Origin of the sequence: Parasulfitobacter algicola, from assembly GCF_013315265.1 — a bacterium.
In the GTDB taxonomy this organism is placed as follows: domain Bacteria; phylum Pseudomonadota; class Alphaproteobacteria; order Rhodobacterales; family Rhodobacteraceae; genus Parasulfitobacter; species Parasulfitobacter algicola.
Genome location: NZ_JABUFE010000001.1, coordinates 114,099 through 342,500, shown reverse-complemented (window position 1 = coordinate 342,500; position 228,402 = coordinate 114,099). Strand labels below are relative to the sequence as shown.

222 protein-coding genes, 1 tRNA gene, 2 rRNA genes and 3 pseudogenes (2 of these 228 running past the window's edge) are annotated in these 228,402 nt (G+C 51.1%); 102 read left to right on the top strand and 126 right to left on the bottom strand.

The genetic code is table 11. From position 1 onward, the window contains the following. From HRQ87_RS01695 to HRQ87_RS01685, 3 genes are all read left to right on the top strand, one after another. A 23S ribosomal RNA gene (locus HRQ87_RS01695) occupies positions 1 to 2,249 on the top strand; it begins 577 nt to the left of the window's first position. 79 nt (positions 2,250 to 2,328) lie between these two features. Continuing rightward, positions 2,329 to 2,443, top strand: a 5S ribosomal RNA gene (gene rrf, locus HRQ87_RS01690). 74 nt (positions 2,444 to 2,517) lie between these two features. Further along, a tRNA-Met gene (locus HRQ87_RS01685) sits at positions 2,518 to 2,594 on the top strand. A gap of 374 nt (positions 2,595 to 2,968) precedes the next feature. Here the strand turns inward: HRQ87_RS01685 and gyrB are convergent. Next, positions 2,969 to 5,386, bottom strand: a complete 2,418-nt coding sequence (gene gyrB / locus HRQ87_RS01680) for a DNA topoisomerase (ATP-hydrolyzing) subunit B (protein ID WP_174134614.1) — start codon at positions 5,384 to 5,386, stop codon at positions 2,969 to 2,971. A 600-nt stretch (positions 5,387 to 5,986) separates the two neighbouring features. On the opposite strand from gyrB, the gene HRQ87_RS01675 reads away from it, so the two are divergent. Then, positions 5,987 to 7,216 (top strand): ABC transporter substrate-binding protein, encoded by a 1,230-nt coding sequence (locus HRQ87_RS01675; RefSeq protein ID WP_246251635.1) that lies wholly within the window; start codon positions 5,987 to 5,989, stop codon positions 7,214 to 7,216. A 37-nt stretch (positions 7,217 to 7,253) separates the two neighbouring features. Further along, positions 7,254 to 8,801 carry a phosphate ABC transporter substrate-binding/OmpA family protein gene (locus HRQ87_RS01670; RefSeq protein WP_174134612.1) on the top strand — a complete coding sequence of 516 codons (1,548 nt, stop codon included), beginning with the start codon at positions 7,254 to 7,256 and terminating at the stop codon, positions 8,799 to 8,801. A gap of 56 nt (positions 8,802 to 8,857) precedes the next feature. On the opposite strand, the gene HRQ87_RS01665 is transcribed toward HRQ87_RS01670, so the two are convergent. The 5 genes from HRQ87_RS01665 to HRQ87_RS01645 all read right to left on the bottom strand — a co-directional run bounded on the left by HRQ87_RS01665 (position 8,858) and on the right by HRQ87_RS01645 (position 13,891). Further along, the gene (locus HRQ87_RS01665; protein WP_174134611.1) at positions 8,858 to 9,622 is read right to left on the bottom strand and encodes a citryl-CoA lyase; all 765 of its coding nucleotides are present in this window, start codon (positions 9,620 to 9,622) and stop codon (positions 8,858 to 8,860) included. Continuing rightward, a complete protein-coding gene (locus tag HRQ87_RS01660) occupies positions 9,619 to 10,812 on the bottom strand; it encodes a CaiB/BaiF CoA transferase family protein (protein ID WP_174134610.1) in 1,194 nt (397 codons plus the stop codon). The genes HRQ87_RS01665 and HRQ87_RS01660 overlap by 4 nt, the downstream gene beginning before the upstream one ends. Continuing rightward, a complete protein-coding gene (locus tag HRQ87_RS01655; RefSeq protein WP_174134609.1) occupies positions 10,802 to 12,319 on the bottom strand; it encodes a tripartite tricarboxylate transporter permease in 1,518 nt (505 codons plus the stop codon). Before HRQ87_RS01655 ends, HRQ87_RS01660 begins: the two co-directional genes overlap by 11 nt. A gap of 14 nt (positions 12,320 to 12,333) precedes the next feature. Next, positions 12,334 to 12,819, bottom strand: coding sequence for a tripartite tricarboxylate transporter TctB family protein (locus tag HRQ87_RS01650; RefSeq protein ID WP_174134608.1), 486 nt, complete (start codon positions 12,817 to 12,819; stop codon positions 12,334 to 12,336). 85 nt (positions 12,820 to 12,904) lie between these two features. Next, on the bottom strand, positions 12,905 to 13,891 hold the full coding sequence (locus HRQ87_RS01645) for a tripartite tricarboxylate transporter substrate binding protein (RefSeq protein WP_174134607.1): 987 nt from the start codon (positions 13,889 to 13,891) through the stop codon (positions 12,905 to 12,907). A 104-nt stretch (positions 13,892 to 13,995) separates the two neighbouring features. Between HRQ87_RS01645 and HRQ87_RS01640 the strand changes: the two genes are divergently transcribed. The 5 genes from HRQ87_RS01640 (at position 13,996) to HRQ87_RS01620 (ending at position 18,616) form a co-directional block, all read left to right on the top strand. Next, a complete protein-coding gene (locus HRQ87_RS01640; RefSeq protein ID WP_174134606.1) occupies positions 13,996 to 14,661 on the top strand; it encodes a response regulator transcription factor in 666 nt (221 codons plus the stop codon). Further along, positions 14,658 to 16,022 (top strand): sensor histidine kinase, encoded by a 1,365-nt coding sequence (locus HRQ87_RS01635; RefSeq protein WP_174134605.1) that lies wholly within the window; start codon positions 14,658 to 14,660, stop codon positions 16,020 to 16,022. The genes HRQ87_RS01640 and HRQ87_RS01635 overlap by 4 nt, the downstream gene beginning before the upstream one ends. Next, complete coding sequence (locus HRQ87_RS01630) at positions 15,995 to 17,023, top strand: ABC transporter substrate-binding protein (protein WP_174134604.1); 1,029 nt, start codon at positions 15,995 to 15,997, stop codon at positions 17,021 to 17,023. The genes HRQ87_RS01635 and HRQ87_RS01630 overlap by 28 nt, the downstream gene beginning before the upstream one ends. A 121-nt stretch (positions 17,024 to 17,144) precedes the next feature. Then, the gene (gene trpA / locus HRQ87_RS01625; protein ID WP_174134603.1) at positions 17,145 to 17,942 is read left to right on the top strand and encodes a tryptophan synthase subunit alpha; all 798 of its coding nucleotides are present in this window, start codon (positions 17,145 to 17,147) and stop codon (positions 17,940 to 17,942) included. Then, positions 17,939 to 18,616: a haloacid dehalogenase type II gene (locus HRQ87_RS01620; RefSeq protein WP_174134602.1), complete on the top strand. Its 678-nt coding sequence runs from the start codon at positions 17,939 to 17,941 to the stop codon at positions 18,614 to 18,616. Before trpA ends, HRQ87_RS01620 begins: the two co-directional genes overlap by 4 nt. A gap of 1 nt (position 18,617) precedes the next feature. On the opposite strand, the gene HRQ87_RS01615 is transcribed toward HRQ87_RS01620, so the two are convergent. Continuing rightward, positions 18,618 to 19,073, bottom strand: a complete 456-nt coding sequence (locus HRQ87_RS01615; RefSeq protein WP_174134601.1) for a MarR family winged helix-turn-helix transcriptional regulator — start codon at positions 19,071 to 19,073, stop codon at positions 18,618 to 18,620. Next, entirely contained in the window at positions 19,066 to 20,175 is a 1,110-nt protein-coding gene (locus HRQ87_RS01610) for an Acg family FMN-binding oxidoreductase (protein ID WP_174134600.1), read from the bottom strand. The genes HRQ87_RS01615 and HRQ87_RS01610 overlap by 8 nt, the downstream gene beginning before the upstream one ends. A 135-nt stretch (positions 20,176 to 20,310) precedes the next feature. Between HRQ87_RS01610 and HRQ87_RS01605 the strand changes: the two genes are divergently transcribed. After that, positions 20,311 to 21,474: an alpha-hydroxy acid oxidase gene (locus tag HRQ87_RS01605; RefSeq protein WP_174134599.1), complete on the top strand. Its 1,164-nt coding sequence runs from the start codon at positions 20,311 to 20,313 to the stop codon at positions 21,472 to 21,474. A 43-nt stretch (positions 21,475 to 21,517) separates the two neighbouring features. Here HRQ87_RS01605 and HRQ87_RS01600 read toward each other — a convergent pair whose 3' ends face one another. Then, positions 21,518 to 22,102 carry an FMN-dependent NADH-azoreductase gene (locus HRQ87_RS01600; protein WP_174134598.1) on the bottom strand — a complete coding sequence of 195 codons (585 nt, stop codon included), beginning with the start codon at positions 22,100 to 22,102 and terminating at the stop codon, positions 21,518 to 21,520. Between the two features lie 105 nt (positions 22,103 to 22,207). Between HRQ87_RS01600 and HRQ87_RS01595 the strand changes: the two genes are divergently transcribed. Both HRQ87_RS01595 and HRQ87_RS01590 read left to right on the top strand, forming a co-directional pair. Continuing rightward, a complete protein-coding gene (locus tag HRQ87_RS01595) occupies positions 22,208 to 23,092 on the top strand; it encodes a LysR family transcriptional regulator (protein WP_174134597.1) in 885 nt (294 codons plus the stop codon). Further along, on the top strand, positions 23,089 to 23,976 hold the full coding sequence (locus HRQ87_RS01590) for a DMT family transporter (protein ID WP_174134596.1): 888 nt from the start codon (positions 23,089 to 23,091) through the stop codon (positions 23,974 to 23,976). Before HRQ87_RS01595 ends, HRQ87_RS01590 begins: the two co-directional genes overlap by 4 nt. A gap of 6 nt (positions 23,977 to 23,982) precedes the next feature. Here the strand turns inward: HRQ87_RS01590 and HRQ87_RS01585 are convergent, their stop codons facing one another. After that, the gene (locus HRQ87_RS01585; protein WP_174134595.1) at positions 23,983 to 24,306 is read right to left on the bottom strand and encodes a metalloregulator ArsR/SmtB family transcription factor; all 324 of its coding nucleotides are present in this window, start codon (positions 24,304 to 24,306) and stop codon (positions 23,983 to 23,985) included. Between the two features lie 204 nt (positions 24,307 to 24,510). On the opposite strand from HRQ87_RS01585, the gene HRQ87_RS01580 reads away from it, so the two are divergent. From HRQ87_RS01580 to HRQ87_RS01560, 5 genes are all read left to right on the top strand, one after another. Then, positions 24,511 to 24,840 (top strand): AtpZ/AtpI family protein, encoded by a 330-nt coding sequence (locus tag HRQ87_RS01580; protein ID WP_174134594.1) that lies wholly within the window; start codon positions 24,511 to 24,513, stop codon positions 24,838 to 24,840. A 43-nt stretch (positions 24,841 to 24,883) separates the two neighbouring features. Next, positions 24,884 to 25,591, top strand: a complete 708-nt coding sequence (locus HRQ87_RS01575; RefSeq protein WP_174135355.1) for a F0F1 ATP synthase subunit A — start codon at positions 24,884 to 24,886, stop codon at positions 25,589 to 25,591. A gap of 51 nt (positions 25,592 to 25,642) precedes the next feature. Further along, positions 25,643 to 25,879 (top strand): F0F1 ATP synthase subunit C, encoded by a 237-nt coding sequence (locus tag HRQ87_RS01570; RefSeq protein ID WP_174134593.1) that lies wholly within the window; start codon positions 25,643 to 25,645, stop codon positions 25,877 to 25,879. Between the two features lie 76 nt (positions 25,880 to 25,955). After that, positions 25,956 to 26,480, top strand: a complete 525-nt coding sequence (locus HRQ87_RS01565; protein WP_174134592.1) for a F0F1 ATP synthase subunit B' — start codon at positions 25,956 to 25,958, stop codon at positions 26,478 to 26,480. Further along, a complete protein-coding gene (locus tag HRQ87_RS01560; RefSeq protein ID WP_174134591.1) occupies positions 26,477 to 27,034 on the top strand; it encodes a F0F1 ATP synthase subunit B in 558 nt (185 codons plus the stop codon). Before HRQ87_RS01565 ends, HRQ87_RS01560 begins: the two co-directional genes overlap by 4 nt. A 45-nt stretch (positions 27,035 to 27,079) precedes the next feature. On the opposite strand, the gene HRQ87_RS01555 is transcribed toward HRQ87_RS01560, so the two are convergent. The 6 genes from HRQ87_RS01555 to HRQ87_RS01530 form a co-directional block, all read right to left on the bottom strand. Further along, entirely contained in the window at positions 27,080 to 27,847 is a 768-nt protein-coding gene (locus HRQ87_RS01555) for a FadR/GntR family transcriptional regulator (RefSeq protein ID WP_174134590.1), read from the bottom strand. 57 nt (positions 27,848 to 27,904) lie between these two features. Beyond that, positions 27,905 to 28,669, bottom strand: a complete 765-nt coding sequence (locus HRQ87_RS01550; protein WP_174134589.1) for a protein phosphatase 2C domain-containing protein — start codon at positions 28,667 to 28,669, stop codon at positions 27,905 to 27,907. A 6-nt stretch (positions 28,670 to 28,675) separates the two neighbouring features. Continuing rightward, on the bottom strand, positions 28,676 to 29,545 hold the full coding sequence (locus HRQ87_RS01545) for an FHA domain-containing protein (protein WP_246251633.1): 870 nt from the start codon (positions 29,543 to 29,545) through the stop codon (positions 28,676 to 28,678). Next, on the bottom strand, positions 29,542 to 29,766 hold the full coding sequence (locus tag HRQ87_RS01540; protein WP_174134588.1) for a hypothetical protein: 225 nt from the start codon (positions 29,764 to 29,766) through the stop codon (positions 29,542 to 29,544). Before HRQ87_RS01540 ends, HRQ87_RS01545 begins: the two co-directional genes overlap by 4 nt. 1 nt (position 29,767) lies before the next feature. Continuing rightward, positions 29,768 to 32,215 (bottom strand): serine/threonine protein kinase, encoded by a 2,448-nt coding sequence (locus tag HRQ87_RS01535; RefSeq protein ID WP_174134587.1) that lies wholly within the window; start codon positions 32,213 to 32,215, stop codon positions 29,768 to 29,770. Positions 32,216 to 32,615: 400 nt separating this feature from the next. Further along, positions 32,616 to 33,761 carry an alpha-D-ribose 1-methylphosphonate 5-triphosphate diphosphatase gene (locus HRQ87_RS01530; protein WP_174134586.1) on the bottom strand — a complete coding sequence of 382 codons (1,146 nt, stop codon included), beginning with the start codon at positions 33,759 to 33,761 and terminating at the stop codon, positions 32,616 to 32,618. 46 nt (positions 33,762 to 33,807) lie between these two features. Between HRQ87_RS01530 and HRQ87_RS01525 the strand changes: the two genes are divergently transcribed. After that, positions 33,808 to 34,485 carry a DUF1045 domain-containing protein gene (locus HRQ87_RS01525; RefSeq protein ID WP_174134585.1) on the top strand — a complete coding sequence of 226 codons (678 nt, stop codon included), beginning with the start codon at positions 33,808 to 33,810 and terminating at the stop codon, positions 34,483 to 34,485. Here HRQ87_RS01525 and HRQ87_RS01520 read toward each other — a convergent pair. Next, positions 34,467 to 35,003, bottom strand: a complete 537-nt coding sequence (locus HRQ87_RS01520) for a phosphonate metabolism protein/1,5-bisphosphokinase (PRPP-forming) PhnN (RefSeq protein ID WP_174134584.1) — start codon at positions 35,001 to 35,003, stop codon at positions 34,467 to 34,469. The genes HRQ87_RS01525 and HRQ87_RS01520 overlap by 19 nt on opposite strands. Positions 35,004 to 35,323: 320 nt before the next feature. Between HRQ87_RS01520 and HRQ87_RS01515 the strand changes: the two genes are divergently transcribed. Next, positions 35,324 to 35,560, top strand: a complete 237-nt coding sequence (locus tag HRQ87_RS01515; RefSeq protein ID WP_174134583.1) for a hypothetical protein — start codon at positions 35,324 to 35,326, stop codon at positions 35,558 to 35,560. A gap of 35 nt (positions 35,561 to 35,595) precedes the next feature. Here the strand turns inward: HRQ87_RS01515 and HRQ87_RS01510 are convergent, their stop codons facing one another. Next, positions 35,596 to 35,886 carry a phosphonate C-P lyase system protein PhnG gene (locus tag HRQ87_RS01510; protein ID WP_343035117.1) on the bottom strand — a complete coding sequence of 97 codons (291 nt, stop codon included), beginning with the start codon at positions 35,884 to 35,886 and terminating at the stop codon, positions 35,596 to 35,598. Here HRQ87_RS01510 and phnF point away from each other — a divergent pair. From phnF to HRQ87_RS01495, 3 genes are all read left to right on the top strand, one after another. Next, positions 35,849 to 36,463, top strand: a complete 615-nt coding sequence (phnF, locus tag HRQ87_RS01505) for a phosphonate metabolism transcriptional regulator PhnF (protein WP_174134582.1) — start codon at positions 35,849 to 35,851, stop codon at positions 36,461 to 36,463. The two genes, HRQ87_RS01510 and phnF, sit on opposite strands and share 38 nt — an antisense overlap. A gap of 381 nt (positions 36,464 to 36,844) precedes the next feature. After that, complete coding sequence (locus tag HRQ87_RS01500) at positions 36,845 to 37,051, top strand: hypothetical protein (RefSeq protein WP_174134581.1); 207 nt, start codon at positions 36,845 to 36,847, stop codon at positions 37,049 to 37,051. 154 nt (positions 37,052 to 37,205) lie between these two features. Beyond that, positions 37,206 to 39,368 carry an esterase-like activity of phytase family protein gene (locus tag HRQ87_RS01495; RefSeq protein WP_174134580.1) on the top strand — a complete coding sequence of 721 codons (2,163 nt, stop codon included), beginning with the start codon at positions 37,206 to 37,208 and terminating at the stop codon, positions 39,366 to 39,368. Positions 39,369 to 39,383: 15 nt separating this feature from the next. On the opposite strand, the gene HRQ87_RS01490 is transcribed toward HRQ87_RS01495, so the two are convergent. The 3 genes from HRQ87_RS01490 to HRQ87_RS01480 all read right to left on the bottom strand — a co-directional run bounded on the left by HRQ87_RS01490 (position 39,384) and on the right by HRQ87_RS01480 (position 41,829). Then, complete coding sequence (locus HRQ87_RS01490) at positions 39,384 to 40,412, bottom strand: DUF2332 domain-containing protein (protein ID WP_174134579.1); 1,029 nt, start codon at positions 40,410 to 40,412, stop codon at positions 39,384 to 39,386. Further along, complete coding sequence (gene pth / locus HRQ87_RS01485; RefSeq protein ID WP_174134578.1) at positions 40,409 to 41,086, bottom strand: aminoacyl-tRNA hydrolase; 678 nt, start codon at positions 41,084 to 41,086, stop codon at positions 40,409 to 40,411. The genes HRQ87_RS01490 and pth overlap by 4 nt, the downstream gene beginning before the upstream one ends. A gap of 98 nt (positions 41,087 to 41,184) precedes the next feature. Next, a complete protein-coding gene (locus tag HRQ87_RS01480) occupies positions 41,185 to 41,829 on the bottom strand; it encodes a 50S ribosomal protein L25/general stress protein Ctc (RefSeq protein ID WP_174134577.1) in 645 nt (214 codons plus the stop codon). Between the two features lie 191 nt (positions 41,830 to 42,020). On the opposite strand from HRQ87_RS01480, the gene HRQ87_RS01475 reads away from it, so the two are divergent. After that, positions 42,021 to 42,368, top strand: a complete 348-nt coding sequence (locus tag HRQ87_RS01475; RefSeq protein WP_174134576.1) for a phasin family protein — start codon at positions 42,021 to 42,023, stop codon at positions 42,366 to 42,368. 8 nt (positions 42,369 to 42,376) lie between these two features. On the opposite strand, the gene ppsR is transcribed toward HRQ87_RS01475, so the two are convergent. Next, positions 42,377 to 43,786, bottom strand: a complete 1,410-nt coding sequence (gene ppsR, locus HRQ87_RS01470; RefSeq protein WP_174134575.1) for a transcriptional regulator PpsR — start codon at positions 43,784 to 43,786, stop codon at positions 42,377 to 42,379. 32 nt (positions 43,787 to 43,818) lie between these two features. Beyond that, complete coding sequence (locus tag HRQ87_RS01465; RefSeq protein ID WP_174134574.1) at positions 43,819 to 44,619, bottom strand: cobalamin B12-binding domain-containing protein; 801 nt, start codon at positions 44,617 to 44,619, stop codon at positions 43,819 to 43,821. Positions 44,620 to 44,902: 283 nt separating this feature from the next. Here HRQ87_RS01465 and bchF point away from each other — a divergent pair, with 283 nt between their 5' ends. From bchF to HRQ87_RS01390, 15 genes are all read left to right on the top strand, one after another. Then, positions 44,903 to 45,370, top strand: a complete 468-nt coding sequence (bchF, locus tag HRQ87_RS01460; RefSeq protein ID WP_174134573.1) for a 2-vinyl bacteriochlorophyllide hydratase — start codon at positions 44,903 to 44,905, stop codon at positions 45,368 to 45,370. Next, positions 45,367 to 46,662, top strand: a complete 1,296-nt coding sequence (locus HRQ87_RS01455) for a ferredoxin:protochlorophyllide reductase (ATP-dependent) subunit N (protein ID WP_174134572.1) — start codon at positions 45,367 to 45,369, stop codon at positions 46,660 to 46,662. Before bchF ends, HRQ87_RS01455 begins: the two co-directional genes overlap by 4 nt. Continuing rightward, positions 46,659 to 48,188 carry a ferredoxin:protochlorophyllide reductase (ATP-dependent) subunit B gene (gene bchB, locus HRQ87_RS01450; protein ID WP_174134571.1) on the top strand — a complete coding sequence of 510 codons (1,530 nt, stop codon included), beginning with the start codon at positions 46,659 to 46,661 and terminating at the stop codon, positions 48,186 to 48,188. Before HRQ87_RS01455 ends, bchB begins: the two co-directional genes overlap by 4 nt. Further along, entirely contained in the window at positions 48,178 to 51,729 is a 3,552-nt protein-coding gene (locus tag HRQ87_RS01445; RefSeq protein WP_174134570.1) for a magnesium chelatase subunit H, read from the top strand. The genes bchB and HRQ87_RS01445 overlap by 11 nt, the downstream gene beginning before the upstream one ends. A 22-nt stretch (positions 51,730 to 51,751) precedes the next feature. Continuing rightward, complete coding sequence (bchL, locus tag HRQ87_RS01440; protein WP_174134569.1) at positions 51,752 to 52,648, top strand: ferredoxin:protochlorophyllide reductase (ATP-dependent) iron-sulfur ATP-binding protein; 897 nt, start codon at positions 51,752 to 51,754, stop codon at positions 52,646 to 52,648. Next, complete coding sequence (bchM, locus tag HRQ87_RS01435) at positions 52,648 to 53,331, top strand: magnesium protoporphyrin IX methyltransferase (protein ID WP_174134568.1); 684 nt, start codon at positions 52,648 to 52,650, stop codon at positions 53,329 to 53,331. The genes bchL and bchM overlap by 1 nt, the downstream gene beginning before the upstream one ends. 26 nt (positions 53,332 to 53,357) lie before the next feature. Further along, positions 53,358 to 54,764 (top strand): PucC family protein, encoded by a 1,407-nt coding sequence (locus HRQ87_RS01430; RefSeq protein WP_174135349.1) that lies wholly within the window; start codon positions 53,358 to 53,360, stop codon positions 54,762 to 54,764. A 21-nt stretch (positions 54,765 to 54,785) separates the two neighbouring features. Then, positions 54,786 to 55,556 (top strand): photosynthetic reaction center subunit H, encoded by a 771-nt coding sequence (gene puhA / locus HRQ87_RS01425; RefSeq protein WP_174134567.1) that lies wholly within the window; start codon positions 54,786 to 54,788, stop codon positions 55,554 to 55,556. A 12-nt stretch (positions 55,557 to 55,568) separates the two neighbouring features. Continuing rightward, on the top strand, positions 55,569 to 56,201 hold the full coding sequence (gene puhB, locus HRQ87_RS01420) for a photosynthetic complex putative assembly protein PuhB (protein ID WP_174134566.1): 633 nt from the start codon (positions 55,569 to 55,571) through the stop codon (positions 56,199 to 56,201). A gap of 4 nt (positions 56,202 to 56,205) precedes the next feature. Continuing rightward, complete coding sequence (puhC, locus tag HRQ87_RS01415; RefSeq protein ID WP_174134565.1) at positions 56,206 to 56,670, top strand: photosynthetic complex assembly protein PuhC; 465 nt, start codon at positions 56,206 to 56,208, stop codon at positions 56,668 to 56,670. A gap of 15 nt (positions 56,671 to 56,685) precedes the next feature. Then, on the top strand, positions 56,686 to 56,982 hold the full coding sequence (locus HRQ87_RS01410) for a hypothetical protein (RefSeq protein WP_174134564.1): 297 nt from the start codon (positions 56,686 to 56,688) through the stop codon (positions 56,980 to 56,982). Further along, positions 56,979 to 58,103: a magnesium-protoporphyrin IX monomethyl ester (oxidative) cyclase gene (gene acsF / locus HRQ87_RS01405; protein ID WP_174134563.1), complete on the top strand. Its 1,125-nt coding sequence runs from the start codon at positions 56,979 to 56,981 to the stop codon at positions 58,101 to 58,103. The genes HRQ87_RS01410 and acsF overlap by 4 nt, the downstream gene beginning before the upstream one ends. After that, the gene (gene puhE, locus HRQ87_RS01400) at positions 58,103 to 58,909 is read left to right on the top strand and encodes a putative photosynthetic complex assembly protein PuhE (RefSeq protein WP_174134562.1); all 807 of its coding nucleotides are present in this window, start codon (positions 58,103 to 58,105) and stop codon (positions 58,907 to 58,909) included. The genes acsF and puhE overlap by 1 nt, the downstream gene beginning before the upstream one ends. Continuing rightward, positions 58,906 to 60,120, top strand: coding sequence for a 5-aminolevulinate synthase (hemA, locus tag HRQ87_RS01395; RefSeq protein WP_174134561.1), 1,215 nt, complete (start codon positions 58,906 to 58,908; stop codon positions 60,118 to 60,120). Before puhE ends, hemA begins: the two co-directional genes overlap by 4 nt. Positions 60,121 to 60,216: 96 nt before the next feature. Further along, on the top strand, positions 60,217 to 60,705 hold the full coding sequence (locus HRQ87_RS01390) for a c-type cytochrome (protein ID WP_174134560.1): 489 nt from the start codon (positions 60,217 to 60,219) through the stop codon (positions 60,703 to 60,705). Between the two features lie 166 nt (positions 60,706 to 60,871). On the opposite strand, the gene HRQ87_RS01385 is transcribed toward HRQ87_RS01390, so the two are convergent. After that, positions 60,872 to 61,081: a cold-shock protein gene (locus tag HRQ87_RS01385; protein ID WP_174134559.1), complete on the bottom strand. Its 210-nt coding sequence runs from the start codon at positions 61,079 to 61,081 to the stop codon at positions 60,872 to 60,874. A gap of 534 nt (positions 61,082 to 61,615) precedes the next feature. Here HRQ87_RS01385 and HRQ87_RS01380 point away from each other — a divergent pair. Together HRQ87_RS01380 and HRQ87_RS01375 are read left to right on the top strand one after the other, a co-directional pair. Further along, positions 61,616 to 62,470: a trypsin-like serine peptidase gene (locus HRQ87_RS01380; protein WP_174134558.1), complete on the top strand. Its 855-nt coding sequence runs from the start codon at positions 61,616 to 61,618 to the stop codon at positions 62,468 to 62,470. A gap of 123 nt (positions 62,471 to 62,593) precedes the next feature. Continuing rightward, positions 62,594 to 63,061, top strand: coding sequence for an Hsp20 family protein (locus tag HRQ87_RS01375; RefSeq protein ID WP_174134557.1), 468 nt, complete (start codon positions 62,594 to 62,596; stop codon positions 63,059 to 63,061). A gap of 51 nt (positions 63,062 to 63,112) precedes the next feature. Here HRQ87_RS01375 and HRQ87_RS01370 read toward each other — a convergent pair whose 3' ends face one another. From HRQ87_RS01370 to HRQ87_RS01350, 5 genes are all read right to left on the bottom strand, one after another. Continuing rightward, positions 63,113 to 64,066 (bottom strand): C45 family autoproteolytic acyltransferase/hydrolase, encoded by a 954-nt coding sequence (locus tag HRQ87_RS01370; protein ID WP_174134556.1) that lies wholly within the window; start codon positions 64,064 to 64,066, stop codon positions 63,113 to 63,115. Between the two features lie 128 nt (positions 64,067 to 64,194). After that, a complete protein-coding gene (locus HRQ87_RS01365) occupies positions 64,195 to 66,396 on the bottom strand; it encodes a vWA domain-containing protein (protein ID WP_246251631.1) in 2,202 nt (733 codons plus the stop codon). Continuing rightward, entirely contained in the window at positions 66,393 to 66,929 is a 537-nt protein-coding gene (locus tag HRQ87_RS01360; RefSeq protein WP_174134555.1) for an RNA polymerase sigma factor, read from the bottom strand. The genes HRQ87_RS01365 and HRQ87_RS01360 overlap by 4 nt, the downstream gene beginning before the upstream one ends. Positions 66,930 to 67,003: 74 nt before the next feature. Beyond that, a complete protein-coding gene (locus tag HRQ87_RS01355) occupies positions 67,004 to 67,987 on the bottom strand; it encodes a P1 family peptidase (protein ID WP_343035131.1) in 984 nt (327 codons plus the stop codon). After that, entirely contained in the window at positions 67,987 to 68,310 is a 324-nt protein-coding gene (locus tag HRQ87_RS01350; protein WP_174134553.1) for a hypothetical protein, read from the bottom strand. Before HRQ87_RS01350 ends, HRQ87_RS01355 begins: the two co-directional genes overlap by 1 nt. A 128-nt stretch (positions 68,311 to 68,438) precedes the next feature. On the opposite strand from HRQ87_RS01350, the gene HRQ87_RS01345 reads away from it, so the two are divergent. From HRQ87_RS01345 to HRQ87_RS01300, 10 genes are all read left to right on the top strand, one after another. Continuing rightward, complete coding sequence (locus tag HRQ87_RS01345) at positions 68,439 to 69,515, top strand: coiled-coil domain-containing protein (protein ID WP_174134552.1); 1,077 nt, start codon at positions 68,439 to 68,441, stop codon at positions 69,513 to 69,515. A 3-nt stretch (positions 69,516 to 69,518) separates the two neighbouring features. Continuing rightward, positions 69,519 to 69,824, top strand: coding sequence for a hypothetical protein (locus HRQ87_RS01340; protein ID WP_174134551.1), 306 nt, complete (start codon positions 69,519 to 69,521; stop codon positions 69,822 to 69,824). A 2-nt stretch (positions 69,825 to 69,826) separates the two neighbouring features. Next, positions 69,827 to 70,951 (top strand): hypothetical protein, encoded by a 1,125-nt coding sequence (locus HRQ87_RS01335; RefSeq protein ID WP_174134550.1) that lies wholly within the window; start codon positions 69,827 to 69,829, stop codon positions 70,949 to 70,951. A gap of 18 nt (positions 70,952 to 70,969) precedes the next feature. Continuing rightward, positions 70,970 to 72,898: an AAA family ATPase gene (locus HRQ87_RS01330; RefSeq protein WP_174134549.1), complete on the top strand. Its 1,929-nt coding sequence runs from the start codon at positions 70,970 to 70,972 to the stop codon at positions 72,896 to 72,898. Positions 72,899 to 72,903: 5 nt separating this feature from the next. Further along, the gene (locus tag HRQ87_RS01325; protein ID WP_174134548.1) at positions 72,904 to 73,569 is read left to right on the top strand and encodes a YyaL domain-containing protein; all 666 of its coding nucleotides are present in this window, start codon (positions 72,904 to 72,906) and stop codon (positions 73,567 to 73,569) included. Between the two features lie 118 nt (positions 73,570 to 73,687). Further along, positions 73,688 to 74,089: a hypothetical protein gene (locus HRQ87_RS01320; protein ID WP_174134547.1), complete on the top strand. Its 402-nt coding sequence runs from the start codon at positions 73,688 to 73,690 to the stop codon at positions 74,087 to 74,089. Then, positions 74,089 to 74,397 (top strand): hypothetical protein, encoded by a 309-nt coding sequence (locus HRQ87_RS01315; RefSeq protein ID WP_174134546.1) that lies wholly within the window; start codon positions 74,089 to 74,091, stop codon positions 74,395 to 74,397. Before HRQ87_RS01320 ends, HRQ87_RS01315 begins: the two co-directional genes overlap by 1 nt. Continuing rightward, on the top strand, positions 74,394 to 75,731 hold the full coding sequence (locus HRQ87_RS01310; protein ID WP_174134545.1) for a DUF6638 family protein: 1,338 nt from the start codon (positions 74,394 to 74,396) through the stop codon (positions 75,729 to 75,731). The genes HRQ87_RS01315 and HRQ87_RS01310 overlap by 4 nt, the downstream gene beginning before the upstream one ends. Then, entirely contained in the window at positions 75,732 to 75,998 is a 267-nt protein-coding gene (locus HRQ87_RS01305) for a hypothetical protein (protein WP_174134544.1), read from the top strand. 10 nt (positions 75,999 to 76,008) lie between these two features. Next, complete coding sequence (locus HRQ87_RS01300) at positions 76,009 to 76,662, top strand: DUF1523 family protein (protein WP_174134543.1); 654 nt, start codon at positions 76,009 to 76,011, stop codon at positions 76,660 to 76,662. 32 nt (positions 76,663 to 76,694) lie between these two features. On the opposite strand, the gene HRQ87_RS01295 is transcribed toward HRQ87_RS01300, so the two are convergent. From HRQ87_RS01295 to HRQ87_RS20620, 11 genes and pseudogenes are all read right to left on the bottom strand, one after another. Continuing rightward, a complete protein-coding gene (locus HRQ87_RS01295) occupies positions 76,695 to 77,996 on the bottom strand; it encodes a PepSY-associated TM helix domain-containing protein (protein WP_174134542.1) in 1,302 nt (433 codons plus the stop codon). Positions 77,997 to 78,035: 39 nt separating this feature from the next. Beyond that, complete coding sequence (locus HRQ87_RS01290) at positions 78,036 to 78,398, bottom strand: hypothetical protein (protein ID WP_174134541.1); 363 nt, start codon at positions 78,396 to 78,398, stop codon at positions 78,036 to 78,038. Positions 78,399 to 78,469: 71 nt separating this feature from the next. Beyond that, positions 78,470 to 80,365: an SWIM zinc finger family protein gene (locus tag HRQ87_RS01285; RefSeq protein WP_174134540.1), complete on the bottom strand. Its 1,896-nt coding sequence runs from the start codon at positions 80,363 to 80,365 to the stop codon at positions 78,470 to 78,472. After that, a complete protein-coding gene (locus tag HRQ87_RS01280; protein ID WP_174134539.1) occupies positions 80,362 to 81,483 on the bottom strand; it encodes a VWA domain-containing protein in 1,122 nt (373 codons plus the stop codon). The genes HRQ87_RS01285 and HRQ87_RS01280 overlap by 4 nt, the downstream gene beginning before the upstream one ends. After that, entirely contained in the window at positions 81,483 to 83,858 is a 2,376-nt protein-coding gene (locus HRQ87_RS01275; protein WP_174134538.1) for a DUF5682 family protein, read from the bottom strand. Before HRQ87_RS01275 ends, HRQ87_RS01280 begins: the two co-directional genes overlap by 1 nt. Further along, a complete protein-coding gene (locus tag HRQ87_RS01270) occupies positions 83,859 to 84,974 on the bottom strand; it encodes an ATP-binding protein (protein WP_174134537.1) in 1,116 nt (371 codons plus the stop codon). Further along, the gene (locus HRQ87_RS01265; protein WP_174134536.1) at positions 84,974 to 88,675 is read right to left on the bottom strand and encodes a DUF4132 domain-containing protein; all 3,702 of its coding nucleotides are present in this window, start codon (positions 88,673 to 88,675) and stop codon (positions 84,974 to 84,976) included. Before HRQ87_RS01265 ends, HRQ87_RS01270 begins: the two co-directional genes overlap by 1 nt. A gap of 117 nt (positions 88,676 to 88,792) precedes the next feature. Continuing rightward, entirely contained in the window at positions 88,793 to 89,674 is an 882-nt protein-coding gene (locus tag HRQ87_RS01260; RefSeq protein ID WP_174134535.1) for an MBL fold metallo-hydrolase, read from the bottom strand. 21 nt (positions 89,675 to 89,695) lie between these two features. Beyond that, on the bottom strand, positions 89,696 to 90,124 hold the full coding sequence (locus tag HRQ87_RS01255; protein WP_174134534.1) for a DUF6691 family protein: 429 nt from the start codon (positions 90,122 to 90,124) through the stop codon (positions 89,696 to 89,698). A gap of 3 nt (positions 90,125 to 90,127) precedes the next feature. Next, the gene (locus HRQ87_RS01250) at positions 90,128 to 90,559 is read right to left on the bottom strand and encodes a YeeE/YedE family protein (RefSeq protein WP_174134533.1); all 432 of its coding nucleotides are present in this window, start codon (positions 90,557 to 90,559) and stop codon (positions 90,128 to 90,130) included. Between the two features lie 152 nt (positions 90,560 to 90,711). Next, positions 90,712 to 91,451, bottom strand: a pseudogene (locus HRQ87_RS20620) (SDR family NAD(P)-dependent oxidoreductase). 346 nt (positions 91,452 to 91,797) lie between these two features. On the opposite strand from HRQ87_RS20620, the gene HRQ87_RS01240 reads away from it, so the two are divergent. Both HRQ87_RS01240 and HRQ87_RS01235 read left to right on the top strand, forming a co-directional pair. Then, entirely contained in the window at positions 91,798 to 92,307 is a 510-nt protein-coding gene (locus HRQ87_RS01240) for an RNA polymerase sigma factor (RefSeq protein WP_343035113.1), read from the top strand. Then, positions 92,304 to 93,077 (top strand): anti-sigma factor family protein, encoded by a 774-nt coding sequence (locus HRQ87_RS01235; protein ID WP_174134532.1) that lies wholly within the window; start codon positions 92,304 to 92,306, stop codon positions 93,075 to 93,077. Before HRQ87_RS01240 ends, HRQ87_RS01235 begins: the two co-directional genes overlap by 4 nt. Before the next feature lie 69 nt (positions 93,078 to 93,146). On the opposite strand, the gene HRQ87_RS01230 is transcribed toward HRQ87_RS01235, so the two are convergent. From HRQ87_RS01230 to HRQ87_RS01210, 5 genes are all read right to left on the bottom strand, one after another. Next, the gene (locus HRQ87_RS01230) at positions 93,147 to 93,824 is read right to left on the bottom strand and encodes a type 1 glutamine amidotransferase domain-containing protein (RefSeq protein ID WP_174134531.1); all 678 of its coding nucleotides are present in this window, start codon (positions 93,822 to 93,824) and stop codon (positions 93,147 to 93,149) included. A 288-nt stretch (positions 93,825 to 94,112) separates the two neighbouring features. Further along, positions 94,113 to 94,469: a COG4315 family predicted lipoprotein gene (locus HRQ87_RS01225; protein WP_174134530.1), complete on the bottom strand. Its 357-nt coding sequence runs from the start codon at positions 94,467 to 94,469 to the stop codon at positions 94,113 to 94,115. A gap of 111 nt (positions 94,470 to 94,580) precedes the next feature. Beyond that, positions 94,581 to 95,186 carry a LolA family protein gene (locus HRQ87_RS01220; RefSeq protein WP_425501501.1) on the bottom strand — a complete coding sequence of 202 codons (606 nt, stop codon included), beginning with the start codon at positions 95,184 to 95,186 and terminating at the stop codon, positions 94,581 to 94,583. A gap of 153 nt (positions 95,187 to 95,339) precedes the next feature. Then, the gene (locus tag HRQ87_RS01215) at positions 95,340 to 98,135 is read right to left on the bottom strand and encodes a DNA translocase FtsK (protein ID WP_174134529.1); all 2,796 of its coding nucleotides are present in this window, start codon (positions 98,133 to 98,135) and stop codon (positions 95,340 to 95,342) included. Between the two features lie 19 nt (positions 98,136 to 98,154). Continuing rightward, entirely contained in the window at positions 98,155 to 99,360 is a 1,206-nt protein-coding gene (locus HRQ87_RS01210; protein ID WP_246251628.1) for an aminotransferase class I/II-fold pyridoxal phosphate-dependent enzyme, read from the bottom strand. A 200-nt stretch (positions 99,361 to 99,560) separates the two neighbouring features. Here HRQ87_RS01210 and HRQ87_RS01205 point away from each other — a divergent pair, with 200 nt between their 5' ends. Further along, positions 99,561 to 101,135, top strand: coding sequence for a bifunctional metallophosphatase/5'-nucleotidase (locus HRQ87_RS01205; protein WP_174134528.1), 1,575 nt, complete (start codon positions 99,561 to 99,563; stop codon positions 101,133 to 101,135). A gap of 66 nt (positions 101,136 to 101,201) precedes the next feature. Here the strand turns inward: HRQ87_RS01205 and HRQ87_RS01200 are convergent, their stop codons facing one another. The 6 genes from HRQ87_RS01200 to HRQ87_RS01175 form a co-directional block, all read right to left on the bottom strand. Next, entirely contained in the window at positions 101,202 to 101,693 is a 492-nt protein-coding gene (locus HRQ87_RS01200) for a hypothetical protein (RefSeq protein WP_174134527.1), read from the bottom strand. 3 nt (positions 101,694 to 101,696) lie between these two features. Continuing rightward, a complete protein-coding gene (locus HRQ87_RS20540) occupies positions 101,697 to 103,190 on the bottom strand; it encodes an OmpA family protein (protein ID WP_174134526.1) in 1,494 nt (497 codons plus the stop codon). A gap of 139 nt (positions 103,191 to 103,329) precedes the next feature. After that, complete coding sequence (locus HRQ87_RS01190) at positions 103,330 to 104,184, bottom strand: D-amino-acid transaminase (RefSeq protein ID WP_174134525.1); 855 nt, start codon at positions 104,182 to 104,184, stop codon at positions 103,330 to 103,332. Positions 104,185 to 104,194: 10 nt separating this feature from the next. Further along, positions 104,195 to 105,160, bottom strand: a complete 966-nt coding sequence (gene dgcA / locus HRQ87_RS01185) for an N-acetyl-D-Glu racemase DgcA (RefSeq protein WP_174134524.1) — start codon at positions 105,158 to 105,160, stop codon at positions 104,195 to 104,197. Positions 105,161 to 105,163: 3 nt separating this feature from the next. After that, positions 105,164 to 106,165, bottom strand: a complete 1,002-nt coding sequence (gene dgcN / locus HRQ87_RS01180) for an N-acetyltransferase DgcN (protein ID WP_174134523.1) — start codon at positions 106,163 to 106,165, stop codon at positions 105,164 to 105,166. 344 nt (positions 106,166 to 106,509) lie between these two features. After that, complete coding sequence (locus HRQ87_RS01175) at positions 106,510 to 107,085, bottom strand: TetR/AcrR family transcriptional regulator (RefSeq protein ID WP_174134522.1); 576 nt, start codon at positions 107,083 to 107,085, stop codon at positions 106,510 to 106,512. 79 nt (positions 107,086 to 107,164) lie between these two features. Between HRQ87_RS01175 and HRQ87_RS01170 the strand changes: the two genes are divergently transcribed. Together HRQ87_RS01170 and HRQ87_RS01165 are read left to right on the top strand one after the other, a co-directional pair. Further along, on the top strand, positions 107,165 to 108,025 hold the full coding sequence (locus HRQ87_RS01170) for an alpha/beta hydrolase family protein (RefSeq protein WP_174134521.1): 861 nt from the start codon (positions 107,165 to 107,167) through the stop codon (positions 108,023 to 108,025). A gap of 111 nt (positions 108,026 to 108,136) precedes the next feature. After that, positions 108,137 to 109,093 carry an L-malyl-CoA/beta-methylmalyl-CoA lyase gene (locus HRQ87_RS01165; protein WP_174134520.1) on the top strand — a complete coding sequence of 319 codons (957 nt, stop codon included), beginning with the start codon at positions 108,137 to 108,139 and terminating at the stop codon, positions 109,091 to 109,093. A 74-nt stretch (positions 109,094 to 109,167) separates the two neighbouring features. Here the strand turns inward: HRQ87_RS01165 and HRQ87_RS01160 are convergent, their stop codons facing one another. After that, on the bottom strand, positions 109,168 to 109,608 hold the full coding sequence (locus HRQ87_RS01160) for a hypothetical protein (RefSeq protein ID WP_174134519.1): 441 nt from the start codon (positions 109,606 to 109,608) through the stop codon (positions 109,168 to 109,170). A 203-nt stretch (positions 109,609 to 109,811) separates the two neighbouring features. Here HRQ87_RS01160 and HRQ87_RS01155 point away from each other — a divergent pair, with 203 nt between their 5' ends. Beyond that, a complete protein-coding gene (locus HRQ87_RS01155; protein WP_174134518.1) occupies positions 109,812 to 110,774 on the top strand; it encodes an acetyl-CoA carboxylase carboxyltransferase subunit alpha in 963 nt (320 codons plus the stop codon). An 85-nt stretch (positions 110,775 to 110,859) separates the two neighbouring features. On the opposite strand, the gene HRQ87_RS01150 is transcribed toward HRQ87_RS01155, so the two are convergent. From HRQ87_RS01150 to HRQ87_RS01130, 5 genes are all read right to left on the bottom strand, one after another. Continuing rightward, entirely contained in the window at positions 110,860 to 111,015 is a 156-nt protein-coding gene (locus HRQ87_RS01150) for a hypothetical protein (RefSeq protein ID WP_174134517.1), read from the bottom strand. Beyond that, a complete protein-coding gene (locus tag HRQ87_RS01145; RefSeq protein WP_174134516.1) occupies positions 111,016 to 112,080 on the bottom strand; it encodes a DUF4123 domain-containing protein in 1,065 nt (354 codons plus the stop codon). 255 nt (positions 112,081 to 112,335) lie between these two features. Beyond that, a complete protein-coding gene (locus tag HRQ87_RS01140; protein WP_174134515.1) occupies positions 112,336 to 113,955 on the bottom strand; it encodes an FAD-dependent oxidoreductase in 1,620 nt (539 codons plus the stop codon). 4 nt (positions 113,956 to 113,959) lie between these two features. Continuing rightward, entirely contained in the window at positions 113,960 to 114,970 is a 1,011-nt protein-coding gene (locus HRQ87_RS01135) for a YcjF family protein (RefSeq protein WP_174134514.1), read from the bottom strand. Beyond that, positions 114,967 to 116,385, bottom strand: a complete 1,419-nt coding sequence (locus tag HRQ87_RS01130; protein WP_425501500.1) for a YcjX family GTP-binding protein — start codon at positions 116,383 to 116,385, stop codon at positions 114,967 to 114,969. The genes HRQ87_RS01135 and HRQ87_RS01130 overlap by 4 nt, the downstream gene beginning before the upstream one ends. Positions 116,386 to 116,483: 98 nt before the next feature. On the opposite strand from HRQ87_RS01130, the gene truA reads away from it, so the two are divergent. Beyond that, entirely contained in the window at positions 116,484 to 117,254 is a 771-nt protein-coding gene (gene truA / locus HRQ87_RS01125; RefSeq protein ID WP_174134512.1) for a tRNA pseudouridine(38-40) synthase TruA, read from the top strand. Positions 117,255 to 117,262: 8 nt separating this feature from the next. Here truA and HRQ87_RS01120 read toward each other — a convergent pair whose 3' ends face one another. Beyond that, a complete protein-coding gene (locus HRQ87_RS01120; RefSeq protein ID WP_174134511.1) occupies positions 117,263 to 117,619 on the bottom strand; it encodes a hypothetical protein in 357 nt (118 codons plus the stop codon). 295 nt (positions 117,620 to 117,914) lie between these two features. Between HRQ87_RS01120 and HRQ87_RS01115 the strand changes: the two genes are divergently transcribed. From HRQ87_RS01115 to HRQ87_RS01090, 6 genes are all read left to right on the top strand, one after another. Next, a complete protein-coding gene (locus HRQ87_RS01115; protein WP_174134510.1) occupies positions 117,915 to 119,495 on the top strand; it encodes an ABC transporter substrate-binding protein in 1,581 nt (526 codons plus the stop codon). Positions 119,496 to 119,584: 89 nt separating this feature from the next. Then, positions 119,585 to 121,165, top strand: coding sequence for an ABC transporter substrate-binding protein (locus tag HRQ87_RS01110; protein ID WP_174134509.1), 1,581 nt, complete (start codon positions 119,585 to 119,587; stop codon positions 121,163 to 121,165). A gap of 117 nt (positions 121,166 to 121,282) precedes the next feature. Further along, positions 121,283 to 122,308: an ABC transporter permease gene (locus HRQ87_RS01105; protein WP_174134508.1), complete on the top strand. Its 1,026-nt coding sequence runs from the start codon at positions 121,283 to 121,285 to the stop codon at positions 122,306 to 122,308. Position 122,309: 1 nt separating this feature from the next. Further along, positions 122,310 to 123,272: an ABC transporter permease gene (locus HRQ87_RS01100; RefSeq protein WP_174134507.1), complete on the top strand. Its 963-nt coding sequence runs from the start codon at positions 122,310 to 122,312 to the stop codon at positions 123,270 to 123,272. Continuing rightward, entirely contained in the window at positions 123,272 to 124,249 is a 978-nt protein-coding gene (locus HRQ87_RS01095; RefSeq protein ID WP_174134506.1) for an ABC transporter ATP-binding protein, read from the top strand. The genes HRQ87_RS01100 and HRQ87_RS01095 overlap by 1 nt, the downstream gene beginning before the upstream one ends. Continuing rightward, positions 124,246 to 125,211 (top strand): ABC transporter ATP-binding protein, encoded by a 966-nt coding sequence (locus HRQ87_RS01090; protein WP_174134505.1) that lies wholly within the window; start codon positions 124,246 to 124,248, stop codon positions 125,209 to 125,211. Before HRQ87_RS01095 ends, HRQ87_RS01090 begins: the two co-directional genes overlap by 4 nt. Positions 125,212 to 125,282: 71 nt before the next feature. Here HRQ87_RS01090 and HRQ87_RS01085 read toward each other — a convergent pair whose 3' ends face one another. Beyond that, a complete protein-coding gene (locus tag HRQ87_RS01085; RefSeq protein WP_174134504.1) occupies positions 125,283 to 125,876 on the bottom strand; it encodes a transglycosylase SLT domain-containing protein in 594 nt (197 codons plus the stop codon). 76 nt (positions 125,877 to 125,952) lie between these two features. Further along, complete coding sequence (locus HRQ87_RS01080) at positions 125,953 to 126,834, bottom strand: AEC family transporter (RefSeq protein WP_174134503.1); 882 nt, start codon at positions 126,832 to 126,834, stop codon at positions 125,953 to 125,955. A gap of 82 nt (positions 126,835 to 126,916) precedes the next feature. Here HRQ87_RS01080 and hspQ point away from each other — a divergent pair, with 82 nt between their 5' ends. Beyond that, positions 126,917 to 127,243: a heat shock protein HspQ gene (gene hspQ, locus HRQ87_RS01075; RefSeq protein WP_174134502.1), complete on the top strand. Its 327-nt coding sequence runs from the start codon at positions 126,917 to 126,919 to the stop codon at positions 127,241 to 127,243. Between the two features lie 4 nt (positions 127,244 to 127,247). Here hspQ and HRQ87_RS01070 read toward each other — a convergent pair whose 3' ends face one another. From HRQ87_RS01070 to HRQ87_RS01060, 3 genes are all read right to left on the bottom strand, one after another. After that, complete coding sequence (locus HRQ87_RS01070; protein WP_174134501.1) at positions 127,248 to 128,819, bottom strand: gamma-glutamyltransferase family protein; 1,572 nt, start codon at positions 128,817 to 128,819, stop codon at positions 127,248 to 127,250. 359 nt (positions 128,820 to 129,178) lie between these two features. Continuing rightward, complete coding sequence (locus HRQ87_RS01065; RefSeq protein WP_174134500.1) at positions 129,179 to 129,616, bottom strand: ATP-binding protein; 438 nt, start codon at positions 129,614 to 129,616, stop codon at positions 129,179 to 129,181. A gap of 35 nt (positions 129,617 to 129,651) precedes the next feature. Then, positions 129,652 to 129,990, bottom strand: a complete 339-nt coding sequence (locus HRQ87_RS01060) for an STAS domain-containing protein (protein WP_174134499.1) — start codon at positions 129,988 to 129,990, stop codon at positions 129,652 to 129,654. 85 nt (positions 129,991 to 130,075) lie between these two features. Between HRQ87_RS01060 and HRQ87_RS01055 the strand changes: the two genes are divergently transcribed. Genes HRQ87_RS01055 through HRQ87_RS01040 form a run of 4 tightly spaced genes read left to right on the top strand, consistent with a single transcriptional unit; the run spans position 130,076 to position 132,780 of the window. Further along, on the top strand, positions 130,076 to 131,248 hold the full coding sequence (locus tag HRQ87_RS01055; RefSeq protein ID WP_174134498.1) for a thiolase family protein: 1,173 nt from the start codon (positions 130,076 to 130,078) through the stop codon (positions 131,246 to 131,248). After that, a complete protein-coding gene (locus HRQ87_RS01050) occupies positions 131,248 to 131,718 on the top strand; it encodes a GAF domain-containing protein (RefSeq protein WP_425501489.1) in 471 nt (156 codons plus the stop codon). Before HRQ87_RS01055 ends, HRQ87_RS01050 begins: the two co-directional genes overlap by 1 nt. A gap of 1 nt (position 131,719) precedes the next feature. Beyond that, the gene (locus HRQ87_RS01045; RefSeq protein ID WP_174134497.1) at positions 131,720 to 132,094 is read left to right on the top strand and encodes a GFA family protein; all 375 of its coding nucleotides are present in this window, start codon (positions 131,720 to 131,722) and stop codon (positions 132,092 to 132,094) included. A 38-nt stretch (positions 132,095 to 132,132) separates the two neighbouring features. Next, a complete protein-coding gene (locus HRQ87_RS01040) occupies positions 132,133 to 132,780 on the top strand; it encodes an RluA family pseudouridine synthase (protein WP_174134496.1) in 648 nt (215 codons plus the stop codon). Between the two features lie 288 nt (positions 132,781 to 133,068). On the opposite strand, the gene HRQ87_RS01035 is transcribed toward HRQ87_RS01040, so the two are convergent. Both HRQ87_RS01035 and ahcY read right to left on the bottom strand, forming a co-directional pair. Then, on the bottom strand, positions 133,069 to 133,410 hold the full coding sequence (locus HRQ87_RS01035) for a DUF2853 family protein (protein WP_174134495.1): 342 nt from the start codon (positions 133,408 to 133,410) through the stop codon (positions 133,069 to 133,071). 135 nt (positions 133,411 to 133,545) lie between these two features. Continuing rightward, positions 133,546 to 134,931, bottom strand: a complete 1,386-nt coding sequence (gene ahcY / locus HRQ87_RS01030; RefSeq protein WP_174134494.1) for an adenosylhomocysteinase — start codon at positions 134,929 to 134,931, stop codon at positions 133,546 to 133,548. 150 nt (positions 134,932 to 135,081) lie between these two features. Between ahcY and HRQ87_RS01025 the strand changes: the two genes are divergently transcribed. Then, entirely contained in the window at positions 135,082 to 135,669 is a 588-nt protein-coding gene (locus HRQ87_RS01025) for an HD domain-containing protein (RefSeq protein WP_174134493.1), read from the top strand. A gap of 85 nt (positions 135,670 to 135,754) precedes the next feature. Here HRQ87_RS01025 and HRQ87_RS01020 read toward each other — a convergent pair whose 3' ends face one another. After that, positions 135,755 to 136,219 (bottom strand): hypothetical protein, encoded by a 465-nt coding sequence (locus tag HRQ87_RS01020; protein ID WP_174134492.1) that lies wholly within the window; start codon positions 136,217 to 136,219, stop codon positions 135,755 to 135,757. 150 nt (positions 136,220 to 136,369) lie between these two features. Between HRQ87_RS01020 and HRQ87_RS01015 the strand changes: the two genes are divergently transcribed. The 6 genes from HRQ87_RS01015 to ileS all read left to right on the top strand — a co-directional run bounded on the left by HRQ87_RS01015 (position 136,370) and on the right by ileS (position 146,381). Then, complete coding sequence (locus HRQ87_RS01015) at positions 136,370 to 136,654, top strand: hypothetical protein (RefSeq protein WP_174134491.1); 285 nt, start codon at positions 136,370 to 136,372, stop codon at positions 136,652 to 136,654. 37 nt (positions 136,655 to 136,691) lie between these two features. After that, positions 136,692 to 137,330, top strand: a complete 639-nt coding sequence (locus HRQ87_RS01010; RefSeq protein WP_246251685.1) for a winged helix-turn-helix domain-containing protein — start codon at positions 136,692 to 136,694, stop codon at positions 137,328 to 137,330. 133 nt (positions 137,331 to 137,463) lie between these two features. Further along, on the top strand, positions 137,464 to 140,163 hold the full coding sequence (locus HRQ87_RS01005) for a DUF2339 domain-containing protein (RefSeq protein WP_217430349.1): 2,700 nt from the start codon (positions 137,464 to 137,466) through the stop codon (positions 140,161 to 140,163). 305 nt (positions 140,164 to 140,468) lie between these two features. Next, positions 140,469 to 142,031, top strand: coding sequence for a phosphate ABC transporter substrate-binding/OmpA family protein (locus tag HRQ87_RS01000; RefSeq protein WP_246251610.1), 1,563 nt, complete (start codon positions 140,469 to 140,471; stop codon positions 142,029 to 142,031). Between the two features lie 85 nt (positions 142,032 to 142,116). After that, complete coding sequence (locus tag HRQ87_RS00995) at positions 142,117 to 143,118, top strand: DctP family TRAP transporter solute-binding subunit (protein ID WP_174134489.1); 1,002 nt, start codon at positions 142,117 to 142,119, stop codon at positions 143,116 to 143,118. Positions 143,119 to 143,402: 284 nt separating this feature from the next. Next, positions 143,403 to 146,381 carry an isoleucine--tRNA ligase gene (gene ileS, locus HRQ87_RS00990; protein WP_174134488.1) on the top strand — a complete coding sequence of 993 codons (2,979 nt, stop codon included), beginning with the start codon at positions 143,403 to 143,405 and terminating at the stop codon, positions 146,379 to 146,381. A gap of 78 nt (positions 146,382 to 146,459) precedes the next feature. On the opposite strand, the gene radC is transcribed toward ileS, so the two are convergent. The 3 genes from radC to dnaK form a co-directional block, all read right to left on the bottom strand. Beyond that, positions 146,460 to 147,218 carry a RadC family protein gene (gene radC / locus HRQ87_RS00985; RefSeq protein ID WP_174134487.1) on the bottom strand — a complete coding sequence of 253 codons (759 nt, stop codon included), beginning with the start codon at positions 147,216 to 147,218 and terminating at the stop codon, positions 146,460 to 146,462. Positions 147,219 to 147,253: 35 nt separating this feature from the next. Continuing rightward, positions 147,254 to 148,393: a molecular chaperone DnaJ gene (gene dnaJ, locus HRQ87_RS00980; protein ID WP_174134486.1), complete on the bottom strand. Its 1,140-nt coding sequence runs from the start codon at positions 148,391 to 148,393 to the stop codon at positions 147,254 to 147,256. Positions 148,394 to 148,466: 73 nt separating this feature from the next. Next, positions 148,467 to 150,386: a molecular chaperone DnaK gene (dnaK, locus tag HRQ87_RS00975; RefSeq protein ID WP_174134485.1), complete on the bottom strand. Its 1,920-nt coding sequence runs from the start codon at positions 150,384 to 150,386 to the stop codon at positions 148,467 to 148,469. 180 nt (positions 150,387 to 150,566) lie between these two features. Here dnaK and HRQ87_RS00970 point away from each other — a divergent pair, with 180 nt between their 5' ends. Beyond that, positions 150,567 to 151,184 carry an alpha-ketoglutarate-dependent dioxygenase AlkB family protein gene (locus tag HRQ87_RS00970; RefSeq protein WP_246251607.1) on the top strand — a complete coding sequence of 206 codons (618 nt, stop codon included), beginning with the start codon at positions 150,567 to 150,569 and terminating at the stop codon, positions 151,182 to 151,184. Between the two features lie 8 nt (positions 151,185 to 151,192). Here the strand turns inward: HRQ87_RS00970 and HRQ87_RS00965 are convergent, their stop codons facing one another. Next, positions 151,193 to 152,014: an ABC transporter permease gene (locus HRQ87_RS00965; protein WP_174134484.1), complete on the bottom strand. Its 822-nt coding sequence runs from the start codon at positions 152,012 to 152,014 to the stop codon at positions 151,193 to 151,195. 129 nt (positions 152,015 to 152,143) lie between these two features. Between HRQ87_RS00965 and cysQ the strand changes: the two genes are divergently transcribed. From cysQ to HRQ87_RS00920, 9 genes are all read left to right on the top strand, one after another. Then, complete coding sequence (gene cysQ / locus HRQ87_RS00960; protein WP_174134483.1) at positions 152,144 to 152,941, top strand: 3'(2'),5'-bisphosphate nucleotidase CysQ; 798 nt, start codon at positions 152,144 to 152,146, stop codon at positions 152,939 to 152,941. After that, positions 152,941 to 153,741, top strand: coding sequence for a 3-deoxy-manno-octulosonate cytidylyltransferase (locus HRQ87_RS00955; protein WP_174134482.1), 801 nt, complete (start codon positions 152,941 to 152,943; stop codon positions 153,739 to 153,741). The genes cysQ and HRQ87_RS00955 overlap by 1 nt, the downstream gene beginning before the upstream one ends. Then, positions 153,738 to 154,976, top strand: a complete 1,239-nt coding sequence (locus HRQ87_RS00950) for a glycosyltransferase family 2 protein (RefSeq protein WP_174134481.1) — start codon at positions 153,738 to 153,740, stop codon at positions 154,974 to 154,976. The genes HRQ87_RS00955 and HRQ87_RS00950 overlap by 4 nt, the downstream gene beginning before the upstream one ends. Before the next feature lie 155 nt (positions 154,977 to 155,131). After that, entirely contained in the window at positions 155,132 to 156,025 is an 894-nt protein-coding gene (galU, locus tag HRQ87_RS00945; RefSeq protein ID WP_174134480.1) for a UTP--glucose-1-phosphate uridylyltransferase GalU, read from the top strand. A 6-nt stretch (positions 156,026 to 156,031) separates the two neighbouring features. Beyond that, positions 156,032 to 157,015 (top strand): UDP-glucose 4-epimerase GalE, encoded by a 984-nt coding sequence (gene galE, locus HRQ87_RS00940; protein ID WP_174134479.1) that lies wholly within the window; start codon positions 156,032 to 156,034, stop codon positions 157,013 to 157,015. After that, complete coding sequence (locus tag HRQ87_RS00935) at positions 156,975 to 158,186, top strand: glycosyltransferase (protein ID WP_174134478.1); 1,212 nt, start codon at positions 156,975 to 156,977, stop codon at positions 158,184 to 158,186. The genes galE and HRQ87_RS00935 overlap by 41 nt, the downstream gene beginning before the upstream one ends. A 46-nt stretch (positions 158,187 to 158,232) precedes the next feature. Further along, positions 158,233 to 159,243 carry a glycosyltransferase family 2 protein gene (locus HRQ87_RS00930; protein WP_174134477.1) on the top strand — a complete coding sequence of 337 codons (1,011 nt, stop codon included), beginning with the start codon at positions 158,233 to 158,235 and terminating at the stop codon, positions 159,241 to 159,243. 9 nt (positions 159,244 to 159,252) lie between these two features. Continuing rightward, positions 159,253 to 160,950, top strand: a complete 1,698-nt coding sequence (locus HRQ87_RS00925) for a DUF5927 domain-containing protein (RefSeq protein WP_174134476.1) — start codon at positions 159,253 to 159,255, stop codon at positions 160,948 to 160,950. Between the two features lie 3 nt (positions 160,951 to 160,953). Next, positions 160,954 to 162,393, top strand: a complete 1,440-nt coding sequence (locus tag HRQ87_RS00920; protein WP_174134475.1) for a sulfotransferase family 2 domain-containing protein — start codon at positions 160,954 to 160,956, stop codon at positions 162,391 to 162,393. Here the strand turns inward: HRQ87_RS00920 and HRQ87_RS00915 are convergent. The 9 genes from HRQ87_RS00915 to HRQ87_RS00875 form a co-directional block, all read right to left on the bottom strand. Further along, positions 162,379 to 162,843 carry a PTS sugar transporter subunit IIA gene (locus tag HRQ87_RS00915; protein ID WP_174134474.1) on the bottom strand — a complete coding sequence of 155 codons (465 nt, stop codon included), beginning with the start codon at positions 162,841 to 162,843 and terminating at the stop codon, positions 162,379 to 162,381. The two genes, HRQ87_RS00920 and HRQ87_RS00915, sit on opposite strands and share 15 nt — an antisense overlap. Positions 162,844 to 162,874: 31 nt before the next feature. After that, positions 162,875 to 163,450, bottom strand: coding sequence for a ribosome hibernation-promoting factor, HPF/YfiA family (hpf, locus tag HRQ87_RS00910; RefSeq protein ID WP_174134473.1), 576 nt, complete (start codon positions 163,448 to 163,450; stop codon positions 162,875 to 162,877). Between the two features lie 367 nt (positions 163,451 to 163,817). After that, complete coding sequence (gene lptB / locus HRQ87_RS00905; RefSeq protein ID WP_174134472.1) at positions 163,818 to 164,576, bottom strand: LPS export ABC transporter ATP-binding protein; 759 nt, start codon at positions 164,574 to 164,576, stop codon at positions 163,818 to 163,820. Further along, a complete protein-coding gene (locus HRQ87_RS00900; RefSeq protein WP_246251605.1) occupies positions 164,576 to 165,043 on the bottom strand; it encodes an LptA/OstA family protein in 468 nt (155 codons plus the stop codon). The genes lptB and HRQ87_RS00900 overlap by 1 nt, the downstream gene beginning before the upstream one ends. A gap of 11 nt (positions 165,044 to 165,054) precedes the next feature. After that, positions 165,055 to 165,657, bottom strand: coding sequence for an LPS export ABC transporter periplasmic protein LptC (lptC, locus tag HRQ87_RS00895; protein ID WP_174134471.1), 603 nt, complete (start codon positions 165,655 to 165,657; stop codon positions 165,055 to 165,057). A gap of 93 nt (positions 165,658 to 165,750) precedes the next feature. Further along, complete coding sequence (locus HRQ87_RS00890; RefSeq protein WP_174134470.1) at positions 165,751 to 166,365, bottom strand: ribonuclease D; 615 nt, start codon at positions 166,363 to 166,365, stop codon at positions 165,751 to 165,753. A 74-nt stretch (positions 166,366 to 166,439) separates the two neighbouring features. Continuing rightward, entirely contained in the window at positions 166,440 to 166,913 is a 474-nt protein-coding gene (gene tspO / locus HRQ87_RS00885) for a tryptophan-rich sensory protein TspO (RefSeq protein ID WP_174134469.1), read from the bottom strand. Between the two features lie 43 nt (positions 166,914 to 166,956). Next, a complete protein-coding gene (gene crtB / locus HRQ87_RS00880) occupies positions 166,957 to 167,985 on the bottom strand; it encodes a 15-cis-phytoene synthase (RefSeq protein ID WP_174134468.1) in 1,029 nt (342 codons plus the stop codon). After that, positions 167,982 to 169,526 carry a phytoene desaturase gene (locus HRQ87_RS00875; protein WP_174134467.1) on the bottom strand — a complete coding sequence of 515 codons (1,545 nt, stop codon included), beginning with the start codon at positions 169,524 to 169,526 and terminating at the stop codon, positions 167,982 to 167,984. Before HRQ87_RS00875 ends, crtB begins: the two co-directional genes overlap by 4 nt. A gap of 104 nt (positions 169,527 to 169,630) precedes the next feature. On the opposite strand from HRQ87_RS00875, the gene crtA reads away from it, so the two are divergent. Genes crtA through bchO form a run of 4 tightly spaced genes read left to right on the top strand, consistent with a single transcriptional unit; the run spans position 169,631 to position 173,889 of the window. Next, on the top strand, positions 169,631 to 170,338 hold the full coding sequence (gene crtA / locus HRQ87_RS00870) for a spheroidene monooxygenase (RefSeq protein ID WP_174134466.1): 708 nt from the start codon (positions 169,631 to 169,633) through the stop codon (positions 170,336 to 170,338). Beyond that, complete coding sequence (gene bchI, locus HRQ87_RS00865) at positions 170,338 to 171,342, top strand: magnesium chelatase ATPase subunit I (protein ID WP_174134465.1); 1,005 nt, start codon at positions 170,338 to 170,340, stop codon at positions 171,340 to 171,342. Before crtA ends, bchI begins: the two co-directional genes overlap by 1 nt. Next, positions 171,339 to 173,015, top strand: coding sequence for a magnesium chelatase subunit D (locus HRQ87_RS00860; RefSeq protein ID WP_174134464.1), 1,677 nt, complete (start codon positions 171,339 to 171,341; stop codon positions 173,013 to 173,015). The genes bchI and HRQ87_RS00860 overlap by 4 nt, the downstream gene beginning before the upstream one ends. A 4-nt stretch (positions 173,016 to 173,019) precedes the next feature. Continuing rightward, the gene (bchO, locus tag HRQ87_RS00855; protein WP_174134463.1) at positions 173,020 to 173,889 is read left to right on the top strand and encodes an alpha/beta fold hydrolase BchO; all 870 of its coding nucleotides are present in this window, start codon (positions 173,020 to 173,022) and stop codon (positions 173,887 to 173,889) included. Between the two features lie 58 nt (positions 173,890 to 173,947). Here the strand turns inward: bchO and HRQ87_RS00850 are convergent, their stop codons facing one another. From HRQ87_RS00850 to HRQ87_RS00820, 7 genes are all read right to left on the bottom strand, one after another. Then, positions 173,948 to 174,844 (bottom strand): type IV pili methyl-accepting chemotaxis transducer N-terminal domain-containing protein, encoded by an 897-nt coding sequence (locus HRQ87_RS00850; RefSeq protein ID WP_174134462.1) that lies wholly within the window; start codon positions 174,842 to 174,844, stop codon positions 173,948 to 173,950. Between the two features lie 411 nt (positions 174,845 to 175,255). Beyond that, complete coding sequence (locus HRQ87_RS00845; protein WP_174134461.1) at positions 175,256 to 176,800, bottom strand: polyamine aminopropyltransferase; 1,545 nt, start codon at positions 176,798 to 176,800, stop codon at positions 175,256 to 175,258. Then, positions 176,797 to 177,021: a DUF350 domain-containing protein gene (locus tag HRQ87_RS00840; protein ID WP_174134460.1), complete on the bottom strand. Its 225-nt coding sequence runs from the start codon at positions 177,019 to 177,021 to the stop codon at positions 176,797 to 176,799. Before HRQ87_RS00840 ends, HRQ87_RS00845 begins: the two co-directional genes overlap by 4 nt. A gap of 19 nt (positions 177,022 to 177,040) precedes the next feature. Continuing rightward, positions 177,041 to 177,205: a hypothetical protein gene (locus tag HRQ87_RS00835; RefSeq protein ID WP_174134459.1), complete on the bottom strand. Its 165-nt coding sequence runs from the start codon at positions 177,203 to 177,205 to the stop codon at positions 177,041 to 177,043. Next, on the bottom strand, positions 177,206 to 178,474 hold the full coding sequence (locus tag HRQ87_RS00830; RefSeq protein ID WP_174134458.1) for a DUF4178 domain-containing protein: 1,269 nt from the start codon (positions 178,472 to 178,474) through the stop codon (positions 177,206 to 177,208). After that, the gene (locus tag HRQ87_RS00825) at positions 178,471 to 179,022 is read right to left on the bottom strand and encodes a DUF4178 domain-containing protein (protein WP_174134457.1); all 552 of its coding nucleotides are present in this window, start codon (positions 179,020 to 179,022) and stop codon (positions 178,471 to 178,473) included. Before HRQ87_RS00825 ends, HRQ87_RS00830 begins: the two co-directional genes overlap by 4 nt. A gap of 113 nt (positions 179,023 to 179,135) precedes the next feature. Next, a complete protein-coding gene (locus HRQ87_RS00820; RefSeq protein WP_174134456.1) occupies positions 179,136 to 179,939 on the bottom strand; it encodes a sulfotransferase family protein in 804 nt (267 codons plus the stop codon). Between the two features lie 140 nt (positions 179,940 to 180,079). Here HRQ87_RS00820 and HRQ87_RS00815 point away from each other — a divergent pair, with 140 nt between their 5' ends. From HRQ87_RS00815 to HRQ87_RS00805, 3 genes and pseudogenes are all read left to right on the top strand, one after another. Beyond that, positions 180,080 to 181,657, top strand: coding sequence for a DUF5928 domain-containing protein (locus HRQ87_RS00815; protein ID WP_174134455.1), 1,578 nt, complete (start codon positions 180,080 to 180,082; stop codon positions 181,655 to 181,657). A 12-nt stretch (positions 181,658 to 181,669) separates the two neighbouring features. Further along, a complete protein-coding gene (locus tag HRQ87_RS00810) occupies positions 181,670 to 182,053 on the top strand; it encodes an HIT domain-containing protein (protein ID WP_174134454.1) in 384 nt (127 codons plus the stop codon). A 382-nt stretch (positions 182,054 to 182,435) separates the two neighbouring features. Further along, positions 182,436 to 182,842 (top strand): annotated as a pseudogene (locus tag HRQ87_RS00805) (IS5/IS1182 family transposase); the annotation flags it as partial. A 343-nt stretch (positions 182,843 to 183,185) separates the two neighbouring features. On the opposite strand, the pseudogene HRQ87_RS00800 reads toward HRQ87_RS00805, so the two are convergent. Continuing rightward, positions 183,186 to 183,657 (bottom strand): annotated as a pseudogene (locus tag HRQ87_RS00800) (IS110 family RNA-guided transposase); the annotation flags it as partial. Positions 183,658 to 183,758: 101 nt separating this feature from the next. Next, positions 183,759 to 184,289 (bottom strand): hypothetical protein, encoded by a 531-nt coding sequence (locus HRQ87_RS20125; protein WP_246251604.1) that lies wholly within the window; start codon positions 184,287 to 184,289, stop codon positions 183,759 to 183,761. A 66-nt stretch (positions 184,290 to 184,355) separates the two neighbouring features. On the opposite strand from HRQ87_RS20125, the gene HRQ87_RS00790 reads away from it, so the two are divergent. Continuing rightward, complete coding sequence (locus HRQ87_RS00790) at positions 184,356 to 184,940, top strand: Crp/Fnr family transcriptional regulator (protein WP_174134453.1); 585 nt, start codon at positions 184,356 to 184,358, stop codon at positions 184,938 to 184,940. Positions 184,941 to 185,001: 61 nt separating this feature from the next. On the opposite strand, the gene HRQ87_RS00785 is transcribed toward HRQ87_RS00790, so the two are convergent. From HRQ87_RS00785 to HRQ87_RS00760, 6 genes are all read right to left on the bottom strand, one after another. After that, complete coding sequence (locus HRQ87_RS00785; protein WP_174134452.1) at positions 185,002 to 185,430, bottom strand: c-type cytochrome; 429 nt, start codon at positions 185,428 to 185,430, stop codon at positions 185,002 to 185,004. Next, positions 185,427 to 186,725, bottom strand: a complete 1,299-nt coding sequence (locus tag HRQ87_RS00780) for a multicopper oxidase family protein (protein ID WP_174134451.1) — start codon at positions 186,723 to 186,725, stop codon at positions 185,427 to 185,429. Before HRQ87_RS00780 ends, HRQ87_RS00785 begins: the two co-directional genes overlap by 4 nt. 8 nt (positions 186,726 to 186,733) lie before the next feature. Further along, positions 186,734 to 187,564: a copper resistance D family protein gene (locus HRQ87_RS00775; RefSeq protein WP_246251603.1), complete on the bottom strand. Its 831-nt coding sequence runs from the start codon at positions 187,562 to 187,564 to the stop codon at positions 186,734 to 186,736. Positions 187,565 to 187,584: 20 nt separating this feature from the next. Further along, a complete protein-coding gene (locus HRQ87_RS00770; RefSeq protein ID WP_174134449.1) occupies positions 187,585 to 187,926 on the bottom strand; it encodes a copper resistance CopC family protein in 342 nt (113 codons plus the stop codon). A gap of 20 nt (positions 187,927 to 187,946) precedes the next feature. After that, positions 187,947 to 188,381 carry a c-type cytochrome gene (locus tag HRQ87_RS00765; RefSeq protein ID WP_174135328.1) on the bottom strand — a complete coding sequence of 145 codons (435 nt, stop codon included), beginning with the start codon at positions 188,379 to 188,381 and terminating at the stop codon, positions 187,947 to 187,949. A 71-nt stretch (positions 188,382 to 188,452) separates the two neighbouring features. Then, complete coding sequence (locus tag HRQ87_RS00760) at positions 188,453 to 189,202, bottom strand: MauE/DoxX family redox-associated membrane protein (RefSeq protein WP_174134448.1); 750 nt, start codon at positions 189,200 to 189,202, stop codon at positions 188,453 to 188,455. Between the two features lie 95 nt (positions 189,203 to 189,297). On the opposite strand from HRQ87_RS00760, the gene cueR reads away from it, so the two are divergent. Next, positions 189,298 to 189,681 (top strand): Cu(I)-responsive transcriptional regulator, encoded by a 384-nt coding sequence (gene cueR, locus HRQ87_RS00755; RefSeq protein WP_174134447.1) that lies wholly within the window; start codon positions 189,298 to 189,300, stop codon positions 189,679 to 189,681. On the opposite strand, the gene HRQ87_RS20750 is transcribed toward cueR, so the two are convergent. After that, positions 189,669 to 189,788, bottom strand: coding sequence for a GFA family protein (locus tag HRQ87_RS20750; protein ID WP_484555902.1), 120 nt, complete (start codon positions 189,786 to 189,788; stop codon positions 189,669 to 189,671). The genes cueR and HRQ87_RS20750 overlap by 13 nt on opposite strands. 313 nt (positions 189,789 to 190,101) lie before the next feature. Beyond that, a complete protein-coding gene (locus HRQ87_RS00745; protein WP_174134446.1) occupies positions 190,102 to 190,377 on the bottom strand; it encodes a hypothetical protein in 276 nt (91 codons plus the stop codon). Positions 190,378 to 190,761: 384 nt separating this feature from the next. On the opposite strand from HRQ87_RS00745, the gene HRQ87_RS00740 reads away from it, so the two are divergent. Continuing rightward, the gene (locus HRQ87_RS00740) at positions 190,762 to 191,268 is read left to right on the top strand and encodes a hypothetical protein (RefSeq protein WP_174134445.1); all 507 of its coding nucleotides are present in this window, start codon (positions 190,762 to 190,764) and stop codon (positions 191,266 to 191,268) included. Positions 191,269 to 191,331: 63 nt separating this feature from the next. Here HRQ87_RS00740 and HRQ87_RS00735 read toward each other — a convergent pair whose 3' ends face one another. The 7 genes from HRQ87_RS00735 to HRQ87_RS00705 form a co-directional block, all read right to left on the bottom strand. Next, a complete protein-coding gene (locus HRQ87_RS00735; RefSeq protein ID WP_174134444.1) occupies positions 191,332 to 192,204 on the bottom strand; it encodes a lysozyme inhibitor LprI family protein in 873 nt (290 codons plus the stop codon). A 293-nt stretch (positions 192,205 to 192,497) separates the two neighbouring features. Then, entirely contained in the window at positions 192,498 to 194,219 is a 1,722-nt protein-coding gene (locus HRQ87_RS00730) for an ABC transporter substrate-binding protein (protein WP_174134443.1), read from the bottom strand. Positions 194,220 to 194,295: 76 nt separating this feature from the next. Continuing rightward, complete coding sequence (locus HRQ87_RS00725) at positions 194,296 to 194,568, bottom strand: DUF2160 domain-containing protein (protein WP_174134442.1); 273 nt, start codon at positions 194,566 to 194,568, stop codon at positions 194,296 to 194,298. A gap of 11 nt (positions 194,569 to 194,579) precedes the next feature. Then, complete coding sequence (locus HRQ87_RS00720; RefSeq protein WP_174134441.1) at positions 194,580 to 195,401, bottom strand: carbohydrate ABC transporter permease; 822 nt, start codon at positions 195,399 to 195,401, stop codon at positions 194,580 to 194,582. 3 nt (positions 195,402 to 195,404) lie between these two features. Next, positions 195,405 to 196,277, bottom strand: a complete 873-nt coding sequence (locus tag HRQ87_RS00715; RefSeq protein ID WP_174134440.1) for a carbohydrate ABC transporter permease — start codon at positions 196,275 to 196,277, stop codon at positions 195,405 to 195,407. After that, on the bottom strand, positions 196,274 to 197,359 hold the full coding sequence (locus HRQ87_RS00710) for an ABC transporter ATP-binding protein (RefSeq protein WP_174134439.1): 1,086 nt from the start codon (positions 197,357 to 197,359) through the stop codon (positions 196,274 to 196,276). The genes HRQ87_RS00715 and HRQ87_RS00710 overlap by 4 nt, the downstream gene beginning before the upstream one ends. Before the next feature lie 3 nt (positions 197,360 to 197,362). Then, the gene (locus HRQ87_RS00705) at positions 197,363 to 198,451 is read right to left on the bottom strand and encodes an ABC transporter ATP-binding protein (protein ID WP_174134438.1); all 1,089 of its coding nucleotides are present in this window, start codon (positions 198,449 to 198,451) and stop codon (positions 197,363 to 197,365) included. Positions 198,452 to 198,801: 350 nt separating this feature from the next. Between HRQ87_RS00705 and HRQ87_RS00700 the strand changes: the two genes are divergently transcribed. From HRQ87_RS00700 to HRQ87_RS00690, 3 genes are read left to right on the top strand one after another with little or no spacing between them, the layout of a single operon-like run. Then, positions 198,802 to 199,500, top strand: a complete 699-nt coding sequence (locus HRQ87_RS00700) for a response regulator transcription factor (protein WP_174134437.1) — start codon at positions 198,802 to 198,804, stop codon at positions 199,498 to 199,500. A gap of 41 nt (positions 199,501 to 199,541) precedes the next feature. Then, a complete protein-coding gene (locus tag HRQ87_RS00695) occupies positions 199,542 to 200,714 on the top strand; it encodes an FIST N-terminal domain-containing protein (protein ID WP_174134436.1) in 1,173 nt (390 codons plus the stop codon). 3 nt (positions 200,715 to 200,717) lie between these two features. Next, positions 200,718 to 202,928 carry a hybrid sensor histidine kinase/response regulator gene (locus tag HRQ87_RS00690; RefSeq protein WP_174134435.1) on the top strand — a complete coding sequence of 737 codons (2,211 nt, stop codon included), beginning with the start codon at positions 200,718 to 200,720 and terminating at the stop codon, positions 202,926 to 202,928. Here the strand turns inward: HRQ87_RS00690 and mnhG are convergent. From mnhG to HRQ87_RS00650, 8 genes are all read right to left on the bottom strand, one after another. Next, a complete protein-coding gene (mnhG, locus tag HRQ87_RS00685) occupies positions 202,916 to 203,224 on the bottom strand; it encodes a monovalent cation/H(+) antiporter subunit G (RefSeq protein WP_174134434.1) in 309 nt (102 codons plus the stop codon). The genes HRQ87_RS00690 and mnhG overlap by 13 nt on opposite strands. Beyond that, a complete protein-coding gene (locus HRQ87_RS00680) occupies positions 203,221 to 203,541 on the bottom strand; it encodes an MrpF/PhaF family protein (protein ID WP_174134433.1) in 321 nt (106 codons plus the stop codon). Before HRQ87_RS00680 ends, mnhG begins: the two co-directional genes overlap by 4 nt. After that, entirely contained in the window at positions 203,538 to 204,017 is a 480-nt protein-coding gene (locus tag HRQ87_RS00675) for a Na+/H+ antiporter subunit E (protein WP_174134432.1), read from the bottom strand. Before HRQ87_RS00675 ends, HRQ87_RS00680 begins: the two co-directional genes overlap by 4 nt. Further along, a complete protein-coding gene (locus tag HRQ87_RS00670; RefSeq protein WP_174134431.1) occupies positions 204,014 to 205,513 on the bottom strand; it encodes a Na+/H+ antiporter subunit D in 1,500 nt (499 codons plus the stop codon). Before HRQ87_RS00670 ends, HRQ87_RS00675 begins: the two co-directional genes overlap by 4 nt. Further along, on the bottom strand, positions 205,510 to 205,875 hold the full coding sequence (locus HRQ87_RS00665; RefSeq protein ID WP_174134430.1) for a Na+/H+ antiporter subunit C: 366 nt from the start codon (positions 205,873 to 205,875) through the stop codon (positions 205,510 to 205,512). Before HRQ87_RS00665 ends, HRQ87_RS00670 begins: the two co-directional genes overlap by 4 nt. 2 nt (positions 205,876 to 205,877) lie before the next feature. Next, positions 205,878 to 206,297 (bottom strand): Na+/H+ antiporter subunit B, encoded by a 420-nt coding sequence (locus HRQ87_RS00660; RefSeq protein WP_174134429.1) that lies wholly within the window; start codon positions 206,295 to 206,297, stop codon positions 205,878 to 205,880. Then, positions 206,294 to 208,567, bottom strand: coding sequence for a putative monovalent cation/H+ antiporter subunit A (locus tag HRQ87_RS00655; RefSeq protein ID WP_174134428.1), 2,274 nt, complete (start codon positions 208,565 to 208,567; stop codon positions 206,294 to 206,296). The genes HRQ87_RS00660 and HRQ87_RS00655 overlap by 4 nt, the downstream gene beginning before the upstream one ends. Before the next feature lie 153 nt (positions 208,568 to 208,720). Further along, positions 208,721 to 209,542, bottom strand: a complete 822-nt coding sequence (locus tag HRQ87_RS00650; protein ID WP_174134427.1) for a 3-oxoadipate:acetyl-CoA acetyltransferase — start codon at positions 209,540 to 209,542, stop codon at positions 208,721 to 208,723. Positions 209,543 to 209,727: 185 nt separating this feature from the next. On the opposite strand from HRQ87_RS00650, the gene HRQ87_RS00645 reads away from it, so the two are divergent. Further along, the gene (locus HRQ87_RS00645) at positions 209,728 to 210,033 is read left to right on the top strand and encodes a hypothetical protein (RefSeq protein ID WP_174134426.1); all 306 of its coding nucleotides are present in this window, start codon (positions 209,728 to 209,730) and stop codon (positions 210,031 to 210,033) included. 68 nt (positions 210,034 to 210,101) lie between these two features. Here HRQ87_RS00645 and urtE read toward each other — a convergent pair whose 3' ends face one another. The 13 genes from urtE to HRQ87_RS00580 all read right to left on the bottom strand — a co-directional run bounded on the left by urtE (position 210,102) and on the right by HRQ87_RS00580 (position 224,212). Continuing rightward, the gene (gene urtE / locus HRQ87_RS00640; protein WP_174134425.1) at positions 210,102 to 210,797 is read right to left on the bottom strand and encodes an urea ABC transporter ATP-binding subunit UrtE; all 696 of its coding nucleotides are present in this window, start codon (positions 210,795 to 210,797) and stop codon (positions 210,102 to 210,104) included. After that, the gene (urtD, locus tag HRQ87_RS00635; RefSeq protein WP_174134424.1) at positions 210,798 to 211,538 is read right to left on the bottom strand and encodes an urea ABC transporter ATP-binding protein UrtD; all 741 of its coding nucleotides are present in this window, start codon (positions 211,536 to 211,538) and stop codon (positions 210,798 to 210,800) included. Next, positions 211,535 to 212,707: an urea ABC transporter permease subunit UrtC gene (gene urtC, locus HRQ87_RS00630; protein ID WP_174134423.1), complete on the bottom strand. Its 1,173-nt coding sequence runs from the start codon at positions 212,705 to 212,707 to the stop codon at positions 211,535 to 211,537. The genes urtD and urtC overlap by 4 nt, the downstream gene beginning before the upstream one ends. Positions 212,708 to 212,711: 4 nt before the next feature. Further along, a complete protein-coding gene (urtB, locus tag HRQ87_RS00625; RefSeq protein ID WP_425501488.1) occupies positions 212,712 to 214,676 on the bottom strand; it encodes an urea ABC transporter permease subunit UrtB in 1,965 nt (654 codons plus the stop codon). Between the two features lie 100 nt (positions 214,677 to 214,776). After that, positions 214,777 to 216,009, bottom strand: a complete 1,233-nt coding sequence (gene urtA, locus HRQ87_RS00620) for an urea ABC transporter substrate-binding protein (protein WP_174135324.1) — start codon at positions 216,007 to 216,009, stop codon at positions 214,777 to 214,779. 376 nt (positions 216,010 to 216,385) lie between these two features. Next, positions 216,386 to 217,198 (bottom strand): hypothetical protein, encoded by an 813-nt coding sequence (locus tag HRQ87_RS00615; RefSeq protein WP_174134422.1) that lies wholly within the window; start codon positions 217,196 to 217,198, stop codon positions 216,386 to 216,388. 32 nt (positions 217,199 to 217,230) lie between these two features. Next, positions 217,231 to 218,004, bottom strand: coding sequence for a hypothetical protein (locus HRQ87_RS00610; protein ID WP_174134421.1), 774 nt, complete (start codon positions 218,002 to 218,004; stop codon positions 217,231 to 217,233). A gap of 39 nt (positions 218,005 to 218,043) precedes the next feature. Further along, a complete protein-coding gene (locus tag HRQ87_RS00605) occupies positions 218,044 to 218,982 on the bottom strand; it encodes an RDD family protein (RefSeq protein ID WP_174134420.1) in 939 nt (312 codons plus the stop codon). Continuing rightward, positions 218,979 to 219,974 (bottom strand): stage II sporulation protein M, encoded by a 996-nt coding sequence (locus tag HRQ87_RS00600; protein WP_174134419.1) that lies wholly within the window; start codon positions 219,972 to 219,974, stop codon positions 218,979 to 218,981. The genes HRQ87_RS00605 and HRQ87_RS00600 overlap by 4 nt, the downstream gene beginning before the upstream one ends. Next, a complete protein-coding gene (locus HRQ87_RS00595; protein ID WP_246251599.1) occupies positions 219,974 to 221,227 on the bottom strand; it encodes a DUF58 domain-containing protein in 1,254 nt (417 codons plus the stop codon). The genes HRQ87_RS00600 and HRQ87_RS00595 overlap by 1 nt, the downstream gene beginning before the upstream one ends. Before the next feature lie 41 nt (positions 221,228 to 221,268). Continuing rightward, positions 221,269 to 222,225 (bottom strand): AAA family ATPase, encoded by a 957-nt coding sequence (locus HRQ87_RS00590; protein WP_174134418.1) that lies wholly within the window; start codon positions 222,223 to 222,225, stop codon positions 221,269 to 221,271. Continuing rightward, on the bottom strand, positions 222,212 to 223,525 hold the full coding sequence (locus HRQ87_RS00585) for a hypothetical protein (protein WP_174134417.1): 1,314 nt from the start codon (positions 223,523 to 223,525) through the stop codon (positions 222,212 to 222,214). The genes HRQ87_RS00590 and HRQ87_RS00585 overlap by 14 nt, the downstream gene beginning before the upstream one ends. Then, positions 223,526 to 224,212: a hypothetical protein gene (locus HRQ87_RS00580; protein ID WP_174134416.1), complete on the bottom strand. Its 687-nt coding sequence runs from the start codon at positions 224,210 to 224,212 to the stop codon at positions 223,526 to 223,528. A 605-nt stretch (positions 224,213 to 224,817) separates the two neighbouring features. Between HRQ87_RS00580 and HRQ87_RS00575 the strand changes: the two genes are divergently transcribed. Further along, entirely contained in the window at positions 224,818 to 226,215 is a 1,398-nt protein-coding gene (locus HRQ87_RS00575; protein ID WP_174134415.1) for a hypothetical protein, read from the top strand. Between the two features lie 34 nt (positions 226,216 to 226,249). On the opposite strand, the gene HRQ87_RS00570 is transcribed toward HRQ87_RS00575, so the two are convergent. Continuing rightward, positions 226,250 to 227,059, bottom strand: a complete 810-nt coding sequence (locus tag HRQ87_RS00570) for a division plane positioning ATPase MipZ (RefSeq protein WP_174134414.1) — start codon at positions 227,057 to 227,059, stop codon at positions 226,250 to 226,252. Between the two features lie 323 nt (positions 227,060 to 227,382). On the opposite strand from HRQ87_RS00570, the gene HRQ87_RS00565 reads away from it, so the two are divergent. Next, positions 227,383 to 228,327 carry a fatty acid desaturase gene (locus HRQ87_RS00565; protein ID WP_246251597.1) on the top strand — a complete coding sequence of 315 codons (945 nt, stop codon included), beginning with the start codon at positions 227,383 to 227,385 and terminating at the stop codon, positions 228,325 to 228,327. A gap of 9 nt (positions 228,328 to 228,336) precedes the next feature. Here the strand turns inward: HRQ87_RS00565 and HRQ87_RS00560 are convergent, their stop codons facing one another. Next, a protein-coding gene (locus HRQ87_RS00560) for a bile acid:sodium symporter (protein ID WP_174134413.1) crosses the window boundary here: on the bottom strand, positions 228,337 to 228,402 show its end. It continues 810 nt past the right edge of the window; only the last 66 of its 876 coding nucleotides appear in the window; its start codon lies off the right edge, out of view; its stop codon occupies positions 228,337 to 228,339.

Here is a 228,402-nt window from a genome sequence, read left to right as displayed (position 1 = left end):
AGCGTACCTTTTGTATAATGGGTCATCGACTTGGTCTATCTAGCAAGCTTAAGCCGTTAGGTGTAGGCGCAGCGAAAGCGAGTCTTAATAGGGCGCATGAGTTAGATGGATCAGACCCGAAACCGAGTGATCTAGGCATGACCAGGCTGAAGGTAAGGTAACACTTACTGGAGGGCCGAACCCACATCTGTTGAAAAAGATCGGGATGAGTTGTGCCTAGGGGTGAAAGGCCAATCAAACTCGGAGATAGCTGGTTCTCTGCGAAATCTATTTAGGTAGAGCGTCATCCGAATACCCTCGGGGGTAGAGCACTGGATGGGTAATGGGGCCCCACAGGCTTACTGATCCTAACCAAACTCCGAATACCGAGGAGTACTAGATGGCAGACACACAGCGGGTGCTAACGTCCGTTGTGGAGAGGGAAACAACCCTGACCTACAGCTAAGGCCCCTAATTCATGGCTAAGTGGGAAAGCAGGTGGGACGACCAAAACAACCAGGAGGTTGGCTTAGAAGCAGCCATCCTTTAAAGATAGCGTAACAGCTCACTGGTCTAAATAAGTTGTCCTGCGGCGAAGATGTAACGGGGCTCAAGCCATGAGCCGAAGCTTAGGATGCATTTATTGCATGGTAGCAGAGCGTAGTGTGACATAATTCCATGTCTCCTTAACGGGTTCGCCCGTATTGGAGACGCGGAGTTTTCTGTGAAGCCGGCCTGTGAGGGATCCGGTGGAGAGATCACTAGTGAGAATGATGACATGAGTAGCGACAAACAGGGTGAGAGACCCTGTCGCCGAAAGTCCAAGGGTTCCTGCTTAAAGTTAATCTGAGCAGGGTAAGCCGACCCCTAAGGCGAGGCCGAAAGGCGTAGTCGATGGGAACCAGGTTAATATTCCTGGGCCAGAAGGATGTGACGGATCACAGAGATTGTCGGAATCGGAGTAGTTTCCCCGGCAGTTGAGTGGTTCCTGGAAATAGCCCTTCATTAGATCGTACCCTAAACCAACACAGGTGGACCGGTAGAGAATACCAAGGCGCTTGAGAGAACTATGTTGAAGGAACTCGGCAAAATACCTCCGTAAGTTCGCGAGAAGGAGGCCCAGTTTCTACGCAAGTATTGGCTGGGGGCACAAACCAGGGGGTGGCGACTGTTTACTAAAAACACAGGGCTCTGCGAAGTCGCAAGACGACGTATAGGGTCTGACGCCTGCCCGGTGCCTGAAGGTTAAAAGGAGGGGTGAGAGCTCTGAATTGAAGCCCAGGTAAACGGCGGCCGTAACTATAACGGTCCTAAGGTAGCGAAATTCCTTGTCGGGTAAGTTCCGACCTGCACGAATGGCGTAACGACTTCCCCGCTGTCTCCAACATAGACTCAGCGAAATTGAATTACCTGTCAAGATGCAGGTTTCCCGCGGTTAGACGGAAAGACCCCGTGCACCTTTACTACAACTTCACACTGGCATTAGGCCGAACATGTGCAGGATAGGTGGTGGGCTTTGAAGCAGAGACGCTAGTCTTTGTGGAGCCACCCTTGAGATACCACCCTTGTTCTGCTTGATGTCTAACCGCGGTCCGTTATCCGGATCCGGGACCCTGTGTGGTGGGTAGTTTGACTGGGGCGGTCGCCTCCTAAAGCGTAACGGAGGCGCGCGAAGGTTGGCTCAGAGCGGTCGGAAATCGCTCGTTGAGTGCAATGGCAGAAGCCAGCCTGACTGCAAGACTGACAAGTCGAGCAGAGTCGAAAGACGGCCATAGTGATCCGGTGGTCCCGAGTGGAAGGGCCATCGCTCAACGGATAAAAGGTACGCCGGGGATAACAGGCTGATGGTGCCCAAGAGTCCATATCGACGGCACCGTTTGGCACCTCGATGTCGGCTCATCTCATCCTGGGGCTGGAGCAGGTCCCAAGGGTATGGCTGTTCGCCATTTAAAGAGGTACGTGAGCTGGGTTTAGAACGTCGTGAGACAGTTCGGTCCCTATCTGCCGTGGGTGTAGGATACTTGAGAGGAGTTGCCCCTAGTACGAGAGGACCGGGGTGAACGATCCACTGGTGGACCAGTTGTCGACTACGGCAGTGCTGGGTAGCTATGATCGGAAAGGATAACCGCTGAAAGCATCTAAGCGGGAAGCCCCCCTCAAAACAAGGTATCCCTGAGAGCCGAGGTAGACCACCTCGTCGATAGGCCAGAGATGTAAGTGCAGTAATGCATTCAGTTGACTGGTACTAATTGCTCGATAGGCTTGATTTGATCCAGTAGAAGCAAGGCTTCGGATTAAAAGCATACACACTACATTGGACTTGACTTGGATTTTGAGTTTCTTTCTCGGTTTGGTGGTCATAGCGCAAGTGAAACACCCGATCCCATCCCGAACTCGGCAGTTAAGCACTGTTGCGCCGATGGTACTGCGTCTTAAGGCGTGGGAGAGTAGGTCACTGCCAAACCTAGTAAGAAACTCAAATGTATCTCTCTTTATGATGCTCCCTAATCAAACTAAGGACTAGGGAAGCGCATTTGGCGCGGGATGGAGCAGCCCGGTAGCTCGTCAGGCTCATAACCTGAAGGTCGTAGGTTCAAATCCTACTCCCGCAACCAAAATTAACAAGCAATTACAACATGTTATTAACCACCTCAGGGTGGGTTTTTGCATTGGTAGAACAGCGTTGTAAGCACTGTGGAAGCAAACAATGTGAATTCGCAGGTGCGGCAACGGCGCAACGCGCAAGCTTCCGCACAAACCGTGCGATGCAGCCCATAATATCCCTCCAAACCAAAATACCGCTCCCAGTAATCCTCGGGCGAAATCCCTTTAGATTCCCAACTGTTCAAATCCCGTAAGATACTCGCCGGTGTCGGGATTATCGAAGGGTGTAAGCCCAGTTTGCCAGCGACGTTAATAGAACCAAGTAAGGCCTTCTTTCAGATTAGAAAGCACTTGTAACGAAAGAAAAACTTACTTGGGACTAAAATCAGAAGTCTAGGTTTTCAACGTTCAACGCATTGGTTTGGATGAATTCACGGCGAGGTTCGACAACGTCGCCCATCAGTTTGGTAAACAGATCATCCGCTTCGGCCACATCATCAACCCGAACTTGTAGGAATGTACGAGCTTCTGGATCCAGCGTTGTTTCCCAAAGCTGTTCTGGGTTCATTTCGCCCAGACCTTTATAGCGCTGCAGGCTCAAGCCTTTTTCGCCTTCAGTCAATATGGCGTTCAGCAAGTCCATTGGCCCAAAAACATCGCTCATGCGATCTTTGCGAACAAGTTTTGCAGGTTTGGCATAAACTTCTTGCAAGACATCGGTCAAACCACCAAGACGCCGTGCTTCGCCTGACCGCAAGGCTGGACCATCCAGTGTGCGGACTTCCTCCACCCCCCTTAGGCTGCGGGTAAAGCGCAATCCTTTATCCTGCGTGGGACGCCCCTGCCAACCACGTTCATATTCAAAAGCGATCAGATCAAGACGGCTTGCCACGGCATCCGCCACCCCTTGCAAATCTGCATCAAGCTGACCTTCCAAAAACGCACCTGCAATAGCAGATTGTTCCAGAATATGTGTTGGGTAAAGCGTTGGAAATGCACCTAAAACCCGTTTGGCTTGACGTGCTTGTTCAACAACACGCAACAAATCCTGCCCTATAATTTCTTCGCCACTGCCAAGGCGTAAAATCGCGCCATCGATGCCCTGTTGGATTAGGTAATCGTCCAAGGCCCCTTGGTCTTTCAGGTAAACTTCGGATTTGCCGCGGCTGACTTTGAACAAAGGCGGTTGGGCGATATAAAGATATCCACCTTCGATCAATTCGGGCATTTGACGGAAGAAGAAAGTTAACAGAAGCGTCCGAATATGTGCGCCGTCGACGTCAGCGTCGGTCATGATGACAATCTTATGGTAACGTAGCTTTTTAATGTCGAATTCATCGCGTCCGATACCGGTGCCCAGGGCCATCACAAGGTTACCGATTTCCTGGCTGCTGAGCATTCGATCAAAGCGCGCGCGTTCGACGTTTAGGATTTTACCGCGCAAGGGCAGAACAGCCTGAGTCCGGCGGTCACGGCCCGTTTGGGCCGATCCACCAGCACTGTCACCCTCGACCAGAAAAAGTTCCGTCTTTGCGGGATCTTTTTCCGAACAGTCTTTCAACTTACCAGCTAAAAAGTTTACATCCAAAGCCGTTTTGCGGCGTGTCAATTCACGGGCTTTCCGGGCGGCTTCACGCGCCAAAGCTGCTTCAACGATCTTGCTGACAATCATTTTGGCTTCGTTTGGGTTTTCTTCAAACCACTCGGCCAGTTTTTCGTTCATCAGGCCCTCGACCGCCGGTCGCACCTCAGAACTGACAAGCTTATCTTTGGTTTGGCTTGAGAATTTTGGGTCTGGTACTTTAACTGATAATACACATGTCAGACCTTCGCGGGCATCATCGCCTGTGAAATTAATTTTTTCCTTTTTCGCAATGCCACTGGACTGTGCATAATTGTTGATAGTCCGTGTCAACGCGCCGCGAAAGCCCGCCATATGGCTGCCACCATCGCGCTGCGGAATGTTGTTGGTGAATGGCAGGACCATTTCATTATAGCTGTCGTTCCACCACATCGCGACCTCGATCCCGATGTCGTCTTTTTCACCTTTGATAAAGATTGGTTCCGGTATCATCGAAGACTTGGACCGATCCAGATATTTAACGAATTCCTTTACGCCGCCCTCATAAAAAAGTTCGGTTCGCAAAGGTTCGGTTGGGCGTTCGTCTACCAAGATAATTCGCACGCCAGAATTCAGGAAGGCCAGCTCGCGTAAGCGTTTTTCCAATGTCTCAAAACTATATTCGAGATTTGAGAAAGTGTCGGTTGAGGCTAAAAAGCGGACTTCAGTTCCCTTGCGGCCATTGGCGTCACCCACGACCCGTAGATGTTCGGTCGTGTCGCCATGCTCAAACTTTGCGTAATGTTCCTTGCCATCGCGCCAGATACGCAATTCAAGCCAAACGGACAATGCGTTCACCACGGAAACACCCACGCCGTGCAAACCGCCCGAAACTTTATAGGAATTGCTGTCGAACTTACCGCCAGCATGTAGTTGGGTCATGATGACCTCGGCTGCGGATACGCCTTCTTCATCGTGCACGCCCACGGGGATGCCACGACCATTATCACTGACGGATACACTGGAATCGGCATGAATGGTCACACTCACAGCATCTGCATGACCGGCCAAAGCCTCATCTATACCATTATCGACGACCTCATAGACCATATGGTGCAGGCCGCTTCCGTCATCTGTGTCGCCAATATACATTCCTGGACGCTTGCGTACAGCTTCTAATCCCCTGAGAACCTTGATGGAATCGGCGCCATATTCTTCCGGGATCTGCTCGTTATCGGCCATTCAGCTCTTCCTTCGTATTTTTGCCATTTTATACGAGGTTTGGTGGGGCTTGTCACGCGAATGCACTAGATTTTGTGAAATGAAGTATCTAGATTTCTAGCAAGTAAAATAACTGCGTGTAAGCACTGTAAATCTGGTCAAGTAAGACACTTACATCGACCTGCGCCGAAATGCTTTGCTTTGTAGGAAATGAGAAAATGGCCGTATTTCAAACGCTATGAATTAGCTATGATTAGCAGTCCATATTTAAAACACGTTAAAAAAAACGATTGATTTGGCACATATCTGATATCATTTGCCGCATAGTTGCCTTATTTCAAATCTATCAGACTTTAATATTAGTCAATAAAACATAGGGTATTTGTATCTTAATATGATTCAATAAGAAAAAAATGAAGGCATAGTTTCCTCATTTTGGCTAATAAAATGTCTAAAACATCGTTACTAGTCCATTATTAATGATAATTGGCTGGTGCTGTTAAAAGCCGGCTTGGAACGGTAAATGCCATCCGTGGCGGAAAAGAAGGTATTGAAATGCGTAGGATATGCTGGCGTTTGGCCGCTTTGTGCTTAGGTCTGGTGATGTCAGGGTCTGTTGTGATGGCAGATCTAGTGATTCCATCTTTGACATACAGAACGGGTCCCTATGGGGGCAGTGGTGTTCCTTATTCGGACGGATTTACCGATTATCTGACGCTGCTGAATGAACGCGATGGCGGTATCAACGGTCAGCGCATCGAAGTTGTAGAATGCGAATACGGCTATAACACTGACAAGGGTCTTGAGTGCTTTGAGGAAACATATGCCAAAGGCGCACTTGTTTATCACCCAATGTCGACGGGTTTGACATATAAGTTGATCCCAATTGTCCACGAACGCGGCGTACCGCTGCATACGATGGGATATGGCCTGACTGCAGCTGCCGATGGTGGCATGTTCCCGTACACATTTAACTTTCCGGCGCATTACTGGCATGCAGCATCCGCACAAATCCGTCATCTGAAAGAGATTTCAGGGGGATCACTGCAGGGTAAAAAGATTGTCCACATGTACCACAATTCGGGTTACGGCAAAGAACCCATCCCGACACTGGAAAAACTTGCCCTGCGCGAAGGGTTTGAACTGAAATTGGCACCGATCGATCACCCTGGCGAAAATCAGGATGCCGCTTGGGAAGAAATGAAGGCGTATCAGCCAGATTTCATTCTTCTGTGGGGCTGGGGTATCATGAATGAAGTCGCTTTGAAAAAAGCAGTCAACATGGGTATGCCACTGGATCGTGTTATTGGTGTTTGGTGGTCTGCAAACGAAAGCGACATCAAGCCGCTGCGCCAATATGGCGAAGGTTATAAGGCAGTTACATTCCACGCTGTCGGAACAAGCTTTAAAATTTTCAACGATATGAACATGCTGGTGTATCAAACTGGCAAAGCGCGCGGCGATCTTAATAATATCGGCGATGTTCTTTACAACCGGGGTGTTATGGCGGCGATGTTTGCCACAGAAGCAATTCGTCTTGCTATGGAAATTCACGATACAACGGATGTAACCCGCTCGATGGTTCGGGATGGATTTGAACAGTTGAAAATGGACGAAGCCAAATTCGAAGAATTGGGCATGGAAGGATTTATTCCTGGCGTCGAAATCAGCTGTGCCAACCATGCTGGCGAAGGGCTTGTTTCAGTAAAACAATGGGATTCATTCACTAGACGTTGGGTTCAATTGACAGACTACTATCAGCCTGATGCTGCACTTATTGATCCACAGGTCGCCGCGGCGTCTGAGGCATTTGCATCATCAGTTGGTATGAATCGTAAAGGGTGTTCGTAACTCGCAAAAGCGAAAACGAAGAATGAGGGATTTGGCAATGAATAAGAAAACGACTTTGGCTTCAGCTTTGGCCTTATGTCTGACAACCATACCGGCTTTTGCTGAAAAGGTTACGCTGACGTCGATTGATGAATCGATTTCGGTCACAGGCGAATTAATCAACTTTGATGGTGATCGTTATGTCATCCGTACTGTTTTGGGCGAAATTACACTTTTGACGTCACAGGTGAACTGTTTTGGCGAAGGGTGTCCAGCTGCAAGTTTTGATGAGCCACTACAAGTTGCTGCATCGCCTTTGCTGAAGGATCGTTTGCTGCCTGCATTAATGGACGGTTTTGGGAAAACTATCGGTGCAAATGAAACATCTGAGTCAAGAAGTGGCAGTCAGACTGTGTTGAAAATGTCTGACAGCAGCGGATCAGACGTTGCAGAAGTTGTGGCGCGCACGTCGGATTCTGCATCTGCACTGAACGCGGTTGCCCGTGGGCAGGCCGATGTAGCGTTGACATATCGCCAGGCGCAGCCGGGTGAAGCGCAAGCATTGGGTGGTGGTAGTCAGGAAAGCATTCTTGCATTGGACGGCATCATTATTGTGACCTCGTCGCAAAACCCGGTACGGTCCATCAGCGAAGAAGATATTCCTGATGTGTTCTCGGGCCGTATTACAAACTGGTCGCAGCTTGGCGGATCTGATGCGCCGATCACGCTTTATGCCATTGAAGAAAGTGCAGGCATTTCGACCGTATTCAATGACTTGGTAATGCAGCCGTCCCAAGCCAGATTTGCACCCTCTGTGCAAGTTCTAGACAGCAATGAGGCTGTTGCCGAAGCGGTTTCGCAAGACCCGTTTGGCATTGGGTTTACCAGCTTTTCGTCAGTTGGTGATACAAAACCTTTGGCTATTCGCGGAACATGCGGCATTCAAACCGTTCCAAATGCGTTTACCATTAAAACCGAAGAATATCCGCTGACACGCCGTCTTTACATGTATAAAAACGGCAGAAACCCATCGTCTTTTGCAAATAGTTTCGCAACATTTGCCAGCACCCAAGCTGCGCAGGATGCGATTGCCGAGGCGGGTTTTGTGGACCAGGGCGTGTCGTCATTGACTATCAATAACCAAGGTCTGCGGTTTGTTGCATCGGTTCTACCATCCGAAGCCGAAGTGACAGTGGATCAGGTGCGCGGTATGATGCGCGATCTGGTGTCGGCTGATCGTTTGTCCCTGACGTTTCGTTTCGAACAAGGTTCGTCACGGTTGGATACACGGGCCGAAGGCGACATCGTCAGATTGGCGCAGATGATCGAAAATGGTGAGTTTGACAACAAAGAGCTGTTGATCATCGGCTTTACAGACTCAATCGGTCTGGCAAACCTGAACGAAGAGCTAAGCGCGCAACGTGCATCATCTGTTCGCGACTCTCTTCTGGCGGCTCTGTCAAATGATAGCCGTCAAAACGTCAGAACATCGGTTCTTGGTTACGGTGAAATGTCACCGCTTGGCTGTAACGACACATTCTTTGGTCGTTTGATCAACCGTCGGGTCGAAGTATGGACGCGCGATGTTGTGACATCCCCGTTCTAAAACGTATAGCTTATAAATGAAAAAGCCCGGTGATCATTTCGCCGGGCTTTTTTTGTTCAGGGTCTGTATGTCCAGCGATAGTCCGGGGGCGTTGGCCCTTTGTTTCGTCCGCCTTGCTGTTTTTGCTCCCAGGCGTGGGCCAGAATGCCGACAGATCGTGACAGGCAAAAAAGACCGCGCGCCAATGGCGCCTCAAAACCCAATTCGGCAAAAATAACAGCAGTCGCGCCGTCGATATTCATCGGTAAAGGTGTGCTGCGCGTTTCTGCCAGATGGTTTTCGACCCAAGTTGCAATGTCAGAAAAAACACCTGTCACCACGCCATTAGCGGCACTTTCGGCAACCAGTTGCAGCAATCGGGGCGCACGTGGATCAACGGGTTTATGAAAGCGGTGCCCAAATCCAGGTAAAATGGGGCCGTGTTGATCAATCCAGCTTTGCAAAGCCGTTTTACGATCCTGACCTGCATCACGCAGATGATGATACATCAGAACCGCCTGTTCACCCGCGCCACCATGGATATCGCCCAACATGTTCACAGCACTTGCCATTGCTGACTGCAGCCCAACGCCACAGGTGATGGCCATCCGTGCTGTTGCAATGGATGGCGCTTGCGGGCCATGATCGACGCCTGCAACCAATGCGGCTTCCATCAATCGCGCTTGATCTGTGGTTGGCATATCACCTCGCAACATCAACCAGATCATCTGACAAAAGCTTAGGTTACCGATCAGATCCTGAATGGCGTGGCCGCGGATATCAATGCGCCCTGGCTCCATATCAATGATCGATGTTTCCCACCAATCGGATACGTCGCTCATATGACCCCTCGTTTTTTCAGATCATCAATGTCTGTGGCGGACAGGCCCAGATTTTGATAGATTTCCATATTATGCTGCCCCAGTTCCGGTGGTGCGATTATGGGCTGTGGTCTGGCCCCATTCATCATCACGGGCGATCCTACAACGCTAAGCGGTTCGTCCAAACAGTACAGATTATCTGAAATTAACGACCGCCCGGTTATCTGATCCGACGATAAAACCTGATCAACACCCATGACAGAACCCGCAGGTACACCAATTTCAGACAGCCCTTTCAGCCAGTGGGCAGCGGTCTGGGTCAAAAGGGTTTTCTCAATCTCGGTTCTTAAGGTCAACCGGTTCGCCTTGCGATCTTCGCGGCTCAAAAACCGGGGGTCGGTCAGCAAGTCGGTGCGGTCGATGTGGTTTGCCAATGCTTCCCACTGTTCTTGTTTATTTGCAGCGATATTGATCATGCCGTCTTGTACACGAAAGGTGCCCGAAGGCGCCGAGGTTGTGTTTTCATTTCCATGTCGCGCCGGGGCGACCCCGCCCATTAGATAGTTTGACACCACCCAGCCCATGGTTGAAATCACAGCATCAGTCATTGAGATGTCAATATTTCGACCACGCGGGCGTTCGTTTAAAGCGGCCGATATTGCAAAAGCGGCTGTCATGCCGCCAATTGTATCCGCGATGGGATAACCGACCCGGGTTGGGTCATCATCAGCGTTGCCCGTGATTGACATAACACCGGAGATACCCTGGACAATTTGATCATAAGCCGGATTGTCTTTCCATGGTCCATCCTGACCAAATCCTGAAATTGCGCAGTATATCAGATCAGGCTGGGTCTTTTTAAGCACATCATATCCCAGACCAAGACGGCCCATCACGTCTGGGCGATAGTTTTCGACAACTACGTCAGCTGTCGCAACCAGTTTCAGAAACAACGCGCGGCCGTCATCGGTTTTCAGGTTCAGCGTGATGGATTTTTTCTGTGCATTTTGCGCCAGAAATGAAAGACCCATGTTTGTTTGGTTTCTGCCCGGATCCGCCCCCAACTGCCGTGCCAAATCGCCCTGTCCGGGGCGTTCGACTTTGGTCACGTCAGCCCCCATCAAGGCCAGTTGATAGCAGCAGTAAGGGCCCGCCAAGACATTCGTCAGATCAAGAATGCGGACCCCCGATAATGGACCATCAATCCCCATCAGCCACACCCTGCTGACGCAGGCGCGCGCGACGTGCCCGGTAGCTGGGCAATACGACAAGTGACGCGGCAATAACCAAAAGACCCATTGTCATGGGGCGTTGAAGAATGAAATCCAGACCGCCGTAAAGATCCATGGACCGGGTAAAATTATCTTCCAGCATTGATCCAAGAATGAAGCCGATCAGTAAGGGCGCAAGTGGATAATCGGCAAACCGCAGGATCGTCGCGCAGATGCCAAAGCCAACAAGGATCAGCAATTCTGTCGAATTATTCTGACCGATATAGGCACCCATCAATGTGAAAAACAGAATGAACGGGATTAGGAACGTGCGTGGCACAGTTAGAATCTTAGCGATATAGGGGATCAACGGCAGGTTCAGGATCAGCAAGATCACATTGCCAAGATACATTGATATGATCACGGCCCAAAAGATTTCAGGCTGATCCACCATCAGACGCGGTCCGGGTGACACGTTCAACGCAATCAATGCGCCAAGCAGAATTGCTGTGGTGCCAGACCCGGGGATGCCAAGGGTTAAAAGTGGTACAAAAGATCCTGTGCAGGCAGCGTTATTCGCAGCCTCGGGTGCGGCCAGACCTTTGACAGAGCCTTTGCCAAATTCAGCTTGCTCTTCTTTCGATGCGATATTGCGTTCGACGGCGTACCCAAGAAATGATGCAATCGTTGCACCGGCCCCTGGCAGAACACCAATCAGAAATCCCTGGATAGACTGACGCCCGATCACAGGGGCAATTCTTTTTGCTTCGTTCTTGGTGATGCGCAGATCTTTGATCTCGCCACTGGCGCCTTCGGTTTTTGATCTGTTGGGATCAAGGATCAGGTAAAGGGCTTCGGGTAATGCAAACATGGCCATGGCCAAAGTGATAAAACCAAACCCGGACTGCAAATCGGAAATACCCATCGTGAAGCGTGGTGCGTTGAATAATGCGCCTTCCCCGACGGTTGCCATGATCAACCCAAGCAGTGTCATCAAAAGCGCCTTGCCCACCTGCCCCGATCCGGCAAAGGCTGCGATGGCAGACAGCCCCACGACCATGAGCGCGAAATATTCCGCTGAATGGAACAGCAGTGCCACACTTGCCAACGCAGGTGCGAAGATCATCAGCAGGATGGCCCCGATCGTTCCGCCGCAGAAGCTGGCAATCGCCGCAACGGTCAGCGCCTTGCCTGCTTTGCCTGCGCGCGTCATCGGATACCCGTCAAAGCTGGTCGCTACGGTCGATGCGACACCGGGGGCATTGATCAGAATAGAGGACGTCGACCCACCGAAAACCGCACCGTAGTAAACGCCTGCCAAAAGGATCAGCGCAGTGGATGGATCACCGATAGAAATGGCAACCGGGATCATGATTGCGATGATTGACATCGGTCCTAATCCGGGCAACATCCCAATAAATGTGCCGATCAGACATCCGCCGATCACCATTAAAATATTCGTAACTGAAAAGGCCGTGCTGAGACCGGTCAGAATTCCATCAAGCATGTCTTAGCCCCCCATTATCCAAGAAAGAAAGGCCAAGGGCGTAGGAATATTCCCAGAACCTCTTGCACCAGATACCAGATGCCACCTGCCGCCACGACGGCAACTGGCACCAAAATAAAAAACCTACGTTCGCCCAGAATAAAGGCGCCGATGACTAAAAAGCTGACTGTCGAGACCAGAAAACCCGCAGGTCGCAAAAACAGCGCATAGGCAATCATCAACCCAAGTATAATAGCGGCCTGACCGATCTTGTAATCCTGTAGGCGCCGATAATTGATGTCACCTTCTTTGGGCCCGCCAATGGATTTTTCGAACCCCAACAAAATGGACAACGCGGCAATGATTGACAGAACGGCCAACACTTTGGGAAAGGTTGATGGCCAGATGGGGCGGCGTTGCATGAAGGGTGCCAGATTTGCATCCATCGTGAAAAAGGCAGTATAGCCATAAGTTAAGCAGATCATCAGTATGATCAAAGCGATCCAACGGTCTAACGCCATCGCCAATCCTCCCCTTATTGTGGTGTCCTTGGGTTCTTTGACCCAATGGAAAAGGGCCCGGCTTTTCACCGGACCCGGTCTTATATCAAAGGAAGCCCAGTTCGCGCATCAGATCACCGATGATCTGTTCCTGTTCTTCAAGAAACACGCGAAAGTCGTCGCCAGAGTTGTGGATGTTGACCCATCCATTACGAGCACGAACCTCTTCCCACTCGGGCGTGTCGTACATCTTGGTAATCGCATCCTGATACATCGCCAGCTTATCTTCGGGCAAACCAGGAACGGCGAAGAAGCCGCGCCAGTTGACAAATGTCATGTCGATACCCTGTTCTTTCATGGTTTGCGCGCTGTCATATGTCGAAATGCGTTCATCAGCAGTAACGCCGATGATTTTGACTTCGCCCGCATTTGCCAGATCGATGGCTTCGGAAAAGCCGGTGGACAGCGCAACAATTTCGCCTGAAAGCAATGCGGCCATCGCTTTGCCGCCCGCATCATAGGCGATGTATTTCACCTCATTTGGATCTTCGCCTGCGGCTTTCATGATCATGGCGGCAACCAAATGATCCATTCCGCCTGGAACAGATCCGCCACCAATAGCCGTGCTGCCGGGGTTTTCACGATATGTTGCCAGCAGATCATCCATCGAATTGATCGGGCTGTCTTTACCAACGACAATCGTGGCATAATCGCCAATTGTTCCGGCGACCAATGTCAGATCACTGAAATTATAGGGAAAAACGCCTGTCAAAGATCGGATCACAATAGGGGTAGAGTTTACCATTAACGTATCGTGTTGGCTGTTGGCGTTTTCAATCATATAGCCGATCGCTTTGCCGCCGCCGCCGCCGGACATATTTTCATAAGATGCCGATCCAATCAGGCCAGATGCTGTCAGAGCCTCGCCTGTTCCGCGCGCTGTTCCGTCCCATCCGCCACCGGCGCCGCCTGGTACAAGAAAGTGGATGCTGTCTAAAACCTGATGCCCCCCGGCCAATACAGGTGTTGCGAAACTAAATGCGGCCGCAGCAGCAACCATCATGACCCTGCGGGTCAATGTCGAACTTTTCATTTTTTCCTCCCGGTTGACAAAGGCGAACGTTGCCGCCCATGCCTTATGCAAACATGCTTTCCTGACACAAACCTGTCATGAAGATCCAAAATCAAGGACGAACAATGCGTTTTTTGCTGGTCGAAGATAATGAAAAACTGGCCCAAGCCATCCAGGATCGGATGGAACTTGACGGCCATGTCATTGACCACGCTGCCACCCTGAATAGCGCCGAGGAATTTATACTGTCTGCACAGTATGATCTTGTTTTACTTGATATAATGCTGCCGGACGGTGATGGGCGATCCTTTCTGAGTTTTCTGCGCAAATCGCAGAAAGACACGCCCGTTATTGCAGTGACAGCCCGGTCACAGGTATCGGACCGTGTCGGTATTCTGGATCTAGGTGCGGATGACTATATTTCAAAACCCTTCGATTTTTCCGAGCTTGAGGCGCGATGCCGCGCTGTATTACGGCGCAGGAACGGCGCGGCCAGCAATACCCAAAAAATCGGAACGATCGAATTTAACCGTCTTGCTGGAACAGTTTCGCTGAATGGTGTTGATACTGCACTGCGTAATAAAGAACTGCGCCTGTTTGAAATTCTGGCAGATCATCCGAATATTATTTTTTCAAAATCCAAACTGGTTGATCGGCTGTTTTCCTATGACGAAGATGTCTCGGAAAATGCGATTGAGGTCTATATCGGTCGTTTGCGCAAGCATTTGTCCGGCTCAAACGTGGTGATCACGACGATCCGCGGTATGGGCTATCGGCTAAGTGTCGAATGACATCGCCTGCATCTCTGCGCCGCAGGTTGGCCACGCAGCTGATCGGCAGTGCCGCTATTCTAGCGGCGGTATTGATTTTGTTGTTTTTATCTTTTTCACGGCAAATCGCGCAGAATTCACAAGATAATATCCTGCTGGCGTCAGCGACGTCTATTCTGGAAAACATATCTGTACGTAACGATGAAATTGTCGTCGATATTCCCTATTCTGCGTTTTCCATGCTGGGCAGCGTTTCAAACGACCGTGTATTTTACCGCATTGATAATGATGATGAATTACTGACGGGCTATAGCGATTTGCCGCGTCCGGATATTCAAGCGGCGACAAATGCTTTTGCAACTCGCAGTTATCTTGACGCAGATATTCGTACAGTGTCCGCGTTAAAGGTGATCGCGGTCAATCAGCGGATTGAAACCGTGATTGTGACGATCGCGCAGACACAAGAAGGTCTGACAGATCAACTGAATGCCTTGTTCAAACAGGCGCTGGGTATTGGTGTTGGGTTCTTTATAATCTCCTCTATTTTGGCAATCATTGCAGTCAATCGTGTGTTTCGCCCGCTGCAGGATCTGGCCACATCGGTGTCTGGCAGGGGTCCAAACGATCTGGAACCGTTTAATACGGCGGTTCCCGACGAAATGGTCCCGCTTGTTCATGCGTTAAACAGTTTTACAGGGCGGCTTGATCGGTCATTGTCGCGATCTGAGGATTTTATAACCGAAGCGGCCCACCGGGTTCGGACCCCTTTGGCAACAGTTCGTACGCAGGCCGAAGTTTTCCTGCGCCGTGTCAGACAGGACAACAACCGTACCACACTAAAGGACATGATCCGGGCCATTGATGAAAGTTCACGTGCGGCAGGTCAGTTGATTGATCAGGCGATGGTCAATCTTCGTACCGACGTCCTTGACCGCAAAGAGGTGAATTTGGGCGAATGTATCGTCGATGCTGTCCAGCGTCTTCAACCCATCGCGAGCTTGCGTGATATTGATTTAAAGCTGGCGCCAATGGATGTGCATTTTGCACACATCGACCCGATCTTAATCCAGAATGCGATTACAAATATCGTGGATAACGCCATTAAATACAGCCCACCCGAAACAGAGATTTCCGTACAGATCATATCTGAAAGCGATAAGATCATAATACGTATTCTGGATCAGGGACCGGGATTTTGTCAGGATGATCCACGCACATTATTGGGACGCTTTGTGCGGGGACAATCGTCAACCGATAAGATCGGATCGGGTCTGGGGCTGACAATCGCAAATGACGTCTTTATCGCGCATGGCGGCGGGTTAAGATTATACAATCGACAAGAAGGAACAGGCGCATGTGTCGAAGCATTCTTGCCGCGATAATTCTGGCGTTGGCGTCGCCCTTACCCGCATTTCAGATCCAAGAGGAAACTGTTTTTGAAGTGGATAAGAAAGCAGGTGCCTTAAGGATCATTTCAACCGCTGATATTGATCTTTTTGCCCCGATCATAAAGTCGTTCCAAGTCCAAAACCCTATGATCGAAGTGCATTATATCGGCGTTACCAGTACCGAAATTATGACTGCGATTACCCAGGAAAATGAAGCATTTGACGTTGTAATTTCATCGGCGATGGACCTGCAGATAAAGTTGGCAAATGATGGTTATGCCGCCCCGCATTTTTCAGCTGCAAGTGACCGCGTGCCCGGTTGGGGCAAGTGGCGTGACAGCGTTTTTGCATTTACCCAGGAACACGCCGCAATCGTTCTGTCGCTGGACGCATTCCAAGGACTTGATTTGCCCAAAACACGCCAGGCCCTGATTACCATATTGCGCGAAAACCCTGATCGTTTTCGTAACCGCGTCGGAACGTATGATATTCGTGAAAGTGGTTTGGGCTATCTGTTTGCCACTCAAGATGCGCGCACGTCCGAAGTATTTTGGCGCCTGTCCGAAGTGTTTGGACAGGTCGGCACGCAGCTTTATTGCTGTTCGTCAGAAATGATTGATGATGTCAGCGCTGGTGATATCGCTGTGGCCTATAACGTACTGGGCAGTTATGCCACCGCCCGCGCAGATATTGCCGACAAAATACACATCATTCAGCCCGAAGATTTCACGACTCTGATGATGCGGTCTGCCCTTTTGCCTGTAAATGCACCCAATACTGAAGGGGCCGGGCTATTTATGGATCATCTTCTTACGTTGGCCTGGTCGGCACCGCGGTCTGCTGATTTTCCCTTTCCGAATGGTACAACAGATGAAACCGCCAATAGCGCCAAATTGCGGCCCATTCGAATGGGGCCAGGCTTGCTTGTGTTTTTGGATCGCTTCAAACGGGATCAATTTCTGAATGCATGGGAGGCCACGATTTTGCAGAATTAGCGGTAAGAAATCCTGATTTTCAAACCTTCCCAGTGGACATTGTCCGGCGGAACGCTTTTAAAGGCTGGCAGGATTTTCCTTACACATCCTGAACCACGACAACGATTGCATAAGGTCCCTCATGACACGTATCGATGCTAAATTCGCTGATTTGAAAGCCGCCGGCCAAAAGGCCTTTGTCGCCTATGTAATGGCGGGTGATCCGGATTTTGATACGTCTGTTCAGATCGTCAAAGGGCTGCCCGCTGCGGGTGTGGATATCATCGAACTGGGATTGCCGTTCACGGATCCGATGGCCGATGGTACGACTGTTCAATTGGCTGGACAGCGCGCGCTGGAGCGTGGAATGACCCTTGACCAGACACTGCAAATCGTTCGTGAGTTGCGCAAAGACGATACAACAACGCCGGTTGTGATGATGGGCTATTATAACCCGATTTACAGTCGCGGCGTGGATCGTTTTCTGCAAGAGGCGAAAGAGGCGGGGATCGACGGGCTAATTATCGTTGATCTGCCCCCTGAAGAGGATGATGAACTGTGCATACCCGCCCAAAACGCTGGGCTAAACTTCATCCGTCTTGCTACGCCAACAACAGATGACAAGCGATTGCCGAAGGTGATGCAGAATACATCGGGTTTTGTTTACTATGTTTCGATCACCGGTATCACCGGATCAGCCGAGGCACAGGCCGATGATGTTGCTCCTGACGTGGCTCGTATCAAAGCCGTGACAGATTTGCCAGTGATTGTCGGGTTCGGGGTCAAAACGCCAGCATCCGCACAATCCATCGCAAGCGTGGCTGATGGTGTGGTGGTAGGATCTGCAATTGTCGCGCAGATCGAGGCAGGGAAACCTGTGGATGAGGTTCTGCAATTCGTGAAATCCCTTGCAGATGGGGCCCATAAGGCGGGCGAATGATCCCGAAAGCCCTGATATTCGACGTCTTTGGCACATGTGTTGATTGGCGCAGCTCTGTCGCGGGTCTCGTTGAAAAACATCTTCCAACCTGTGATGGATTTGCGTTTGCCGATGCTTGGCGTGGTGAATATCAACCAGCGATGAAACGCATCCGTGATGGTGGACGCGGCTATGTGGCTTTGGATGATCTGCATCTGGAAAATCTGGACCGTGTCCTGCGCCACTTTGATATCCAGGTTGACGACCGCCCTGCGCTGAACACAGCTTGGGAAAAACTGGATCCATGGCCTGACGTTGTGCCTGGCCTGATGGCGATCAAAGACAAAGCAATTATTGCGCCTTGTTCAAATGGATCAATCGCGCTGATGACCCGTCTTGCACGGTATGCGAAATTGCCGTGGGATTGTATTCTGGGGGCAGAGATTGCGCAGGATTACAAACCCAAACCTGCTGTCTATTTGGCCTCATGCGCTGCTTTGCGGCTTGAACCGGCGCAAGTGATGATGGTTGCAGCCCATAATGACGATCTTCATGCGGCGCGGGCGGCTGGATTAATGACCGCGTTTGTTGCACGACCCAAAGAACATGGACCGGATCAAACAACTGATCTGACACCTGATGCCAATTGGGATATTGTTGCACAGGATTTTCTGGATCTGGCCGCGCAAATTTAAATCAACTTGGCTTGTCGCGCGCCTTATCCATAAACATGCGTAATTTTGTTAAATTTGGCAAAGTGGCATCGATATCTTCGGGGGACAAAGCGTCCAGAAGGTTGTGAAAATCAGGTTCAAGACCACGTATCGCATTTTGTCTGAATGCGCGGCCCTGATCCGTCAGCCAAACGCATTTACTGCGTTTATCATCTGGATTAGCCCGCATTTCGATGAACCCATGCTTTTCTAGACCCGATAGAGTGTGTGTCATCGTTGTTTTCGCCACTTGAAACGCACGGGCCAGTTCAACTGGGGTTCGTCCGTCTTGCACCCGGATCAGATGATTGATCACCGAAAAATGCGATGCCAAGAGCCCTGTTGGTAACCGCGCCTCAAGCATGGCGCGGCTGAGTTGTTCCAATATGCCGATTTCATTGAAAAGCTGGAAGTATTTGGAAAATTCGTGTTCAGGCATTCAGCATCTTGGTCTCCAACGGCCAGCGCGGCGTACGTGGCACATCGGTACCATACCCAAGAAGCCCAAGCATTTGAACCGTTTCGCCGCCGGGCGCATAAAGTTTGTGTATTTCAGTATAAGGGTCTGATACGGCTTCATATTCTTGCAATGCCTGACTGACCGGGCGCAATTTCAGACCTGCCGCAGTTGTGGCCAGGTTCAAACGCAACCAATCGCGTCCGGCAGCAATTTGATCTTCGCGCGTATTTTGGGCGCTGATTTGAACAACAAACCCATGGGCTGAGGTAATCGCATCAACAGTATCCTGAATTGCGCCCTGTGATCCGGCATTATTGACGTCTGCCGCGGCTTCGCGCGTGAACAGCCCAACAGCTGCCAGACTATCCATCATCGGCCCGCCAATATCGATGCCGTCGGGTTGTGCATTGATTTCGGCCTTGCCAATACGAAGAAGATCAACGCTTTCCTGCCAGGCGTCCGGTGTGGCGGCTTCGGCCAGCCAAGCGGTTTGAGCGATGCGTTTCAGGGTTTCAACCTCGGCCAGATCAGTTGCGATATGCGCATATGGCTTCAGGGGCTGCACTGCCGTATTAGGGATTTTACGGTCTTCAAACGCTTCTTTATGACTGCGACGTTCCATAACGTATGCGAAAAGCGGATCGGGCTGACTGGCATTTGGTTTGAATATGCATTCAGCGACCGGACCATCTTCGCCTTGTGGAAACAGAACGGTTTCAACAGCGATATTCATCTGGGCCGCCGCCATATCCATAAGTTCAAGAAAACAGCCCATGCCAATTGTCAGCTGTCGTCCATATGGATCTGTCACAGGCAAATCGCGCGCTTTATCGCGATAGATCTGAACGGTGTTTTGACCGCGAAGCTCTGCCAGCCATGGTTGGCGATTGTGCGGATTAGGTGCCAACAAAGCGAAGGACAATGCATTCATGCGTGCATCTACATAGGTCCCCGCCATATCCCAAGGCGCCAAGGCCTTATGTGGTGTGCGCGTTGCCAGAAATGTTCCAGCCGTTGCAGTTGCTGCCAGGATTGTGCCGCCGCCAATCAATCCAAGTGTTTTGCGTCTGGTTAGTGCCATTGTTGCCTCCATAGTAGTACCATATCGCACTATATAGTGCGATATGGTACTATATGCAATAGATAGTATACGCTTGCTCGTAACGACCGGAATTGGTAACAAACCTTTACCAATACAATCAAAATGAGATATCCGATGCCCGTGATCACCTGCATTGACGACCTAAAGCAAATCTATCAGCGGCGTGTTCCAAGGATGTTTTATGATTATGCCGAAACCGGCAGCTGGACCGAACAGACGTTTCGTGAAAACACCAGTGATTTCGATCAGATCCGTTTGCGTCAGCGCGTGGCTGTGGATATGCAGGGTCGTTCAACAGCAACTAAGATGATTGGCCAAGATGTATCGATGCCGGTGGCGCTGGCCCCGGTTGGATTAACCGGAATGCAGCATGCGGATGGCGAAATCAAAGCGGCGCGGGCGGCTGAAAAATTCGGTGTCCCGTTTACCCTGTCCACAATGTCGATTTGTTCCATTGAGGATGTCGCAGCCAATACGACCAAGCCGTTCTGGTTTCAGCTTTATGTGATGCGTGACGAAGAATTTGTCGGCAATCTGATCCAACGGGCCAAAGATGCAAAATGTTCGGCTATGGTTCTGACCCTGGATCTGCAAATCCTGGGGCAACGGCACAAGGATTTGAAAAATGGCCTGTCCGCCCCGCCCAAGCTGACGCCCAGCACAATTGCAAACCTGATGACCAAATGGTCGTGGGGGCTTGAGATGATGTCGACCAAACGCCGCTTTTTCGGCAATATCGTTGGCCATGCCAAAGGTGTAAAAAATGCAGCGTCATTAAGTGACTGGACGGCTGAACAGTTTGATCCACGTTTGGATTGGGACAAAGTGAAAAAGCTAAAGGAACAATGGGGTGGTCCGTTGATCCTGAAAGGTATCTTGGATGCCGAAGACGCCAGAATGGCGCTTGATGTTGGGGCAGATGCGATTGTTGTATCCAATCACGGCGGACGGCAACTGGACGGTGCGCTAAGTTCAATCCGGGCATTGTCGTCGATTGTGGACGCAGTTGGGGATCAGATTGAAGTTCATCTGGATTCCGGTATTCGCAGTGGCCAGGATGTTTTAAAAGCAATGGCGATGGGTGCCAAAGGTACCTATATCGGTCGCGCTTTTGTCTATGGTCTTGGCGCTATGGGTCAAAAGGGCGTCACATCAGCGCTTGAGGTCATCCATAAGGAACTTGATACAACGATGGCGCTGTGTGGCCGTAAGCATGTCGAAGATCTGGATCGCGATATTCTTTTGATCCCCAAAGATTTCGAAGGAAACTGGCAGTAAAATCGACTAGGTGCGATTATGAAAACAGATCGCACCCAGAAATCTACGCAGCCAATTCTGCAATTTGCTTTTTTGCAGCTTTTAATGTCGTCTCTGCGTCAATGGCTAGTTGATCGGCGCTGATCAAAGTGACATCGGTCAACCCAATAAAACGCATAACGTGGCGCATATAGCCTGTGGCAAAATCAATATCTGACCCGACTTCTGTACCGCCGGACGCAGCAACCAAAAGCACACGTTTGTCTTTTAGCAATCCCACCGGACCTTTTGCGGAATAGGAAAATGTCAAACCAACACGTGCAATTTGATCAATCCAAGCCTTGAGCGCAGCGGGAACGCCAAAATTATAAATTGGAAAACTTATGACAACCACGTCGGCGTTCATTAGCTCTTCTACAAGTGTATCAGATTGCTGCAAAACAGCTTTTTGATCAGAGTTACGATCCTCAGCAGGTGTAAAAGTGGCACTAACCCAGCCTTGGCCGATCTGTGGAACTGGCGTTTTGGCCAGATCACGCGTGATCACACGACCCGGCTTTAAATGATCGATAACTGTGTCAGTCAGATCGCGGGAAACCGATCCTTCTGTGCGCGCCGAAGCGTCGATGCGTAAAATTGTATGTTCCATAATGTATACCTTTTTTGAGTGTCACGTGAAGCAATCGGCTATTGCAAAATTAAACACAATATGCCGATATAAACAGTAAGTGTTATTTCACGCACAGAGGGATGTATGGTTGATAACTGGGATGAAATCCGAACTGCCTATCAGGTTGCTCGTCTTGGCACAGTCAGTGGTGCGGCCGAGGTTTTGGGCGTTCACCATGCAACCGTCATTCGGCATATCGATGCGTTAGAAGGGAAATTAGGCGTTAAATTATTCCAACGGCACGCACGGGGATATACCGCCACCGAAGCGGGGGCGGATTTGCTGCAAGTGGCACAAGCCACGGATGATCAGTTCACACAGCTGACGGGCCGGATCAAAGGGCGCGGACAGGATGTAACAGGTGAGTTGGTTGTCACCTCACTTGCATCGGCATCAAAATTGTTGTCCCCGGTTCTAGCGCAATTTCAGTCGGAAAATCCTGACGTCATCATTCGCTATTTAACTGGGGAACGGCTGTTTCGGCTGGAATACGGCGAGGCCCATGTGGCCATCCGTGCAGGTAATCCGCCCGATCAACCCGACAATGTTGTTCAACAATTTGTCAAGGCACGTGCCATTCTTGTTGCAAGTGATGCGTATATCGACCGTCATGGCTTGCCGAAAAGTATGGATGATTTTCCCAAACACCAATTTGTCGCCCATGACAGCCCAACTTCGCGCGCGCCTTTTAACATCTGGCTTAAAAATAATGTGCCATTGGATAATATCACTTTTCGCACCACAGATAACCGATCTATGGAAGATGCCATAATTGCCGGTGCCGGCATCGGCTTTATTCCGAAATGGGAATTCATCAAACGCAATGATCTGACCGAAGTGATTGACAGCTTGGATGAATGGTCGGTTCCGATGTGGCTGGTGACCCATGTTGACCTGCATCGGACAATGAAAGTGCAGGCATTACTTAGTTTTTTAAAGGCACAGGCAAAAATCTGGGATGTTGAATGACCGAAAACGCCCGCGGTCATGGGGCAATGCTTTTATTTTCGGCCCTGGTTGCGGGATCTTTTTCGCTTGGATCACTGGCCGCGAATGAAATCGCCCCGGCCGCATTAAACGCGTTTCGATTCCTTCTGGCAGCACTTATTATCGGCGCAGCACTTTTGGCGACAAAAGGGTTTCATCGGCAAAACTTTAAAGCCCCGTGGCGCTATTTGATCCTTGGCGGATTATTTGCGACTTATTTTGTGCTGATGTTCGAAGGATTAAAGACGGCAGAACCAGTTAGTGCAGCGGCTGTCTTTACCTTAACGCCGATAATGGCGGCTGGGTTTGGATACTTGCTTATGCGGCAGATCCTGACATTTCGGATCGCACTGGCGCTTTTGATCGGCGCTATTGGCGCTTTATGGGTTATTTTTCGTGCGGACCTGACGGCGTTTCTGGCATTTCGCATTGGCACGGGCGAGATGATATACTTCTGGGGCTGTTTTGCCCACGCAATCTATACCCCGATGGTGCGCAGGCTGAATCGGGGGGAACCTGCGGTAGCATTTACGTTTGGCACTTTGGTCGCTGGGTTTCTAGTTTTGTTGATTTATGGGTGGTCCGATATTGTTGCAACGAATTGGATGACGCTGCCCATAATTGTCTGGCTTACGATCCTGTATACAGCCATTTTCGCCAGTGCAGCGACATTCGTCTTGCTGCAATACGCGACACTTCGACTGCCATCATCCAAGGTCATGGCATATACCTATCTTACGCCAAGCTGGGTCATTCTGTGGGAAATGGGATTGGGCAATGGGGCGCCGCCTTTGCTGATATTAGCAGGTGTGGCACTGACAATAATCGCGTTATTTTTGCTTTTGAAAATTACGCCGGTGAAATAACGGTTTTTAATCCTGTAATTCCTGCTTCAAAAACTGTTCAAAAGCGTCAAGATTGACGGCTTCGAATTGCCCGAAACTTTGCATCCAGATACTGGCGTTGCGCATGGCATCGGGTTCCAGCTTGCACCATTTAACGCGACCGCGTTTTTCCTGACTGATCAGACCTGCGCGGGTCAAAATGGTCAGGTGCTTTGAAATCGCGGCCAGCGACATATCAAACGGATCAGCGACGTCTGTGACCGCCATGTCGTCTTCCAACAACATGATCAGAATGGCGCGTCTGGTTGGATCTGCGAGCGCGGCAAAAGTAAGGTCAAGACGATTTTCCACCTGCTTTGCTAATCAGAGCACAGATAAATCGTCAACCATTTGGTTGAATATTGCAAAAATGTGGTTTCATGCGTTTAGCACGTTAAGTGAATCGCGTTATTCTGAAAGATTGCATTATATCAATATGTTACGGATTATCAAACGTGCTTGACTCGGTCACGGCCCACGACTAGCACTATCTCAACTGTCCGAAAGGTTTGGGCGATGGTGAATGATCCCGAAAAGGCGCGAATAGAAGCGCTGGAAGAGCGGATCGCTGCGATGAAAAAGACGCAAGAGCCTGCGCCGCGATCGGATGAACATTATTCTCAGGCGCAACTGGCCTGGCGGATGGTGATCGAACTTGTTGCCGGTCTTTTGATCGGATTTGGCATCGGATTTGGGTTGGACCGACTGTTCGGAACAACCCCAATATTTCTGGTGCTTTTTATATTGTTGGGTTTTATTGCGGGTGTGAAAACGATGCTTCGGTCCGCACAGGAAATCCAACAGAAACATCTGGCCAAACAGGCTGGCGAAGACAAAGGGGACTAACGTGGCGACGGAAGAAAGCGGCAGCGTTTTCAGTTTTCACCCGATGGATCAGTTCATCATCAAACCTTTGTTTGGTGATGGTGAAATCTATTGGTACACTCCGACAAATGTTACGTTCTGGATGGCGCTTACGATTATCAGTGTCGTTTTGCTCTTGGTTGTTACCACGCGCAAACGCGCGACGATCCCCTCACGTTCTCAATCCATTGCTGAACTGACTTATGGTTTCATCTACAAGATGGTCGAAGATGTCACCGGCAAAGACGGTCTGAAGTATTTCCCATATATTATGACGCTGTTTTTGTTTGTGTTGTTTGCAAACTTTCTTGGCCTTGTGCCAATGGCTTTCACAACAACGTCGCACATTGCTGTCACAGCAACCCTTGCTTTCGCGGTATTTCTAGCCGTTACATTGCTTGGTTTTGTCAAAAATGGCCCGGCATTCTTGTCGCTGTTCTGGGTGTCATCCGCGCCACTAGCAATTCGCCCGGTTTTGGCAATCATCGAGATCATATCGTACTTTGTACGCCCGGTCAGCCATTCAATCCGTCTTGCTGGTAATATGACCGCTGGCCACGCGGTGATCAAAGTTTTCGCAACATTTGCTGCGGCTGTTGCACTGTCGCCCCTAGCGATTTTGGGTGTTACGGCAATGTACGGGCTTGAGGTGCTTGTTTGCTTTATTCAGGCCTATGTTTTCACAATTCTAACCTGTGTCTATCTAAAGGATGCACTTCATCCGCATCACTAACACGCAGGTTTTCCCGCAAATTCTAGCTATTCCAACTCAAGGAGAATGATCATGGAAGGCGATATCGCAGAAATGGGTAAATTCATCGGCGCAGGCCTGTCGGCATTCGGCATGGGCTTGGCTGCTATGGGGGTGGGCAACGTTGCAGGTAACTTCCTGGCCGGTGCACTTCGCAACCCATCTGCCGCAGCTGGCCAAACAGCCACGCTCTTTATCGGCATCGCATTTGCAGAAGCTCTGGGCATCTTCTCGTTCCTGGTTGCACTTCTGCTGATGTTTGCTGTTTAAACCTGACAAACCAAATCCTTACGTGCGGGGTCGTATCATATCGGCCCCGTGGTAACTGAGGTTTCAGGAGGCCAAAATGGCAACAGAAAGCGGAGCAACCGAAGCAGCGGGTATGCCGCAGCTCGACTTCTCGACGTTCCCGAACCAGATTTTCTGGCTCGTCGTTACGCTTGTCGTAATTTATCTGATTTTGTCGCGCATTGCCCTGCCCCGTATCGGCGCAGTTCTTGCAGAGCGTCAGGGGACGATCACGAATGACATTGCTGCAGCAGAAGAACTGAAGCTAAAGGCCCACGAAGCAGAAGCCGCGTACAACAAAGCGCTGGCCGATGCACGGACCGAAGCACAAAAAATTGTTGCTGAAACGAAAGCCGAAATTCAAGCAGAGCTGGATGTGGCGATTGCGAAAGCGGATGCAGAGATTGCTGCCAAAACGGCCGAGTCCGAAAAAGCAATTGCCGAAATCCGCGAAACTGCAATGGACAGCATTAAGGCCGTTGCAATCGACACGACTAAAGAAATTGTTTCTGCGTTCGATGCGAAAGCAACTGCTGCTGATGTGAAGAAAGCCGTGGAAGAGAACATGAAGGCGATAACATGAAAAGACTAAGCCTGATTTTCATTGCTTTGGGCAGTCCTGCTTTGGCTGCAACGGATAAGCCATTCTTTTCGCTGGCAAACACTGATTTTGTCGTCTTTATTTCATTCCTAATTTTCATTGGCATTCTTGTTTATTTCAAAGTCCCAGGCATCATTGCGGGTCTTTTGGACAAGCGCGCTGAAGGTATCAGATCAGAATTAGACGAAGCCAAGGCCCTGCGGGAAGAAGCGCAAACTATTCTTGCATCATACGAACGTAAGCAAAAAGAGGTTCAGGAACAATCTGAACGTATTGTTGCGCAGGCCAAGGAAGACGCTGAATTGGCTGCTGAACAAGCGAAAGCAGATCTGGAAAAAACCATTGCCCGTCGATTGCAGTCGGCTGAAGAACAGATCGAAAGTGCGCAAGATGCAGCGATTAAGGAAGTGCGCAACAGCGCTATTGCTGTGTCAGTTGAGGCAGCGAAAGGCGTGATTGCAAAACAGATAAGTGCTGCAAAAGCGAATAATCTCATCGATGATGCAATTGAAACGGTTGACGCAAAGCTGCACTGATTTTCAAAAGATTTAAGAACTTAAAGCCCGCCTTATTGGCGGGTTTTATTTTCTCTGCTCATGCTCATATCGTTGCTTTGCAATCTCTTCGTTCTGATCGGCCTTCTTTTGGTTCGACAAGGCATTTTCGACAAAATCTAAATGCGCCTCAACGGCCTGTCTGGCAGCTTTTGCATCACGGGATTGCAAGGCTTCGTTTATGGCCCTGTGTTGATTTAAAAGTGTCATGCGAGTGGTGCGTTGTTTGAACATAATCTGGCGATTATAAAAAACGCCTTTGCGCAGCAATTCAAACATCGACCGCATCATATGCAGCATCACAACGTTATGGCTAGCTTCAATGATAGACAGATGGAACTGCGCATCCAGCTTAGCTTCATCAGCTGGGTTACGCTTGGAGTGGGTCTGTTCCATCTTGGCAAAAATAGCACCAATGACCTTCAGATCGGTATCTGATGCAGATAAAGTTGCGCGTTCCGCAGCCAACCCCTCTAGGTCACGACGAAACGAAATGTAATCAAAAACTGCTTCATCATGACTTGCGAATAGTTGGATCAACGCATCAGAAAACGCAGATCCTAGCACGTCAGCCACATATATACCGGCACCAGCGCGGCTGGACAGAAGCCCCTTATTTTGCAGTTCTGCAATCGCTTCACGAATAGAGGGCCGTGACACACCAAGTTGATCGGACAACTCACGCTCTGACGGAAGTCGTTCGCCTGGATGCAGTACGCCACGCAGTATTAGAAGTTCGATTTGTCGAACAACTGCGTTTGAAAGTTTTTCAGGTTGGATTTTGGTAAATGGCATATGCACCCCTTGAATTGGTCAAAATATATGACCAAACAAGGAGTGTATTCAACCAGATTAGCTGACTTTCAAAACTGTGAATGAAATGTTGTCCTGATCAGGATCTTTCAGCTTGTAAACTGCGCTTAACAATGCCTCTGCAATTTGTGCGCTAGACTTGCGTTTCGCACGATTGATCGTCGACTGGATCTGTTTATCTGTCAGAAACTGCAAACCATCACTTGCAACAACAAGAATATCGCCAGTTTGCAACGTCGTAGGTTCAACCCGGCAATCAATCTTAGGGATACGATCCCCCATCAAAACGGATGTCAAACAGTTGCGATCAGGATGATTGCGAGCTGTTTCTTCATCGATTTGGCCGGTTTTCACCATTACATCGATCTGCGGTGCCATCGAATGATCTTCATTCAATTGAGTCAGCGCACCCTTGCGGAAAAGATATAAAGGTGAGTCACCGATTGATATCCAATACAGCCGCTTTTCAAAAATAATAGGCGCAACCAAAGTCGCACCCATTCCCTGATGCCCAGGGTTTTCATCGACATGTGCACTAATGCAGTCGTTGGCGGAACGCGCAACATCTTGCAAAACGGTTGCAATGTCTTTTTCCAATGATTCCGGTTCACCGAATTGGAACTTCAACTCACTGAAAACCTCGGTCACAACAATCTTGCTGGCAACATCACCAGCGGCATGACCGCCCATGCCGTCTGCAAGAACTGCAAAACCAAAAGGGTTACCCAAATTGAAGTCGGCCACAACCGCATCTTCTTGATATTCGCGTTGGCCTTTGCTTATGGCCGTCGTAACGTCGTACACAGCTACTTACTCGTCTGTAGTTTCTGGGGCTTCGTCTTCGTCCGACCATGAGAAATTTTCCCCACATAGGGCAAGAAATAACAGGGTCGTCTGTCCAATTCTTATCAAGTCACCGTGGTAAAGATCCTCGGTGCTTAGAACTGGTTTTTCGTTTAGTCTAACCAAGTTGGATTTGCCGCCGTGACCGATGAAAAATTTTCTTTGTTCATCATCATACGCGATGGTTGCGTGATTTTCCCGCGATATGCTGGTGTCACCAAAATCCAGTTGAATGGCCTGATCTTCACCACGACCAATTTGTGAAACACCTGCTTTGATCGAAGTAGATTCGCCGCGGCCTGGTCCTTTTAGAACGATGATCCAACCAACTGGATACCGATCACTTTTAGATTTTACGGGTAATGCAGCAGGTTGTTCAACGTTACCTTGAACATCTTCAAGCTGACCGCTTGATCTTTCAAATCCAAGCAAACGGGTTTTTACCCGTCCCCCACGACGCACGGGGCGATTTTCTGTATCCTCAACCGGCTGTTGTTCTACAGCCGGTTCTGGCGTTGCAGTTACTTGGGGTGCATCTTCTGATGCTGCAATTTCCCACATGTCACCTTCAGGCGCTGCATTATTTGCTTGTTGCGGGACTTGCGGTGTTGATGTGCCGTTTGTTTGCTGTGGTTGTTGCGTAGGCGCTGCCGCCTGAGCCGCGCCATTTATCTGCGGCGCATTTGACCCATTTTGCACATTATTTTCAGGCTCAACTGCTTTTTCAACAGCTGGCTCTTGTCTTGCTTGCGCAGAGGCATCGCCTCTTTTTGATACAAGTTCTTGAATAAACCTCAGTTTACCATCTTCACTACGAGGTCTGATACGTCTGATCATTTCACCACCTCATTTTCGCCGAAGCTAGAGCCGCTGCATGAATTCTGTCCATGACGTACACTTGCGCTTCTGACATTGCGGTTTTGTTTGAAAGCACTGCTTGCATACACTGTATTCGCAGCATTGTGCAAATAGCATGTGTTAGAAGCATGCTGCTCTTTTTGTTTCGGATAAACCGACATAATAAGAGCAACCGCAGGAGTGCGTGCCACAATGATCATATCAACCTTCCTCGGCTAACAACATTCTGGCTGTGGTTTCGAAACCGTTGCGATCAACGGTAAATTCTGCATCGGTCATTCCATCGCGTGCCAGACGGCTTAGTAGGAACTCAAGGCTTTGTGCCGTCGTAAGTTCACGGCCTGTCGATGCTTCTGAAGCCACAACATCACCTTCTTCGAAATCTGTTATTGATGCGTTAGCCACATCAGAGACAACAGTTCTCCATTGACCGTCAATAAAGGAGATTTCAAAGCTGATACCATTTTTCAGAACCAGGTCGCGTGATGCCGCAATTGCAAGCGTGTTATGTTCAAATGGCGCACCTTCTGATGCTTTCAGTCTGACGTCTGCGTAAATAAATTGCTGCTGTCCAAGATCAGGAGATCTTAGCAACAATTCTTCGATTGTAACGCCACCTGTGACCCAATCACCATTTATAGCATAGATAACAACACCTTCGTTGATCCATTCCCCATCTGGAATGGACGAAGCAGAGCGATCAACATTCGTGATAATGGGGAATTCACCATTCTCAGTCTGGCCTTGCTGTGTTTGGAATGGAACAGATATATCCCATTCTGCAGACTGCAGTTGGTCGAAAGCAATATCACCACTTCCAGTAGGTTGCTGAACAAGTGCATTATTGTTTTGCTCAGCTGGCTGACCGAAAATGATAAAGTCACCATCATCGGATTGTGAGGTTGATGAGTTCTGTGGTGTAGCGACGTTTTCTTGCGTGGCAGTGTTTTCAGCCACTTGATCACCCACGGATTCTGCAACAGGATCTTCAGGCTGTATCGACAATCCACCAGACATATCAAAAACAATCGGCTCATTTTCTGGTGCAACTTCGGGCTCTTCTACAGGCTCGGTTACCTCGGGATCAGCCGTTGCAACGTCTTCCTGAACAACCGGCTCTTCGACAGGTGCCTGTTCTTCTACAACGATAGTAGGTTCTTCGACAGGTGCCTGTTCTTCAATGGCCGCTTCTTCTGTGGCAACAGGCGATTCGACTGCAGCGGTTTCTTCTTCGACAATAGTTTCAGAAGGTGTCTCAGTTTCTTCAACGACAGGTGTTTCCGGTGTCGTTACAGCTTCAGCCTGTTCTTCAACGACCTCAGGCGTTACCACCTCGGGTTCGGGGGAAATAACGACGTTTGCTGTTTCCGTTTCTTCTGTAACAGGCGCAGTGTCAACTTCCTGTACAACAGGTGCTGTTTCAACGTCTGGCGTTGCTGTCGCAACAGGTGTTGTTGGCGTAACCGCATCATCACCAGGAGCGAATTGCATAAACGCGACGCCCGCAATGATAGCCACGACGGCAACAGAGCCCAAAAGCATGCCCATGCTTTTCTTCTTCGGCTCTGGCGAAAGCGATGCCTTGACCTGAGATGCTGCTTTTGGGGCTTCGGTTTTAGATGCTGCTTTAGCGGCCGGCGTGGCTTTTCCGCCTTTTTCATCGGCCAGAAGACGTGCGATTGAAGCTTCGACAGGTTTATCCGTTTTGTCTTCTGTCACTTTACCATCAAGAACATCCAACCATTCTTGGGCAGATTTGATACGATCTTTCGGTAGGACACTGATCGCTTTGTCTAACGCAGGCAAAAACCGCTCTGGATATCCTTCAAAACGGCCCGTAAGCGGTTCATATATATCCACACCACTTTCAGCGATTGAGGCCAGACGCGCCTGACTATTGGGCGGGGCTTCACCAGTGATCGCATGATAGAATGTGGCCGCAAGCGCATACAGATCGCTTGAGTCATTTTGTGAACTGCCCGCAATATAGAATTCTTGTGGGGAATATCCGTCTTTGACGACGCGCAGTGCAGACAATGCACGGCTTTTCGTTGACGCCTGTTCACGCGCGGCACCAAAGTCAATCAGAATGGGTTCACCAGCTTTGTTAACCAAAACATTATCGGGCGAAATATCACGGTGCAGAACGCCACGTTCGTGGACAAAGCCAACAGCGCCCAGAAGCTTGCGCAACATAGAAACAATATTGTCGGGTGTAATTACGACTTTATCGTCATCAATGATCTCAAGCAAATCGCGGCCATTGATGAAATCGATGGCCATATAGGCGGTGTCATTGTCTTCGAAAACCTGATGCACACCAACGATATTTGGGTGCGATAATTTTGACTGGCTTTTCGCCTCTTGAACAAAAAGTTTAACAATGGATTTGAATTCGTTTTGATGTGCACGAGATCGCGCACCAACAATTGTATTACTCCGACGGCAAAACGCGCCTGGAAAACACTCTTTAATAACAACATCACGATCCAGGCTGTCTTTTGCCAGATAAGTTATGCCGAAACCACCGCTGTTGATGAATTTTGTAATCGTGTACTGACCCTGAAGCAACTGTGTGCCAGGCTTCAGCTCATCTACAAAACCTTCATCTTCATCTTCGGGCTTCTCTGCCCCTTGATTGACTGCCATAGGATGCCCATCCCCAGATTGATATTTACTAATGTTAGCAATTAACTAACGATACAAAAGGCGATTTTTTAGTGAAAACGACGCCGACAATTTGGTATTATAGCGACTTAATTAAGGCACGACCACAAGCCTTATGTTAAGTTAACGTGACATCTTAACCAATTATAGTGATGCATATACCGCATGGTACTCTAACTACTAAAAATAGTTAATTCCCTTATTATAAAGGCTCTTTTGAGTTTTGCCACCAATGCATACAATCAGAGGTTATGGTTTCCAATCAGGAAACAGCCCAATAAAAAATGTGGCTAATTCATAGCAAAAGTCATAATTTTTTGCTGACTCTGGGGCAATGGCCGAAAAAAGGTATGCGAATCTAAACAGGGCGGTCTTAGAATCATCAGCCAACACGCAACCCATTTGACCAGACACCACGCACCGCGGGTATTTTATGTAATGTACTAAAGCGGATGATATCGGCCCTAGCGCCTGATCTTAAACTGCCCCTGTCATCAAGATGTGCTGCTTGGGCTGGCGCAGATGTCACTGTTGATACCCCGCGCGCCATATTTCCCCAAAGGTTGCCCAAATGAACGGCCCCCAGCAAAAGGGATGCGGGCACGTAATCAGATGACAGAATATCCAGATGATCAATTTGCGCCAGATCCGCGGCTGCCACATTGCCGGAATGTGATCCACCCCGTACCAGATTGGGGGCCCCCATGATGATGCCGATATCTGACGCCTTACAGGCTTGGGCTGCAACAACTGTTGTGGGAAATTCCGCAACAGTGATGCCGTGGGTTTTGGATACGCCAACTTGTTCAGCGGTCGTGTCATCATGGCTGGCAAGCGTCGCCCCCAACCGATTGGCCGCTTCGACAGCAGCCGCTTCGTGCTTGGCCCCTAATTCTGAGTGAATATCATAGAGTTGTTGAACATAGATATCGAAATCATTTTTGCTTAACCCGTGTTTGCCGCAAACATAATCTTCGAACTTTGATAGATCGGAAAACTGGCGCTGTCCTGGGGTGTGATCCATCAGGCTGATGATGCCAATGCGATCCTGTGGTCCAAATTCAGCCAATTCATCAATCAATGTTTCAGAACAGATCTCGGCGCGCAAATGCAAATGATGGCTGATCTTCAATGCCCCGGCATCCCGCATCGCCAGAATTTCATTTGCCATCTGACGCGCATATTTACGGTATCTTGCTGTTTGATTTGACACGATTGATCCAACACGGATGGCATCAAACACAGTCGTAATACCTGTGCTGGCCAATTCACCATCATGGGCAAGAATGGCGGCCTGATGGGGCCAGTCAACTTTGGGACGCGGGTTGATATGCCGTTCCAGATTATCGGTGTGCAGTTCGATCAAACCCGGCGCCACATAATCGCCTTGGCAATCTATTGCGTCTGAGGGCACGGTATGGCCGGTATCAATCGACGTGATAATGCCATTGCGAACCGTCAGACTACCCTTGACGGTTTCGGTCGGCAAAACAAGCGTGGCATTGGCCAATATAAGGTCATGTGTCATGGAAATGTTAACCAACTTCTTCAGGTTGGGCCAAAGGAACAAGGCGATGAATTTCAAAAGGTTTGGCATTTATTACACACCGCCAAAAGGCAGTTTTGCAGACTTCGGCGCAAGTTGGCTGGGATGGGATATCGCTAATGGCACGCCCATGCCCCACCTGGATAGTTTGCCTGGCATTAATACTGTCACGCATGTTCCCAGAAAATATGGGTTTCATGGTACGTTGAAGCCGCCATTTTATCTGGCCGATGGGCTGACGCGCAATCATTTGCAGGATGCCATTGCAAAGCTGTCCCAATCGATCCGACCAGCTAAGGCGGATGGTTTGCAACTGTCGCAAATCGCGCAGTTTCTGGCGCTGACACCCGTTGGTGATACAAGTGGTTTGAACCAGCTGGCGGACAGTGTTGTGACGGAACTGGATAAATTTCGCAGACCGGCAACTGCAGATGAACTTGCGCGCCGCCGCAAATCCAACCTGTCTGCGCGACAGGGTGAATTGCTGGAAAAATGGGGTTATCCCTATGTTCTTGAGGAATTTCGTTTTCATATAACGGTCAGCGGATCTTTGGACGCGGGAACACTTCAAACGGTTAGGGCTGCCTTGAAGCCACAGTTGGACCGCATGTTGCCCGCACCTTTTGTCATCAATGATCTGACTTTGGTGGGCGAGGCGGACGATGGATTTTTTCACGAAATTCATCGCTATGCCCTGACTGGGTGAAGAATAGCCAAAGCGATATTAAGGGTCTTTTCGATAGGGCCGCTGTTATCTATTGAATGAATATCCAGTATTTTCGGCAATGTACATTGTGCTTGGGCAAGACGTTTTGCGATGTCTTCTTCAGTTTCACGCCCGCGCTCGATCAGGCGTTTGGCCAATACCTTAGCCGGGACAGTCAGGGACAAAATCAACAGGTTCGGAAACATCGTTTGTGCGGTCAACAAAACACCGCGCGACAGGTTTGTAATAGCATCCTGACCGTTTTGAACGATGGCCAATGTGTTCTTTGGAATGCCATAAGACAGCCCGTGCGAGTGCCATGCCAAACAAAACGTACCTATCTGATCCAGATGCTGAAATTCGGCCTGCGTGACGCTGGCGCAGTCTTCTGCTTTGGCCTGTCGCGTAATAGTGCGTTGCACTTTATGAAGTTGTGGCGCACGTGCGCAAAGTCCATTTATTACAGTATCCTTGCCCGCATCCGAACGGCCCAAAACAGCAATCAAACGTCCAGTCATCAAGACACCTTTGGCATGAAACATGGTACATCGATATTGCGGTCACAGACATGGTTACCAACAGCGTGGTCATGGAAAATTCCAACAACTGCCGCGCCGCGAGCTTTATAGGCAGAAGTGCCAATAAAAAAGATTATAAGACAAGCGTTGACGCGAGTTTGGGTAATCTCGACCCGGTCCAGCCAGTCGGTCGCGGCATTGCGGATCGTTCCATAATGTGTGGCCTTCAGCGCCGGTATGCAGAATATGTTGACATTCGAAGTACACGCCATGATTCTGCGATACAGAAAGCCCAGATCATTGAAAAATTGAGAAAAATATTGGCTAAACGAAAATCCAACCCACGTCTGATGCTTCGGCTTGTTGGACTGACCGTAATTATCGGGGCGCTTGCCATGGGGGTTGGTCTTCCGGCGCTGCTGATGTCGCAAGAGGGTACAAGGATCAGCGACCCAGACGCGCTTCGACGCATCATTTTCATGATCCTTGGGGGTGGTCTTGGTGCTGGTGCGGTACTGATCTTGATAAGTTTTTTTGTCAAAGGGCGCGATGGCTGATCACTTGTGCGTCTGCGTTAAGTGATGGGGCGCATTCATTTGTTATCCCCCCGAACCATTGTAAAGAATTCAACCTTTGTGGCAGCTGCCTTGTTAGTCATGTCACGCCCCTGAACATTGCCATGGGCAACTTCGCCGCTGTCTGGTTTCAGCGAAAAACGGGTGATGGCCATTTCACCAAGATTAAAGGTGGCACCTTCGCGTCCACGTATTATGACAGTGCTGGTTTCAGGTAGGCGAAGCCAAGAATGGCGGGGATGAACGCCCAATCTATTAAAAAGATGTTCAGTGTCTTTGGCGGGTCGCTTTGGTGTTAATCGGCACACAATACGACGCGCATTGGCTGAAATGGCGCAAGATGGTCTGGTTCATTCGCGGCGTGGGGCCGGGGTGTTTGTGACCACAAAACCCACTGACTATGCGATTGGGCAGCGGGTGCGGTTTCATCAAAATCTGCGCGCAGCAGGTCGGACACCGGAAAAACAGATCCTGATGACTGAAACCCGAAATGCGGCAGAAAAAGAGGCTTTGGCCCTGCAGATCGCACCCGGCGAAGCGGTTCATGTCTATGAAGGTTTGTCGCTGGCGGATGGTCAGCCAATTGCCACCTTTCGCAGCATCTTTTCCGCGCAACGTTTTCCTGATTTTCTGACGCACTTACTGCAAACACAATCAGTGACGTCAGCACTGAGAAAGGAAGGCATAGATGATTATATCCGTGCTACAACGCGACTAACCGCCAAGCAAGCAAACGCAACCCAAGCGCTGCATCTACGCATATCTGAAGGCGCACCGATTTTGCGGACGGTTTCCGTCAACGTCGATATGAATAGCAGGCCCATCGAATATGGTCACAGCTGGTTTGCCGGGGATCGGGTTACGCTGACGGTATATAACCCCTAAGGCGCTTGTTTTTCTAAAATGCAGGCACACGCTAATTGCGGCGCGTTTCGGCTGGCCCCTGACAGGGCTTCGGCATGATTTGAGGCGTGATTAGCGATGCCTACACGATCAAGAATATCAACAGCATGGTGGATTTCAGTTTTGGGAAATAGTACCTACAGCGGTATTTCGGCCAGATTTTTGGGTCAGCTTGTCGATTGGAAGCACAGTGACTATCCCCAGGACCTGTGCCTTGGATTATGTCAGTTCTTCAAACGCCAGATGCCTTTCCAATGAAGCTTTTGTCACGAAGCACCTTTTTGCAGCATTAAGGACTCGCTTAACCGTGAAATGCGCGTTAATTCTGTTTTCGGGGATATGCTGCATCAGGGGTGATGAAACATGAATTTGAATGGTCATCAGTTAACCGCCGAAGACATTCTGAACATGCCTGAAGGTGAAGTTCACGAATTCATGCGAAATAAAATCGCAACGCATAAATTAAGCCCAATCATAAAATCACTTAATATATCTGCATTATCCGCTGACCAGAACGAAAAGATGCTGGCAAAAAAAGCGCTTCAGCATCTTGGGTTTGCAGATCAGTAAAGTTCTGTTTCCGAATGCAAAGTTTCTTATTCTCAGTGCGTTGTAGCGCGTAAAAGTCCGGCTGGAAATCTTTTACGAAACCAAAATAAAACCGTTACATGGATGTCGTGTATGTAAGACATCTCCGCTTGAATGAAACTGAACGGAGAGTGATGTGTCAAAACGTCTAATATACATAACATCGATCCTTGCGCTGACGGCAAGTGCCAGCTGGGCTGAGATGAATTTTAACCGCATAGCATCGTTCGAGACTGCTTTGAACAACGGTGATGATGTTACCAAGGAATCATCGGCTGAAATTATTGCGGCGACGGCTGACGGCATGACGCTTGTATATACGGATGGCCCTTTGGGGGTGATAGGTATGATCGATATTTCAGATCCCGCATCCCCCATACCTTTGGGCAACATACCGATTGATGGTGAACCGGCATCTGTGTCTGTGACTGGAAACCAGGCGTTTGTCGCGGTGAACACATCTAACAGCTATACCGCGCCATCCGGTTATGTTGTGGCGTTTGATCTGGCAACGCGTGTTCAGACAGGGCGTTGTGATTTGGGTGGACAACCTGATGCCGTGGCTGTGGCTCAAGACGGAACTTTTCTATCAGTCGCCATTGAAAACGAACGCGACGAAGACGCGGGCGACGGGCGAACAGGCCAGATGCCTGCCGGAATGCTGCTGATGATTGACATCGCAAATGGTGCGCTGCAATGCGGCAGTCTGCGCACTGTTGATCTGACGGGACTTGCTGCTGTATCGCCCGAAGACCCTGAACCGGAATACGTCGATATCAACACACTTGGTGAAACGGTCGTTAGTCTTCAGGAAAACAATCACATTGTGGTTGTGGCGCGTGATGACAGCATTATCAGTCATTTTTCTGCAGGTGCTGTCGATCTGGAACAGGTCGATCTGATCGAAGAAGGGGCGTTGCTTTTTAACCAAAGCCAACCGTTCCGCGTGCGTGAACCCGACGCTGTCAAATGGATTGATGACATGCATTTCGCCACCGCAAACGAAGGTGATATGGACGGCGGAAGTCGCAGTTGGACGATTTTCCATAAGGATGGCGATGTCGTTTACGAAAGCGGTACATCTTTTGAACATGCTATCATTCAGATCGGCCACTATCCCGAAGAACGGTCCGGCAACAAAGGTATTGAACCGGAATCGATTGAAACAGCGATATTTAATGGCACACCAATCGCCTTTGTCGGGGCAGAACGTGCATCGGTTGTGGGTGTCTATGATATCTCTGATCTTGCATCCCCGGTTCTGACACAGCTTTTACCGTCGGGTATCGGGCCAGAGGGCTTTGTCGCCATCCCCGATCGCAATCTGCTGATTTCTGCCAACGAAGCCGACCTTGGCCCAGATGGGGGTATTCGTAGCCATGTGATGATTTTTGAATATGGCCAAGGCACTGCCGCTTATCCGATGCTGACGTCGGAAGGGTTAAGCGATGCGTCGGGTGCCCCAATCGGGTGGGGCGCAATTTCGGGCATGGTGGCGGATTCGGATGGTATGATCTATGCCGTCAACGACAGCTTTTATGGCCAACAGCCGACGATCTTTAAGATTGACCCGTCGGTCAAACCTGCCCGCATCATCGACGCCATTCGTGTTACGCGCGATGGTGCACCGGCACAAAAGCTGGACTTGGAAGGGATAACTTTGGACGGCGAAGGTGGCTTTTGGCTGGCCTCAGAAGGTCGGACAGATCGTGTTATTCCGCATGCATTATATCATGTGAATGCTGATGGTCAGATCGAACAGGAAATTGGCCTACCTACGGAATTGATGTCTGTGGAAAAACGTTTCGGGTTCGAAGGTATTACCAAGATCGGTGATACGCTTTGGCTGGCCGTTCAGCGGGAGTGGCGCGATGATCCGGACAATCACGTCAAATTGGTCGCCTATCATACGGATACAAAAGAATGGGGCGCCGTTCATTATCAAAAAGCGCAGCCTGAAAAAGGCTGGGTTGGGCTGTCTGAAATCACAGCGTTCGGTGATTACGTCTATGTGGTGGAACGGGATAATCAGATCGGTACGGCTGCCGTGACCAAAAAGATCTATCGGATCGCATTGTCAGAAATGATACCGGCTGGTTTGGGGGGCGATCTTCCTGTTGTGAACAAAGAAATCGTCCGCGATCTGTTACCCGATCTAAAGCAACTGAATGGCTATGTTCAGGACAAGGTGGAAGGATTGGCGATTTTGCCAAATGGCCAGGGATTTGTGTCCACTGACAACGATGGCGTTGATGATCATTCTGGTGAAACGCTGTTCTTTTCAATCGGCCAGATGTGAAAACAGGCGGGCCTTCTATGCCTGATTTGCCAGCCAATTTATCCACCGGCCGTGAAAATCCACACGCGCCAGATTAAAATGCTGATCCCTTGGCCACAGCCTTAGGGTCAGCGCGGCGCTGTGTGGGGTGTTGTCGGCTTCCATTGACAACCATGCCAATGGATTTTCTACTGTGGCGGTTTGGCCTGCAGTTTCAATAAGTTTTCTACCGCGTTCCTGTAATGCTTTGGGAAAATATTGCCATGCGATTGTGTGATAGATCAAATGCGCCTGTCCAGGAGTGTGCTTCAAACGTTTTTCAAGCCAATCAATTGCATCGCACTGATCGACATTTGCTTGGGCGGTTGCAATCGCGATATCTGTTATTTGACGTCGGTCAGGTTGGTCTGGCCAAAGATAGGCGCGCAGGCGCAATTTCCCTTGCTCTGAGTGTGGATCAATCGGGCTCAGATCGACGCCGCGACGGTCTTCAACATTAGGTTGTGAAACAGGTGGCGCATGGCCTGCCCAATCAGGCGTCAGTTGAATTGGCGCATCTTTGGGTCCAAGAACCTTGTCCCCGACCCGAAGGGCAAATTTGTCCCACATCAGGTTCAACCCGGCACTTGCCCCTAATTCTGACACACGAAAAGGCATATTGACCTTGTTGTGCAAGAAATGCGCGGCTGCGATCAGGGCGGCGCTTCTGCGGACTTCGTTTGTTTGGGGCGCGCTTTCGATCCAATGGATTAAAAAAGGCTGATTCCGGATCATCGCTTCGTTAACGGCGGACCAGAGCATATCGTCAGATACGGCATTGGGTGGATAGACAGATTTTAGCGCCAGATCACCCCGTAAGACCAAAGCATGTAATCCACCCGCAAGCCTTAACGGTAAAGATGCACCTGCCGAACTTGCATCGCCAGGCCAGTCAAACATTTTATCGGCCAGAGCAGTGCCGCGTTCAAAGCGGTCTGCAAAAAGGTGTAAAAGCTGACCCATAAAGGGCGAGCCGAGTTTTGAGCAGCTTTCTGATTGTTTTAAAAAAGCCTGCTTAAGGGTCATTTGAAGCGATCAGCCAGTTTTTGCAGCATAGATCTGTCATCTGTTTCAACTTCGGGCGCTGCTGGTTGAGGTTTTGCCGTCTTGGGTATTGTTGTCGATGATCTGGGTGGGTTCAGACGCAATGCGATGGCGTTCATGAACTTACCACTATCTCCTTCGACTAGATCAACGACCCCGTCACTGATCCCGCGCAGCAGATCATCCAGCCAGTCCTGATCAGCTTTCGCAAAATCATGCAACACATAGCCTGACACGCGGTCTTTGTGACCCGGATGCCCGATACCAAGACGGACACGGGCATAATCTGGCCCTATATGCTGGTGCATGGATCGAAGCCCGTTATGTCCGGCGTGACCGCCGCCTTTTTTCACACGTACTTTGCCAGGGGCCAGGTCTAGTTCATCATGAAAAACGGTAATATCGTCGGGGGTTAGCTTGTAAAATCGCATTGCTCCGCTAACGGATTGGCCGGACAGATTCATGAATGTCTCAGGCTTCAGCAGAATAACCTTTTCGCGACCCAGTCGCCCCTCGCTCAGGCTGCTCTGAAATTTTCCGCGCCATGGGGCAAAGCTGTGATCAGCTGCGATACGGTCCATGGCCATAAATCCGATATTATGCCTGTTCCCGGCATATTTCGTACCTGGGTTTCCCAGACCAACCAGCAGTTTCATCACGTACGCTCCCTTATTGGGCAAAAGATAGCAGCCCAGTCTGCAAAACGAAATACGGGGCCCGAAGGCCCCGCATTCTAGTCAACAATAACTGTTGTTTATTCTTCGGTTGTTTCCGCAGTCTCCTCGGTGACCTCTTCTTCAGAAGCCTCATCATCAGACTGTGATTTCAATCCTGATGGTGCCTGAATGTTCGCGATCACGAAGTCACGGTCGATCGTCGCTTTGGATCCTTTGGGCAGATCAATAGACGAAATCGTCAGCGTGTCGCCAATATCCATGGTTGAAATATCTGCGATCAGCTTTTCAGGAATATCGCCAGCTGTCACAACCAATTCGACCTCAGGACGGACTGCGTTCAGAACGCCGCCTTTTTTGATGCCGGGCGATGTGTCTTCGCCTTCGAATTCAACCGGGATAAACAGGTTGATTTTTGTCGTGCGCTTCAGACGCAGAAAATCAACATGCGTTGGAAGATCTTTAACAACATCACGCTGAACGTCGCGGCAGATGACGCGTACATCGTCGTGACCGTCCAGCTTCATGTTGAACAATGTCGACAAGAAACGGCCAGCTTTCAGTCGCTTCAGCAGCACGTTAAACGGAATATTGATAGCAACCGGATCTTCTCCGCCGCCATATATTACACCAGGTACCATGCCGTCACGACGGGCTTGGCGGGCGGCCCCCTTGCCTGTTCCCGCGCGGACCTGGGCTTCAAGATCTGGAATCTTTCCAGCCATGGGTATTCTCCTTAAATTATGGGCATCCTCCAAGGGTGTATGCCCTGATGAAGTGGGCCGTATAAGTGGCTTTCGGCTTTTTGAAAAGGGGATTCGCGGCTGATGTGATATGTTTGGTGGCATTGAGGCATATCAATGCACACAAAGGCGTTGATTGATATCACCGCTCTATATCAAAAAGGAGATCGACTATGCCAAAGACCTCTAAATCAGCTGATACCAAATCATCTGGTCCCGAAGATATCATGTCTGCCATGGCGGATTTTCAAAAAATGGGATTTGGGTCGTTATCGTGGATGGGGACGGGTTGGTTGGAAAACATGGGTGATTTCAACAGTGAAATCATCAGTTTTATTGCTGAACGTGTTCAGGAAGATGTGAAAACCCAGCACGAAATTCTGCATTGCAAAGATATGGATGAGCTGCGGCATATCCAGGCGCAATTCATACAAACAGCCATTAACCAGTATACTGAACAGACAGGAAAAATGGTCGAACTTAGCAATGAACTGCTGACGACAGTCGCTAAGAAAGACTAACTGCGCGACTAGTCCTTTGCCAAAAGACCATATTTGCGCAATTTGACGTATAAAGACTGACGTGACAGCCCCAGCATTTCAGCTGCGGCCACACGATTATTGCGCGTCAGTTCAACGGCCGTTTCGATGCACATTTTTTCGATGACATCAGTTGTTTCACTTATGATGTCTTTAAGTGTCGCACTGCCCACAAGTTCCATGACGGATTTAACTGCTGTATCGCTGTTTGGCATCGTAGGTTCACGCAATGCTTCGGTTCGTCGAACATCGCGCAACACAAAGACAAATGCAGGTACACTGGCATGTTTCAGATAAGATACTGAAATTTCAACCGAAGTTTGACTTTCAAATTCACCTTTCAGCTTGGTTGAATATAACCGCATCTGACCTGCACGGCCTGCATTTTCAAGCAGCACTTTAAGGTCGATAACACCGCGCGATAGAAAATCAGCAAGTGATTTCCCCTTTATTTTAGAAAGCGCTGTGGTTTCAGCCATATCCAGAAAAGCGTCGTTCGCAGAGGTGATAGTCCCGTCTTTATCGGTGAAAATAATGCCTTCGACAGCTTGATTATAAAATGCTGCGAAATCGTTATTGGCTGTTTCATTTGATGCGGTACTTTTTTCGCCCACTGAGACCATGCATAACAGTACACTTTCGCCGGAAACCCGAAAAATTTTCGGAGCAATCATAACCTGTTTATTGGAATTTCGTGTCTTTGCCTGTATCGGCTTTGGCGCATCGGTATTCGCTGTTTCACTAAGGGTTGTCAGAAAATCAGCAGCATTCTGCACTGACCCAAAGGCCTGACTAAAGGCGGACCCTGTTATATCTTCGCGATTTCCACCCAGTATTTTGGCGGCTTTACGGTTTAGATCAATGACCTTGCCTGTCGTGGCAGACACAAAAACAAACGCATCTTCAGTCGTTTCCATCAAAACGCGATACCGCGTATCGAATTCACGCTGTGCTTCATAATCCCGCTCAAGCGCGATCTGGGCTTTCACAAGCTGTTGCTGGATCTCGGCAATAGGTCGCAAGTCGCGCCCCAACATCAAGATCGCACCATCTGTTCCGATCGAATGCATTGTATAGCGCACCGGAAATTCCACACCATTATCCAAATGGTTCAATTCGATTTGATCCGTCTTTGACAAACCACTGGTGATTTCTTCAAGACGTTGATCAAATTTCGGAATGCTTTCAGATCTTAGATAGTCGCGAATATTGTGGTTTTCCCAGTGATCCAGACGACCAAGAGACTGGTGATTGGGATTAATCAAAACCGAAAGGACATTACCCTGAGTCGAAATAACAACTGAAATATCTGATGCTGCAGCAATAACGTCTTGCAAAATTTCTGGGGAGATCAGCGGAATGGATCCGTTGCTCCAATATTTTAGCCCGCGTGATGTCATGGGCTGAAGTTCTGTATCATGCGCAACATTGTCTAACTCCAGGTCACGCCGAACACGACGTTTTGATTTTGAATCTTCAGCCCGCATAACCGCAAAGCTTCATGTAGATCATTGGTGACATGGTCGACGCCTGTAAGCGAATTCAAATTACGCGCATTGTTAATTATCGTCCCACCCAAAACAATTGGCGGTAAATGCACACTGCTATCTCTAAGTATGTCAGTTAATTTCAGAATCAACTCAAGCCTGTCGTTGCGTGAAGCAGAAATCATTATTACGTCAAAATTACCACATTCCGAAGCGGCTAAAATCTCAGAATGGCTTTGGCCCAAGGACAAGTGAACAGATCCACCCATGCGGCGCAGCTGGTCAGTTGCCACCATTGCGCCAAGCGTGTGATCGTCATCTTGAGGCACGATCATAAGGGCGTTGAAGTGCCGCACGGTTGGGTATTTTTTCGAATCGTACTGTTCTGGAACAGTTCGCAACATCTTTTGCAGACGTGCACATCCAATTGTAACATCCGCAAATCCTAATCTGTCATTCAGCCATTGATCGCCCAGAAATCGTGCTGATTGCGGTATATAGCAATCGACGATTTCTTCCGGTGTTATGCCAGATGCGTTGATGTCCTCAAACAGACGATCTGTTGCCGCTGCGTCACCCAGCTGTGCAACATGGCACAGCTTTTGTACAAAAACATCAATGGGATAAGTCCTGTCATTGCTGTGTCGCCTAGCCAGCTCAGATATAACGCGTGATGCAAGTGCATCTACATTGTCAAAGCCTGTTTGGTCATCATATTGCACAGCTTGTGATGTAGTATTGGACATAAAGAATTTCCTTAGCCACAGCGACATCTGCTTGCATCAAAATATTAAGATCAACAGGTCACCACCCACAAGCAGTGTCACAAAGCATTATCGATATGTCAAAGAAAATTGACACTTTTCCCATATGAGTTGTGCGGGCGGGGTGATTTTGCCTGTGAAAACAACGCAAATTTATTAAAATTTACCCATTGTATCGAAAGTGTAAACTTTAATATGTAAGTTTTAGTTGACACTTTTTATAAACCCCGCCAACCTGACGTTAACCGCTTGTCAGGGAGTCGGGATGAAGAACGATCAAGGCACTCAGCTTTATACTGCAGAGGAACGCGTAAAGCGTGACCAGACGATCTGGACGACAATCCAAGGTATTCTGGCGCCACTGCAGTTTCTGGCGTTCATTATCTCACTTGCTTTAGTGCTGCGTTATCTTTGGAATGGGTCGGGTTACGAGGCTGCGACCGTATCCGTCGTCATCAAGACCGGTTTCCTTTATTTGATTATGGTAACAGGTGCGATCTGGGAAAAGGTCGTTTTTGGTCAATACCTGTTTGCGCGCCCTTTCTTTTGGGAAGACGTCTTCAGCTTTGTCGTCATCACACTGCATACAGCCTATATATGGGCGCTTTTGACGGGCAGCCTGACGCCGGTTCAACTGATGGTTCTCGCGCTGGCGGCATATCTGGCTTACGTTATTAACGCAGGCCAGTTTCTGCTGAAACTGCGTATGGCGCGGCTTGAGGCAGCGGCATGAACGATCAAACACCCATAACAACTGGATGTTCGGACACGCCTGTTCTGAAACAACGCGGCCAACGCGAGGTTTTCTGCGGTCTGACAGGCATCATTTGGCTGCACCGCAAGATGCAGGACGCGTTCTTTCTTGTCGTTGGCAGCCGCACCTGCGCGCACCTTTTGCAAAGTGCGGCCGGTGTGATGATTTTTGCCGAACCACGCTTTGGCACCGCCATTTTGGAAGAAAAAGATCTGGCCGGACTGGTTGACGCAAACCAGGAATTGGACCGCGAAGTTTCCCGTCTGTTGGCCCGCCGCCCCGACATCAAGCAGCTTTTTCTGGTCGGGTCTTGTCCGTCAGAAGTGATCAAGTTGGATCTGGCCCGCGCCGCTGAGCGGTTAACAGAAATCTATAATCCAAATGTCCGGGTGATCAATTTTTCCGGCTCAGGGATCGAAACGACGTTCACGCAAGGCGAAGATGCGTGCTTGGCGGCAATGGTGCCAATGCTGCCAAACACGAATGAACGCGAATTACTGCTTGTTGGCGCATTGCCCGATGTTGTTGAAGATCAAGCGCTGCAGTTGCTGTCAGACATGGGCATTTCGAAAATTCGCGTTCTGCCGGCACATCGGGTTGATGCGCAAACAGCTTTGGGCCCCAATACTGTCTTTGCACTAACGCAGCCGTTTTTAGGCGACACACATGCTGAACTGATCCGCCGGGGCGCACGCCATATCGCGGCGCCTTTCCCATTTGGGGAAGAAGGTACGACTGCCTGGCTTCGCGCCATCGCGGATGAATTTGGTGTTGATCAGGACATGTTCGACCGTGTTACGCAAGCCCCGCGCGCCCGGGCACGCAAAGCCATTCAGGCGCAAGCTAAGATACTGAACGGTAAATCAATTTTCTTTTTCCCCGACAGCCAGCTGGAAATTCCTTTGGCTCGCTTTCTGACCCGTGAATGCGGCATGAAGGCGATTGAAGTCGGCGCACCCTATATCCACGGCGATTTGATCGGCCCCGATCTTGAACTTTTGCCCAAAGGTCCGGTGATCAGCGAAGGGCAGGATGTTGACTTGCAACTTGATCGTTGTCGTGCGGCCCGCCCTGATCTGACTGTTTGTGGTCTGGGGTTGGCCAACCCGCTTGAAGGTGAAGGTCTGTCCACTAAGTGGGCGATCGAACTGGTTTTCACGCCCGTACACTTTTATGAGCAAGCCGGCGATCTGGCGGGCCTTTTTGCGCGCCCCTTGCGCCGCAAATCTCTGCTGACTGGCTTTCATCCCAACATGCAGGCCGCAGAATGAAGTTGACCGTCTGGACATATGAAGGCCCGCCCCACGTTGGCGCGATGCGTGTCGCAACCGGCATGAAAGGCCTGCATTATGTGCTGCACGCACCGCAGGGCGACACTTATGCCGATCTGCTGTTCACTATGATTGAACGGCGCGATCACCGGCCACCTGTCACCTACACCACCTTTCAGGCACGCGATCTGGGCAGTGACACCGCGCATTTGTTCAAGGACGCTTGCCAGCAAGCCTATGACCGGTTCAAGCCCGAGGCGATCATCGTCGGCGCCTCTTGCACCGCCGAGTTGATCCAGGACGACCCCGGCGGTCTGGCTGAAACGCTTGGCCTGCCGATCCCGGTGATCCCGCTGGAACTGCCAAGCTATCAGCGCAAGGAAAATTTCGGCGCGGATGAGACGTTCTTTCAGATCGTCCGTCATCTGGCCCGTCCGATGGAAAAAACGGCGCAGGTCAGCTGCAATATCATTGGCCCCACGGCGCTTGGCTTTCGTCACCGCGATGATATTCAGGAACTGACCGCGCTACTGTTCGATATGGGTGTGCAGGTCAATGTCGTGGCCCCAATGGGTGCGTCTCCATCGGATATCGCGCGCATGGGGCAGGCGCATTTCAATGTGCTACTGTACCCCGAAACCGCTGAGGCCGCCGCGCGTTGGATGGAACGCGACCTGGGCCAGCCTTATACCAAAATCGTACCCATCGGCGTCGGCGCGACCCGCGATTTTCTGGCCGAAGTCGCCGCGATCACAAGTCTAAGCCCACAGGTCGATGACAGCCGCCTACGTTTGCCGTGGTGGTCCAGTTCAGTGGACAGCACATATCTGACCGGCAAGCGCGTCTTTATCTTTGGCGACGCCACCCATGTAAAAGCCAGCGCACGCATTGCCCGTGATGAAATGGGGTTCGAGGTCGCAGGCATTGGCTGTTACAATCGCGAATTCGCCCGCGATATACGCGCTTTGGGCAAAGAATTGGGCGTCGATTCTCTGATCAGCGACGATTATCTGGAAGTCGAACGCGTGATCGAAGAACTGCAACCCGAAATGATCCTGGGCACGCAGATGGAACGCCACATCGGCAAACGCCTAGGCATTCCCTGCGCTGTAATTTCTGCGCCGGTTCATGTGCAGGATTTTCCTGCGCGGTACTCCCCGCAAGTCGGTTTCGAAGGCGCGAATGTGATCTTTGACACCTGGATACATCCGTTAGTCATGGGGCTGGAAGAACACCTGCTGCACATGTTCCGCGATGATTTTGAATTTCATGATGAGGCAGGTCCAAGCCATCACGGCGGGCATATGCCAAAAGATATCGCAGCTGCAGCTGACCCGCAGAAAACAGTTCTGCTGGAGGATGGAAACGTCATTTGGCTGGATGCGGCAGAACGGGAACTGAAGAAAATTCCATTCTTTGTCCGCGGTAAAGCCAAACGCAATACTGAGAAATTCGCATCAGAAAAAGGCGTTAATCAGATCTCGGTCGAGACACTTTACGAAGCAAAGGCCCATTATGCGCGATAGTTCGGATCATATCGGATATCGCATCGTGATCGTCACGCTTGACAGTCACGCCGCTGGCCCTGCTGCGCGTGTGATGCCGAAACTGGCCGAAGATTTTCCGGGGCTGTCCATTTCGATCCATGCCGCCGCCGAATGGGCTGAATCGCCCGAAGCGCTGGCCGAAGCAAAGCTGGCCGTGGCCCATGGCGATATCATCGTCAGCAATCTGCTGTTCATCGAAGAACATATCAACGCCATTCTGCCTGATCTGAAAGCGCGTCGCGATAGATGCGACGCGATGCTTGGATTAATCGCTGATCGTCAAATCGTCGAGCTGACAAAGATGGGCGATCTGGATATGTCCAAGCCTGCATCCGGCGCGATGAAGCTTTTGAAAAAGCTGCGCGGGTCGGCCAAACCATCGTCAGGATCCGGCGAAAAGCAGATGAAAATGCTGCGTCGGCTTCCCAAGATTTTAAAGTTTTTACCCGGCAAGGCCCAAGATTTGCGTGCATGGTTCTTGACTATGCAATATTGGTTGGGCGGATCTGATGACAATGTCGAACAGATGATCCGTTTCCTGATTTCGCGCTATTCCAGTGAAAAGACCTGGACACGTACAGAAGCAAAAGCACCGATTGATTACCCGAATGTGGGCCTTTATCACCCCAGTTTACCGGGCCACCATATCACCACTGACTTGGCTGATCTGCCGTCACCGCATAAACCCAAGGCCACCGTCGGATTGCTGATGCTGCGGTCTTATATCCTGTCGTCGGATTGCGCGCATTATGATGCTGTCATTACAGCGTTTGAGGCGCGGGGCCTGCGGGTGATCCCGGCCTTTGCGGGCGGTTTGGATGGTCGGCCAGCGATTGATACGTTCCTGCAGGGCAATGTGGATGCTGTCGTGTCCTTGACCGGGTTTTCGCTTGTGGGCGGACCTGCCTACAATGACAGTGATGCGGCAGTGAATACGCTGCAATCGCTTGATGTCCCTTACATAGCGGCGCATCCGCTTGAATTCCAGACCTTGTCTCAATGGGCATCCAGTGATGGTGGGTTGGGTCCGGTCGAAACCACAATGCTGATTGCATTGCCCGAAATTGACGGGGCCACCAACCCGACGGTTTTTGCAGGTCGGCATGGCGCTGATGTCTGTCAGGGCTGCGACCGCAAATGCACCAGTGCTTCCCATAATAAAGCGATGGCGCCGTGTATGGAGCGCATCGAAGTTCTGGCCGCAAAGACTGAAAAGCTGGCAATGCTGCGCAAATCAAAAGTCGCTGAGCGCACAGTTGGTATTATTCTATTTGGCTTTCCGCCAAATGCCGGGGCTGTTGGCACCGCGGCGTATCTAAGCGTCTTTGAATCGCTGCACAACACGTTGCACCGCATGAAAGCCGAAGGATACGACGTTGAGCCGCCCGAGACTGTGGACGATTTGCGCACTGCGGTTCTGAAAGGAAATGCACAGTCTTTGGGGCAAGAGGCCAACGTGGCCGCCCATGTCAGTGCAGATGATATCGTCGCCAACACACCTTGGCTGAATGAGATCGAAGATCAATGGGGCCCCGCACCCGGCCGTATTCAAACTGATGGGCGCGGTGTTTTTGTGCTGGGCGCACAGTTCGGCAAGGTCTTTGTCGGCGTCCAGCCCACCTTCGGATACGAAGGCGACCCGATGCGGTTGCTGTTTGACAAAGGCTTCGCCCCGACCCATGCCTTTACCGCCTTTTATCTTTGGTTAAAAAACACTTTGAAAGCCGATGTTTTGCTGCATTTTGGCATGCACGGTGCACTGGAATTCATGCCAGGAAAACAGGCCGGGATGGGTGGTCGCGATTGGCCAGACCGGCTGATCGGTGATATGCCAAATGTGTATCTTTATGCCTCAAACAACCCGTCCGAGGCGACATTGGCCAAGCGCCGAAGCAATGCTGTGACGATCACGCATGTGACGCCTCCGCTGGCGGCTTCGGGTCTGTATAAGGGTCTGGCCGAGTTGAAAGACAGCCTGACCCGTTGGCGTGCTTTGGCCTCTGACGCCAGTGAACGCGCCGAACTGGCAGCCCTGATTGCGGATCAGGCGACTGCTGTGGATATTGATGAACATGACCCCGACAAGCTGTGGCTGACGCTATTGGAAACCGAAGATGCGCTGATCCCCGATGGTTTGCACGTGGTTGGTCGCCAGATCAGCGACGATGAGCTGGAAGAGCACCTGCGCGTGATGGCCGAAGTGGACGATGAAACTCGCAACGTTGTGCGTGGCCATCTGCAAGGCGACGCTGAACTGACGGGCCTGATGCATGCCTTGGGAGGGCACTTTATCGCGCCTGTTCCGGGTGGTGATCTGATCCGTTCGCCCGAAGTTCTGCCAGCCGGGCGTAATATTCATGCGTTTGATCCGTTCCGGATGCCCACGGCTTTTGCCCTGCAAGACGGGGCAAAACAGGCGCAACTTCTTTTGGAGGCGCAAAAAGACCTGCCGCGCACGATCGCGCTGGTTCTTTGGGGCAGTGATAATATCAAATCTGACGGCGGCCCGATTGCACAGGCGCTGGCGCTGATGGGCGCAAAGCCGCGGTTTGATAACTTTGGACGGCTGGCCGGTGCGGATCTGATCCCGCTGGATGAACTGCAACGTCCGCGCATCGATGTGATCATGACGCTGTCGGGGATATTCCGCGATCTGTTGCCACTACAAACCCGGATGCTGGCGGAAGCGGCTTACAAATGTGCGACAGCTAATGAACCGCTTGATCAGAATTTCGTGCGCGCCCACGCGCTGACTTATGCAGAACAAATGGGCGTTGATATGGAAATCGCCAGCCTGCGGGTCTTTTCCAATGCCGAAGGGGCCTATGGATCGAATGTGAATCAGCTGGTCGACAGTTCGGCCTTTGGGGACGAAGACGAGTTGGCTGATGCCTATGAGGCCCGCAAAAGCTTTGCTTATGGTATAAACGGTAAGTCCAGCAAGAACCCTGCGCTGCTACAAAAGGCGTTGAAAGACGTCGATGTGGCCTATCAGAACCTGGAAAGTGTTGAGTTGGGCGTAACCTCGGTTGATCATTATTTTGACACTCTGGGTGGCATTGCGCGCGCCGTGAAGCGGGCTAAGGGTGGCGTTGAACCTGCAGTCTTTATTGGCGATCAGACCCGTGGCAGCGGCAAGGTGCGGACCTTGCAGGAGCAGGTTGCACTTGAAACGCGCAGCCGCAGTCTGAACCCGAAATTCTATGAAAGCCTGCTGAAACACGGCCACGAAGGTGTGCGCCAGATCGAGGCGCATGTCACCAATACGGTCGGCTGGTCGGCCACGACGGGTCAGGTTGATCCGTGGGTCTATCAGCGCCTGTCTGAAACATTCGTGCTGGATGATGAAATGCGCCAGCGATTGGCCAATCTGAATCCGCAGGCGTCAAGCCGAATGGCGAACCGGCTGCTGGAAGCAAGTGATCGCAATTATTGGACCCCGGATCAGGAAACGCTTGAAGCACTGCAAAATGCGGCCGACGCGTTGGAAGATCATCTTGAAGGTATCGCGGCTGAATAGCCGTTAATGGAGGAAACAAACAATGGCACTTGATAAAACGCCCCCACTGCTTCGTGGCGACGACGGCGAGGGATCGGTGCAAGTGCATCAGGATGCCTCGATGAAGATCGAAGGGGCCAAGGTCTTTTCGGTCTATGGCAAAGGCGGGATTGGGAAATCGACGACCTCGTCCAATCTGTCGGCGGCTTTTTCAATGTTGGGAAAGCGGGTTTTACAAATTGGCTGTGATCCCAAGCATGACAGCACCTTTACCCTGACCGGAACGCTGGTGCCCACAGTCATCGACATTTTGAAAGATGTCGATTTCCATTCCGAAGAATTGCGCCCCGAGGATTTCGTTTTCGAAGGGTTCGGCGGCGTAAAATGCGTCGAAGCTGGCGGCCCGCCCGCTGGCACAGGGTGCGGCGGTTATGTGGTTGGCCAAACGGTCAAATTGCTAAAGCAACACCACATGCTGGAAGATACCGATGTGGTGATATTCGACGTGTTGGGCGATGTGGTTTGTGGCGGGTTTGCCGCGCCTTTGCAGCATGCTGACCGGGCGCTGATCGTGACGGCGAATGACTTTGACAGCATCTATGCAATGAATCGGATTATTGCTGCTGTTCAGGCAAAATCGGTGAATTACAAAGTGCGCCTGGCGGGTTGTGTTGCAAATCGCAGCCGCGAAACAGACGAAGTTGATCGCTATTGCAAAACTGTTGGCTTTAACCGGATCGCGCATATGCCTGATCTGGATGCAATCCGGCGGTCGCGGCTGAAAAAGAAAACGTTGTTTGAAATGCCCGATGACGAAGAAATTGTGCAGGTGCGCAAAGAATACATACGTTTGGCAGAAACACTTTGGAACGGAACCGAGCCATTGGCACCAGCGCCGCTGCCTGACCGTGAGATCTTTGAATTGCTGGGGTTTGACTGATGTCCAGCTATGATCAAACCCGCGCGCGGTTGGAAACCTATTTCGACCGTACGGCTGCCAAGACCTGGGCAGCGCTGACGTCGGACGCACCTGTATCACGCATTCGCCAAACGGTGCGCGAAGGCCGCGATACGATGCGTGCAGCTATGCTGGGACAATTGCCCGATGATCTGTCAGGCGCACGCATACTTGATGCAGGGTGCGGTGCGGGCCCTATGACGGTTGAACTGGCCAGACGTGGGGCCGATGTTCTGGCCGTAGATATTTCACCATCCTTATTGCAAGTCGCACAGGACCGTACGCCCGATCATCTGAAACCACAGATCACGTTCATGGCCGGTGACATGCTAAATACGGATCATGGGTCATTTGATTACGTCATGGCGATGGATAGTCTGATCCATTACAGCGCGGCTGATATTGCGCAGGCGCTGGCGACACTTGCACTGCGCACGCACGAAAAACTGGTTTTCACAATCGCACCCAAGACACCGTTTCTGACTGCATTCTGGCTGGTGGGAAAGGCGTTTCCACGGTCCGACCGTTCGCCCCAAATCGTCCCGCATTCAGTGAGTGGGCTGGGCAAGGCGATGAAAGTGGCAAGAATTGAAAAGCCTCTTCGCACAGTGACCCGTGTCAGCCGGGGCTTTTACATATCCCAAGCGATGGAGGTCACGTCTTGAACAAGCGGCCTTCAGCCTTTGTCCGTATGACGACCAGTATTCTGCCTTTTGCAGATGCGGCATCCGTGGGTCTGCCCATGGGCGAGCTGTTACGGCTTTCGTTATTTCAGGTATCGGTTGGAATGGCCTCGGTTCTGCTTTTGGGCACCTTGAACCGCGTGATGATTGTTGAACTTTCCGTGCCTGCGATGATTGTGGCTTTCATGATCGCGATCCCGGTTCTTGTCGCGCCTTTACGGGCGCTTCTGGGGTTCCGGTCAGACACGCATCGCAGTGCCTTAGGCTGGAAACGTATCCCGTATCTTTGGTTTGGATCGCTGTGGCAATTTGGCGGGCTGGCAATCATGCCGTTTTCTTTGCTTGTTCTGTCTGGTCAACAACAAGTTGGCCCTACATGGGCAGGCGAAGTTTTGGCCGCCTTAGCCTTTTTAATGACAGGCGTGGGTATGCATATGACCCAGACCGCTGGTCTGGCACTGGCAGCGGATCGCGCCGATGATGAAACGCGTCCACAGGTGGTGGCCTTGCTTTATGTCATGTTCCTGATCGGTATGGGCATCAGTGCCGTGATCATCGGGTTCTTTCTGCGTGATTTCGGACCATTCCTGCTGGTGCGTGTTGTGCAAAGTGCTGCTGTTATTGGTATTTTGCTGAACCTGGTAGCCTTATGGAAACAGGAAAAACTGTCCCCCATGACCAAGGCGCAGCGGGCTGAACCACGCCCGAAGTTCCGTGAAGCCTGGGCTGATTTTATGGCAGGCGGATCTGCCGGGCGACTGATCGTCGTCGTCTTTATCGGCACTATGGCCTTTAACATGCAGGACGTTCTGCTTGAACCTTACGGCGGCGAAATTCTGGGTCTTTCTGTTAGTGCGACAACCTTTCTGACCGCAATGTGGGCCGGTGGGGCCTTGATTGGTTTTGCTCTTGCGGCGCGCTGGTTATCGAATGGCATGAACCCTTATCGCATGGCGGGTCGGGGTCTTTTGATAGGTCTTGCGGCCTTTTCTGCCGTTATTTTTGCAGCCCCCATGAATTCACCTGTTCTGTTTTTTGCAGGCAGCGGTGGGATCGGCTTTGGTGGTGGGCTTTTCGCAGTGGCCACCCTGACTGCCGCCATGACGATGCCCGCACAGGGCAAAGCGGGCCGGGGATTAGCCTTGGGAGCATGGGGGGCGGCACAGGCGACTGCTGCGGGAATGTCGATCGCGATTGGCGGCACAATCCGCGATGTCGTGAACGCCGCCGCCCTGAACGGATCACTGGGTGAAGCGATGGCCACACCCGCAACAGGCTATTCTGTTGTTTATCATACTGAAATTGCTTTGATCTTCGTCACCTTGATCGCACTAGGCCCATTGGTGCGCACAGGGGAAACTGCAAAACAAACTAAAGGGAACCGCCAGATCGGGCTGGCGGATTTTCCCACATAACCACCGAATACGGAGGATAAAATGGAACAGACTTTCTTCGGTGAATTCGATCTTGCCAGTCTTGCAATCTGGCTCTTTTGGGGCTTCTTTGCCCTGCTGATCTATTACCTGCAAACTGAAAACATGCGCGAAGGTTATCCGCTGGAAGATGATGACGGCAATCCGGCTGCCAATCAAGGGCCGTTTCCGGTGCCTGCGCCCAAGACATTCAAGATGAACCATGGTCGCGAAGATGTGACACTGCCTGGCCCTGACCGTCAGGCACGTCATGATCTGGCTTTGGAACGCACGGCGGTTTCGGACGGGTTTCCGTTTGACCCAACTGGTGATCCGATGCTGGATGGTGTTGGGCCTGCATCCTGGGCCAATCGCCAAGACGCACCGGAACTGGACGGCAAAGGGCATCCCAAAATCCTGCCCATGGCCAGCCTGCCCGGATTTGCCGTATCGGCCGGCCGGGATCCACGCGGACTGCCAGTACAAGCCGGTGATCTGGAAATCGTTGGTCGTATCACGGATATGTGGATTGATGAACCGGAACAATTGGTGCGTTTTCTTGAATTCGAATTGGACCCGCAATGGGGTACAGGCAAACGTCTTGTGCCGATTCAGATGGTGCGTATCAAGAAGGATCGCGTAAAGATCCGATCTATCTTTGGTCAGCACTTTGCCAATATTCCACAAACAAAATCACTTAGCCAAGTTACCATGCTCGAAGAAGAAAAGATCATGGGTTACTATGCTGGCGGCACGCTTTATGCGTCGGTGGCACGGTTTGAACCACAGCTGTAACCGGGGGACCTGATGCCACATGATGATTTCGCCTTTGAACCCGTAAAGGGTCTGCCAGAACGCCCACCACAGGATGAAGAAATTCTATGGCAGGGCAGCCCGAATTGGTGGGCGCTTGCCAAGGAAAGCCTTAGCCTGAAATGGGTGGCGGGATATTTCATATTCCTGGCGCTTTGGCGCTTTGTTGTCGTGGTAGATATTATGCCGCTGGGTCGCGCCATTCAGACCTCTGTTCCATTTTTGGTTCTTGGCGCAATTGCATGTGGTATCCTGACACTGATTGCCTGGGTACAAGCCAAGGCAACGGTTTACACGATTACAAACAAACGGGTCGCCATGCGTATCGGTGCGGCCCTGACTGTGACGCTAAATCTGCCCTATCGCTGGATTGGTAACGCCGATCTGGATTTACGCAAGAACGGCACAGGTACGATTGCCATGCAAACCCTTGGTGAAACCCGATTGTCTTACTTGATGTGTTGGCCCCACGTTCGCCCGTGGCGGATGGCACAAACGGAACCCGCGCTTCGCTGTATCCCTGACGCGGCCAAGGTTGCAAGCCTTTTGGCCCATGCAGCGGATGCGCGGGTATCTGTACCCGAAGTCAGCCGTGCGCCTGACCACCATGCTGTTGCAGCGGAGTAGATCGATGGAACTGACACCGGAACAAAAACTGGTCGAACGTGACAAGGAAATGATTCCGATTGCGTTGGTCCGCGCCATGTTTGGACTGGCTGCTGTCTGCCTGATCATTGTGATTTTCGCCCGCGTTACCGACCGCCCGCTTGAAGCAATACCGGATATGGCCAACGTGGCGCAGGAGCGGGTGATCGTGCTGCAGGGGGAAATGTCGGGTGCTGCCACTGTGCTGGACGCCCAGGGAAATATAATTGCCGACCTTGATCCAACGCAAGGTGGGTTTGTTGCAGGTGTGTACCGTGTGCTGGAACGTGAACGCACCAAGCACCGCATTGCGTTGGATAGCCCAGTTCGTCTGGTCCGTTTTGAGAACGGTCGCCTGATGATCTTTGACGATACCACCAAGTGGCGCGCAGACCTGATGGGGTTTGGTGCCGACAACCACGCAGCCTTCGCCAAGCTGTTGGATCAGTAACGAAAGGGAACCGACATGGGACTACTGACGAAAGAAAAAGAAACTGCGCCTTGCACTGTCGAAATCAGTCATAAATTCGACAGCCTGCACGCGCATTTGCGGTTTAATAATGGTGCTGTGATTTATCCGGGGGACGAAGTGTTGGTTCATGGCCCCGAGATTATGGCCCCGTACGGTGAGGTCGTCAGCGAAGACCGCACCGCCACTATTATGCGTGCCAGTGCGTTAGAACGGTTCTGGACCCGTATGACCGGGGATTTCGAATTCATGGAATTATGTGAATTTTCCTTTTCCGAGGAGGTTACGCTATGAACGTCCAGGCCAAACATACCTCTGATATTACGGATGCCGAAGAATCGCTGGCCGTTCAGGAAGAATTGTCCAAGCTGGACAGCACTGCCGCGACTGAAATCGCGATGCAGAACACGTTGCTGACACCGCGGTTTTATACGACTGATTTCGATGAAATGGACGCGATTGACGTCAGTCCTGTGCGCGAAGACTGGGACAAGCTGATCGCACAGATGGTCAGTGATCCGAATAAGGGCCATTTCAAGAAAAATGAAGACTGGGATCACGTCGATTGGGACGGGATGGAGCCGAAGTTGAAAAAGGAATTCATCGATTTCTTGATCAGTTCCTGCACGGCCGAATTTTCGGGCTGTGTTTTATATAAGGAAATGAAACGTCGCGGGTCCAACAAAGACATCACGCAGCTTTTCCAATTGATGGCGCGGGACGAAGCCCGCCATGCAGGCTTCATCAACGACGCCCTGCGCGAAGCCGGAATTGCCGTGAATCTTGGGTTTCTGACGCAGAAAAAGAAATACACCTATTTTCGGCCCAAGTTCATCTATTATGCCACTTACCTGTCTGAAAAGATTGGTTATGCTCGTTATATCACCATATATCGTCATCTTGAGGCAAACCCCGAACATCGTTTTCACCCGATTTTCAAATGGTTCCGCGAATGGTGTAACGATGAATTTAGCCATGGCGAGGCTTTTGCCCTATTGCTGAAAACGGACCCCAAGCTGACCAGTGGTGGCAATGTATGGTGGATCAAGTTTTTCCTGACTGCGGTTTATTCGACCATGTGGGTCCGTGACCATCAACGCCCCGAATTCCACAAAGCACTGGGCGTCGACATGAGCTGGTACGGACAGGAAGTTTTCCGCAAAACGTCTGAAATCAGTAAGCAGGCATTCCCTATTACATTGGATATCGACCATCCCCGGTGGATGCCGAACCTGGAACGTTTGCAACGGGCCAATGTGCAGATTGCCGAAGGCAAAAAACAAGGTGGCATCGGCGGTGCGCTGAAACGCGGTGTTGGTATGGCCAAAGCGGCGGCGGCGTTTGTGTCACTTTATACGATCCCGTCAATATCGCATGCCGTACCTGATAGCCCAAGATTAGAGCCCGCTTACTGATGTTTACTTCACCCTGGATCGCCGCGCTATCTGCGCTTTTTCTCTGGTGGTTTTCCACCGGGGCGATCTTGTTGGTGGTCAGATATGCAGACGGGCGTTCCGCTTATGCACCTTTGGCCGCCACACTTTGGGGACTTGGACTTTTAGCACTGGGAATCGTCGGCTTTTGGACAAGTCTGACATCTGTTGATCCGTCTGGCATGTACATCGCTTTCCTGTCTGCCCTGGCTATTTGGGGGTGGATCGAACTGGCTTTTCTAACGGGTATTATTACAGGTCCTAATACACGCGCCTGCCCTGATAATATTCCGGAATGGCAACGCTTTATCCGCGCTTGGGGTACAATTGCCTATCACGAAATCCTTTTGCTGATGGCTTTCTTGGCTATGATGTGGGCAGCATATGGTGTGGAAAATCAGTTCGGGCTGTGGACCTTTGGCGTTCTTTTCGTTGCCCGCATTTCAGCCAAGCTGAACCTGTATCTGGGTGTTCGCAAGATCAATACTGAGTTTTTGCCTAGCCCGTTGAACCATTTGCCCAGCCATTTTCGCATCGCGCGGTTGAATTGGCTTTTTCCGATTTCGGTCACCGGTCTGACGTTTGCCGTTGCCTGCTGGTTGGAACGACTTTACGTCAGTGAAACACCTGCCGATATGATCGGATTTGCTTTGTTAGCGGCCATCACCTTTATGGCACTGATTGAACACTGGTTGATGGTTTTACCATTGCCGGATGAAAAGCTTTGGCGCTGGATGCTGCCCAAGCCAAACAAAGATAACATGACGACGCAAAGGACAGCCCCATGACGTTCGATAATTTGTTCAATGCCCAACTCGACCAGCTTAAGGAAGAGGGCAATTATCGCATTTTTGCGGAACTTGAACGCCAATGTGGCAAGTTCCCACGCGCGGCTAATCATACTGATGGTGAAGCACAGGACGTGACAGTGTGGTGTTCAAACGACTATTTGGGCATGGGCCATCATCCTGCGGTCATCGACGCCATGGTCAAAACGGTTGAAGCCTGTGGCACAGGCGCGGGCGGTACGCGCAACATCTCGGGCACGAATATTCATCATCTCGCGCTTGAGGCCGAACTGGCTGATCTGCACGCAAAAGAAGCCGCTTTATTGTTCACGTCAGGCTATGTGTCAAACTGGGCGGCGCTTTCGACATTGGGATCGCGTTTGCCCAATGCTGTCATCCTGTCGGACAGTGAAAATCATGCCAGTATGATCGAAGGCATCCGTCATTCCCGCGCTGACAAGGTGATCTGGAAGCACAATGACCCAGAGGATTTGGACCGTAAACTGGCAGCATTGCCTTCCAATGCGACCAAGATTGTGGCTTTTGAATCTGTCTATTCGATGGATGGCGATATCTGCCCCATGGCCGAAATTGTTGAGGTGGCAGAAAAGCACGGTGCGATGACATATCTGGATGAGGTTCACGCAGTGGGTCTGTATGGCCCCCGTGGTGGCGGGATTTCAGAACGTGAAGGACTGGCGGATCGGATCACTCTGATCGAGGGTACTTTGGGCAAAGCATACGGCGTTGTCGGTGGCTATATCACCGGGTCTGCGGCGTTGTGTGATTTTATTCGCAGCTTTGCCAGTGGTTTCATTTTTACAACGGCGCTTCCGCCGGCGGTTGCGGCCGCTGCAAAAGTGTCTGTTGCGCATTTGAAAACGTCTGGAATGGAACGTGCACGTCAGCGTCAGCAGGTTGCGAAACTGCGGGCCCGGTTGGACGCCCATGGTATTCCGCATCTGGAAAATGACAGCCATATCATCCCAGTGATGATCAAAGACCCCGTCAAATGCCGCCAGATTGCTGATATCTTGATGGCGGATTATGGGATTTATGTGCAGCCTATTAACTATCCGACGGTCCCAAAAGGCACCGAAAGACTGCGGTTTACGCCAGGTCCACTGCATACGGATGCGGATATCGAACATCTGGTCGGGGCACTTGCAACGCTTTGGAAACAATGCGCTTTGTCCCGTGCTGTGGCTTAAAGCCGCGCATACAATCGTCAATGTGAGATAGTTTGAACTTTACCTTCGGGCAAAGCGTATTACTGTTGATATAAAGAAACTCGAGGGAGATACCCAATGAAATTCAATTGGATTGCACTTGCAGCGGCTATGACGTTGACTGCACCTGCTTTTGCCGAAAGCCACGGTGATGCCATGATGGCCCCAACAGGTGATGCAGACGCGGGCGAAGCTGCATTCAGACAGTGCGTTGCATGTCACATCGTTCAAAACGATGAAGGCGAAACACTGGCCGGACGTCGTGCACAAACAGGGCCAAACCTGTACCAGATATCTGGCCGTAGTGCCGGGACTGTCGAAGATTTCCGTTATTCTGATGCTATGGTTGCTGCGGGTGAAGCTGGGCTGGTATGGAATGAAGAAACGTTCTCTGCCTATGTTCAAGATCCGACAGGATATCTGCGCGAATTCCTGGACGATTCAGGCGCGCGCGGCAAAATGGCTTTTAGGGTTCGCAAAGAAGAAGATGCAGTGAACCTTTATGCCTATCTGGCATCTTTGTCCCCCGCGGAAGACATGATGGAAGAAGCACCATCAACTAACTAGGTCGTTGTTGATATTCAAAATAAAAGGCGGCTTAACGGGCCGCTTTTTTTAATGGGCGTATTCCATTACAAAACGCTAATCAATTTACGCTCTGAAATACAAAAACCCGAAATGAATAAACATTCCGGGTTTCAAGATCAGTCAAGCACAAGGCCTAAGACTATCCTTAGTCGACAGTCGACAGATTTGTCGCTGCAGCGCGGCCGTCACGACCTTGCTCAAGCTCGTACTCAACCTTTTGGTTGTCTGCCAAGCCTGTCAGACCTGCACGCTCAACAGCTGAAATGTGTACGAATACATCAGATCCGCCGCCATCAGGTGCGATAAAGCCGAAGCCTTTAGTTGTGTTAAACCATTTTACGGTGCCAGTAGCCATTCCCGTATCTCCTTAATATAACCGCCCACGACATGCGACGGTGTGGTGCTAGCAGTCTGTAGAGGTAACCGGCTGCTGTGGAGTAGCGGGAACGTATAGTCTGAAGTCACAACGCACACATAACCCTTTATGCTGCAAAGACAATGATTTTTATCAGCTGTATATATGTCGCCGTTTGGTTGTATGCTTAAAAATTAAGCAATTATACAATTCGGAATTTCCATTAAAATAGACGAACGGTGTTCATATAAAGTGCTTAGGTGGGTTATCTATTTGAAATAATTGATTTTTATTATATTTTACATTAACGATGTGATTTTCGTTTCAATGTTGTCATCGCAATAAGCAATGATCCGCTTGTTAACCATTCACCAGTCTCAATATTGTTTATGATCAAAGGGCTGATAGGGCTAGACTCATAATCGTGAAAATGAAAAGCTTTGATTTCAAATTAGTGTTAAGTTGAGTTTTCAGATGAAAACCACAATGCGCGGTTGTCAAAATAAGATCACAATTTCTTTTTAAAACCGGATTATGATGCTGAAAAGAACGTTTGGTAGCAAGATTATAATACATGGGATAGTGGCCTGCTTTGTTGCGGTTACTGCTTTATACAGTCCAAGTTTTGCACAAGATAACAGCGCATTAAATCGGCTGACCAAACGCGATGAGCTATTCGGATGGGAGGCCGTGGGCCGTCTGGACATTCACCGCAAAGGCACATGTACAGGGGTTTTGATTGCCAAAGACCTTGTTTTGACAGCGGCCCATTGTGTTGTGTCAGGCAAGCCTGTGAAACCTGAAAGCCTGACATTCAAAGCGGGGTACCGTGATGGCGTATCGATTGCAGAACGCAGCGTGGCGCGTTTTGTCATCCATGCCCGATACGATCCGAATGATCCGTCCGGATATCGGCGTGCGCAAAGTGATATCGCTTTGCTGCAGTTGGATCAGCCTGTGTCGACCGGCGTTATTGATCCGTTTGTTGTCGATTATCCATCATCGAATGGCAAAACGATCAGTGTGGTATCCTATGCCCGCAACCGGAATGAGGCGTTAAGCTGGCAACGCAGTTGTTCGATTTTGGGTAAGCGCGATGGCCTGATTGCTTTTGATTGTGATGTCACCTTTGGCAGTTCCGGCGCGCCTGTTTTTGAAAAAACCGGGTTGCGTGTTCGCGTCATATCTTTGGTCTCTCGTGGTACCAGAAATGAAAATGGCGTCATTGCGGTTGGAATGGAGCTTCCGAAACTGGTAAATGATTTAAAACGCGCGCTGCGAAGTGGCCGCGGTGTTATTGAATCTGAAACCTCGGTTTCACCAACCCCGCAAGTTCGAAATGGCTTACCCAAATCTGGCGATTCCAGTGCGAAATTCTTGAAACCTTAGGGTCTTGAAACCCCAAAAAATATTCCCAAATTATTTTTATCGGACGCCAATTCTGGGTTCGGATTGTAAATCGCCTGTCCCATCAAGGAAGGCATATTGTTATCGCTCAATGGAGGATGACCCATGAGAACTTTCGACCTTGCACCCCTTTATCGTGCAACTGTTGGTTTTGATCAGATCGCAGATCTGATGGATCGCGTTTTAACAAACGATGTCAGCCAATCAAGCTACCCCCCTTATAACATCGAAAAAACAGCTGATGATACTTACCGTATTTCGATTGCGGTCGCTGGTTTTTCGGATGCGGATCTGTCCGTAGATGTGAAAGAAAATGCACTTCACGTTACAGCACGCAAAGCCGAAGACGATGCAGATCGAAAATATCTGCATCGGGGTATTGCGACGCGCGCTTTTGAACGCCGCTTCCATCTGGCAGATCACGTACGCGTCACAGGTGCCAGCCACGCGGATGGTATGCTGCACATCGACCTGATGCGCGAAGTGCCAGAGGCGCTGAAGCCACGGCAGATTGAAATCGCAACGCAAAATTCGATCCAAAAAGATGTGGTTGACGCCAAGGCTGTCAACTAAATCGGATAAACCAACATGACCATATGCGCGGGCCAACCAGCCCGCGCTTTTTCATGGAATTTCTATCAGGTGATGCCCATGCAAGGGCCGAAATGCCATCTGTTGAACTGTAATTTCCATTTGTACACCGGGCTCAGACAAATACGTCATACAGTCTTCAACGGACGCAGGCGGGTTTCGAAGTAATTCGCCCATGCGATCATAACGTGCGCAAGACGTCAGCTGAATTTCGTTTTGCAGCCCTTCGACATTGGCGTCTAAAGCAATATAGTTGTTCGTTGCATGGATTTTACCATCTTCCGCATGACGTACGGCAGATCGGTTTGGGGTCCGTTCAATCACGACCATTTCGCCACGCTTTGTGCCCGTGACCAAAAGCAATGCATCACAGGACAGGGCTGTGTCGGTCAGTGTTGCAACGGCTTCGTCAAATGTTTTTGATCTTTCAAACACATGGCGGATTTGCAAAGGGATAGGTGTTTTAATTTGAACCGGATCACTACTGAGAACCGCATTCATGGTTATCGAAAACCGGCCCGGGGCCATGCCAGATATCACACCAGTATATCCTGGCCATCCAATGCTGATAAATTCGCCTGCATCAGCGCCCTTATATCGATAAATACCCGATCCGTCGTTCAAAATCCTATTATCTGTCCACCAGTCCAGATTACGCCCGTGTAATGGGCCGTCATCAGTATCAATTGCAAAAGTCGTACAGCCCAGAACGGTCTTCACGACGTCATAGTAAGCATTTGCCAAAAGAATTAGTGCTGTACTGACACCAAGCTGTGTCGCAATCGCTTCGTATTCTTGCCAATTTTCATCGTCGATGACGGGGCTGGCGACGGCATGCAGCATGTCAGCCATTTCAGCAGCCCCGCCGATATCCTGTTTGTAATAATCCAGCAAACCCTTTGCCATCACGACTTGCTCGGGTGCGAACGCCCAACGTTCTTTGGGGGGTTTATTCAAATCAATGACGTATTCAGGTAGATTGGACATGGAACAAGGCCTGAGTAACAAGTTATGGATATGTCATTTATTACACTCAAGATCGTTAAACACATCTAAACAGCGACAAAAGAGCGGAACACGCACAATTTAGGCGTGATTGCGCGTGCTCCTAAGGGTCAGCGTTGGTCCAGGCTTTTCGCAAGACGCATCAGTTTGACAGCCTCGCTACGATAGCCGAACGGATCGTCGCCGCGTGCACTATTGGCCAAGGCGATCGCTTGATCATAGCCCCAGTCGCCAAGATAGCTGTCTTCGCCGCGCAAAAGCTGGGCAAATCCGCTGATGGCCGCGGCAAAGAGTGCCTCGTTATCAAGTGGGTCGGATTGGGTCAGAGGTGTCTGGATCAGTTGACTGGTGTCTGACCCTGGCGCTTTGTATCGCAGCTTTAAAAAGCCTAACTCGTCTGTATCGGCTGTTTCACTGACCTGTTGATAGCGCAAAGGATCATTCAGAATGGCAGGTGATCCGACCGGCGTGACTTCGTAAATTGCAGTCACAGAATGGCCTGCGCCGATTTCGCCTGCATCAACCTTGTCATTGTTGAAATCCTCGCGTCGGAGGGCACGGGTTTCGTAACCGATCAGGCGGTATTCGGCGACGGCGGCAGGGTTGAATTCGATCTGAATTTTCACGTCATTTGCAATTGAAAACAGCGCGCCACTCAGTTGATCCACCAATACTTTTTGTGCCTCTGATAGCGTATCGATATAGGCAGCTTGCCCATTCCCGTTCTGCGCCAGCGCCTGCATCGTGGCATCGTCCAGATTGCCACGGCCAAAACCCAGAACCGAAAGGTAAACGCCCGTCTCGCGCTTGTCGGCGATATAATCCTTTAATGTATCAGGGTTCGAAATTCCCACATTGAAATCGCCGTCAGTGGCCAGGATAACACGGGTTACTTCGCCCTCGGCCGCCATGGTTTCGGCCACAGAATAGGCTTGTTGCAGACCCGCTTGCCCGGCGGTTGATCCACCGGCAGACAGGTTGTCAAGTGCAGACAGAATAGCGTTGCGATCACTGGCGGGTGTCGGTTCCAACACTTGTCCCGCGCTGCCCGCATAGGTGACAATCGACACTTCATCTTCGGGCTGCAATTCCGACAGCATCAGACGGAAACTTTGTTTCAGCAACGGCAGTTTATTGGCCGCATTCATCGACCCAGACGTATCAATCAGAAACACAAGGTTCATTGGGGGGCGTTCCGTGATCTGTGCGCCCTGGAACGCGATATGAACCAGTTTCTTATCTTCATTCCAAGGGCTTGTACCGATCTGAACGGTGGGCTGGAACGGTTCCGTCCCTTCAGGTGCCGCATAATCATAGGGGAAATAGTTGATCATTTCTTCGATCCGCACTGCGTCTTTCGGCGGCATCCGCCCGGCCATCAATGAGGATCGCACAACGGAATAGGCGGCGGTATCAACGTCGATGGAAAAGGTGGATACCGGAGCTTGGCTGGTGATTTTCAGGGCGTTGGGCGTAGTTTCGGAAAAAGCTTCGGTGTTTGCAACTTCAGCGGAAGGTCCGGGTTCTTTTGGAATAACAACATCCAGCGCCTGTTGACGGCTGGAGTCATATTCAAATGATCTGTCAACTTCTCCGATCTCAAATTCGAGGTTAACGTCACTGTCAGCAAAATACTCTTCATTGATATTGTCAGGTTCTATGGAATATCCATCTATTAAACCCATTCCAGCTGAGCCAGGAATTTGAAGACCATCTCCTTGCTGGTTAGCTGCAATCGGGGTCTCGGCTGGTGCTTCTTCTTGGGGCGCCTCCAAAGCATGAACCATATTTTGCGTCTCAGCTGGCGCTTGTTTTACTTCAGGGGCAGATATGGGTGCAACTGGTTCAGGTTTAGTTCCAAGGTTAGGCTCTGGTGTATCTTCCACAAAAACCTGATCATTGCGCCCTTGGGTCCGGATTGATGGGTTTATCGCCTGTGCGGGTTCGTCTACCACCGGGGCTGCTGTTGCAGCTTTTGATGTGGAAGACCCTATCACTTCTTCCGATACCACTTCGCTGCCAAGTTCATCATTTTGTGACAGTAAATCGCGCCCGAACGGGGTGATCACAACGATGCCGACCGCGATAACGGCAGTGGTTAGCGTCAGTGCGCCTTTTGTGGTTAATCCTTTGAACATCATTTGTACTCCCTTTATCAATCTGTTGGGAGTAGGACGCGCTGCCTTGGCTGTTTCTTGGAGGTTATCAAAATTTTCTTCGGCCAAACGCAAATGCGCCGCCCGAGTTGCAGGGTCAGGGGCCGGGGTTGCGGCATTCAGTGCAGATTTGAGGTCGTTCAGATCGTCGGTCATACCTGCTCTTCCTCTTGTTTCAATGCGCGCAGGCGCTTTTTGGCTTCTGAAATGCGCCAGCTGACAGTGCCTTCGGACACACCCAGAATATCGGCGGCATCTTTGTGTGTGACATCATCCAGCACCAATGCCAGCGTGTCGCGCAAATCGTCTGACAGGCTGTTCATCGCCCGCTGCAGCCAATCGGTTTGGGCAGCGGTTTCAGACATTGCCGCCTGACGGTTCACTTCCCAATCCCCCCACCCATCGCTTGCCTTCATATAGGTCGCCCTGCGACGTCTGCGATCATGGGCGGCGTTCACAGTCACGCGATAAAGCCAGGTCGAAAACCTGGCATCCCCGCGATAATTGCGTAATTTTGCAGCCAAAGCGGCGCAGATATCCTGGGTCAGATCCTCTGCTTCAGCCTGTTGTCCGGTCAGACGAAAGGCCAGCCCGAACAGCTTGTCATAATGTCGATCCAACAGGCTGGAAAATGCCTGCCGATCGCCACCTGCTGCGGCTAGGGCTAAATCTTCGTCACTGACTGTCATGCGCATTACTTCTATGGGACGCGCAGGCGTGGTCAATCCTTGGTGGGAATTGAAAATTAATTTGTGTCATTGGCTTAAGATGTTGCCCAACAAGGGAAAAAATCTGCGTCTGATGGGGTTGCATGATAAACGCCACGTGCAATTGCACGGGCCAAACAGGTGGCAGCAGCATGGCCGATATGCATGATATCAATGTCAGTGATGGGCGCTGCGTTTTGGCCGGTGGCAGCTGCAAAAACCAGATCACCGTCAAAAGGGGTATGGGCTGGCATCAAAGCGCGTGCCATGCCGTCATGGGCTGCGGTTGCAACGCGTGTTGCCTGAGCTTGCGTCAAATTGGCGTCGGTTGCGATGATGGCGATGGTGGTGTTGGCCCCGGCGGTTAGTTTGGTTTTCGGCATCTTGGTCGGTGCGAACTGCCGTGCGGGTCCCAGTCCGCCGAATTCATCCCCAATTTCAAAGGGGGCGGCCCAGAAATGCCGACTATCACCGACTGTAGCTGATCCAAGGGCATTCACAGCCACAAGTGCGCCGACAGTAATACCGTTTTCTAAAACGGCTGATGCTGACCCCAACCCACCTTTGAACGTGGCTGTGGTCGCGCCTGCTCCTGCCCCAATAGTGCCCAGTTCAAAATATTCATCAGCATGTTCGAAAGCGGTTTTTCCAAGGGATTTATAAGGGTTTTCCGCCCAGCCTTTGTCACCGCCATTTGCCAGATCAAACAAAATAGCGGCAGGCACAATCGGCACATACTTGCCTGCAACTTGGAAACCCCTGCCTGCAAATCGCATAGCATCGGCGACGCCAGATGAGGCATCCAACCCAAACGCTGACCCACCTGATAACACGAGTGCATCGACCTGTTGCACCAAACGATCCGGGGCCAAAAGTTCCGTTTCGCGTGTGCCCGGCGCACCCCCCATAACATGAACACCAGCAACAAAGGGCTGATTGGCGGTCAGAACAGTACACCCGGTTTTGATATTGTGATCCTGCGCATTGCCGATGCGCAAGCCCGCAACATCGGTGATCAGGTTAAGGGGGCCGGGCTGTATCATGCGGATCCTGCCACATGACGATGCCCGATATAGGTGCCAAGAGGTATAAGCTTGCTGCTGTGCTTTAGATCATCAGACTGCAAAGCGTCGGGCAATAACAAGACGCAGGTATCTGACAATCCAAGTTTATCTTCGATCTGAAACACAACCGTTTCGTCAAAATAGTGACGCAGCCGGGGGGTAGGGTTCATCCTGCAGATAACCTCAACATAATCCAGATTGATATTGCCGTTCTGCATCAGATCAATCAGGTGCGCAAAGACCAAAGGTTGGCTGGCAAAATCGCCGCAAAAGACCGCAATTGGGATATTTTCTTTCATAAAACGCCTTTGTCTGCGTGATATATCAGCTAAAAAGCCACACTTGGTTCTTTTTGGCTGAAATGTCATGTAAATACCGCTAAACAGTCCCACATATGGATTAGGTATTTCAAAAAAGAGGGACACATATGGCTAATTTTGACACTCAGATCAAAGAATCACAAGCACAGGTTGCCGAAGCGCAAAGTAAAATTGCAGAACTGACCAGCCGTATTGAAACGGCACGTAACAAGATGAAATCAGGCGATGATATTAATATTGATATCGAAAATGCGTCTTTGGATGATGTTCACCAGCACACAGATTTAATGAATGCTAATATTGCTGAATTGATTATGGGTCTTGATGATGTCACGGCCGGATTTTCCCGCGATTTTGATGAAATGCGGTCGAAAACCGGGTGGGAAACCTTTGTTGGTATTTTTGCCAAGGCCAAAGCGGAATCCATGCGTCAGGAACGGATGCGAACAGCCAGCATTGATGACAAGTTGCAGGATCTGATCGGAAAATCCGACGTGATTGTGCGCCTATTGGAAGAACAACTGACCGTTCTGAACACCCAAAAAGAAAAGGTGGAAAAAAATCTGTCTATTACGCTGGAAGAGCGTGAAGCCGTTGTCGGCGAATTGGAAGCTGTGAAAGCTGAAATTCAGTCAATGGACCCGAATATTATTGAGCTGGAAAACAAAATCTCGGTCGAGCAGGATGCAGCCACACGCACCCAGTTGGAAACCCAACTGGCCGAGATGAACGCGCGTTATAACGAGCTGGTTCAGGAAGAGCAGGTCAAGCTGGCCAAGTCGCAGACTTTGGAACGCTATATCGAAAAAGGCAAAACCTGGGTCGACAGTTTGCAAAATCAGGCGGCGACGCAAATGGTTCTGATCAACAAGCTGCAGACAGACACGAAACAGCGCGTGGTTCTGTATGATGCTTTGACCAAATCATTGAAAACGGCGCAGCAACAGGATGTCGCACACCGCATCAATGAAATCGGCGTGAAAACCGATCAGGAAGCGCAATCCGCAATGGCTGGTATCGGATCCGCCACCAATGCCCGTATGGCTGAAATGATGGAAAAGCACGAAGACCATATGGTTTTCGCCCGAGAGGTGTTGGAGGCCAAAGCCAAGGCCGACGAACGCTTTATGCGCCGCTTTGAGAAGATCGTCGAAAAGCACGACAAGAACGCCTACGGGGCTTAAATTATGATGCGGCGACATGCTGGCCGCATTTTTATCCTTGTGTTTCTGCTGCTGCAAACGGCAGGCACACTTTGGGGTATTTACGCGCTGGATCTTGGTGTTTTTGAATCTGTAGCCCAGGCATTTGGGATGATTGTTTTTGGTCTGATTGCCGGGGTTATGATTGTTATCGGCGTCGGGTTCGTCTTTGTTTTCTTTGGGGCGATCATTATGGATATATTCGGGTCGCTTTCGCGGCTTAAGCCAAACCCCCCTGAAGGATCATTTAAAGTGCCGTCTGACAAAGACAAAAAGACCGAGTTATACTGAATATGACCAACGACGCCCTGCAAATAGATCATCACAAGTTGGACGATACCCGTACCGTGCGTCGGTACTTCCAAAAATTTAGCACAATTACCACCCACCTGACCCGCGTTGCTGCCACGATGGAGGTCGAGAGACGTCTGTCCAAGGCCGACGTCGCAATCTTGGGCCGGTATCTAGCGGGGCTGACCTTCACCTTTCGCGCGCTTAGTAACAAATATCTGTTTTCAGGCCGGATCGAACGGGCGGGACAGTTGACCTTTGACCGACACGAAAGCGGGTTTCCGGTGTTTCAGGAACTGCTGACCATGGCCAGCGACGCGCAACAGGCCGAACGGCACCTGCGCAACATGCCAAGTGTTGAGGCGCTGAAAGATGACATGATCCGCCAGATTGTGGGCGATTTGTCGATCCCGGAAAAGCTGCAATATGCGCTCAGCCAACGGATGTATTACGAAGAGCTGATGAAAGGCGAATTGTTCTGGGCACGCAACGATCCTGAGGCTCTGTGGCAAGGCAACAAAAGCGATCGCCGCCGCGAGTTTCTAGTGCATTGGGCGGTCTATGACAGCCAGCAAAACCTGCCCACGATTTACCTGATGGAGGTCGAGGATACCGGCCGCGTGGCCCTGCCCAAGGATCAGCGGCGCTGGCCCGAGGTGCAGTCGCATCTGATGGCCCAGTCCTTTGCCGGGCTGAAACTGGTCACGATTGCGCAAGGCTTCGATCAGGATTTCAGTGATCTGCACCCCAAGCGGCTGCGGCGGTTTCATCTGGGGCCGATGTATTCACACGCCTTTACGCGCCAATCCGGCCCAATACGTCAGATTCTGGAACAGGCCCGCGCGCCAGAAGGCCAAGACTGGGCGTTGGTTTGGACCAGTGAAGAATTGCTAAGCAAAGACGTGCGCCGTGAAAAATCCGGTTTTTTTGGCAGCGTCGAGCGCGAGGTGTTTGCACTTGATCCGTTTGCCGCAGAAGGCTCTGACAGTGGGGCCACCAAGACCGAACGATCCATTATCCTGCCCCAACGCCCCTATCAGGCGCTGGAAGAACAACGCCCGCCGGGTTTTGCGGACGTTCGTAAATTTGTCGTCAGCCCGCAGGGTCGGGTGCTGAGTTATCGTTAAAGACATTAGGAAAAAGACATGAGCCAATCATCCGATCAGATGGAACTGCGTGAAGAAGAAATCCGTAAACATTATGCCGCCGCTTTGGGCATGTTGGACGGGTTCGACCACAGCCCACGGATTGCCAAAGCTGGCGCTGCTCCTGCACAGGAAAAATCATCCGGTATCGGTACCCGCCGCAGGTTTCGCAACACCACACCCGGATTGGTTACAAAGCCCACGGCCCGCACCGAAGGCGTGCATCTGATCGACCGTATTGAAAGCGGGGATGACGCGCTGACCTCGCCCTTGCAGGCGACGGTTCTGCAGTCCCTGCGCCGCGCGCTGTCAATCGCGTTGGCCGTGGGCGAAACCTATGCCGACCGCACGGGCCTGGCCGACCTGAAACGCGAGAACCTGCAAGGATCGCTGGCCGCCGGCAAGAAAACCGAATTCAGCGAATTGCTGACGGCCGAGGCACTGGTGACGCTTTATGTCTTCGGCTCGGCCACGGCCTTCCTTCTGGCCCCGCACGCCAGTGAAGTCACGGTCGAAATCGGCGATGTCGAGGAAGTGCTGACCGATAACGCCCAGCTGGCCCTGCACGGCATTCTGTGGGAACTGGATCAGGACCTGGGCCTGTTCGTCGATGATGACAGCAAACTGGTCGCCTGCGTCCTGGCCTATGCCGAGGCGCTGATGGAAAAGGTGGCCTTGCGCGCCTCGACCGCTGGCCGTCTGGAACCCTTTAACGCGGCCAGTTGGCGGGTCGAGGAAGAGGGCTTTACCGTATCGGGCTTCACCCCCGCCCGCGCCGCCAAGGGCACGACGCTGACGATGACCTTCAAAAAACCGAATGAGGTCGTCGGCAACCATATCGCGAAATATCAGGCGATGAAGCTGTCGAAAATGCTGATGGCCTATGACTTTGACCGTCGCCTGAACCCCTTTGCCGAACTGGGCGGGTTCATCTTTACCTTCATGGGCGATGGCGCGCCGGGCACGGGGAAAACCACGCTGATCCAGATGATGGCGGGGATGATCAACGATTATTGCCATACCGCCGGCTATGTCTTTCGCTATCAGAACCTGAGCACTGACAACATCGACAGCTATCAGGGCAAATCGGGCCAGAACGCCAAGGCCTTTATTAACAACGTCATCGACCCCGGCGTGATCGGCTTTGGCACCATCGACGACATCGACCAACTGGCGGGCAAACGAGGTGATCGGCAATCCAGCGCGGGTCAATTGGAAATCACGGCGGTGCTGATGGAAAGTTTCGCGGGCGCGAATACTGTTGTGCGCGGGAATTGCACGTTTGGGATGTTCTCGAACTATCCCGAAAACGTCGACGACGCCCTGCGCCAACGGGCGGGCGCTCGGTTTCTGGTCGATGGGCCGCAGACGCGCGAGGATTACATCGACATCCTCCACCTGCTGATGGGCCGGAACCATGATATTCCGCTGGGCGATCATGAGGTTTTTGCCGCGCAAGAGATCAAGAAAGCCGTCGCCGCCAGTTTCGAAAGCCACAACCGCCCGCACGAGGAAGGCCTGACGCGCGTCTACGACCGCGTGGCGGCGGATCTGGGGCAGCTGGATACGATAGCGAAACTGGGCACTTATCTGAAAGGCATCCAAGAGGCCGACGAACGTTTCACCGGCCGGGCGATCAAGAACATCACCGACGCGATCAAGGTCCGCGCGATGGACTTTGAACTGCCCGACGAGTGGATGGAAAACCCCGACCTGTTCCTGCGCAAGGATTACGACACCAAGAAAGCCATGATCGAGGATATGCGCCAGCCGATCACGGTCGAAATGGTCATCCAGGAAATCAACCGCTACGCCGACAGCGAATTCCGCTATGCGGATAAGTCCGATGAGGTCGCGATTGAGGCCATGGTCCGAGACTTCGGCCGCCAGGAAGAAGCCAAGCGGCGGTATGTGGAGGGAAAGGGGTGAGTATCATGAAGCTGAAAGCGATCACCGGCTTCATATGCCTTACCTTTGTGTTATCATCTGGCACATTTGCTGAAGCAGAAACCCAAGCAGTGGTCGTGCCAGAAACTCCAATTGTTGAGTGTCGTGGCGGCAGGTCGAAACTATATGATGAGTGTGGTTCTCAGGTCGCGCTTTTCAAGCGCGCCCAAGATATTGCAAGGCAAGAAAATAAGGTGCTTTTGGTCTCGTACGGTGCCGAGTGGTGTATATGGTGCCACGTTTTTCATGCCCATATTCAGGGCGTGAGTGACGAATTCAACTATACTTATTCTGATCCCGAAGATGCAGAGAAGTATCAAAGCACACTTCGCGAAAGATCATCCGAAGATCAAACTCAGAAGGCTACAGACCTGGCATCCTTTTTTGCCGACAACTTCGTGCTTGTGCATATTGATACCCGGTATGCAGATGATGGTTTTACTGTCTTAGAGTTAAGTGGTGCTGAACATCACTATGATGGTTGGCTGCCGTTTATATTCAGCGTCAAAAGCAATGGCGATATCGCAGCCGTGCTGGATGCGCAGAAAGTGCAAATAAGAGCAGATGAGTTGTTTTACTGGTATAGAGGATATGACCGCGATCTTTTGCAACAAGATTTAGAACGTCTTAGGGTTGAGGCGGTGAGTAATTGATTGCAGCGTATCATATGCTTTCAGAACATAGGGCAGCGACCGGCCCGAGGGTGGGCGGGTCGGGCGCTGCCCGGTGGTGCCCACCGGGCGGGATGGTGATGAAAGTGCGGTGCTTTGAATGAACCCAATCGGCGTTGATATAAATCCCGATACCGTCACACGGGATGAGGCGATTGCATGGGTGCTTGGTGCCGGGGCGGTTGTGTTACCATTGATCGTGATCTGTATTCTTGCCCTGTGGCTGCCGCGTCGTTTGGGCCCGATGTTTCCTGAAACCGTGATGGGATTGGTGGTCAATGGGATGGTAACGGCTTTGGTCATGCTTGCGCTGGCGATGGCATATTTCTGGGCAGCCTACGGGCTGCAATCGGACGCGATTTTCCAGCTGATCGGGGATGTGCCGCTGCAATCCTTCCTGCATTTTTTGCGCCTTAGCATGCTGTCGGCCTTTCTCTGGGGCCCGCTTGTGGTACTTTCAGCTGCAAACCAGCACCGTCACTGGAAGGAGAATACCTGGTAATGCAGTGGCAACAATTTGCATATTACACGCTAATGGCTGTCCTGCCGTTTCTCATCGGTAGAGCGACTGCCAGACGTGTCAAAACAGGTGTGTCCGGATTGGTGTTGGGGCTTTTCATCACTGCACTTGGGTCAGCAGTTGTGATGTTTTTTCTTTGGATGCTTATGCGGATTTATATCGGGCGGCGTGGGGGAAGTTTGGGCATTTTGTTTAATCTGGAATTTGCAGCGCCCTACCTGATTATTTCGTCAACTGCCGGATTACTGACCTTTGGCATCGTCAAATTGATGCGATGGAGAATGGCATGAAACACCTGATCGAACGGGGCCTGATGTTTGGCAATTTGGTTGAGGTCAGCAGCCCGGTTTTGATCGAACGCTATAACCGCGCGCTGCGGCATTTGACGGGGCGGGAAACCAAGCTGAAGGATTTTCATATTGATATTTCGGGCTATTCCCCCGAGATCGGACATGAACTGGACGATGATCTGTATCTAAATCACGCAGGCGTCAACCGGCAGTTCATTCTGCTAACGACCGAACAGAAAACAGCGCCCTTGCTGGATGCAAAATTTTCGACCTCGCGCGGGATTTTGCGGCAATTCATCGAACAAAACGAAGCGCAACTTTTTGCGCTGACAGCGCGTGATGCGGTTGCGGGCGAATTGGTAAATTCTATTTACGATGCCTCAACCCCGGCTCGCCTTATGGACATCGGCCGCATTAGGGTCGAGGCTGACACGACAGAAGGTACTGTCAAACAGGCGGCTAGACTGGGTAAGATGATCAATCAGTTCAAGCGCGGCGATGATGCCTGGTTCGACGATGTGCTGATTGCGGATATGATCACCTTGGCTAAGAAAACCGGGGATGTGACGCGTAATCCGGTGAAACTTAAAACGTCAAGTTTTGAACAAAGAAGTTTTTGGACATCGCATTTTGGTGGGCTGTATGTGTTCCGCGACATTCAGCGCGAAGGCGTTATCAGCACCGGTGACATCAATGAGTTGGGCAATATACCAATAGAAAATGTGTTCAGCTTGTCATCACGCAATCAAATTGCAGCTTTTCTTGAAGCCAATGACCTGGTTGAGCCAATCATTGATGCACGTGGCATAGATGCCGCCGCCATTCTTCGCCAAAAGATGGATTTCGTTCTGGTCGATGTGGCCGCTACGATGGAAGAACAGGTCACGGCCTTGACACGCCCTGCGTTACGCCAATTCGCGCGTCGCTATATATCACTTCTGCCCGAGGAGTTTCATGGTTTGGCGGCGTTGTTGCGCTGGGCCGAAGACAATGGTGCCTGGCCGCGGATCACGTCAGACCATCCGGCCTATTTCTATACATTAAGATCAAAGCCCCATGCGGACCGTGATCTGGTTAATATGCTATTATCAGAGTTGTCGCCATTGGACATTCGGCAGTTATTTATCTGCCATAAAGAGCTGTTTTACAAAAGTTATGCTGGGTGGAGCGAGCAGAAAAAGAAATTTGTGGCTGAGTTTCTGGACCGTGAGTATCAGGTTGACAAGGTTGCCGCACGTGAGGCCTTGTTTGGTCATGAAGACAAGATGGAAGAACCCAGTGCCGAGGATATTATTCAAATGGTTGGCCCATGGGGCGCGGTGCGGAGGACATAGATGGCCGTTTTACGTCTGATCTTTGTAGGGTTTTTCATTTTAACCATTATATACGGTATAGCCGCCTTGTATTCACGCAGTGTGCGCAAGGCCAAGCTGGCGCAGGAATGGGATACGGAAATTCAACAAGGTGATCGGGACGCCTTTATTCGCGAAGGGTTGCGGGAATATAGTGGATCGTTTCGGCGCAAATTGTTGTTTGGGATTTATATTGTACCGGTCTTGGTTATCTTGACGATTATTTATATCACAAACTTTGTGAACTAAGGGGGCGTTAATGCGCTATATCAAATGGGTCTTCATAATCGTGTTTTGGACGATTGTTCTGACATTTCTGCATTACACGCTACCCCAAAAAGATGTTGTGCGCATCGTAAACACCTATGAAGAACGACAGGATCTTGCGGACTGGACCCGCATTTTCTGGTCTGTACCGGATGACCAGTCCGAAACATTGATCAACCGCGATGTGCAGTTCATTCAAGCCATTCGTCCAAACGGCAAGAATATGGTTTATCGGAATGAAGATACGGGCTGGAATTGGCCGCCCTATTTCAAATTTGATACGGCTGATTTGTACACTGACGCTAATGATATGATTTCAACCAAGGACAACCCGGTATGGGTTTCTGTCACGCATTATGGCTGGCGTAACAGATTTTTATCGGTCTTTCCCAATGCTATCAGCATGAAACAGGTCGAAGGTCCGGATGCGCGTGTCATACCTTGGGTTAGCATCATTATTCTAATCATTCTCTTTGCGATCTTCTGGGCGATCCGTGTCCGTTGGCGTCGTTTCCGCCGGGCGCGCATTGATCCGATTTTGCAGGATGCGGGCGAAACTTGGGATGGTGTGGATCAACGCTATACTGAAACCCGTGGGAAATTTGGCCGTTGGCTGGACAGTTGGAGAAGCAAACCAAAGAATTGATCTTGGGGCGCCAAAACCGGCGCCCCTTTTGATTAAACCCGCGCGTTTCTAAACCAGCCCAGGCGGCGGAACAAAAGCCAATCCAACACCAAGGCCACGATCAGGGACGCACCCATCAATGGAAACAGGATCGCAAGGCCAATGATCAGTCCGATCATGCCTGTTCCCAGTGACGCCTCGGGCGCTGAGGGAACGCCCAATGTGCCAGCGGGTCGACGCATCCACCAGGCGACAAAGCCGGATATAGACAGAACCAAAGCGGCTAGTGCGGCAAGCGTGTTCTGGGCGATGTTCAACCAACCGTAAAGCTCACCCTGATGGAAAGAAATACCAAGCGATATTGTCTTGGCCATAGGTGGGTTATCCGCAAAATCGTGACGCTTTAGAACGGCGCCTGTGTATTGATCAACAATCAGTTCGGTCTGTTCATACCGGTTTGTACTAGTGGACCTGATCCAGAACGCACCATCGGCACTTTTAGCCGGACGCATTTCGTAAGGTGCAACCAAGCCTTCGCGTTTTGCGGTGGCAAAAACCTGTGCATATGCAATTGGCGTGCCATCAGATGCAGTGGAATTGGGCACATCACCCCCGAACCGGAGGCTTTTGCTGTCTTGTCCGGTTTTTTCCTGAACATAAGACAGGCCGCTGCCCCAGACATCGGTCCATGGCAGGCCTGAGATGATGATCGGTACGACCAGAAGGGTTGCAAGAAAACCTGTGAACAAATGTGTTTCACGCCACCAGCTGCGGCCCTTAGCACTTGGAAGCCGGAATATAATCGACCAACTGCGCGCCCCACGGGGCCACCACAGAAAGATGCCGGTTACAAACATGACGACTGCCCAATGCACCGCCAGTTCCACGAGTTTAGTGCCAATATCACCCAACAACAATTCCCCATGGAATTTACGCACCATTTGCATAGCCATACCATCGCGTGCAGTGATCGCGATCACTTCGGCGGTATAGGGGTTCACCCACGCATAGGACCGCACGTTCTGGGCGTCGTTGAATTCAATTAATGTGGACCTGCCCGGTTGGTTATAATCAGTAATGCCGCGCAGGCGGGTGACTCTGGCCGCTTGATCGACTGCTGCCAGCTGTGCCTCGTATGGAATTGGGGCGGCACCAATATCGACAGTCATCCTGTCGGCATAAAGCCAGTTTTCGATCTGCGGCTTGTATAAATAAATGCCACCGGTAATGGCTAGCATGGCCATAAAAGGCAGAACATAAAGGGACGCAAGGAAATGCCATTTCCACACGAGACGATAGAAGGCGCCGCCAGTTGCAACAGATGCAGGCTGCGCCGATGAGATAACATCGGTCATGAAAGTTAATCCTGTTTTGAAAGTCTGAAAATTCGGGTTTCAGATTAAAACAGGGGGTGCGCGTGTTGGCCCACGTACAAGTGCCAGATGATCCTGCGCGCGTTGATTAGAATTGATTGTAAAAGTGTTATGGAAACTGCGTATAAATTTTTGCCACGCAGGTTCAGGGGTATCTGCAAGATCCATTGCGTGGTTCATGACACAATGCTTTGATGTGGCTTCTGGCATTTCAACAGGTTCGCCATCAGGATCAAGCGTGATGATAACCGTTTCAGCCCCGGTACAAATCACCATGATTTGCATGCCAGGCACCAACATGACCAAAGCCGCACTCATCTTCGGGATCAAAATACCCGTCAAAAGTCCTGCAAGCAGAACACATCTGAAAAATGCGCGCATCATAGGCGCAGTCATAAATGCGAATTCAGAATAAGAAAACCACCGGAATGCCGCAGTACGTCAGACGGCAGTTTTTATGACAGACGCGCCCCTTCTGACAAAAGGTATGTCAGGCGCAAGGCTGTGGCGGGTGTCGTATCTTTTTCCATTTGCTCTAGAAACCGCAAGACCGTCGATTGGCCCAGATCACGCGCATCTTCGGTCAAACGGTTCGGGATCGGCGTGCCGCTAAGACTGGTCAGAACGGCTTCGGTCAGGCGTTCAAAGAACAGATGCAGCTGGTTCAGTGACAACGCTGTACTATCGGATCGCACCACAGTGCGTTCGATAAAACGATCAATAACACCGCTCAGCCCCTTGGGGCGGGGAAGCGTGTCGAATTGCAAAGACCGCAAGCCGCCATCTTTACCTGAAATCCAAAGTGATATCAGACGTCCTGTGCGGGCTTCGTCATTTGGGTGCAACGCCACCAGGCCCCCACGAATGCGTCGCAAGATATGATTAAAGGTGTCGATATGCGGGGGATTGTTTTCCGGAAACCTAAGCGTGATTGCCCGATCTTCGGTGTCACGCCACGTCCAAACCCACTGCTGGTCGAATGGATCAAAGACCGGCGTTTCGATGTTTTCCGCTTCCAAAATAACAAAGGCTTCGCCGGGTCTTTGGCGCAAGCCGCGACCCAAGTCATCGGTAATGCAGGTTGGTAATTGTGACCAATCCCGCTTGATTGCGCCAGTCTTTTGAAGATCATCAAAGTGGATATCTTTGCGCCCAGATGTGGCGGTTTGTGTCAGACCCAAACCGCCATCATATGCGCGTGCGGCATCTTTTAAAATGACTTCGGTTCCGGTCATTGAGGACGGTGTCACCAACGACCAAAGCGGTGCGCGCCATGCGTCGCGTGGATTGAACCGGAAATCTGTTCCTGCACCACGTGCTTCAACTGTACGATGGGTTTGCCCGGTTTCGAGGTTTAGAAAAACGCAAGTCAGGCCGCGCGCACCTGTGGGCGTCTGCCAATGTTCGGCCCCTAGAAATGTCAGTCGCATCGGTCCTGATGGAATGAAACTGCGCGCAAGAACACCCACCAGTGCCGGATCAGAGGGGTGTTCACGTAGTGCCTCGGTCAGGGCGAACGTCCGTGACAGTCCGTAAAACAGATCTATGGGCGTTTCTTGTGCGCTGCGCAACCGATCCGGGTCCAGCCGTTGCGACAGGGTGCGTAATTCAGCAGCAAGGCGCGGCACAGTTTCCGCCCGCGTAGATATGGCCAGCGAAAAAAGACGATCACGGGCCTGCGCAATCGTGCCGGATGATAAAGCCAGTGCTGCATGCAACAGACCGTCTGCTGCACTGTCCAGAACGTCAGAGCTGACTTCTTTTTGTATCGATGCCTCAACCAGTTCTGGCAGATCCTGCCCCGCCTCTCGCAATAACGCCAGCGCGGCCGCTGCAATCGCGCGTTTCTTTCGTGCAGCACTTGGCCCTTTGTAAAGCGCCTTGGCCAAGGTTTGACCGACGGGAAAGGTCACGATGTCTTGGGTTTCGGTGAAAGTGACTTGTGTGCTGCCGTCGGTCTGGATGCTAAGTGGCTCGTTTGTCAGGGCAAGCGCATTTGGCCATTCTTTACGTGCGAATTTTTCAATCAGATTGATATCAAACACCGGGGCAGGTTCAGTTGGCTTGACCGATGATGCAGGGGTCTGTTCGCGCAAAAACAGCACGGCTGCTGCAATGTGGCGGCAAAGCCCGGCAGCAGGGCAAGTGCAGCGCGCGGCAAACAGATCTTTTGCATCCAGTGTTAATGTTTCGGCATCAACTGTCAAAGTGGCTGCATTATCTGTCTGTTCTAAAATTGAAACCTTGTTTGCTGCCACATCCTTGCGGGCACGGATGATTGCACCTTTGGACAAGGCGGCGATCAATGCCGCTTCGTCATAGGTGGCCAGCATAGTGCCAAGTGGTGTCATTTCATCACCTGTGCCAGCCAGTCTGCGAAATTCTCAGGCGTCATGGCGGCAACATTCATACCAAGCGCTGCCAGTTGTTCAGCCATACCCCGATCAAAATCTGCCTGACCACTATCATCCAGTGCAGCGATGCCCAACATACACACACGGGCTTCATTCAGACGCGCAATACTTGCCAACAGCCGACGTGGTCCGGCTCCTTCGTAGAAATCTGATACAAGGGCCAGCACGGTTCGGCTGGGCTGTTCGACCAGCATTTCGCAATAGCTGACAGCCCGACCAATATCAGTCCCCCCACCCAGTTGGACGGATAGCAATAGATCAAGCGGATCATCCAGTTGGTCGGTGACATCAAGTATGGATGTGTCAAACAGAACCATCTTGACCTTGATCCCGGGCAGTCCTGTTAAAATAGCCGCCATTAATGCGGAAAAGATCAGACTTTCAGTCATAGAACCTGATTGATCAACGCACAGAACAATCGTCCAGTCCAGATGACGTTTCTGACGGCTCATAAAGACCAGCTGATCTGCGATCAGGCGCTTTTTGTCGGCATCCCAGGTGTCCAGATTGGCGCGTACCGTGGCACGGGCATCAAAATTCGCCGATGCCTTCATAGGAGAGCGCTGATGCCGGTTGCGCCGCCCGCTCATCGCGCGAACGATCTTGCTGCGCAGACGTTGCATAATGTCATCAATGACTTTTTGGGCAATTCTACGCAGTTCGGCCTGCATCGTAGGATCCGCGCGGTCCTGATACGTCAGAAGGGTGCGCAACAAAGCAGGGCTTGGATCAAGATCTTCCCATACCTTGGGATCTTTCAGCAAATCGGCCAGTTGGTAACGTTCAATGGCGTCGCTTTGCAGGGTTTCGAATACTGCATCTGGAAATAGATTGCGGGCCTCGCCTAACCAATCCAGTGCGCGCATCTGCGTCGGATCAAGTGATCCTTTGCGGCCCCCGCTTGCCGGCTTAATGCCGCGTTTTTGATATTCGCGCGCATATAGATAGTCCAACGCCTGATCGCGGCGGCTATCAGCGGAGGAAAGACAACCGCCAAGCTGACGATCTGCATATTTGCCCAACATCAGGCGCCATCTTTCTTGCGGCTTACGCATCAGAATGCCTTCCAATGGGTCAGGCCATCCGCGATCAGCAAGTCGTCCATAGCCCGATCAATGGCCAAGGCACGGGCGGCTTCCTGTTCTGTGAAACGGCTTTTAACACCTGATATACTGCTCGCTTGTACGCCGAAAAGTGCGGCTAATTCTTCGGCCAACCGATCTGTTTCATGGGGGTTCAGCTGTGTCAGACTGCGCCGCAATGATGGCAAGGCCGCGACAAAGATGTCTTCGTCAAGTTCCGAAATTGCAGCATTTGCAGAATCCAGAACCACCTGGTTTTGCCATAAAACCATCGGTGCAACAGATAGCAATCCCATAAGTAAGGCGGCGCGGTCTTCGGGTGCGCTGCCTATGCCGCGCAGATTGCCTTGTAATAAATGCGCCAACGTTTCAGGCGCATAAAGCCCTGCGCGCACCAGCAATCCTGCTAAGGCACCTGCTAACATGGGTGGACAATCCTTGATCGCTAAAATCCGAGTAAGGGCGTCGGTAAATGTCTGGCCGTCAAATCGATCTGCTTGTGGACCGCGCAGGACAGCCGCAACAATACCAAGCGATGCAATCCTGTCTGGCATTGCGTCTTCTGTCGTCTCTGTCAGGTCTTCGATCAGATAAACCATACGATCAAAGGCAGTTGTGAGTATGGCGACCAGATCCGGGGCGTTTTCATCAAACAATGGATCGCCCGGTGCGCTGACGGACTGAAGTTTTTGAATGATCTGGGCCAAAGCATCAAAATCGGCTGCAATCGACACACTGTTGCGCATTTCATCAGCCAGCTCTGTTAAGTCGCTGCCCAATCCCGCCCTTAGACCGGCCAACAGCAGATCAAGAATCGCAGATAAATCATTGCCGCGACCCGCCTCAAACAAGGCTTGGCGTTGTTCGAACAGATGGTTTGCGGCTGCTTCGGGCAGGGTTGCACCAAGGCGTGCGGCGTCGATTAATGCACCTTCGACAAAGGGCGACCAACCGACCAGCCATTCTTCAAACAACAGATCAATTCGGCTGCCAATGACGAAATCCGGCCCTGTCTCAAGACTGGCGAACCCTGTATTCAACAACCCCATTTGATAAAAAAACTGGGACGTTTTGAGATGTGTGGGCTTGCGGCGAATATCCAGTTTCTTGGCACGCTTTATACTATCTGAAAGATCGACACGTGCAGTTTGCGCGCGCGCGCGCGCATCAGCGACAATGGGGGGTTGCCCGGCAGATTTTGGCACTTTGCCCAGCTTTGTGCCTCGCAGATAGGCATGAAGACGTTGGGAAAACGGCTCGCCCGGACCAGCTTCGGTTTTGATCAGGGCGCTGCGCAGGCCGTCAAACAGATCAGGCAGCAGGATTGCTTCGCGCCCTTTCAACCGCGCCAGACCTTCGGCCATACCCAACATTTCAACCAGCTGCGGAACAGCGACGCGACGATTGTCACCAGCCATCTGTGCAGCAAACCCCAAGCTTGTTTCCAAAGCATGTGCTGACCAATCAGGTGAACCGTTTGCCGCGCATGCCGACTGCCAAAGACCAGCATACCAGCCAGGATATCGTAATCCTGCGCCATAGCCGGACAGTGCATCTAATGCCTCTTCGCCGTATCCAATCAGATAGCTTTCGACATCGGATGATTTTGCGGGTTTTTCATCGCCGGGCTGGATCAAAGCGGGCGTGTGAAAGCCACCCGTCAGTACAATCACGCGCTTGCCCTGGGCCGCTGCAATATGCGCGCGCATCTCAGCTTCGCGTGTCAATGTGTCGTCATGGACGATGATGTCGGGCGCAGTTGTTTCGCGCAGCGCCAGACAATAGGCATAGACATCTGAAAAAAATCCGCGCCAATCGCTTTGCCCAAGGCGGGTTTCAAACAGATGATCCCACAGCTCTGCCCCGTCACGCAGACCCAGTTTGCTGCAGGTTGCGCGTACGAATGTGGCAGTGTCAAAGGCAATTTCTGACTGAAAAGGTGCTATTTTCACATCATCATCAAAATGCCTTCCTGCAGGCAGGTCGATAAATTGCACGTCGGCGCCGATCTGCGCGGCCTGTCTGATTGCCAGAAGTTCCGGCGAATGATCCGAAAAGGGAAAATACCGAACAGCGCGTGTGCTTTGCCCTTCGCGCGCGCCAAGACTGACAATTGCGACAGGGGCAACTGTTTCGGGGTCGGTCAGAAATGGAACGTGATGGATCAGATCGCGCGGGGCTTCGATCAGGATCAGTTCAGGCTGATGATCGTCGATCATAGCACGCAGCATCCACGCACAGGCTGGTGAATGGTGGCGGATCGGCGCAAACAAGCACGTACCATCACGCGTACCAAACAGTGCGGCTTCTGCTGCATCGCGTGTGATCAGTGCATCGGTATCTGCCATTTACTTATCAGTGTCAGAGCGTGACAAACCCACCTTTGCTGCATCAAAGAAATCTTTCCAGACAGCAGATTTACGGGCCCGGTCGCGTGCCACCAAATCGACATAGCCTCGCAACTTGCGCGCATCTTCAGGGTCATCTTTGAAAACAACACCTTGTAATTGCCGCGCGATATGACGGCCTGACACGGCACCGCTATCCAGATATGTTGCATCCAGAGTGGCTGCATGTGCGACATTCACTGTTTCCGCCGTCGACATAACGGCCTTGGGCGATGACACAGTTGTACCGTCTTCCAGCTTACCAAAACGCAGGTCGCGGAACACAGTAACCAGCAGGTCCAGCACATCGCTTTGGGGCATTTCTGCCTGCGCGTGTTCAGCCATGCGTTCGGATAATTGCCGTGCGACCAGCGCTTTTTCGAACCCTGCATCTGCAATGGGGTGGACAGTTTCAAAGTTAAATCGCCGTTTCAGCGCTGATGACATGTCATGTACTCCGCGATCACGCAGGTTAGCTGTTCCAATCACGTTGAAACCTGGCTTTGCGCGCAATTCGTAATCGCTGCCCAGCTCTGGTACGGTGATCGTCTTTTCGGACATAAGCGAAATCAGAACATCCTGTACTTCAGGCGCACAACGGGTCAGTTCCTCGACCCGGACAATCTGGCCCGATTGCATTGCCGATAATACGGGCGACGGCACCATGGCCCGTGCGCTTGGTCCTTCGGCCAGCAGTAACGCATAATTCCAGCCATACCGCAGATGATCTTCGATAATGCCTGCGGATCCCTGAATAACAGCGGTAGATCGCCCGGATATTGCGGCAGCCAAAAGTTCGGACAACAGTGATTTTGCTGTGCCGGGTTCGCCAACCAGCATCAATCCTTGTCGACCCATCAAGGACACGATGCAGCGGTCAACCAAAGCATCGTCGCCCACAAATTTGGCATCAATCCCCAAGGTTTGATCGCCAATGATAAACCGTCTTACGGCGCGCGGGGTCAGATGCCAGCCATCGGGTCGTGGTCCGGTGTCATTGGCGGCCAGCGCAGCTAGCTGATCTGCATAAATCGTCTCAGCCGCTGCGCGCAGAACTGAATTTTCACCATCAGCCATCAGTATAATCCCTTTTTCCGCCAGGCTTCATCGAATGCGCCATAGGCTGCAATTTCATGCAGGTCATTCCATGCTTCTGACAGCAACAGCGGGGGCACTTTGCCAAGCGGCAATTCGGATCCATAATAGCCGCGGTCTGCTTTGACAAATTTCATCTCGGTTATTGCGACAGGAATATTATCTTCGGGCACATAGCTGCCGGTGAAATGCAATTCGGCTGTGATGCCGGCATTTCGGAATGGCTTTTGATAGACCGAAAACCCTGCACCATCTTCAATCGGGCCACGGTCATATCCGAATTTCGTGGTGGCGGACCGCAGACGTAGTGCCTCCATCAGCCAACCTTCGCGATCTTTCAGGCCGGTTTCAGTTTTCTGTGCATCGGTCAGATTTTGTGTCGGTCGCGAAATTTGCGCAAACAGCGGCTTGATCTCAAAATCTTCCAGATGCTGTACCCATGCGGCACGCAGCTCTTCGTCAATCAGGGCACTGTGGATCAAATCCACCTGAGCGACTTTAGACAGATCGACATCTTCGCCTTCGGCATCAAACACGTCACCCTCTTGTGTAGGCCTGAAGCTGACGATCATTTTGCCCGCGCCATCCAGCCCGCGCCAGATCACACGTTCTGTCAGCCGGTTCAGGATTGGATGGTTGTTCAGATCATTTCGCCATGCTTCAAGCGTCCAGACACGACCGCCAATCATACCGTCATACAAACGAACCGCCTGTTGTGCCGTCACCGTTTTGATTGTTTTCTTGGCTGTACTCAGGATTGATTTTGACTCTTTGGTTTGGTTATCCTTACCTGCAGGCAGGCCCTTAACCTCGCGTCCATCTGGATTGAAAATCTTGATGGTAAGACTGGAATCCAAGCGTACAGTATAAATTTTACCGTCTTCACCCACTTCTAATTCCATCACGCCGCCTTCCTCAAAGCCACCTGTCGGAACAGACCGATCTGCCAGTTCATCTTCAGTCCAACCACGTTCTGCCGCCAGTTCTTTGACACTGGTTTCGGCAAATTCGCGCACAGTGCGTTGCTTGAAGCGGGTAGAGGTGGCAACCAGAACCTGAACCGCCTCGGGCGCGCCAGAGTTTACTAGAACCTCAACCAAAGACTTGGCTTGTGACACGCGTTTTCCATGCGCCTTAAGATAAGCGGCGATGACAGCGGCCAGCTTTGCAGGCGGTGCCCGGTGGGCCAGTGCCAAAATCCCTTTGCTGTCTGTGCCGCTGTTCAGATAATTTGATTGAATGCCGTAAAACACCATATCAGCAAGCTGATCTACCGTATAATTTTTATAATATGTTATGTTGGCTTGCATACGTTTTGCATCGGCCAAAGCCTTTGCGCGGGCTTCGTCAGCCGCAGGTTTTTTACTGTCATAAGCGATCCAGCTGGTAAGAACCCATTCCGAAAACGTTTGAACATCCGTGGCGTTCAATTGATCCAGATAAAGATCAAACAACGGGCTGCCGCCGGGGGCTTTCAACTTCAAAGCCAACTTAAGCCATGCGTCCAGCACAACCGGTTGGATAGCTTTTCCGTCGGCCCATCTGACCACAGGCGCTTGGTCGACTGACAACCAACTGATCTTGTCTACAGGTAATTTTGCAGCCAGTTTTTCTGCCTCAGCCAGCAAAGCCTTTTGGCTAAGATAGGGCGACGTGTCACCACCCAAGCGCGATATTGCTGAAATAAGTTCGGCCCGGGCAAATTCGGATTTTTCGGTCTTTAGGCGTTTTATCAAAGCTGGCACTGCCTGTTTGCTGCCCCGATCCGCCAGAAAACGTGCTGTATTGCCACGGATCGCCTGCCGTTTGTCCGACAACGTTTCGATCAATGTATCGTCAACATCAGGTGTGTCTTTCAGCATTTTCTGCGCCAACTCGCGCGGTTGACGCGTTTCACCAATGGCTGCGAACAGGATATTCGGAACAATTGATTTGGGTATCGCAGGTAATTCTGCCAGCAGATTCAAAGCGCGGGTGTTCTGATAGGAATTCACATTGCGCGGTGGCAAATGTTCGGCAATCGTATCAAGTTGTTCAATGTAAAGCGGCCAGATTGCGTCTGATTTACCAAAATGCGGAACACTAAAGCCCCCGTTTTCAGATAAAGAACTGATTATGATCGAGCTTGGCGAAATACTATCGTATTCATTCTGCCGGTTCCGGTAAACCCGAAGTCTAACATTCAGATCTTGCGCTTCTTTTATGACATGACGCAGATCGAAAAGCCCAGCCTGCATAGATTGCAGTAACCAATTAAACTGAACTTTACCTGAATAAGGTGAAAAAATTTGCCCGAAATTATAATGGCTGATAATTATGATACGAAGCGCACGTAATGGCGGAATTCTTGTCAGGGCTTCGGTTAGCCATTTTTCAAAAATATGCCATTCGCCACGATCCAAAGGTCGATCGGCTTGATTGTTTTGGCTTGGCTTTATTAAGGTTTTCCCGCTGAACAGATCGAAAACTTTTTGGGCTCGGTCAATGTGCACAGGCTTAACTGGCTTTCGGGCCCCTAATTTTATGACCTCATTATATCGTACCATATGGGCATCAAAGTTGGCTTGTTCCATCTTCTTCAGGACCGCTAAATCGTCTGATGTCAGAACGGCTGCGCCATCATCTATTAGCGGCTTCATCGGCGGGATTTCAATTTTGCTTCCATCAGCGGCGATAAAAGCACCTTCAAGCTTTTCTTCGGATGCTTCAGTCGCAGAGACAACAACAAACTGGTCAATTAGTGTCAGAACACCCTGGATCTTTTCATTTTCGCGATGGGCAGACAAAGCGTCCAAGGCTTGGCGCGTCCCAATCGCACCAAGGATCTGGACCATCGCCTTGCGTTCGGTTGATTTTGAACTGGCCAGACCGTCAGATGCCTTTTTGAAAACGACGTCCTGGTCATGTTTGGTTAAAACCAACCGCGCGGCATCGCGCACCTTGGTGGACCCGGCCCCCATTTGTTCGAAAAGAAAATCCAGATACTTGGGATCTGTGGCGGATGAATACGCCAAAAGTCGTTTGATCGCCCCCGGACGCACATTCGCATCCATTTGCTGAAACCCTTCGATGACGGCATCAGGGTAATTTTCCAGCAAAAACTGTTCAATCGTACCTTCTTCCAGCCGCAGGCGAAGATTGCTATATTTAAGTCCAAGTGTTGCAATCACCAAATGCGTGGCAGTACCACCAAGCAGTTTGATGGCCGCCAAGACGTCAGCAAGCGTGATGGCTTCGGCGAGTTCTTTTTTGCCGTAATTTCGTGGTTCGTTGAGTCTGCTAATAGAGTTGACGATAAGATCGGGTATGTTCTTTTTATTCAGCCCATACAGACGGACATAACTCAAACTACTCCAACGCAATGCTTCAAGATAACGGGCCAAACCTTCTGGATTGCCACGAAATTGAAATACAAAATCGTTTTCTCTCTTCGTTCTTTGCTCAATTTCTTTATAGGTACCTTGTTGATTTTGCCGAAGTTTCTGGATCGCTGCATCTTTCGCCTGCAATGTTGCCAAAACGGGCCTGCCTTCACCGGTTTCAACATAATTGGCGACCTTACCCGACAATCCCCGTTCAATCTGATCAAGATGTGCGAAGATCTGGCGCACTTCAGAAGACCCACTTTGGCCGCTGCCACTAAACAAACGTGAAAAAAAGCCGGAAGCTGATGGCTTGCTCATAATAAAAACTCCAAAATATCTTGTATAACTTTTTGGAACAGCGTGTGAAATGGATCAAGTGAAAACAATGGTTTTCAGTATTATATGACAGTCATTCAACGGTGCCCGTAATTGCCGCTAAAGTCCATTGATGGGTACTTTCAGAACTGGGTTTCCGTCTTTGTCAGTGGGCACTTTGCCTGCACGCATGTTCACTTGCAGCGACGGAATGATTAACTTGGGCATGGCAAGCTTGGCATCGCGTTCAGTGCGGAATTTTATGAAATCTTCCCGGGTTTTACCGCCACCCACGTGGATATTATGTGCTTTTTCATCGGCTACGGTTGTTTCCCACTGAATTTCACGACCGTTCGGCCCATAATCGTGGCACATGAACAAGCGCATATCGTCGGGCAGACGAAGTACTTTTTGAATACTGTCGTACAGGTCACCCGCATCCCCACCGGGAAAATCGGCACGGGCTGAACCGCTGTCAGGCATAAACAATGTATCGCCAACAAACGCCGCATTTCCCACCACATGCACCATGCAGGCGGGGGTGTGGCCAGGTGTATAGATCGTAAAGGCCTGCATATTCCCAATTTTATAGGTATCACCGTCTTTGAACAGCGCGTCAAACTGGCTGCCGTCGCGCTGAAATTCGGTACCTTCGTTGAAAACTTTGCCAAAGGTTTCCTGGACAACCATGATTTTTTCACCAACACCGATCTTGCCGCCCAATTGCTGCTGAATATAGGGGGCCGCACTTAAGTGATCGGCGTGAACATGTGTTTCGATAATCCAATCCAGCGTCAGACCTTTTGCTTTGATCTCGTGGATCAGGATGTCGGCGTGGTCATGGGTGATGCGGCCGGCGGCATAGTCAATGTCCATCACGCTGTCGATAATGGCACAATGGTCGCTGGATGGATCTTTGACGATATAGCTGATCGTATTCGTTGCCTGGTCAAAATAAGCCGAAACCTCAGGTTTGATTGTCATGTCTACAGGGTAAGTCATTGCAACGTCTCCTTCGCTTATTCAGGCCTGCTTTGGTGTGATGGTGCGTTGTATCGCTTTTGCCGCATAAATTCCCGCGATAAGCGATATGACAAAGACAAGCACCTCAAGACGCCCGGTTCCCAACGCAGGTAGTGCGCCGCCTGGGCAAAAGCCAGCAATGCCCCATCCGATACCAAAAATTGCGGCACCCCCGATCAATTGGCCATCGATATCTTTTCGGGTTGGAAGCTGAAATACAGTGCCTAAAACCGGCGTTTTATTTCTAAGCACCAATTTATAGCCCGCAAACGTCACAAACAACGCCCCACCCATGACGAAGGCCAGACTGGGATCCCATGTGCCGGCAACGTCAAAGAAGTTAAGCACCTTTGCAGGGTTGGCCATGCCCGAGATCGAGATACCGACGCCGAAGACCAGCCCAATCAAATAACTTACGATCAGACGCATGGTTTATCCCCCTATGATATGCCGGATCACATAAACGGTGATACCGGTCGCCAGCATGAATGTCAGTGTGGCAACGATTGAACGGGGCGAAAGCCGCGCCATACCGCAAACGCCGTGCCCCGAAGTGCAGCCTGATCCGAATGTCACGCCAATACCAACAATCAGCCCGCCGACAATCAACATCGGGACAGAGGTTGGAACCTGAATGTCTGGCATTTGCCCGGTTATCAGCATGACAACCAACGGCCCACTGACCATACCTGCCAAGACCGCTGCCCGCCATGTCCAGTCAGACAATGAACGCGGTGCTATGAACCCGGCCACGATGCCGGTCGCGCCCATAACCCGGCCTAATATTGCCATCAGCAAAACGGCCGAGACCCCGATCAACGCTCCGCCAGCAAGCGATTGCAACGGTGTAAAAACTGTCTCCATGTTCAGACCTTACAAGTTTGGATGCCAAAATACGATAAAGCGAACAATATCGATAATTATTGCTGAACATGCACTGTTCCACCCAGTAGGAACAGCATGTTTTCGTGGCCAAAGATCATGGGGCTTTTGATATCTTTATAAATGCATGCCGATTAAAATGGTTCATGCGTTGCCCGTCCACCGGATAAATCGAAAATAGCCCCAGTTGTAAAACTGTTCTCTGGACTGACCAGCCATCAGATCATACGTGCTGCTTCTTCAACCTCAAGAAACCGGGCACGTGGTATCTTTTACAACATATAATCAATATGCTCTTGCGACATTTGATCAAAAATTGGAGTACGCGCCGCTGCAGGGGTCACGCAATTAACAGTGATGTCATAACCCGCCAATCCCTTGCCCAATGATTTGGTAAAGCCAATGACACCTGCCTTGGACGCGGAATACGCACTGGTGTTCGGATTTCCTTCGTTGCCTGCGATTGACGCAATATTTAGAATGCGCCCATAATTTCGTGCCTGCATTCAGACAATCACGGTTTTGTCTACGTAATACGTTCCGGTCAGATTGACGGCGATGATGTGATCCCAAGTGGCATTATCATATTCGGCAACTGGCGCATTAGGGCCTGCGATACCAGCAGAGTTGTGACCGGACCAAGCTGATGTTCAGTTGTAGCAAGCGCTGTCTGTATCTGGGCGAAATCGGTAATGTCGCAAGAAACAGCCAGCATTTCGCTTGTTGCGCCCAAATCAATCATCGCCGTGGTATTTACATCCCAGCTTGTCACTTTTGCACCCACCGAACGTAATGCAGCCGCTACGGCAAGCCCGATACCTTGACCACCGCCTGTGACGATTGCAGTTTGACCGGTCATATTGGAGTGGGTCATCAAGATGCTCCTTAATCCTGCGTACAGAGTAGCCAGAATAAAAACTTGATCGTAACTTTGCGTATCTTTTTTGCATATCTAGGGCTTAATCAATGCCTGCAGATATTTGGCTTTTGATGAGACAGAATAAAATCTGCCCTCCACGCGTAACCATTGTGAACCTAATGATCGCGGGATGAGACGTGTGGCAAAAATGCGCAATGCACAGATATACGAAAAAATCGCATTTCCCGATGCACGTTTAGCTTGTTACGTAGGGTCAGCTGCACCAATGCGCCGACCAGATAGGCGCAGGTCTTTTGAATATCAAAACCGTCATGTCATAAAGGAAAAGAGCGAGGCATGTGTGACAACATCTGATCAATTCAAAGCCGATATGATCTCGCTTTTACCGCGATTGGGCCGATTTGCGTTGTCGCTGACACGGTCCAAACCGGATGCAGATGATCTGTTGCAAGATGCGTGTTCAACCGCATTGTCTAAATGGACACAGTATGATCCGGCCCATCCGATGGACCGCTGGATGTTTCGGATCATTCGCAACACATGGATCAGTGAAATACGCAAACGCAAGGTTCGTGTGGGTCAGGGCCAGGTTCCTGCAGATGAGACCGATGAGCTTCGGGTTGAAAACACAGCTGATGACACCATTTTAGCAAAACAGGTTCAGGGCAAGGTTGCAAATCTGCCAGCCGAATTATCCCAACCCCTGATGCTGGTATGCGCTGAAGGGTATAGTTATCAAGAGGTATCGGATTTGCTGGATGTTCCCATCGGCACCGTGATGAGCCGTATTCACAGGGCGCGAAAAACGCTTGCAGCTGCATTTAGTCAAGAGGAGTATGCCACAAGATGACAGACTTTTCGATAAAACTAAGTGCCTATCTTGATGGCGAACTGAATCCGGTTGACACAAAAGAAGTGGAAGACCGGCTGTCAAACGACCCCGAAGCGCAGGCCGAAATGGATGCGCTGATGGCTGCGGATGCTTTGGCACTGGAACAGTTTGATCAACAATTGGCTGCCCCCATACCAATGGCACTGGCGAAGACCATCAAATCTGCACCTATTGATCGTCCGGTACGGTCAATTGCGTCGGTCTGGGGCAGTATTGCTGCTGGCTTGGTTCTTTTTGTGTTGGGCGGGACGGGAGGATTTATGATCAAGGATCAGATATCCCCACCAACGACCATCGCAAGCGCCGGGTGGTTGCAGGATATTTCTGAATATCACGCTGTTTATGCTAGCCAAGGCCGACATCTGGTCGAGGTTGGCGCTGACGAAGCCGATCATATACAGACCTGGCTTGGCAATACGGTTGGTGCCGAATTTACAATCCCTGATCTTTCCCAGTTTGGTCTGACGTTCGAAGGGGGTAGGCTTTTGGTTGCAAATGCCAAACCTGTCGCGCAGCTGATGTACCGTGATGCCAGTGGTACGGTTATTGCATTGTGCTTACAAAGCCGAACAAACCAGCCGACGCCGAATGCAGATTTCAACCAGACAACGTTGAATGGGTTCGATCTGGTGTCATGGGCAGCAAACGGCGTGAACTATGTCGTGGTTGGTCCTGACGGACGATCTGATCTGACAGACATCGCGAATTTCGCCGCGAATGAGGTGTGACAACAAAGGCAAAGGATATTACTTTCTTTGCCTTTGATTTTCAGCATATAATATCGTTTTTGTAATTTATTACTTGATCAACTCAAGTAATTTCTTAGCGGCTTCTTCGGATGAAGCCGGGTTTTGACCGGTGACAAGCTTACCATCAACCAAGGTAAATGACGCCCAATCATCCCCTTTTTCATAGTGCCCACCATTTTTCTTCAGCATATCTTCGATCAGAAATGGCACTATGTCGGTTAGGCCAACGGCCTCTTCTTCGGTATTGGTAAATCCGGTCACGCGCTTGCCCGAGACCAGTGGCTTGCCATCAGCGCCATTGGTATTTTTGAAAACGGCAGGCGCATGACACACCGCACCAACAGCCCGGTCAGACCCGGCAAAGGCTTCGATCAGACGTTTGCTGTCTGCGTCGTTGGCCAGATCCCAAAGCGGCCCGTGTCCGCCTGGATAAAAAATCGCATCAAAACCTTTGTCGTCAATGTCAGACAACACATGTGTTTCAGACAATGCTTTTTGTGCATCCTGATCATCTTTGAAGCGCTTTGTCGCTTCGGTTTGGGCGTCATCCGCATCGCTTTTGGGGTCCAAGGGTGGCTGCCCGCCTTTTGGGGATGCCAGCACGACTTCGGCGCCGGCATCTTTCAGAACGTAATAAGGGGCTGCGAATTCTTCCAACCAGAACCCGGTCTTTTCGCCAGTCTCCCCAAGTTTATCGTGCGATGTCAGTACCATTAGAATTTTCATGGATCAGTCTCCGGGTATGGGTTTGAGAATTGTAAAACAGCCAAGGTGTCTTTCGGCGTGCCATTGTCTGAATGGATAACACACGGCGCGACCAAGTGTTCCCATCTGTTTGGTTTTCCAAGGAATGATCTCTTGATCATGTCCGTGCCAGGGGCGCAACCAATTGAATAAGATTTGTTAGCTTGGGATTTGGCTGTCTGATAATGGCAGCCATAAATTTATAATGATGTATGAAATAAAATAAAAAATCATCAAAGCCCCGGTTTTAAGCGGGGCTTTGAAGATATATCAGGGGCGCGCTACGTGCCAAACACCACCGACTCCATCGCCGTTTGTGTCACCCGGCTTTGAATCGCCCACCCAGAAATAAAGAGGCATTCCGTCTTGGGCCCATTGGAATGTGCCATCGCGACGCTTGATCGTTGTCAGGCCTGCAACAGGTGGCTTCATCCCGCGCTTTGCGGTATAGGGCGGCCAGCTATCGGCACAATCATTATAGCAGTTTGAGGTTCCTGCTTTATCTTTATCAAATGTATAAAGGGTCATGCCATTTTTAGCTGCCAGGACTGATTTATGCGCAGCACTGTAAGCCTGACTGCTTGCGACGGCCAGAACGGCCAGTGTGATGACAGTGAAAAGTTTCATATGAGTAGCTCCCGTTTCATGGTGTTGATACGAAGGCTACGCTTGGGGTGCAGAAATTATTCTGTATAGACGTGAAATTTACTTCAGGCCGGGGTGAACCGGCCTTGAACCCTAATTCCAGTTTTCCGCTTCAACCACGATGCTAAAGGGCCGCGCGCCAATGTCGACGCCGGTTTCCAGATCACGCAGGATGACTTTGGTTTCAAAGCCGTTCTCGTCCGTTATGACCCATTGGCGTAACTCAACCGGGTTTGCGGTGAACAGCAATTGAATGTTGCCATACTGGGGATTTTCGGGGTCTTGAGCCACAACAGTTGTTGCCGTGCCATCAAAGGTATGGCCCACAACCATCTTGGCGCGACCCAGATTAACGTTCCGTTCAAGAATGATATTCAGCGGGGTACGACGCAAGGGATATTGACTGGGGTTTGAATTTGACTTGCCGTCAAAAATCGCCACCTGTCCGCCGCCTGCAATGACCAAAGATTTGGTAGGTGGTTCATATTCAAACCGCGCGCGGCCGGGGCGTTTGATCATAACTTTACCATTCGCAATCGTGCCATCTGCATTCAATTGCGTGAAGGCGCCACTGGCTGTCTGAAAACTGTTCAGATAGGCCGAAATTTCATTCAAAGACAGCTTTTCTGCAGCTGCAGGCAATGCAAACACAGCCCACAAAAGCGGCAAAAGGATAATGCGTTTCATAAAGTTCAACATAGAATTGCTTTCCACTTTCTGCACGATACAATCTTTCACAAAGGCGCGGTTGTTCATTTATTTAACCGCAAATTCGTTCTTGGCTTGTATAACAGATATTCTTTCCGCCATGTTATGCAATAACAGGCCAATGAATGGGGCAGAATTCCCCGCTTATTGTTCAGGGATCAGAATTTCACGCTTACCGACATGGTTGGCAGAACTGACAAGGCCCTGATCTTCCATCTGTTCAACCAAGCGCGCAGCTTTATTATAGCCGATCGCCAGTTTGCGCTGGATATAGCTGGTCGAACATTTACGGTCCTGGATTACGATTTGTACCGCCTGATCATAAAGCGCATCTTCGCCATCGGTGTTGCCACCCAGGCCAAGCACCAAATCAATATCACTTTCCTTGCCATCTTCGGGGCCGTCAACAACGCCATTTACATATTCAGGCGCACCATTGGCTTTCAGGAAGTTCACGATCTCTTCGACTTCTTCATCAGAACAGAAGGGTCCGTGAATCCGCGTAATTTTTGAACCACCCGCCATGTATAGCATGTCGCCCATACCAAGCAGCTGTTCGGCGCCCATTTCGCCCAGGATCGTGCGACTATCGATTTTGCTGGTCACTTGAAATGAAATCCGGGTGGGGAAGTTGGCCTTGATCGTGCCGGTGATGACGTCAACTGACGGACGCTGTGTGGCCATGATCAGATGGATGCCCGACGCTCGCGCCATTTGCGCCAGACGCTGAATGCAGGCCTCAATCTCTTTACCGGCCACCATCATCAGATCAGCCATTTCATCCACGATCACCACGATATAAGGGATCGTTTCGGGCTGAATCTCTTCGGTTTCAAACACGGGTTCGCCAGTATCATCGTCAAAACCGGTCTGAACCGTTCGGCTGAACATCTCGCCCTTTGACAGCGCATCACGAACGCGGCCGTTATAGCCTTCGATGTTGCGCACGCCCATTTTGGACATCTTGCGATACCGTTCCTCCATCTCGCCCACGACCCATTTCAGGGCGACAACTGCCTTTTTCGGGTCCGTCACAACGGGCGACAGCAGATGTGGAATACCGTCATAGACACTGAGTTCCAGCATCTTGGGATCAATCATGATCATGCGGCATTCTTCGGGGCTTAGTTTGTAAAGCAGCGATAGGATCATTGTGTTGATGGCAACAGATTTACCCGATCCGGTGGTCCCTGCGATCAACAAGTGGGGCATTTTGGACAGATTGGCGATAATCGGTTCGCCGCCGATGTCCTTGCCCAATGCAAGCGGCAGCCGCATGTTGCTGTCACCAAACCCACGCGCGGACAGGATTTCGCGCAGAACAACCTTTTCGCGGGTGGCGTTGGGCAGTTCGATCCCGATTACAGACCGCCCGGGCACAGTACTGACGCGCGCAGATAGGGCGGACATGGACCGCGCGATATCATCAGACAGACCAATGACGCGGCTGGCTTTTAGACCGGGCGCAGGTTCCAGTTCGTACATGGTCACAACGGGGCCTGGACGTACACTGACGATTTCGCCTTTGACGCCGTAGTCATCCAGCACATTTTCCAGCATCCGCGCGTTTTCCTCTAGCGCCTCATCGCTTAGATGTTGGCGCTGAATTTCGACCGGATTAGTTAGTAACGATAACGGCGGATGTTCATATTCGGCTGTGGCATCATCAAACTTCAAGGCGGGCTGGGCTTCGGCCTTGGCTTTTTTCGACGGCTGAACAGGCTTGCGCGCAGGGTGCTGCACGACGCCCTTTGTTTCAGGAACTGGTGCGGCATCCCATGTGGGTTCGGCGACCAAGGGGGTCATGTCATCGGGTACTGCAAATGAGGTGTCCATGTCCAATCTGGGTGCCACGACGGGGGGTTCATCAGACAAAACAAGTGGCTGAGGACCTTTGCCACGGGTCAGTGATGGTTCGATGCGTGGCATCATTTGACCCGGTGACTGACGACGGCGTGATTTCACCGCGTCCGAAATTTTAGCCTGAATGCGTTCGTCACTTGGGCCTTCAATAATAGCATCATTGTAAATCGGGTCGATCAATTCGGGTTCTGGCATTGGGGCAGGGCGTTGCATCAGGCCAGGAATACGCGCCAAAAGGCCGGGTTTTGCGACAGGCTGTGCCACAGGGGCAACGGGGGGTGATGTCATGGCGGGTTCAGCGCGTAAAACACGCGCCTGTTGCGTGGATGCAGGCCGTGTGGGCGGGATATCTTCTTGGATTTGTGCCGCATCACGACGTGCCGCTTTTGCCTGTTGCACACGATGGGTGGCAGATTTAGCACCATTGAAAATACCGCGTAGTACATTGAAAATCTGCGCATAGACGACGACCAGCCCGACAATCAGGAACCGTAAAATCACGCGTAATTCAGCCCGTGTGAAGCCTAGAACAAACAGTCCCAAGGCAACCATGCCAACCGCCGACCCGACGGATGTCAGCTTGACGTTAAAGCCAATTGAAAATGGCAGCAGATTTGCGAAAATACCAATAATGGCTTCGCCAAACAGACCACCCAGATCAAAGCTGTGTGTCCAGCCAGCAGGTGGAATAAGGGTCGATGCATAAAGCGATGTCACAGCAATCAGGATCGGGAAAAAGATCAAGCGCCCAATCGCGCGATCTTCACCACGATGAAGTGCAAACCGTACACCCCATGTCAGTGACACGGCAACGATCACCCAAAGACCATACCCAATGATCATCATCAAAGGCGCTGCAATCATAGCGCCAAAGCGGCCCAGCCAGTTTTGCACAGGTTCGTCAGTGGCCATCATAAAGCTGGGATCGTTGGGCGAATAAGACCACAGCATCATGCCAACCAGGGCACCAAAGACCAACAGCCCCATGCCCAACAGCTCTTTCCCGCGTTTTTCCAACGCCGCTTGTGTTGTGCTGTCCAGTAACGGATCTCGTCGTCCGCGTGTCTGATATGCCATGCCCGTGCCTCGTTTCTTCTTATTTATAGATGCAATCACGAAGCCGGATTAGCCCGCGCTGCATGTCATCAATTGGGGCGACCATGGCCACCCTGATATAATTTGCACCGGGGTTTTGCCCTCCGACGTCACGACTTAGATAGGCGCCAGGTAAAACCCGAACGCCCGTGTCGCGCCATAATTTCAATGTTGTCGCTTCGCCGTCTTGCACCGGAAGCCACAAGAAAAATCCAGCTTGCGGTGCACGATACCCATCGATATTCGTAAAGATCTGATCTGCAACATCGTATTTCGCTTTGTACAGCGCACGATTGTTATCGACGTGATCTTCGTCGATCCAGACCTGCGTTGCCACTTTCTGCAATGGCAAAGGCAGTGGCGCACCAGAGTAATTCCGAAGCTGTTTCATACGCTGGATATTACCCGCACCACTGGCAGCAAAGCCGGACCGAAGCCCAGGCAGGTTTGACCGTTTGGACAAAGAATGAAAAATCACAACGCGGTCTGGATCTGCGCCCATCTGATCTGCGACCTGCAGCGCACCTATGGGTGGTGTATCGCGATAAATCTCGGAATAGCACTCATCGGCCAGAACTTTGAAATCGTGCTTTTCGGCTAGATTGATCAGATCACGCCAATAGTCCGCATCTGCAACAGCCCCCTGTGGGTTGGCAGGCGAACAGACATAGGCCAGCGCCGTACGGTCCAGAACATCTTTGGACAAGGATGCGTAATCAGGCAAATATCCGGTATCAAATGTCGCGGGTACATAAACAGGTTCGGCCCCGACAGACAGGGCGGCCACTGCATAAACCTGATAAAACGGATTTGGCGTCAGAATAATGGGCGTCTTGCTAGCCTTGGTTTCAGGGCAAAGCGCCATCGCGGCGTTATAAAGTCCCTCGCGTGTGCCGTTCAGCGCTAATATCTGTGTGCCGGCATCAACCGTGACATCATAGCGCCGCTTGATCCAGTCGCCGATTGCTTGCAGTAAATCATATGCGCCATCATTGGGTGGATATTTTGAAAATCCATCCAGATTTTCGGCCAATATGCTGCCAACCCAGTCCGGGAATGGATGCTGGGGTTCACCGATTGTCATCGCAATAGGCGTATCGCCGGGTTCATGCACATCCAAAAGGGCGCGCAGACGCGGGAAAGCATATTCCGGAAGGTGCGAAAACCGCTCAGGAAACTTCATAACTGCCTCAATATTCGGGATCATTTTCGCCCCGTTTGATGTCAGAGTATCCAAACCCTTGATCCAGGTCCAGAAAAACGCCCACTTTTTTGCAATGCTCGGCTGTTTATTGTGGCTTTTCAGGGACGGATGCGACGAAGTGGACGTAACGGCAGGCTATTTTGCCCCTTTGACATTCGGCTTACAATGTTCACGATATGAATTATCTGCAACAGGGGGACGCCATGACTGCTCGATTCCTATCTACAGTTGCTGCACTTGCAGTGACTGCCACTACAGCTTCGGCTGATTATTCACTTACAATTCTGCACACCAATGATTTTCATGCGCGATTTGAGCCGATTTCCAAATATGATTCACCGTGTTCGGCCGAAGATAACGACGCAGGCGAATGCTTTGGTGGGTCGGCCCGTTTGGTCACAACGATCAACGACGCACGTGCGCGCAGCAACAATTCGATCCTTGTCGATGGCGGGGATCAATTTCAGGGGTCACTATTTTACACCTATTACAAGGGTAAACTGGCCGCTGAAATGATGAACAAAATGGCTTATGACGCGATGACCGTGGGCAATCACGAATTCGATGATGGCCCCGAAGTTCTGCGCGGCTTTGTCGAAACGGTGGATTTCCCGGTTTTGATGTCGAATGCTGACTTTTCAAATGAACCGTTGATTGCTGATGTGATCCAGAAATCGGTTGTGATCGAACGCGGTGGCGAAAAACTAGGTTTGATCGGCCTGACACCAGAAGATACGGCTGAATTGGCTAGCCCGGGTCCCAACATCACCTTTACAGACCCGGCCGAGGCCGTGCAGGCCGAAGTTGACAGGCTGACCGAAATGGGCGTGAACAAGATTATCGTACTAAGCCATTCCGGGTATGAAGTAGATCAGGCCGTTGCTGCCGCCACAACAGGTGTCGATGTGATTGTGGGTGGGCATTCCAATACACTGCTGTCCAATACCCAGGATCGCGCGGTTGGGCCATATCCAACGATGGTTGGGGATACGGCGATTGTTCAGGCCTATGCTTATGGTAAATTCCTGGGCGAGCTGAACGTGACGTTCAACGACGAAGGTGTGATCACCGAAGCGGTGGGCGAACCTTTGATCAACGATGGCGAAGTTGTCGAAGATCAGACCACAAAAGATCGCATTGCCGAAATGGCACAGCCATTGGATGAAATCCGCAATAAAGTCGTGGCCGAAACGGCTGAACCGATCGAAGGCGATCGCGCTGTTTGCCGTGTACAGGAATGTGCGATGGGCAATCTGGTGGCTGATGCGATGCTGGCCCGAGTCGCTGAACAGGGCGTGACAATCGCAATTGCAAACTCTGGCGGTTTGCGGTCATCCATCGACGCAGGCGAAGTGACCATGGGCGAAGTACTGACTGTGCTGCCGTTCCAGAACACCCTGTCGACCTTTCAGATCAAAGGTCAGGGCGTTATTGACGCGCTGGAAAACGGTGTAAGCCAGGTTGAAGAGGTCAAAGGCCGTTTCCCGCAAGTTGCTGGACTGAAATTCAAATGGGACCCAAGTGTTGCCCCAAACGAAGGCCGTGTGACCGAAGTCATGGTCAAGGAAGGTGACACGTTTGTGCCAATTGACCCTGAAAAGACCTACTCTGTGGTGACGAACAACTATGTTCGTAACGGCGGCGACGGCTATAGCATGTTTTCAACAGATGGTATGAATGCCTATGACTTCGGACCAGATCTGGCCGATGTCACAGCAGAATATCTGGCAGAACAAGGGCCTTATACGCCGTACATTGATGGTCGTATCAGCCAATAGATAAAGAATGGCGCGTCAGATCGGCGCGCCATTTCAAACCAAAGCTAATCATCGTGTTGGCTGTGGTTAAGACCGTAAAGATTTTGCCTGATCTATCCAGTTATCCCGACTGACGCGGCCTTTGAAACCTTTTAGGTTTTCATCCATCCAAGCGATTTCAGCATCATTCCATCCCGCAATCTGATCATAATGATAAATACCCATATTATTTAAAAGATGTTCCAACTTCGGACCAATCCCTTTTATCTTTGTCAGACTATCGGCTTTCCCATTTCGTGGTTCGGATAGGAAAACCGGTTTCCCGTCAGGGGCTTCTGCAACATCATCAAAAGGTTTTTGTTCTGATAATTCAGTGCGCAGCGCCTTGATCTGAGCGGTTTTTTCGTTCTGTGCAACCCAGCTTGCATCAAGATCCGCACGCAGTCTTTTAGTTTCGGTTTCAATCACTTCTTGTGCGCCATAACCCCAGATAACCCAGCCTGTCAAAAGCCCCAACAAGGCGGCCATGATCAAAAGCCCCCAGATTTCCCCGATCAGAAAGCTCCATTCCTGAAACATACTTTATTTACCTTCGGTTGCCTTTTCCATGTGTGGGGGCATGGACGGATCAGAGTGTGTGCGTATCGGCACTTCCTGATTGCTTTGGCCCGTTGTTGCAACAACAATACGCCCCCCTTGCAAACCTTGCGGCGAAATATCTTCGCTTGCAATACCACGGTCTACAAAAGCCTGACGCAGTGCAAGTGTACGGTCGCGACGCAAAGTTTCATTTCGCGTGGCATTTCCCGGGCGATCTACAAAGCCGTCAATTTCAATCTGCAAGCCCGCCACAGTGGTGCATTCGTGCAAAATCGCGGCCACTTCGTTGATGGCGCGGGCTGATTGTGTCTGAAGCCGATCAGATCCTGCAACAAAACTGATCTTTTGCTGCGCCAAAGCCTGACGCGCTAAATTCTCACAAACTTGTTGGGTCGGATCAAAAGACATGACCGGCAACCAGTATCCTGCCCGGAATATCTGGGGCTTGGCAGTGGCAGCGTTGACACGCACAAAATCAGCCTCGGGCATATCATCAATGGTGTTGACGGCCATCTGAGTGCCGGGAAACAAAGCAGAGACAAGCGCAGTTTCCACCTGTTCCTGATCAATTCCAGGTGAAACAGTGACTTCGAATTCCAGCGTATTCGGGGCAATTTTCATGCGTGCATTTTCAAGATCAGGTAGCCAATATGACAAAAGCCTAAGATGCGATTGTGCAAGCCCACTGTCACTTAGAACACTTTTGTCAATATCACCGCTGACACTTGCCACGTTCAGAACCTGGGCCAGACGTTTTGTATCCAGGCCTGCAGGAACGCGGCCATTGACCTGAACGCCATCTACCACGCTGTAAAGCAATTCGAAATCAGCCGGACGATCATCAATATAGATATCAAGATCCGTTTGAACCGAATAATCGAACGGAACACCCAATAAAATCGTTTCGACGCGCGTTTTGACTTCGGGTGTTTTTGCAAGCCCGGTTAGAATCAGATCACGGTCTTGCAATGTGAATTCACCGATCAGCAATGCATCCAATGCATCAAGTGAAAGTTTGACAACGCCCGGCCACGCGGTATCAGGTGCGCCAGCGGCTAAGATCAGATCCTGTGCAGGTTCTGCACCAATGTCACGCCCAATCGCGGCGCGTATTTTTTCAGTTGGGACCAGACCATCATAGGATTTATCAAAGGCCGTTTTTCTGGCAGTAAAGACATAAGGCGATATGTGCGAAAGCACTTCGATTTCATCAATAATTGCACGTCTGCCACGAACTTGGTCAATATCAGCCAGAATCAGCGCTTTTTCTTCAGCGCTGTTGGCTAAACCCGTGACACGGACATCACGTCCGGAAACAGACGTAATCAGATCGTGGGTTGCATCAAGAATTGCGAAATTATTTGCAGCGCGCACAGCAATTTTGGCCTCGATAAAGGGCGCGTGTTTAATTGTCGCCCAAGAACCCAAGCCAATTATACCGATTACAAAAATTGCAGCCCCAAATATGCGGCGCACGCCATGCCTCCTCGTCAAAGTGCGAATACCTTCCGTTAAAGTTTCGCAAATATCCACGAAAGACAATACAAATCAATATACTTATCAAAAGCGCGCAAATATTAGCCGTTCAGGGTATAGCACTGCGCGTTTTTTTGCGTCAAACCGCCTTTTTAAGACTTTCGTCTAAGTATATTTCACGCAAACGTTGCGCAACGGACCCCGGTTCGCCGTTTCCGATGCCCGTGCCGTCAATTTCCACGACCGGCATCACAAAGGACGAAGCGGATGTGATAAAGGCTTCATCTGCTTGCAATGCTTCATCTATCGTAAAGGCGCGTTCTTCGACCTTCATCTGTGCTTCACGGGCAAAAGCCAGAACGGCCGCGCGGGTGATACCGTGCAGGATTTCATTGCCCAGATGCCGTGTAATGATGGTATTGCCTTTGACGATATAGGCATTGTTGGACGTCCCTTCTGTCACATGGCCATCCTCAACCATCCATGCGTCATCGGCCCCGGCTGCCTTGGCCATCATCTTGCCCATGGATGGGTACAAAAGCTGCACCGTCTTGATATCGCGCCGCCCCCAACGCTGATCTTCGATGCTGATTACCTTGATACCTGTTTGCGCCGCAGGACTGTTGGCCAAGCCGGGTTTGGATTGTGTGAAAAGAACGATTGTCGGCGTGGCGTTTTCCGGAAAAGCAAAATCGCGATCTGCCGCGCCACGTGTGATCTGAAGATAGATCAGACCGTCCGTGATGTCATTAGCACGTACTAATTCACGATGAATTTCAAGCAGTTCGTCTTTTGCGACAGGGCTTTCCATCTGCAATTCGCCAAGCGATCTTTCCAGACGTGTTGCGTGGGCTGCAAAGTCAATCAGCTTGCCACCCAAAACACTGGTGACCTCGTAAACACCGTCAGCAAACAAGAACCCGCGGTCAAAGACCGAGATTTTGGCATCTTCTTCAGGAACATACTGCCCATTGACGTATACTGTTCGGCTCATCGGTATCTCCTTAGCCCCAAAGTGCAGTGGTCGATGGGTGCACCCCGGTGTCGTCGAAAATTAAAGGGTTATCGCGGTCTTGGGACAATAAAAGCGGGCCGTCAAGGTCTGTGACGGCCGCCCCTTGCGCCACCAGAACCGCAGGGGCCATGCCAAGCGATGTGCCGACCATACAGCCGACCATAACCTGATATCCTTGCGCCAGTGCGTCATCGCGCAAGTTTAACGCTTCGGTCAGCCCGCCGGTTTTATCCAGCTTGATATTCACCATATCGTATTTGCCCGCCAAATCGGGTAAGCTATTGCGATCATGGCAACTTTCGTCGGCGCAAACGGGCAATGGGCGTTCGATTTCTGACAACATCTGATCCTGACCTGCAGGCAAGGGTTGTTCGACCATCGCTACACCAAGGCGCAAAAGATGCGGGGCAAGATCACAGTAGACATCGGTGGTCCAACCTTCGTTTGCATCCACAATCAGTTTTGGGTTAGGCGCCCCTGCGCGCACGGCTTCCAGACGCGCCATATCATCGGGGGTGCCCAACTTGATTTTCAAAAGCGGGCGATGGGCGTTTTGGGCGGCCTGCGCTTGCATCTTTTCGGGGGTGTCCAAGGACAGAGTAAAGGCGGTGATTTCCGGCTTGGGCTTTGATAATCCAGCCAGTTCCCAAACCCGCTTGCCAGCTTTCTTTGCCTGCAAATCCCATAAGGCACAATCAACCGCGTTGCGTGCAGCGCCCGCAGGTAACAGCGTTTGCAATGTATCACGGTCAACATAAAGTGGCAGCGACTCAATCTGTTCCAGCACGCTGTCCAGACTTTCACCATAACGCGTATAAGGCACACATTCGCCGCATCCGCTGTGATCGCCATCGCGTATTTGGACGGTGACAACCTTGGCTTCGGTCTTGGTATCGCGCGAAATGCTAAAGGCTTGTGCCAGGGGAAATACGTCTTTTTGGGCGCTGATTTGCATGGGTTAAATTCCGTCCAGCGTGTCAACCAAACGACCTGCGCCCTGGCGAAATGGATCGACCGCAGGCAGACCCATGCGCTGTTCTGTCTTTGCCAGATAGTCCAAGGCCTGATCTTCGCTAAGATGCTGTGTGTTAATAGAAATTCCCACAACCTGACAGGTAGGATTGGCGACTTTTGCCAGCGTCACTGCGGTGTCGCGTACGGCCTCGAGCGATGGCAGATCATAGCCGGGAAGTCCGCGCATGTGGGGGCGGGTGGGTTCGTGGCTTAGGATCAGCGCGTCGGGCTGACCGCCGTGGATCAACGCCATGGTGACGCCTGAATAAGACACGTGGAACAGACTGCCTTGGCCTTCGATCATATCCCAGTGATCGTCGTCATTGTCCGGGGTCAGCCATTCGATGGATCCGGCCATGAAATCGGCCACGACAGCATCGACAGGCACGCCACCACCGGTGATCAAAATGCCGGTTTGGCCCGTGGCGCGAAAGGTGCTTTTCAGCCTGCGCTTGCGCATTTCAGCGTCCATCGCAAGGGCTGTGTACATCTTGCCAACCGAACAATCCGTACCCACGGCCAAGCATCGTTTGCCGCGGCGACGTACGCCATTTGCAATGGGATATTTGACGTCGGGGATACGCACATCATGCAAAGCTTGACCATACTTCTTGGCTGTGCTGACCAAATCATCTTCGTTTTTCAATAAGTTGTGCAAGCCGCTTGCCAGATCAAACCCCATTGCCAATGCGTCGCGCAGAACCTGTTTCCACGTTTCGGAAATGACACCACCGCGGTTGGCGACACCGATGACTAGGGTCTTGGCGCCAGCTGTTTTGGCATCTTCCAAGGTCATATCAGTCAGGCCCAGATCGGCACCACAGCCGGGCAAACGGAACTGCCCAACAGCGTTTTCGGGGCGCCAATCCTTGATGCCCTGGGCCACTTTTGCGGCCAGTTGATCGGGGGCGTCGCCCAAGAATAATAGATAGGGTATCTGTATCATTATAAAGCTCCAAATCTTGAAAAATACTCTTTCGGAAAAATCCGGAAATGTGCAGTGAAAAATGGCACTGGTCTTAAAATAATCATGTGCTTGGCCTTACGGAAACCAGCTGAAAAAACGTGGCGTCTTGAAAAGTTTAACGCTTGGGACGTTGCGTGACAGGTATTCTTAAGTGCCCACCGTCACGCAGTTTTGTATATTTTGTACACGGGTTTTGTACCAAATATTTTGTACAAAACTGTGATTCCAGCCGGGATTTGGCCTGTTTTGGTGATCGTCAATACGCACGATGGGGATAGGGTTTGGCAAGAATTGCTCTGTCATTAACCCGTCTTAGTTTGTCGTTAATTTTGATTTGTCAAAGCCCTGATCTGAATATCCAACAAACGAGGCACCTGCCGTATGGACGCAGCAGAATTTTCTGCCCGCGCAGCGATCCAGGACCCGTGCAAAAGCATCAAAGTGGTGCGGCTGATGTCGTTTGCCGCTGCATCTGAATGTCCGAACCGGCGCGCGTTGTCGAAACAGACCTGCCGCCAGCTTGCAAAAATTTCATCCGCGGTGGCGATAAAGTCGGGCTTGGCTTTGCCGTCCAGCAACGTTGTGGTGATCGGGCAGGATGTCCATGTACCGCTTTTTTCGAACAGATCGGCAATGGCGTTGCACACGGTTTCGATCCCTGCGTTAAAGTCGTCCACATCCTTAAAGGCCGCTTCGATCAAGGTGCGCAGATGCTTGCCGGCTAGCTGCGCGGCAGCAATGGCCAAATCGTCTTTCCCACCTGGAAAATGATGGTAAAGCGACCCCTTGGGTACACCTGCACGTTTCAGAATTTCGCTAAGCCCGGTGGCGGCATAACCATTCTGGCGAAACAGATCCGATGCCGCATGCACCAGTTTTTGAGGTGTCGAATAGGCCATTCAAGATAATCCTTTACACCTTTGGACCGATCAGTCTAGTCTCTGAGTTAGACCGATCAGTCTAATGTGGAGTTTTGCAATGCTGGATCAAGGGCAAACTTACGAACCGGTGATGATTGATGCAGGGACGCATCATTTGGCTGGGCATCTGTCGCGGCCATTGGGTGTGGTGACGGCTGTCTGTATCTTGCAAGGGGCAACGGGTATTCCGCATGGCTATTACAAAGCGTTTGCCAATTGGTTGGCCGAAAAGAAAGGTATCGCCTGTCTGACCTTTGATTATCGCGACTTTGGCGCATCCCTGACCGGGCCTATGGCACAGTCAAAGGTGCTGATGTCCGATTGGGGTCTTGTCGATCAACAGGTTGCGCGCGACTGGCTGGCAGATGCGTTTCCCGACGTTCCGTTGTGGGTGATCGGACATTCACTGGGCGGTCTGATGTTGCCGTTTCAGCAGCGTCTGGACCAGATTGACCGGGTGATTTGCGTGGCCAGCGGGCCGGTGAATATCAAGGATCATCCATGGCATTACAAACCAAAGGCTTATGTGTTTTGGCACGCGCATGGACCTGTTTTGGCGCAGATGTTCGGGTATTTGCCGGGGCGGTTTTCGGGTATAAACGAGGATTTACCCAAGAATGTTTATTTTCAGTGGCGACGCTGGTGCACATCGCGCGATTTTAATGCCAGCGACATCGGTAAGAGGCTGCCGCAACCGGATGTCATGGGGATCAAGGCGCCGACGAAGTTTGTTGCCATTCAGGATGACCCGATGGTGCCACCCCAGGCGGTTTGGCGGCACATGCAATCTTTCAAAGACGCGCCAATAACGCAACTTCTGATCAAACCCAAAGGGTATGGTCTTGGAAAAATTGGGCATTTAAGTGTATTTGCCAAGCGTAATTCAGTTATTTGGGATGATCTGATCGCAGCAGCCTAAGGCGCGTCACGCAGGGTTATGCTGCAGTTGCGAAATTGACGCTTGCGGGTTGCTGCGCATTAATCTATCGATTAATGGCGCAAAAACGAAATATCATTACCGAGGCACGCCATGTCATTTCGCATCCAACCCCAAGCCCCTGCACGTCCTAATCGTTGCCAGCTTTTTGGCCCCGGGTCGCGCCCTGCGATCTTTGAAAAGATGGCGGCCAGTGCGGCGGATGTGATCAATCTGGATCTTGAAGATTCTGTCGCCCCTGATGATAAGGCCGAAGCCCGCAAGAACATCATCCAGGCCATTGGCGATATCGATTGGGGGCAGAAATATCTAAGCGTGCGGATCAATGGGTTGGACACGCCCTTTTGGTATCGTGATGTGGTGGATGTGCTGGAACAGGCGGGCGACCGGATCGATCAGATCATGATCCCCAAGGTCGGCAATGCCAGTGATATCTATGCCGTGGACGCACTGGTGACGGCGGTCGAAACGGCCAAGAGACGCGCCAAGCCGATCAGTTTCGAGGTGATCATCGAAAGTGCGGCGGGTATCGCGCATGTCGAAGAGATTGCAGCATCAAGCCCGCGCCTTCAGGCGATGTCACTTGGCGCGGCGGATTTCGCAGCTTCGATGGGGATGCAGACGACGGGCATCGGTGGCACGCAGGAAAACTACTATATGCTGCAGGATGGTGTTAAACACTGGTCGGACCCGTGGCATTGGGCGCAGACGGCGATCGTGGCGGCGTGTCGGACCCATGGGGTTTTGCCGGTGGACGGGCCGTTTGGCGATTTCAGCGATGATGAAGGATACCGGGCGCAGGCGCGACGATCCGCGACACTTGGCATGGTTGGCAAATGGGCAATCCACCCCAAACAGGTCGCCATCGCGAACGAGGTCTTTACGCCATCCGACGAACAGGTTGCCGAGGCGCGCGAGATTTTGGATGCAATGGAAAAGGCCAAGGCCAATGGCGAAGGGGCTACCGTCTATAAAGGCCGTTTGGTCGATATCGCCAGCATCAAACAGGCCGAAGTGATTGTGCGGCAGTCCGAAATGATCAGCGGTTAGACGGGCGCTCATCAAGCCCTTGCGGGCTTTCTTTGCGAAGAAAGTTACCCGGACTGATGAGCGCTATTGGTCGTTTAGTAATCGCGCAGATAAATCAGATCGAAATCACACAGACGCTGGCAATCGTTGGCATCTTTTTCGACGTCTTCCATATTCATGATTTCTGCGGCACCGATCCCTTCGAACCGGCGGTCATCACAGGCGCCATCGTCAGTGTACTGGCCTGAGTTATCGCCAAAGTTGATCGCGCTGCACTGGGTTGCTGCCCGGGCGCGTTCGATGTTCCACAGTTGGATGTTGCCGGCGTCAAACTGCTGCTTGCAGTCCGTGGCATCGCGACCTGTGTCTTCCCAATTCAACACTTCGGCCATTCCACTGCCAAAAAACCGACGATCATCGCATTCGCCATCATTGGTCCATTCGCCGCTGTCGTCGCCGAACTTGATATCCTGTGACACGGCCGGTGCTGCGATACAGATCGCAGTGGCCAGCACTGCATAGTGGTAAAATTTCATTGTTATCCCTCGTTCGTTTTCCCGCGCGGACCATGTCTTGGGTCTTTGCTAAAAACAATGCACAGTGTTTTGCCTGCCTGAATTTGCGGCAAAACAGTAACAATCTGACAGGCGTGATCAATCGGGCACATCTGGCAAACGCGACAGTTGCATCTGCATGCGTGCAAGGTCATATATCGCCAGACGATATGCCGGAGCCGATAATGACCAACTATCTTGATTTTGAAAAACCGCTGGCCGAGATTGAAGGCACAGCTGTTGAATTACGGGCAAAAGCGCGTGAAAATCGGGAAATGGATATCGAAGAGGAAGCCGCAGGCCTTGATAAAAAGGCACACGATCTTCTGAAAGAGCTTTACAGCAACCTGACGCCCTGGCGCAAATATCAAGTCGCACGCCACCCCGAACGGCCTCATACGATTGATTATATTCAGGAAATCTTCACCGAATATACGGCCCTTGGGGGTGACAGAAACTTTGCCGATGATGATGCGGTAATGGGTGGTCTGGCGCGTTTCGAAGATCGTCCCGTCGTAGTGATCGGTCACGAAAAGGGCAATGACACCGAAAGTCGTCTGAAACGAAATTTCGGCATGGCGCGCCCCGAAGGATACCGCAAAGCTGTGCGCCTAATGGATCTGGCTGACCGGATGCGCCTGCCTGTGATCACGCTGGTTGATACGGTCGGCGCTTATCCCGGCAAAGGCGCCGAAGAACGCGGTCAGTCCGAGGCGATTGCGCGCTCCACGGAAAAATGTCTGCAGATCAAGGTGCCGCTGGTGTCAGTGGTTCTGGGTGAAGGTGGATCGGGTGGGGCCGTGGCCTTTGCAACTGCGAACCGTCTGGCGATGTTAGAACACGCCGTTTATTCGGTGATCAGCCCCGAAGGTTGTGCCACGATCCTGTGGAAGGATTCTGAACGTATGCGCGAAGCGGCCGAAGCCCTGCGCCTGACTGCGCAGGATCTGAAACAGCTTGAGGTCTGCGATAAAATTATTCCCGAACCCATCGGCGGCGCGCATCGCCACCGGACCGAAACCATGCAAAACGTCCGCACTGCGATCAGCGATTTGCTGAAAGAACTTGAAGATAAATCCCCCAAAGAACTGCTGAAAGAACGCCGCGCAAAGTTTCTGAATATGGGCAGTAAGGGTCTGCCTGCGTAAAAGAGTACAATGGTCTGCGACATGCTTAAGGGTATTGGGAGTGCCAGTTACTTAATCTGACCGAGGACAACTTTGGCCGTGTTGATCACCCCATTTTCGATAGGGGGATGAACAAACCCTGTCCGCCACATGTCGCGCCAACGTCGCAATCTTCGGAACGGTAATATTCGCGTTCTGTGTTTGGTGTATCAAGTGCTGCGATAATTTCAGTCGGGCTTGGCGGGAACTGCCCATCTTGCATTTAATAAATCTCGTTTAAACGTTTACAAAAATCACTAAATTTTTCAGCCGAGTCTATATCCTGACGCAAGCATATATCCAAAAGATGGCCTTCAGGGTCATTTTTTTCGAAATTCGGGCCGTAAAATATATCCCAGGTCGCAAGCTGCTCTAATTGGCGCTTTTGGCGGAACCCGTATTGGTGCATCCGGTGCATTGTCGTGATAATGGCATCACGATAAGCATCGTTGTCAGTCTCAAAAGAAAAACTGTCTTTCAGTTTTTCAAGAAGAACGTTGGCGCGACTGATGAATGTAAGTGCGCGAAAAATATCTTTGTCATGATGATCCATCACGTAAATGCCCGCTGATGGCTTAGTGGGAACTTCTGCCAGCTTTATGTGATGTGCATTGGTCTTGTCGATTATGACCATGGACGTTGACTGTCTTGCCGTTGGCACATTCAAAATGCGTTCCGAAAACCGTTCGCTTTGGGTGATGTAGGGGAAAGCGATCTTTGGGTCATAGAACCGAAGGTAATACCATTTCCCTGCTTCATCCTGCACCTTGGTGAATTTTCTGAAATGCCTCCAGATGTCGTCCAGAGATGCTTGGGACCGGATAAAGATGCCTGGTTCCTTATCCCAATTGTGCCAAGGTGCCGGGTCTTTGGGGTCGTGGCTAAAAAGGTTACGGGTAAAGGTATTGTGTTCTTTCAGCGTCACGATCCATGGCGCTACATCTTTCAGTTCGTCATACGCCTGACCTTTGAACAGGCACCGATACTCAAGCTCAGTGCTGGCCAGCAGTTGCGGTAGATTGGCAATCTTGGCGGCGTCCAGAATGGCGTAAGTCTGCAGAGGTGGGGCGTCTTTGGGATCATTACTGACGGTCGTTGGGTCACGTTGGCCGAAAAACAGATCATAAAGTGCGGGTGGAACAGTTTTCTTAGGATCAACACCGAACTGATCATCCAAAGGTTCGATGTCTTTGATTGTATTAATGATCAGACCAACGGTGTCAGATGTCGTCTTGGGTTCTTGTTGCAGATCCCATTGATTGAAATTTTCGCCATCATGATCAGTCATTACATCAGATCTTCACAAAAGGATTTGCCCGGTCGGTGTAAAGGCAATCTGCAGAAACGGTCATAAATGATAGTCCTTTGCTTAAATAGCTTTGCAAAGATTATGATGATCGCCCAAGCGATACCATATCTAATCATCCAAAAAGCGAAAACCCGCGCCAAAGGCATCGACGCGGTTTTCTTTCAATGTGCGTGCTGGCTATAATTGTTTGTAATTAAATGAGCCTTCAGCAGAAAGCATTCGTCTGATTGCCTCTTAGTCGCCCACGTGATCCCACACTTTAGAAATCACGACCGATCCTTCGCCAACGGCTGATGCGACGCGTTTGACGGATCCGGCGCGGACATCGCCGACGGCAAAGATACCGGCGTGTGATGTCTCGTATGATGATCCTGCGCCCACGTCACGGCCGGTTTTCACAAAGCCTTTGCCGTCTAGGTCAACCAGACCCGAAAGCCAGCCCGTATTTGGGGCCGCACCGACCATTATAAAAGCTGCGCGTGATTTGATCGACCAGTCTTGCCCGCTGGTTTTGTCGCGGATCGTGATGCTTTCAAGATGATCGTCGCCGTGCAGTTCTTTCATCTCGGTTCGGTAATGGATGGTAATTTTTGGATCAGCCTCAAGTCGGCTGACCAGATAATCCGACATGGATGCCGCCAGACTTTCGCCGCGGACCAGAACGTGCACATGTTTGGCAGTGCGCGACAGAAACATCGCCGCCTGGCCTGCAGAATTGCCGCCGCCCACGACAATTGCATCCGTGTCGCGGCAATAGCGCGCCTCAACATCCGTGGCCGCGTAATAAACACCTACACCTTCCAGCTGTTCAATGCGGTCTATGGGCAGGCGCCGATATTGCACGCCCGTCGCCACGATCACGCTTTTGGCGCAGACGATATCGCCATCGTCCATGGTCACGCAAAACACACCGTCATTGTCGCGCTGTTGCAGCTTGGTGGCGCGGCGGGGAACGGCAAAGCGGGTGCCAAATTTCATCGCCTGCACTTCGCCGCGCCAGACCAGATCAGCGCCGGAAATACCGGTGGGAAAGCCCATGTAATTTTCAATCCGGCTTGAGGTTCCGGCCTGTCCTCCAATCGTCAGATCCTCAATCACCAATGCAGACAGCCCTTCGGCCCCGGCATAGACGCCAGCGGCGACACCAGCAGGGCCACCGCCCACGATCAGAGTGTCAAAGACGTGATCAGGTTCGATGCTGATATCCAGACCCAAACGGCGGGCGATCTTGGTTGGCGTGGCGTCTTCGATCACCTCTGTCTTGCCCAGAATGACAATCGGCTTCGGTTCACCGATCTTGCATTCATGGGCAATCGCCTCGGCCTCGTGTTCGTCCAGCGTCAGGGATCGAACAGGGATGCGGTTACGCCCGGCAAACGATGCAATATGGCGAATATTTCGATCCACCTCGGCACCGATCAGCGTCAGGCTGGCTTCGTTACTTTCCAAAAGACGGCGACGGCGGGCGGCAAAAACTGTGACAATGATATCGCTCATCTCGGGGATTTGTGACATCAGATCCAGCATTTTTTCGCGTGGCACACAGATCATGGTGCTGTCTTTTACAACCCGCGCGCCCAATATCGCCTTGCTGCCGGACAGAAAAGAGATTTCGCCGAAAAACTGCGTCGGCCCAAGCGTTGCATCCCCATAGCGTTCGCCGGTGCGTGCATCAATCGCTTCGACCTCGCCTTCGACCAGATAATGGAATGTATCGCTGGGTTCGCCCATCTTTTGCAGGATGTCACCGGCTTTCATCTGACGTTCCGACCCAACCCTGCGCATCGCATCCACATGGGACTTTTCCAGCGGCGTGCGGATCATAGTCGACAGATCGGCAGCTAAAGATTCCATGATGTTACTCCTTGTTTGCTGACCCGAATAATCCGGTCAGGCTGCGTTTCACGATGCCGCTGACAGAGGGGCGTTTGCGGGTGTGGAAAGGAAGAGGGCGGCAGACCTCGATGGCGGCGACGCCGACGCGGGCGGTCAGGGCGCCGTTGATCAGACCTTCGCCAAAGCGGCGCGAGATTTTGGACAAAACGCCGCCGCCGGCCACGGATCCGATCATGTCGTCACCCACGGCCACGGCCCCGGTTGCGACCAGATGGGTCAGCACGGCGCGTGTCAGTCGCCAACTGCCAAGCGTGCCTGCGCGGCCGCCGTACACTTCGGCGATGCGGCGGATCATGCGCAGGTTGGCGGTCAGCGCTGTAAAGACATCGGCCAGCGCCAAGGGCACCAATGCTGTAACCATCGCAACCTGACGTGCGGCGGCTTCGACCTGTTGGGTGGCGGCGGTATCCAGCGGGGTCAGCAATTCGTTTTCGGCCAACCCAAGCAAGCCGTCAGCGTCGAACATATCGCCCTGGCGTTCGGTCAGTTTTTCGCGGCCCCATTGGGTATCTTCGCGCGATTTATAAAGCGTCTCCAGTTGCTTGATCACATGTCGTGCGCCGTCCAGATCGTTGGCGGCCAGTGCGGCTTCGGCGGCTTTGTGCACACGGTCCAACCGCCCCAGTCGGGAAAATGCCGCCAATTCGCGCAGGGCGATGATGGTCAGGATCAGGATGAACAAGCCCGTCAGGCCAAGGGCGGCCATGCCCAAAATCGGGTTACGATCCAGCAATCCGGTGATGAAATCCCACGCGGCCAGCGATAGGATAAAGGTAAACAGCGCACCCAGCACGGACCAGAACCATTTGCCCAAACGCGATGGTTCGCGCGCTGCTAATGCGGCCATGGTTTGCATCGCCTGACCTGTGGGTGTGGGCATTTGTACATCGGGGACGGGTGGCACGGTTGACGGTGTCTTGTCGCTGGTTTCCTCCAATTCGATCAAAACCGGTCCTGTGGATTTTTGGGTCATCTCAGGCGATCTCCGATCAGGAATTCGGCAGCTTTGTCCAGACGGATATGGGGGGGACCTTCGCCCGGTTTCAAGGTCAGCGGCGCAGGCGCAAAATTCATGATCTGATAATCGGCATCCAGCCACGCGTCCGCCCCATCGCGTGCCGGGGCCAGCAAATGCGCAGGGTCTTCGGGCAATTCACCTGGGTAAAAAGCCGCCTGTTTCCCGCCATCCAGCAAGGTGCCGCGCACGCAATCCAGTACGTTGCCCTTGTGATCAACGGTTTCTTCGACTGTTGCGCGCAAGGCGGCGATGGACATGGCGGCGGTCTTGGCACCAGCGAAATTCGCACGGTCGCTTGCGTCACGGATCAGCGCCTGCATGATCGCGGTCAGGCGCGGGTGCTGGCGGTGATGCAAATGATCGGCTTTAGTGGCCGCGAACAGAATGCGTTCGACGCGTTTGCCGCGAAACAGGCTGGTTAACCAGGCATTCCGCCCGGGTCGAAATGCGCCCAGAATATCAGCCATCGCAAGGCGCATGTCTTCGACCGCTTGCGGACCTTTGTGGATCGCGCCCAAGGCGTCAACCAGTACGACCTGTCGGTCAATCTTGGCGAAATGATCGCGAAAAAACGGTTTCACGATGCGCGATTTATAGGCCTCATAGCGGCGTTCCATTTCGCGCCACAGGCTTTTGCGGGGCGGGCTGTCGGATTGTGACAGCGGTGCGAATGTCAGCGCAGGTGAACCCTCTAGTTCGCCCGGCAGCAAAAACCGCCCCGGTGTGCAGTCATAAAACCCAGCCACCCGCGCGGCTTTCAGATAACGTGTGAACGCTTGGGCTAAAGCCTGTGCTGTGGGTTCATCCAGCTTAGCGCTGGCATCTGTTTGGGTTTCAAGTTGCAGAAAATCTGCCGCCACATCGCGGTTGGTGATCCGCGCCAGAACGTCATCCGACCAGTCGGCATAGGATTTATCCAACAACGCCAGATCCAGCAGCCATTCGCCCGGATAATCAACGATATCCAGATGAACGGTTTGTGGTCCAGTCACAGCCCCCATCAGACCACGCGATTGCACCTTAAGCGACAGGCGCAGCTGGCTGACCGTACGGGTGCTGTCGGGCCATGTGGGCAAGGGCGATGTCAGAGCGCCCAGATGGGATTCATATTCAAATCTGGGGACCGTATCATCGGGTTGCGGTTGCAAATAAGCCGTCTGGATATTGCCATGGGCGGCCGCCACCAATTGTGGCATGCGCCCCCGGTTCATCAGGTTAGCGACCAGCGATGTGATGAACACCGTCTTGCCCGCCCGTGACAAACCGGTGACGCCCAGACGGATCGACGCGGGCTGAAAAGGAGCGGTTACTGTGTCGGTCACAGTCTCAACGCTGCGTATCAAACCATCTGCAATATCAGAAATAATCAAACCCATGCCCCTTGATCCCGCAGGCACAAGATAGGCGGGGTGTTGGGGAATGCCTAGTGGCGATTGCATAATTACATTTGGCGCGCTAGTGGCAGGGAATGCCCCGTTTTGCGTTGAAAATCGAATATCACGGTGCGCCGTTTGCTGGGTGGCAGCGTCAGAAAGATGTGCCATCCGTGCAAGGCGCGGTCGAGGATGCTTTGTGCAAGCTGGAATCCGGCCCCCATACGATTGCTGCTGCCGGGCGCACGGATGCGGGGGTGCATGCCACGGCACAGGTGGCCCATGTGGATCTGACGCGGGATTGGGACCCGTTTCGATTGTCTGAGGCGCTGAATTACCATCTGAAACCGTTGCCTGTTGCGATTTTGCAGGCAGAACGCGTGTCTGATGACTGGCACGCCCGGTTTTCTGCAGTGGAACGGCGATACCTGTTTCGCCTGATCAGCCGCCGTGCGCCGGTAACCCATGATAGCGGTCTGGTCTGGCAGGTGGGTCATCCACTGGATCTGGCCGCAATGCAGGCAGGTGCGCAGCATCTTTTGGGGCAGCATGATTTCACCACTTTTCGGTCGTCGATCTGTCAGGCCGAAAGCCCCATCAAAACGCTAAACGCGCTGGATATTGAAATGCGTGATATTCCCCACGGTCAGGAGTTCTGCTTTCACGTCCGCGCCCGTAGCTTTCTTCACAATCAGGTCCGCAGCTTTGTCGGCACGCTGGCACGTGTCGGCGCAGGGGGCTGGCAGCCCGATGATGTCAAAACTGCACTTGATGCCAAATCCCGCCCCGCCTGCGGCCCGGTCTGCCCACCACAAGGACTGTACCTTGCGGGGGTGGGGTACGGGGATGATCCGTTTTCGGTATGATGCACGGCCTAAATAGGTGTATCCAAAAACGGTTCTGCGACTGTCTGAACATCATCTTCATAAATGATATATCCGATCCGGCCAGTACGCAGTAATTCGATCTGGTATCCATTTTCTTTCAATAAAGCGACCAGCTCAAAGGCTTTCCCAAGCGCTTCGTTTGCATCTGCCCTGAACCAGCTTAGCCCTTTAGCATCACGCCGATAATACCCTTTGGATTTCGATTTATTGAACCGCTTTGGTATAGCTACATTTTTGCGAAACCAATCAAGTAAGGCTTCTAGCTGATCATGCTGTGCCTGATCTAAAATAGGCGCATTACGCAGTTCATAAGCCGCACAAAAGAAGCCAGATCTGGCATTCATGCCGTCAACTTTGGTGAATTGAACAAATCTTAAATATGTCAAATCGAATTACTCTATCTGTGCATTCAACTTTAGTAGCAAAATCAATGAAATCCACAAAGCAATTCATTGTTCTCTCAATACTCTCACCGAAGGCACATGAGCGTCCTTTAGAAGGCGAGACAGCAAGACCAGCGCACTATGCGCTATATTTAGGGAAAAATATACGTTACCCAACGTCATATACCACATGATGTGTCTTGTGTTTTTCCGCCGATCATCAATGATCACCACATCCAAAGGGGAGTTATAAATCATGAAAAAAACCACCGCCTTTCTTGCGGCCAGCCTGTTGATGACGACAGCGCTTGCCACCAGTGCGGAAACGATCCGCTGGGCTCGTGCGGGTGACAGCCTGACATTGGACCCACATGCCCAAAACGAAGGGCCGACACATACTGTGGCCCACCAGATCTATGAACCGCTGTTGATCCGTGACACCACCGGCGCTTTTGAGGCCGCTTTAGCCACCGATTGGGCACCCAGTGCCGATGATCCCAATGTCTGGATTTTCAATCTGCGTGAAGGTGTGACATTCCACGACGGTGCCGAGTTCGACAGCGAAGACGTTGTGTTTTCGATCAATCGCGCCAAGTCTGAAGAATCAGATATGAAAGAGCTGATCAACTCGATCGTCGAAGTGCGTGCGCCTTCGAAATATGTGGTTGAGATTGTGACAGACGGCCCCAATCCGATTATGCCGAACAACCTTACAAACCTGTTCATGATGGACAAAACATGGGCCGAGGCCAATGATACAGTCGGCGTTCAGGATTTCGAAGGTGGTGGTACATCTTTTGCCACGACCAATGCGAATGGCACCGGCCCTTTCCGGGTTGTCAGCCGCGAGCCTGATGTTGAAACCGTTCTTGCCCAGAACGAAAATTACTGGGGCATGGATCAGTTTCCGATGGATGTAACTGAAATCATCTATACGCCCATTCAAAATCCGGCCACACGTGTCGCAGCGCTGCTGTCTGGCGAAGTTGATTTTATTCAGGACGTTCCTGTTCAAGATCTTAATCGCGTGGCTGAAACCGACGGTCTTGATATTCGCACAGCCCCGCAAAACCGCGTGATTTTCTTTGGTATGAACACCGGTGCGGATGATCTTGAGCGTGACAATGTTGACGGCAAGAACCCCTTGGCTGATCAGCGTGTGCGCCAGGCGATGAAAATCGCGATCAACCGTGATGCGATCAAACAGGTGATCATGCGCGGTCAATCACAGCCTGCGGGTGTTATCATGCCTCCGTTCGTGAATGGCTGGACGGCTGAGCTGGACGCAGTGCCTGCGACCGACGTTGCGGCTGCCAAAGCGTTGATGACCGAGGCTGGTTATGAAGACGGATTCAGCATTCAGCTGGATTGCCCGAATGACCGCTATATCAACGACGAAGGCATCTGCCAGGCGACTGTTGGTATGTTGGCACAGATCGGCATCACGGTTAATCTGGATGCCAAGCCCAAAGCACAGCACTTTCCACTGATCACAAACGGTCAGACAGATTTCTATATGCTGGGCTGGGGCGTTCCGACGTATGACAGTGAATATATATTCAACTTCCTGGTGCACACACGCGGCGAAGATCGTGGATCCTGGAACGGTACAGGGTATTCCAACGCTGATATCGATGCAAAGATCCAAAGTCTGGCGTCTGAAACTGATCTGGATGCGCGCGATGCCACGATTGCGGAAATCTGGGAAACAGTTCAGGCTGAAACGCTGTATCTGCCGGTTCACCACCAGGTTCTGAACTGGGGTGTAAAAAGCAACGTCGGTATCGATGTTGATCCGGAAGATCAGCCCAAGTTCAAGTATTTCACAGTCAATTGATGTGACGCGGACCGCAAGTCGGTCCACGCTTGAAAATACCCCCGGCGTTTGTTTGGCGCCGGGGGTCAGCAATTTACGGGGGATTATCCATGTTTCGCACACTACTTGCCGCAACGACGGCTTTGACGTTGATTGGGTCGGCCCAAGCCGAAACATTTCGTTGGGCATCGACCACGGATCCGCAAACGATGGACCCTCATGCCGTGAATTCAGCCCCCGTTCTGGGATTTCTGAATAATGTTTATGAAGGCCTTGTCCGACGTGATCGGGATATGGTCATTGAACCCGCGCTTGCCGTTGAATGGCGGTCTTTTCCGGTGGAAAGCCAAAGCGCAGAACACGGATGGCGCTTTGTGCTGCGTCAGGGTGTGACTTTTCACGACGGCAGTGCTTTTACGGCCGAAGATGTGCTGTTTTCTTATGAACGTGCATCCAGCGAGGATGCCGATACCGCCAGTTGGTTCGGATCTGTCACAGATGTGGAAATCAAGGACGACTATACGATTGATTTCATCACCAACGGCCCCAATCCAATTTTTCCTGACAGCATCGCCAACTGGATGATCATGGACAGCGACTGGGCTGCTGCCAATGGTACTGAACGCCCGTCGCGGGATACTGAAAACTTTGCGACGATCAACACCAATGGCACCGGTGCGTTTCGTGTAACCGAACGGTCACCAGGGATTGAAACGGTGCTTGAGCCCTTTGATAATTGGTGGGGCGAGCCGGAACATAATATTACCCGCGCTGTATTCAGCCCGATTCCCAATTCTGCCACTGCGGTTGCAGCCCTGTTGTCCGGTGAGGTCGAGATGATCAATCCGATCCCGGTTCAGGATGCTGAACGTGCCGCCGCGCGCGATGGCGTGAAAGTCATCCAAGGGATCGAAGCACGTGTGATCATGCTGGGCTTTCCGCATGATCATGAGGCGCTGAAGTTCGGCGATAATGCGGGCGACCCGAATCCTTTTGCCGATCTGCGCGTGCGTCAGGCTGTGGCCCATGCTGTCAATGTTCCAGCGATCTTGCAGATCGTGATGCGTGGCACGGCCGAACCCGCCAGTCAGTTGGTCAGCCCTGCGATGCGCGGCTATTCCGAAGCCAATGCTGCACGTCCCGAATTCAACCCCGACCGTGCCAAGGAATTGCTGGCCGAAGCAGGGTACCCGGATGGATTTTCCTTTGGCCTGAAATGCCCCAATGACCGGTATCTGAATGATGCATCTGTCTGTCAAGCGATTGTCGGTATGTTGGCCCGCGTCGGTATTACAGCTGAACTGAATGCGATGCCGGTGCGTAATTACTGGCCAGAGTTGCGCGCAGATAACTTTGATATGTATCTGCTTGGCTGGTCGCCCGGTACCTTTGATGCTGAACATCCCATTCGTTTTCTGGCTGCCACACCGAACACTGAAAAGAAGCTGGGCAGCTGGAATTTTGGCGGATATTCCAATGCGCGTGTGGATGAGTTATTGCCCATGATCCAGACCGAACTGGACGAAGCAAAGCGCCAGCAAATGCTGGATGAAACCGCGACCATTTTGAATGATGATGTCGCCTATGTGCCGATGTATGTGCAGCCGCTTTTGTGGGGCGTGACCGAAAATGTTACGCTGACGCAGCGGCCCGACAATTTCTTTATCCTGCGGTGGGTTACTGTAAATTGAGTGTTTTCCCCAACCTTACAGCCACAGGTGATGAAAATTTGATCAAATTGAACCTGTTGCCAAAAGGTTGGGCAATACGCCCTTGACCGCAGCACAATAGACGTGAAAAACACCTGAATGCTCGCCTATACAATCAAACGAATTTTGCAGTCCATCGTCGTCCTTCTGGTCGTGGGTCTGGTCGCCTTTTCCATGTTTCAATATGTGGGCGATCCTGTTGACAACATGTTGGGTCAGGAACGCACGCAAGCTGACATCGAACGGGTACGAGCGCAGCTTGGGCTGGATCAGCCGTTTCCAGTGCAATATTGGAAATTTATCAGTAACGCGGCCCAGGGTGATTTTGGGATCAGCTATCGTCAGAAGCGTCCGGTGATGGATATTTTGCGCAGTTCTGCCCCCGCAACGCTGGAACTTGCATTTGTATCGGGACTGTTCGCCCTGATTATCGGGATCACCTTGGGCGTAATAACGGCCATCAGACAAAACGGGTTCGGGTCGGGTATCATTATGACGTTATCGCTGATCGGGGTATCATTACCAACCTTCTTGATCGGTATTCTGCTGGCGCATCTTTTCGCCGTAGAGCTAGGGATCTTGCCGTCCAAAGGGCGCGGTGAAACTGTAATAATCGGTGGATGGGTGTGGTCGGTTTTCGGGACGCAAATTCAATTTCCCAGTTGGCGAACGGGCTTTTTGACCGAAAGTGGGCTTAGGGCGTTGATTTTGCCATCAATCACGCTTGGCCTTTATCAGATGACGCTGATCATGCGGTTGGTCCGGTCCGAAATGCTTGAAGTTCTGCGCCAGGATTACATCCGTTTTGCCCGCGCCCGTGGCTTGCGCGAACGGGCGGTGAATTTCCGCCATGCCTTGAAAAATACGATGGTGCCGGTGATCACGATTGCGGGTCTGCAACTGGGGTCAATCATTGCGTTTGCGATCATCACTGAAACCGTTTTCGCATGGCCCGGCATCGGCAATCAGTTCATTCTGGCGATCCGTGCGGTCGATATTCCGATGATGGCGGCATATCTGATGCTGGTATCGGTGATGTTCGTGATCATCAATCTGATCGTCGATCTTCTTTACTTTGCCATCGATCCGCGACTTCGCGTTGACCGCACGGCAGGGGGGCACTGATATGGCCGATACCGGATTGGACAAAAGCCTGGTGCCTGCACACAGATACCCAGGTCGTTTGGCCCGTATGTGGGACAGTGATTTCGTTTTTAATTTCCGCAAATCGCCCATCGCGATTGTGGCTGCTGTCGTCACGCTGGTTTTGATCCTAAGTGCGATTTTCGCGCCTTGGATCGCCCCGCATGAACCGTTTAACCCCGCCACTTGGGATATTATGAGCGGGAATTCACGTCCCATGGTGCCCAATGAATTCACCGGCAAGGTCTTTTTGATGGGCACCGATGAACAGGGGCGCGATATCTTTTCGACCATTCTGTATGGCATGCGGATATCATTGTTCATTGGATTTTCAGCCGTCATCTTCGCCATGATTTTGGGTATAACGCTTGGTTTGCTGGCGGGCTATGTCGGCGGTTGGACGGAAACCATCATCATGCGGATGGCCGACATTCAATTGACGCTGCCGTCGATCTTGGTGGCCATGCTGATCTTTGGGGTCGCCAAAACGCTGATTCCGTTTGAATATCAGGACAGGGTCACGATGTGGGTTCTGATCCTGGCGATCGGGCTTTCAGATTGGGTGCAATTCGCGCGCGTTGTGCGGGGTACGACATTGGTTGAAAAGAACAAGGAATATGTACAGGCCGCCCGTTTGATCGGGCGTGGCCCCGGCGCGATTATGCTGTATCACATCCTACCCAATGTGCTGAACCCGGTCCTTGTGATCGCCACGATTTCATTGGCATTGGCCATTATTGCCGAAGCGACCCTTAGCTTTCTGGGTGTCGGCATGTCGCCCACACAACCGTCGCTTGGAACTCTGATCAGTCAGGGTCAGCAGTATCTATTGTCTGGCGATTGGTGGATTTTGGTCTTCCCTGCTGCCACCCTTTTGGCACTGGCGTTATCGGTCAACCTGCTTGGTGACTGGTTGCGCGACGCTTTAAACCCGAGACTGCGTTAATGGCTGAAACAGTTCTTTCGATCCACGATCTTGTCGTGGAAATCCCGACACGCCGTGCTGTGCTGCGCCCTGTTGATAACGTCAGCTATGATATCAAAGCAGGTGAAATTCTGGGTGTTGTCGGTGAATCCGGTGCAGGTAAATCTATGGCCGGAAATGCGGTGATCGGGCTGTTGAACCGCCCCGCGCACATCAAAAGTGGCCAGGTTTTATTGAACGGCACGCGCATTGATAACCTGCCTGATGAAAAAATGCGCAAAATCCGGGGCAAAGATATCGGGATGGTGTTTCAGGATCCGCTGACCTCGCTTAATCCGCTTTTACGGATCGGGGATCAATTGACCGAAACGATGTTGGCCCATCTGGATATCACCAAATCCGAGGCCGAAGATCGCGCCGTTGCGGCCCTTGAGGAAGTGGGCATTCCGGCGGCTGCCGAACGTATTAATTCCTATCCACATGAATTTTCTGGCGGGATGCGACAACGCGTCGTGATCGCATTGGCGCTGTGCGCTGAACCGTCGTTGATCATCGCAGATGAACCCACGACGGCGCTGGATGTGTCGGTGCAGGCGCAGATTATCGCGTTGTTGAAACGGCTTTGTCGTCAACGCGGCACGGCGGTGATGTTGATCACCCATGATATGGGCGTCATTGCCGAAGCCTGTGATCGTGTGGCTGTCATGTATGCGGGCCGGTTGGCTGAAATCGGAACGGTGCGTGATGTGCTGACCGAACCCAAACACCCCTATACCGAAGGGCTTATGGCATCGACCCCGCTGGCGTCGAAGGGGCAAAAGCGCCTGCGTCAAATCCCGGGATCCATGCCGCGTCTTGGGGCATTGCCCACCGGATGTGCGTTTCATCCGAGGTGTCCAAAGGCGCAGGATGCCTGCCGAATGGACCCGGCCCCAACACTGGAAAACGGCGCGGCGTGCTGGTTTCCGATTGATACTGACCAGAAGGTTTCCGCATGAACGCGCTGATCTCGATCTCGCATCTGACTCGTATTTTTGATGTGTCGAAACCCTGGCTGAACCGGGTGATTGAACGGCGGCCTAAGGCGCTTTTGACAGCTGTGTCTGACATCAGTTTTGAAGTCGAAGAAAAGACAACCTATGCGCTGGTGGGCGAAAGCGGATCGGGCAAATCGACGATCGGCAAGATGGTCGTGGGGCTTTTGAAACCAACCCGGGGCGATGTGACCATCGGTGGTGTGGATCTGCTGCGCGAGACGGACCGTGCCAAAGTCGAAACGGCCCGCAGTGATATCCAGATGATTTTTCAGGACCCCTATGCCAGCCTGAACCCGCGCTGGCGGGTGCGCAGTATCATCAATGAACCTGTTGCGGCACGCGGTGGCGATACCAAAGGTCTGGCCGAAAAATTACTGGAACAGGTGGGATTGTCATCGGAAGATGCCAGCAAGTTCCCCCATGAGTTTTCGGGCGGTCAACGGCAGCGTATCTGTATCGCGCGCGCTTTGGCATCTGAACCCAAGCTGATCGTCTGTGATGAACCCACATCGGCGCTGGACGTGTCTGTTCAGGCGCAGGTTCTGAATTTGATGAGCGATCTGAAAGACGAATTTGGTCTGACCTATCTGTTCATCAGCCACGATCTGACCGTTGTTCAGCATATGGCCGATAAGATCGGTGTTCTATATCTGGGCCGGTTGGTCGAAGAGGCCACGCCCAAGGATCTGTTTGACGATCCCAAGCACCCTTATACCCAGATGTTGCTGGCCGCAGCCCCCAAGATGGATGGGTTTGGTCGCGAGGTCGACCCACCGCAAGGTGAAATTCCTGATCCAATTAACCCACCGTCGGGCTGTGCGTTTCACCCAAGGTGCCCCTTGGCTGTTGATCGCTGCAAGCAAGAACACCCAGAAATGCGCCACCTGCGAAATGCGCGTGTGGCATGTCATTTGGCTGAATAATCTGACCGCTCATCAATCCCTGACGGGCTTTCTTCGCGAGAAAAGCCGCAAGGATTGACGAGCAATGGGTGCTAAATCCGTCCGCAGCTTTGCAATTGCAGTTGATAAAATAACGCGCGCGATCCGACCTCATTAGCGATACGCACCAGCCAGGCTTTGCTGTTATAGCTTCCACGTGCATACCCTGTGTGCCCTTCGTGATAGGCTAAATACTGATTGCGGGCATCGTTTAGCGCAATCCCGTTCCGTTCGCGGGTGATGTTCATATACCAGCCCATAAAGTCTGTGGCATCTTCAATATTATCGCGCTTGGCACGCCCACGACCCTGTTCATCCTGATATTCTTTCCAGGTCGCATCCAGCGCTTGTGAATAGCCATATGCTGAACTTTGGCGACCCATCGGGATCACGCCAAGCGTGTACTGAAGTGGCGTTCGTGCGTTGCCGATAAATTTGCTTTCCTGATAAATCGTGGCCATCTGCACATGAACGGGTACACCCCATTTGCGTTCGGCCCGCTTCATCGCACTGAAATAGTTTGGGCGCTGGTCCGCGATACTGCATGCATCATCCAAATTACGCGGGGCGGAATAATTATCGCTTCCACCGCCACCACATCCGGATACTGCCAGCATCACAGCCAATGCGCGAAAAGTCCTGCTCATCTGCCTCTCGCTTTCGTTATTTTTTTCTTACAATAACCCAAAGCATCCGATTTCGAAAAGCCTATTCCTGCAGATTTTACATCAAAAAGATCAAAAGTACGGGAATTGTGATGATCGACAACAATGTCGAGATGACAACCAGCCCGGCTACGGCATCTGCATCGGCCCCGTATTTTTCGGCTAGAAGATAGGATGTGACGGCCACGGGTGTCGATACTTGCAAGACAAGAACGGCCAATGCGATCTGATCCAGTTCAAACCAGATACCAACACCCCAGGCGGCGGCCGCGCATATACCAGCCTTTATAACAGACAACCAGACGGCGCGGCCCAAACGCCCCGGATGCAATCGCGCGACTGCCACGCCCAGTGTGATCAGCATGATGGGAATTGCGATCTGGCCGATCAGATCCAATGTGTTTGTCAAAAATCGCGGTGTTTCCCAGCCCTGCCACAAAAAGATGGCCCCCAGAACGGTCGCGCCGACCATTGGTTCTTTTACAACCTTGATGACAGACCCGCCGCCCGACACCATCCAAACCCCAAAAGTAAAAGAATAAATCGCCATGACAGCAAAAACGACAACCGCATAGCCAAGGCCGACGTCGCCAAAAGCAAATAAAGCCAAAGGCAGACCCAGATTGCCGGTATTGCCCATAATCAATGGTGCCAAATAGGTGCGACGATCTAATTTAGCCAACAAAACCAAGACGAAACACAGCACAGTTACCAAAACATATGCAGCGATCGAGGCAAGCGATAACGCCGTTAACGCCTGCGGCGCAATGTCTGTTTGCATCAATGACACGAAAATCAGACAAGGGACTGAGAGTGTCATGGCCAGCCGGGTCACGAATTGAACCCGGTACTCAAACCCCATTTTGACCCAGATGAATCCAACCGCTGCCAATAGAAAAACCGGGGCGGTTACCTCAAGTACTGTAAGGACAATGTTCACAAACTGTTTCCGCTTGGTTACTGGCTGAAATATGGACTTTACGGTCACTTAGGTCTAGGTACGATAGAGAAAGTTATAAAATATGCTGCAGACACGTGCCAAATATCACCTTGGACAGATTGTCCGTCACCGCAAACATCCGTTTCGCGGCGTGATTTTTGATGTGGATCCGGAATTTTCGAACACGGATGAATGGTATGATGCCATTCCCGAGGAAAGCAGACCGCTTAAGGATCAGCCGTTTTACCATCTTTTGGCTGAAAATGATCAAAGCTATTATGTGGCTTATGTGTCTGAACAAAATCTGGTTGCGGACAAATCTGGCGAACCTGTGTCGCATCCTGATTTGCCGGATTTGTTTGGTCCGTTCGAAGACGGGTCCTATCCGCTGCATTTCCAGCTGAACTAGGGGCTTAATAGCCCAAAGCGCAGCCATCTTTGCGGGCGTCTGATGCACCTTCTAGCACACCATCTTCGCGGATAAGTATCGCCTGAGCACCGCCAATTGCGACCTCTGGGATGCTGACATTGTGGCCCATATCGGCAAGTTGCTGTCTGACTTCGGGTGCGTATCCACGTTCGACTTTCATGTCACCTGCGTCGGAAAAGCTGCGTGGGGCGTCGATAGCAGTTTGCAAATCCATGTTGAAATCGGTCAGGTTCGACACGAACCGCGCATGGCCATTGGGTTGATAAGCGCCGCCCATAACACCAAAAGGCATGATGGTTTTGTCGTTTTGCCGCAAAATTCCCGGAATGATCGTATGCATCGGGCGCTTGCCACCGCCGGCCTCATTCGGGTGATTTTTTTCCAATGTAAATCCAGCGCCGCGATTTTGGAACAGGATGCCATATTTATTTGATGCAAGGCCCGCCCCAAAACTGTGGAAGATCGAATAAATCAGCGAAACGGACATGCGATCTTTATCGACAACCGTGATATAGACTGTGTCTTTATGCACAGCCTCTGACAGCGCGTTTGCCGATGGCATGGCGCGTTTTGTGTCGATCAAGCCTGCCAGTGCTTTGGCGGTTTCCGATGACAACATATGATCCAGCTTTTCTGTTGGATCCGCGATAAAGCGATTGCGCGCGTCATAGGCCAGTTTTGATGCTTCGGCCTCAATATGTGCGCGCATTGCGCCATCGGGGGCCATGTCTGCAATATCGAAATGCGACAGGATATTTGCCAATAAAATCGCAGTGGCACCCTGTCCGTTCGGTGGATGTTCGACCAGTTCGAATTTTCCATAGTGGCCGCTGATCGGGTCGGTATACTGACAAGAGGTTTGGTCAAAATCGTCCAGCGTATGCGCGCCGCCCATGGCCTGAAGCGATGTGACCATATCTTCGGCAATTTCGCCCTGATAAAATCCATTACGACCTTCGGCTGCGATTTTACGCAGAACGTCGGCTTGCATGGGTGAACGAAATATTTGTCCAATTTTTGGTGCTTTGCCGTTCAACAAATAGCTGTCGCGTGCAGTACCTTTCAGCGCGTCTTGGGCAATGGCCCAGTCAAATGCGACGCGGGGTGCGACGGGCACGCCTGCTTCGGCGTAATGAATTGCGGGTGCAAAAACCTGTGCCAGATCCAGCGTGCCCCAGTCTTTGGATAAACGGCAAAACGCATCAATGGCACCGGGAATTGTGACTGCTTCTGGCTGGTTAAGGGGCATTGTCGTAAGCCCTTTCGCACGAAGATCATCCGCATTCAACGCTTGTGGTGCGCGGCCCGAACCATTCAGTGCGATAACGTTGTCTTGTCCGGGCGCGTCCAGCAATACAAAGCAATCGCCCCCGATCCCGGTCATCTGCGGTTCGCAAATACCCAGCAAAACAGCGCCAGCAATTGCTGCATCCACGGCATTTCCGCCTGCTTCCAAAATATCAAGGGCAACCTTGGCTGCCAGCGGGTGCGATGTTGCGCACATTCCGTTGGTTGCAAATGTGGCAGATCGGCCAGGAAGGTGAAAATCTCGCATGTATATGTTCCCCAATTTCAGCGCGATCCTAGATCACAGTGAAAGAATGTCTACCAAATTCAGGGGGATAGTAGTACCTCGACGTCGCGCACTGGGTGGGGGCTGTAAAACACGACGCCGAGGGAAGCCATTTGCAGCTACCTGCACTTTCTCACATTGTTTTCGGGCAGGTGTTGGGGCGGACTAAGGCAATAATGCGACACAAGCCTTTTCATAAAGCCAATTGGTTCGAAATGTGTTCTTTGTATATGTTTTGGAAACAGAAGGATGTTCTTTCCGTAGCGGAACTAATCTAAATCTGGTCACCATGGGAAATAGAATCACAAAATGTGCACTTATTTTGATTTTTGGGCGCTGTTTTAATTTGCAAACAAATGTTTACCGACAAAAAGGCGAAAACTAAGATGGTTTTTGTTATTTTCCCGCCGATATGTCAGTTCTTTTGTCAGATCATGGATCATGAACCAACCGAATCCACCTTCGGGTAGATCATCGGTTGCCACATCAAGGGATGACAATTCGGGAATGGGTGGTTTGCCATCCGGCATAGGGACGCCTTCATCATAAATATCAAATTCAATGCCGTTTGAGACTTTACCAAATTGAAGTTCAATCCACCCTTCTTCAACGGCATAAGCATGTTCAACAATATTGTTAAGCACTTCCGCTAATACGATTTCAACCGTCGAGGTTTCTTCGGCGCTATCAAGATATGGGATTACTTTTGCCTTAAGGTTTTCCAGTGCATGCCGCACCGCCATGGTTTCACCGGGAAAATGTAAACGTTCAGTCTGCATGACTTAACCTGTTGATCATGTGAATGTGTCGAATGCTAAGCGGCTTTTGAAGCCAGTGCTTCTTCAACACTCAGATGAATTGCAAAAACGCTGTTCATGCGGGTTAGTCTGAAAACCTTGTCGACGGTTGGTGTCAGGCCAGACAGTTCAAGTAACTGACCCGTTTTCAAAAGCTTCATCACGGCAACAATTGCACCCAAACCGGACGAATCGACAAAATCCACGTTCGACATATCCAGAATAACCCGATCTGGGCCTTCTTTGGTTTCGTCGCGCATACTGTCCTTGAACTTGATTGCAACTGCTGCATCAATGCGGGTATCAACCACGGTCACGACAATCGCATTGTCTTTCACTGTCGATGTTAGGTGCATCACTCAATCTCCATCCGATCTTTGGGTGACGCTAAAGGGCAATAGTTACCATTCGGTATGCATAAGCAGGCAAAAGGAACATTTCATGAAACAAGTCTTTATTTTAGGTGCTGCAAGAACGCCGATGGGCGGGTTTCAAGGCGTGTTTTCGTCGATTGATGCCCCAAAACTGGGGGGCAGTGCGATTCGCGCAGCAATGGACCAGGCAGGTGTTCAAACGGTGGATGAGGTGTTGATGGGGTGCGTTTTGCCCGCAGGACAAGGCCAGGCACCGGCACGGCAGGCTGGCTTTTACGCGGGGTTATCAGACGATGTGCCTGCAACGACCCTGAATAAGATGTGCGGATCGGGCATGAAAGCGGCGATGATGGCGTTTGATCAGATTGCCCTGGGGCATACGGGGACTATGATCGCAGGCGGGATGGAAAGCATGACCCAAGCGCCTTATCTGTTGCCAAAAATGCGGGGCGGGGCCAGAATTGGGCATCAATCAGTCCAGGATTCGATGTTTCTTGATGGACTTGAGGACGCATATGACAAGGGTCGGTTGATGGGCACTTTCGCCGAAGACTGTGCCGAGGCATTTCAGTTTACCCGTGAAGCACAGGATGAATACGCGCTGAAATCTCTGTCTAATGCGCTTGCGGCGCAGAAATCCGGCGCATTTGATAGTGAAATCACGTCTGTGACCGTGTCGGGACGTGGGGGGGATACCGTTGTGTCGGTGGACGAACAGCCGGGTAATGCCAAGCCTGAAAAAATTCCAAATCTGAAGCCGGCCTTTCGCGAAAATGGCACTGTGACAGCGGCGAACAGTTCGTCGATTTCAGATGGCGCGGCGGCGCTGGTTCTATCCAGTGACAGCGATTGCGAGGCAAACGGGCGGACACCCAAGGCGCGTATTATTGGCCACGCCAGCCATGCCCAGGCCCCGGGCTGGTTCACGACTGCGCCTGTTCCAGCGGCCCAAAAGCTGCTGCAAACCATCGGCTGGTCAGCAGATGACGTGGATCTGTGGGAGGTGAACGAGGCATTTGCCGTCGTTCCCATGGCCTTTATGAAAGAAATGGGTGTGCCGCGCGATAAGGTTAACGTGAATGGTGGCGCCTGTGCCTTGGGGCATCCAATCGGTGCATCGGGCGCGCGGATTATGGTGACCCTTTTGAACGCACTTGAAACGCGCGGGCTAAAGCGCGGCGTGGCGGCCATTTGTATTGGCGGTGGTGAAGGCACTGCCATCGCAATAGAAAGACTCTGATGCCGGATTATAATTATTTGGCCAAAACCATTGCCAGCCTAACCGATGGCGAAACGGATGTGGTTTCCCTTATGGCGACCGTTACGTGCGAGGTACATCATTCAGATGACCGTTTTCACTGGACGGGATTTTACCGCAATGTTGGACACGAAACCCTGAAGATCGGACCCTATCAAGGGGGGCATGGCTGTCTGGTTATTCCATTTTCGCGTGGTGTTTGCGGGGCGGCCGCCCGCACGGGGCAGGTGCAGATAGTCGCAGATGTTGAAGCCTTTCCGGGCCATATTGCCTGTTCAAGTTCGACGCGGTCAGAACTGGTTTTGCCCGTATGGAATGAATCAGGCAATTTGCTTGGCGTGTTTGATATCGACAGTGATTTGCCTGATGCATTCAATGAACAGGACGCTGATGCACTGATGCGTATTTTAGCTGCGACATTTTCAGATGCAAAAGCAGAATCAGGGGGTTAAAATGCATAAAGGAAGTTGTCTTTGTGGGGATATTACATATCAGATTTCAGGCGCACCACGCGGGTTATCTGTTTGTCACTGTGGACAATGCCGGACCCAATCAGGACATGTCTGGGCGTCAGGTGTGATCGATGATGCCGATATTACGATCAATGGACCTGTTGCATGGTATGCCGCGTCCGATGTCGCAAAACGCGGATTTTGTGCGCGGTGCGGATCATTTCTGTTCTGGAAACTCAACACTGCGACATCGGTCAGCTTTTCTTTGGGGTCGCTTGAACGGCCAACGGGTTTGACGCTTGAGAAGCATATTTATGTCGCAGACAAGGGTGATTATTATGACATCACCGATGGTCTGCCACAGCACGATCAATAGGATGGACTTTAAGCGCAGCGCGGATGTATCTGGGCCATATGGAAAATGCCTATAGTCCTCCACAAGAACCACTGGAAATCCTGCATGACGATCATCAGATCCTGATCGTCAACAAGCCGTCGGGTCTGCTTTCGGTTCCCGGCAAAGGCGATCATTTGGCCGATTGCCTGCTGGCCCGTGTTCAGGCCGTTTTTCCACAGGCGCTTTTGGTGCATCGGTTGGATCGTGACACGTCAGGCGTGATGGTTTTTGCGTTGACTCCACATGCGCAGCGGCATTTGGGCCTGCAGTTTGAAAAACGATATATAAAGAAAACCTATGTGGCCCGTGTCTGGGGGCAGGTGATTGAAAAGACTGGAACGATTGATTTGCCGTTGATCGTTGATTGGCCTAACCGCCCAAAGCAAATGGTTGATCATGAAACTGGCAAAGCTGCGATCACAGATTGGCGCGTTCTAAGGTCAGATACACATGAAAGCAGGCTTCGGCTTATGCCAAAGACTGGGCGGTCGCATCAGTTAAGGGTGCATTGTCTGGCGATTGGTCACCCTATCTTGGGTGATCCATTCTATGCCACAGGGGCCGCACGTGATTACCCAAGATTAATGCTGCATTCGGAAGTTTTACAACTAAAACATCCTGATGGTGGTGCGGGAATGCGGTTTAAAGCTAAAGCACCGTTTTAAGTATTATATTTGCGAAAATGCCGGGAAAGGTCCGGTGATCAGCTATAAACAAAAACGAAGGGTTCCGCGCACACCGGAACCCTTCGTCACCCCACGTGTTTCAATCCACCACACGTATTCGAATGTAAAAGGTCCGGCCATCCTGACGCGGTATATTTTGACTATACTATCTAAAATTGAAATGCAAGAGCTAATTTCAATAAAATGTATCTAAATCAAATACTTAAAAGATAGTTAACGCAAAAGCGCCCACAAATTGTAGGCGCTTTCATAGCGTAAACCAATGGCTTAGCTGTAAACATCTTCTTTTTTGAAGTGCTTGGTCAGCATATAATAAACCACCGCACGGTATTTATTACGTTCTGATTTACCATAGGTTTCGATGACGGAATTGATTGCTTCCATTAATTCAGGTCCATCTTTCAGACCCAGTTTCTTAATCAGGAAGTTGTCTTTAACGGTCTCAAGCTCTTCTTTTTGGCTGCCAGCAACAGTGGATGCATCCGCATTATAAATCGAAGGACCGCAGCCGATGGTGACTTTTGTCAGCAAGTCCATATCGGGTGTCATACCACATTTATTTTTCAGATCGTCAGCGTACTGTTCGATCAACTCTTCACGTTTTCCCATTGGTCTCTCCACCTTACTAAACACAAGATGGGCGCACGTTAGTGTCTAAAGGTGCCGCGTCAAAGGAAAATTTTTATTGCATTCCGAAATGCCCGCTTTTGCCGATATTCAAGCGGGCATTTCAATTGGACGTGCTTAGTAACGATAGTGTTCAGGTTTGAACGGTCCTTCGACAGTCACGCCAATATAATCTGCCTGCTCTTTATCCAGTTCGGTGAGTTTCACGCCGATACGTTTCAGATGCAGGCGTGCCACTTTTTCATCCAGATGCTTGGGCAAAATGTAGACGTCGTTTTTATATTCATCGCCTTTGGTCCACAGCTCAATCTGGGCCAGCACCTGATTTGTGAAACTGGCTGACATCACGAAACTGGGGTGGCCGGTAGCATTCCCAAGGTTCAGTAAACGCCCTTCGGACAGCAGGATGATGCGATTACCCGAAGGCATTTCGATCATATCCACCTGTTCCTTGATGTTCGTCCATTTGTGATTTTTCAGGGCGGCCACCTGAATTTCGTTATCGAAGTGACCGATGTTTCCGACGATCGCCATATCCTTCATCGCGCGCATGTGTTCGATACGGATCACGTCTTTGTTGCCGGTTGTGGTGATGAAAATATCAGCGCTGTCCAGCACGTCTTCCAGCAATACAACTTCGAACCCGTCCATTGCGGCCTGTAGCGCGCAAATCGGATCGACTTCTGTTACTTTCACACGGGCACCAGCACCTGACAGGGATGCAGCCGATCCCTTGCCCACGTCACCATAGCCACACACCACGGCAACTTTACCGGCCATCATTGTGTCGGTGGCGCGGCGGATGCCGTCGACCAGCGATTCCTTGCAGCCGTATTTGTTGTCGAATTTCGACTTGGTCACGCTGTCATTCACGTTAATCGCGGGGAACGGCAGCTGACCGTTGCGTTGCAATTCATACAGACGATGCACGCCAGTTGTTGTTTCTTCTGACACGCCTTTGATCGCGTCGCGGACCTTTGTAAACCAACCAGGGCTGGCCTCCATCCGCTTTTTGATCTGCGCTTTGATTACCACTTCTTCTTCGGATGACGGGACAGGAATGATATCTTCGCCCGCTTCGGCGCGTGCGCCAAGCAACACATACAACGTGGCATCACCGCCATCATCAAGGATCATATTCGCGCCTTCGGGAAACATGAATGAACGATCAAGATAGTCCCAATGTTCTTCCAGCGTCTGACCCTTGATTGCGAAAACGGGTGTTCCGCCTGCGGCAATCGCTGACGCCGCATGATCCTGGGTTGAGAAGATGTTGCACGATGCCCATCGGACGTCTGCGCCCAGTTCCACCAGCGTTTCGATCAGAACAGCGGTCTGGATTGTCATGTGCAGGCTGCCCACAATACGGGCGCCTTTCAGTGGCTTGCTGTCGCCGTATTCTTCGCGCAGCGCCATCAGGCCAGGCATTTCGGTTTCAGCGATATCCAGTTCTTTGCGGCCATACTCAGCCAGTGATATATCCTTGACGATATAGTCTTTCATCGAAATCTCTCCTTTGCCGTGTATGGCTTTTGGGGTCCTTTATCAGCCCGACGGTTAAGGAACAATTGCAAAGATTGAAGCAGCCAAGTGCGCTGGACAGTATGACAGACTAACGTTAGCCGTAACCGCAACAAAAGAAAGGAAACAGCAATGGCAGCACGCGCTTGGCAAAGGATGCTTTCAGGCAGGCGGCTTGATTTGCTGGACCCGACGCCAATGGATATCGAAATTGAAGATATCGCACATGGGCTTGCTTTTGTCGCGCGATGGAACGGCCAGACACTTGGCGATTATGCATATTCCGTGGCCGAACATTCCCTGCTGGTCGAAGAAATATTTGATCAACTGTATCCCAATGCGCCAATTAAATGGCGATTGGCAGCCCTTTTGCACGACGCGCCGGAATATGTGATCGGCGATATGATCTCGCCCGTCAAAGCGGCCGTGGGTCCGGGGTATGGTGCGTTGGATGATCGGCTGACGGCGGCCATCCACCTGCGGTTTGGACTGCCTGCGGTTATGCCCGCAACTATCAAAAAGCAGATCAAGAAGGCCGATAAGATCAGCGCCTGGCTTGAGGCTGTGCAAATCGCAGGTTTCACCATGGCCGAAGCTGATAAATTTTTTGGAAAACAAGACCCGGCGCTTGCTGAAAAACTGACGATCCGGCTGCGGCCTCCGGTTACTGTGCGGGATGAATATCTGGCGCGTCATGCTGAACTTCTGGATTTGATATGAAGAAAGGGGCGGTGGCTTATTTTACCTCCGCCCCTTTCCGGGGTTGTGAGAGAAGGAAGGGCGCACCCTCTCTCACTGCTCGACCTCAGTAACGGTTGCGGCCGAGGTTATAACCTTCTTTGCGAAGGCATCTGGCTTTGAAAAAATTCCGTTTGCCATCAGGCGTTCTGACACGCGTCAAGCAAAAGCGGGGCAAACGATCGACATGGCGATAGTTCTTTTCCATGCAGCGTTTGCCGAACCCGCGACGGACACCATCACGTGTTTGATAGGCGCGAAAGCACTTCGCGGGCAGGTTTTTAGAATGGCGGCGATTGGGACGACGATAATCCCTATCATCGTCGTCGCGATCATATCCGCGATAGCGATAATATACTTTGCTGCCGCCGTTGTCGTCACCGTTGTTAATGACCGAACCAAGGATCGCAATCGTTGCAATGCCAGCTACTATTTTTGCGATATCATTCTCATCTGCCTGCGCGGGGGCCGTTGCGACACCGGTCACTGCAATAATTAGGGCAAGTCCAAGGGACATAATATATCTGCTCATTTTCATTCATCCTTTCTTTAGGGGCGTGATGAAAACAGGATCGCGTCATCTGACCAAACTAGACAATAACATCGGTTGGTTATCCAATATCAGAGGGCGTGTTTGGTCTGTGCTATTGAATATCATCGGAAAATCGGGAATGACGGCGTTATGCGTAAATTGCTGACATATACATTTGTACTTGCCTTGACGGCGACCTGGGCCCAGGCGGCCTGCTTTGCTGATTACAAGGCCAAGCAGGATAACCCTTTGCGGCTACATTACGGTGTGGCTGAAATTTCCGGGGGCAATTGCACGGCGCAGGCTGCCAAGCGACAATTGGACGATCGGTTGCAAGATCGTGGTTGGCAGCTTTTGAACGTGCTATCCGTATTTGACGAACAAGGATTGTCTGAAAGGAAAGAAAGTGCCGGAGAATTTTTCCTCCGCTTCTGAAGCACGTCGTTCCGGGACGCGGATTGTCATTGGCGGCATGTCAGCGATTGTGGTCATTCTTTTGATCACGTCTGTTTTGCTGTTTTTCAGTCTTCCTGATGCGAATGCCTTCAACGCGCGGGTCGAACAGCTGTTTGTTGAAAACGATGCGCTGACAGGTCAGGCCGAAATCAAGCTGCTGGAAATACTGGCGCAATCGGGCACCGCGTTTTCGGATACCCTTTTGTCATACCGCATAGTGATCTTTGTGCTGTTGATCTTTGCGACATCGCTGCTTGTCGCGGCATTAGTATTTTTGCTGATGTTGGTGTCGCTGAACCGCCGAATGGCACAAATCGAAAAATCAGGCATTCAGGTATCATCGCTTCTGATCAGCCGTGATCAAAACACGGTTTATCTGAATAATATGGAATTCAAACTGACCGAAGCTGCGATTGAAACATTGTCTGTTCTGGCCGAGGCACGCATGGACGGCGATGTTTTGTCAGGCGCCGAGATCGAGGCAGTAATATCCGGGCGTGACGCATCAGACTGCGATGAAGCTGCTGGTGCGACGCGGATCAAACGGCTGCGTGATACACTTGGTAACCAGATGGTCAGTGATCTGCTGGTGCGGAATATTGCGCGTCGGGGATACATGCTGTCGATTGATAAAGACGTTATTCAGATGGTCTAATACAGATAGATATTTCTGATTAACGGCTATACGTTTCTGTCACAGTTTTTGGAAAACTCTAAAGGTCTGGTTTTCCACCGTTTTTTATCACGTAAATTATGCTTAGTTTGTCTTTTTAAAAAGGGATGGTATTTTGATTATTGCGTATATTCTTGTTCCGGCTGTCGTTTATTTGCTTATTACGCAACATAAGCTGAAAAAAGATATTGAGCGACTTCAGCGGCAAATATCTTTTGAACCTGATGCCAAGAAACCCTTGACGAGTAAATCACCAGCCAAAAAACCTGAATTACCGTTGATTGCGAAAGATGCACGGCGTCCGGCACAACCTGCGCTAACCGGTGCGGCTGATCCGGTTTCCAAAGGCCCTATACAGCCTGTGTCCCGATCAAAACCTTCGCCCATTCCGCCAGCAGAAACCGCGGGCCCGCCCGGCGCGGTTGTCATGCGCAAGGACAAGTTTGACGCGCTGATTGCCTGGATGCAGGAAAACTGGTTTTATGGAATATCTGCGATTTCGCTGGCGCTGGCGGGCATCTTTATGGTGCAATACAGTATTGAAAATTCACTTATTTCGCCAACTGCAAGGGTGTTGCTTGCGCTTTTATTCGGCGCGTCTTTGGTTGTTGCGGGCGAATTTATCCGACGTCGTTACGGCGACGGAGAGGGCGCTGTTACAGCCTATCTTCCATCCACCTTTTCAAGTGCGGGTATCGTTAGTCTATTTGCTGCGATCCTGTCTGCCAACATGCTGTATGATTTGATCGGACCAGGCGGCGCGATGGTTGGTATGGTTTTGGTGGCAGCATTGGCGATTGTCTTGGGTTGGTTCTATGGGCCACTTTTGGCGGCCGTTGGTATTATCGGTGCCATGGGTGCGCCAATGGTATTGGGTGGGTCAAACAGCGATCCATCACCACTTTTTGCCTATTTCGGATTGGTCACGATCACGGGCCTGTTTGTGGACGCGATCCGCAGATGGGCGTGGGTCTCAATATTATCCCTTGTTTTGGGCTTCGCGACATCATGGATGATTTATCAGACTGGCGGTCAGGCCGTCTATTTCATGATGTTTGCGACTGTGATTGCATTCGCGGCCATCGCCATTCCTGTCTTGCAGTTTGAGCCCCGCCATAGCGGGACGATGATATCTCAGATATTGGCAAAGACAAAAGACATGCCCTGGCCGGAATTTCCGACCCGACTGGCGGCTGGTACCATGGTTGCGTCTTGTCTTGTGATGACCCTTCTCAGTTTTGAGATGTCCGCGTTTTGGGTGTCGATTACCTGTCTGATGTTTTTCATGCTTGGCTTGACAGTGTGGGCCAGAAACGCTGTTGCGTTGCAGGATCTGGTTGTACTGCCAGCGGTCGGTTTCATTTTCACCATCGCCCTAGAGGCCAGCAACCGCGGCGACGCCTTTTCCACTTTTCGAAGTGCATATGCGGAAAACCCTGAAGCAGCGATGCCGATGCAGGTCACGATCCTGTTTGGGTTGGCATTGTTTGCGTCGCTTGCCATGGCATGGCGTTCCTTTGGACGTACCGCCAATCCTGTGCTTTGGGCAGCGGGTGCGGTACTTTTTGCGCCAGCGGTTGCGATTTTTCTTGAAATGACATGGCAACCATCGCGGACAATCGGCGCATATGCATGGGGCTTACATGCGGCGGTACTGGCGGCTGTTATGGTCTTTTTGGCCGAACGCTATGCGCGGCGTGACGGGGATGACCGGTTGCGCACTGCACTGGCGACACTATCTGCGTTATCTGCGATTTCCTTTGGGCTTTTTATCGTACTCAGCTCAGTCGCACTGACGATTGCATTGTGTGTCACTGTGACCACGGCTGCTGCATTGGACCGCAAGTTCAAACTGCCGCCAATGGGCTGGTTCATCAGCATAGGCGTTGTCGTTCTGGGATACCGCATCATTGCGGATCCCGGCTTGTCCTGGGCAGAGTTTGCCCCGGTAATTGAGGTATTGCTGGCGTACGGCACCCCCGTTTTTGCTTGTGTGGCATCCTTGTTTCTGTTGCGCGACCTTGAACGTCCCGTCCCACGCATGATGCTGGACAGTGCTGCCTGGAGCATGGGCGGTATCTTTCTGTCAGTTGTTCTGTATCGCTGGATCGAATGGGTGTCAGGCTATAATGGACTTTGGAGTCATTGGTATTTCGGCATTACAGCCACAATCTGGCTAAGCCTGATGATAATGCAAATCCAACGCTATGCGGCTGGTGGTAAATTGCGCGTTGCACGCATCATTCTGGCCGCGATTTATGGCACTATTGGGATGATTCCGTTGTTGGTAGCACTGACATTTAACAACCCGCTTTTGTCCCGATCAGAAAATATTCTTGGTCTGCCTTTGTTTAACACACTGGCACCGACTTATCTGCTGCCAGCAATAGTCCTGGTCATTGGCATATTAAGGATCAAGGCGATGCCAAAGGCTTTGAAATTTGTTTTTGGCATTCCCGCACTTGGCCTTGCGTCCTTTTGGCTGGTGCTTGTGATCCGCCACTTTTGGCAAGGCAACGAAGGTATGGCCAGTTCAGGAACGATCCAGCCCGAACTTTACACCTATACCGTAACCTTGCTGATTATTGGGGCGGGACTTCTATTTCAATCCATGCGCGGGGGTGTGGATGTTCTGCGCAAAGCGGGACTGGTCATTATTGGTATCGCGGTGATCAAAGTGTTCTTTGTCGATGTTACGGGCCTAGAAGGATTGATGCGCGTCTTCTCGTTCCTGGCACTTGGTTTGTCACTGGCAGGCTTGGCATGGTTGAACCGATGGGTTCAAAGATTAAACAGCGAGAATAAAGCAGGCTAAGTCTACGTAATATATGCTTAAATTTTGAGCAAAGTTAATTTTGACGATGATATGTGACGGTTCGTCTCACATATCTGCTTTGTATTCGAAAATCTTTTCAAGATATTGATTTAAAAGAAGTTGTTTTAACTCAAGGCCTTTTTGATAAGTAAATTAGGCGAAAATTTACGTTAAAGAAGCAACAATAACACCTTTTCGCCTAGTTTATGGCCAAAATTTGAACAGAATCAAAATTAGCGCATATCCAATCAAAAATTCTTGGAATAGGCCAAGTATTTTATTCGAAACTAACTCTAGAGGCTAAAATGGCGAATAGACCGATAGCAACTTTGCTGGCAGGCACAGCATTAGCAGGATTTATGGCAACAGCTGTATTTTCTGAAACAGTAAGATTAGATGCGATTGATGGATCAATCTCTATACAGGGTGATCTGATTTCATTTGATAATAACATTTATACACTTAGCACGACGATGGGCCAAGTTCGTATTCCCGCCAATGTAGTGAACTGTTCAGGTGCTGGTTGTCCCGAAAATAACCTTCCATCGGAATTTGCAATTGCCGGTTCAAAGTCACTTGGTGAAGGCCTGATCCCAGAACTGATAAGGGCCTATAGCGCAGAACTTGGCGCTGATTTGGATACGTCGCGCAATGGCAATGCGGCAGTGGAATATGAATTGTCCGGCCCCGCCGAGGCCAGCATCACGATCGCTACTTCAAATTCAACCGGTGGTTTGCGTGCGCTTCTTGATGGTGATGCCAGCTTTGCGCTTTCGACACGTCCTGCAAGGAACCGCGAACTGCGCAACTTCGAAGCTGCAGGTTTGGGTGTTTTGAACAGCAGTGATCAGGAAAACATTGTTGCATTAGATGGTCTTGTTTTGGTGACGTCACCAGGCAACCCTGTTCGTGCGATTTCAGAACAAAATGCGGCAGCTGCCTTTTCGGGACTAATTTCAAACTGGTCACAACTTGGTGGAAACAACGCCCCTATCAATCTGCACGTACGTGATAATGATTCTGGTACGCGCGAAGTTTTCGACGCTTTGGTTATGCGTCCAAACGGCGTTGCAGTAGATGGTCGTGTGACGGTTCACACATCAGACGCTGATGTCGTTGCGGCTGTGCTGAGCGATCCAAACGGTATCGGGTTTACCAGCTTTGCCAATGTCGGGGGCGCAAGTCCGTTGGCCATTCAGGGTGTCTGTGGTCTGCAAACGCCACCAAGTGCCTTTACAATCAAAACAGAAGAATACCCACTGACCCGACTGCTTTACATGTATCAATCAAACAAGCCTCTGCCGACGAAAGCGCTTGGTTTACGTGATTTTGCGGTTTCGGATCGGGCGCAGGATATTGTCGCCGACGCAGGTTTTATCAATCAGGCGGTCACATCAGAATCAATTAACGCACAAGGGCTGCGTTTGGCATCGGCCGTGGTCGCGCCAGACGGCGCGCAAACATACGAAGAATTGCGCGAAATGTTCGAACAGCTGATTTCTGCCGATCGTTTGTCAACGACTTATCGTTTCAGAACCGGCTCTGCTGATCTGAACGCACGGGCCCAGGCGGACGTCGAGCGTTTGATAAAATTGCTGCAAGATGAAAGCTTTACGAACAAAGAGATCATTTTTATCGGCTTTACGGACTCTGTTGGTCAAGCCGATCTGAACCGTGAATTGTCCGAACAACGTGCGCAACAAGTGATGCAAGCGATCCGTGCGACCGATCCTGCTCTGGCATCTCGTGTCAAAATGCGCGCTATTGGTTATGGTGAGATATCTCCTTTGGGTTGTAATGAAACCAACACCGGACGTCGTATCAATCGCCGCGTCGAGGTATGGGTTCAGGACATCGTGGTGAATTAATATGATGTTATGTAAATTCAAAACCCGTGTTTCAGATCAGGGAAGTATCCCGTCGATCAGTGGTTCAGTAGAGAGGAAGTCCCCGATGAACGTCGTAAAGTGCACTTTGGCTGCCGTCGCGCTAAGCCTGCCATTGGTGACGCAGGTCCAGGCAAGCTGTGAAGCTGGTGAAGTCAAAGTCGTGATGAGTTTGGTGACAGCGGTAAAGGGTCACCCCAAGGGTGAAACAGCAAGTGCATTGGCCGAACGCGTCAATACACAAATGAACGGCCGCATGTGCATGGAAGTGTATGGCAGTTCTGAGCTTTATAACGACGACGATGTTTTCCAGGCTATGTTGGATGGCAAGGTTCAGATGGCCGCGCCGTCATTTTCAAAGTTCTCAGCCTATACGCAAAAACTTCAGATGTTCGATCTGCCGTTCCTGTTTGATGATCCTGTACACGCGTTGGATTTTCTAGCTTCAGAAGGGGCGCAGAAACTGCGTGAAGAAGTCCGCCCTGCGGGTTTTGTCGGCATGGGGTTCTGGTCAAACGGGATGAAACAGATTTCATCCACACGGGTTTTGCGCAAACCATCAGATGCCGCAGGCCTGACGTTCCGCGTTCAGCCATCAGACGTCATCGAAGCGCAATTCAACCAGATGGGTGCCAGCACAAAGCGTTTGGCATTTTCAAAGGTCTATGGCGCCTTGGAAAGTGGTGAGGTTCAGGGGCAGCAAAACACCTGGTCCAATATCTATACCAAGGATTTCCATACGGTGCAAAATGGTGTGACAGAGTCAAACCATGCGTATTTGGGGTATCTTGTGGTGATGCCTGCGTCGTTTCTTGATAGCCTCAGTCGCGATATGCGGGAAGAATTTGTGGCGTTGTTTGAATTGACAACCCATGAATACAATCGCTTTTCGTTTGAGACCAATCAGCTTCGCCGTCAGGATATAATTGATGAAGAGGTTCTGGTTATTCGGTTGACAGACGAAGAAAAGCAGGTCTGGCGCGATACTTTCACGCCCGTTTACGATCAGTTTTCCAACGTTGTTGGTCAGGATCTGATCGATGCTGTACGGGCCGCCAAAAGCGAATAAACATCACCAAAGTTTGCTTAATGTCATCGGGGCTTTGTTCCGGTGACATTTTTTATTGAATGCCCTCTAAAATCATCGTGGCCTTCAATATTTCAGATGGTATCTATACCCTTTACCCTAAATAGCCATCGCACTATAAGGCGCGTTATGATGTACTTTGCAGTGATCATCATTCGAATTATAAGCCCGGCGCTCTGATCAGGATGAGCCGCCGGGACAAGGCGTATGACCCCATCGCGCCGCCCCTCGCATTTCCGTAAAAGAACCACGACAGGACGCCCCAAATGTGCGCCGATATGCCCGATTACAAAGACACGCTGAACCTTCCACAAACCGATTTTCCCATGCGTGCCGGTTTGCCCAAACGCGAGCCTGACTGGCTGGCCCGATGGGAAAAGATCGGTGTCTACGACAAACTGCGCGATAAAGCCGCGGACGGTCGCGAGCCGTTTACCCTGCACGATGGCCCCCCCTATGCCAACGGCCATCTGCACATTGGCCACGCGCTGAACAAGATCCTGAAAGACATGGTCGTACGCAGTCAGCAGATGATGGGACGCGATGCACGATATATCCCCGGTTGGGATTGCCACGGTCTGCCGATCGAATGGAAAATCGAAGAGAAATATCGCCAAAAGGGCAAAGACAAAGACGATGTACCTGTCATCGAGTTTCGCCAGGAATGCCGCGATTTTGCAAATGGTTGGGTCGATATCCAGCGCGAGGAATTCAAGCGCCTTGGCATCACGGGCACGTGGGATAATCCGTATTTGACAATGAACTACCGCGCCGAACGCATCATCGCGGAAGAGTTCCAGAAGTTCCTGATGAACGGCACTCTGTATCAGGGATCAAAACCTGTGATGTGGAGCCCAGTCGAAAAGACAGCACTGGCCGAGGCTGAGGTCGAATATCACGATAAGGAAAGCTTTACGGTTTGGGTGAAATTCTCGGTCGCCGAATTTGAGTATAGCGACGATGCAAAGGAGTATGGAGAAGACGCAAACGAGAACGAGTTCTTTTCACATCACGCCAAACTACTGCTGGAAAAGGCGTTTGTCGTTATCTGGACAACGACCCCTTGGACGTTGCCGTCCAATAAGGCGGTGGTCTACGGCGAAGACATCTCCTATGGCCTTTATCGCGTTGACCATAGCCCCGTAGACAATTGGGCAAAACAAGGCGAGCATTACATCCTTGCCGACAAACTGGCCGGCGATGTTCTGTCCCGGGCGCGTTTGGAAAAAGGCGATTACACGCGCGTTTCTGGGGTTTCGCATCACGAACTTGCGCGGATGAAGTTGGCCCACCCCCTCGCCAACTGTTCCGGCTCAAACGGAGAATGGGACGATACCCGCGATTTCCGTGCTGCCGATTTCGTTACCGACGAGGAAGGTACCGGCTTCGTCCACTGCGCGCCCTCTCACGGAATGGAGGAATACGAGCTTTACCGCGACCTTGGAATGCTAAGCGAGGTCATCACCTATAACGTTGAGGATGATGGTAAATTTCGCGATAATCTACCCTTTTTTGGTGGGAAATATATTCTTTCACGCAAGGGTGGAGAAGGCGATGCGAACAAGGCCGTGATCGAAAAGCTGGTCGAAGTGGGCGGACTTTTGGCGCGCGGCAAGATCAAGCACTCCTACCCACATTCCTGGCGTTCAAAAGCGCCAATCATCTATCGCAACACGCCGCAATGGTTTGCCGCGATTGATCGCAAGATCGGCGATGGGCAGGATACCTATGGCACCACAATCCGCGAACGGGCACTCAACTCCATTGATCAACTGGTCACTTGGACACCGCAGACCGGGCGCAACCGGCTGTATTCCATGATCGAAGCGCGCCCGGATTGGGTGCTGTCACGCCAACGTGCGTGGGGTGTGCCGATGACCTGTTTCATCAAAAAGGGTGCCTTGCCTACGGACGATGATTTTCTATTGCGCGACGGGGCTGTCAATCAGCGTATTCTTGATGCGTTTGAAGCCGAAGGGGCTGATGCATGGTATGCTGATGGTGCCAAGGAACGGTTTTTGGGCAATGACCACAATCCTGACGATTATAACCAGATTTTTGATATTCTGGACGTGTGGTTTGACAGTGGCTCAACCCATGCCTTTGTGCTGCGTGATCGCGAAGACGGAAGTGCGGATGGGTTGGCGGACTTGTATCTGGAAGGGACTGATCAGCACCGCGGATGGTTTCATTCCTCGATGTTGCAGTCTTGCGGCACGCAGGGTCGCGCGCCCTATCGCGGTGTACTGACCCATGGCTTCACGCTGGATGCCAAGGGTAACAAGATGTCGAAATCCCTTGGAAATACGGTCGCTCCGGAAAAGGTCGTGCAACAATATGGCGCTGATATTCTGCGGCTGTGGGTGGCGCAATCGGATTATACGGCTGACCTGCGGATTGGGGATGAAATCCTGAAAGGCGTGGCCGACAGCTATCGCCGCTTGCGTAACACAATGCGCTTTATGCTAGGATCGTTGGCACAGTTCAGCGAGGCTGACCGTATGGATCCCGCCGATATGCCAGAGTTGGAACGCTGGGTTCTGCACCGTCTGGCCGAGTTGGATCAGACCGTGCGAGACGGCTATACAAAGTACGATTTCCAAGGCGTGTTTCAGGCAATTTTCAACTTTGCCACCCTTGATCTGTCGGCATTTTATTTCGATGTCCGAAAAGATGTTCTGTATTGCGATGGTGATACAGACCGGCGGCGTGCGGCGCGGACCGTGCTGGATATTCTGTTTCACCGCCTAACCACTTGGCTGGCTCCTGTTCTGGTGTTCACCACCGAAGAAATCTGGCTGGAGCGGTATCCCGGCGAAGACAGTTCGATCCATCTGACGGATATCCCTGAGACACCCGCTGATTGGCGTGACAAGGATCTGGCCGCGAAATGGGCCACAATCCGCAAAGTACGCCGTGTGGTCACGGGCGCACTTGAAATTGAGCGGCGGGAAAAAACGATTGGTGCCTCGCTTGAAGCTGCGCCAATTGTCTATGTGGATACCGAAACAGCGGCAGTTCTAGCCACTGTTTCATTTGACGATCTGTGCATCACATCAGGGATCCATGTCTCAACCGACGCAACGCCCGACGATGCCTTTACTCTGGATGGGGCAGACGGGATCGGTGTTAAGTTTGCAGCAGCCAAAGGTGAAAAATGTCAGCGCTGCTGGAAAATTCTGCCAGATGTCGGTACCCATGCACATACTGCGGTTTGTGCAAGATGTGACGCAGCTTTGGGCTAACGGCACGCTTATCTTCCCTTGCGGCCTTTTCCGCGACATATTGCGAGGAAAGCCCGCTGGGGATTGATGAGCGGCGGGTTAGATTAACCCTTCGGACCGAAAGCTAAGTTCCTGTGATTTACCGATAATCAGATGGTCATGCAGCGTGATCCCAAGGGAAGTCGCGGCCTCCTGAATTTGCCGGGTCATGCCAATATCAGCTTGTGATGGTGTCGGATCCCCAGATGGATGATTATGAACCAACAAAAGGGCAGATGCATTGATTTCCAATGCCCGCTTCATAACTTCACGCGGGTAAACCGGCACATGATCTACTGTGCCGCGTGCTTGTTCTTCGTCTGCAATCAACACGTTTTTACTGTCCAGATACAGGACGCGGAATTGTTCGGTTTCCAGATGTGACATGGCTGTATGACAGTAATCCAGAAGATCGTCCCAACTGGATAATACGGGCCGTTGCATCACCTTGGAACGGGCCATACGGTGGGCTGCAGCTTCTAAAATTTTCAGATCTGTGGCGACTGCTTCGCCGACACCGCGCACATCAAGCAGACGTTCAGTGGGGGCTGAAATAATACGATTAAAGTCACCAAATGTATCCAGTAAACGTCGCGCAACGGGTTTAACATCGCAGCGTGGAATGGACCGAAACAAAACCAGTTCAAGAAGTTCATAATCCGGCATCGCTTGCGACCCGCCATGCATAAACCGTTCGCGCAAACGCTTACGATGATCCTGAATATAGGACGGCAGATTACCCTTTGGTCCGGTAACCAGAAATTCCTGCCCCTCAAGCAGGGGCAGTTGCATTTCAGAAAAATGTTTTGGCGCATTCATGCAAGGCACGCTGCGCCAAATCGTTGAATAATCAGTTAACTCTTCATCGAGTCCCAGAAATTTTTAACAGATGAAAAGAAGCTTGAGGATTCAGGATTATTATTTTCACTTAACTTATCGAATTCCCGCAAGATTTCTTTCTGTCGCGATGTCAGGTTCACCGGTGTTTCAACAGCCAGTTCAATGAACATATCCCCAGCACTTCCGCCGCGCAGGGCTGGCATCCCTTTGCCGCGTAGGCGCATTTGACGGCCAGATTGGCTGCCTGCTGGAATTTTCACACGGCTGCGCCCGCCATCAATTGTTGGAACTTCAATATCGCCACCAAGGGCAGCAGAGGCCACTGATACAGGCACACGACAGAACAACGCGTTGCCGTCACGTTGGAACAGCTTATGATCTTCCACCTCAATAAAGATATACAGATCACCGGTTGGGCCACCGCGCATACCCGCTTCGCCTTCGCCAGCAAGACGAATACGTGTACCAGTTTCGACCCCAGCTGGAATGTTCACGCTAAGTGATCGGTCTTTTTCAACGCGGCCTGCACCATTACAAGTTTGGCAGGGATTTTTGATGATTTGACCCAAACCACTGCAGGTCGGGCAAGTCCGCTCGACCGTGAAAAAGCCCTGTTGTGCGCGCACTTTTCCCATGCCGGAACAAGTTGGACATGTGTCCGGCTCGGCGCCACCAACGGCCCCTGATCCACTGCAGGACGTACAGCCCACAGATGTAGGCACATTGATGGTTTTCTGCATACCTTTAAATGCATCTTCCAGCGATATGCGAAGATTATACCGCAGGTCAGATCCACGGGTTGCCCGTTGCCGCCCACCGCCGCGTCCGCCCATAAAGTCGCCGAACAAATCGTCAAAGACATCTGAAAATGCACTGGCGAAGTCACCTTGGCCGCCATAGCCGCCCTGACGTGCGCCACCCATCCCACCTTCGAAAGCGGCGTGGCCATAACGGTCATAGGCCGCTTTTTTATCGGCGTCTTTTAAAACCTCATAGGCTTCGTTGGCTTCTTTAAATTGGGCTTCTGCATCAGGATTGTCAGAGTTACGGTCCGGATGCAGCTCTTTCGCTTTTTGGCGATAGCCCTTTTTAATTTCGTCGGCCGAAGCCCCTTTGGCAACACCAAGGATCTCGTAATAGTCGCGTTTTGACATGGGTATCTCCCGTCATGGAACGTCAAGACCGGCCCGCTTCAGCAAGCCGGTCCCATTGGTTCCATTTCGCCGCTTACGAGGCGCGTTTGTCGTCGTCCAGATCTTCGAAGTCAGCATCGACGATATCATCGTCCACACCGCGCGGGCCATCTTCCCCGCCGGGGGCTTCCCCTGCGGCTTCTTCCTGGCTGGACTTGTAAATCGCTTCGCCAAGTTTCATCGCGGCTTCGGTTACGTTCTGGATGCCGGATTTGATTTTACCCGCATTTTCAGTTTCCAGATCATCCTTCAGTGCGACGATTGCCAGCTCGATTGCTTCGATCGTTGTTGGATCAACCTTGTCGTTATGCTCTTCCATCGATTTTTCTGTCGAATGGATCAGGCTTTCTGCTTGGTTTTTCGCTTCAACCAGCTCTTTACGCTCTTTATCGGCTTCGGCGTTTTCTTCGGCGTCACGCACCATTTTTTCGATGTCATCATCCGACAATCCACCAGAGGCCTGGATCGTGATCTTCTGTTCTTTCCCGGTGCCCTTGTCCATCGCACCGACCGACACAATGCCGTTTGCATCGATATCAAACGTCACCTCGATCTGCGGGAGTCCGCGTGGGGCGGGTGGAATATTTTCAAGGTTGAACTGACCCAAGATTTTGTTATCCGCAGCCATTTCGCGTTCACCCTGGAAAACCCGGATAGTCACAGCATTCTGATTGTCTTCAGCTGTTGAGAAGATTTGCGATTTCTTCGTCGGGATCGTTGTGTTGCGGTCGATCAGACGTGTGAAAACACCACCCAAAGTTTCGATGCCAAGCGACAAGGGTGTTACGTCCAGAAGAACAACGTCCTTAACATCCCCTTGCAGAACACCAGCTTGGATTGCGGCACCCATGGCAACAACTTCGTCAGGGTTCACACCTTGGTGAGGCTCTTTTCCAAAGAACTTAGTGACTTCGTCTTTGACCTTTGGCATCCGTGTCATACCACCGACCAGAACAACCTCATCAATGTCACTTGTCGACAGGCCAGCATCTTTCAATGCGGCTTGGCAAGGTTTCATCGATGCTTTGATCAGATCATTAACAAGGCTTTCCAGCTTGGCGCGTGTCAGCTTCATGACCATGTGCAGCGGTTGGCCACCGTTTGGATCCATGCTGATGAACGGCTGGTTGATTTCGGTTTGAGTGGCCGAAGACAGTTCGATTTTGGCTTTTTCAGCGGCTTCTTTCAAACGCTGCAAGGCCATTTTATCTTTGGTCAGATCGACACCGTTTTCTTTTTTGAACTCATCAGCCAGATAGTTCACGATGCGCATATCGAAATCTTCACCACCCAGGAATGTATCCCCGTTGGTGGATTTCACTTCAAACAGACCATCGTCAATTTCCAAAATGGTCACGTCGAACGTACCACCACCAAGGTCATAAACGGCGATTGTTTTTGTTTCTTTCTTGTCCAGGCCATAAGCCAAAGCCGCAGCAGTCGGTTCATTGATGATCCGCAAAACCTCAAGACCTGCAATTTTACCGGCGTCCTTGGTCGCCTGACGCTGTGCATCATTGAAATACGCAGGCACGGTGATAACGGCCTGTGTCACTTCTTCGCCAAGATACGACTCGGCGGTTTCTTTCATCTTTTGCAGAATGAATGCCGAAATCTGACTTGGGCTGTATTTTTCGCCCTTGGCTTCGACCCACGCGTCGCCATTGCCGCCATCAATAATTTCGTATGGCACAATTTTCTTATCTTTAGTCACTTCGGCATCGTCAACGCGACGGCCGATCAGACGTTTTACGGCGAAAACCGTATTTTCAGGGTTTGTGACAGCCTGGCGCTTGGCGGGTTGACCCACCAGACGTTCCTGATCTGTAAACGCAACAATAGACGGCGTTGTACGCGCGCCTTCCGCGTTTTCGATTACGCGGGGCTGTGACCCGTCCATGATTGCCACGCAGCTGTTCGTGGTTCCAAGATCAATACCAATAACTTTGGCCATGTTCATATCCTCTTACCGGCGATTTATGAGGTCAGGATCCACATTCGGCATCCAGCCCCTATCCCAAATAGAACGGCTTTTCGTCTGGGCCGTCCCGCTTCTCGGCGTATATAAGGATGGTGTCTGGCCCCTGCAAGCGCCCAGATGAATTGAAATTGAGGAAATCTGTGGATTAATGTCATGACTGACCGCGTAATGACGCCACTGAAACTGCGTGGCTTTGAAATCTACAAAGATATGATCCCCAAGTCTGATCAGGAACGAATCCTGAATGATTTGTGCAGTATCATTGAAAAGGCACCGCTTTTCACGCCGCAAACACCATTTGGCAAACCTATGTCCGTTCGCATGACTTCGGCCGGAAAGTATGGTTGGTATTCTGATCGGTCAGGTTACCGGTATCGAACAACCCATCCTAACGGTACGTCATGGCCGCCTATTCCGGATAAAATTTTAGATATTTGGCGTGCTGTCGGTGTAAAAGATCGTTTGCCACAGTGCTGTTTGATTAATTTTTACGATGATGCGGCGCGGATGGGCATGCATCAAGACAAGGACGAAGCCGACTTTAACTGGCCGGTTGTGTCAGTGTCTTTGGGCGATGATGCGCTTTTTCGTATTGGCAACCAAACACGTGGCGGCAAGACAAAGTCGCTGTGGCTGCAATCTGGCGATGTGGTCGTCATGGGGGGTGACGCGCGCCTGACCTATCATGGGGTGGACCGGATCAAATCCGGGTCTAGTCAATTGCTGCGAAAGGGCGGAAGACTTAATTTGACCTTACGCATTGTAGATTGATCTGCGCCTCATTTCCGCGCCGCCCAACTGGCAGATGCGTGCTTGCGGGTGTAAAATTCGCCCATCAGCCCGATCATCAAAAGCGTCAAGGATAAATACAGCGCATATTCAACAGATGTATAATGTGGATTATAGTTTATAAAAGCATATCCGCGTGCCTGATCAATTGTGTGAAATAAGGGGTTCCAATCAAACAGGTTCCGCATTTTTTCAGGTAAAGTATTGGCCAAAAACATCTTGCCCGATGCCAGCATGTTTGCCCTGCTATAGATCGCCGTCGTCATACCGACAACGCCGGGCGCCCATGGTTTTAGGGCCAGAAACAGCATCCCGATCGACAGTCCCGAAAACCAGGACAACAGGACCATGCCAAATGCACCGATGGGATCATCAATTACGATGGGTGTGAACGCCAGATGATAGATAAACAGTACGAAAAACATCGATAAAAGTTGGATGTAAAGCGTTCCAAGCGCGGCTGAACATATCGCGATTGCGGTACTCATCGGGGCGTGTTGCATCATCGGGGATGCCGGACCTTCGGAGCCCACAATCGCCCCAAGTGATTTGGTATGGGTCATGAACAGGAAAATGCCCGACATGATATAAAGCAGAAAATCACCGCGTAAAATGCTACCGCGCAAGCCAAGTACCGAAAACATGATGTAAAAGACCATACACAGAATAACGGTCTGCATCATGTTCAGCAGCAATCCAATGATCGCATTTCCATGGCCTTTTCGCACATATCGCACGGTGCCATGGTAAACGAGTTCGGCAAATCCGACGGCCGAACTTTTGGCATAGGGTCTGGCTTCGAACTGGAACATTCTGCTGTGCGGCCTTGGATTTCGATGCGCAAAGGGACTCAGCGCTTGCCGATTAAGTTTCGTGAAAGCATAAGGGCCTAAGAGTTACAGATCAATAAACACGGCCGATGACCTGACGGAGAGACCTTTTTGAATTACGAACATATCACACAGGTCTTTCGCCGTCTTGCCCTTTTGGCTGGTGATAAGATCATGGAAATCTATGATGCGGATGATTTTGACGTCCAGCTGAAATCCGATAACAGCCCGGTAACTGTCGCAGATCAGGCCGCCGATGATCTGATTTCCGCAGGTCTGCGCGCCGCGTTTCCCGACATTGCGCTGGTGACAGAAGAACAGGCGTCATCGCATGACATTCAGGCCCGCGATTTTATTATTGTAGATCCGTTGGATGGCACTAAAGAATTCATCAATCGGCGGGGCGATTTTACGGTGAACATTGCGCTGGTTGAAAACGGTAAAGCGGTGCGCGGGGTGGTCTATGCACCAGCCAAGGGGCGGCTGTTTTACACACAGCCCGACGGTACCGCCGTCGAGGAAATGGGTGATCTGAATAAAGATACCGCAGGTCTTGTCGCACCGCTTAAAGTGTCAAACCCTGACAATGATGCCTTAATGGTCGTGGCCTCAAAATCCCACCGGGATCAGGCGACAGATGATTATATCAAGCAGTATAATGTGAAAGACATGACAAGCGCCGGATCATCGCTGAAGTTCTGCCTGATCGCCACGGGCGAGGCTGATTTATATCCACGGCTTGGCCCGACAATGGAATGGGACACGGCGGCAGGCCATGCTGTATTGATGGGTGCGGGCGGTACAATTGTGCGTTTTGATGATCTGACGCCGCTGGTCTATGGAAAAGAGGCTTTTAGAAACCCACATTTCATTGCCTATGCGCCCGGGGTTCGGCTAAAGGCGTCCTGATGTCAGTTCTCGTTGTTATTCCCGCCCGTTATGCATCAACCCGGTATCCGGGAAAACCACTTGTCACGCTGACCGGTGCCACAGGCGTTGCACAATCATTGATCGAACGCACATGGCAAGCAGCGCAAGCTGTCGACGGTGTGGACCGCGTTGTTGTGGCAACGGATGATGACCGCATTCGCGATGCCGCTTTGGGGTTTGGAGCTGAAGTCATGATGACATCCAGCGATTGCATGAATGGCACAGAACGGTGCGCCGAGGCATATAATATTGCAGAGGCGACTTACGATATTGTCGTGAACCTTCAAGGTGATGCCCCGCTGACGCCGCACTGGTTTATCGAAGATCTGATTACAGGCCTGCGCGCCAATCCGACAGCCGAAGTGGCCACACCGGTTTTGCGCTGTAATGGCGCTGCACTAAACGGGCTTTTGGCGGATCGCAAAGCCGGACGCGTTGGCGGAACAACAGCCGTGTTCGATACAGACCGCCACGCACTATATTTTTCGAAAGAAGTCATCCCCTTTGATCCAGGTCAATACACCGAAACCGAAGACACACCGGTGTTTCACCACGTCGGGGTCTATGCCTATCGACCGTCAGCGCTTGCGGCGTATCCAAGGTGGCCGGTTGGATCGTTGGAACGCCTTGAAGGGCTTGAACAATTACGATTTCTAGAACAGGGTCGGTCTGTTCTTTGTGTTGAAGTCAATGCCAAGGGGCGCGAATTCTGGGAACTGAACAACCCCGAAGACGTTCCTAAACTGGAAGACATGTTAAAGCGTATGGGTGCAGAATGAGTGATCTGCGAGTAAGTGTTGTTGTGGTCAGTCGCGGACGCCCTGATCATCTTGCAAGATGTCTGACGTCGCTGAAACAACAAATCTATCCGGCATTCGAAGTGATCGTCGTCACGGATATCTTTGGTGAACGTGTAGTTGAGACGACATGCGTTGATTACAATGTCAAACGTCTGTCTTTTGACGAACCCAATATTTCTGCGGCTCGAAACGTGGGGATCAATGCGGCTGCAGGTCACATCGTTGCCTTTATTGATGATGATGCTGTGGCGGAACCGACATGGTTGGGCTATCTGGTCGCCCCGTTCGACAAGGCCAATGTTGCCGCCGTTGGCGGATTTGTTCGCGGGCGCAACGGCATTTCGTTTCAATGGAAGGCACAGACGGCCGATACCAAGGGTCAATCGCATGATATTGAGGTATCAGATGATCAGCCGACTCTGCTGACGCCGACAGTAGATACGGCGATTAAAACCCAAGGTACCAACATGGCCGTGCGTCGCAATGTTCTGGCAAAACTTGGCGGCTTTGATACGTCGTATCACTTTTACTTGGATGATACTGATCTGAATATGCGGCTTGCCCGTCAAGGTTTGAAAACTGCGATTTCACCGATGGCAGAAGTACACCATGCAACGGCCCCAAGTGAAAGACGTACACAGGATCGCACACCAACATCGCTTTATGAAATCGGGGCCAGCTTTGCGGTGTATCTGTCGAAATACTGTGAAACAGACGATGCCGAGGATGCGTGGGTTGATTTTCAAGCTATTCAGCGCAAGCGCTTGCTGCAACATATGGTTGCGGGGTGGCTTGAGCCGTCTGAGGTGAATTATTTGATGGATGGGCTGATCGAAGGCGCATCCGAAGGTGTCAAACGCGAGCGGCGATTTATTGAACCGCTTAGCTCTGCACCAGACGATTTTTTACCTTTCCAAAAGACGTCACCAAATGGTAATTTTGTCATCTGGGGCCCAATCTGGGATCTTAAAAATCTGCGGGCCGAGGCACAAAAAATGTTGCTTGAAGGGCGCATAGTGACTGTCTTTGCCCTGTCACACACCCCGCGTCGCCATTCAGTCAAATTTGACGATGGCGGCTTTTGGATGCATCGTGGGGGTATATTTGGACGATCTGTTCGAAATGATCGTCCAGGGCTGCATTTGTCGGTTAAGTCGCGGGTAATTGCCGAGACTGCGCGAGTGTCTGCGCAGCGCGGACTCGGGGTGCCCTAGAAACTGGCGAAATACACGTTTCACGCGAATTGATGCGGCGACAACTTGCTAATGCCATAGGATTGTCAATATTCTTATGATGATCGCTGGTGCTATAGTTGGAATCGTATCACGCTTGGCCTTGCACAAAGGCGTAAAATTGAAAGGTTCTCAGAATGAAACGACGCGTAACGAAAGCCATCTTTCCTGTTGCAGGTTTGGGGACACGCTTTTTGCCGGCGACGAAGTCTGTGCCAAAGGAAATCATGACGTTGGTGGATCGCCCGTTGATCCAATACGCCATCGACGAAGCCCGTGCCGCGGGGATACGGGAATTCATCTTTGTCACCTCGCGCGGAAAATCTGCGCTTGAAGATTATTTTGATCATGCCCCGGAACTGGAAGCATCGCTTCGTAAAAAAGGTAAGAAAGAGCTTTTGAAGACTCTGAAATCAACCAATATGGACAGCGGTGCTATTGCCTATATCCGGCAGCACAAAGCACTTGGACTGGGCCATGCGGTCTGGTGCGCGCGCCGTCTGATTGCCGACGAACCTTTTGCAGTCATCTTACCTGACGATGTCATTGCAGCCGAAAAGCCGTGCTTGCAGCAAATGACAGAAGCTTACGCGGATACAGGCGGCTGCATGGTTGCCGCAATGGAAGTGCCCCCTGAAAAGGCATCAGCTTACGGTGTTCTGGACGTAAAAGAAGACATGGGGTCGATGGTATCTGTCAAAGGAATGGTCGAAAAACCAAACGCGGAAGATGCGCCATCGAACCTGGCAGTGATTGGGCGTTACATCCTGACACCTGATGTTTTGAAAAATCTTAATCGGATGAAATCCGGATCAGGTGGTGAAATTCAGCTGACCGACGCGATTGCTGCAGAATTACAAGCGGAACGGGGCGTATATGGCTTCCGCTTTAGGGGCCAGCGGTTTGATTGTGGATCAAAAGCTGGGTTCTTGCAGGCGACAGTTGCCTTTGGTCTGGCACGTGACGAACTGAAAGATGAACTGTCTGATTATCTGGAACAGATGGTCGCCGTTCAAAAAGCCGCGCAGTAGAGCCGCGTGAAAAATGTTCTGGTTACGGGTGGTGCGGGCTATATCGGCTCGCATGCATGCAAGGCACTTCTTGCCGCTGGCTATATCCCTGTCACATACGATAATTTGTCCACGGGCTGGCGTGATGCTGTTAAGTTTGGCCCGTTTGAACAGGGCGATTTGACAGATCGTGCCCGACTGGATCAGGTTTTAGCGACTTACAAACCTGTTGCGGTTGTGCATTTTGCAGCTCTTAGTCAGGTTGGTGAAAGCATGACCGATCCTGGCAAGTATTGGCATAATAATGTGACGGGATCGCTGACGCTGATACAGGCAACTGTTGATGCGGGGTGTGAAAACTTTGTCTTTTCGTCGACTTGTGCGACTTATGGTGAACAAGACAATGTGCTGCTGGACGAAGATAGCATGCAGGATCCGATCAATGCTTACGGCGCATCCAAACGTGCCATCGAAGATATCTTGCGGGATTTTGAAATGGCTTTTGGCCTAAAGCACGTTATTTTTCGTTATTTCAATGTGGCTGGTGCTGATCCTGATGGCGAAGTAGGTGAATTTCATCAACCCGAAACACATTTGATCCCTTTGATGCTGGATGCCATTGATGGAAAACGTCCGGCGCTGACGATCTATGGAACAGATTACGATACCGATGATGGCACGTGTGTGCGCGATTATGTGCACGTCATGGATCTGGTAGATGCCCATGTTCTGGGGCTGAAATGGCTAGAAGATGGTAAAGACAGCCGGGTGTTCAATTTGGGAACCGGCCGTGGGTTTTCCGTACGTGAAGTGATTGATCACAGTCGCAGTGTGACTAACAAAGAAGTTCCTTTTGTCGAAGGCGATCGTCGTGCAGGCGATTGCACCAAGCTTGTATCGGGTAGCGAACGTGCCGCGCGTGAGTTAGGGTGGCACCCGGAACGTTCAACTTTGCAGGTGATGATCAAAGATGCCTGGCGCTGGCACCAAAACGGCCACTACGACAAATAATCCAGTCGCACGTTGCCTTGATCTGACGCGTCTTTTGTCACGGACGGGTAAGACCCTGACAGGCGTGGACCGCGTCGAATTGGCTTATCTTCGTTATTTTCTTGCCGATCCTGTGCCAATGTTTGGTTTTGCAAAAACGGCATTTGGCTATGTTCTGCTGGATCAAGAGGGCGCCCAGGATTTCGAACGCCGCCTTGTGCAAAATGACTGGTTAAAGGTTGATTTTCTGTCCTACGTAGCGCGGAAATTAAACCCAGATCGGAAGAAAGCGGAAACCACTTTGCGAAAGACGGCAATTCTTCGCGGTCGTCATGCAGGTCAGATATTTCAACAGGCTATGCCTAAAGGCACTGAATATTGGAATGTTGGACATTCAAATCTGGATATCTCTGTATTTAATGCGGTCAAAACCGTTACGGGGGCAACAATTAATGTTCTGATTCACGATGTCATTCCGCTGGATCATCCCGAATTTCAGCGCCAAGGTACGGTTGAAGCGTTTGAGAAAAAGATGCGTAATGTTTCAGCTATGGCTGATTTTGTCGTTTATAATTCATATGATAGCCAAAAAAGGACAGAATATTATTTCGCAAAATGGGGGCGGGTTCCGGACAGTATCGTGGCGCACCTTGGAATTGATCTGGTGCCCCCTGATCCGGTTGGTTTGCCTGATGCGCTGAATCTAGACTATCCGTTTTTCATGGTGCTTGGCACGATTGAGCCGCGCAAAAATCATGCGTTTTTGTTAGATCTATGGGCTGATTTTGGGGCCAAGGCCAATCTGATCATCATAGGTACGCGGGGATGGCGGAACGAGGATGTCTTTGAACGACTAGATAACCACCCGCCTGGCGTAACGGAGTTGAGCGGTCTTTCAGATGCTGCGGTATCTTACCTGCTGACCAAAACAAATGGGCTGCTTTTTCCGACGATTGCCGAAGGATACGGCTTTCCACCAGCCGAGGCTGCGTTGGCGGGCGCGCCTGTTCTTTGCAATGATTTACCGATTTTCCGTGAATTTCTAGGTGATTACCCTATTTACGTAACGGTAAGCGACGCTTATGGATGGAAAATGAAGATAAATGAACTGGTTGGTGGAAAAAAACACTGTAAATCCATAATGCTGCCAACTTGGGCGCATCATTTTGAAACAGTGTTAAGGATCACATAATCAGTCCGGTTTAGTGATTTGAGTATAGGTAATAAGGACGCACCGCGTGGGATTTGTCACGTCATACAAACTGCGACTGCGCAGAAAGCGCTGGTTGCTAAGGGCATATCGTAAAGGGCGCGAATTAACTTCGGTTGTCGATCGCACAAAACAGATACAGCCAAGCGATGTATTGCTTTTCTCTTCGGTCAGAAACGAAAGCGTCAGGCTGCCTTATTTTCTGAAATACTATCGCAATCAGGGTATACGCCATTTTCTGATTGTTGATAACGATAGCAATGACGGCACTTCCGAATACCTTGCCGAACAAAATGATGTGTCGGTCTGGCACACATCTGCCAGCTATAAACGATCGCGTTTTGGGGTGGACTGGATCACATGGCTTCAGACGAAATATGGACAGGGCCATTGGACACTTGTTGTCGATGCGGATGAATTTTTTGTCTATCCGTTTTGTGACACACGTCCCATCCGCGCTTTGACCGATTGGCTTGATGCATCTTCGATCAAATCTTTTGGAACCATGCTGATTGATATGTACCCCAAAGGTCAGGTGGCCGACACGCCGTACGAAGTTGGGCAGGATCCACTTGAATGTGCGCCTTGGTTCGATACCGGAAATTATACAATTTCAAAGAACTCGATATTTGGAAATTTATGGATACAAGGCGGGGTGAGGGCGCGCACATTTTTTGGCGATAATCCCGCGTTTGCGCCGGCTTTAAACAAAATACCACTTGTGAAATGGGATCGCCGATATGCCTATGTGAGCTCTACGCATATGCTACTACCGCGTGGGTTGAATTTGGTTTATGATGAATGGGGTGGTGAAAAGGCATCAGGGTGTCTCTTGCATACAAAATTCCTGGGAACCTTTCTGCCGAAAGCCGATGAGGAACTGGAGCGCAAACAGCATTATGCAGCCAGTCGTGAATATCAGATCTATGCATCTAAGTTAAAAAGCTATCCTGACTTGTGGTGCAGCCAATCTGAAAAATACATCAACTGGCGTCAGCTTGAAGTTTTGGGGCTGATGTCGAAAGGGAATTGGGCTTAGGGTGATGTTGTGAGTGTTGGTATCATCATGCTGGTGCACACTGCACTGGACCGGGCTGAACAAGTTGCACGCCATTGGGCGTCACATGGCTGTCCTGTTGTGATCCACGCCGATAAACTGGTTCCACAAGACGAATATCAGAAATTTGCAGCGTCATTATCCAATCTACAAAATGTCAGAGTCTTCAGAAAATTCAGCTGTGAATGGGGAACGTGGGGTCTTGTTGCTGCATCCCAGGCAGCCAGTGAAATCGCGCTTTCCGAATTCCCGGATATTGGCCACGTTTATTTGACGTCCGGGGCATGTTTGCCGTTGCGCCCGGTTGAAGAGCTGGTGGACTATTTGGCAGGACATGCAGATGTGGATTTTATCGAAAGCGCCTCAATCTGTGATGTTCCATGGACGATTGGCGGATTGGATACAGAGCGATTTTCGCTATTTTTCCCGTTTTCATGGAAGCAACAAAGATATCTGTTTGATCGTAGCGTGGATGTCCAACGTCTGCTGCGCATCAAGCGAAAGGTGCCTGGAAACCTTACCCCTCATCTTGGATCGCAATGGTGGTGTTTGACGCGAAATACGATGACAAAAGTCTTGGCAGATCCAAATCGCACAAAGTACGACCGGTATTTTTCAAAAGTTTGGATCCCTGACGAAAGTTATTTCCAGACTCTGTCCCGTTTGCATTCGCGACATATTGAAAGCCGTTCGCTGACGCTGGCGAAATTTGATTTTCAGGGCAAGCCGCACGTTTTTTATGATGATCATCTGCCTCTTTTGCACAGATCTGATTGTTTTGTTGCCAGAAAAATTTGGCCATATGCAGATAAGCTTTATCAGGAATTCCTGAATAGACCGACATCGCAACTTCGCCGTGCAGAACCTATACCGCAAAAGATTGACCGCATCTTTGATAAGGCCGTTGAACGGCGCACACGCGGCAGGCCTGGATTATTGATGCAAAGCCGCTTTCCCAAAAAGGGTTGGGAAAACAATATTACTAATTCAGAATATTCGGTTTTCGAAGGCTTTGACCAAGTTATTGAAGATTTTCCTGCATGGCTTGCCTCTGTCACAAAGGCACGTGTTCATGGCCATCTTTTCGCATGCGACAGGGTTGAGTTTGATGATGGTCAGACTGTTTTTGATGGATGCTTGTCCAATCAGCCGGGTTTACGGGATTACGCCCCAAAGGACTTTCTGCTTAATTTGGTCTGGAATACCCAAGGTGAACACCAGTGTTTTCAATTTGGTCCACAAGACAAACAAAAAATATCACAAACCCTGGTTCAAGATGCGAATGCGCGAATATCGGTGATTACGGGCGCATGGGCCATTGCCTTATCAAAATCCACTGAGCCCGCCGAGATTATTCGTAAAAGGGCGGCGAGCTTCCAGCGTATCGAAAAAGCCCATATCGAATTGCTGCGATCTTCGAAAACAAAAGCGAAAGTCAAAATCTGGTCTTTGGCGGAATTTTTAGAAGCCCCTGTCGAGCACTTACAGCCAATTGTAAAAACAATCTCGAAATTGCCGCACAGCCCATTGACCGAAGCGCCGAAACTGACGGATCTTTCCGGTTTCGGCACATTCTTACAGCAGCTTAAAAACATGGGTATGCCGCCTTATCTAATCGGGGATTTCCCGATTGCTGAGGATACGAAAGATGGGGTCAGGACCTATCGTAAATCCCGTGTTATGCGATAAAGTATGAGACATAATTTTGATTACTTTATTGTTCTTGCCGGAATGCGAACCGGATCAAATCTGTTGGAAACCTATCTGAACGACTTCCCCAACATCGAATGCCATGGCGAAGCATTTAATCCAAGTTTCGTGGGATATCCGAAAAAGACTAATCTGTTTGGGGTATCATTGGAGATGCGCGAGGCAGATCCCTTTGCATTGATTGATCTAATCAAAGATCAGGATGGTCTAAATGGGTTTCGGTATTTTCACGACCATGATCCGCGGGTATTTGAACATTGCTTGTCAGATACAGCATGCGCCAAAATTGTTCTGACCCGAAACCCATTGGACAGCTATGTTTCACATCAGATTGCAAAGCAAACCGGGCAGTGGAAACTGACCAACCCAAAGTTTCTGAAATCTGTTAAAATCATGTTTGATATCGACAGTTTTCAATTGCACCTTCAAACTGTGCGATCATTCCACGACCAGATTAAACGCAATCTGCAAAGGACCGGGCAGACTGCTTTTTATATCGATTATGATGACCTTAAGGATCTGGATACCATTAATGGTATCGCCAGTTTTTTGGGCCAAGCCGATGAACAAACAACACTTTCGCAGAAGCTGAAAAAACAAAACCCCGGCGGGCTGTATGACAAGGTCGAAAATTATGATGAAATGGTTACAGCTGTTTCAACGTTGGATTTTTTCGATCTTTCCAGATTTCCGAATTATGAGCCGGACCGTGGGCCAAATGTTCCAAGTTATATTGCAGCCGCCAGTGCACCGCTTTTGTATTTGCCGCTGCCCGGTGGACCTGGTGAATATATCCGTAAATGGCTTGCAGATATAGAGGGTGCCAACCCATCGGATCTGATCATATCTTTCAATCAAAAAACACTAAGACAGTGGAAGCGTACACATCTGACCAACAAATCCTTTACGATTTTGCGTCATCCGATTGAGCGTGCGCATGCCGTATTTTGCAAACATATCGTATCTGTCAACGAAGACAGTTTTCCGATTGTGCGGGAATATCTGCGAAACGCATATAAGCTTCATTTACCGAAGGCGATATCCTCAAAGACATACAGCCTGCAAAATCATCATGACGCATTCTTGGGTTTTTTAAGATTTGCAAAGGCCAGCTTGAATGGTCAAACGGCTATTCGCATTGACCCGACTTGGGCCAGTCAAAGCAGCCTTCTTTCTGGAATATCCAAGTTTATTATTCCAGATATGGTATTGCGCGAAGACGCATTGCAAGATGGTCTGACGTATCTGACAAGCCAGATAAAAACCAAATGTCCACAGATTTTGGCCGACCATACTGCCGAGCCTTATGACCTTGCGCAGATTTATGATGCCGAAATAGAGGCAGCTGCGCGTGCAGCCTATAAGAAAGATTATATTGCGTTTGGGTTTATGGATTGGCGCGACAGTTCAAGCGGCTTGTGACGCCGGGCCTTCGGTCAAGACGGCATGTAAAATCGCAGGATCATGATTTGCACGCAGCTTGGCACAAATCGACGTATCCCGCATTGTGCGTGACACCAATGCTAACGCTTTAAGGTGTTCAACACCTGCTTGTTGTGGTGCAAACAGCGCAAAAACCAGATCAACCGGCTGTCTGTCGACTGCATCAAAATCCATTGGTTTTTCCAGTTTTAGAAAAACGGCTGCAACATGATCTATTTCTTCGATCCGGGCATGGGGCAGGGCAACACCATGCCCTACACCCGTTGGACCCAAACTTTCACGATCCAAAAGTGCGTCCAGAATATGCGGTGCACACAGGCCGTAAACATTTTCGGCAACATCACCCAAATCACGAAAAAGGCGCCTTTTGCTGCTGGCTTGATTGACCAGTTTGACGGCATTCGGGTTTAAAAGAGAACTAATTTCCATGTGTCACAGTCTGTTTCCGCGGCAGGCCGCTTTAGGTGGTATTTTGTGGGTCAATCCAGCCGATATTTCCGTCATCGCGGCGATATACGACATTCAGGCCCGGTTTGCCTTCGTTTCGAAAAATAACGACAGGAACACCTGCAATTTCCATCTGCATCACTGCTTCACCAACGGATAACGACGGTATTTTCGTTTCCATTTCAGCGATGATGATAGGTTGAAGTGTATCTGGTTCGCTATCTTCCGCGTCCTCCGATCCAGCAAGGATATAAGATGATGCACCAAATTGTTCAACCGGTTGTGCCCGGTTTTTGTGATGATCCTTAAGTCGCCGCTTATAGCGACGCAGTTGTTTTTCCATTTTGTCACAGCATTCTTCGAAAGCTGCGTAAATTTCATTTGCGCGGGCCTTGGCCTGCGCTGTCAAACCTGTCGACAAATGCACCGTCGCTTCACATACGTGTTCATGACCGCTTTTGGAAAAGATTACATTCGCATCTGTGGGACGTTCGGCATATTTATCCATGACGACACCAAGCCCGTTTTTGACGTGCGTTTGAAGCGCCTCACCGATATCGATCTGTTTTCCAGTAATTTGATAGCGCATCTTACCTCCCAGCAAATGACAAACATCCGTTTCCGGCCAAAGGCCAGTGAAAGAGGGATGTATTAATGTTGAGATGCAGGGGCTTTTCCACACGCCGAAACATCGGCTGAGCAGCATGCAAGATAAAGCAATGCAGACTTTGTGTGGAAATCTTGATCCTCAAGCATCCTATACATTTGGTGTCAAATAGGTGGGGAATGTCAATGTCTTCCTTATTGCATAGGCTTGTGGGCGCGTATTTTTTCGTATCATTCCAAGATCGGGTTTGTGTCCAAGACCCGTGTGATCAAAGTATCAACAGACTTACGTGAAAATAAGGAATTTTTGCGTTAGCTTTGGCAGTTTTCTGTGAAAAGATTTTGTACAACTAGCCGATGCGGAAATTTTGACCAAGATAGACACGGCGCACATTTTCATCGCGCACAACTTCATCTGTTGTCCCGCTCATCAAGACTTTTCCATCATGCAGGATATAAGCGCGGTCAACGATTTCGAGTGTTTCACGAACGTTGTGATCCGTAATCAGAACGCCAATGCCACGTTTTTTCAGGTCTGCAACCAGATGACGAATTTCACCAACAGCAATCGGGTCAACGCCCGCAAAGGGTTCATCCAAAAGCAAATATTTAGGGTCAGCAGCCAGACAGCGTGCAATTTCAACCCGCCGACGTTCACCACCTGACAGGGCTAACGCAGATGCGCGACGCAAATGTTCGATGGAAAATTCTGATAGAAGTTCTTCAAGCCGTTCACGACGTTTATGGCGGTCGTCCACTGCAATTTCCAGAATGGCCCAGATGTTATCTTCCACACTCATACCGCGAAATATCGACATTTCTTGTGGCAGATATCCGATGCCCAACTTCGCCCGGCGATACATTGGAAAATTGGTCACATTGCGGCCATCGATTAAAACCTGACCGCCTTCTGGGTTGACCAGCCCGGCAATGGAATAGAAACACGTCGTCTTGCCTGATCCGTTTGGCCCAAGCAAAGCCACAACCTCACCACGGCCAAGATAAAGACTTACATCGCGGATCACAGGACGTTTGCGATAGCTTTTGCGCAGATTCACAATATGTAAACCAACATTGCCTTCAGCGACTTTCAGATCCGGTGCAGTCATCAGTTTTGCCCACCCAGAACGGTTCTGACACGACCTTCCATTTGCGCCATGCCAGTTGTCAGATTGACTGTCATACGATCAGCACTGACTGTATTTGCACCTTGCGTGACAAGCACATTACCACGCATAATGATCATTCCGCTTTCGATGGTATAATCAGCCTCTGCTGCCTCTGCTGCCTCTGGTCCGTTGAGCAATGTAACACCACCACTGGCTTTCATACTTTGGATATCACTTGTTTCTTCGGTATAAACCACAACAACCTTTGCAGCGCTTAAGCGCATTTCACCCTGAGAAATAAGAACATTTCCGGTAAAAGTCGCCGATCCATCCGTTTGATTTACACCAAGTTGGTCCGCTACGACCTCAACCGGGGCATTCGGGTCTTGCTGCATACCGCCAAAATCAAGTTGCTGGGCAAATGCGGGCAATGCCATCAAGGCGAAAAGGAAAAAGAATCTTTTCAAGGTGAAATCCTTCAATTCTGCGGCGTATATACCAGCTTCACGCCACCATTGAAAACCAGAAGATAGCCATTTTCCGCTGTTTCTGTCAGGTGCATCCCGCCAGCATCCAATACCCCCAATGGCCCTTTGGCCTGAACGCCGGCGTCGCTGGATAAATCTGTATCGTTCAGCGACGACATAAGGCTGGGCGTATTGATCTGATATCCTGTTGATGTCACAATTTGAACATTGCCATTTAAAATCGCTTGATTTCCAACACTATCAACGGTCCCTGCGATCGCCTCAATATCAATGATTGTGCCATCTGGCGTTGTAATAACAGCCTGCAAATCCTCGGCCAGCATATAGGTGGTATCACCATCGCGGGGACGGGCCGACAAGGCGCTAATTGAAATAGCCGACCCATCACGTGTCACGCCTGTATAGGTGGGTTCACCAATAATCTGATCACGTGCAATGCTTTCAACGTCCACTTCTGCATAAGGAATTGTCAGTTCGGCGTCTTTAGATTTAGAAAACAGAAACAGCGTTGATAGAATGCCAAGTGCGACCAGTGGTAAAACCACTTTTGCCATAACGACAAATCGCGAATATGCATTGTCAAAAGTTGCCATTATTCCCTGTCCGGCGGTCCAGCCTTTATACTCTAAGCATTCATGCGCCATACGCCAAGGACAGCTTGAAATGCGTCAGCAGCAGATCGCCGGTCAGGAATGTGCAAAGATATCCGTTTCAGGCCAGCCAGCCAGATCAAGTCTGGCCCGTGTGGGTAGAAAATCAAAACAGGCTTGCGCGATATCCAAGCGGCCTTCGCGTTCTAAGCGGGTATTTAACTCATCCATAAGCCTATGCAGATACAACACGTCAGATGCCGCATAGGTCAGTTGTGCATCGGTCAGCGTTTCTGCCCCCCAGTCACTGGATTGCTGTTGTTTTGAAATATCAATCTCAAGCAATTCTTGCAGCAGGTTTTTCAAACCATGACGGTCTGTATAGGTCCTGATCAAGCGCGATGCGATCTTGGTGCAGAAAACCGGCGCAGTCAGCGCCCCGAACGCGTGATACATAGCTGCGATATCAAACCGGCCATAATGAAAGATTTTCAATACGGCACGATCTTCAAGCATTTTGGTCAAATTAGGTGCTTTTGTTTGACCTTTGGCCACCTGTACAAGATGGGCGTTTCCATCACCGCCCGACATCTGAACAACGCACAGACGGTCACGATGTGGGTTCAGCCCCATAGTTTCGCAATCAATTGCAACGACAGGGCCAAGATCCAGACCATCTGGCAGATCGTTTTGGTAAAGCGTATTGGTCAAGATCAAATCCCTTTATCTGCGACATATATTGCCATGCTAGGTGTAGCAAAGGCTCTAAAGGGTCAAGGCTTAAGCTATGATGCCACGGTCGCTGTGGGTGTCGCATTCATTCTAACAATGGCAAAATTCAATGCGCCCGCATAACTGACCCAGATCAGATAAGGCACGATCAGCAGGCCCGCAATCATATCAACCATATAGAAACTGACCATCGTACCGACGACCGCAATCCACAGGAAAATAATCACAATCAACGCTGTTTTCAGTTTGCGAAGGCCAAAGAAAACCGGGCTCCATAATGTATTCAACGCGATTTGAAACGCCCAGAATGCTGTGGCCAAGGCTGCCCCTTGGGCAAGGGATGCACGCATGGCGGCATACGCTATAATCAAATAAAGTGCTGTCCAGGCAATTGGAAACAGCCAGTCTGGTGGCGTCCAAGCGGGCTTTGTCAAATCTTTGTACCATTGGCCTGGCTGAAACATTGCCCCCGTTGCGGCCGCTGCCATGCACGCTGCCAGATAGACGATAAACACAAGCCAATCCATGGCGTTTTCCTTATTGGTTATCGTATAATTTAGGCGTCTATCGTTATTGTTGCAACTGTTGTGACCGTTCCCGCATTTTCAATTCGGCCAGTACGGTTAAGACTGTGCCGGTCTTTCCTTCGCCCCATGCGGTCTGTGTTTGTGAGGTTTGTGCGGTGGCATCGACCAAAAAACGTACTTCGTCCTGAGGACGTGCATAAATTACGGCCGACCGAGGCATGACCGAAGCGACGCCTGAGAACAGTCCTGCCTGTGCGATCCAGCTGTATTTTTGATACTTACTGGTCGTTGCGCGCATTGAAATGCTGTCATATCCGTTCTTGCGAATTTGCGCCCCAATCCCGGCATAGATCAAACGTGCGGCCATAATGCCCGTTCTTGCTGTCAGCGGCAGAGCAGAAATACCCGTTTGGGCCTTGATATAAAGCCTGTCCGCTTCGACCAAAAGGCGCCGCACCATGGCGCGGACCGGATCGGTTGGCAACGGATCGATAAAGAAAACATCTGGATCAATACCTGCATCCTTGACCCAGTCCATTGGCAGATAAATCCGTCCTTCACGCGCATCTTCGCCCACGTCGCGGGCGATATTCGTCAACTGCATCGCCAGCCCCAGATCACAGGCGCGCGCCAGGGCGTTTGCATCGCGCACGCCCATCAGAACGCACATCATGACACCCACAGATGATGCAACGCGCGCAGAATATCCGAACAAGTCAGATAATGTGTCGTAACGGCGTTCACACGCATCCCATGCCAGACCTTCCAGCAAGGCTTCTGGCAAAGCGCGTGGCAGTTGAAAATCTTCGACAACGGCTGCGAAAGCCCGGTCTGTTGGCGTATTTTGCGGTCTGCCGTCGTATACCAATTGCAAACGATCCCGCAGTGACAAAACTGCAGACGCTTTCGCTGAATTCATATCGACTGCGTCATCCGCCAAACGGCAAAACGCATAAAGTGCCAAAGCAGGGTCACGCACATGGGTCGGCAATAGTTTTGAAGCCGCATGGAAAGACAACGACCCGGTCTGGATCATTTTTTTGCAATATTCCAGATCATCAGGTGCAATCATTCTGCAGCAACTTTCAATATCTGTTCAGGTACATGTGGCGCATCTGGCACGAGTTTTGCCAAAACCTCGGCACTGGAAATGACGCCGGGCAATCCGGCACCAGGGTGGGTTCCGGCACCCGCCAGAAACAGGCCCTTGGCTTCTTCGCTGACATTATGAGGCCTGAACCAAGCACTTTGAAAAATACGCGGTTCAATCGAAAAACCTGACCCATAGGGGCTAAGGTACCGGCTTTCGAATTGGTTTGGCGTAAAGATAAGAGAGGCCGACAGGTGCTTTTCAAAGCCGGGAATAACATCACGGTCCAGAATTTTAGCAACCTTTTGGCGATATTCTTCCTGCATCTGATTCCAATCGACCGCATCATCATGTCCAAGATGCGGCACAGGGCTAAGGGCGTAAAACGTATCGTCCCCTTGCGGTGCCACACTTGGGTCAGTGATGCTGGGTCTATGGATATACAGGCTCATATCTTCGGCCAGCTTACCTTTGATAAAGATATCGCGCACCAATCCTTTATAGCGCGAGCTGTTCAGAATTGTGTGATGGCCCACATCGGCCCACATGTCCCGCGTGCCTTTTGTGCCGAAATACCAGACAAAAAGCCCCATCGACCACCGTTGCTTTTTGACTTTGCGATTGGTCCAGCGGCGGCGTGTGTGATTGCGCAAAAGATGCGTATAGGTGTGGCCTGCATCCGCATTGGACACGACAACATCTGCGTCCAGCACGGTTTGGTCTTTCAGCTTCACACCCTTGCAAATATTGTTTTTAACCACGATTTCATCCACCTCGGACTGCATGGCAACATGACCGCCCTGACTTTGGATGATTTTCACCATCGCGTCCGCAATTGCCTGAACACCACCCATTGCATAATGCACACCAAAGGTTTTTTCCAAATGGCTGACCAGAATATACATTGAAGTCACGTTGAACGGATCACCACCGATAAAAAGCGGGTGAAATGACAATGCCATCCTCAGACGTTCGTCTTTTACGCGACGCGCAGCATGGGTATAAACCGACCTGTCGGCCCGCATCATCACAAATTTTGGCAGGACTTTGATCAGATCCCACAGCTTGTTCATGGGGCGACGGCCCAGATCCTCGAACCCGAATTGGTATCGTTTTTCGCTGTCGTTCAAGAATTTTTCAAATCCATGAACATCACCGGGCGACAGGCGTTCGACTTCGCTGCGCATGTTGGACTGCGCGTTGAACTGCGATCCATCTGGCCACCGAATTTGATAAAATGGCTTGATCGGGCGCAGATCGACATCGTTGTGAAAGTTACGCCCACAAGCGACCCAGAGCTGTTCAAACACCTGAGGCACAGTGACAATCGTTGGTCCAAGATCAAACCGATGACCATTTTCAGAAATTGATGACCCGCGCCCGCCAGGTTTATCAAGCCGGTCCAGAACGGTCACGCGATAACCTTTGGCCCCAAGACGCATAGCACTTGCCAGCCCACCAAGGCCCGAGCCGATGACGACGGCATGCGCTTTGCGCTCTGAAATATGTAAAGAGTCGTTCATAGGATTACACTGCCACTGTCTAGATTAATTTACAATATTTACTTATCTGTTTGCATTGCACCCTAAATATGTAAATCTAAGTTGACATATTGTGAGAGTTATCCATGGGCCAAACTGTAAGCCTTAGCTTTTTCCGCTTTGCGACGCCGCAAGCGCGCCTGTGGGCATTGACGATGATGGGGGCTGCACGTTTTGCGATGCCTAAAATCCCGAATCTGCACTTTTGGAAATTGTGCGGATCAGGGACAGGCGAAGGGTTCACACCCATTCCAAACACAGCCGTCTATGCAATCCTATGTGCTTGGCCTGATTTAGATATCGCGCGTAATAGAATTGAAAATGAAACGTTGTTCCTACGATATCGTCAGCGTGCGGCTGAAAACTGGTCGGTCTTTTTATCGCCCACATCTGTGCGGGGGGCATGGTCTGGCAAAACACCGTTTGTGGCCCAGAATATTGATAATGACGCACCCATTGCGGCCTTGACACGCGCGACGGTCAAGGCAGGTGTGTTGCATCGGTTTTGGCGACAGGTTCCTGACATCTCGGCTGTGATTGGCGCGGATCCCAATGTTCTGTTCAAAATTGGCATTGGGGAAATTCCCTGGCTGCATCAGGTGACGTTTTCCATATGGCCAGACGCAGATGCAATGGCGCAGTTTGCCCGCAAAGATGGGCCGCACGCACGGGCTATAAAATCCGTACGCGAAGGGAACTGGTTTCGCGAAGAATTATATGCCAGATTTACCGTTGTTGGCGATGATGGCACCTGGGGTGGGGCCAGTCCGCTTAAGCGATCGGAGGCTGCTTAATGACGACCTTTTTTCCGTTCTCGGCAATTGTTGGTCAGGACGAAATGAAGTTATCCATGATCCTGACGGCGATTGATCCCAAGATTGGGGGGGTTTTGGTTTTTGGTGATCGTGGAACTGGAAAATCGACAGCCGTGCGTGCTTTGGCAGCTCTTTTACCAGAAATCCAAGCAATCGAAGGGTGCCCAGTGAATGCTGAAAAGTCAGTGGATTGCCCCGACTGGGCAGGTGTCACATCAAAGAAAACCATAAAACGTCCAACACCAGTCATTGATCTGCCCCTTGGCGTTACCGAAGATCGTGTTGTGGGCGCATTGGATATTGAAAAGGCGCTGACAGTCGGCGAAAAAGCGTTTCAGCCCGGGCTTTTGGCGCGCGCCAATCGCGGATATCTTTACATAGATGAGGTGAACCTGCTGGAGGATCACATCGTTGATCTTCTATTGGATGTCGCCCAGTCGGGCGAAAATGTTGTCGAGCGTGAAGGGCTTAGCATTCGTCATGCCGCACGGTTTGTTCTGGTTGGGTCTGGCAACCCGGAAGAGGGCGAATTACGCCCGCAGCTTTTAGACAGGTTTGGTCTGTCGGTCGATGTTGCGTCGCCCACTGATATCGAACAGCGCATCGAAGTGATCCGCCGTCGTGATGCATTTGAAACAAACACTGCGGTCTTCATGAAAAAGTGGCGCCGGCAAGATGAAAAGATACGCGACAAGATTGAACGGGCCCGTGGTCTTTTGTCAGGCATTGAAAACTCAGACGATGTTCTGCGGGACTGTGCCAAACTTTGCATCGCACTTGGGTCGGATGGATTGCGTGGTGAACTGACTTTGTTGCGCGCAGCCCGTGCGGTGGCAGCCTTTGACGGTCAGGATCACATCAACCGCGATCATTTGCGTCAGGTTGCGCCAATGGCTTTGCGGCACCGTTTGCGCCGCGATCCGTTGGACGAAGCCGGAAGCGGCGCGCGCGTATCCCGCGCGGTTGAAGATGTATTGGGATGACCGATGATCTGCAGACATGGCTGCGGGCGAATATGGCACTTACGATGTTGTGTATTGATCCTGTGGGTCTGGGTGGTCTGTGGGTCAAGTCACGCTGTGGCGCGGTCAGGGATTGTCTGACATCCGGATTTTCAGCTCTGCCTTTGGATTTAAAGCGTATACATCCGGCAATTGCGGATGATCAGCTGTTTGGCGGAATTGATTTATCAGCCACTTTGTCTGCGGGTCGCGTGATTGAAGCCAAAGGCTTGATGCGGCCCGAAAATGCATTGATCCTGACGATGGCTGAACGCACAGATCAAAACTTGGGCGCACGTCTTTCGCTTGGGCTTGATCAACAACAATGCGGTTGCGTTGTTGCATTGGACGAAGGTGTTGATGACGATGAACATGCGCCGCTGGCGTTAACAGATCGGCTGGCCTTTCACGTACATCTTGATGGTATTTCCTGCCGTCTGGCCGAAGATGTGGGTCTTGATGAAAACGCAATCATGCACGCACGCATGATATTGCCTGATGTGAAAACGCCACAGGATTTTCACAGCGATCTGGTGAAACTGGCTGTGCAGTTCGGTATAAACAGCGTGCGTGCGCCACTTTTTGCATTGAAAACAGCCCGATGCCATGCGGCGTTTTTTGAACGCACTCAAGTGGATGAAGATGACATTGAGGCGGCACTGACCTTGGTCTATGCTCCGCGTGCGCAAATTCTGCCTGACATGGATGAAACAGAAACGCCGGCAGATCCCACACCGGATCAGGGCGATAATGATAGTTCTGACACCAACTCAGATATAGATATCCCGCAAGATATGCTGATCGAAGCGATCAAGGCGGCCATACCCAAACACATGCTGGATCAGTTTGACATGGGTGCTGGTAGTAAAGCGACCAGTACCGCATCTGGGTCTGGTTCAGCCCACAAAGGCAATCGGCGTGGCAGGCCTTTGCCTGCGCGGGCAGGTCGGCTAAGCAGCGATGCACGTGTTGATCTATTGGCAACATTGCGCACAGCTGCACCGTGGCAAACCTTGCGTCGTCAAGCTGCGCCCACACGGCCCGGCCTGCATATTCGCCCGTCAGACATAAAGACGAAACGATATCAGCAATTTTCTGACAGGTTACTGATCTTTACGGTCGATGCATCGGGGTCTTCCGCCGTAACCCGGTTGAACGAGGCGAAAGGTGCGATCGAGTTGCTTTTGGCCCAAGCCTATGCGCGGCGTGATCATGTGGCACTTGTCGCCTTTCGCGGGGATCAGGCAGAGCTTTTGCTGCAACCAACCAGATCGCTTGTTCAAACGAAAAAGCGACTTGCGGCTTTGCCGGGGGGCGGGGGCACGCCGTTTGCATCAGGCTTGCATGTTGCGATGGATGTGGCCCGTAATGCGCACAAACGCGGATTGACGCCCACCATTGTCATATTAACAGATGGTCGTGCGAATGTGGCGCTGGATGGACGCCATGACCGAAGTGCTGCCATGCAAGACGCCGAAAAGCTGTCACACCAGATACGAGCGCAGAAATTGGCGACATTGGTTATAGATACCGCGCAACGCCCACAGCCGGGGCTAAAAGAGCTGGCAGCCGTCATGAATGGGACCTATATCGCGCTGCCCCGCGCAGACGCACACCGTTTGTCGGCAACCGTTTCTTCAGCGCTTGAGGTCTAGTGGTATGGACTGGGCAGTTGAAAAACAGGCGTGGCCCAATGCCGATCATTCGCATTTCATCGATCACCGTCCGCACAGATGGCATGTTCAGGATATGGGCGAAGGACCGGTAATTTTATTGCTGCATGGTGCAGGTGGTGCGACGCACAGTTGGCGTGATCTGATGCCACTTTTGGCGCAACACTATCGCGTTGTCGCCATTGATCTTCCAGGGCAGGGATTTTCGCAGCTTGGTGTCAAACAAAGATGTTCACTGCCGGCCATGGCTGACGATATTGCATCATTGATCCAATCGCAATGCTGGCAACCTATTGCAATTGTTGGTCATTCTGCGGGTGCTGCGATTGCGTTGCGGCTGTCTGAAATTGGGGTTTGTCAGGCGGGTCCAATCATAGGGCTGAACGCAGCATTGGGGAATTTCAAAGGTGTTGCCGGGTTTATCTTTCCGATAATGGCAAAAATCTTATCGTTGAACCCATTTATACCAGGCATCTTTAGCCGCAGTGCATCCAGCCCATCCAGCGTCAAAAGATTGATCGAAGGGACGGGATCGCAGTTGTCGACGGATGGCTTGCAGCAATACCAAAAGCTGATCAGCGACCCGTCTCATGTTGCCGCAACACTTGCGATGATGGCGCAATGGTCGTTGGATGGATTGCGGTCGCGATTGCCCAGCATTAAAGCCGCGACCTATTTGATAGCTGCGGAAAATGATCGAACGGTTCCACCCGATACATCGGCAGAGGCTGCAAAGCTGTTGCCGAACGCCCATGTGACCCGTCTGGAAAATTTGGGCCATCTTGCCCACGAGGAAGACCCAAAGCGTATATCAGAAATAATTTTGGGCATACTAAAAGAAAATCAGGCCGCATAAAGCGGCCCGATTTAGTTCATTTGCATTCAGTTGGTTACGCTAACAGTCAAAGATAATCTTAGATATTTTCGTACAGGCCAACTGCTGTATTCATATCTTTCAGCAGTGTTTCAGCACGCTTTTCAATATCGATCAGATCGTCATCGCTTGGCACTTCACCAGCGGCAACTTTTTCGAACAATGGCTTTATGTCTTCCCAATGTGCCGAAACAGTTTCTAAAGCGGATGCGATATCCTGATTTGGGGCCTCTAGAACGCCTGCGTTTGCATATCCAAACCGCAGGGCAGTCAGGGATGCATCGAACAAACGCATTGTTTCAGAAAGACTGTTCGCAACAGCGGTTTTGTCGTCTGTAATGCCAAGCAGACAAGCTTCTTTCATCATTTTTTGTGACAACATGCGCTGACGGCCTGCAACGTCAACAGTAACTGTCAATGCGATGGAAACGTCTTTCGTGCTACCGCCGTAAGCTTGTGTTGTTTTGAAAACGGCTTCGTTTGCAAGATCAAGAACTTCAAGACTGTGATCCTGCAGCGACAAAACCAGATCTGTATCAACTTTGGCTTGGGTCAGGATATCATCAACTGGTTTGCGAAACGTTGCCCAAGAATCGATGACTTCAGACTGCGCCAGCAAAACAGACGGTCTGATTTCTGGTGCCAGCTTCAGATCAAGACTGCCGTGACGCAATGCGTCTTGTGATTGTTCAAACAGATCGCGCGCTTGGACCAGTTGTTCACGATATTCGGTTGGCGCAATGTCGCGTGCTGTAAAGCATGCAGCTTTGGCAATGCGTTGTGACAACATTCTTTGGCGCCCGGCGATGTTGACCTTACGTGCGGCTTGTTCCGATGTAATGGCAGCGCCTTCTGCGTGCACTTGGACTGGCAGCGCTGTGGTAAAACCAATCGCAAAAACTGCAATTGCCTTGCTGATATTCAGTGTATTTCGCATCTTATTTCCTCGTTTGACTAGTTAAGTTCCCCAACTCGTACGTCGTCTTAGGCTTTTGTATTGCAATTAATGGTTGTGCACATGATCACCACAGTTTCAACAAGAAAGTTAATTTTGAGTTACCAAAAATTAACCATAGCGATAGTAGATAATGGCAAGGACGTGGCGTCACCTGCCTGCATCAACAAAAACTGTCGCAATTATCCCATAGTAACCTAGGATTAATTTAATTGACTTTAGGTCAATTAAATAAGGTATTTATTAGGCGAAGTGTTAAAGACCTAAATAGCGAATATTCGCTAAAAGTGCATAATTTCTAATCAGCTTGGGTGCGAATGATATTCAAAAGCTCTGTTTGCCAGTGAAAAGGAATCGCTAACTTAAGGGAAGTTTAATGCAACTTTAAGGTGTTCATCTAAACCAAAAGTTCCAACCCGCTTCATAATAGTCGATCAATCTATGATCTCTGATCGAGTTCAGATCGACGTCTACTTCGTTCGTATCCGCACTGAAGACTTGTGCGGCATTCCAAACATCAGATGTCATAAACTGCAAATTGTCAGGAAACTGTGGAACGGGCTTCATCAGAGGCGTATTGCGTGCGATGATAAACCCCCACTGGCCGAAACTGGGGACATATGTGTGATATGGCTGAATGGTCAAACCTTGTCCCGGTGCGATTGGATTACGCGCATTTTCCAGCGTTGCTGCGATTGACCAAAATGCTTCACGTGCAAAAAGCGGGGATCCTGCTTGCGTGACGATCACTCCATTTGCTGACAAGCGTTCTGTCAGGATTGAGTAAAATTCGATACTGTAGAGTTTCGATAGTGCCAGTGATTTTGGATCCGGTAAATCAAGGATAATCATCTCGTACTGGCCCTGATCCTGTGACGCAAACTGCCAGGCATCTTGGTTGATGACTGTTACCCTTGGATCATTTAATGCATTGGAATTTAGCGCACTAAGCTGTGGATTATCGCGAAACAATTGCGTTACACGGGGATCAAGATCGACCAACGTGACGCTTTCAACATCATCATATCGCAGCACTTCCCGCGCGGCCATTCCATCGCCACCGCCAAGAATAAGAATATTCGTGCGATTGGTCGCCGAGGCCATCGCGGGATGTACAAGCGCTTCGTGATACCTGTATTCGTCAAGCGTGTCGAATTGGATCGAATGGTTCAGAAATAACCTGGTGCGATCCTGAAAGCGGGTCACGGTGATGGTCTGATATTGCGTCCGTTCTGTTAGGATAACGTCATCTTCGAACAGGTTGGCATCGACGACGGACACCAGTTTTTCAGACGCGATTAGTGCAGCAAAGGATGCCAAAAGCGCAGTGCCCAGAAAAATCCACGTGCCGATCCTGAATTCATTGCGAAACAGCCAGACGGAAATACCTGCAACCATCAGGTTCAAACAGCCAAAGACCAGACTTGCAGCCATCAAGCTAAGGTGCGGGATGATCAATAACGGGAAAAGAAGCGACGCGGCCAAAGCGCCGATATAATCAGCAGTCAGAACATTTTCGAACCGAAAGCTGGTTGCGCCCAGATCTTTTAACACGCGCGCAATCAGCGGGATTTCCATGCCCGACAAAACGCCAATTAAGATCAAAGCGGAATAAAGCGGCAATCCCACAACCCCAAAAAACGCATAGGTCATAAACAGTAGTGGCGCACAAAACCCACCGATGATGCCCAAAGCGATTTGTGCACGCACAAAGCCCGTCAAAGCGTTTGAAACAAAGCGCGACAGCCATGCCCCAAAACCCATTGACGTCAAAAAGACACCGATGACAAAGCTGAACTGACGGATACTGTCGCCAAGCAGATAGCTGGAAATGGTCGCGGCGATCAATTCATAGATCAGTCCCGCAACTGCAACAAAAAAGGTCGCCGCCAGCAGCCAAAGCTCGCGCGGTTGAACGACCGTTTTATCTGGGTTCATGAAATAATAACGGCCGCGATGATAATGGACATTGCAATAAAGACCGAACTGATCAGTACAGCCAGCGACGTATTCTGATCCTCTTCAATTTCTTTGCGGATTGAAAACGGGCTTAAAGCCGAAATTCCAATCCAGCATAAACCAAGAAGGCCCAGACCCAAAATCGTATAGAAAAGCATGCTGATGATTTCAGCAACTTCGATTGCACCAAAAATAGTCATGGTTTCTCCTTTTTGGCTATCATTTGATACGCCCGCTTGAATTGTACCCGCCGCCCGAACTTCCAACGCGCACGGATTGAGCGGCATCGCGGCTTTCACGCCACACGCCGGAATAGGATAAATAGCTAGCGCCGCCAAATGCAAAGGTGCTGCCAGCCAGAATTATGATGCGAAACAAGTTCATTTAATCATCGCTCCAGTCCGATTTTGCCCAACGCTTGCTATTGTGACGTGTCTTGCCATTTGGAATAAACAGCGCGGCTATTCCGAAAAAGCCCATTGCCAGAAATGTCCACAGCGATGTTGTGATATTCGATCTTACGCTGACCGATATACGGGTTTCGACACTGCCGTCTTCGCGATCCAGATTAAGTTTATAAGTCCCAGCCTCTGTTGGGCGAAACCGGATATTGGCACGCTGTGACCCTTCGGTCCAGTTTTCACCGCCCTCACGACCATGATAATATGATGTCTGGCGAAATGTATCGAAAACTGTTTCGCCTTTGGGATCGGTCAATTCAAGCGTATAAGCCGCCCAATTGTTTGACACATTTGATCGGATACTGATTTGCGTCAGTTGATCAGGATTTTCGATTTGGAATTCAAAAATACGCGGTAGGCTTGGATCGGGTATATCTGGTTCACTCAGCAATAATGTGCCCGGAAGCATCAGAAAGATAACGGAAGCAAACAAAGAAATCGCGGCAAAGCCCAAAAACACTTTGCGTACAAAAGCTTTGTTGCCGGATCCAGTAAAGGGCTGTAGCGGGTGAACATCACGTTGGAAATTTTCGGTCTCAAGACCAAATGCCGTACAAGTTTCTTCAAAGGGCAGGTAAGTGGATAGTTCAATTTCACGTTCAGTCTTACCGTCGACGTAACGCAACATGCTGTCATCAGACATCAGTGCAATGGCAGTATTCTGATCACCAACTTCTGGTAGCCAATTGAACTCACCTTCAACAAAGACGGTTCGGCCTGTCGTAGTCGAAAAATACTTGTAAGATTTACCTTTGAACCATGCGACCGGGGGATAGTCAGACATTTCAACAAGATCGCTGCTGATCCACGATTGGTTAGGTTGTTCACGCATTTTTCGGGTGAAAACAAAATGCCCGTTTTCAACGGTCAGCCAAGCATAGCCATGTGTTGGCGAAAACAGCTGATGATCGGTCCAAAGCCATGTTCTTCCGCGATAATCCTCGCGTTTGCCCAATGTACCGATGATTGTAAATTCAACGCCGTTTATCACACCTGACATACCAATTCGAAACGGCGTGGTCGGACGCGGCATATCAGTAAATTGTTTCAATACCTTGTAATCGTGCTGGGCATCCAGCACCGATCCGCAGTATCCACACACATGGCTGACAACGCGCCCGCCGCCCAACACATCAAGACCGGCACCGCAGTTGGTGCAATTAATGGCCGTCAGTTCAGAAGCGCGCGTCAATGCGATTGATCCTTCTTAACATCAAACGGATCAATCCAGGTTCCGATGAACCATAGCGCATCATCATCGGTGATTTCGCCACTTAGCAGTGCGCCGTGTTCGCTAGTATAGTTTATAAAACGATACTTCTCGCCAACATGCAGGATTTCGGGGAATTCACCACGAAAGGCCATGCATTCTGCTGTACTAACTTCAGTTGCAGTGAAAAGTTGTCCTTGGACAGTCACCGTTTCGCCGACATATAAAAACGTGTCTTCGGGTGGATGGTCTTGTTTGGGCAAACTGCGTTGGGACACAACATCACCTTCGTCGATACTTAGCCAAACGCCGTCACCATTACCCTTGACTGCCCAGAATTCATCCCACCAGCCGCGGCCATAACTGTACCGCACATGTCCTGCGATATAATAACGTTCCTCAAGAATACGCACTGTATCTTTTAGGCCAAACAACATCTGTGTGTCGTGCATTTCACCGCGCTGGCCTGCATTTTTAAATACACCATCCTGCAGGAACACAGTCGTGCCACATGCGTCGCAATCGATCATACGTGTTCTGACAAGCAGCGCGCCCAACTCATTACCGCAGTTAGGGCAGTTGTTATTTAAGGATTGGGACGACATAAGTCTTTTACTAAGAACCTTTCACACGTCTAATATATTTAGTCGCCTAATTTGGCGTGAATTTCGTCCAGATCAATTTCCCCAAGGGGCATCTTATTAGATGGGTCTTCAAAATCATACTTAAACAATCTGAAATCCTTTTTATACATTTCATATACAAGGTGCATGGACAGATCGTCAAAGTAATCTTCAACCGGGTGTGCCCTTTTGGGGCCATGCCCTTCGCTTTCGTTGAATCTTGGAATATCTTGCAGCGTCACTTTGTGCGGCGTTTCGATATCATCCAGAACACTTTGCATGCCGTCATTGAATTTTTCGGTCCAGAAAATGTTGTCATATGCTCCTCCATTCACAATGAACGTGGATATGTGCCCTGACATGTCAGACCAGTGAATGTCCGGATCCATGGGCTTGCGCCAGCGAATTGTATCGCGTGCAAACAAAAGAAAACGGCGAAAGGATTTGATCTGGTCAAAGTCGCCTTCAACCTCAATCCCGTACTTTTGCGCGATCATCGGAACAAGGTTTCCGCGGTAACGATTTCCGCTGCGCTGTATCCCGCAAATCTTGTCGAAAAAAGAACTTAGAATGCGGGTGTAGGGGTTTCTGACGCAGGTAAAAGCATAGCTTTTGTGCGATTGTACATTCGTCGCGATCAACGGTTTGCTATCGTCATGGGCCCATTTGTGTAACCCATCTTTCGCGTCATGAATATCACCATCGAAAAACTGTCCATGATCCGAATAATACATGATCTGACCAATGGTTGAACAGGCGCATTTGGGAACGACGCGGTACACCACGCTTTCACTTTCGGTCATCCAGGTACCGGGAAAATTCATTTTTTAACCACCTCCAAGCCGATGCGTTTTTTTACAAAGGCTTAAACAACAAACAAAAAACAGAGTTTGACTGTTTATTCAATCATTCTTCATGTTTATTAGGCCAAGCACTTAAGCATAGAAAGTAAGTTTGGCGTTAAATGGCAAAAATTGCGTACATATTGCTGTGCCACAAGGACCCGCAGGCCATTATTGCGCAGGCAAATCGCCTGACGGCCGTTGGGGATTATATATCGATTCACTTCGATGGACGTTCAAAGGATGCGGATTTCAAAGAAATCAAATCTGCACTGTCAGATAATTCCAATGTTGTTTTCACGCAAAAACGTTTGAAATGCGGATGGGGGGAATGGTCGCTTGTCCAGGCCAGTCTGAATGCCGTCAGCGCTGCCGAACAGGCGTTTCCAGATGCTACACATTTTTACATGCTATCGGGCGATTGCATGCCCATAAAATCAGCCGAATATGCGCATGATTTTCTAAATGGCGATTACGTCGATTATATCGAAAGTCTAGATTACTTTGACTCCAATTGGATCAAGACCGGGATGAAGGAAGAACGGCTGATCTATCGTCATTTCTTTAATGAACGCACGCAAAAGCGGCGGTTCTATACAGCGTATGGATTGCAAAAACGCTTTGGTCTAACGCGTGACATTCCCGAAGACATCCAAGTGATGATCGGCAGTCAGTGGTGGTGTCTGCGGCGCCAAACCATCGAGGCTATATTAAACTTTATCAAGACACGCCCCGATGTGATCCGGTTTTTCAAAACCACATGGATCCCGGATGAAACGTTTTTCCAAACCCTTGTGCGCCACTTGGTGCCACGGCAGGAAATTCGCAATCGCACACTGACGTTTCTGATGTTTTCCGACTATGGCATGCCGGTTAGCTTTTATAATGACCATTACGATATTTTGCTTAGCCAGGATTGTCTGTTTGCCCGAAAAATCAGCCCCGACGCGGTTATTCTAAAACAACGGCTTGGGGCCCTTTATGCAGCGACTGACGTGACATTCGATATCTCGAACGAAGGGCGCCGGCTTTATGCATTTTTAACTGGCCGGGGTCGTGAAGGACGGCGGTATGCCACACGATTTTGGGAAAGCGAAAGCACGATCGGGCGGGATCGTGAATTGCTTATTGTCGCGTGCAAAAAGTGGCATGTGGCCAAACGCTTGGTGGATCAAATTGCAAAATTAGCAGCAATTCCAACCATTAAGTATGTTTTCAATGAAAATGCGACACCGCTACCCGACTTGGGCGGTATCGAAAAAACAATCGAAAAACGAACCCGTCACAACCGCGCTTTGATCAGAATGCTGTTTGATTACTATCAGACAAAATGTCTGGTCATTTGTATTGATCCTGCCAGCATCAATCTGGTTCAGGACTTCTATGCGGATCGGTCCAAGACCAGGTTGCTGGAAGTGGATTGTACCTTCTCGGATGATTATCTGGTGGGGCATGCGGCGCGGATTGGACTGGCGGGGGATCAGACACCGGAGAGGACGTTGCAGCAGCTTTTGCCGACGATCCGTAATGATGTGGTGTTTGAGAGAGATCGGCTGCGAGATGCCGCGTTTGAAAGTCACTTCCGGTTGGGCGAAACGGCGTCAGTCGCGGAAAACACGCAGCAGTTGGCGCAGTTTCTGTCTGTGTCGGAAGACACCGCACACCAGATCGCGAAAATCGATTATTTGTTCAAAGACTGATGGGGAAAATTCATGACCTACACCTATGACGATCAGAATATTTTTGCGAAAATCCTACGGGGTGAAATCCCGAATGAAACGGTGCTGGAAACCGATCATAGCCTTGTTTTTAAAGATATAACGCCATTGGCACCGCACCATGTTCTGGTGATCCCCAAGGGGAAATATGTGTGTTATGACCACTTTGCATTGACCGCATCCGAGGCGGAAATTGTTGATTATACCCGCACCATAGGTAAGGTTTGCAAGATGCTGAACCTGCAACCCGGAGAGGGTGGAAACGGCTATCGGTTGCTGTCAAATGCGGGCGAAGACGGGGTGCAGGAAGTCCCGCATCTGCACGTCCATATCATCGCAGGCCGCGACCTTGGGCGCATCGTAAATCCCGCGGATTAGGCCCGAATTCCCCTACGTCACCCTGAACCTTACCCCACCGACCGTTGCGCGAGGTGGGGCCCCGGGGGCCCATGCGCACGCGGTTTTGTATATTTTGTACAGGGGTTTTGTACATAAAGTTTTGTACAAAACTGTGATTCCAGATGAAAAATGGATGGATTTTGATCTGTCAACACGTGCGATGGGGTCAGATTTTGGTAAGAGGTGTGGGGATGTTAAGATTTATACGGGCGCTTTTATGGATCTCAGTTGGGATGAGGTATTGTTTCGGCACTGGTGTTGGGATTGTGATGGGCTTATTTTGTTGAAAAACTCTTCCTTGATCGGGGCCTGAACTGCTGCTTCAATTCCTGCAATTCAGTGGAGGGTTGGCGATGTTTGGATCGAGGCAGATGCGAGCAAACAGAACTCGACACCCAAGGAAGAGTGGAAGGTGGCAAGCATCGATCCCGCAGATGCGCCCCGCGCGGTGCGCGAGTATCTCGACACGCTGGATGAGACCGCGTTTGGCGCAGCCAGCGAAGTGCAGCCCCAAGTTCACGTTCCATTCCGACCCTGCAGGCCAATGGACGGCGGCTCGCAAGGATGAGCCTTTGGAGCGCATTCGTTGCCTATTCCGACAATTATCTGATCGACACGGATCACGGTGTTATCGTCGACGTGGAAGCGACCCGCTCAATCCGACAAGCTGAAGTGGGATCAACCAAGACCATGCTGAACCGCGTCAAAGAGAGGTTCGATTTACATCCCGAACGCCTGATCGCGGACACAGCCTATGATACAGGGCCGTTTTCGCCGCATAGCAGCTATCTGATCCCTACCTGGTGAGGGTTGGTTCTGAGCATGATGATGCCGTTCATGTCGCAAAGCACCAAAACTGGCCGTTGGCGCAGATGCGACGAAGGTCTGTTTCGTCCCGCGTCTTACCAGTTCAGGCACGATGCAGCGAATGATACTGTGTGGATGGCTCCTGCATAGCAAGACATCTTTGATCTGATTTGTGCATTTGTCAAAATCAGTCATGTGTCCGGCCTGTTTGCGCGGTCTTGACCGCTGGCCCTGATGGGTTCCGCAAACCAAGTCCCTTACAGCTTTGCGGGCTATCATGCCCGCGCCATTTGGCGAAGCCAATCACCCGGGCCAGTCCTCTAGGGATGTAGACACCGAACTCAGCCACCAAGCCGCGCAGGCCGTTGATCAGCTGCGTCCGTTGGCGGACCAAAAGATCGCGAGCCCGATGAAGCGAAAGCAGCGATTGTTGTTCGACGGTCTTGATCGCCACAAAACGCATGGTGGGTCGGGTCACCGCTTCGCATATTGCTTCTGCATCAATTGCGTCAGACTTACCCCGTTTCACGTAGGGCTTCACATACATCGGTGGGATCAGCCGAACCTCGTGACCAAGAGCAGTCAGTTCGCGCGCCCAGTGATGTGCGCTGCTGCAAGACTCCATGCCGATCAGGCAGGGGTCTAACTTAGCAAAGAACGGCAGAAACTGCGCCCGTCTCAGGGGGCTTGTTGAACATCACATCGTCGTTCTCTGCGATATCATGGACTTGGAAAACGTTCTTGGCCAGGTCAACACCGATTTTGGTAACTTGCATGAGGTGGCTCCTCTCAAAGCAGATTTTTGACACCTGCACTATGGCGCATTGCGACGCCGGTTGAAGCAGGAGCCATCCAACCCGTCAGCTTTGATGATTTGTCAGTGAGGTGATCGTCCCATTGCTATCATCAAGTGATGGCCTTGATGGTGAGCACCGATGGTCATTACCCCATAAAACCCCAAACTCAACAATTGCCTTCGTTCCGCATCGTCGGTCACGGTTATGGTCATCTTGGCACCATAAGGAATCAGTGCAGAATCCACTGACCATCCAGTCTCTGATGCCAACATAGGGCTGTGGGCGGTCACCATATTCTGGATCGAAGCAACAACATCGGCGTCGCCAGTGATTGTGAAGATAACGTTGGCACCATCCTCGTCTGCGACCACCGCTGAACCTGTTGTCACATTGTCCATGTCAACGAGATGATCTCGCAGTGCTTGGATATCGACACGTTCCCAGTCCGTGGCAGGATCATCCCGAAGAACCGCTACAATCTCTGCAATAGAAGCAAACTGAGCTTGGCCTGTTTCGGCGACAACTGAACCGCCATGGTTGCCGTGAGAATGCTGTGCCAGTGCAGGTGCTGTACTCAGCATCAATACTGCGATTGTTTTGATGATCATCATCTAGGTCTCCTTCGGATTGGGAAAGAAGTAGTCGATCAACACTAATTCAGATATGATCTGGGTCATATGACTGATGATCTATTTTCCAATCTACCAGACACCGCCATTCGACTGATCTCGACTTCGACGGACGACGTGTTGTTCCGACAGGCCGAGCCGACGACGGGTCTTTACCGCGTTCAACGAGGTTGCGTGACGCTGCGCAGAACTACCGTGGTAGGTGATACGCTGACCCTGCACCGTGCAACGTCTGGTGATCTCTTTGCTGAAGCGTCGGTGTTCTCGGATCAATATCATTGCGACGCCATATGTACCGTCGGTGGTGATGTTCAGCACATCTCCAAAATGGCAACGTTGGACAGGCTATCAAAGGACCAGAACTTTGCATTAGCTTTCATGGCATTGCTTGCAAGGCAGGTACAAAGCTACCGGTTCCTACTGGAAATCACCGCAATTAAGTCTGCCGAAGAACGTGTTCTGGCGGCTGTCTCAGCGGGATATCTTGATAGTTCAGTGACGGAGTTTGCAACCCGCATTCATTTGACGCATGAAGCCTGCTATCGGGCACTGCGCACCCTTTGCAATCAAGGGCGTCTTACACAGGTGGGCCGTGGTCAATACCAGCTAGTGGATCAACCAGATCGCCCATAGCCCCAGCCCAATCACGCTCCATGCGGGGATGGTATGCGTCGCCAATATATGGGTGCCGGTATCACTCATGAGGTGGATTGCGGCTGGCTTGTGCTTCTTGTTCTCGTTCTGGCCATGTGGACCGAATGAAAGCAAGAATATCCCAAATCCCGTCGTCCGTGATGATGCCCTCGAAAGCGGGCATCCCACTGTTGAAGTCCGTCATGCCACGAGCGGCAAGTGCGCCTCGCCCGCCTAGCTTTGTGTACTCGAACAGCAGAGCATTATCGTGATGCCAAGTGTGGCCCGTTGCATCATGAGGCGGGGCTGGAAGGACACCATCATCGTTTGGGGATCGCCAGTTCGGTTGACCCTCTAAGTTCGTTCCATGGCACGATGCACATTGCTGCTGATAGAGCCGTTCTCCTGCAACGATATCACGATCCAGCAGCTCATGATCTGCGAGTGCAGGAGCCGCAATTACCAAAGCAATACCAGCAAGCGACCTCATGCCACGTTCACCCAGGTCCGCATTCCGCCAACGGCATGGCTGAGCATATGACAATGGAGCATCCAACGGCCAGGATTGTCGAAGACGCAGATGATATCTCTGCTTTCACCTGCATCCACCAAAGTAGTGTCCCGAAGATCACCCAATGATCCATCGTCCGCGACTTCGTAGAAATGGTGGCCATGCAAATGAATGCCGTGCGGGAAGGATGTGTCATTGACCATTGTCATTCGCACCGTCTCACCACGTTCGAACGAGCCGAACGGTTCGGGTTGCAGGTCAGACGTATCGTTGAAGGCCCAGATGTTATCTCCGCCATGTCGTCCACCCATTGCACCGCCCATCATCGTCAAAGTCAGATGCTGAGTTGGCTCGGCGGGCGTGGGCAGGCCATGTGGCGTTAGGGGCTGGATTTGGCTTTCTTGTCTTTCGGTGTTTGTTCCGTTGATTTCGATGTCTGCAAGTCTGTACGGACCTTGCCGTGTAGGCATGTCCAAGCTGAGAGGGCCAATCACATCGACGATCAGATCAGCACGTTGAGCGGGTGCCAAAACGACCTTTTCCAACGTCCTTGGTTGCGCCAGTGGCATCCCATCCAGAGCAACCACCATTCCTTCGGCACCGTTGAGTGTCAGTGGGAAAATTCGATTGGTCGCTGTGTTGATCAGCCGTAGCCTAATGCGATCACCAGTGCGGACTGAGGGTTGCGACAGGAACGCCCGAGCAAAGTTCCCCATGTATCCTGCATGGGCAACAGAATGCATATCCGTGAACTCCTCGGTGAGCCGGCCATTTTCCTCCATCCGCCAATCAGCCAGTATCGCGGTGATGTCGTGGTCAACGTCTGGCGGTGTTTCCTCCTCAACGATGAGAGGGCCAATCATCCCCCGTGCCACCTGTTCATGAGAGATGTAGTGCGAGTGGTACCAGTAGGTGCCGGCGTCAGGCGGCACAAAGCTGTAAGTCTTGGCGTCGTTCGGGTTGATCAAGTCTTGGGTCAACACTGGCACACCGTCCATACGGTTTTCCAACCGAATACCATGCCAGTGAACCGCTGTGCCTTCATCCAACCTGTTCTCTACATTAATAGAAATACGCTGCCCCTGTGCCACTCGGATTGCGGGACCTGGCATTGAGCCGTTGAAGCCGAGCATGTCTGTCGCGCCATCACCTTCGGGCAGTACCTGTGCGGTTACGGCTTCGGCCCGAAGAACTATGCGCTCTCGTTCTGCTAGGGTTTGTTGCGGCAACAGTGCGAATACGGACGCTGAAGCCAAAAATTGTCTTCTGTTCATGGCATACCTCATGCTGGCAATTTCAGGACAGATGTTAGCACGGCGGTGCTGAAAAGGACCGCAACAACGACCATCCATTCAAATGATATCGATTTGGCAAGATGATTAGCAGCGGCCTGATCACCCGTTGCCAGATTGGGGATGAATCGCAGCTTGTTGGCGGCAGCAAGGGCAAGCAACACAGCCACAAAAAGAACCTTGAGAACGAGGGCTTGGCCGTAGCTTCCACCGAGAAGGGCGGACAATGAGCCCACCAACTCAAAGCCCATGTATCCACCAGCAAGGACCAGCAGAGGCACTAAGACCGATGCCATCCTACCAAAGCGGTGCCCGAGGTCCGCTGCGTCCGTTGCGCCATTCGCATCCAATGCAGCTGTTCGCAGCGGTGAAAGAATGCCGATCCATATGGAGATCGCGACGAGGTGGAACATCAACACGAGGTTCAACACTGGACGGCTGCGGCCAGGTATGTGCCCAATAGTCGTGAAGGACCACAGTGCAAGGCCCCCTCCGATCAGCGAAAAAGCCCAACCAATCCGCCCCAAGAACAGGCCGACCACTAACAACACAAGTCCCAATGACCGTAGCGTGACTGCGGTACCAACAGGTGTTGACCAGAGCAAACCCAGCATCTCGGGATCTGTCATACCACGCGCATCACCTGTCAGCGTGGCACCCGCCAATGAAAAGCTCAGAAGCGTTGCTGCAAGCCCGAGACTTGCGAACATCACTGTGAAGCGGCGGTGGCCTGACAGTTGGAACAGAATTGACGTAAGCACTGTTCCCACCGAAGTCAGCACCCCGAGATAAAGTGCGAACTTCGTCGCAATGGATGCCAATCCCCACAGGTCTGGCATGGCTATTCGACTGTGAAGCTGAACGACCCGTTCAGAGCGTGACCGTCAGCACCGAGACCGCGCCACTCGATCACGTACTCCCCCGATCCCATGGCCTGCAGTGGGATGGCATAGCCCGAAATGAACCCATCAAAGCTATCCAGATCAAGATCTACGGTATGTGTCTCAGCATGTGTCATGCTGACCCGTGTCAGTCGAATATTACCTTTGAAGTCCATAATGACTTCTGATGGCACCTCTGCAACAGTAGCCTCATTCGCTGGTGTCGTCGTCTCAAGTGGCGAATGCGCAATCGCTCCAGTCGTCCAGAGTCCGATCATTGCGGTAAGCAGTATCTGTTTCATGACTTGTCCCTTCATGGCCATCAGTTAATCCCATTGGCACCTTGTAGTTCGCGGATGTAGGCTATGATCATTGTAACATCACCTCGGGTGATACCTTCCACTGGCGGCATATCTCCGAATGGCCAGTGATGTGCGCGAACGCCCATGGCTGCTGCCCGCTGAAAGCTTTCGTCTCCATGGTGGCTTGGTTCATAGATTTTGTGGACCAGAGGAGGGGCGACGCCATCCTGCCCCACTGCATTGGTTCCATGGCAGGCCGCACACTTTGCATCAAACACCAACTGGCCAACTTGTGCATTCTCCGAAAATGTATCGGGAAGAACGACTTCAGCCAAGGCCGTGTCTCCATTGCTGGCAGTTGGGCCAGATTGAGAGGTTGGCTCTGATGATGGCCAGAAAGCGTAGCCTACTGCACCAACTGCGAGTATCGCCGCTGCGGCGTAGATGAGTTTCATTTTTCTTATTGCTTCCAAGTTTTGATAATGCGCTACACCTTCCAGTAAGTGGAAGGTCAAACGCTTTTCCATCACAGCTTTGAGAGCATCCAAAGGGCCATGCCGATCATCATCAGGTTTTCGATGAGTGAGACGAACCCCAGTGGCACCTTGCTATCACCGCCGACACAGGCACATTTGAGTTCCCGCTTGTCGATGTAGACCGCCTTGAACACACTCACCGCCCCGATCCCAGCGACGACCAATGCGGCAGGTGCCGAGAGCCATGTTAGAACACCTGCCATCATCAATAGGCCAGCCCCCGTCTCCACGAACGGGTAGACGTAGCCGTATCGCACCCATCGCTGAGCCAGCAGATCATAGTTGAGGAACATGGTCGCAAACCGTTCGACATCCTGAAGTTTCTGCAACCCCAGTAGGACCATGGAGATCGATATGAACCATTCGATGGTCCGACCAGCAAACGCAGTGCCAAGCGTGACCCACGTCACCGCGATGGCCATCAGTAATGCAACTGAGAACAAGACGATCACAGGTTTATAGGTAAGGCTATCCTTGGCTTTGGTGGGTTTGCCGAAGTGTTTGCTTAGATCATCGAACCCACCGATCCGCGTTCCGTCGATAAAGGTTTGTGGGGTCGTCGTAACACCATACTCTGCCTTGAAGGCGTCAACCTCATCCCGACTGGTCAGGTGTTGATCATTGACTTGGTAACCTTGCCGTTCCAGCAGGTCTTTCGACTTGAGGCCAAAGGGGCACATGTGATCCTTCATCACCATTCGGTGCAGGATCGCGGTTTTAGTGGTGGTATCTTTTGGCATGATATCAATCCTTGCGTAGGTTGCAGCTGCAACCTTGAAACTGTTTCATTCACAATCTATTCTTTCCAGTAACTGAAAGGTCAAGGGTCACATCCATGAATATCTCCGCCGCGTCAAAGGCCGCTGGTCTGCCTATCAAGACCGTGCGCTACTACGCTGACATCGGTTTAGTTCGGGCCCCGTCACGGTCGGACGCTGGCTACCGTACTTATGACGACGCAGCAGTCCGAAAGCTGGTATTCATACGACGGTCCCGAGAGTTTGGTTTCACCATCGAAGAATGCCGCGAACTTCTTGGCTTGTACCAAGATAAGGATCGTACCAGCGCGGAGGTCAAACGTATCGCGTCAAAAAGGCTGGAAGAGATCGAGAAGAAGCAGCGTGAACTGCAGTCTTTGCATGATGAATTGGCGCACTTGGTGAAAACCTGTCGTGGAGACCATCGACCTGATTGTCCGATTATCGATTATCTGGGGTAGTGATGTTTGCGGCAGCCCGTACAATGGCACAGCCCGGCGCGATAGGGCTTACCTTGGGCCACAAGCCGAACTTTACCGCAAAGACACCCTGCCTTGACTGCGTCCATAACACGTTTCCTTGTCCATTCCTGTCTAAAGACCCTGCCCATGTATCTTTGCCGTCACAAGCAAGAATTGCCGTTTTATGCATAGTCAACAGCGTAATGAAACAGGCAGAACGTGCATAGGATATTGAAAATAAGAACTATGGAACGTCACGCATTTTAGAAGCGACGCAGGGGATTTTGTGAATTCTGTCACTGTTGGCGTCAGGTAATATTAGCATGAGTGTCAAGCATTTCTGATCTAAATCAGTCATTTGTCACTATTTATACAAAGGTCCGCAGTGCGGACAAAACCGACCTTGGCCGAAAGTCAGGACTATGAGATAACACTGGATATTTCAGCGAGTATAGCTCTGATGTTTGGGGCTAGCTTGATACCTGTTTCATCAATCATGTAATTCAGGTGATCCAAGGCTAGACCAACTTCACCGTGATCCACGTAATCCTGCACAATCCTATCTCCACCCAATAGGTTAACCTGATTCAATGGGCTATCCGGATGGGGGTTTCCCCCGACCTTTGCGAATTCCATATCAACCAACTTTTGAATTTCAGGGGTAGCTTCATTTATCAACTTGATGACTCTTTCCATTCGTCCCAAATAGCTTCCACCGCTACCTTTTCAAAGCGCAAAAAGGGCTCAATACCGTCATTAGATCAAAGATAATTCCACCATATTTTCACGTATTCGAGGACGTTAGTGACAGGAATACGTCTTCCAGATCTGCCTCAACTGTTTTGACGTCTTTGATGCGGATGCCCGCGTTGTGGGCGGTTTTTAAGCCGGTTTCGTAATTCGAAAATAAATAAGATTTGGATTAGCTTTGCCATACGGATGGATCAGGGCTGTATGTGTATTGATCTTTTGGTTTACTGCCAGAACCGTATCGCACATATTATTTGCGATACTGGGGCAAAGGCGCTGTTAATGGTCATCAGTTGCAAAAGTTGAAGTCAAATAATCGGGACATTCATTTTGTTTTCTAAGATCGTTATTTCCGATGCAATCAAGGCCGTGCTTCATAGGTCACCCGGTCAGTTCGAAATATTTGAGCATGCGTCCGAAGATAGCTCAGAGCAACGGTGGTATGTGTTCAGGCAGAAAAAAATAGCGGGCGATAGTTATGCGCAATTTGTTGTGGCTGCGTGTTTGGCTATGGCGCCTGCGAATCTTGTGGTCGAATTGAACGAGCTGTTTGGCTTGAATAATGCCCGGAAACGCGGGCGAGCCCGGTTAGAGAAATCTTATGAAAATTTTGCCACATCGTTAACCCGGTTTAGCCCCCAAACTTTGACCGAAGAGACGTTTGCGGAACGCTTAAAGCGTATTGCTGAGGGCGCGCCATCGCCAATCGCGCGCGCCCTTATCATTCCAAACGGTTTCGTCAGCAGCTCTGTTATCTGTGACGAATGGGATGAACTGTTTTTAGCTGCCGAATTCAACGATGCGTATTTTGCGTTTCACTGGTCTACGACCGCATAGCATTATTCAACGCAACAACATTCGGCTTTAGATAAACGATAAGTGATGCCTGATATTTTCAGATTACCCGTCAAATTCCAAACCGATAGTGTACCTGGTCAGAAAATCGATACGTTTCGCCGTATAGTCAGCCAGGCAAATTAGCGCACCTTTTTCACTGTCGAAGGGGTTATAGATTGTCCAGGCGGCAATCGTGCAATCAGCGTTGCGGCTTGTGCTCCAGGCATCCTGCGCCCGTTCTAGGGCAACAGTGTCTTCACCACGTTCATTGGCAAAAGCAAGGGCCGACGCATACGTGTTTGATAACAGCGCTTGGGTTCGGTCGTAGTGATCCGTCAGGCATTCTAATTCATTATTTGTAGGGTCAGTTGCATCATAGCAGTTCTGCAAGACGATTTGGGAACAGGCGCTGGCTATTATTCCACTTGCTGAACAGTCTGCATACATGTCGTAGTTTGCGTTTTTCAGTGCTGCCAAACGTGCCAGCCTGTGCAACGGATTTTGGGGTTCAATCGTGTTTGGATCACACACAATTTCCGTGTGCGTCCCATCTGGCTGGGTGACAAGAATACCGCCATCGACTGCGCCGCCATCAAGAACATGTTTATCACCCACAGGTCTGTTTCTGCCCGCTTCGCTAAAGACTTCGTAAGATGTTGCGCCATTATAGAACGTTACACTTTCAGTGAAATTGACATCGTCCCATAGCGCAAGCGTATGTTCCACAGTTGCAACCGTATCGTTCAGGGTCAGGTCTATCAGGCCATCTGCATTGGCATAGCGATATGTAATTTCATCGTCACCAACGTGTACGCCAACTTTATTCGCCCCATCATTCAAAGAACATTCAAACAGCCTTTGCGTCTGATTGTTTTGTGCCGCAGCGGGTGACGCCAGCAGAGCCACACAAAGATAAATCGCAAGCACACAGCGCATTGTTCTTCTTTCTTTTCAAACACAACGCGCACCCATCCCGATTTTATAATCATGGTCAGATGCTGTGTCATGTTGTTCATAACATTCAAAATCATCACTTAAACGCAAAGAATAGATGTGGCGATGGTTTTAACAGATTATTGCGAAAGCTGTTATACGCGCCATTGCTGAAGATAAGCAATTCTGGACCACCTTAACCAGTCAATTCATCTGAAGAACTCTGACTGCGGTGCTATTTGCATGGGTTTTCCAAGCGGATGGGTCAGGGCGATAACCGCCCTGACCTGTATCTTTTATTGCCAGGACTGGATCAGCTCATCATAGCTGACTGTCATCGGCTCTTCATCGGTGCTTTCCAGGGCCGCTTTGGGCGAACCGGGTTGGTTCAGCCAGTATTCGGCGTCACGCTCTTCGTTCATGACGGGACCCAGGTCGCCCTGAACACCGGCACGTTCCAGACGGATCAAGACGCGTTCCTGTTCTTCGCACAGGCTGTCCAATGCCGCTTGGGCTGTTTTGGCACCCGATGACGCATCACCGATATTTTGCCACCACAGCTGCGCCAGCTTTGGATAATCCGGCACGTTAGTTCCAGTGGGTGACCACTGAACGCGCGCAGGCGAGCGATAGAATTCAATCAACCCACCCAGATTTGGCGCGCGTTCGGTAAAGCTGTCGTGGTTGATCGTGCTTTCCCGAATGAACGTCAGACCCGCGTGGGATTTTTCGACATCCACGGTTTGCGAGGTCACAAACTGCGCGTAAAGCCACGCAGCTTGCGCGCGATCCACAGGTGTTGACTGCATCAGCGTCCAGGATCCAGCATCCTGATAGCCGACTTTCATGCCGTCTTCCCAATATACGCCATGCGGACTTGGGGCCATACGCCAGCGCGGTGATCCGTCGTCATTCAACACGGCAGAGGCACCGTCGCCAACCATGTCGGCGGTAAAGGCGGTGTACCAGAACATCTGCTGTGCAATGCTGCCCTGTGCTGGGATCGGACCGGATTCCGAGAACGTCATACCGGCCGCTGCGGGGGGGGCATAGTTTTGCAGCCAATCCACATATTTTTCGATCGCATAGACGGCGGCAGGGCTGTTGGTGGCACCACCACGGGCAACGCAGGATCCCACTGGTTGTGAATTTTCATTCACGCGGATGCCCCATTCGTCAACAGGCAGACCGTTGGGTTCACCGACTGATCCCATACCAGCCATCGACATCCACGCATCGGTGAAACGCCAGCCAAGCGATGGATCTTTCTTGCCGTAATCCATGTGGCCGAAGACTTCGCCATCAACGCCCATGTGGCTTAGGTCGCGCCCGGTGAAGAACGCGGCGATGTCTTCATAAGCGGACCAGTTGACCGGAACACCCAGTGGATAGCCGTATTCAGCTTCGAAATCGGCCATGTTCTTTTCATCGGTGAACCAGTCATAGCGGAACCAATATAGGTTCGCGAACTGCTGCGTTGGCATCTGATACAGCTTGTCATCGGGTCCGGTTGTGAACTGCAGGCCGATAAAGTCATCCAGATTAAGTGTCGGGCTGGTGACAGATGCACCTTCGCCAGCCATCCAATCGGTCAGGTTGCGCACTTGCTGGTAACGCCAATGTGTCCCGATCAGATCGCTGTCGTTGACATAGGCGTCATAGATATTTTCGCCCGATTGCATTTGCGTTTGCAGCTTTTCCACCACGTCGCCTTCGCCGATCAGGTCATGATTGACCTTGATGCCTGTGATGGCCTCAAAAGCGGGGGCCAGAACGTTGGCTTCGTATTCGTGGGTTGTGATGGTTTCGGATACAACGTTGATTTCCATCCCGTCAAAGGGCGCGGCGGCGTCAACGAACCACTGCATTTCAGCTTCCTGATCGGCACGCGACAGGGTGGATCGTTCAACATTGGCGTCCAGAAACGCACGGGCGGCGTCCATATCGGCGAACGCGGGGCCTGCAAGCAGGCCAAGCGTCAGCCCCAGGGCCGTTGTGGATTTAAGTGTCAGGTTCATTATGTTCCTCCCATTTATTATAGAACCACTTAGTATGCATCAGGGCGCATATTTTCGCCCTTGGCAAGAGTATGCGTTAGACCCAACGGAAAACCGCGACTGCATAGATCAGGCACAGACCAAGGGCCGCCCATTGTGTGATGTCGGTCAGGCCAAGCCAGGCCAGATTGATAAAGGCCGACCCCAAAAGCGTAATAAACAACCGATCACCGCGTGTTGTTTCGATTTGCAGAATACCGACGCGGGGTGTTTCGGGGAATTTGATTGCAAGGATCGTGAAGGTGATTAAAAGGCTCGCAATCACAACGAAGAAAATTGCGGTGGGCCAGGTCCATGCCATCCATTCCATATTAATCCCTCCTATACTCGACCAAGGGCAAAGCCCTTGGCGATATAATTCCGCACAAAGTAAATCACCAAGGCCCCTGGGACGATGGTCAGCATTCCAGCGGCGGCCAGAACGCCCCAGTCAAGGCCCGAGGCCGAAACGGTACGGGTCATTGTGGCGGCGATGGGTTTGGCATCGACCGATGTCAGGGTGCGGCTTAGCAGCAATTCCACCCATGAAAACATAAAGCAAAAGAATGCCGCCACGCCGATGCCGCTGGCGATCAGGGGGGTGAAGATGCGGATGAAGAAATGCGGAAACGAATAGCCGTCGATATAGGCTGTCTCGTCGATCTCTTTTGGGACGCCGCGCATAAAGCCTTCTAGGATCCAGACGGCCAGCGGGACGTTGAACAGACAGTGTGCCAACGCCACGGCGATGTGGGTGTCAAACAGGCCCACGGATGAATACAGCTGGAAGAATGGCAGTGCGAAAACGGCAGGCGGGGCCATGCGATTGGTCAACAGCCAAAAGAACAGATGCTTGTCGCCCATAAAGTTGTAGCGGCTGAACGCATAGGCTGCGGGCAGTGCAACGGCCAGGCTGATGACGGTGTTGATCACGACGTAGATCAGCGAATTGATGTAACCCCAGTACCAGCTTGGGTCGGTCAGGATCTTGATATAATTCGCCAATGTCAGATCACGCGGCCAAAGCGAAAAACTGCCAAGGATTTCGGCGTTTGTCTTCAGACTCATGTTCAGCAGCCAATAGATTGGCAGCATCAGAAACAGCAGATACAGGGCCATGACGACTGTTGATCCGTTAAAGCGGGATTTGCGAGATTTGGCCATGTTCTATACCCCGTCCCGTTTGTCCAAATTGGTCATCACAGTGTAAAATACCCATGAAATCAACAAGATCACCAGAAAATACATCAGCGAATAGGCCGCTGCTTGACCCAGATCGAATTGACCAAGCGCCATTTTGACCAGATCGATCGACAAGAACGTCGTGGTGCTGCCCGGTCCGCCACCTGTGACGACAAAGGGTTCGGTATAGATCATGAAACTGTCCATGAACCGCAGCAGGATGGCGATCATCAGAACGCCGGACATTTTGGGCAATTCAATATACCAAAACACGCTGAACCGGCTGGCCTGATCGATTTTCGCGGCCTGATAATAGGCCTGTGGGATAGATTGCAGCCCGGCATAGGCCAAAAGCGCCACAAGCGATGTCCAATGCCAGACATCCATCACAATCACAGTGATCCATGCGGCCACCGGGTTTTGGGTATAGTTATAGGACACGCCCATCCAATCCAGCGTATGGCCCAAAAGACCGATATCTACGCGTCCGAAAATTTGCCAGATGGTGCCGACCACATTCCATGGGATCAGCAAAGGCAGCGACATCACGACAAGGCAGAACGATGCCCAAAACCCACCTTTTGGCATGTTCAGCGCAATGAAAACGCCCAGTGGGATCTGGATCGCCAGTATAATTGCCGAAAACGCCAGTTGGCGACCAAGGGCACCCCACATGCGGTCGCTGTTTAAAAGTTCTTCGAACCATTCAAGGCCAGCCCAGAAAAACTGGTTATTGCCGAATGTGTCCTGCACCGAATAATTAACCACAGTCATCAGCGGGATCACGGCGGAAAAGGCGACAAGGATCAGAACGGGTAGAACCAGAAACCAGGCCTTGTGATTGACGGTTTTGTTCATGGGGCTGCTCCTTGGGTCGGGGTCACGCGCCAATCATCGGCATAGATATTGATGCCAGCCACGTCGAACTGAACGGCGTTTGTATCGGTGGCGATGCTTTGGTCTTCGCCCACGATCGCGTTTACTTCGGTGCCAGCCACATCGAGTCGCACGATCTTATGGCGCCCCACATCTTCGACCCGTTGGACGGTGGCAGGGATTCCGCCGTCTGTCGAAAGCCTTACAAATTCAGGTCGAACGCCGATCTGAATTTTATGACCCTGCGGTGTGTAATGCGCACCCAGATCAACCGGGGTGCCTGCAACATTGGCCTGACCACCCTGAATATCGGCGTCCAGCACATTCATGCCAGGCGATCCGATGAAATAGCCCACGAACGTATGCGCGGGGCGTTCGAACAATTCCTGCGGGGTGCCCATTTGAACGACACGACCATCGTACATAACGACGACTTTATCGGCAAATGTCAGCGCTTCGGTCTGGTCATGCGTCACATAGATCATCGTATGACCGAATTCATTGTGCAGCGATTTCAGCTGTGTGCGCAGTTCCCATTTCATATGCGGGTCGATCACGGTCAGGGGTTCATCAAACAAGATCGCGTTGACGTCTTCGCGGACCATGCCGCGGCCCAAGCTGATCTTTTGTTTGGCGTCCGCCGTCAGGCCGCGCGCCTTGCGCTGAAGCTGCTCCTTCATCCCGATCATTTCAGCGATTTTTCTGACCCGTTCGTTGATATATTTGATGTCAGCGCCACGGTTCATTAGTGGAAATGCCAAGTTGTTCCGCACTGTCATAGTGTCATAGACGACCGGAAACTGGAAAACCTGCGCGATGTTGCGTTGCGTTGTGGCAGCTTGTGTTACATCGAAATCATCAAACAAAATGCGGCCTTGGCTGGGTTCGACAAGGCCCGATATGATATTCAAAAGCGTTGATTTCCCGCACCCTGATGATCCAAGTAGTGCATAGGCCTCGCCGTCATTCCAGACGTGGTTCATTTCTTTCAACGCCCAGTCATCATCGTTTTTGGGGTTATCCAGATAAGAATGGGCCAGATTTTCAAGCGTGATCTTTGCCATGGGTCAGGCCGCCTTTGCATAAGCTGCAGGTGACACAAGCGTGCCGTCCTGGGCGAAAATATAAACGTGCGACGGGTCCAGATAAACGTTCAGTGCCTGCCCTGCGGTCAGCATTTGCACACCGTGCACCAACCCAACCCACCGGTCGCCGTGGTGATCCAGGTGCACAAAGGTTTCCGATCCAGTGATTTCGGTCACGCTAAGCTGGGTCTGAAATTCCATGGCATCGGCGGTATGTGCGTGCAGTTCAAGATGGTTGGGCCGGAACCCGGCCATATAGGTGCCATCGGCCAATTGGGCCAGACTGCCTTTGGCTTCAGCACTTTGTGCGTCGCCAAAAGATAAACGGTTGTTGGCTTTCGTGATGTTCAGAAAATTCATCGGCGGGTCGGAAAAGACGCGGGCCGTCGTGGCATCAACCGGCGTGCGGTACACCGATGGGGTTGGGCCAAACTGTGTGATCCGGCCTTCCCAAAGGGTGGCGGTGTTGCCACCCAACAGCAGCGCTTCTTCGGGTTCGGTCGTGGCATAAACAAACACCGCGCCAGAGGCTTCGAACAGTTTTGGAATTTCCTCGCGCAGTTCTTCGCGCAGTTTATAATCCAGATTGGCCAACGGTTCATCCAGCAGGACCAGTCCTGCATTCTTAACCAACGCACGGGCCAGGGCACAGCGTTGTTGCTGGCCGCCGGATAGTTCAAGCGGCTTGCGCTGTAAAAGCGGTGTCAGCTGCATTAGGTCAGCGGCCTTGTGGACCTCTTCCTTGATCTGGCTTGCAGATTTTCCCATCAGTCGTAGGGGCGATGCGATATTGTCATAAACCGTCATCGATGGATAGTTGATGAACTGCTGATAGACCATCGCAACCTTGCGGTCCTGAACGCGCATACCTGTTACATCGCGACCATCCCAATGCACACGGCCTGCGGTCGGTTTATCAAGCCCCGCCATCAGACGCATCAGGGATGTTTTGCCTGACAGTGTCGGCCCCAACAGCACATTCATCGTGCCCTTTTCCAATGTCAGGTCGGTGGTATGGATATGGGTGTTGGATCCCACGATTTTAGAGACACCCTCCAGGATCAAGCTCATTCAGATATTCCTTGTCCGGATCTGATCCGCAAAAGTGTGCTGCCAAGTTTATTGGTCTTGGGGGTGTCCAAATGCAGACAGCCCTGTTGGTCTGAACAAAGCATGGCAGCTGACCTCCCCTTCAGATTTGCGCATTATCTAAACGAGCACATCGTCAGATCAGGGGCAACCACTTTGTTCAGATCTTGCGGCTGTTATTTTTCAATATAGCGTTTCAGACTTGTAGTCGGGTCTGTTTTTAACAAAGCGATACAACCATGGGCGTATATTGGCAGGCTTAGACCTTTTGGCAAGTGACGAACGTTTCACTTGCGGTTAAGACAAGTAAGACAGTCAAAAGGACACTGCGAATGGCGCTGCGCGCTGATGATATCGAAACACTAACTTTTAAAAAGGCGCTGGTCGTCGACGATCACCCTTTGTTTTGCGATGCTTTGGCGCTGACATTGAAACTGGTGTCAGATATCGAAGATGTCACGACAACGGACAGGCTGGAAAATGCGTTGGATATCATAACTCATTCCAGCAAACCTGATGTTATTATTCTGGATCTTAACCTGCCGGATGTCACCGGGCTTGACGGGTTGATCCGACTGAAATCCGTGGCGCCCAAAGTGCCTGTGGTTGTTGTGTCATCCATGGCGGACAATCGGATGATTTCTCACAGCTTGCGTGCAGGGGCGTCTGGCTTTGTGCCAAAGCACAGTCAGCGCGACGTGTTCCGGGATGCCTTTTCGCATCTGTCCGAAGGGCGCGTTTTCACGCCAGACGGGTATGTTGAGGTTACAAACAACGAAGATCCGTCAACCGGTCCCGAGGATGCGCTGGCGCGTTTATCATCCCTGACGGCACAGCAGGCGCGTATCTTGCAGTTGATTTGTGAAGGCAAGCTGAACAAGCAAATTGCGTACGATCTGTCGATTGCAGAAACGACCGTAAAGGCCCATGTGACAGCCATTATGCGCAAGCTGGGTGTGCAAAGCCGTACCCAAGCTGTGCTGATCGCACAAGAAGCCCGATTTGCAAAAGTCTTGCCAACTGTCAACTAACCCCCTTATCGTAACAAAATAATAACAAGCGGGAACGCACTGTGGATGGGTCCAAAAATCCATCTGCTTCGGAGGAAGTTTTAAAAAGTGGGCTGCGCATTGCGCAAGTTGAGTGCGATCACATCGCGCCGATTGATGCATTGCAGGCCAAGTTGGGTTTGGGCGATTACGCCCTGGTATGTTTGTTCGTCAGCCCCGAGGCAGACTTTTGTGATATAACCGAAAAAGCCAACAGTGCTTTTCACGGGTCAGAGGTTCTGGCCTGTACAACAGCAGGTGAAATCGGGTTTGGCGGATATCTGGATGGTCAGATCGTTGCGGTTGCCTTTCCCCGAAATCACTTTCAGGTGCGCTGTTGTCCGATTTTCAATCTGGACACGCTGGATCATCAGGCAGAAATCGACAATCTGATCAAAACCCGACATATGATGGATGACGTGACCAGGGATTTCCCCCATGAGTTTGCGTTCATGCTGATTGATGGATTATCCTTGCGGGAAGACGAACTGGCGTCGACCCTTGCGTCGGGGCTTGGACCTGTTCCGATGTTTGGCGGATCGGCTGGCGATGGGACGCGGTTTGAAAAAGCCTTTATTTCCATTAACGGGACCATTCATCGTAACGCGGCGGTGATTTCGCTGATCCGGACAGTGTGTCCGATCAAAGTCTTTAGTCTGGATCATCTGGTGCCCAAAACAACGCAGATGGTGGTGACCAAAGCGGACCCGGGCCGCCGGATCGTACATACCCTGAATGCAGAACCAGCTGCCGCAGAATATGCCCGCATTTTGGGAAAAGACCCGACGCAGTTGAATACATTTACCTTTGCCGCCAGCCCTGTGGTTGTTCGGCTGGGGGGAAGTCATCATGTGCGGGCCATACAACGTGTCACCGATGATGGGGATCTGGTGTTCTTTTCCGCGATTGACGAAGGTATGGTTTTGACCTTGGCAGAGCCCGAACATATGGTTGACCACCTCAAAGAAACGTTGACTGGCATTACCGGCAATCACGTGCCTGATGCTATTTTGGCGTGTGACTGTTTGCTGCGCAAAATCGAGGCCCAGCAAAAGCAAATGACGACCGAGTTGAATAAAATTCTGGATGATAAGCGGATCGTCGGTTTTTCGACTTATGGGGAACAGCGGGGCGCGCTTCATGTCAATCATACGATGACAGGCGTTGCTATTTTCCCGCCGGGCACCGAAATATGACATATGTCGATTGTAAACCCATCTGACAGCCTTGAACGGCAAAATGAAAAGTTGATGCAGATTGCATCTGCTTTGATGCGTCGCGTTGAACAGAACACTGACGACAGCGGTGTCGCCTATGCTCAGTTTGAACGCGCCGCATTATTGGAAGATCAGGTACGGCAGCGCACGTTGGATCTGGAACGTACACTGGATCTGCTGCACGATTCCAACGCCCGACTGGCCGAAGCCATGGCCGAGGCCGAGGCCGCCAGATCAAACCTGACCGACGCAATTGAAACCGTCAACGAAGGCTTTGCGCTGTTTGGGCCAGATGATCTGCTGATTTTGTCAAACAGCCGTTTTTGCCAGCATATGCACGATATAGCTGAAAAGTTGCATTCGGGTCTGCCATTTGATGATTATGTGACGCTGGTCAGCGAAAGCCGATATCTGGCCTTGCCCGACAATGAAACACCCCAAGACTGGGCCAACCGACGCATGAAGCGGCACCAGGACAACCGCGTGATGTTCAATGTACGGCTGATCTGGGACAGGTGGCTGCAGATCAGTGAACATCGTACGAATAATGGCGGCACGGTTATTCTGCAAACCGATGTGACCGACATTATGCGGCTGGAACGCGAAGAACGTAACAAGCTGCGCGACAAGCAATCGCGTATGATCCGCGCCACACTGGATCACCTGAATCAAGGGGTGTGTATCTTTGACAGTGATGCACAGATGGTCGGTTGGAATTCAAAGCTTGGCGATCTGCTACCTGTACCATTGGCGCGTTTTCGGTTGGGCGCGCAGTTTGAAATGCTGTTGGCGCAGTTAAAGGAAGATATTACCTTTGAGGCAGGATTTGGCCCTGAAAAACTGCTGACATGGGTTAATCGGAAATCGGGTCGATACCCGATTTCGTTTCAGGTGAATCGCAGCACAAACGTGATCCTGGATGTTTTCGCGCAGGAAATGCCGGATCAGGGCTTTGTGATCAGTTTTACGGATGTGACGGCCGAACGTGAAGCGGCCCGTGCGCTGTTTGAGGTCAACGAACTGCTGGAACAGCGCGTGATGGAACGCACGCTGGAACTGGAAGATGCGTTGTCTGCGGCGGAACGGGCCAATGCATCAAAATCCAGGTTTGTCGCTGCGGCCAGTCATGATCTGTTGCAGCCTTTATCTGCAGCCAAGCTATTTGTTTCGTCGCTGACCGCATCCAGTCGCAGTGAAAGCGATCTAAGTACTATCGCCAAGGCCGAAAGTGCACTTTGCAGCATCGAACAGATCATAGATGCGTTGCTTGATATTTCCAAACTTGAGGCAGGACACGCAAGCTTTGATATTGGTGCTGTCGCCCTAAGCGATATTCTGATGCCGTTGAAAAACGAACTGGAACCGATGGCCGCGCAAAAAGGTCTTGATCTGCGGTTTGTGCACACAGATATCACGGTGAAAAGCGATGCGTCGTTCCTGCGCCGTATTGTGCAAAACCTGGTCAGCAATGCTATTCGCTATACCGAAACAGGCAAGGTTCTGGTGGGCGTCAGACGCAATGGCGGGTCTGCCCGACTTGAGGTTTGGGACACCGGATGCGGTATCGCTGAAAAGGATCAAGATGTTATCTTTGAGGAATTCAAACGTCTGGATGCACGCGCCAGCGCCAGCGAAGGCATGGGTCTGGGATTGGCGATTGTCGAACGGGCGTGCAGTCGATTGGGCCATCCGCTGGGTCTTTGGTCGGAATTGGGTCGTGGCACGGGCTTTTTCGTAAACCTTTCAATGACGCATTCTAAAAATAATTCACAGACCGATCTTTCCGAAAAACCGCGGGCGAGCGCTTTGGAGGATGCAGGGTTGATTGTGCTTTTGGTCGAAAACGATCCCGAACTAAGTCGCGCGATGAGTCTTTTGTTGGAAAAATGGAACGTCAGTGTTCTGGACGTGCGTGACGGGCCAACGGCCCTGACCCTGCTTGAGGAAATTCAGCTAAAACCGGATGCGCTGATTTTGGATTATCAGTTAACTGATGATATGGACGGTGTTGCGCTTTATCAGCTTATGCACGCCCGTTATGGCACTATTCCAACGCGGATTATATCGGCCAATCGAACCGCCGCCCTGCGTCAGTTGTGTGCGAAATCAGGCTTGAAGCTGTTGAGCAAACCAATTGACCCTAGTGATCTGCGCAATTTTCTGGAAAACGCTGCGCGCAGTCAGTCAGGTTGATTGTGAATATTGCGCAGTTTGACACCTGTTCTGACGGCCGCACGACCAATCATATGGGCGGCCACCGGGGCTGTCAGCAGCAAGAATAACACAATCGCAATCACCCGAAATGTTACTGTGGCGTCCGCAAAGAACAGCGCTGCACCGGCCATGATCAGCCCGCACGCCAATGTGCCTGCCTTTGTTGACGCATGCATGCGAACCAAAACATCGGGCAAACGCAAGATGCCCAAGGCCGCGATAAAGGCAAAGAAAGCCCCGACAAGGGCCAGACAGCCGATCAGAACTTCTATCATTCGATGTCCTCAATATCTTCCAATTCGACATGATCGCGGCGCGCTGTGCGCCTTTCGGCAAAGCGGGCCAATGCAACAGTTGCCAGAAAACCAACCAAGGCCAGAACAATTGCTACATCCAGAAAGGCGCGATCTTCTGCGATGATGGAAAACAACCCGCAGAATGCCACGATCAGTACGGTCATCATATCAAGGGCTACGACACGATCCGGCATGCTGGGCCCCTTGACCAAGCGGATAAATCCGAAAACCGACGCCACGATCAGCATGCCGAATGAAATATTGATCGCCAGCATCATGAACTCTTGCGCTGTCATAGTTCGACCGCCTCTCTGACCCACCGTTCCATACCGTTTTTCAAAGTGCGGCATACCTCTTCGGGGTCATCTGTGAACATGGCATGCACGATCAATGTTTTCCTGTCGTCGCTGACATCCAGGCTTAGTGTGCCGGGCGTTAGTGAAATCAGATTTGTCACCAGAAAAATGCCTGCATCGGTTTTCACGTCCAGTGGCATATGCACCAAACCCGGTTGGCTAAGTTGCGTGGGCGTGATCACATCCCAAACGACGGCCAAGCTGGAAACAAGCAGTTCATAATGGAACATGACCAAAAGGCGCAGCCAGTAATATACCTTTTTGAAATAGGGGTTTGGCCCGCCCAAAAGTGGTTGCAAAAGCCAAAGCGTCACGTAGCCCATCGCAAAACCGACAGCCAGCGATGCAATGGTCAGGCTTCCGGTCAAAAAAGCCCAAGTGAAAGCAAGCACCGTGTTCAGACCAAGAAGATTCATTGCGTTTCCCCCAGAACTGCTGTGACATAGGCTGTCGGGTCTAAAAGTTGTGCAGCCGACCGTTCGGCAAACTGCACGAAAGGTTCGGGGAAAAAGCCGATGATGATGGTCAATGTGGCCAGTCCCGCAATGGGAATAAGATAGCACAGGCGTGTGAACATCGGCAAATGTGACAGCTTTGGCTGGATCCCGTCTGGATGCGCGGGCCAGAACGCCTGCCCCCAGATTTTGGTCATCGAATAGATCGTCAGCAGACCAACTGCCAATGCAACGCCCGCAATAATCCAGCCTTCGACTTCAAGGGATGCCGATACAAGGATGTATTTTGCCCAAAAGCCGGATAATGGCGGGAAGCCTGCCAGTGAAAACGCAGGGATCAGGAACAAAATTGCCAGTAGTGGTGCCGATTTGTAAAGCCCGCCGATCTTGGCCAATTCGGTTGATCCAGCGATCTTTTCGGCCACGCCTGCGATCAGGAACAGGTTGGCTTTTACCACGATGTGATGGACCAGATAAAAGACCGCACCCATCAAGGCCAGTGGCGTGAAAAGGGCCAAACCAAGGATCATATATCCGATCTGGCTGATGATGTGGAACGACAGGATCTTGCGGAAATCGCTTTGTGCGGCTGCCCCCAGAACGCCTGTGACCATGGTCAACCCAGCCACCCACAACAAGATCGTATGCGTAAAGCCGATGTCATGATCAAAGACCAGCGTGAACATCCGGATAAGTGCATAGACACCGACCTTGGTCAGCAGGCCTGCAAACACAGCCGACACCGAAAATGCCGGTGTGTGATATGCCGCAGGCAGCCAGAAAAACAGCGGAAAGACCGCGGCCTTGACACCAAATGCAATCATGAACATCACGGCGATGACGGTCAAAAGCCCCTGGTTTTCGACATCTTCCACAGCCAGACTAAGATCGGCCAGGTTCAGCGTGCCGGTGATGCCGTACAACAGTCCGATGCCTGACAAAAATAAGATGGTCGATATCAGGTTCAGCGTCACATATTTGATACCGCCGTCGATCTGCTCTTTGCGACCCCCAAGGATCAGAAGCCCAAAGGACGAGATCAGCATGACCTCAAACCAGACATAAAGGTTGAACAGATCGCCTGTCAGGAAAGACCCTGTCACACCTGCAATCAGAACTTGAAACAGGGCGTGATAGCCCAATTGTTCCATCCGTTTTGTGACTTCGCCCATGGAATAGATCGCGACAGCCAGTCCGGTGATGGCAGTGATCAAAACCATGACCGCGCTTAATAAGTCAGCGACCAGTGTGATGCCAAAAGGCGCGGGCCAATTGCCCATCTGCCCTGCGATTACGCCTTCGCGCAGGACGATTGACATTAGCATGATGCTAAAGATCAGCGATGCAACAGATCCAACAACACTAATCCAGCGGCCATATGGGCTGGCCCGCAGAAGAAATGCGAAAATGGCCGTCAGGAATGGGATCGCAATGGGAAGGGACAGATACCAGCTCACCCGGCGTCCTCCGACCGGGGTTCGGCGATGCGCATATCATCCGAATAAAGGGTACCCAATGTCGTATAGGCGCGGAAAATCAGGACCAATGCAAAGGCGAAAAGCCCAAAACCGATCACGATGGCCGTTAACACTAAGGCTTGCGGCAATGCGTTTGCCACACCTTCAGGAGGAGCTAATGCGCCATCTGCGATCAATGGCGGCGCGCCCAGTGTCAGACGGCCGGATGTAAAGATCACAAGGTTTGCTGCATTGGAAATCAGGATCAGTCCAAAGATAAATCGCAACACATTGCGCGCCAGCATCAGGTAAACGGCGGCCGCAACCAAAATACCAACTGTGATGGACAGAAGTATTTCCACCCTCAGATCTCCTCTTCCATGGCGAAAACAATGGTCAGAATGCTGCCCAAAACCACCAGATAAACCCCGATATCAAAGACCAGAATGGTCGATAGAGGATAGCCTTTGTCGTCGTCCGTTGCACCGATAAACAACCATTGACCCGTGAACAGCGCGTCACTGAACACGATTGAAAATAGACCCGCCACCAAGGCAATGCCTAAACCGATCATCGCAAGTGTCTGCGGCTGTATACGCAAAGCTTCGCGGGCCATGGAGGTGCCGCACGCCAATGCATAAAGGACGAAACCGGTGGCACCAACCAAGCCGCCGATAAAGCCGCCACCCGGTTCATTGTGACCGCGCAGCAGCATATAGACCGAAAATATCAGCAAAATACCGGCCAGATACCGTGTTGCCACGCGCAGGATCAGGGAATTCATTTGCCGGCCTCCTTTGCGGTGGTGCGCAGCAAGGCATATGCTGACAGGGCAGCGATCACCACTACGGCGATTTCGCCAAATGTGTCCAACGCGCGGAAATCAACCAGAATGACGTTGACGATATTGCGCCCAAATGCCTCGGGCCAACTTGTGGCTTCGAAGTATTCCGTCAGTCGTAGATCAAGCGGTTGTTCCAGAACCAACAGCATGGTGATAGTTGTGACCGTACCAACCCCGATCGCCAAAAGCGCATCGAGGGGGCGATGATCACTTTCGCCGCGCCTGTCTAAAAAGGGCAACCGCAGCATGGCAACGGCAACCAATACAACGATCAGGGTTTCAACCAACAGTTGGGTGATCGCCACGTCTGGTGCACCATACATGATGAAAACCAGCGCAACCGTGATGCCAACCACGCCAAGCGACGCAATGGCTGTGATCCGGGAACGGGTTGCAACAGTAACCAATGTACCAGCAATCATCAGGATGATCACAGCCCATTGTTTCGCGGCCAGCGGTTCGATTTCAAACGATGTGGGCAGATCGGTACGCAAATACAGTGTCGCCCCAATCACGGCCACGAATGTCGCAAAGATTATAAACATATAGCGGCGCAGCACACCCGATTGGATCAGGCGTGTTTGCCATCCTGCCAAGGCTTTCAGGCCATCCAGAATGCGATCCCATCCGCGGTCAAAACTGGGGGTCATATCATCCAGACGGGCCAGAATATTGCGTAAAGTGGGATGTACTGCATAAAGCGCCAATCCAAGGACAAATGTCGCAATACTTAAGAAAAGCGGAATATTCACGCCCGCCCATAACTTCAATTCTTTCGCCTCGGTCGGTGGTGCACCTAACATTGCATCGACCGTCGGCGTGATTAGCGTGTTTTGGATCAGCCCCGGTGCAATGCCCAGAACGGCGCCCAAAGCGGCCAAGATGACCGGGCCTGCCAGCATGGGCCATGGGGCCTCGTGCGGGGTTTTGGGCAGCGGTTCGCCGGTTGTGCGCCAGAATGGCTTGAATGCGACGACACCAGCCACTGCCAACATCAGGGAATTGGCCAAAAGGGCAGCACCTGCAACAAAAAACGGCTCTGACGTAACAGCGATGGCCCCAGCGTATTTCAGTTCTTTGCCGATAAAGCCCAGAAAGGGCGGAAATCCTGCCATCGACATTGCCGACAGGGCAGCGGCAGCGGCGGTGATGGGCATGGCGCGCCCTAATCCGCCCAAAATATCCGCCCGACGTGTGCCGGTTTCATGATCGATACAACCGACGATCAGGAACAACGCGGCCTTGTAAAGCGAATGGACGATCAGGAATGTGATAAAGGCCGTGATCGCATAGCCCGTATCAGACCCCAAAAACATAGTTAGTGTTCCAAGCGCCATCAGCGTGGTATAGGCCAAGGCCTGTTTCAGGTCATTCTGGCGCAACGCCAGGAAAGACGCAAAAACGGCCGTGGTTGCCCCAAAAATCGTCAGCGTCCACATCCAGACCTCGGTGCCCGAGAATGCTGGATGCATCCGTGCCATCAGATAGACGCCCGCCTTGACCATCGTGGCCGAATGCAGGAACGCACTGACCGGCGTGGGGGCTGCCATCGCGTTGGGCAGCCAGAAGTGAAACGGAACCTGCGCCGATTTGGTGAACGCGCCTGCCAGGATCAGGATCAGGATCGGCAGATACAGCGCATGGGCACGGATTTCGTCACCTTTGGCCAAGATCACGGAAATCTCAAACGTTCCGGCGGTGACGCCCAACAGGATCAGGCCAGCCAGTAAGGCCAAAGCACCTGCACCCGTTAGCAACAGCGCCTGCAAAGCGGATCTGCGGGATTTGGCGGATTCATTGTCAAAGCCGATCAGCAGATAGGATGTGATCGTGGTCAGTTCCCAAAATACAAACAGCGATATCAGATTATCCGACAGCACCAGGCCCAGCATCGCCAGCATAAAGGATACCAGATACAGCGAAAACCGTCCGTATTGCGGATGCCCGGCCAGATATGTGTTGGAATACAGCAAAACCAGCGCACCGATGCCGCTGATCAACAGGGTGAATGTCAGGCTAAGCCCGTCGACCAAAAATGATAGCGAAATGCCAAGGCTTGGCACCCAGTCAGAGCTGAAGCGCAATACCTCGCCGTTGGAAATGGGACCGAGAAACGAAAAAGACCAACCGAAGATCGCAAGTGGGATGAGAACGGGCAACCAGCCCCAAATCCCATTCGTCGCCGGGCCATCCGTTGTGGCCTGTCCCATGCCGTCCCCCGTTTATTCCATTGATCGCAAATGTTTGCGGTCAGACATTCTTAAAAGCCCCGGCTTTTGACCAGGGCTTTGATGTGTTTCACAAATAGGGCACAAATCCGGGGGCGCAATAGAGGAATGCAACCACAAGCCCCAAAATTGGCGTTATAGCCCTAAAATCTGCCTTGCCTGCGCGGGTGTTGCAACAGGACGGTTGTGTTGTGCACAGATTTCTACCGTTTTTTGAACCAACGCCGCATTTGATGGGGCAAGTGCGGCGCGATCCATCCGAACGTTATCCTCAAGCCCGGTACGTGCGTGTCCGCCCGCTGCAATGGCCCAGTCATTCAATTCAATTTGGTGTCGTCCGATGCCAGCCGCGCACCATTCACTGTCAGGCAGCAGTCGCTTGACGGTTTTTACATAGTAATCAAAGACATCCCTATCGGCAGGCATCGCATTTTTGACGCCCATCACGAATTGAACATAAGGCGACGGCGACAGTCGACCGTCATCAAACATTTTTCTGGCCTGATGGATATGTGATAGATCAAAGCATTCGATCTCAGGGCGCACGCTGTATTTTTGCATTTCAGCAGCCAGCCAATCAACCAGATCGGGCGGGTTTTCATAGACCCGTGTGGGAAAATTATTCGACCCCACAGACAGCGATGCCATATCGGGCCGCAAAGACAGCATTCCGCCGCGTTCTTTACCGGCGCCTGATCTGCCGCCAGTGGAAAACTGAATAATCATGCCAGGGCAATGCTTTTCGATGCCCTCTTTCAGGCGTGCAAATTTTTCGGGGTCAGAACTGGGCGTTTCGTCGTCATTGCGCACGTGTGCATGACAGATCGCTGCTCCTGCCTCAAACGCGGCATGGGTGCTTTCCACTTGTTCGACAATGGTAATCGGCACCGCAGGATTGTCAGATTTGCGGGGAACTGATCCGGTGATTGCGATGCAGATAATACAGGGTTTGGTCATATTAAGCTATCCGTTGAATATCTATGACACTTAACCTGCGTTTGGCGTGGCATGTAAAGGGTGCAGACGGACAAGAGTACCGGATCAACCAATGGGCCGCGCTGACAGGTCCAAACACTCCTGACGGGACAATGTCAGTATGGCTTCGCTAAAGCCATTGATACATCAAATCGAAAGGCGTACGGATGAAAAAGCATGTAATTGAAACTGTGATTTTTCAGTTAGAAGACGGTGTTTCAAAGAAAGATTTTCTAAAGGCCGCGAGCTGTTCAACAGATTTTGCAATCGCGCAGCCCGGCTTTGTTGCCTGGCGCTTGTCTTGCACTGATGACAACATTTGGATCGAACATATTGAATGGAAAACTATGGTTGATGTCAAAAATGCAGCAGCTAAAATTGGCAAAATCGAGGCTGTGATGCTCTTTTTGAAATGCATTAAAGGGCCGAGCGTCAAGTTGATGCATTCAGATCTTGAAATGGCTTTGGATTAATGGCGAATACGGCCTTAGATTACGTCTGGGGTCGCATTTTTTTCTTCTAACAATTCATTTGACCGTGTCTATGCTGACAATGTCGCCAACAGTTCATCCCGTGAAATGCTGTCTTTGCGACCGCTGACAACCACTGCGCCGCGCTTCAGGACATAGATCTGATCAGCCAGATCATGGGCAAAATCGAAGAATTGTTCGACCAGCAGGATTGCCATGTCACCCTGATCGCGCAGGTGCGAAATGACGCGGCCGATTTGTTGGATGATGTTGGGCTGTATGCCTTCGGTTGGTTCGTCCAACAGCAGCAGTTTTGGCCGTGTGATCAGGGCGCGTGCGATCGCCAGTTGCTGTTGCTGCCCGCCCGACAGGTCTCCTCCGCGCCGGCTCGTCATTTCCTTCAGGACAGGAAACAGATCATAAATGTGGTCGGGAATATGATGATCTGACCGGAGCAGGCAGGCAAAACCCGTTTCCAGATTTTCTTTCACCGTCATCAGCGGAAAAATCTCGCGTCCTTGCGGGACATAGGCGATGCCTTTTTTGGCAAGAACATGCGCGGGCAGCTCGTCCAGATTTTCCCCGTCAAGCTCAACTGTGCCGCCCGATCGGGGATGCACGCCTGCGATAGCCTTCAGCAATGATGTCTTGCCCACACCATTAGTGCCCATCAGACAGGTTACCTCGCCCTGCAGCGCGTCCAGACTGATACCATTCAGGATCTGGCTTTGACCGTAGTGCAGCGTTACGTCGTTGATCTTTAACATTTATCGCCCCAGATAGACGTCAATGACGTCCTGATTTTGCGTGACATGATCCAGGCTGCCCTCGGCCAGAACAGATCCTTCGTGTAACACGGTCACTTTGCAATCCAGCCGCCGCACAAACTCCATGTCGTGTTCCACCACCACCACCGCGCGGGTTTTGGCGGCCTGTTTTAACAAATTCGTTGTATGTTCGCGTTCGGCCAAAGTCATTCCGGCGGCGGGTTCATCCACAAGTAAAAGCCGTGGTTCCTGTGCCAGAAGCATCCCGATTTCCAGCCATTGCTTTTGTCCGTGCGATAGCTCGCCCGCCTTGCGGTGCAGATGATCGGTCAGACCGATCTCTTCGGCCAGTTCTTGAACCCGCTCGTTATCCCGCGCGCTGCGCCGATAGAGCAGCACGCCAAGCGGCCCCCGGTCATTCTTCAAAGACATGATCAGATTGTCGAAGACGCTTTGATCCTCAAACACCGTTGGTCGCTGGAACTTGCGACCGATGCCCGCTTGCGCGATCTGCGCTTCGGACATTTTCAGCAGATTCACGCTGCGTTCACCCCAGATGACATAGCCCTCATCGGGGCGGGTCTTGCCGGTGACGATGTCCATAAAGGTCGTCTTGCCCGCGCCGTTGGGCCCAATGACAGCGCGCAACTCGCCCTCGGCTATCTGAAAGGATAGGTTGTTGATCGCCTTGAACCCGTCAAAGGACACAGACACCCCCGAAACTTCCAAAAGTGTTCTCATAATTGCGTCCCTTTGCGGACAAGGCGGTCGATGGCACCACCGATGCCCTGGGGGGCGAAAAGCGTGACCAGTACGAAGGTGACACCCAACAATACCTGCCACCAGTCGACCCAGTGGATCGTGTAAAACCCAAGCGGGATCGAGGGCGCTTGCCCGCCGGTGAACCAGGTCGACAACAGCGACACAAGCGCTGCCCCGATCACCGCGCCATAGATGCGCCCGCGTCCACCAATCGCCACCCAAACGGCTAGGTAGATCGAGGCGATGGGCGCGATCTCGGCCGGGTTGATGATGCCCGCCTGTGGGTAGTAAAGCGCCCCGGCGATGGCCGCGATAATGGCGGTGACGGTGAAAATGACCAGCTTATAGGTTTCGACCGAATAGCCCAGAAAGCGTACGCGCGCCTCGTCATCGCGGATGCCGCGGATGACGGACCCGAACTTGCCCGACATCATCCATGCGGCCAGGATGTATCCCAAGGCCAGCGCGATGGCTGAAGCCCAGAGGAACCAGATTGATATGACAGATTGCGGTACGCCCTTGGCCCCCGGGATATTCTGCAGCCCCGACAGACCGTTGTTGCCGCGCAGACCACTGTCATTCTGGAACAGGTATAGCGATAGGGCCAGCGTCATCGCCTGGGTCAGGATCGACAGGTAAACGCCCGTCACACGGCTGCGGAAGGCCAGCCAGCCGAAAACCAGCGCCAGCAGGCCGGGCACCAGAACAACCAGCACAAGCTGGATCGTAAGGCTGTCGGCAAAGGCCCAGATCAGCGGAAAGTCACTGCCGCCCACAACACCGAAGATCTGATTGCCAATGGCGCTGCGTATCTCGTCGTCCGTCGGCGGAATGGGCGCCTGCGCAAGCGAGGTCAGAATGATGTTTTCGGTGCGCGCATACATCAGCCACATGCCGATCATATAGCCGCCAAGCCCGAAGAACGCGAAATGGCCAAGCGACAGGATCCCGCAATAACCCCAGACCAAATCCATTGCGATGGCGATCAGGCACAGGCACAGTGTTTTGCCCAAGGTCTTGATCATGCTGGTGGATATAAGGCCGATACCGAACCCTTCGCTTAAGATCGTGGCGCCCAGGGTGAAAACCGCGAGGATGCCCAGAAAGATCAGGACCGACGGGTTACGGGCGATAAAGCTGCGCTGCATGGTCCTAATCCCCCGCCGCACGGCCCCGCAGGGCGATGATGCCACGTGGGCGGAACTGGATGAAGATAATAATGAAGATGACCATATAGGTCTGCGCGGCCAGCGTGTTTGAGGGATTGAAGAATTCAATAATCTTCTGCAGCGATCCGATCATCGTGGCACCCGCCAATGTGCCCCAGATATTGCCAACGCCGCCCACGACCACAGTCATGAAACTTTGCACGATGTAGCCAGACCCAAGGTTCGCGGTGACCTGTGCGAACAGTCCAATGGCAACCCCCGCAATCCCTGCGATGCCTGATCCAAGGCCAAAGGTCAGCATATTGATCTTGTCTGTATTGATCCCCATCGACGCGGCCATCTTCGGGTTTTGTGTCACCGCGCGCACCTCAAGCCCCAGTCGGGTACGCTTCAGGATGAACAGCAAAAGCGCAAAAAAGATCAGCGCCAGAACAAAGATTGCAATACGGATATAGCTGATTGAGACAACATCATTGATGACCCACGCGCCATCCAGCCAGCCCGGTGCGGTCAGGGGGCGGGCCTGGGTGCCGAAGATGTTTTTTGCCAGCTGTTGCAGCGCGATTGAGATGCCGAAGGTGGCCAGTAAGGTTTCAAGTGGGCGGTGGTAGAGCCAGCGGATCACCGTCCGCTCCATCGCGACGCCTGCAGCAAATGTGATCGCAAAGGCCAGTGGCAGGGCGGCGATGATCGACAGGGTATAGTCGGGAATAAATAGCTGGACGACATAGCCCGTATAAGCGCCCATCATGATGAATTCGCCATGGGCCATGTTGATCACGCCCATCACCCCAAAGGTGATCGCCAGACCAATCGCGGCCAAAAAATAGATTGACGCCAAGCTAAGCCCATCCAGCGCCAGATCGGCGGTTTGGTTCAGTCCGACGCGGGTTTCGATGGCCTGAAGCGTTCCACGCGCGGCATCGGTCACGGCCTGCGAGGGTTCGTTGTAGACGTCGTAGAATTCGTGCCGTTGCAGCGCCTTTTGTTGTGCGGCGCGGGTGACATCTGCGGGAACCAGCCCTTCGGCAGCAAGGGCAGAGTAGGCCTGATCGCGGGCTTCATAAGTATTTAGCGTCTCAACGGCGAAACCGGCCACTTGCCCATCGACGACATTTGCCACCAATGCCAGCCGCTTTTCGTCATTGCTGATCGCGGGATAGGCCAGGTTTTCCGCAATAAGTAATGCATAGGCGTCATCTGCGGTGAAGTCATTCTGCCCAGGCGTCAGCTGCCGCGCAATGTTCACGTCGCTTGCTTCGGTCACCGCCACGCGTGTGGTGGTCAGGATCGGGTTCAGGGCTGCGCGCGCATCAACACCCAGATCGCCGGCAAAGCTTTCAATCGCAATGATCCGTTCCGCGTCGGTTTCCCCATAGGTGATGGTCAGCAAACGCTCCAACCGTTCTTTCAAAGCTTTCAAATCGGGGTCCGTTTCACCCTCAATTGCACCCCGCAGTGCGGGCAGATGGGTGGGTTTTGGGTCCCGTTGAATGGCGATCAGGCTGTCGCGCCGTGTCAAGGGATGGGGGTCCATCAACTGAAACTGCACAAGGGCCGCACCGATCAGACCGCGTACGCCTGAGTTCGGCTTGATTTGCTTTAGATCAGATTTTTCCGCCGTCCCAACGGGCTGACCACTGATCAGATCGATCAGCTGCAACGTGCGTCCTTCTAGCGGTTCGGTCAGAAAGAATTGCTTGTCATCCTTGCGCTGCCACAGCGCCTTGTCCTGCCATAGCTCCATAACACGCTGCGCTTCAGGCAGGCCGCTGTCACGAAGGGCATCAATCGCGGGCTGAATAGTGCGGCGCGATCCCTTGGCGATAATTTCTTCATGCTCTTGCAAAATGTCCTGAATGGTTTGTGCCTGTATGGGCTGCGGAACAAGCAGCGCCATAAGCAAAAGGCTAAGGCCCAAAAGAAAAGAAAAACGCGCGGTTTTCATTATATCTCGGATGAGTTTGGTGTGGGGGTCCCGGACATGATCCGGGACCTCTTGCATGTTCCACGAGGCCCCGGATCAAGTCCGGGGCTGCGCAGGTAGCTTAATAGTTCGACTGAAGCTGGACGCAGGTATTGGTCTGCGTGTTGTACATTCCGCAGCCAAGCTCTTGCCAATCAGCCTTTAGAACAGCGGACTCAGGCAGAAAATCTGTCCAGGCGTCGCCCGGCACTTCCTCGGTCTGGCTGATGATGTCGAACTGACCATCGTCTTGAATTTCACCGATCAAAACCGGCTTGGCCAAGTGGTGGTTGGGCAGCATGATGGCAGTACCACCGGTCAGGTTCGGGAACTCTTGCCCATACATGGCCTCACGAACCGCATCAACGTCGGTTGTGCCAGCAGCCTCAACCGCATTCACCCACATGTTGAAGCCGATATAATGCGCCTCCATCGGGTCATTGGTCACGCGATCTTCGCCCATACGGGCTTTCCATGCGGCGATGAATTCTTCGTTGGCTTCCGAGTCTGCGGATTGGAAGTAGTTCCACGCGGCCAGGTGACCGACCAGGTTTGTAGTGTCGAGGCCCGAAAGCTCTTCCTCACCGACCGAGAACGCCACAACAGGGATATCATCGGCCGAGATACCAGCCGCCGCCAGTTCCTTATAAAAACCGATATTCGCATCGCCATTGATCGTGCTGATCACGCCAACCTTCTTACCGTCGGCACCCAAGGCCACAACGTCCGAGACAATCTTGGACCAGTCCGAATGCCCGAAAGGCGTATAGTTGACGAAGATATCTTCGGCCGGAATACCGTTATCCTTCAGATATTGCTCAAGAATTTTGTTGGTGGTTCTTGGGTAAACATAGTCCGTGCCAAGCAGCGCAAATTTCTCAACGCCCAGTTCTTCCAGGAAATAATCCGTAGCCGGGATCGCCTGCTGATTGGGTGCCGCACCGGTATAAAAGACATTCTTTGAACTTTCTTCCCCTTCGTACTGAACGGGATAGAACAGCAGACCGTTGAGTTCCTCGATCACAGGCAGAACGGATTTGCGGCTGACAGATGTCCAATTGCCAAAGATTACGTCAACTTCATGCACCGTCAGCAATTCTCGTGCTTTTTCTGCAAAAAGCGGCCAGTCCGAGGCAGGGTCGACGACAACAGCTTCAAGCTGTTTACCCATGACACCACCTTTTTCATTCTGCTGGTCAATCAGCATCAACATGGTGTCTTTCAGCGTTGTCTCTGAAATCGCCATCGTACCGGACAGCGAATGCAAAACACCGACTTTGATCGTGTCTTCCTGTGCGGCGACGGATAATGTCATGCAGCCCAATGCAAATGCACTGACGATAGTGTTTGTAATTTTTTTCATGGATACCTCCGTGCGGAGGGCATCTCATGCATCGTTACTTCCAATGACATTTTCATTCCCCCACAACTTCCTATTGCTTTTAAATCTGACGTTGATCAGATGCCCGTTTCTTTGGGTCGTCCTAGGCTTGCGAATGGGGAAGTGGCACGCAATCTGTCATGGCGTCTATTTCGAGTCGCTTATGGAACTTAGCTTTAATTTTGATCTGAAATTCTGCGGATGACTACTTTTAAGGCTGTTTATTTTCAAGAAATTGCAAGAAATTCATGCGGCTGGTGAAAAAACGGGCGCTGCTTTTGCGCCCGCACGCCAACCAAAAGACTGAATATCAGCTAAATACTTCGGCCACGTTATTCGTGGCAATGCCATCTTTGATCTCGCGCAGTCTGATATAGATCATCGCAATGACAACACCGCTGAACCCGTACATTAAAGCATTGGCCAGACTATTGATCGCGATATAAAGCATGATATCCGCATTCGATATAGACGCCGCAGAGGGCAGAACATCAATCGCGAAAAAGTCCAGGCCAATCAGATAGGTTGATAAATACGCAAGAGGCGCCATACAGATAATCACAATAAGACCCGCAAGCATGATAAGCCCAATGATCGGCCAGCGATAACTGACGGTCAGCTCAGCACTTCTTGCAAGCCCCTGAAAGCCTTTACCTTCTATGATAACGGCCGGTGTGACCACGGACCAGACGGCATATATCCAGATACCTGGCACAATTAAAAGAACAAGGCCAAATCCACCAAGAAGGCTGACCACGGTGGATAAGATGGTAAGTGGTAACAGATATCTGAATGCAGTCTTTGAGTAATGTGTATAGCGCAGGGGTGTGTTTGATCGTAAATCATACGCCAGCTGCACAATAATCGCGATGCAATAGCTAAGCATGATCTGTTGTATGATGAAGGCAAGAATAGCATAGCCACCGTAAATCGCAGACAGATCTGGGTTCAATCCCAAGGCAATTTCTTTTCCTGCTATCACAAAATGGGACATCATCGAGATACAGGATAAAAGAAACCCAATCACAAAGATCGGAAAGAATTTTCTGAAAAGTATTGAAAAGCTTTCACTTAAAACCGCGCCTACGCCAAAAGGTTCTTTTTCAATGTAAATGTCTGACATCGTCTAAATTCCTTATTACGACCTTGAAGTTCTCAACTGAAAATCTCAGCAATATTTTGCGTCGAATATCCTTCTTTTATCTCGATCAACCTAAAATAGGTAATGGCAGATGCAATACTGAAAAACACCATTGATGTCATTGATATCACAGCTGACATTATCCAACCGATCCAAGTAATATCGAGCGGAAAGAAAAAGGTCGGTAAAAATGTGCAAATGACTGCGAAGACCCCCTTCAACACTACAAGACACAAGATCGGCCAACCATAGCCTGCGGCCAGCGCCTTGCTGCGACTCGGCGAGAAATACCGATTGTCTTCTATCATCAATGTCGGAATAAGAACGAAAAACCAGACTGCAAAAATCAAACCTGGAATGATTACCAAAAGACCTATGATGGTGACAAGATTTGTGATGAAGCAGACAAAGAAAAGCGGGACAATAAGACGAAATGTTTTAGCGAAGTAACAAAGTGGCCGAACCGGTTCACTTTTCAAGATGCCACGCACCAAACATGCGATGCATCCCGCGGCAATACTGCTAGCCAAAACATTGATTACGAATAATCTTATAAATGTAAAAACACCCGTTATCCATGATATCGTGGATGGATTTGCAGTTCCGCTTGTTGATAAAAAATAATCCAATGTTAGAATATGAAAGGTTATAAAACGCGTCAAAATAGGCGCCAAAATAATCACGATGGCGGGGACAAATGAAAACAGAAAAAGCCAATGCATATTGGAAAAGAAAATACGGCCCGAAGTATCAAGAATGCTGCCCAGCTTAAGGGGTTCTTTTTCCATAACGTCCACTTTTAATGATCTGGTTTGCGTTTCAGATCATTACGCCCCGTTGTTTTTATTCCGTTCGGCTAGCTGATATTTATCGTCCCTCTTGTCTCCAAACAGTTGGCGTTGTTCCAGATGGGCACGTTGGGCGGCATAAAAAGCTTTCAGAAAATCGCGATGATCTTTTTTTTCAATCGGGTCACTGTAATCAATCTTGCGGCGGATGCGGGTGACAATGGCGTCCATCGTTTCTTCATTCCGGCGACGAGTTTCGTATGTGACTGTCTTCGACGTGTCGCGCTGCAGCAGGGTTTCCAACGTCTGCAATTCATATGCACCATAATGATCCATCTGGTGGGGCATAAAGGCAAAGCGTTCAGCATGCTGCACAGTCGTTGCGCGTGAAAGATCCGGCAGCAATCGCGCGACAGGTTTGTGGATGACATAAGTGCCCGCGATGAAATCGCCCAGTCGTTGACGCTTTTTGCTGAAAAACGGCCCGATCAAACAAGCCCCAATCCACGCAAGCGATGCAAGAACGCCCCAACCGTCCATCCCCGGCATGGTAAACATAAGAGCGATGGGCAAAAAGACTTCGGCTTCTTTCGTCAGGTTGCGCACCACAACGGCATGGGGCGTCAAGGACCGACCATCAGCGCTGACCACTTTGATCTTCAGCATCCGCTTGCCCAGCGTTTCGCCATTCCAGAACAATTCCGTCAGGATGTAATAGGGGATGCGGATAAAGAAAAACAGCAACGAACCGACGGCCATAACCGTTTCGCCGCGGCTAAGATCAACAATGGCAAGCATAATCACAATGGCAATCACGAATAAAAAGGTGATCAGGATATCCAAGATTTGTGCGCCCAGCCGAACGCCTAAACCTGCCGTTTCAAAAGTGATGGGGACGCCCTCGGGCGGCATGAAATCTTCGATCAGCCGCAGATTGCTTTTTCTGACCACACGTTTTGTTCTTGCCTTTTGGGTCATTTATTTTCCCGCCCGACAAAGACAAACCACGACAGCCACAGCGCCCCGATGCCCCATCCGATGATCAGGCGTGTGTTCATATCCTGTACCAATTGGCGGCCAAAGCCTTCTAGAATGGCGGCCGCAAACAGCATGATTGCAGCGACAATTGCCAGCTTAACCGCATCTTTTCCTTCTTCACGCAGCGCCTCAGTTCGTAAGCGCTGGCCGGGGAATAATACGGCACTGCCCAATTTCAGCCCACCACCGCAAGCAATACAGATTGCGGATAATTCCGTGACCCCATGGATTGAAAGCCACCCGGCGATATCCCAGCCCAAGCCGCGTTCCACATGCAGTGCGACAAACGCGCCAAAGATCAAGCCGTTGTAAAACGTCAGTAAAAACGCAGGCGCACAGGCAAAAATGCCCAGCCCAAAGACAAATATTGCAATTCGTGTGTTATGTGAAAACAGGAAACTGGCAAAGGCGCCAAGGCCGGAATGGGCTTCGTCTTGATAAATCACGCTGCGCAGGTATTCCGTGCTGGCACCGGGGCCGCGTCCGCCGGCCAGATCGGCAGGCAGGAACACGTCATACCACGACGGGTTTTCCAGAAACAAAAGATAGCCGGCAACGGCGCCCAGAAACATTGCCAGAAAACCCATCAGGACAAACAGTGCGGATCTGCGCATCGCTTGCGGCGCACTTTTCAGGAAAAACCGTGATACCAGCCCGCCAAGACGTTCTTGCGGGGCATAAACCGCCAGATAGGCGCGGGCGGTCAAAGCCTCAAGGTATTGCAGCAGGGCCTTATCCAGCGATATCTCACGCGCGACGGACAATGAATTGGCAGCCTGACGATAAAGCGATGCCAGATCACGCGCATCATCATAAGACAGGTTGTGCACACCACGTTTTTCAGCCGCAGTCACAATCTGTTCAAGCCGCGCCCAGTCGTTTTCGCGTTCCTGTCGGAACCGTGCCGACCGAATAAGGACTGCATTGTCCATCAGATCAGTTCCCGTGCTTTGATATCAAGATAGGTCGAGATCAACTTGGCCGTCACAGCCTTGGGATCGCTGTCGATGACAGTCACGCCCAACCGGTTCAGTTTTTCCATAACCAACTGTCTTTCGTTCTGCATTTGACCGGCTGATACCAATGTCGCCACATCATCCAACGTATCAGGGGCGGCATTTGCCATCGCGACCAGATCAGGATCGCGCAAGGCCACAAAGATAATCACATGCCGCTTTGCCAATACGCTGACATTTTCGACAAGCAATTCAGCCGTTGTGGTGTCGACAAAATCCGAAAACACCACGATCAGGCTGCGACGCGGCGTTCTGGCGTTCAGTTCGGCCATGGCCAGCGTGTGATTGGATTCCACACTCATGTATTCCAATTCAGCCGTACGGCTGCGCAGACGGGCAAAGGCCAGGCGGCCCGGTTCGGGCGGCGTAAATATTCGCGGCCGCGCGTCAAAGGCGTAAAGCCCAACCTGATCGCCACCAATGGCCGCAGCCCAAGCCACAGCCAAGCCGGCATTCACAGCATGATCGATCTTTGGCAGCCCGCCAATTTCTTCGCGCATCAGATGACCGTTATCCAGTGCGATAATGACGTGGTGGTTACGTTCAGACTGCATGTCCTTGGCCATCAGCGTTTGATAGCGGGCGGATCTTTTCCAGTCGATTGATCTGATGTCCATGCCTTGCACGAATTCACGCAGCTGATGAAATTCAGACCCTTCGCCGACCAGCCGGTTTTCTTTCACGCCGTACAACGTGGATTGGACATGTGTCGTGATCTCGCCCGATTGAACGGGACGGATATTGGGAACGACACCAACAGACAAATCCACCTTCATCTTGGGTGTGAATTCCAGAAGCTGAAGACGCGACGGCCATCGAAGCCAAATATGCGATATAGTGCAGACCCCGCGTCGCACCGCGCGCATGGGCACATTCGCAATGCCGGATCCGTCTTCGGCAGTTTCAAATTCGATATCGGATGGCCCGTCCAACCCGCGGGGCCACGGAACACGGGCCCCCAAGCCATAGGCTGACCGATAAACGCGCAAGGACAGATGGCCTGTTTCACCCACAAACAATTCGGTGGGTGCGCCAGCCTCGACCGGGACACGCCCGCGCCAGGACAAAAAGAAATCCAGGCCCAGTAAAACGCCCAGCGCGACCCAGACGACAAGGGCCGCATCACGCAAACCCCCGCCCATGGCGACCGCCAGAACAGCGATCGCCATAGCGCCAATAGACAGCGCCAACAGTCTGATGGATGGACGGATCAGCGGGGGGCCTCGATCTGGTTCAGGATGTTTTCCAAAACATCAGCCGAGGTTCTGCCTTCGATTTCGGCCGTTGGGCCAAGCACAACACGGTGGCGCAGGGCAGGGATATATAAACGTTTCACGTCATCAGGTATCGCAAAATCGCGTCCCTCAAGCGCTGCTGCCGCGCGGGTCGCCCCGGCAATGGCATCCGCTGCACGTGTCGATGCCCCATGTGAAATTTCCGGATCGTTCCGTGTAGCGCGTGCCAATCGTAGAATATAGCCAAGGATATCATCATCCAGTCGGATGCTGTCGACCAATGCACGACCCGACGCCAGTGTTTCAGGATCAACCACATCGCCCAGCATTTCGGTGCGCGAATTCATGTCCAGCGGCTGTGCGGCATGCAGTTTCAGGATATCCAGTTCGGCATCCGCATCCGGAAAATCAATGATCAGCTTGAACAAAAACCGGTCAAGCTGCGCTTCGGGCAGGGGGTATGTCCCTTGTTGTTCGATCGGGTTTTGCGTGGCGATGACAAAGAAATTATCACCAAGCGAATGGTCCGACCCATCAATCGTCACGGTCCGTTCGTTCATCGCCTGCAAAAGTGCGGCCTGTGTTTTGGGGGGCGCGCGGTTGATTTCATCAGCTAACAGAATTTCGCTGAACACCGGCCCTTTGGTCAGGTTAAATTCGCTGGTGCGAAAATCAAAGATACTTGCGCCCAGCACATCGCCGGGCATCAGGTCGGGCGTGAATTGGATACGTCCGAAATCTAGCTTTAACGCGGCTGCAAAGCTGCGGGCCAAAAGGGTTTTCGCCGTTCCGGGCGGGCCTTCTAACAACACGTGGCCACGTGCAAAAAGCGAGATTAACAGCATGTCAATCGCGTCATCCTGGCCTTGCACAGCTTTGCCAATCTCGGATCGGATAGCGTCGGCTGCGGCGCGTAATTCATCTAAGGTCATGTTTCACCTGTTCTAACAATGTCTCAAAATCATCAACATACCCGATGGCGTCTGCGCTGGGGATATCACCAGGCAGTTGCCGTATGCTTTGTGTCAACGACATAAAGCGGGATGCAATCTGGGGGTCTTTTCGGTTTAGAAAACGTTCAATTTCTTTCAACGCCGTACCATGCTTGGCAAAAGCCGGGCCAAACAGGTCGGTGGCAAAGCTGGTCAGTCTGACTTCAATATAGTCGGACAAAAGTGCGCCATCATGGCCAGACAGGCGTAACAATCGTGCCCGTGCCGCGATGGATGCGGCCTTTTCCGCAGATGGTCCATCATCAAACAACCGCCGTGCGGCGCCATAACGGACACTGGATCGCCAGATAAACAAAACCGATAGCGCAATAAATCCAATCCAAAGCAGACTGAACGGGAATTCAAAAAAGCGACCCAGATCAGCCCAACTGCGTTCCGGTTGAACATGGGTAAAGGTCTGTCTGACCCAAATCGACGTTGAATAGTCAATCAATATACGTCCATCGCCCGCAAGATCAGGCAACAATGTTGAAGCGATCAGCGCATTGTCACCCAACCGAAGCCCGTGATTGTTCAGCAGATCAGGATCCGACAAAATCCATACCTCGTCATGGGCAGCATAGGTATCGACCCCAAGGATTTTACAGCGACCCAAGATCATTTCCTGGGCGTCGCCAATCAAAGGAACACAGTTCGTTCCCGTGAATGTTTGTGCGGCGTATATTTCAGCAGAAAACCGGTCCTGACCAAGTGTGACCGGATATCTTGTAAAACCGGCATCCGCAAACTTAACACTGCCGGGATTGCCGGTAATTTGTCTGATCAATCGGGACAGACTGGTTTGTTGCACCACCAAATCAGGGTGGGCATAGCCAGTTGATGGCATCCCAAGGCGCCATTTGGGCAAAACGACAATTGTCTGAATAGTTGATATCTTGTCGTCCAAAACGCCATAATACATATCAACGATGTCTTGTTGATCGAATTGTTCTTGCTCAGTCGTAGGTTGGTCGAATGCGCGTGATAGATTAAGATCGTACAATGGTATGATCCGTAAGCCGATAGTCTCGGTCTCGATTGTCCAGCCACCGTTGAATGTCTGGGCATCGACATCGTTTTCGGTCAGCCACGTATGCAAGCCATCCATACCAATTGCTGATTTTTTAATATTTTGCGATGTTCCGCCGGACAATAGCCAAAACACTACAAAGACCGCAACGACCACAACAGCGATAATCACGATTTCCGGTGAAATGCCTTTTTTAGACGGGGTACTCATCTATCTGCCCCCAAAAAGTGGGCGCATTGCAGCAAGATGTGTCTGAAACACATCTTCGGCCACAGGGCGGTCGCCGAAATGGGCCAGCTCTGCCTCGCGGGTGACGTTTCGCAAGGCCATGAGATGTTGCCAGTCGCGCGGCAACTTGCGCAAGGCATCACGGGCCGTCCAACTGCGCTGCAGCCGCAAATTGTTCATTTGCGCCGCGCGGACCAACGCACTGCGCATCAGTTCTGTGATCGCAATCTGCCGATCTGTAATCGCTTCGATCTGATCCAGTTTTGACGGCGGTGCGGCATGTACAACATCAGCATGATCATTATCCGACCGTTGTCTTGCAGTATTATCCGGATTTTTCTGAAACGTCGTCACGCTGACGCCGCCAAATTTCATGAACAAAAAGATAATACCGCCCAATATAACAGCGCAGATCACGAAAATAATAACGCGCGCGCTACCGGCGACGGCCTCTGAGGCTCCTGATGTGATTTCACGCGGTTCTGGTATGGTGCGGTCCGGGCTTTGCCTGTTCAACAGATCCGGCAACGGTCTGTTTGGATCAAGATATGTCACATCGTTAGCCAGCCGTGTTCCATCAATGGCGTCTTGATATGCCTGCCCGCTTTCTGTTTGTTCAAAATCAAGACTGACAATGGCACCATCCTGGGCTGCCAAGCTTATCGGCATAAACACTGCCGAACACATTGCAAAAAGAAATAATAAAATAGCTCTCATTGAAAAAACTGGTACGCACGAAAATCATTCTGCGCAAGATGCTTCATAGCGTTTTTTATCCGGTGCAGCCTTTGGACACAGGGGAAATGTGTTAACCATTGAAATCAAGTTTCATTGCGAAATCCTTAAAGTTGTGCCATGCATGCAATGATTGTTTTTGGACCGCTTCTAGTGCAACCGCGCAACATTATTGCGCTTGTCAGAACTGCAAAAAGGTAAAGAAGATCAACGGCTTTACTTAAAAACTGACTTTGTTACACTGAATATGTCATTACGATTCTAATCATATTGCGTTTGGATTTTGTTTTGGCGGCAAGTCGACGTTACGTTTTTTAACAATTGAAGATATTTTTTAGTATATATGTTAGTCAATTTGACGCCTGTATGAAACCATAAGGGCATACGCATAAACTGGGCTGGGGGGCTTTAGTGGGTTTGCGGTGTCTGTACCAAGTGCTCTGGACCGATATGATTGAGAAAACATTCAAGATAAGTCACGGTTTTGCCGTATGTTTTTCTGTCTATACTGATCCTTTGCCCGCCAAAGGGGTGCAGTTATGAACCAACCAATCAGATCAAGTTCTGCAGCAGTCAGACCACAAGTCGTGATGCCAACGGCCAGATCAGCGTCTTCTGGAAACAATGTCCAGGTAGAACAGACAAATTCGAATGAGACCGCTCAACAAAACCGCAGTGTGCGTCCCGTGCGTGTTCTGATCGCAGGCGAAGCCGGGTCAGGTAAATCTGAACTGGTTAAATTTCTGGTCGGTGAAAATCCTGTTCCCGAAGATCTGAAAATCGGCGATATGCCTCCTGTGATTCTGCGGTTCGGCGAAACGCACAGAACAAGTGCTGGCTGGTGGGGCGGTGAACGCAAGCAATTCAGCGGTATTGATATCGCGGCAGCCGTTCAGGAAAAACCTGACTATATCGCGTTGCATGTTCCCAACCCGTTCTTGAAACGGATAAACCTGTTTGACTTGTCCGGCACACATGATCCTGCGCGTCTGCAAGAACAGTTTGTTCGTGTGGCACAGCACTCTGAGATCGTTTTATGGTGTACCGATTCCGCCAAGGGCTGGAGCGAGGCTGAAAGCAATTTGTGGTCCCGCATCCCGGCACGCATGGCCGATGCCAGCATGTTGGTTGTCACCCATTCCGGTCAAGAGCAGGACAAGATTTCGCTTAGCCGATCATTGCACCGTCTGAAAACAAAAGCAGCCCCGCTGTTCCATTCGATGATCCCGCTGGCCACCAATCGCGCCATTGATGCGGCCCCGGGTGGGCAAGTGGCGAATATGGATGTGTGGACCGAAAGCGGTGGCAAATCGCTGATTTCGGGCATTCTGTTTTTGGCAAAATCTGTTCGTCAGGCCGAAAAGAAAGAAGGCGCTGCACTGAAAGCCAATGCAGCCGCTTTGCGCAAAGCCTTTGCAAATCCGGATACACCACGTGGTGGCAGACCAGCAGCCCGCCCAACCAGTGGCTTTGGTGGTGTAAACGCCCAGCCATTCGGGTCAGCACGCCCGCAAGCAGCGGAAGCTGCCCCACAAGTTGCGCCGTTGATCGTACTGGATGAAATTCCGGATATTGATCTGGAAGAAATTCTGGATAAAGCGCCTGCTGTTGTCGAGCCATCTCAGAAATCATCTGAAAATCAGCTTTTGTCTTACTTGTATGCGCAAACGGATCAACTAGTTGACCTGGTTGGTACGGATGATGAATTTGACGAACCTGAATTTTTGTCGATCTGTACACAAACCCTTGATGAATTTTCGTACCGTCTGTCGCAAGCAACACTGCGCGATGACGCGGTTTGGGTCGAAGAGCAGGTACAAGAAGCCGCTGAATTGCTGATTTTGTTGCAGTTGGAAGGTGGCGATCAATCGCTTCTTGATGCAGCTGCCATCGTTCTTCAACTGGGTCGCGATGTGTCCTGGGCTGTTGCGGCCTGACTTGCTGCTCATCAGTCCTGACGGCCTTCTTCGCTTAGAACGTCACTTTAACATCAGGTAAAGACAACGCGTTGATCAGGTCGCGCAATTCTTGGCGTGCCGCAATATTCGACATGCTGATCTGAGAAATTCCCACATCGCGCAAATCAAGCAGCGTTAGACCGCGCGGAAATAATTCGCGAAAAACGACGCGTTCACTAAAGCCAGGCGCCACCCGAAACCCGATTCTCTTGGACAGGTTTTCAAGCGCTTTGCCCATCTTTTGTTTATTCACCATTTGCTGCGTTCCAAGCCGGTTGCGCACCACAACCCAATCGATCGGATCAAGCCCCGCTTGCGCCCTGCGTTGCCGTGCGCCCCAAACCATTTCCGAATAAACCGATGGCCCAAGAATTTTACCATCGTCACTGTTAATCCGCGCCAGCAAATCAAAATCGACGAAGCTGTCGTTCAGGGGCGTGATCAGTGTGTCGGCAATCGAATGCGCCATCTGGCTTAGCCGCGTGTGCGAGCCGGGGCAATCGATCAGAATAAAGTCGCTTTTGCCCTGCAAAGCCTCAACCGCATCAGACAGTCGGCGATCATAGATATTTTCGCCAGGGGCCAGTTGGCTTTGGTCAATCTGCGGTAAATCGTGATAACTGGGTGTCGGCAGATCCAGATCTGATTTTGCCAAAAACGCCTTGCGATTTTCAACATAACGGCCGGTTGTATGCTGGCGCAGATCCAGATCAAGCACATCAATCCGAAGCCCAAGTCGGGCCAGCGCAGTCGCCACATGCATCGAAACCGTCGACTTGCCTGCGCCGCCCTTTTCGTTTCCAACAACGATGATATGCGCCAAGACAGGCCCCCGAAACGTTTCACACTGTCAAGCAGCGCTGTGGTTATAGGACGGCCGAGCGGCAATGAAAAGTTCACTTGGCGCGCAAAATGAAAAGGCACTGATCCGTCGACTGTGTAAAAACACACTCTGCATTCGACGATTTTGCACTCTTTAACCTTGTCAAATCATATAACAACTTCCAAATAGATTATATTAAGTGCTTTCTGTTTGCCCCGCGTTTTTATTTCTGGGGCTGTTCGGATTAAAAATATAAAGACAAGATAGCAATGGATATGACGATAAGGGAATTCACGCGTAAGTATTGCCAACGTAGTAACAAGATGGCTTTGCTTAGTTATTTCGGTAATTTAATTGTATATTTTTTCACCTTTTGGCTAGCGCTGCAGGCGATAGCCTATTGGTGGCTTGTGATCCCGATTGTAATCGTAAACTCCTTTGCGGCTGTGCGTCTTTATGTATTACAACATGACTGCGGCCACGCATCACTTTTTGAAACAAAGCGCCTGAATGATATGGCAGGATACGCTGTGTCGATTTTCACGCTGACGCCGTACTATGCCATGCAGTGCAATCATAACGCCCATCACACCCATATCGGCAATCTGGATGAACGCGATTCCGGTGAAATCTATACGATGACATTACGCGAATATCAGACGGCACCATTGTGGAAACGGGCCTTTTACCGGCTGTATCGCAATCCCTTACTGATGCTGCCAATCGGTGGTTTTTTCGCCTTTGCCATTCGCAACCGCTGGCCCAAGAACACGCTTAAGATTGGTGTCTGGGGTGTGCTTGTTCATAACCTGGCAGTTATGATTTGGTTGGGCATCATCTATGCGATCTTTGGTTGGGCAGGTCTTATCGTTTACGCCGGAACGGTTCTGTGCTCTGGGATCATTGGTGTTTTCATGGTCTATCTTCAGCATAATTTCGAAGATACCTATTGGGATCGTAAACCTGATTTACGGTTCGAGGCGGCCGCCCTGAAAGGGGCATCTACGCTAGATCTTGGCTGGTGGTTTGATATCGCGACGGCCAATATCTCGTACCATGATATCCATCATTATAATGCCCGCATCCCATCATATAACCTGCGCCGGTGTCATCATGACATGCGCGAAGTCTTTGATATGCAGGTCATCCGCTGGCCCCAAGCCATCCGCAATTTCAGCTTGAAGCTGTGGGATGAAGATCAAAAACGCCTTGTACGCTTTCCAGGGCCAAAACAATCTATTTCGACATCCGTTTCGGCAAAGCCCTAGCGCCTTAATTCATGCAGATTGGGTTCGACTTTGCTTGCGAAACCAGAACAAAAACGGCATGGCGACCAGATACAT

Bases quoted from the DNA above. Each gene is read 5' to 3' on its own strand.
- HRQ87_RS00845 (WP_174134461.1), bottom strand. From the start codon at position 176,800: ATGAACCCAGATAAAACGGTCGTTCAACCGCGCGAGCTTTGGCTGCTG.
- HRQ87_RS01170 (WP_174134521.1), top strand. From the start codon at position 107,165: ATGCTGGATCAAGGGCAAACTTACGAACCGGTGATGATTGATGCAGGG.
- HRQ87_RS01070 (WP_174134501.1), bottom strand. From the start codon at position 128,819: ATGCGAGATTTTCACCTTCCTGGCCGATCTGCCACATTTGCAACCAAC.
- HRQ87_RS00645 (WP_174134426.1), top strand. From the start codon at position 209,728: ATGAAAAAGCATGTAATTGAAACTGTGATTTTTCAGTTAGAAGACGGT.
- HRQ87_RS01250 (WP_174134533.1), bottom strand. From the start codon at position 90,559: ATGGAGACAGTTTTTACACCGTTGCAATCGCTTGCTGGCGGAGCGTTG.
- HRQ87_RS01085 (WP_174134504.1), bottom strand. From the start codon at position 125,876: ATGAGCAGGACTTTTCGCGCATTGGCTGTGATGCTGGCAGTATCCGGA.
- radC (WP_174134487.1), bottom strand. From the start codon at position 147,218: ATGAATGCGCCAAAACATTTTTCTGAAATGCAACTGCCCCTGCTTGAG.
- dnaJ (WP_174134486.1), bottom strand. From the start codon at position 148,393: ATGTCAAAACGCGACTATTACGAGATCCTTGGTGTTGCCAAAGGGGCT.
- HRQ87_RS01385 (WP_174134559.1), bottom strand. From the start codon at position 61,081: ATGGCTACTGGCACCGTAAAATGGTTTAACACAACTAAAGGCTTCGGC.
- HRQ87_RS01490 (WP_174134579.1), bottom strand. From the start codon at position 40,412: ATGACCCTTAAGCAGGCTTTTTTAAAACAATCAGAAAGCTGCTCAAAA.
- HRQ87_RS01305 (WP_174134544.1), top strand. From the start codon at position 75,732: ATGGCCGTTTTACGTCTGATCTTTGTAGGGTTTTTCATTTTAACCATT.
- HRQ87_RS01270 (WP_174134537.1), bottom strand. From the start codon at position 84,974: ATGGCTGATGGTGAAAATTCAGTTCTGCGCGCAGCGGCTGAGACGATT.
- ppsR (WP_174134575.1), bottom strand. From the start codon at position 43,786: ATGACATCACGCGGGCTAAAATATTGGAGCAACGGATCCATTCCGCTG.
- HRQ87_RS01645 (WP_174134607.1), bottom strand. From the start codon at position 13,891: ATGAAAAGTTCGACATTGACCCGCAGGGTCATGATGGTTGCTGCTGCG.
- HRQ87_RS00655 (WP_174134428.1), bottom strand. From the start codon at position 208,567: ATGGGACAGGCCACAACGGATGGCCCGGCGACGAATGGGATTTGGGGC.
- HRQ87_RS00690 (WP_174134435.1), top strand. From the start codon at position 200,718: ATGTCGATTGTAAACCCATCTGACAGCCTTGAACGGCAAAATGAAAAG.
- HRQ87_RS01200 (WP_174134527.1), bottom strand. From the start codon at position 101,693: ATGTTTCAGGAATGGAGCTTTCTGATCGGGGAAATCTGGGGGCTTTTG.
- HRQ87_RS01265 (WP_174134536.1), bottom strand. From the start codon at position 88,675: ATGAGCAAGCCATCAGCTTCCGGCTTTTTTTCACGTTTGTTTAGTGGC.
- HRQ87_RS01140 (WP_174134515.1), bottom strand. From the start codon at position 113,955: ATGGAATCTTTAGCTGCCGATCTGTCGACTATGATCCGCACGCCGCTG.
- HRQ87_RS00735 (WP_174134444.1), bottom strand. From the start codon at position 192,204: ATGCGCTGTGTGCTTGCGATTTATCTTTGTGTGGCTCTGCTGGCGTCA.
- cueR (WP_174134447.1), top strand. From the start codon at position 189,298: ATGAATATCTCCGCCGCGTCAAAGGCCGCTGGTCTGCCTATCAAGACC.
- HRQ87_RS01365 (WP_246251631.1), bottom strand. From the start codon at position 66,396: ATGACCGACGATCTGAACGACCTCAAATCTGCACTGAATGCCGCAACC.
- HRQ87_RS01350 (WP_174134553.1), bottom strand. From the start codon at position 68,310: ATGAAAGAAAATATCCCAATTGCGGTCTTTTGCGGCGATTTTGCCAGC.
- HRQ87_RS01290 (WP_174134541.1), bottom strand. From the start codon at position 78,398: ATGATGCGCGCATTTTTCAGATGTGTTCTGCTTGCAGGACTTTTGACG.
- bchO (WP_174134463.1), top strand. From the start codon at position 173,020: ATGGACTGGGCAGTTGAAAAACAGGCGTGGCCCAATGCCGATCATTCG.
- HRQ87_RS01190 (WP_174134525.1), bottom strand. From the start codon at position 104,184: ATGAGCCGAACAGTATACGTCAATGGGCAGTATGTTCCTGAAGAAGAT.
- HRQ87_RS01320 (WP_174134547.1), top strand. From the start codon at position 73,688: ATGAACCCAATCGGCGTTGATATAAATCCCGATACCGTCACACGGGAT.
- HRQ87_RS01530 (WP_174134586.1), bottom strand. From the start codon at position 33,761: ATGACACATGACCTTATATTGGCCAATGCCACGCTTGTTTTGCCGACC.
- lptC (WP_174134471.1), bottom strand. From the start codon at position 165,657: ATGGCAACTTTTGACAATGCATATTCGCGATTTGTCGTTATGGCAAAA.
- HRQ87_RS00700 (WP_174134437.1), top strand. From the start codon at position 198,802: ATGGCGCTGCGCGCTGATGATATCGAAACACTAACTTTTAAAAAGGCG.
- HRQ87_RS01560 (WP_174134591.1), top strand. From the start codon at position 26,477: ATGAAAAGACTAAGCCTGATTTTCATTGCTTTGGGCAGTCCTGCTTTG.
- HRQ87_RS00780 (WP_174134451.1), bottom strand. From the start codon at position 186,725: ATGAACAGAAGACAATTTTTGGCTTCAGCGTCCGTATTCGCACTGTTG.
- HRQ87_RS00765 (WP_174135328.1), bottom strand. From the start codon at position 188,381: ATGAAACTCATCTACGCCGCAGCGGCGATACTCGCAGTTGGTGCAGTA.
- HRQ87_RS01260 (WP_174134535.1), bottom strand. From the start codon at position 89,674: ATGACTTACCCTGTAGACATGACAATCAAACCTGAGGTTTCGGCTTAT.
- HRQ87_RS00730 (WP_174134443.1), bottom strand. From the start codon at position 194,219: ATGAACCTGACACTTAAATCCACAACGGCCCTGGGGCTGACGCTTGGC.
- crtA (WP_174134466.1), top strand. From the start codon at position 169,631: ATGGGCCAAACTGTAAGCCTTAGCTTTTTCCGCTTTGCGACGCCGCAA.
- puhE (WP_174134562.1), top strand. From the start codon at position 58,103: ATGTTTACTTCACCCTGGATCGCCGCGCTATCTGCGCTTTTTCTCTGG.
- HRQ87_RS00835 (WP_174134459.1), bottom strand. From the start codon at position 177,205: ATGAACTTGTTTCGCATCATAATTCTGGCTGGCAGCACCTTTGCATTT.
- HRQ87_RS01205 (WP_174134528.1), top strand. From the start codon at position 99,561: ATGACTGCTCGATTCCTATCTACAGTTGCTGCACTTGCAGTGACTGCC.
- HRQ87_RS01520 (WP_174134584.1), bottom strand. From the start codon at position 35,003: ATGACTGGACGTTTGATTGCTGTTTTGGGCCGTTCGGATGCGGGCAAG.
- HRQ87_RS00720 (WP_174134441.1), bottom strand. From the start codon at position 195,401: ATGGCCAAATCTCGCAAATCCCGCTTTAACGGATCAACAGTCGTCATG.
- HRQ87_RS01605 (WP_174134599.1), top strand. From the start codon at position 20,311: ATGCCCGTGATCACCTGCATTGACGACCTAAAGCAAATCTATCAGCGG.
- HRQ87_RS00715 (WP_174134440.1), bottom strand. From the start codon at position 196,277: ATGAACAAAACCGTCAATCACAAGGCCTGGTTTCTGGTTCTACCCGTT.
- HRQ87_RS01630 (WP_174134604.1), top strand. From the start codon at position 15,995: ATGTGTCGAAGCATTCTTGCCGCGATAATTCTGGCGTTGGCGTCGCCC.
- HRQ87_RS01175 (WP_174134522.1), bottom strand. From the start codon at position 107,085: ATGGCCTATTCGACACCTCAAAAACTGGTGCATGCGGCATCGGATCTG.
- HRQ87_RS01135 (WP_174134514.1), bottom strand. From the start codon at position 114,970: ATGACCCAAAAATCCACAGGACCGGTTTTGATCGAATTGGAGGAAACC.
- HRQ87_RS01010 (WP_246251685.1), top strand. From the start codon at position 136,692: ATGTCAGCGATTGTGGTCATTCTTTTGATCACGTCTGTTTTGCTGTTT.
- HRQ87_RS01465 (WP_174134574.1), bottom strand. From the start codon at position 44,619: ATGTCCAATACTACATCACAAGCTGTGCAATATGATGACCAAACAGGC.
- HRQ87_RS00920 (WP_174134475.1), top strand. From the start codon at position 160,954: ATGAGACATAATTTTGATTACTTTATTGTTCTTGCCGGAATGCGAACC.
- urtE (WP_174134425.1), bottom strand. From the start codon at position 210,797: ATGTTAAAGATCAACGACGTAACGCTGCACTACGGTCAAAGCCAGATC.
- HRQ87_RS01600 (WP_174134598.1), bottom strand. From the start codon at position 22,102: ATGGAACATACAATTTTACGCATCGACGCTTCGGCGCGCACAGAAGGA.
- mnhG (WP_174134434.1), bottom strand. From the start codon at position 203,224: ATGATAGAAGTTCTGATCGGCTGTCTGGCCCTTGTCGGGGCTTTCTTT.
- HRQ87_RS00585 (WP_174134417.1), bottom strand. From the start codon at position 223,525: ATGAGTACCCCGTCTAAAAAAGGCATTTCACCGGAAATCGTGATTATC.
- HRQ87_RS01065 (WP_174134500.1), bottom strand. From the start codon at position 129,616: ATGCAGACTGAACGTTTACATTTTCCCGGTGAAACCATGGCGGTGCGG.
- HRQ87_RS01285 (WP_174134540.1), bottom strand. From the start codon at position 80,365: ATGACACCACTTGGCACTATGCTGGCCACCTATGACGAAGCGGCATTG.
- HRQ87_RS01410 (WP_174134564.1), top strand. From the start codon at position 56,686: ATGGGACTACTGACGAAAGAAAAAGAAACTGCGCCTTGCACTGTCGAA.
- HRQ87_RS00725 (WP_174134442.1), bottom strand. From the start codon at position 194,568: ATGGAATGGATGGCATGGACCTGGCCCACCGCAATTTTCTTCGTTGTG.
- HRQ87_RS01315 (WP_174134546.1), top strand. From the start codon at position 74,089: ATGCAGTGGCAACAATTTGCATATTACACGCTAATGGCTGTCCTGCCG.
- HRQ87_RS01555 (WP_174134590.1), bottom strand. From the start codon at position 27,847: ATGCCATTTACCAAAATCCAACCTGAAAAACTTTCAAACGCAGTTGTT.
- HRQ87_RS01590 (WP_174134596.1), top strand. From the start codon at position 23,089: ATGACCGAAAACGCCCGCGGTCATGGGGCAATGCTTTTATTTTCGGCC.
- HRQ87_RS00600 (WP_174134419.1), bottom strand. From the start codon at position 219,974: ATGGACAATGCAGTCCTTATTCGGTCGGCACGGTTCCGACAGGAACGC.
- HRQ87_RS01300 (WP_174134543.1), top strand. From the start codon at position 76,009: ATGCGCTATATCAAATGGGTCTTCATAATCGTGTTTTGGACGATTGTT.
- HRQ87_RS01620 (WP_174134602.1), top strand. From the start codon at position 17,939: ATGATCCCGAAAGCCCTGATATTCGACGTCTTTGGCACATGTGTTGAT.
- HRQ87_RS00650 (WP_174134427.1), bottom strand. From the start codon at position 209,542: ATGACCAAACCCTGTATTATCTGCATCGCAATCACCGGATCAGTTCCC.
- HRQ87_RS01020 (WP_174134492.1), bottom strand. From the start codon at position 136,219: ATGAGCAGATATATTATGTCCCTTGGACTTGCCCTAATTATTGCAGTG.
- HRQ87_RS01040 (WP_174134496.1), top strand. From the start codon at position 132,133: ATGGAAAATGCCTATAGTCCTCCACAAGAACCACTGGAAATCCTGCAT.
- HRQ87_RS01120 (WP_174134511.1), bottom strand. From the start codon at position 117,619: ATGAATGCCAGATCTGGCTTCTTTTGTGCGGCTTATGAACTGCGTAAT.
- HRQ87_RS01230 (WP_174134531.1), bottom strand. From the start codon at position 93,824: ATGAAAATTCTAATGGTACTGACATCGCACGATAAACTTGGGGAGACT.
- HRQ87_RS00745 (WP_174134446.1), bottom strand. From the start codon at position 190,377: ATGGAAAGAGTCATCAAGTTGATAAATGAAGCTACCCCTGAAATTCAA.
- HRQ87_RS01215 (WP_174134529.1), bottom strand. From the start codon at position 98,135: ATGGCATATCAGACACGCGGACGACGAGATCCGTTACTGGACAGCACA.
- tspO (WP_174134469.1), bottom strand. From the start codon at position 166,913: ATGGATTGGCTTGTGTTTATCGTCTATCTGGCAGCGTGCATGGCAGCG.
- HRQ87_RS01280 (WP_174134539.1), bottom strand. From the start codon at position 81,483: ATGCGTAAGCCGCAAGAAAGATGGCGCCTGATGTTGGGCAAATATGCA.
- HRQ87_RS01060 (WP_174134499.1), bottom strand. From the start codon at position 129,990: ATGCACCTAACATCGACAGTGAAAGACAATGCGATTGTCGTGACCGTG.
- puhB (WP_174134566.1), top strand. From the start codon at position 55,569: ATGCCACATGATGATTTCGCCTTTGAACCCGTAAAGGGTCTGCCAGAA.
- HRQ87_RS01500 (WP_174134581.1), top strand. From the start codon at position 36,845: ATGAATTTGAATGGTCATCAGTTAACCGCCGAAGACATTCTGAACATG.
- HRQ87_RS00680 (WP_174134433.1), bottom strand. From the start codon at position 203,541: ATGACAGCGCAAGAGTTCATGATGCTGGCGATCAATATTTCATTCGGC.
- HRQ87_RS01535 (WP_174134587.1), bottom strand. From the start codon at position 32,215: ATGGCAGTCAATCAAGGGGCAGAGAAGCCCGAAGATGAAGATGAAGGT.
- hemA (WP_174134561.1), top strand. From the start codon at position 58,906: ATGACGTTCGATAATTTGTTCAATGCCCAACTCGACCAGCTTAAGGAA.
- ileS (WP_174134488.1), top strand. From the start codon at position 143,403: ATGTGCGCCGATATGCCCGATTACAAAGACACGCTGAACCTTCCACAA.
- HRQ87_RS00565 (WP_246251597.1), top strand. From the start codon at position 227,383: ATGGCTTTGCTTAGTTATTTCGGTAATTTAATTGTATATTTTTTCACC.
- puhA (WP_174134567.1), top strand. From the start codon at position 54,786: ATGGAACAGACTTTCTTCGGTGAATTCGATCTTGCCAGTCTTGCAATC.
- hpf (WP_174134473.1), bottom strand. From the start codon at position 163,450: ATGCGCTATCAAATTACTGGAAAACAGATCGATATCGGTGAGGCGCTT.
- acsF (WP_174134563.1), top strand. From the start codon at position 56,979: ATGAACGTCCAGGCCAAACATACCTCTGATATTACGGATGCCGAAGAA.
- dgcA (WP_174134524.1), bottom strand. From the start codon at position 105,160: ATGCAAATCAGCGCCCAAAAAGACGTATTTCCCCTGGCACAAGCCTTT.
- HRQ87_RS00970 (WP_246251607.1), top strand. From the start codon at position 150,567: ATGACTGACCGCGTAATGACGCCACTGAAACTGCGTGGCTTTGAAATC.
- HRQ87_RS00580 (WP_174134416.1), bottom strand. From the start codon at position 224,212: ATGCCGATAAGCTTGGCAGCCCAGGATGGTGCCATTGTCAGTCTTGAT.
- truA (WP_174134512.1), top strand. From the start codon at position 116,484: ATGCCCCGTTTTGCGTTGAAAATCGAATATCACGGTGCGCCGTTTGCT.
- HRQ87_RS01165 (WP_174134520.1), top strand. From the start codon at position 108,137: ATGTCATTTCGCATCCAACCCCAAGCCCCTGCACGTCCTAATCGTTGC.
- HRQ87_RS01665 (WP_174134611.1), bottom strand. From the start codon at position 9,622: ATGAGCGACGTATCCGATTGGTGGGAAACATCGATCATTGATATGGAG.
- urtC (WP_174134423.1), bottom strand. From the start codon at position 212,707: ATGCAGCGCAGCTTTATCGCCCGTAACCCGTCGGTCCTGATCTTTCTG.
- HRQ87_RS20750 (WP_484555902.1), bottom strand. From the start codon at position 189,788: ATGGACGCAGTCAAGGCAGGGTGTCTTTGCGGTAAAGTTCGGCTTGTG.
- HRQ87_RS01525 (WP_174134585.1), top strand. From the start codon at position 33,808: ATGAATTTCAAAAGGTTTGGCATTTATTACACACCGCCAAAAGGCAGT.
- HRQ87_RS01090 (WP_174134505.1), top strand. From the start codon at position 124,246: ATGAACGCGCTGATCTCGATCTCGCATCTGACTCGTATTTTTGATGTG.
- bchB (WP_174134571.1), top strand. From the start codon at position 46,659: ATGAAGTTGACCGTCTGGACATATGAAGGCCCGCCCCACGTTGGCGCG.
- HRQ87_RS01155 (WP_174134518.1), top strand. From the start codon at position 109,812: ATGACCAACTATCTTGATTTTGAAAAACCGCTGGCCGAGATTGAAGGC.
- HRQ87_RS00950 (WP_174134481.1), top strand. From the start codon at position 153,738: ATGAGTGATCTGCGAGTAAGTGTTGTTGTGGTCAGTCGCGGACGCCCT.
- HRQ87_RS00820 (WP_174134456.1), bottom strand. From the start codon at position 179,939: ATGAATTTTCCCGGTACCTGGATGACCGAAAGTGAAAGCGTGGTGTAC.
- HRQ87_RS01660 (WP_174134610.1), bottom strand. From the start codon at position 10,812: ATGGGGATTGATGGTCCATTATCGGGGGTCCGCATTCTTGATCTGACG.
- bchI (WP_174134465.1), top strand. From the start codon at position 170,338: ATGACGACCTTTTTTCCGTTCTCGGCAATTGTTGGTCAGGACGAAATG.
- HRQ87_RS01610 (WP_174134600.1), bottom strand. From the start codon at position 20,175: ATGGCACTAACCAGACGCAAAACACTTGGATTGATTGGCGGCGGCACA.
- HRQ87_RS01570 (WP_174134593.1), top strand. From the start codon at position 25,643: ATGGAAGGCGATATCGCAGAAATGGGTAAATTCATCGGCGCAGGCCTG.
- HRQ87_RS00710 (WP_174134439.1), bottom strand. From the start codon at position 197,359: ATGGCAAAGATCACGCTTGAAAATCTGGCCCATTCTTATCTGGATAAC.
- bchF (WP_174134573.1), top strand. From the start codon at position 44,903: ATGAAGAACGATCAAGGCACTCAGCTTTATACTGCAGAGGAACGCGTA.
- HRQ87_RS01015 (WP_174134491.1), top strand. From the start codon at position 136,370: ATGCGTAAATTGCTGACATATACATTTGTACTTGCCTTGACGGCGACC.
- HRQ87_RS01275 (WP_174134538.1), bottom strand. From the start codon at position 83,858: ATGGCAGATACCGATGCACTGATCACACGCGATGCAGCAGAAGCCGCA.
- HRQ87_RS01210 (WP_246251628.1), bottom strand. From the start codon at position 99,360: ATGATCCCGAATATTGAGGCAGTTATGAAGTTTCCTGAGCGGTTTTCG.
- HRQ87_RS01475 (WP_174134576.1), top strand. From the start codon at position 42,021: ATGCCAAAGACCTCTAAATCAGCTGATACCAAATCATCTGGTCCCGAA.
- HRQ87_RS01370 (WP_174134556.1), bottom strand. From the start codon at position 64,066: ATGTCCAATCTACCTGAATACGTCATTGATTTGAATAAACCCCCCAAA.
- HRQ87_RS01235 (WP_174134532.1), top strand. From the start codon at position 92,304: ATGACAGACTTTTCGATAAAACTAAGTGCCTATCTTGATGGCGAACTG.
- HRQ87_RS00575 (WP_174134415.1), top strand. From the start codon at position 224,818: ATGAACCAACCAATCAGATCAAGTTCTGCAGCAGTCAGACCACAAGTC.
- HRQ87_RS01340 (WP_174134551.1), top strand. From the start codon at position 69,519: ATGATGCGGCGACATGCTGGCCGCATTTTTATCCTTGTGTTTCTGCTG.
- HRQ87_RS01655 (WP_174134609.1), bottom strand. From the start codon at position 12,319: ATGCTTGATGGAATTCTGACCGGTCTCAGCACGGCCTTTTCAGTTACG.
- HRQ87_RS01390 (WP_174134560.1), top strand. From the start codon at position 60,217: ATGAAATTCAATTGGATTGCACTTGCAGCGGCTATGACGTTGACTGCA.
- HRQ87_RS00590 (WP_174134418.1), bottom strand. From the start codon at position 222,225: ATGACCTTAGATGAATTACGCGCCGCAGCCGACGCTATCCGATCCGAG.
- HRQ87_RS01650 (WP_174134608.1), bottom strand. From the start codon at position 12,819: ATGGCGTTAGACCGTTGGATCGCTTTGATCATACTGATGATCTGCTTA.
- HRQ87_RS01045 (WP_174134497.1), top strand. From the start codon at position 131,720: ATGCATAAAGGAAGTTGTCTTTGTGGGGATATTACATATCAGATTTCA.
- HRQ87_RS00760 (WP_174134448.1), bottom strand. From the start codon at position 189,202: ATGCCAAAAGATACCACCACTAAAACCGCGATCCTGCACCGAATGGTG.
- bchM (WP_174134568.1), top strand. From the start codon at position 52,648: ATGTCCAGCTATGATCAAACCCGCGCGCGGTTGGAAACCTATTTCGAC.
- HRQ87_RS01360 (WP_174134555.1), bottom strand. From the start codon at position 66,929: ATGACAGTCAGTGACGAAGATTTAGCCCTAGCCGCAGCAGGTGGCGAT.
- ahcY (WP_174134494.1), bottom strand. From the start codon at position 134,931: ATGAAAGACTATATCGTCAAGGATATATCACTGGCTGAGTATGGCCGC.
- HRQ87_RS01295 (WP_174134542.1), bottom strand. From the start codon at position 77,996: ATGACCGATGTTATCTCATCGGCGCAGCCTGCATCTGTTGCAACTGGC.
- HRQ87_RS01115 (WP_174134510.1), top strand. From the start codon at position 117,915: ATGAAAAAAACCACCGCCTTTCTTGCGGCCAGCCTGTTGATGACGACA.
- HRQ87_RS00810 (WP_174134454.1), top strand. From the start codon at position 181,670: ATGACCTACACCTATGACGATCAGAATATTTTTGCGAAAATCCTACGG.
- HRQ87_RS00875 (WP_174134467.1), bottom strand. From the start codon at position 169,526: ATGAACGACTCTTTACATATTTCAGAGCGCAAAGCGCATGCCGTCGTC.
- HRQ87_RS20125 (WP_246251604.1), bottom strand. From the start codon at position 184,289: ATGATGATCATCAAAACAATCGCAGTATTGATGCTGAGTACAGCACCT.
- puhC (WP_174134565.1), top strand. From the start codon at position 56,206: ATGGAACTGACACCGGAACAAAAACTGGTCGAACGTGACAAGGAAATG.
- HRQ87_RS01565 (WP_174134592.1), top strand. From the start codon at position 25,956: ATGGCAACAGAAAGCGGAGCAACCGAAGCAGCGGGTATGCCGCAGCTC.
- HRQ87_RS00675 (WP_174134432.1), bottom strand. From the start codon at position 204,017: ATGAATCTTCTTGGTCTGAACACGGTGCTTGCTTTCACTTGGGCTTTT.
- HRQ87_RS00785 (WP_174134452.1), bottom strand. From the start codon at position 185,430: ATGAGGTCGCTTGCTGGTATTGCTTTGGTAATTGCGGCTCCTGCACTC.
- pth (WP_174134578.1), bottom strand. From the start codon at position 41,086: ATGAAACTGCTGGTTGGTCTGGGAAACCCAGGTACGAAATATGCCGGG.
- HRQ87_RS01310 (WP_174134545.1), top strand. From the start codon at position 74,394: ATGAAACACCTGATCGAACGGGGCCTGATGTTTGGCAATTTGGTTGAG.
- HRQ87_RS01380 (WP_174134558.1), top strand. From the start codon at position 61,616: ATGATGCTGAAAAGAACGTTTGGTAGCAAGATTATAATACATGGGATA.
- HRQ87_RS01145 (WP_174134516.1), bottom strand. From the start codon at position 112,080: ATGACTGATCATGATGGCGAAAATTTCAATCAATGGGATCTGCAACAA.
- HRQ87_RS01150 (WP_174134517.1), bottom strand. From the start codon at position 111,015: ATGCAAGATGGGCAGTTCCCGCCAAGCCCGACTGAAATTATCGCAGCA.
- HRQ87_RS00660 (WP_174134429.1), bottom strand. From the start codon at position 206,297: ATGAATTCCCTGATCCTGCGCGTGGCAACACGGTATCTGGCCGGTATT.
- urtD (WP_174134424.1), bottom strand. From the start codon at position 211,538: ATGAGAACACTTTTGGAAGTTTCGGGGGTGTCTGTGTCCTTTGACGGG.
- HRQ87_RS01000 (WP_246251610.1), top strand. From the start codon at position 140,469: ATGGCGAATAGACCGATAGCAACTTTGCTGGCAGGCACAGCATTAGCA.
- HRQ87_RS01595 (WP_174134597.1), top strand. From the start codon at position 22,208: ATGGTTGATAACTGGGATGAAATCCGAACTGCCTATCAGGTTGCTCGT.
- HRQ87_RS00935 (WP_174134478.1), top strand. From the start codon at position 156,975: ATGCCTGGCGCTGGCACCAAAACGGCCACTACGACAAATAATCCAGTC.
- HRQ87_RS01035 (WP_174134495.1), bottom strand. From the start codon at position 133,410: ATGGGAAAACGTGAAGAGTTGATCGAACAGTACGCTGACGATCTGAAA.
- HRQ87_RS01100 (WP_174134507.1), top strand. From the start codon at position 122,310: ATGGCCGATACCGGATTGGACAAAAGCCTGGTGCCTGCACACAGATAC.
- galU (WP_174134480.1), top strand. From the start codon at position 155,132: ATGAAACGACGCGTAACGAAAGCCATCTTTCCTGTTGCAGGTTTGGGG.
- HRQ87_RS01330 (WP_174134549.1), top strand. From the start codon at position 70,970: ATGAGCCAATCATCCGATCAGATGGAACTGCGTGAAGAAGAAATCCGT.
- HRQ87_RS00955 (WP_174134482.1), top strand. From the start codon at position 152,941: ATGTCAGTTCTCGTTGTTATTCCCGCCCGTTATGCATCAACCCGGTAT.
- HRQ87_RS01110 (WP_174134509.1), top strand. From the start codon at position 119,585: ATGTTTCGCACACTACTTGCCGCAACGACGGCTTTGACGTTGATTGGG.
- HRQ87_RS01575 (WP_174135355.1), top strand. From the start codon at position 24,884: ATGGATCAGTTCATCATCAAACCTTTGTTTGGTGATGGTGAAATCTAT.
- urtA (WP_174135324.1), bottom strand. From the start codon at position 216,009: ATGACATTATCCGTCGCCGCACAGGAAGACACGATCAAAGTCGGTGTT.
- HRQ87_RS01375 (WP_174134557.1), top strand. From the start codon at position 62,594: ATGAGAACTTTCGACCTTGCACCCCTTTATCGTGCAACTGTTGGTTTT.
- HRQ87_RS01640 (WP_174134606.1), top strand. From the start codon at position 13,996: ATGCGTTTTTTGCTGGTCGAAGATAATGAAAAACTGGCCCAAGCCATC.
- crtB (WP_174134468.1), bottom strand. From the start codon at position 167,985: ATGATTGCACCTGATGATCTGGAATATTGCAAAAAAATGATCCAGACC.
- HRQ87_RS01670 (WP_174134612.1), top strand. From the start codon at position 7,254: ATGAATAAGAAAACGACTTTGGCTTCAGCTTTGGCCTTATGTCTGACA.
- HRQ87_RS01455 (WP_174134572.1), top strand. From the start codon at position 45,367: ATGAACGATCAAACACCCATAACAACTGGATGTTCGGACACGCCTGTT.
- HRQ87_RS01325 (WP_174134548.1), top strand. From the start codon at position 72,904: ATGAAGCTGAAAGCGATCACCGGCTTCATATGCCTTACCTTTGTGTTA.
- HRQ87_RS00840 (WP_174134460.1), bottom strand. From the start codon at position 177,021: ATGACTATTTTTGGTGCAATCGAAGTTGCTGAAATCATCAGCATGCTT.
- HRQ87_RS00615 (WP_174134422.1), bottom strand. From the start codon at position 217,198: ATGTCAGACATTTACATTGAAAAAGAACCTTTTGGCGTAGGCGCGGTT.
- HRQ87_RS00860 (WP_174134464.1), top strand. From the start codon at position 171,339: ATGACCGATGATCTGCAGACATGGCTGCGGGCGAATATGGCACTTACG.
- hspQ (WP_174134502.1), top strand. From the start codon at position 126,917: ATGCTGCAGACACGTGCCAAATATCACCTTGGACAGATTGTCCGTCAC.
- HRQ87_RS00610 (WP_174134421.1), bottom strand. From the start codon at position 218,004: ATGGAAAAAGAACCCCTTAAGCTGGGCAGCATTCTTGATACTTCGGGC.
- dnaK (WP_174134485.1), bottom strand. From the start codon at position 150,386: ATGGCCAAAGTTATTGGTATTGATCTTGGAACCACGAACAGCTGCGTG.
- HRQ87_RS00825 (WP_174134457.1), bottom strand. From the start codon at position 179,022: ATGATCGATTGCGACGCATGTGGCACGACTGTGTTCCTGCAGGATGGT.
- HRQ87_RS00995 (WP_174134489.1), top strand. From the start codon at position 142,117: ATGAACGTCGTAAAGTGCACTTTGGCTGCCGTCGCGCTAAGCCTGCCA.
- HRQ87_RS01345 (WP_174134552.1), top strand. From the start codon at position 68,439: ATGGCTAATTTTGACACTCAGATCAAAGAATCACAAGCACAGGTTGCC.
- HRQ87_RS01105 (WP_174134508.1), top strand. From the start codon at position 121,283: ATGCTCGCCTATACAATCAAACGAATTTTGCAGTCCATCGTCGTCCTT.
- HRQ87_RS01445 (WP_174134570.1), top strand. From the start codon at position 48,178: ATGCGCGATAGTTCGGATCATATCGGATATCGCATCGTGATCGTCACG.
- urtB (WP_425501488.1), bottom strand. From the start codon at position 214,676: ATGAAAACCGCGCGTTTTTCTTTTCTTTTGGGCCTTAGCCTTTTGCTT.
- HRQ87_RS00790 (WP_174134453.1), top strand. From the start codon at position 184,356: ATGACTGATGATCTATTTTCCAATCTACCAGACACCGCCATTCGACTG.
- HRQ87_RS01225 (WP_174134530.1), bottom strand. From the start codon at position 94,469: ATGAAACTTTTCACTGTCATCACACTGGCCGTTCTGGCCGTCGCAAGC.
- HRQ87_RS00915 (WP_174134474.1), bottom strand. From the start codon at position 162,843: ATGGAAATTAGTTCTCTTTTAAACCCGAATGCCGTCAAACTGGTCAAT.
- HRQ87_RS01025 (WP_174134493.1), top strand. From the start codon at position 135,082: ATGGCAGCACGCGCTTGGCAAAGGATGCTTTCAGGCAGGCGGCTTGAT.
- trpA (WP_174134603.1), top strand. From the start codon at position 17,145: ATGACACGTATCGATGCTAAATTCGCTGATTTGAAAGCCGCCGGCCAA.
- HRQ87_RS00595 (WP_246251599.1), bottom strand. From the start codon at position 221,227: ATGGCGATCGCTGTTCTGGCGGTCGCCATGGGCGGGGGTTTGCGTGAT.
- lptB (WP_174134472.1), bottom strand. From the start codon at position 164,576: ATGACTGCACCGGATCTGAAAGTCGCTGAAGGCAATGTTGGTTTACAT.
- HRQ87_RS00965 (WP_174134484.1), bottom strand. From the start codon at position 152,014: ATGTTCCAGTTCGAAGCCAGACCCTATGCCAAAAGTTCGGCCGTCGGA.
- HRQ87_RS01095 (WP_174134506.1), top strand. From the start codon at position 123,272: ATGGCTGAAACAGTTCTTTCGATCCACGATCTTGTCGTGGAAATCCCG.
- HRQ87_RS01635 (WP_174134605.1), top strand. From the start codon at position 14,658: ATGACATCGCCTGCATCTCTGCGCCGCAGGTTGGCCACGCAGCTGATC.
- HRQ87_RS01675 (WP_246251635.1), top strand. From the start codon at position 5,987: ATGGCAGATCTAGTGATTCCATCTTTGACATACAGAACGGGTCCCTAT.
- HRQ87_RS01545 (WP_246251633.1), bottom strand. From the start codon at position 29,545: ATGATCAGACGTATCAGACCTCGTAGTGAAGATGGTAAACTGAGGTTT.
- gyrB (WP_174134614.1), bottom strand. From the start codon at position 5,386: ATGGCCGATAACGAGCAGATCCCGGAAGAATATGGCGCCGATTCCATC.
- bchL (WP_174134569.1), top strand. From the start codon at position 51,752: ATGGCACTTGATAAAACGCCCCCACTGCTTCGTGGCGACGACGGCGAG.
- HRQ87_RS01580 (WP_174134594.1), top strand. From the start codon at position 24,511: ATGGTGAATGATCCCGAAAAGGCGCGAATAGAAGCGCTGGAAGAGCGG.
- HRQ87_RS01220 (WP_425501501.1), bottom strand. From the start codon at position 95,186: ATGTTGAACTTTATGAAACGCATTATCCTTTTGCCGCTTTTGTGGGCT.
- HRQ87_RS00705 (WP_174134438.1), bottom strand. From the start codon at position 198,451: ATGAGCTTGATCCTGGAGGGTGTCTCTAAAATCGTGGGATCCAACACC.
- dgcN (WP_174134523.1), bottom strand. From the start codon at position 106,165: ATGATACAGATACCCTATCTATTATTCTTGGGCGACGCCCCCGATCAA.
- HRQ87_RS00850 (WP_174134462.1), bottom strand. From the start codon at position 174,844: ATGCGAAATACACTGAATATCAGCAAGGCAATTGCAGTTTTTGCGATT.
- HRQ87_RS01055 (WP_174134498.1), top strand. From the start codon at position 130,076: ATGAAACAAGTCTTTATTTTAGGTGCTGCAAGAACGCCGATGGGCGGG.
- HRQ87_RS01050 (WP_425501489.1), top strand. From the start codon at position 131,248: ATGCCGGATTATAATTATTTGGCCAAAACCATTGCCAGCCTAACCGAT.
- HRQ87_RS01335 (WP_174134550.1), top strand. From the start codon at position 69,827: ATGACCAACGACGCCCTGCAAATAGATCATCACAAGTTGGACGATACC.
- HRQ87_RS01255 (WP_174134534.1), bottom strand. From the start codon at position 90,124: ATGCGTCTGATCGTAAGTTATTTGATTGGGCTGGTCTTCGGCGTCGGT.
- HRQ87_RS00605 (WP_174134420.1), bottom strand. From the start codon at position 218,982: ATGACCCAAAAGGCAAGAACAAAACGTGTGGTCAGAAAAAGCAATCTG.
- HRQ87_RS01160 (WP_174134519.1), bottom strand. From the start codon at position 109,608: ATGAAATTTTACCACTATGCAGTGCTGGCCACTGCGATCTGTATCGCA.
- HRQ87_RS01540 (WP_174134588.1), bottom strand. From the start codon at position 29,766: ATGATCATTGTGGCACGCACTCCTGCGGTTGCTCTTATTATGTCGGTT.
- HRQ87_RS01480 (WP_174134577.1), bottom strand. From the start codon at position 41,829: ATGGCTGGAAAGATTCCAGATCTTGAAGCCCAGGTCCGCGCGGGAACA.
- HRQ87_RS00815 (WP_174134455.1), top strand. From the start codon at position 180,080: ATGGCAAAAATTGCGTACATATTGCTGTGCCACAAGGACCCGCAGGCC.
- HRQ87_RS01615 (WP_174134601.1), bottom strand. From the start codon at position 19,073: ATGCCTGAACACGAATTTTCCAAATACTTCCAGCTTTTCAATGAAATC.
- HRQ87_RS01430 (WP_174135349.1), top strand. From the start codon at position 53,358: ATGACGACCAGTATTCTGCCTTTTGCAGATGCGGCATCCGTGGGTCTG.
- HRQ87_RS00770 (WP_174134449.1), bottom strand. From the start codon at position 187,926: ATGAAACAGATACTGCTTACCGCAATGATCGGACTCTGGACGACTGGA.